The organism is Streptomyces sp. NPDC045955 (assembly GCF_056430805.1).
Window position 1 is genome coordinate 113,889 of record NZ_JBWKKY010000011.1, and the last position, 217,135, is coordinate 331,023.

The window sequence follows — 217,135 nt, forward strand, 5'->3', positions numbered from 1 at the left end:
GAAGGTCTGTGACCACGGGGCCAACAAGCTGGTCACCAGCCGCAAGCCGGACGATCTGAAGGCGTTCTGCGAGACCTTCCTCGACGTCTTCGCCGAGGAGGCCGCCTGATGGCCTCTCCCGCCGACCGGAAACAGCAACAGCGCGAGGCCTTCAAGGCGGACGATCCGGCCGGCGGACCGCTCACCACCGACCAGGGAGTCGAGGTCGACCACACCGACGACTCCCTGGCGGCGGGCGAGCGCGGTCCGACGCTGATGGAGGACTTCCACTTCCGGGAGAAGCTCACCCGCTTCGACCACGAGCGGATCCCGGAACGGGTGGTGCACGCGCGGGGCGCGGGCGCGTACGGCTATTTCGAACCGTACGAGTCCTGCGCGGAGTTCACCCGTGCGGCGTTCCTCCAGGACCCGGCCGTGCGCACGCCCGTGTTCGTACGGTTCTCGACCGTGCAGGGCCCCAAGGGCTCGGCGGACACGGTGCGGGACGTGCGCGGCTTCGCGACCAAGTTCTACACGTCGGAGGGCAATTACGACCTGGTCGGGAACAACTTCCCCGTCTTCTTCATCCAGGACGGCGTCAAGTTCCCCGATTTCGTGCACGCGGTGAAGCCCGAGCCGCACAACGACATCCCGACGGGCGCGTCCGCGCACGACACCCTGTGGGACTTCGTGTCGCTCCAGCCCGAGACGCTGCACGCGATCATGTGGCTGATGTCGGACCGGGCCATCCCGCGCAGCTATCGCATGATGCAGGGCTTCGGCGTGCACACCTTCCGGTTCGTCAACGCGGACGGGAAGGGCACGTTCGTGAAGTTCCACTGGAAGCCGCGACTCGGCGTGCACTCGCTGGTGTGGGACGAGGCGCAGGAGTGCCAGGGCCGGGATCCGGACTTCAACCGGCGTGACCTGTGGGACGCGATCGAGGCGGGCGAGTACCCCGAGTGGGAACTGGGCGTGCAACTCGTGCCGGAGGAGGACGAGTTCGCGTTCGACTTCGATCTGCTCGACCCGACGAAGATCATCCCGGAGGAGCAGGTGCCGGTGCGGCCGATCGGCCGGATGGTGCTGGACCGCAATCCGGAGAACTTCTTCGCGGAGACCGAGCAGGTCGCCTTCCACACGGCGAACGTCGTGCCCGGGATCGACTTCACCAACGACCCGCTGCTCCAGGCGCGGAACTTCTCCTACCTGGACACCCAGCTGATCCGGCTCGGCGGGCCCAACTTCTCGCAGCTGCCGGTGAACCGGCCGGTCGCGCCGGTGCGCAACAACCAGCGCGACGGCTACCACCAGAGCGCGATCCACTCCGGCACGAACTACTTCCCGAACTCGCTCGGCGGTGGCTGCCCGGCCCACGCGGGCGCCGGCGGAAATGCCTACACGCATTACGCCGAACGGGTGGACGGCCACAAGATCAGGCGTCGCAGTCCCAGCTTCCAGGACCACTACAGCCAGCCCGCGATGTTCTGGAACAGCATGGCGGACTGGGAGAAGCAGCACATCGTCGAGGCGTTCCGGTTCGAGCTCGGCAAGGTGGGCGCGATGACCGTGCGGGCGCGCACCGTCGAGCACCTGGCCAAGGTCGACGGGGAGCTGGCGGTGCAGGTGGCACGGGGTGTCGGGGTGCCTGAGCCGTCCGCCGCCGAGTCCGCGTCCAAGTCGGCCTCCCCGGCGCTCAGCCTGGAGTCGCTGCGCGGGGACGGTTCGATCCGGACCCGGCAGATCGCCGTGCTGGTCACCGACGGCGTGGACGCCGAGCAGATCACCTCCGTGCGGGAGCGGCTGGCCGCCGAGGGGGCGATCGTCGAGGCGCTGGCCCCGGCTGACGGGACGATCACCGGGTCCGACGGTGAGACGTACGCGGTCGACCGTGCGCTGCCGACCGTGGCGTCCGTGCTGTACGACGCCGTGCTGCTGCCCGGCGGGCCCGTCGGCACCCCGCCGACGGCGGCCGACCCGGACGCCGTGCGGTTCGTACGGGACGCCTACCGGCACGGCAAGCCGGTGGGCGCACTCGGCTCGGGCGTGGGCGTCCTGTCGGCCCTGGAGCCCGAGGGCCTGCGGCTGTCGACGGAGTTCCACCGCGTGGTCACGGACCAGGGCGTGGTGACGGACACGTCTCCGGGCCCGGCGAGCGAGGAGTTCCTGAACGCGTACTGCGCCGCGATCGCGGCACACCGGCACTGGGGACGGGCGCCGGTGCGGCACTGAGCCGGGGTGGGGCAGGGCCGGGCCGCGCTTGTGGGGGCGCGGCCCGGCTCGCTTTGTGCTTTGTGCTGCGAGGGGGGCGTCTCGTGGTGTGGCGGTTGGGAGGCGGCTCGGGTTGTGCCGATGCCGGCCTGTTCGCGATGCGCCTCTACGGAACGGATCGCGTGCTGGTGCAGTGCGCACCGGGCCGGGTTGCGCCGGTGCGAAGCGGCTCGCCTTGTGCCGATGCGAACCCGGTCGTGACGGGCGGTGCGAACCCGCGCGCGAGGCATCGCCGGGGCCGGGGCGCGTTTGAGTGGTGCGGATCAGGCCGGGTGGCGGCGGCGCGGAGCGGGCCGCCTCGTACCGCGGCGAACCCGGCCGCGAGGGTGCGGACCCGCGCGCGAAGCGCCACCGGGGCAGGGGCGCGTTTGAGTGGTGCGGATCAGGCCGGGTGGCGGCGGCGCGGAGCGGGCCCGCCTCGTACCGCGGCGAACCCGGCCGCGAGGGTGCGGACCCGCGCGCGAAGCGCCGCCGGGGCCGGGGCGCGTTTGAATGGTGCCGATCAGGCCGGGTGGCGGCGGCGCGGAGCGGGCCCGCCTCGTACCGCGGCGAACCCGGCCGCGAGGGTGCGGACCCGCGCGCGAAGCGCCACCGGGGCCGGGGCGCGTTTGAATGGTGCCGATCAGGCCGGGCGGCGGCGGCGCGGAGCAGGCCGCCTCGTACCGCGGCGAACCCGGCCGCGAGGGTGCGGACCCGCGCGCGAAGCGCCGGCGGGGCCGGGGTCCGCTGTGCGGTGCGGGCCAGGCCGGACTGTGCCGGCGCGGGCGGGGGGCGCGAAGTGACCGGTGCCGACCGAGTCGCGTTGTGCCACTGCCCGCCGGGGTGCGTCGCTTCCGTGCTGGTCCGGCGGGGTTCAGGTCCCGGGAGTCGTGGGGGTCACCGAGTCCCCGCTTCGCCGTTCCCGGGCGCCTTCGCGGGTGCGGCCCGAGGCCACCGGGCGGCGCGGGTTGCGGCGCAGGAACTCGCCCTCCAGCTGCGCCATGCGCTCGTTGTGGGCCCGCAGCGCGTCGTTCGAGCCGTAGAGCAGCGTGTCGTGGCGCGTGCGGTGGATGGTCTCCAGCTCCTTCATGAGCTGCTGGTCGTCCAGCCGGTCAGGGTCCACTCCGGTCATGGTGTTGCCCCGCTCGTCGTGTTCGTTCATGTGGTCCGGGTACCCGCCCGGGGAGCAACTGAGCACTACCCCCGAGCGGCATCCAGGAGGGAGCCATGGATCTCGCCTTTCTGCACCCACTGTACGAACACCCCGGGCCTTGGGCCTCGGTGTACGTCGACACCTCCCGGCATACGGAGGCCACCCCCCACGAGCGGCAGCTCACGGCCCAGGCGATGTCCAGGCAGCTGGCCGACCAGGGCGCGGACGAGGCGACCTGCCGGGCCGTGCAGAGCGCGATCGAGGACCTGCGGCACTCTTCGGAACCGCACGGCCGGGCCCTGTTCGCCCGCGCCGGCGAGGTGGTCCTCGACCCGCCGCTGGCCCGACCCCCGCAGGGCGGCGACTGGGCCGAATGGGCCCCGCTGCCGCGTGTGACGCCGCTGCTGGAGCTGGCCGGCGAGGACCCGGTGTGCGTGGTGGCGTACGTCGACCGCAAGGGCGCGGACTTCGAGCTGCGCAGCGCACTGGGCAGCGAGGGCGCCGGAAGCGTCACCGGCCGCCAGTGGCCGGTGCACCGGACGAGCTCCGTGGACTGGTCCGAGCGGCATTTCCAGCTGCGGGTGGAGAACACCTGGGAGCACAACGCCGCGGAGATCGCCGACGCGCTCGCCGTGTGCCAGGAGGAGACCCGCGCCGACCTGCTGATTCTCGTCGGCGACGACCGTGAGCGGCGGTCCGTGCACGAGCGGCTGCCCAAGCGGCTGCACGACCTCGTCGTCGAGGCGCCGCACGGCAGCGGCAGCCGGCTCCTCGACGAGGACGTGGAGCGGGCCCGGGCCGAGCACGTGGCGCGGCGGGCCGAGGCGGAGCTGGAGCGGTTCCTGGCCGCCCGGAACCCGGACGACGAGGGCCGCACCGGAGCCGTGGAGGGCGTGCCCGCGCTGATCGAGGCGGCGCGCGAGCGCCGCATCGACGAGCTGCTGATCAGGCCGGACGGGCCGGACGCGCACCGCGAGGTGTGGATCGGCGAGGACCCGGACCAGGTCGCGGTGCGGCGTACGGACCTGAAGATCCTCGGCGAGCAGCACTCCTGGCCGACCCGCGCGGACGACGCGCTGATCCGGTCGGCCGTGGCGACGGACGCGGCGGCCCTGGCCGTTGCGGAGCGCGAGGTTCCGGTCGGCGGTCTCGGGGCGCTGCTCCGCTGGAAGTGAGCGGGGAGCCGGGTCCCTAGGTCGTGTCCGCAAAGTCCCGTCGTCCGCCCGGAGGGCGGGCCCCGCGGCGTCTGGAGCGTGCTCTCGGTGCACCGGACGGAGTCCCTCGTACTGGATGTACTCGGGGCTTCGTCCGGTGCGGCGAGTGGGGGCACCTCCCACGCCCTTGAGGCAGTGGGGGAGCGTGCCGGGCGTCGCGGGGCAGGCGGGACTTCGCGGACACGGCCTAGCGGGCCCGTTCCACCCTGCGTTCGTCCCAGACCGGGTCCGGGGTCTCCCGGACCCGGCCGTCGCTGCCGAAGACCAGGTAGCGGTCGAAGGAGCGGGCGAACCAGCGGTCGTGCGTGACCGCGAGGACCGTACCCTCGAAGGCCTCCAGGCCCTCCTGGAGTGCCTCAGCGGACTCCAGGTCCAGGTTGTCGGTCGGCTCGTCGAGCAGCAGCGCCGTCACGCCCTGGAGCTCCAGCAGGAGGATCTGGAAGCGGGCCTGCTGGCCGCCGGACAGGCGGTCGAACGTCTGCTCGGCCTGGTTCGTCAGCTCGTAGCGGCGCAGCCGGGACATCGCCGCGCCGCGGTCCTGTGCGTGTTCCGTCCACAGGATGTCGAGCAGTGTGCGGCCCTCCAGCTCCGGGTGCGCGTGCGTCTGCGCGAAGTGCCCGGGGACGACGCGGGCTCCCAGTTTCCAGTGGCCCGTGTGCGCCACGTCGCCGCCGGCGAGCAGGCGCAGGAAGTGGGACTTGCCGGAGCCGTTGGAGCCGAGGACGGCGACGCGTTCGCCGTAGAAGACCTCCAGGTCGAAGGGCTTCATCAGGCCGGTGAGTTCGAGCCCTTCGCAGGTGACGGCCCGGACGCCGGTGCGACCGCCCTTGAGCCGCATCCTGATGTCCTGCTCACGGGGCGGCTCGGGCGGCGGGCCGGCCTCCTCGAACTTGCGCAGCCGGGTCTGGGCGGCGGCGTAGCGAGAGGCCATCTCATGGCTGACGGCTGCGGCTTGACGGAGCGTCAGCACCAGCTTCTTCAGCTGGGCGTGTTTCTCGTCCCAGCGCCTGCGCAGTTCCTCGAAGCGCTCGAACCGCTGCCGGCGGGCCTCATGGTACGTGCCGAAACCGCCGCCGTGCACCCAGGCGTCGGCGCCCGCGGGGCCGGGTTCCAGGGAGATGATCCGCTGGGCGGCGCGGGCGAGCAGTTCGCGGTCGTGGGAGACGAACAGGACGGTCTTGCGGGTCTCCGCGAGGCGCTCCTCCAGCCAGCGTTTGCCGGGGACGTCGAGGTAGTTGTCGGGCTCGTCGAGGAGGAGCACCTCGTCGGTGCCGCGCAGGAGGGCCTCCAGGACGAGCCGTTTCTGCTCGCCCCCGGAGAGGGTGCGGACCTGGCGCCACTGTGCCTTCTCGTAGGGAATGCCGAGAGCGGCCGTGGTGCACATGTCCCACAGCGTCTCGGCCTCGTAGCCGCGGGCCTCGGCCCAGTCGGCGAGGGCCTGCGCGTATTTCAGCTGGGCGGCCTCGTCGTCGACGGTCATGAGGGCGTGCTCGGCGATGTCCACGGCGTGGGCCGCCTCGCGGATGCGGGGGGTGGCGACGGACACGAGCAGGTCCCGCACGGTGCTCTCGTCGCGTACGGATCCGACGAACTGCCGCATCACGCCGAGCCCGCCGCCCACGGTGACGGTTCCGCCGTGCGGCTTGAGCTCACCGGCGAGCATGCGTAGCAGGGTCGTCTTCCCGGCCCCGTTGGGCCCCACGAGGGCGACGACGGCCCCCTCCCCCACCCGGAACGAGACGTCACCCAGCAGCGCCCTTCCGTCGGGCAGGTAGTACTCCAGATGCGCTGCTTCAAGGTGACCCATGGGCGCGATTCTGCGCGGCGGACGTCGCCCCGGGCAAACCCATTTCCGCCGGGCCTGGCAACCGCCCGGCCTCAGCGACGACGGGTCAGACCCGGTCCAAGGGCCGGTGCGGCCCCGCAGGCAGTTCAACCGCGATCGCGTCGCCGGGACGCACCACGCCCCCTTCCCGCACCACGCTCATGATCCCGGCCTTGCGCACGACGTTCCCCGCCTCGTCGCGCCCCACCACCCGCTTCAGCAGCCCGTCCTGGAAGATGTCGATCTGCAGGCAGGGATTGCGCAGGCCGGTCACCTCCAGCACCGCGGTCTCGCCGATGCGCAGCAGCGTGCCGACCGGCAGACCGAGCAGATCGATGCCCCGCGTGGTGATGTTCTCGCCGAGTTCGCCGGGCGCCACCTTGAACCCCTCCTCACCGACCTCCTCGAAGAGTTCCTCGTGCATGAGGTGCACCTGGCGCAGGTTCGGCTGGGTCGGATCCTGCGCGATGCGCGACCGGTGCTTGACCGTCACACCGGCGTGCACGTCCCCCTCCACACCCAGCCCGGCGAGCAGCCTGATGCTGTCCCGGTTCGGCTTGGTGAACGAGTACTCCCCGTTGCTGCTGACCGCAGTCACTCGCCCGCTCATACTCCGGTTCCCCCTCTTCGGTCGGATGATCACCGCTGAAGCCTGCCCGGCGCCGGTCGGTGTGTCCACCCCCCTCCGGGTACCCGCACCCCATGACGCCCGCCGTCCTGCCCCGCCTGAGCCGCCCCGCGAACCACGGCGCCCTGTGGTTCGCGGCCGCCGCCGCCCTCGCCGCGACCCGCACCCCCCGCGCCCGCCGCGCGGCGACCCGCGGCCTGGCCTCGCTCGGCCTCGCCTCCCTCACCGTCAGCGCGCTCGGCAAGCGCCCGGTTTCGGCGATGGGGCAGCGGAAGCGGCGGCCGACCGCCACCGCGTTCCCCTCCGGGCACGCCGCATGGGCCGCCGCCTTCGCGACCGGTGTCGCCCTGGAGTCCCCCGCCTGGGGCACGGTCGTCGTCCCGGTGGCCGCCTCCGTCGTCCTCGCCCGAGCCGGCAGCGGTCGGCACGTCCCGGGCGACGTCCTGGCGGGCGCCGCCCTGGGCGTGGGTGCCGCGTTCGCCGTACGGGCCATGGTGCCGACGCGCGGCCAGGTCGCTCCGCCGGCCCGGCCCCGCGCCGAGGTCCCGGCGCTGCCGGACGGCGCGGGGCTGGTGCTGGTGGCTAACACCGCCGCGGGGAGCGCGGAGCGGGTCCGTGCCCTGCGGGACGCCCTCCCCCGGGCCGAGGTCGTCGAGTGCGAGCCGGGAGACGTGCCCGCCGAGTTGGAGAAGGCGGCCGCCCGTGCCCGGGTCCTCGGCGTGTGCGGCGGCGACGGCACCGTGAACGCCGCCGCCCGTGTCGCGCTCGGGGCCCGCCTGCCCCTCGCGGTGCTGCCGGGCGGGACCCTCAACCACTTCGCCTACGACCTGGGCATCGAGGACGTACGCGATCTCGCCCGCGCGCTGCGTGCGGGCGAGGCCGTGCGCGTGGACGTGGGCCGGTACTCCTGCGGCGCGGAGCACGGCGTCTTCCTCAACACGTGCAGTGTCGGCGTCTACGCGGAGCTCGTGCGTGAGCGGGAGCGCTGGTCGCACCGGATCGGCGGCTGGCCCGCCGGGGTGGTCGCGGCCCTGCGCGTACTGCGGGCCGACCGGCACCCGCTGGAGGCCGAGGTCCAGGGCCGTACGCGTCCGTTGTGGCTGCTGTTCGCCGGGAACGGCACCTATCACCGCATGGGGCTGGCGTCCGGGCGCCGGAGGGACCTGGCGGACGGGCAGCTCGACGTGCGGGTCGTGCACGGCGGTCGCCGGCCGGCGGTCCGGCTGCTCGCCGCCGCTCTCGCGGGACCGCTGACCCGCTCCCCCGCCCACGCCGCCGTCCAGGTGGAACGGCTGCAGCTGGATCATGTGGCGCCCGGCACGCTCCTCGCCTACGACGGTGAAGTCACCGAGGTGGAGGGCCGCGTGACCTTGGAGAAGCTGCCCGAGGCGCTGACCGTCTACCGGCCGATCCCGTCCGACTGACACGGCGTCAGTCCAGATGCTGGGAATGCGGTCTCAATATGCGGCCACACTGCGTACCGTGATCCCATGCCGACCCGACACGAAGGGGTGGGATCCGCCATGCCGGAACCACGGGAGACCGCCGTCTACACGCACGGGCACCACGAGTCGGTGCTCCGTTCGCACACCTGGCGGACCGCCGCCAACTCGGCCGCGTATCTGCTGCCGTCGCTCCGCCCCCACATGAAGATCCTGGACGTCGGGTGCGGGCCGGGCACCATCACCGCCGACCTGGCCGGGCTCGTGCCCGACGGGCATGTCACCGGCGTCGACCGGGAGCCGGAGATCCTGGAGCGGGCGCGCGCCACGGCTGCCGGACGGGGGCTCGCCAACGTCGACTTCGCGGTCGCGGACGTGCACGCCCTGGACTACCCGGACGCCACGTTCTGCGTGGTGCACGCCCACCAGGTGCTCCAGCACGTGGGGGATCCGGTGGGGGCCCTGCGCGAGATGAGGCGCGTGCTCAAGCCCGGGGGCCTGGTCGCCGTGCGGGACGCCGACTACGAGGCCATGACCTGGTTTCCGGCGTCCGAGGGGCTCGACGACTGGCTGGACCTGTACCGCCGGGTCGCCCGGGCCAACGGCGGCGAGCCGGACGCCGGGCGCCGGCTGAAGGCGTGGGCGCTGCGAGCCGGGTTCACGGACGTCACGGCGACCTCCAGCACCTGGACGTTCGCCGCGCGGGAGGAGCGGGCCTGGTGGAGCGGGCTGTGGGCCGACCGGACCTTGGCGTCGGCGTACGCGGACCGGGCCCGGCAGGGCGGGCACGCGAGCGAGGCGGAGCTGCGGGAGGTGGCCGACGCCTGGCGGGAGTGGGGGCAAAGGAAGGACGGCTGGTTCAGCGTCCTGCACGGAGAAATTCTCTGCCGGAAGGACGCCTGAAACGCCGATTCGGGGACACCCTAAAAGCAGGAGGTTCGAATTATGGTTCCCATCCTGTTGGTGCTGCTTCTGGCGTTGGTTCTGTTCGGCGCCGGATTTGCAGTGAAGGTTCTCTGGTGGATCGCGCTCGCGGTTCTCGTTCTGTGGCTGCTTGGATTCTTCGTCCGTGGTACGTCGGCGGCCGGAGGCAGGGGCCGCTGGTACAGGTGGTGAATTAGCCCCCGTCGCGGGGCAGCAGCGGTCCGAGCGGCCCGAGGTCCAGATTGAGGTCCTCGGGCCGCAGTCCGTAGCGGTCGCGCAGTTCCGCCATCCGCTCCTCCAGCAGCATCAGCGTGAGGCCGATCCGCTCCTCCTGGTCCTCGCTCAGGTCCCCCACGTCGAAGCGGCGCAGCGCCTGGCGCTCCATGAGCTGGCGCAGCAACTCCACCACCGTGAGCACGAGTTTGACCAGGTCACGCTCGACCGTGTCGGGTTCCAGGTCCAGCCGGTTGCGGCGCGGCCGCGGGTCCTGCGCGGGCTGGTCGGACGACGTCACAGCAACTCCTCGAACGGGGAGGGCACCTGGGCGTTCACCGAGCTGATGAGCGCGTTGAGGTCGATACGGACGAGGTCGACGTCGGCGATGCGCAGCGTGATGTCCCCCGTGATCACGACGCCGCCGGCGAGCAGCCGGTCGAGCAGGTCCACGAGGGCGACCTCACGGCGTTCCACTACGGTCACGGCTTCTCCCCGTCGGTCATGTTGCCTCCCCGGCGAACGAATAGGCCGCCCAGGGGCCGGTGAGTTCCACGCGCATTCCGGGAAGCTCGCCCTTCGTGCGGTCCACCATTTCCACGAATTCCTCGGAATGCGAACGCGGCACGAGATAGGCGGCGTTCAGCACGTTCCGCCCGGTCGCTTTGGAAAGCGCGGGATTCTGCGGGGGATGCAACCGGGAATCCTCCGCGAATGCGGAAAGCTTTTCGTGCAGTCGGGTCGAAAAGCTTTCCGCCTTCTGCCACATCTCCTCGTGCGACCGGGTCTGCATACGCCGCTGCCGCAGGTAGTCGCGGCCCGACGTGGCTTTCTGCGCGGGCCGGTCGCTCTCCTGCGGTTCGGACTCGGCGTACACCTTCACGCCCCACTCGACCCGGCCCTCCAGCCGGTCGAGGGTGCGCCGGAAGTCCTCTTCGCGGGCCTCCATCATCGTCCGTACGCCGCTGTCGTCCCGGAAGACGGTGCCCAGCCGCAGCGGCAGCGGGGTCGTGACCGTGGTGAGCGCGTCGATCACGCCCTGGTGGGCGCGGGCGGTCTCGGTGAGCCAGTCCAGGTCCTCCAGATGGGCGCGGAGCGGTTCCTCCGCGAAGTCCCGCTCCGGTACGTGGCTGACCACGGCCACGAGGCCGTGGTGGGTGAGCGCTCTGGGCGGATCACCCGCCACGCCCGACAGCTGGGACTGGAGCGGCGTACCGAAGGGGCGGCAGACGGCGTAGACGTACCGCAGTCCGGTCACGGTGCCTCCTTCTTCTGCGCGCGGCCGGGCTCCAGTTCCTCCAGCCGGGCCAGCCTCTCGCGCAACTCGGCGTTCTCACGGGTCAGTTCATCACGGCGGGCCCGCGAGCTCAGTGCCGGGTCGGTCTCCCACCAGTCGATGCCCATCTCCTTCGCCTTGTCCACGGAGGCGACGATCAAACGCAGCTTGATGGTGAGGAGTTCGATGTCGAGCAGGTTGATGCGGATGTCGCCCGCGATGACGATGCCCTTGTCGAGCACCCGCTCCAGGATGTCAGCGAGGTTGGCGCTGCTTCCATGGCCGTAGGGTTCGGGCATCCTGCTGGGCGTTGTCATCGACGGCTCCCGACTTCGGCATCCTCGGCCTCGTCGGCCTCCTCGTCCTCGTCTTCCTCGTACTCCCCTTCAGCCTCTTCCTCGGGCTCCTCCTCGCCTTCGGCCTCTTCGTCGTCGGCCTCGGCCTCGGCTTCGTCCTCGTACTCGCCCTCGGGCTCCTCCTCGGACTCCTCTTCCTCATCCTCGGCGTACTCGTCCTCGGGTTCCTCGTCCTCGGGGCGCTCCTCCTCGGACTCCTCCTCGGCGAGCGCGTCCTCGTGGCTGCGGACGACCTCGCCGTCGCGGATCTCGCCGCGCCAGCCGTCCTCCGCCTCGCCCTTGATCGTGATGAAGCGGACGAAGTTCTTCAGGTCGAGCCGGGCTCGACGGCCCTGGGCGCGCCAGATGTTGCCGGTCTTCTCGAAGAGGCCGGACGGGTAGTACTCGATGACCAGCAGCACGCGCGTGAGGTCGTCGGTGAGCCGGTGGAAGGAGACGACGCCCTTCGTGGTGCCCTTGGCGCCCTCGGAGGTCCACGCAATGCGGTTGTCCGGCACCTGCTCGGTCGTGTGCGCCTTCCAGCTGCGGTTGGACCACCAGACCTTCAACTGCCAGTCGGAGTGGGTGTCGTCATCGCGCCGCGCGCTCTTGACGCCCTTCGCGAAGGTGCTGAAGTCCTGGTACTGCGTCCACTGGTCGTAGGCGGTGCGCAGGGGCACACCGATGTCGATGTGCTCGATGATGACGGTCGGCTTGTTGCCGGAACGGCCCTTGCCCTTCCCCTTGCCGCCGCCCAGGCTCTTGAAGGCGCCTGTGACCTTGTCCTTGATGCTCGACCCGCCGGTCTCCAGGGCGGCGCGCAGCGGGCCCTTGCCCTCGGCGAGCTTGCGGCCGCCGGTGAGGGCGAGCTTGGCGAAGCCGGGGCTGTTGCCCTCGGCGATGTCGTTCAGCTTGCCGGTGGTCTCGCCGAGCTTGCGGCCCACGCCGGTCAGCACGCGCGTGGCCTGGGCGGCGAGATACTCCTGCAGTTCGGCCTTCAGCCGGTCGGCGGCCTCGCTGTGGGCCAGGTCGGTGAGCGGGTTCTTCGTCGCTCCGTTCGCGGCGGAGCTCGCTGATCCGAGGGTGTCGGTCATCACTCGCCGCCTCCCTTCGGCAGCCGGGCCCGGGCGCTGCCGCCCCTGTTCCCAACCGTGGTCTTCTTCGCCGCCGCCTTCTTGCCTGCGGTCTTCTTGGCGGGTGCCTTCTTCGCCGGGGCCTTGCCCGCCGTCTTCTTCGCGGGTGCCTTCTTGGCGGGGGCCTTCTTCGCCGCCTCCTTCGGGGCCGGCTCCGGCTCCTCGTCGTCCTCCGGACCGGAGTCCTCGGCCTCTTCGGCCTCGGGCTCCTCGTCCTCGGCGTCGCCCGCGCCGGGAACCACGCCCGACAGCTGGTCGCGGACCTGCGCCGTACGGCCGTGCAGCCGGTCGGCGACGGCGTCGAGCTGCCGCTCGACCATCGCGCCGGAGGCCGCCTTGCCGACACCGCGCAGGTCCTGCCGCAGCTGGTCCCCGATCTCCTTGAACTGCGGGTTGTTCCGCAGCTGCTGCTGGACCAGGTCCGCGACCATGCGCGGGCTCAGATTCAGCTTCTTCCCGGCCACCAGGCCGCCGACGGCCATCGCCATCTTCAGTTTCTTGGTCCGTCCCAGGAGGTATCCGGCCCCTATGGCGAGACCCAGTCCCATTCGGTTCATGGTGTCGTCCCGTTGCCTGTTCCCGCGCTTCTGCGCGAAGCGATCTCCAACCGGTCGAGGAGGTCGTCCTCAAGGCGGTCGAACTCCTCCTCCGTGACCTCTCCGGCCTCCAACTGCTCCTCAAGACGGCCCAGTTCGGCCCGGATCGTGGCGGGGTCGTAGTAGATCCGCTCGGCCTCCTGGACTACCTGTCTGATGGCCCAGGCGCTGCCGCGCACCGGGGCGAACGGCAGCAGCAGCACCTCCGAGATCAGACCCATGGCGTCACCCCACTCCGGTGTCCGAACCGCTCGCCACGGTGTCCGCCGGCTCGGTCGGGCCGGGCTCGACGAAGCTGTACGGCGGCAGCGGTCCGTTGATCCGCACCTCCAGGTGCGGCATGTCCTTGCGCACCTGCTCGACCGCGGCCAGGAAGGACTCGGCCGACTCCCGGTCCACCAGGAACGACACGTTGGCCAGCCAGCCGGTGGACTCCGGGCCCAGGCTCACGTCGTCGGCGGCCGGCTCCAGGGCGCGCTGCAGCGCGGCACCATCCTCGGCCTCCTTGCCCTTGACCGCGGCCGCGACCATCTCGCCGAGCCTGATCTTGTCGTCGTAACTGCCGCCGCCCGCCTGGCGGTTGGCCTCGGCGAGACCGCGGATGTCCGGGTTCTCGGCCATCACCTGGTGCAGTACGGCCTCTTCGACGTGGTTGGCCTTGACGTTGTACTCGACCCGGCCGTCGAGGGCCCGCAGGCGCTCCTTGTAGTGCTCGGCACGCTCGGCGAGGACCGAGGTGATCGAGTTGTCGTCCGGGGCGACGCTGCCGAACCGCATGGGCAGCACGCAGCCGGCCGCGCCCGCCTCGCTGAGCACGTTCTGGTGGGCGAGCAGGTCCTTGCGCTTGGGCCGCAGCCCTTCGGGCGCCTCGCTGACGACGGCCGCCAGGTCGCCCTCGCGCAGGATGCGCACCGGGCGCGGTGGATCGCCGACGCCGCCCATGCCCTCGGGGAGCCCGGGGTGCGAGCTCGCCGCGATGCCGTAGACGTAGGTGCTCACTCCTGCTCCTCCTTCCGGCGGGCGGACGTGCTCTTGCGGGCCCGCGGACGCGACTCGGTCTCACGCTCGGAGCCTTCGGAACGCGCCTGCTTGAAGGCGTCGGAGATGGTTTCGGCGGCGCCGGACAGCGCCCCCTTGGACTTGCCGCGCGCGCCGGACTCGGTCATCTCCCCGACCAGGTCGGGAAGGCCCGGGTCCTTGCGCGGCCCGGCCTCCAGGTCGAGCCGGTTGCACGCCTCGGCGAAGCGCAGGTAGGTGTCGACGCTGGCGACGACGACGCGAACGTCGATCTTGAGGATCTCGATGCCGACCAGGGAGACTCGGACGAATGCGTCGATGACGAGCCCCCTGTCCAGAACAAGTTCGAGCACGTCGTAGAGACCGCTGCTGCCGCCTCCGCCGCCGGTCTGCTGTGCCGGTACGACTGTCATGCCGGATGTCCCTCCTTGTCTGTGGGTGCGGGTCCGGTCGGGCGGCCTAGTGACCGCCGGTCCTTCGCGGGTCGGACCGCCCCCGCTCGTAGCGGCGGACGCGGCGATACCCCGTGAGCTGCCCCTGGGTGTCGAGCTCCACCTGGTAGCTCGCCATCAGGCTCATCGTGTCGGGCACGCGCTCGAGTTCGAGGACCTCGACCTCCAGCGCCCAGCCCTGCTCGGTCTGCTCGAAGGACGACACGGACTCGGCGGTCATGCCGGTGAGCTCCGCGAGCTGGCCGCGCGCCTGACGCAGCACCTCCATGGGGCTCGGCCGGCCGTCGGCCGCGTTGTCAGTCGGTTTGCGGGAATTCTGAGAGCTCTGGGAGCCCTGGGAGTTCTGAGAGTTCCGTGAACTCTGTGACTCTTGCGTGTTTCTTGTGTTCGACATGGCCACCTCCCCCTCCGTGTGGCCGCAAGCGTGTTCGCCAAACCTCTACAGATGCATGCATCTGCCACCCGCCTGGGGGCGGCGGGTGTGATTCAGCCGCTCAGCGCGGTCAGTCGACGCCTGGCCGGTCCCAGCGCCCGGCCGCGGCTCAGCAGGCCCGACCAGGGGTTGGTGCGAGCCTGCTCCACGGCGTCGGCGATGGTCCAGCGGCGGGCGTGCAGCTCCGGGTCGTCCAGCAGGTCCCAGGTGATCGGGGTGGCCACGGGCGCGCCCGGCCGGGGCCTGACGGTGAACGGCGCGACGGCGGTCTGCGCGTAGGCGTTGCGCTGCACGTCGAGGTAGAGCCGCTCACCGCGGTCCTTCTTGCGAGCGGCGGTGGTCAGCCGGTCGGGGTGGGCACCGGCGAGGGTTCCGGCGACGTCGTGGGCGAAGGAACGCACCTCGTCGAAATCGTGCCGCCCGTTCAACGGCACGATCACGTGCAGCCCGCGTGAGCCGGTGGTCATCAGCGCCGAGGGCAGCTCCAGCTCGTCCAGCAGCTCCCCCAGCAGCCGGGCGGCCTCGCGCACGGCGTCGAAGTCGTCCCCCGCCGGGTCGAGGTCGAAGACCAGCCGGTCGGGGTGGTCGACGCTGTCGGCGCGGGACAGCCAGCGGTGCAGGGTGATGCTGGCCTGGTCGACGAGGTAGAGGAGCGTGGCGGTGTCGTCGCAGACGACGTGGCGGACGGTGCCGCCCTCCTTGGTCACCTCGACGCGGGTGATCCACTCCGGGTAGTGGTCCGGGGTGTTCTTCTGCATGAACGTGGGCCCGTCGAGCCCGTCCGGGTGCCGCTCCAGCATCAGCGGACGGCCGCGCAGGTGGGGCAGCATGAAGGGCGCGACGGCCCGGTGGTAGTCCACCAGATCGCCCTTGGTGTACTCCTTGGCGTCCCCGCCGCCGGGGAAGAGCACCTTGTCCGGCCGGTGGACCTCCACGGTGCGGCGACCGGCCCGCACCCTGCGCGTGCCGTCGCCGCCGCTCACGGCACGACCGCCTCCTCCACCAGCAGTCGCCCGGCCGCCGCGATCGACTCGGCGTCGATGCCCGCGGCGTGCAGCTGCTCGTCCGGGGAGGCCGAGCCGGGCATGCTCCGCACGGCGAGCCGGACCAGGCGCGGTACGGGGCGTCCGTCGGCGAAGGCCTCCAGGACCGCGTCGCCGATACCGCCCTCAGGGTGGTGGTCCTCCACGGTCACCAGGCAGCCGGTCTCCTCGGCGGCCCTGCGCAGGGCGGCCCGGTCGACCGGCTTCACCGAGTACAGGTCGATCACCCGCGCGTGGATGCCCTCCCGCTCCAGGGCGTCGGCGGCGGCCAGTGCCTCGTGCAGGGTGACGCCCGCCGCCACGAGGGTCAGCCGGTCGCTGCCGGAGGAGCGCAGCACCTTGCTCCCGCCGACCGGGAAGTCCTCGTCCGGGCCATAGATCACCGGGCTCTCGCCGCGCGAGGTGCGCAGGTAGCGGACGCCGTCCAGACCGGCCATCGCGCCGACGAGCCGCGCGGTCTGGTTGGCGTCGCAGGGGTACAGCACGGTCGAGCCGTGCACCGCCCGCAGCATCGCCAGGTCCTCCAGGCCCATCTGGCTGGGTCCGTCCTGGCCGATGGCGACGCCCGCGTGCGAGCCGACGAGGTTGATGCCGGAGCCGCTGACGGACGCCATCCGGATGAAGTCGTACGCCCTGGTCAGGAACGCCGCGAAGGTGGCGGCGTAGGGCACCCAGCCGCGGGCCGCGAGTCCGACGGCCGAGGCGACCAGCTGCTGCTCGGCGATGTAGCACTCGAAGTAGCGGTCGGGGTGCTCCTTGGCGAAGAACTCGGCGCGGGTGGAGTCACCGACCTCGCCGTCCAGGGCGACGATGTCGCCGCGGCCGGTGCCGAGGGCGGCGAGCGCCTCGCCGAAGGCGTTGCGGGTGGCGACCTCCTCGCCCTTGTCCCACTTCGGGAGTTCGAAGTTCCCGGTGTGGACGGAGTGCAGCATGCGGGCGGCGGGCGGCTCCTGCACCTGGACGCGGATGTCGCGCGGGCCGCCGAGTTCGGCGATCGCCTCGTCGGCTTCGGGGAGCGGTTTGCCGTGCAGGCCCTCGCGGTCCTGGACCCCTTCGACGCCCTTGCCCTTGAGGGTGCGGGCGAGGATCGCGGTGGGCTGGCCCTTGGTGGACAGGGCCTCGCCGTAGGCGCGGTCGATCGCGTCCACGTCGTGCCCGTCGACCTCGATGGTGTGCCAGTCGAAGGCCTGGAAGCGGCGGGCGTAGGCGTCCAGGTCGTGGCCGTGCCGGGTCGGGCCGCGCTGGCCGAGCCGGTTGACGTCGACGATGACGGTGAGGTTGTCGAGGTGCTCGTACCCGGCGTGCTCGGCGGCCTCCCACACGGATCCCTCGGCCAGTTCGCTGTCGCCGCACAGCACCCAGGTGCGGTAGCCGGTGCGGTCGAGCCGCTTGCCGGCCAGCGCGATGCCGACCCCGACCGGCAGGCCCTGCCCGAGCGAGCCGGTGGCCGTCTCTACCCACGGCAGGCGCTGCGGCGTGGGGTGCCCTTCCAGGCGGCTGCCCAGCTTGCGGAAGGTGAGCAGCTCCTCGTCGTCGATGGCGCCGGCCGCCTTGTACGCGGAGTACAGCAGCGGGGAGGCGTGGCCCTTGGAGAGGACGAAGCGGTCGTTGCCGGGGTGGGCCGGGCGGTCGAAGTCGTAGCGGAAGTGATGCGCGAGCAGGACGGCCAGCAGGTCGGCCGCGGACATGGAGGAGGTCGGGTGCCCGGAGCCCGCGGCGGCGGCAGCGCGGACACTGTCCACGCGCAGCTGCTGTCCGAGGTCGGTGAGTTCACCGGTGTTCATGAGTCTCCTTTCGCGGAGTCGTCCGGGACGTCGGATCGCTTGACGGGACCGGGGGCCGTGTCGGGGCCCGGGGGTGGCTGGTCGGCCGGGGGCTGCGGGGTGGACCCGGGCTGATTCCTGGCGGGCTCACCGCCGGGCTGGTTCCTGGACGGTTCACCGCCGGGCTGGTTCCTGGCCGGTTCACCGCCGGGCTGATTCCTGGCAGGCTCCCTACCGGACTGTCCCTCTGCGGACTCGTCCCCGGGCTGGTTCCTGGCCGGCTCCCCACCGGAGCGCCCCTTCGCGGGCTCACCACCCAGATGCCCCTTGGCGGACCCGTCCCCGACCGGTCCCTTGGCGGGCTCGTCGGTCGGCCAGTGCCTGGTCGGTCCGCCGCCGGGGCGGCCCTTGGCCAGCTCCTCTTCCGACCGGCGCTGTGCGGTCCCGGATCCGGGCGGGTGCTGGTTCCGCGTCGCCCCGGATCCGGGCTGCCCCTTCGCGGGCTCTTCTCCGGCCCGGCCCTGCGAGGATCCGGCGCCGGTCCCCCCGTCGTGCGCGTCCGCCGCGATCGCCGCCCCCGGCCCCGACCGGGCGCTCGCCTCCTGCCGCCGCTCCGGCCCGCCCGGCACCCGGGCCAGCTCCGGCGAGGACGTGTCCAGCGGCACGGACCAGGACCGGACGAGTCCCAACTGCACGGCCTGGCGCGGCAGTACCGCGTCCAGCAGCCAGTCGGCGGCGACCCGGACGCGGTTGCCGGGCATCGCGGCGAGGTGGTAGCCCCGCGTCACCGCACCCGCCGGCACCCCGGACAGGGGCACGCCGAGCGGATTGGCGGCGGCCTTCGCACCGCCCAGGTCGACGACGAAACCCAGGTCGCGATGGCGGTAGGGCTTGCGCGCGCCGCCGAGGCCGAGCGAGGCGGCGACGTTCTCCGCCGCGACCTTGCCGTGCCGCCAGGCGTGCTGCGCGGTCATCGGCGTGTAGCTCCCCGGCTTCTCCAGATCCGGCACCGCGGCCACGTCACCGCAGGCGAACAGCTCGGGCCGGCCCGGCACCTGCAGGTGCGGGTCGACGAGCAGCCGCCCCTTCTCCATCGGCAGCCCGAGGGACTCGACCAGCGGGTCGGGCCGTACGCCCACGCACCACACCAGCGTCCGGGTCTCGACGAACTCGCCGTCGGTCAGCACGACCCCGTCGGGCGTGGCCTCCTTCACGGAGGTGCCCATCCGCACGTCCACGCCCCGCTGCCGCAGCACCCGGTCGGCGGTGGCGGACAGCTTCTCGTCCATCTCGGGCAGCACCCGAGGCGCCACGTCCAGCAGCATCCAGCGCGGCCGCATGCCCTGCCGCAGCGGGTGCTTGCGGACCTGCGCGTCGGTGAACATCTGCCCGTGCGCGGCGACCTCCGTGCCGGTGTATCCGGCGCCGACCACGACGAAGGTGCACCGGGCGGCACACGCCTTGGGATCGTCGGCGGCGGCCGCCAGCTCCACCTGCCGGGTCACGTGGTCGCGCAGGTACAGCGCCTCCGGCAGCCCCCGGAAGCCGTGCGCGTACTCGGCGACACCCGGGATCGGCAGCAGCTTGTTGACACTGCCGGCGGCGAGCACCAGCCGGTCGTAGGCGAGCGTGCCCTCATCGCCCTCGGGCCCGGTGTAGTGCAGGGTCCGTCCGTCGAGATCGATCCGGTCGGCCTCGCCCAGCACCAGCCGTACGTTCGGCAGCGTGTCCGAGAGGGAGACCGTGACCCGGCGCGGCTCCAGGACACCGGCCGCGACCTGGGGCAGCAGGGGCAGATACAGGAAGTAGTCAGTGGGGTTCAGCAGGGTGATGTGCGCCCGGCCCCGGGTCTCCCGGGACAGGGTTCGGGCCGTGCGGTACCCGGCGAAACCGGCACCGACGATCACGATGCGGGGTCGACTCACGGTTCGCTCGCCTCCGGCGCTGTCGCGTAGCTCGGGAGCCTTCCGCGTCCCCCTGGCCAGGGCACCCAAACGTCCGCCGGGGCCCTCTCGGCCGAACGCCGCCGGTTTCCGGACCCGCGCCCGGGTACCCGGTGCGGGATACGGACCGCCGATGTCGCGGAGGCACTCCCCCATGACCGAGTACGGCTACTTCCTGTCGTGCGAGCAGTACGGCCCCGCCGAGCTGATCGAGCAGGCGCGGATGGCCGAACAGGCCGGATTCCAGGCGCTGTGGATCTCGGACCACTACCACCCGTGGAACGACGCACAGGGCCAGAGCCCGTTCGTGTGGTCGGTGATCGGCGCGCTGTCCGAGGCGGTGTCCCTGCCGGTGGAGACGGCGGTGACCTGCCCGACCGTGCGGATGCACCCGGCGGTGGTGGCGCAGGCCGCGGCGACCAGCGCGGTGATGACGGAGAACCGCTTCCGGCTGGGTGTCGGCTCCGGCGAGGCGCTCAACGAGCACATCCTGGGTGACCACTGGCCGCCGGCCCACGTCCGTCTGGACATGCTGGAGGAGGCCATCCAGGTGATGCGCCGGCTGTTCACCGGCGAGGAGGTCAATCACCACGGCCCGCACTACACGGTGGAGAACGCCCGCCTCTACACGGTCCCGGACGAGCCGATCCCGATCGACATCTCCGGCTTCGGCCCGGCGGCCACCCAGCTCGCGTCCCGCGTCGGCGACGGCTACATCACCATCCAGCCGGACGAGACGATGGTCGAGCAGTACCGCAAGGGCGGAGGCGGCGGAAAACTCGTCAGCGGTGGCACCAAGGTCTGCTACGGCACCGACAAGGACGAGGCCGTGACGACCGTCCACCGGCTCTGGGCGAACGAGCAGCTGCCCGGCGAGCTGGGCCAGGTGCTGCCCTCCCCGAAGCACTTCGAGCAGGCGCAGCAGCTGGTCACCGAGGACATGGTGCGGAAGAACCGGGTGTGCGGCGACGACGTGGACGAGCACGTGGCCGAGCTGAAGCAGTTCGCGGACGCGGGCTTCGACCGGGTCTACGTCAACCAGATCGGCCCGGACCTGCGCGGTTTCTTCGACTTCTACCGCACGAAGGTGCTGCCGCAGCTCCAGCAGGCCGTCTGAGAGGCCGGGCGATCCGATGGAACTCCACCGTCCCGCCGTGTCCGTGTGCACGGACACGGCGGACGCTCCACGGGCTCACGCTGCGGACGCAAGAGGTGGCGGAGTACCGGGTCGCTCAGGGGGCGGGGGGACGAACAGACCAGCCAGACTAGCCAGGGGGGCGAACAGGTGTGCCTACCGGAGCAGGTGCGCCTATCGGCGGGCCTGCCCGGCCAGTTTGCGTGCGGCCAGGGCGCCCGCCGCCCCCACGGTCAGGGCCGCGCCCATCCGCCGCCGGTTCCGTGAGACCCACTGCTGCGGGCTGGCGTGGACGGCCTCGTCGTCGAACCGCCCGTGCGCGCCGAAGTCGCGGCCCTGCCGCCCGTCGGCCGGGGCCCACAGGTTGGCCGGCTCGTCGTGCCGGTCCCCCTCCTGCTGGGACGCGAAGCCCGTGCGCGCCAGATAACGCTCCAGCAGCCCGGGGGCGACGGCGTTGGCGAGGAGCGTGGCGGCCGTGGAGGCGCCCACCCAGTACTCCCGGCGCCCCGCGTGGGAGGCCGCGTACACGATCGCCCGGGCCGCGACCTCCGGTTGGTACACGGGTGCGACCGGCCGGGCCCGGCCCCGCATGCGGTTCAGCACCCAGTCGAACTGGGGCGTGTTGAGGCCCGGCAGCTGCACCATCGTCGTACGCACCCCACTGCGGGTGTGCAGCAGTTCGCAGCGCAGGGACTCGTTGAAGCCCTGGATCGCGTGCTTGGCCCCGCAGTAGGCCGACTGGAGCGGGATGCCCCGGTAGGCGAGTGCGGAGCCGACCTGCACGATCGTGCCGCGGTCGCGCGGCAGCATGTGGCGCAGGGCCGCCCGGGTGCCGAAGACATAGCCCAGGTAGGTCACTTCGGTCACGCGGCGGAACTCGTCGGGGTCGATCTCCGTGAACGGAGCGAAGACGCCGGTGAAGGCGTTGTTCACCCAGACGTCGATGGGTCCGAACGTGTCGACGACCTGCTGGGCGGCGTCGTCGACGGCCTCGGCGTCGGAGACGTCCGCGCTGATGACGAGGGCCTCGCCCCCGGCGCGCCGCACGTCGTCGGCCGCGGCCGAGAGCCCTTCACTTCCGCGGGCCAGCAGGGCGACCCGGTCGCCCCCGGCGGCGAAGGCCCGGGCCGTGGCCCGTCCCACGCCGCCGCTGGCCCCGGTCACCACGACGACGCGGCCGCGCGGTGTTTCTGTCGTGCTCACTTTGGATCACGCCCCACGGGGAGGAACGTCGGGTTCGTCGGTCGGCCGCGGGGGCACGACGCCAGGGGCGGGCCCGTCGGCCGCTCCGGCGACCGGTCCTGCCGCGGGCGGGGCCGGCGGCACGGGCGGCACACCACCGGGCACTCCGGTCCCCGGTGCGGTGGTGCTCTCGTGTCCCGGCGTCATGCCGGCCGCCTGCGCGGGGCCCGGCGGGGAGGCGGACGGGCGGGCCATGCCGCGCAGCACGTACGCCAGGGCGCCCAGGATCACGGCGGTGATCAGCGCGGCGGCCCAGTCGGGCAGGCCGAGGGCGAGGGCCAGTCCCACGGCGAGCGCGAGGGCCGCGCCCGCGTACAGGGCGAGGGCGCCGGACGCGGCGTACAGCGCGGCCCTGCGGCGCTGCTTGCGCGTCTGCTCGCGCAGTTCGTCCCGGACGGTCTCGCGCGCCACCTGTGCCAGCTCGTCGACCAGATGCTTGTCCAGATGCTCCAGGTGATCCAGCGGCTTCATACCCGGCCGGGTACCCTCGCCCCCTTGCGCGTAACTAGGCTCGTCCCCATGGAGATTCTGGGTGCCACACTGCGCGTTTGCGTCGACGACCTCGAGACCGCGATTCCCTTCTACGAGCGGCTGGCGGGCGGCAGAGCCCAGCGCTTCGAACGGGGCGGTGTCCAGGTGGCGGCGATCGGCTGCTTCCTGCTGATGAGCGGCCCCCCGGCCGAACTGGAGGTGCTGCGCAAGGTGGCCGCCACGATCGCCGTGACGGACGTCGAGGAGACGTACAAGGTGCTGACCGAGCTCGGCGCCCACATCATCGCGGGGCCCATCGCCTCACCGGCGGGCCGCAACCTGATCGCCCTGCATCCGGACGGGTCGGTCTACGAGTACGTGGACCGCCAGGCGTGATCCCGGCCGGGGCCGGCTCAGCGCCGCCCCGGCTCCTCGATCATCTCAGCGGTGATCGCCCAGCGCTCGTGGTCGCGCCAGGCTCCGTCGACGAAGAGCATGTTCGGCGAGAAGCCCTCCAGGCGGAATCCGCAGCCGCGGGCCAGGGCGATCGACGGGGCGTTGCGGGGCTGGACGTTGATCTCCAGCCGGTGCAGCCGCATCGGGCCGAACGCGTACCGCACCACGAGGTCCAGCCCTTCGCGCATCAACCCCCGCCCGGCGGCGTGCGCGAAGGCGCCGTAGCCCAGCGTCCCGGACTGGAAGCCGCCCTCGACGATGTTGTTGATGTTGATGAACCCGGCGATGGACCCGTCGGCCTTCTCGCAGACCAGGAAGCCTGCCTTGGACGGGTCCTCGATCAGCCGGGCCGCGTACGCGGTGTACGCGGGTGCGCTGTCGGGCGGGAAGAGCCACGGCTGGTGCAGGTCCTTGCTCTCCCGAGCGCGGGCGGTGAACTCGGCCCCGTCCTCGTAGGTGAAGTGGCGTATGCCCACCCGGGGGCCTTCGGCGAGGTAGCGGGATGCGTTGTGCGGCACCCCGCCACAGTAACCGCGCAGGCGGTGACTTTTCAGAACCCGGCGACCTCCGGACCCGGCGACCGGCAGCCGGAGCACGCCGGACTCGCGCGGTCCGCCGACCACGGCCACCCCCTGCGCCACGGGGGCGGCCGGAGCGGCGCCCGGAGCGAGAGATTTCAGTAGCGGCCCACTCAGCCCAGGGCCGGCGCGTCGAACGTCACCGTGCCCGCGCCGGCGTCCAGTTCGGCCGGGACGCCGAGTGGCATCGTCAGCGCGCCCTCGCCGTGCCCGAACCCGAACTCCTCCACGACAGGGACACCGAGGCCACCGAGCCGGTCGGCGAGCACCGCGCGCAGCTCCTCGTACGGGCCGCACGCCGCCCAGGAGCCGAGCACGATCCCGGCGACCCCGTCCAGCCAGCCGGTGCGCAGGAGTTGGGTCAGATACCGGTCGACGCGGTACGGGCTCTCGCCCACGTCCTCGATCAGCAGCAGCCCGCCCCGGGCACCCGCGAGGGCGTGCGGGGTGCCGAGGTCGCTCGCGAGCAGGCTGAGGCAGCCGCCCAGGGTGACGCCACGGGCCCGCCCTGGCACCAGCGCGGTGCCGCCCGGGGGCACGGCGGTGACCGTCTGCACGGACTCGGGGTCGAAGAGGGTCGCGCGCAGATGTTCCTGCGCCCGGGCGTCCTTGAGGAAGTCGACACCGGCCGCCGCCGGGCCGTACAGGGTGGCCAGTCCCAGGCGGGTGGCGAACGCCTGGTGCAGGACGGTGATGTCGCTGAACCCGGCGAACACCTTAGGGCCCGCCGACCGCATCGCCTCCCAGTCGAGCAGGTCCACCATGCGCTGCGCCCCCTACCCGCCCCGGGCGCACAGCACCGCGGCGACGGCCGGGTCGCACCAGGCGTTCTGGAGGTCGGCGGCCCGCTGGGCGTCCGTGCCGGCCAGGTAGCCGAACTCCCGGTGGCGGCCGAGAACATGGGGTGCCACCACGGGGTCGAGGTCCCAGCCGCGCAGGACGTCGAGCCCGGCCTGGAGCCGCTCCTCGGGCACGGGCCCGCTGGGCGCGACGACGGCCACGCGGGCGCCGGGGGCGAGTCGGGGCGGTCGCAGCAGAGGTCTCACTTTGTGAGCTCCAGGGTCGGGACGCCGGGCGGGTTCAGTCCGAACACCTGGGCATACAGGGAGAGTTCGGCCTCCAGGGCGCGCACCATGGTCTCCGCCCGGCGGAACCCGTGTCCCTCCCCCTCGAAGGCGAGGTAGGCGTGCGGTACCGGCCGGTCCCCCAGCCGGGCCAGGAACCGTTCGCACTGGACGGGCGGGCAGATCACGTCGTCCAGGCCCTGGAGCAGCAGGAACGGCACGTGGAGGCGGTCGGCGTGGGTGGCGGGCGAGCGCTCCGTGTAGCGCGCGGGTACATCGGCGAGCGGCCCGATCAGGCTCTCCAGGTAGTGCGACTCGAAGTCGTGGGTCTCGCCCGTGCCCCAGCCCGTGAGGTCGAGGATGGGGTACTTGATCGTGCCGCAGGCGTAGACGTCGGTCGTGGTGAGCGAGGCGGCCGCGGTCCAGCCGCCCGCGCTGCCGCCCCGTACGGCGAGCCGGTCGCGGTCGGCGGTGCCCTCGTCGGCGAGGGCCAGGGCGACGGCGGCGCAGTCCTCGACGTCGACCACGCCCCACTGCTCGCGCAGCCGTTCGCGGTACGCGCGGCCGTATCCGGTGGAGCCGCCGTAGTCGACCTCGGCGACGCCGATGCCGCGCGAGGTGAAGTAGGCGATCTCCAGGTCGAGCACGAGCGGCGCGCGTCCGGTGGGCCCGCCGTGCGCCCAGACGACGTACGGCGGCAGCTCGTCGGCGGGGGCGACGCAGCCGGGGTGGTGCGGCGGGTAGACGTGGGCGTGGATGTCACGTCCGTCGGGGCCGGTGAAGGTGCGGATCCGGGGCTCGGGGTAGTACGCGGGGTCCACGGCGTCGTCGTGCCCGGCGCCGATGACGCGCGCGTGGCCGGTGCCGGCGTCCAGCTCGACGACCTCGTAGGCGCTGCGCGGGCTGGCGCCGACGGCGACGACCCTCTCGCCATATGCCGCGAGCGTGGCGGCGAACTCGGTCCAGGGCCCGGCCGCGTCGACGACCTCACCGGTCTCGGGGTCCAGGATGCCGAGGGCGGTGGTGCCCCGGCCGTGGACGACGGCGATCAGGCCGCTGCCGAGCGGCGTGAACCATCGCATGCCCGGTTTCCACAGCGCCCCGGCGAACTCCTCCTCGCGAGGGCACAGGGGCTCCCCGTCGCGGTAGAGGTTCCACCAGCCGCTGCGGTCGCTCGCGTACAGCAGGCGGCCGTCATGGGTGAAGTCGGCCTGCGCGATGGACTCGCCGGGCCCGCCCGCCACGGTCCGGGCGCCGTGCAGGGTGCCGTCGGGGCCGACGTCGGCGAGGAGCAGTTCGGTGCCGTCCCACGGCATGCGCGGATGGTCCCAGGCGAGCCAGGCCGCCCGCCGCCCGTCGGGCGACAGCCGCGCTCCGGTCACGAACCGGTGCCGGCCGTCGGTGAGTTCGCGTACGGCGTTCCGGTCCCGGGCGGCGGAGCCGTCCAGCGGTACGGCGGCCAGGACACGGCGCACATCGGCGGGCCCAGGGCCGGTGAACTCCTCCAGCACGCACCACACCTCGCCCCGCTCGGGCCGCAGTCGCGGCTCCGCCCAGCGCAGGCCCGCGCCCACGTCGGACACGGGCGTGAGCGGACGAGGCTCGCCGCCCGGCTCGTACCGGTACAGCCGCTGGTCGGCGAAGTGCACGAAGACCACCAGCGGGCCGTTCTCCTGCGGGAGGGCGGCCCAGGGATGTCCGCCGTACTCGATGACCCGGCTGCGCACGTTCCACGGCGCGGGCAGCACCGACTCCTCCGTGCCGCCCTCCCGTCGCCCGCCACCACCCCTCCAACGAGGCGCTTCGCGCCCCACCTCCTGATTGTGCCGCCGCACCAGGACGCGCCTGCCCGCCTCTGCGGGGCGCGGCTCGGTCCACCACACCTCGTCGCCGACGAACCCCACGTACTCCGGATGCCCGTCGTGCGCGGCGGCCAGCGCCGCGTCGATGGGCGAGGGCCACGCCCCGTACGGCAGTGTCCGCACCGTCTTCCCCACTCCCCTAGGCCGTCCGCAGGAACCGGTCGAGCACGCGGACACCGAAGTGCAGCGCCTCAACGGGGACCCGCTCGTCGACGCCGTGGAACATGGCGTTGTAGTCGTAGCCCTCCGGCAGCTTCAGCGGTGTGAAGCCGTAGCCGGTGATGCCGAGGCGGGAGAACTGCTTGGCGTCCGTGCCGCCGGACATGCAGTAGGGCACCACGTGTCCTTCCGGGGCGAACTCCTCGACGGCGCCCCGCATCCGGGCGAACGTCGCCGAGTCCACCGGCGCTTGGAGGGCCACCTCGTGGTGGTGGAACTCCCACTCCACGTCCGGCCCGGTGAGCCGGTCGAGGGTGTCGCGGAACTCGTCCTCACCGCCGGGCAGATACCGGCCGTCCACGTGGGCCACGGCCTCCCCGGGAATCACGTTGATCTTGTAACCGGCGTCCAGCATGGTCGGGTTGGCGCTGTTGCGGACGGTCGACTCGACGAGCCGGGCGGCCGGTCCGAGCTTGTCGAGCAGCCGGTCCACGTCGGTCAGGTCGGCCTCGATGCCGTACAGCGCGGCGAGTTCGGTGAGCGCGGCGCGCACCGTCGGGGTCAGCCGCAGGGGCCACTCGTGCTCGCCGATCCGGGTGATCGCGGCCGCGAGCCGGGTGACCGCGTTGTCCTTGTTCACCTTGGAGCCGTGCCCGGCCCGGCCGCGCGCGGTGAGCTTCAGCCAGGCGGTGCCCCGCTCACCGGCCGAGACGGGGTAGATCTGCCGTCCCGCGCCGTCGTGGAAGGTGAAGGCGCCCGACTCGCTGACGCCCTCGGTGCAGCCCTCGAACAGCGCGGCGTGCCGGTCGGCGAGGAACCCGGAGCCGTCCTCGGCACTGGCCTCCTCGTCAGCGGTGAACGCGATGACGATGTCCCGCCGGGGACGGACGCCCTGGCGCGCCCAGGCGCGGACCACGGCCAGGATCATCGCGTCCATGTTCTTCATGTCGACGGCGCCGCGCCCCCAGACGACCCCGTCGCGGATCTCCCCGGAGAACGGGTGCACGCTCCAGTCGGCGGCCGCGGCGGGTACGACGTCCAGATGGCCGTGGAGCAGCAGCGCGTCGGCCGAGGGGTCGGTGCCCTCGATGCGGGCGACGACGTTGGTGCGGCCCTTGGTGCGCTCCAGGAGCGTCGGCTCGATGCCGGCCTCGGCGAGCCGCGCGGCGGCGTACTCGGCGGCGGGCCGTTCCCGGCAGTCGCCCCCGCCCCGGTTGGTGGTGTCGATCCGGATCAGGTCGGACGTGAACGTCACGACCTCGTCCAGCGCCTGCCCGTCCGGCTGCTCAGCCATACTGCTCCTCCACCGCGGCCGAGACGATCGTGGTGACCGCCTTGAAGGCGCGGATGCCCTCGTACATGGTCTCGCTCGTGTAGGCCACCTTCCGCTCCCCGATCCGGTCCACACCCGGCACGACGGTGGCGGCCATGGCCAGGTGCTCGGCGTCGAACTCGACGGCGACGGTGAACGGGCCGCCTTGGACCGGTTCGTGACGCACCGCCAGCGAGGCCGCCTCCTTGGCCGCCGCCCGGATGTCGGCCGCGGTCCTGGCGGGCGTGCGGCACACGGCGGCGTACCGCGAGACGTGGTCCTTCACGGCGACCTTCAGCGCCTCGGGCGCGTACCCGAGGGCGTCCTCGCAGGCGACGTCGTCCCCGGTGACCAGCACGACCGGCACCCCGAACTCGGCGACGACACGGGCGTTGAGCAGCCCCTCGCTGGCGGGTACGTCGTTCAGCCACACGCCGGTGATCTGGTTCGCGAGGTAGGTGTGCGCGAGGACGCCCTCCATGCCGGCGCCCGCGTGGTAGCCGACGAACGCGATGCCGTCCACGTCGCCGTGCTGCACGCCCTCCACCATGGACAGCGCCTTGTGCCGGCCGGTGAGCAGCTGGGCCCGTTCGTCGAGGTGCTCCAGCAGCAGATTGCGCATGGTCGAGTGCGCCTCGTTGATGACGACCTCGTCGGCTCCGCCGTCGTAGAAGCCGAGCACGGCGGCGTTGACGTCGGAGGTGAAGAGCGAGCGGCAGCGTTCCCACTGCGAGGCCCCTGGCAGCACGTCGTCGGGCCAGGTGACGCCGGTGGCGCCCTCCATGTCGGCGCTGATGAGGATTCTCATGACGAGCCGTCCCCCCGGATGGAGATCTTCATGGTTCGTCACGTTACGCGCTGCGGGCGGAACCGGCTACGACATGTCACCACCGTATCGACAGGTCGCTGATGAACGCGGTGAGCCGGTCGGCGAGCAGCCGGTTGTCACGGGCCGAGTAGTGCCAGTGGCAGCCCGTGTAGTCCAGACCCGTGTCGTCGAGGCGCCAGTAGCGGACCCGGCGGTCGCCGGCTGCGGTACGTTCCTGGACGACCTGCTCGACGTGTCCGGCGAACGGCCCGGCGCCGACGGCCACCACGGTGGTCCCGGCTCCGTAGCGCGTCCGCAGCTTCTGGAGGAAACCGCTGTAGGCGCTGCGGTAGGCGGCGGCGAGGCTCTCGTCGGTCCACGGCTCGCCCGGGTTGACGGGCGTCGAGAAGTCGTTGGTGCCGAGGTGGACCACCACCAGCTGCGGCCGCCAGGTGCCCGGGTTCTGCCAGACGTCGCCGGGCACGTTCAGCAGGGCCCGGTCGTAGAAGGTGCGGTAGTTCACCTCCGGTGTCCCGCCGTTGTAGTTGCGGACCATCCCCAGGCCCGAATACGCGTTGACCTGGTAGTCGGCGCGCAGCCGCCGGGCGGTGAGGGCGCCGTAGCTCACGTCGGCGTTCGTGGTGCGCGCGACCTGCTCGCCGGTGCAGTCGCGGGAGGCCGAGAGGTTGCCGTAGCCCGCCGTGAGGGAGTCGCCGACGAACTCGATCTGGCGGCTGCGCGCGGCCGGCCTGGTGAGGACGGCACCGCCGGGCGCGGCGACGAAGCCGCCGAACGAGCTGGTGCTCCAGGGGGTGTCGTTGCGTTTGACGAGCCGGACGGTGTGCACGCCGTCTCGGAGACCGTTGATCCAGTGGGTGGTCCTGCCCGGCGTGACGAGGGTGGCGACGGTGGTTCCGTCGATCTGGACGTCGTAGTCGGCGGCCGGGTCGTCGAGCACGACGCCCACGCCGGTGCCGCGGAACCGGCCCTCGAAGTACACGCCGGGCCAGCTGTACTGGAGCACGTCTCCGGCGTCCTTGACGCGCCCGGGGGTGTGCACGCTCGCCCGCACTCCGTCCCGGTCCGGCGGGGCGGCGGTGGCGACGGCGGGCGGACCGGCCAGCGCCATCGCCGCCGTCGACGCGACCAGCATCCGTAACCAGGGCAACGGCATGACTGTCCTCCGGGGGACGAGACAGGTGCACGGATCGGGGCGACATGACCGTACACCGACAAAAACCCCGCCCACCAGACCGCGTCGCGCTCAGCTCCGCAGCCGGTCGAAGCCGAAGGGCACGAGGGCCTCGGGCCGCCGCCCGGTGGCGACGTACCGGGCGAGCCGGTGCCCGGTGACCGGACCCAGGGTGACCCCGAGCATGCCGTGGCCGGTGGCAGCGTAGGCGTTGTCGTGCCCCGGGACGCGGTCGATCACCGGGAGCCCGTCGGGGAGGAACGGGCGCCCGCCGACCCAGGGGTCCCGGATCAGGCCGACCAGGTCGTCCGGGTCGTCGAACCAGCGGCCCAGGTAGTGCCGGCTCGCGAGGGCGACCGCGACGATACGGCGCCAGTCGAGGCGATTGTTGTTGCCGCTGAGCTCCATCGTGCCGCCGATCCGCGTGCTGCCGCCGATCGGCGAGGCGACGGCCCGGCGCTCACCGAAGTACAGCGTGTGCCGGGGCGCCGGATCCAGGTCCACGGAGAAGCTGTAGCCCTTGCCCGCCTGGAGCGGCAGACGGTGCCCCAGGAGCCCGAGCAGATCCGACGAACGCATGCCCGCCGCGACGACGACCGCCGCGCAGGGCAGTTCCGTGTCGGCGGTACGCAGGGCGGTGATCCGGCCGCCGGCCGACCGGAACCCGGTGACCTCGGCGTTCTCATGGATCTTCACACCCGCGGCGGCCAGCGCCTCGCCCAGGGCACGCGCGAACGCCTCCGGGTCGACGACCCCCTCCCCCGCCACCAGGTAGGCCGCGCGCACGGCCGGTGACAGCGCCTCGTCCAGCAGGTGGGCCTCGGTGCCCGTGACGATGTCGTCGGGCACGGGGTAGTGCCCGTCCGCCATCTCCCGCTGGATCGCGAGGTGGTGCCGGGCCTCGGCCGGCGACAGGAAAGCGTGCACCATCCCGGGCCGGGTCAGCGTCGTGTCCACCCCGGCCTCGCGCATGCCGTCGAACAGGCCGAAGGTCTCGCGGTTCAGCTCGGCGACCGCCGCGTAGCCGCGCTTGAAGGCGGCCGGGGTGCTGCTGCGCCAGAACCGCCACAGCCACCGTACGAACGCCGGGTCCGGCAGCGGCCGCAGGTAGAGCGGGGAGTCGGGGCGGCCCAGCGAGCGCAGGGCGTAGCGCACCACGCCCGGGGCCGGCACCGGCGTCGAGTGGCTGAGGCAGACCCAGCCGGCGTTGCCCCGCGACGCCCCGGACCCGACCCGGCGCCGCTCGACCACCTCCACCGGCAGCCCCGCGGCGGCCAGGTAGTAGGCCGTGCACAGCCCCACGACACCGCCGCCCACGACGACGACCGGGTCCGCGGTACCCGACACGGCGCTCACGACGCGTTCCCGTACGACGCGAGGAACTCCCTGGTGCGGGCCTCGGCGGGAGTGTCCAGGACGTCCTCGGGCCGGCCCTCCTCCACGATCCGGCCGCCGTCGACGAACACGACGTGGTCGGACACCTCCCGGGCGAAGGGCAGTTCGTGGGTGACGAGCAGCATCGTCATCCCGTCGGCGGCCAGTTCGCGCATCACGCTCAGCACCTCCCGGGTCGCCTCGGGGTCCAGGGAGGAGGTGGGCTCGTCGAAGAGCAGCACCTCGGGCCTGAGGGCGAGGGCCCGCGCGATGGCGACGCGCTGCTGCTCGCCGCCGGAGAGCTGCTCGGGCTGGGCGAGGGCGCGGTGGGCCACCCCGACCCGGCGCAGCAGCGCCACGGCCCGCTCAAGGGCCTGCGGTTCGGGCACGCCCGCCTTGCGCTGCGCGAGCACCACGTTCTCCACGGCGGTCAGGTGCGGGAACAGATGGAACCGCTGGAAGACCATGCCGACCGTGCGGCGCAGCCGGGGCAGGTCGCGGCAGACCATGCGGCCGCCCTGGTGGACGGTCTCCCCGGCGACCTCGACGGTGCCCTGGTCCGGGCGTTCCAGCAGGTTCACGCAGCGCATCAGGGTCGTCTTCCCGCCCCCGCTCTGCCCGATGACGCTGACGATGCTGCCCCGGCCGACCTCCAGGTTCACCCGGTCGAGCACGAGCCGGCCGTCGAAGGACCTGCACAGCCCCTCGATCCGTATGACGGCCTGGGAGGAGGCCCGGGCGGCGGGCGTCGCCGCGGCCACTGACTCGGTCATGCGGAGACCTCCTTCACGGGAACGGCGGCGGCCGGCTCGGCGGCCAGCAGGGCACAGGCAGCCCGCAGACGCCGCCGTCGCCATGGCGACAGGGGCACTCCCGACCGGACCTTCCGCTCCAGGAGCAGCAGCAGCTGGGACAGCGGGTAGCACAGGGCGAAGTAGATCGCCGCGATGACCAGGTACACCTCCAGGGCCCGGAAGGTGGCCGAGGTGATGAGCCGCCCCTCGGACATCAGCTCGGCGGCGGAGACGGTGACCAGCAGCGAGGTGGACTTGAGCAGGTCGACGAGCATGGTGTTGGTGCCGGGCAGCGCCAGCCGGAGTGCCTGCGGGAGCACGATGTGGCCCAAGATGCCGGTCCTGCCGATCCCCAGGGCCTCACCGGCCTCGGTCTGCCCGGCGTGCACGCCGCTGATCGCCGCGCGGAAGATCTCGGACAGGTAGGCGGCGTAGAAGACGATCAGGCTGAGGCAGCCGGCCGTGAAGACGTCCAGCCGGATCCCGGCCGAGGCGAGACCGAAGTAGGTCAGGAAGATGATGGCGAGCAGCGGGACGTTCTTGAACACCTCGGTGTAGACGGCGGCGAGGGCGCGCGCCGGCCAGGCCCTGCTGAGCCGGAGCAGCGCCACGGCCAGGCCGAGGAACACCGCTCCCGAGAAGCTGACGACCGTGTAGGACACGGTGCGCCCGAGCGCGGAGACGAGATCGGGCCGGTAGTCGGACCAGGGCACCTCGAAGAGACCGGACATGGCGGCTGCTTTCACTGGGCGATGGACGGGGGCGTCCAGTCCTCGGGCCGGTCCACGCCGCGGCGGGCCGTGGCGACGTCGGCGGCGGGCACGAGGAACTGCTTCGGGTCGCCGCCGTACTTGCGGACGAGCTTGTCCAGCTCGCCGTTCTCGTACATGGCGTCGATCTGCGCGGAGATCGCCCGCTCCAGCTTCGTGGCCTTCTTCGGCAGGTAGAAGCCGGTCTGGTACGGCTGGAAGTACGCGTAGGCGGGCTTGGCCTTCACCTGCGCTGCGGTCGGCGGCGTGAGGTACTGGGTGTCGATCTTCAGCTCCGGGCGCTGCTTCTGCGCCGCGATGATGATCAGCGGGTCGAGGAAGCCGACGTCGACGCGGCCCGCGCCCAGGTCGTCGAAGACGCCGTTGGCGTCGGGGTAGGCGTGCAGCTTGCCTCCCGGCACGGCCTGGATGGACTTGACCCAGACGTAGCCCTCGACGGTGCCCAGGTTCAGGCCCTCCAGGTCCCCGACCGTCTTGTACGTCCTGCCGCTGCGGACGGCCATCGCCGGGGGCGAGTAGTAGGGCGGATCGGTGAACAGCCCCTGTCTCTGCCGGTCGGCGGACCAGGCGACGCCGCCGACGGTGATGTCGACCCGCCGGGACTGCACCCCGGCGAGCATGCCCGCGAAGTCCGTCACCTCCGGCTCGACCTTCAGGCCCAGCTTCTTGGCGGCGTAGGCGAGGATGTCACCGTCGAGTCCGACGATTCTGCCGCCCTGCACGCTGGTGTACGGGGCGTAGGGCTGGACGGCGACCTTGAGGACGCCGGGCGTGAGCGTGCCCAGCGCGGCGGTCTCGGCGGACACGTTCTTCGGGGCGTCGTCCCCGCCCGAGCCGCAGGCGGAGGTGGACATCAGGAGCATCGCGGACAAAGCGAGAGCGAGCGAGCGCACACGGATCATCGGCTCGGGCCTTCCGTCTCGGTGCTGAAGGATCCCGCCGATTCACCGGACACCGTGCTCCCGGCGGGGAGGTGATGAGGCCCATACGCTAGGCACAGGCCCGCCGCGCGTCACCGTTCACTTCGTACGGACTTGTCGCCGGAATGCCTGCCTCCCCTGTACGGTGCGTCCAACCCGGACCGCCCCTGGCGGGAGGAATCGCCCATGCTGAGTCCGTCACTCGCGCAGGAGATCGCCGGGGACACCTCCGCGGTCATCGGCTTCAACGTGCTGATCACCGACGCGGAGGGCATGGTCATCGGCAGCGGCGACAGCAGCCGCGTCGGCACCTTCCACGAGGCGTCCGTCGAGGTCGTCCGCACCAAGGAACCCGCCACGCACAACGCGTCACAGGCCCAGTCGCTGCGCGGGGTCCGCCCCGGGATCACCCTGCCCCTGGTCACGGACGGGCGGGCGGTGGGCACCGTCGGGATCACCGGCACCCCCGCCCAGGTGGGCCGCTTCGGTCTGCTGGTGAAGCGGCAGACGGAGATCCTGATCCGGGAGTCGGTGATGCTGCGCTCCCGGCTGCTCGCCGAGCGTGCGGCCGAGAAACTGCTCACCGACATCGCCGCGTACGACCCGCTGGTCGTGGAGGGCGACCTCCTGCTGTTCCGGGCCGCCGACCTCGGCTTCGACCTGCGGCTGCGCCGCGTCGCGGTGGCCTTCGAGGTGACCGTACCGGATTCGGGCGCGCGTCGGGTTGCCCGGGCCCGGGACGTCACGCTGGTCCGTTCCGAGCTGCTGCGTACGGTCCGCGACGTCTTCGCCGACCCGCAGGACATCGTCGCCGGCACCGCTCCCGGCTGGATCGGCGTCCTGCACCGGCTGCCGGCCCGGGCCCCGGCGGACGCGCCGGCCGCCGACTGCCGCCGGGTCACGGACGTCATCGCCGCCCAGGAGGGACTCACCGCCCGCGCGGGCATCGGCGAACCGGCCACCTCCGTCGGCGCTCTGCACGACTCGTACCAGGACGCGTGCGACGCGCTGCGCCTGGGCGCCCGGGTGGACGGCGGCTCCACCGTCCACTCGATCGGCGACCTGCGCGTCCACCAGCTGCTGGCGGCGGTGAGCCAGTCCGCCCGGACCCGGCTGCTCGACCTGACCGCCGCGCGGCTGCGGGAGCAACCGGACTGGCCGGCTCTCCGGGACACGATCACCGCCTGGTGCGAGAGCGGCTTCAACCTCGTACGGGCGTCGACGGCGCTGCACATCCACCGCAACACCGTCGTCTACCGCATGAACAAGATCGAGCAGCTCACCGGCCGCCCGCTGCGCGAGCACCGGACGGCCATGGCCCTGTACCTGGCGTGCCTGGCCGACCGGCTGGGCGGCCCGGACCGCTGACCGTCCGCCTCAGGTCGTACGCCCCGCCACCAGCCACCTCGACGGGAGCTCGACGCGTGTGCCGTCGGGGTGGAACTCCGTGGTCACCAGGGGGAGTTCGCCGCTCGCGAGGACGGTGAGACCGGCCGAGCGCAGATAGGCGGGTACGGCGTCGTCGGAGACCTCGCCGGGGGCGAGGCCGTGCCGGAACACGGGCGCGAGCTTGGGCGGCGGCCCGGCCGGACCGCTCGCCAGCCCCAGCAGCACCGCCTTGGCCGCCCCCGACAGCTCCACGAGGAAGGCCCGGCCCCGGTCGCCGACCAGCGTGGCGATCCCGTCGACCAGCGCCTGCCTGTCGTCCGGCTCGCACTGGTGCAGCACGCCCCGCATGTACACGTTGGTGTCGCCGAACTCCGCGTGCAGGGCCTGCGCCGCGCTCTTCTCGGCTGCGTCCAGCTGCCGGTAGGAAGCCTGCCCCGCCGGGTCGGCCCGCCGGGCGTGGTCGAGGGCCGCGGCGGACAGATCGGCGCCCACGACGCGGGGGAAGCGGTCGGCGAGGAAGCGCGTCTGGGTGCCGTTGCCGCAGCCGAGGTCCACCAGCGGCAGCGCTGGATCGGCCAGGTGGGGTTCGAACAGGGCGAGATGCGGGCCGGCGGTCACGGCCGGCTCGGCGTCCCACATCACCACCCCCGGTTCGCCGGACGCCTCCCGCCAGAACCCCTCCCAGGCCTCCCGGTACCGGCTCGTCACGCTCATGCCCTACTCCCCAGGATGCGAACGAATCCCGCCAGGTGTGACGGGCGAGTACGGTGTACCGCGCCCGGGTCACGGCCACAAGGAAGGGGCGCGTTCCTTCACCTCGCGTTCGACGCGGTGGTGTTCCGGGCGCGGCGTTCGGACGCGCGCCCGTGTCGGCTGGACCTTCACCGTGCGCTCCGCGATGCCGAGTCGGTTCGCTGAACCGTGTCCCCTCCCTCCCGATTCGCCCCGGCGGTGTTCAGCGGCGCGGCAGGGTCAGCTCGAACCAGACCGTCTTGCCGGCATTCGTCCGGCTGGTACCCCACTCGCGGGACAGTGTGCTGACGACCCGCAGACCGCGCCCGGCGTCGTCGAGTGGGCCCGCGCCGAGCAGCGTCGGCAGCTCGTGGTCGTCGTCGTCCACCTCGCACAGCAGGGTGTCGCCGCGGACCAGGCGCAGTTCGACGGGGCGGGCGCGGGAGTGCCGTACGGCGTTGGTGACGAGTTCGCTGACCATGAGCTCGGCGGGCGCGGCCAGCTTCGCCAGGCCCCAGTGGTGCAGTTGCTCGCGGACCGCCGCGCGGGCCCGGCCGACCTCGGCCGGTTCGAGGGCGAGCCGCCACTCGGCCACGTCGTCCGGTTCGATGCCGTTCAGGCGGGCCATGAGCAGCGCCACGTCGTCCTTGCGGCCGCCACACGTGTTGAGGGACCGGATGATCGTGTCGCAGGCGTCGTCCATGGAGGCGGCCGGGTGGGCGGCGGATGCGCAGAGGGTCGCCAGACCCACGCCGATGTCCTCGCCGCGCACCTCGACCAGCCCGTCGGTGCACATCACCAGCCGGTCGCCGGGCCCGACGCGCACCCGTACCGCCTCGAAGGGCACCCCGCCGACGCCGATGGGCGCCCCGGTGGGCAGGTCGAGCAGTTCGCTGCGCCCGTCGTCGGCGCGGACCAGGACGGGCGGGATGTGACCGGCGTTGGCGAGGTGCAGTTCGCCCGCGATCGGGTCGTAGACGGCGTACAGGCACGTCGCGAGGTAGCTGTCGCCGAGGCGCTGGGCGAGGTCGTCGAGGTTGCGCAGCAGCTGGGCGGGCGGCAGGTCGAGCCCGGCCATGGTCTGCACGGCCGTCCGCAACTGGCCCATCATCGCGGCCGAGTTCAGTCCGTGGCCCATGACGTCGCCCACGACGAACGCGGTGCGCCCGCCGGGCAGCTTCACCGCGTCGAACCAGTCACCGCCGACCCGGCCGAGCAGCGTGCCGGGCAGATAGCGCGTGGCGATGTCACAGCCCGCCATACGGGGCGGGATGTGCGGCAGCATGCTGTCCTGGAGCGTCTCGGCGACGTTCTCCTGGAACGTGTACATGCGCGCGTTGTCGAGCACGAGGCCCGCGCGGGCGGCGAGTTCGGCGCCCGTGACCCGGTCCATGTCGTTGAAGACGGGCCGCTCCGGGTGCCGCAGAAGGATCATGAAGCCGAGCACGACCTGGCGGGCCTTCAGGGGGACGACCAGCATGGAGCGGCCCGTGATGAGCGGCCGGATGTCGCGCTTCTCGAACTGCGCGGCGATGGCGTGGCCCATCTCCTCGCTGATGCGCGGCATGAGCACGGGTTCGCCGGTCGTCATGCACTGGAAGAACGGCGTGTGCGCCGGGAAGGGCATGGCCTCGCCGACGGGCACGACGTCGTCCCAGCGGCCGGGTTCGTCGGTGTGCTCGACGGCGACCCGGTGCCACAGGGTCGTCGTGTCGGGCACGCCCTCCGGGAACCCCTCGCCCGCGACGACCTGTTCGCGCAGATAGGTCCCGGCGACGTCGGTGAAGCGGGGCACGACGGCCCTGCTGACCTCGATGATCGTGCGGGACAGGTCGAGGGAGGTGCCGATGCGGCCGCTGACCTCGTTGAGGAACTCCAGGCGCTCGCGGACGGCGGCGTACTCGAGGTCCTCGCCCTCGTCGCGCAGTTCCTCCGGGAGGGGCTCGCCGGCGGCCAGGGCCCGCGCGGCCCGTTCCCGGCGTGCCTTGCGCTCGGCGCGCCGGGCGACGCCCCAGTCCGGGGTGACGGGCACCCGGTCGTTCTGGCTGAACTCCAGGACGGGGTAGCCGAGTTCGAGGACCTGCGCGACGATGCGGGCGCTCTCGCCGACGCTCATGCTGGGCAGGATCTCGGGGAGCCTGCGGGCGAGGTCCTCCGACCCGGGGAAGTCGGTGTGCAGCGCGAAGCCGGGCGCGATCCGCTCGAACGCCCCGTCGGTGCCGCCGGCGCGCAGCCCGTCCGCGTCGGCGGCCAGTACGAGCAGCCGCTCGGGGCCGGGGCCGACCAGGGGGTAGGCCCACCACAGGACGTCGACCCGGTCGCTGCCGGGTGCGGTGAGCCGGGCGCGGCCCGACGCCGGGTAGGACAGCCCGCCGTCGAGGGACGGTCCGAGGCCGGGGCCCAGTGCGTCGTAGGCCCCGTACGGGGTGGTGTCCTGGTCCTCGGGAAGTGCGCCGGAGACGGGAAGCAGGTCGAGGGCCGGACGGCCGATGGCCTCGTCCTTGGGGACGCCGAACAGGCGCCGTGCGCCCCTGCTCCAGTGCGACACGAGGCCTTCGCGGTCGACGACGACCACGGCCAGGGGGACACGGCCGGGCTCCGTGGCGTCCGTCACCGTGCCGTGCCCGGCTTCGGGGCCGGCGGGTGTGTCCCTGTCGGTGCCACGGTCCATGGCCCAGGCCCTCTCTCCCCGCGGATCAGCAAGATCTGTGCCAGCGTCACCACCGTACGGCGACCGCCGGTTGCCGTGTGCGGCAACGGGGGAATTCCTCGCGCGGGGTGCGCACCGGCGTGCGACCCCGCGCGCCGGTGCGGGTCAGTCCTCGTGTCCGAGCTGGAGGTCCCGCTCGGTGCGGCCGCCTCCGGCGACTTGGAGGACGGTGGCGACGGGCGGGTAGCCGGCGGCGATGACGGTGTACTCGCCGGAGGACAGGTCGACGAACCGGAACGTGCCGTCCGGGCCGGTGGTGAGGGTGTCGACGACGTTGCCCGCCACGTCGAGCAGCGTCACCCGCGCGTCCTCCACGGGCCGCCCGCCGCCCGCCCGGACGGTGCCGCGCAGGAGGGCGCCGCCGGCCAGTTCGATGTCCCGGCGGGTCTCGCGGGCGGCCTGGACGGTGACCGGGACCGCGGCCGGGCGGAAGGCGGGGGCGCTGGCGGCGAGGGTGTACTCGCCGGCCACCAGACCGGTGATGACGTAGCCGCCCTCGCGGCCGCTGCGGGTGGTGGCCACGACCTCGCCGTGCGCATTGGTGAGCGTGACGCCGGCGTCCCGTACGGGGGTGCCGTCGGCGGTGACCACGCTGCCGACGAGGTTGCCCGCGCCGCCGAGGACGATGTCCAGTTCGACGGGGCGCTCGCCGACGGTCACGGAGACCGCCTGCGGCTGGTGGCCGCCCGCGGCGGCGATCAGCACGTAGGAGCCGGGACCCGGAGTGGCCAGCGCGTAGCGCCCGTCCTCACCGCTCGCGCCGCGTCCGGTCTGCCGGCCGGTGACGTCGATGAGGGTGAGCGCCGCGCGGGCCACGACGGTCCCGTCGTGGTGCTGCACCGAGCCGCAGACGGGGACCCCGGCGGTGTGCGGAGCGCGGGCCCGCGGGATCGGGGCCCTTCCCGGCTCCGTGTCCGGGTCGGTGACGGATGCGTGGTGGGACACCAGGGGTTTCTCCTTGAGGAAGAGGGCGATGACCAGCCCGAGGACCAGCACCGGCACCAGGTAGAGGAAGATCCGCGGCATGGCATCGGCGTACGCCCCGATGTAGCCGTCGCGCAGCCTGGGGGGCAGGGCGTGCACGAGCTGCGGGGTGAGGGACTCGGGGTCGGGGAGCCGGTCGCCCGCGCGCGTGGACGGGTGGTGGGCCAGGGCGTCGGCGAGCCGGCCGGCGAGGAACGTGCCGAGGACGGCGGCCGAGACGCTGCCGCCGATCTGCCGGAAATAGTTGTTGGCGCTGGTCGCGGTGGACAGGTCGGCGGGGCGCACGGAGTTCTGCACGGCGAGGATCAGCACCGGCATCACCATGCCGATGCCGGCGCCGAGGACGGCCGTCCAGATGCTGTAGTGCAGCCGGGGCGTGTCGGCGTCGAGGCGGGACAGCAGCCACAGGCCGGCGGCGGAGAGGGCGCAGCCGAGGACCGGGTAGGCCTTGTAACGGCCGGTGTGGCTGATGAGCTGTCCGGCGATGACCGAGGCGCCGACGATGCCGGCCGTCATGGGCAGCATGAGCAGGCCCGACTCTGTGGCGGAGACCCCGTCGACCATCTGGAGGTAGGTCGGCAGATAGCCGGCGGCACCGAACAGCCCGGCTCCGGTCACCAGGCCGACCAGGCCGGTGACGTTGAAGACGGAGTCCCTGAACAACCGCAGGGGGATGAGGGGTTCGGCGGCGAAGTGCTCGGCGACGAGGAAGAGGACGGTCGCCACGGCCGCTCCGGCGCCGAGGCCGAGGATCATGCGCGAGTCCCAGGCGTACTCGGTGCCGCCCCAGCTGGTCAGCAGGACCAGGCAGGTGGAGGCGGCGGTCAGCAGCAGCGCGCCGAGGAGGTCGAGCCGGGCCTTGCCCGCCGGTTTCGGCAGCTTCAGCGCGATGGCGACGACGGCCAGTGTGACCAGGCCGAAGGGCACGTTGACGTAGAAGCACCAGCGCCAGGAGAGATGGTCGGTGAAGTAGCCGCCGAGCAGGGGTCCGGCCACGGAGGCGAGGCCGAAGGCGGCACCGATCAGGCCCATGGAACGTCCGCGCTGCCGGGCGGGCACGATGTCCGCGATGATCGCCTGGACCCCGCTCATGAGGCCGCCCGCTCCGGCGCCCTGGAGGGCGCGGAAGGCGATCAGCTGGTCCATGGTCTGCGCCCGGCCGGCGAGCGCGGAGCCGGCGACGAAGACGACGATCGCGAACTGGAAGACGCCCTTGCGGCCGAGCAGGTCGCCGAGCTTGCCGTAGACCGGCAGTCCGACGGTCGCGGTGAGCAGGTAGGCGGTGATCGCCCAGGACATCCGGTCCAGGCCGTGCAGCTCACCGACGATCTTCGGGAGCGCCGTGGCGACGATCATCTGCTCCAGGGCGGCGAGGAACAGGGCCGGCATGAGCGCGAGGAAGACCAACCGCACTCTGCGCGGGCTCAGTTCGGCGGCCGGGGCCGGCGGCGGGGCGGGTGATTCGGGAGGTGCCACCGCCGGTTCGTCCTGCGCCAGAGTGATCCCGCCCACCTACCGCTCCCCTCGTCGCGCTGCCGCACAATTCCCGCGTAAAGCGACAACTACGAGCAAGCGCGACGAGTTACGGCACAGGAGCGAGCCGCACGGAGATCACTCGAACCGGTGAGGGGCCACAACAGCCCTTCAGCGTTTGGGCCTTGGGGAGATTACTTCTCGACCTCGGTGGCGAGCCGGGCGAGCAGCGCGTCGTAGATCCGGCCGAGGCCCTTGGGCGCGAAGGTCTTCTCGAAGAAGCCGCCGATGCCGCCGGCGCCGGCCCAGGTGGTGGTCACGACGACCCGGGACTTGCCGTCGCCGGCCGGGGTGACCCGCCAGGTGGTGACCATGGAGGAGTTGCGGTCCTTCTCGACCAGCTCGCCGTCGGTGGGCTCGCTGACCTCCAGGAGGCAGTCGCGCACGCGCTTGCTGGTGGCCTGGAGCTTCCAGTGGACGAGGGTGCCCTCGCCGTCACCGCCCTCACGGACCTCGTACTCGCTGAACTGCTCGGGCAGCAGCTTCGCGCGCGTGCCGCTGTAGTCGGCGAGGGCGTCGAACACCGTCTCCGCGTCCGCCGCGACGATCCGCTCCGTAGTGGCCTCGACCTGCGCCATCGCTTTCCTCCAGGACATGGGTTCTCGGGGGTTGGGGGCAAGCCAACCACCCCGCCGCCCGGCCCCCCAAATCGGGGTCGCCCAACCCGGTCGCACCCGTTCGGAAAACACCCTCGCACGATCAAGGGAACATGTGTTCTATTCTGTGGCCAGTGCTACCGAGGAGGCGTCATGCGCTGGGACAACCTCACAGAGGACTCCGAACACAGCCGGGCCGACGCCGCGCTGTTCGGCGCGGACGCCGTCACCACGCGCACGTTCGACACTCCGGAGTTCGCGGGAATCACCTTCCACGAGATCCGGGCCCGCTCGATCATCAACCGGGTGCCGGCCGTCTCCCGGATGTCGTTCCAGTGGACCGTCAATCCCTATCGCGGCTGCTCACACGCGTGTGTGTACTGCTTCGCGCGCAAGACGCACAGCTACCTCGACCTCGACACGGGCCTGGACTTCGACTCCCAGATCGTGGTCAAGACCAACGCGCCGGAGCTGCTGCGCCGGCAGCTCGGCTCGCGCCGCTGGCAGGGCGAGCACATCGCGATGGGCACGAACGTCGACTGCTACCAGCGCGCCGAGGGGCGCTACCGCCTGATGCCGGGCATCATCTCGGCCCTGCGCGATCACGCGAACCCCTTCTCGATCCTGACCAAGGGCACCCTGATCCTGCGCGACCTGGACCTCATCAAGCAGGCCGCGGAGGTGACCGACGTCGGCATCTCCGTGTCGGTCGGCTTCACCGAGCCGGAGCTGTGGCGGACCGTGGAGCCGGGCACGCCCGCGCCCGAGCGGCGACTTGAGGTCGTACGGACCTTCGGCGAGCACGGCATCGGCTGCGGTGTGCTGATGGCGCCGGTCCTCCCGTTCCTGAGTGACCAGCCGGACCGACTGCGGGCCACCGTACGGGCGATCGCGGCCTCCGGTGCCACGTCCGTCACCCCGCTGGTGCTGCATCTGCGGCCGGGCGCCCGCGAGTGGTTCATGACCTGGCTGGGGCGGCACCACCCTCACCTGGTGCCCCGCTACGAGCGGCTGTACGCGGCGGGCTCCTACGCCCCGAAGTGGTACCAGCGGCGGATCACCCGTCAGGTGCACGAGCTGGCCGAGGAGTACGGCATCGGGCCCATGCGCGCGGGCATGCCGCGCCGGATCAGGCCCCCGGAGCCGGCCGGGGAACCCCCGGTGTCCGGGCCGACACAACTCTCGCTCCTTTAGGGGCGTCCGAGCGCATCCCTTGAGGGGCGTCCGAGCGCATCCCTTGAGGGGCGTTCGAGCGCATCCGAAGATCCATCCGGGTCATGACAGTGATGGAATGAGCACTTCCAGGACTCCTCTCCGGGACGATGCGGCGAGGACGGTGACCCTCGCGGTCCTCCATCCCGCCGTCCTGGGAGGACTCCATGAGAAAACGCGCAGCCGCGCTGTGCGGCGCCGCCGTCGTCATGGCCGGTACTTTCACGGCCGTTCCCGCGGAGGCGAGCGCACCGCGCACCGCGGAGCCCGTGCACTCCGCGGAACCCGTCGCGGAATCCACCGCGGAACCCACCTGGAAGAACTGCGCCACCAAGAACTACCCGACGCTCCAGTGCGCGTCCCTGAAGGTGCCGCTCGACCACCGCAGGCCGCACGGCCGGCGGATCTCCCTGGCCCTGTCCCGCGTCCCGCACACCGCCAGGACCTACCAGGGCCCGCTGCTGGTCAACCCCGGCGGCCCCGGCGGCAGCGGTCTGGCGCTCGCCGGGTTCGTCGCGTCCGCGCTGCCCGGGAAAGTGGCGGCGCAGTACGACGTCATCGGGTTCGACCCGCGCGGCGTGGGCAAGAGCCGGCCCGCGCTGGACTGCCGCCCCGGCCACTTCGCCCCGGTGCGCCCGGACTCCCTGCCGACGACACCCGCGATCGAGCGGGCCAACCTCGCCCGCGCCGAGTCCTTCGCGAGGGCCTGCGGCAAGAAGTACGGCCGACTGCTGCCGTACCTGAACACCACCAGCGCCGTGCGCGACATGGACGCCATCCGGAAGGCCCTGGGCGCGAAGCGGATCAACTACCTCGGTTACTCGTACGGCACCTACCTGGGCGCGGTCTACGCCAAGCTCTTCCCGGAGCGCGTCCGGCGCCTGGTCCTGGACTCGGTCGTCGACCCCACGGAGGTCTGGTACGACGCCAACCTCAACCAGGACCTGGCCTTCAACGACCGCCACCGTGCCTTCCTGGCCTGGGTCGCCGAGCACGACGCGACGTACCGGCTCGGCACCGACCCGGAGCGGATCGAGGCCAGGTGGTACGCGATGCGGGCGGCGCTGGCGAGGAAGCCGGCGGGCGGCAGGGTGGGGGCGGCGGAGCTGGAGGACACCTTCATCCCGGGCGGCTACCACAACGGCCACTGGCCGCGTCTGGCCGAGGCGTTCGCGGCCTACGTGAACGACGGGAAACCCGAGCCGCTGGTCGAGGCGTACGAGGCCCTCGGTGCCATCGACGCCTCCGGCGCCAACGGCTACAGCATCTACACCTCGGTGCAGTGCCGGGACGCCGGCTGGCCGCGCGACTGGCACCAGTGGCGCGAGGACAACTGGGCGATGCACGAGAAGGCGCCCTTCATGACCTGGAACAACGCCTGGTACAACGCGCCGTGCGCGTTCTGGCCGGCGGACTCGCTGAAGCCGGTGAACGTCGCCAACGGCAAACTGCCGCCCGCCCTGCTGTTCCAGGCGACCGGCGACGCGGCCACCCCGTACGAGGGCGGTGTCACCGTCCATCATCTGCTGGCGGACTCCAGCCTGGTGGTCGAGGAGGGCGGCGGCAACCACGGCATCACGCTGAGCGGGAACACCTGCCTGGACGAGCATCTGGCGGCGTACCTCTCCGACGGCACGGTGCCGCGCGGCTACGGCGAGGCGGACGCGGTGTGCGAGGCGCTGCCCGACCCGAAGCCGGCCGCCGGGAAGGGAGCGCCGGCCTCCTCGAAGGGCTCGGTGCTGCGCGGCCTGCTCGGATTCCGAGGCTGAGCGAGTTGACCGGATGCTGCCCCGCTGCGCCCGGGCAGACCCCGAGACGACGCACGCTGGTCCACCATGGGCCCATGAGTGAGTCGACCAGGACAGGGAAGCTCCGGATACGGCAGATGACGCTCGCCGACTGCGACCGCGTCGCCGAGATCCGCATCCGCGGCTGGCAGAGCGCGTACCGGGGGCTGATGCCGCAGTCGTACCTGGACGGGCTCAGCGTCGCGGAGGACGCCGAGCGTAGTCGCGGGCGTCTGGCGCAGGCCGACGGCAGCGTGGTGAACCTGGTCGCCGAGGACAGCGGAGGCGAAGTCGTCGGCTGGGCCTGCCACGGTCCGTACCGGGACGGTGAACTCCTCACCGCTGACGCCGAGTTGTACGCCATCTACGTCCACCCCGACCAGGTGGGACAGGGCGCGGGGCAGGCTCTGCTCACGGAGTCCGTCGCACGCTGCTCCGCCGCGGGCCACGGCCGTCTGCTTCTGTGGGTCCTCAAGGAGAACGGCCGGGCCCGCCGCTTCTACGAGCGGGCCGGCTTCGAGGCGGACGGCGCGGAGGAGCCCTTCGAGGTGGACGGTGTCGCGGTCCCCGAGGTGCGGTACGCACGCGCGCTCCCCGGCTGATCTCACCTCTGTTTCGGAATCCGCCCCAGCGCCCGCACCGCCGCCTCCGCCAGCACCGGATGCGCGAGGGCCTCGTTCAGCACGGGTCTGGCCCGGGCGTCGCCCAGCGTGCCGAGCCCGTCCACGCAGGCGAGGGCCACGCGGCGGTACGGGTCGTGCGGGCGCAGCCGTCGCTGGAGCGTGGTGATCAGGGCGGGCACCGCCTCGGGGGCGCGCAGTTCGACCAGGAGCCGGACCGGGTGGAGGGCGTAGGCGACGCGCAGTTCGTTGGTGGCGAGGGCGGCGGCCGCGCGGGCGGTGCGCGGGTCGCCGAGGCGGGCCAGGGCGTAGGCGGCACAGGCGCAGCGCGGCGGGTCACGGTGGTTGAGCAGCAGCACCAGGGACTCGAAGGCCCGCCGGTCCCCGGCGAGTCCCAGCCGGAAGGCGGCCAGCTCCCGCGCCCACAAGGGCTGTCCGGGTTCGGTCAGCACCGCGGCCAGGGCGTCGAGGTCGTCGGTCGCCACGAGCCGCTCGAAGGCGGGCGACGCCCCCGACTCCTGCCGTAAGCGCTCCGTGAGTGATCGCAACTCTTCGTCCATGCCTGAGAGATTAGGGGCTGGCGCGAGCCGCGCGGGACGTACATCACAAACACCAGGGCTGGCGCGCTCGTTACCCGCCAGTTAAGCTCAGACGAGCGAGTTACCCACTCGTATCTCCTCGCGGCGGTCTGGTGACGCGGCCACCGTGAGAGCAGTCGGTTCGGTACATCGGTACCGCAGTACGGCTCGGCCCCGGGACAGGGCCGGTCGGAACCGCCGTTCACCGGGCGTGTGCACGCCCGGCCCGACGGCACCGGGCGTGTGCGCTCGCAGCCCGGCCAACACCCGCACTTCTCACGCACCCGGTGCGCCCGGGGCCGGCCCCTGCCGGTCCGTACTCGGCGCACCCGGGACGCGTTCCCCGTCGTCACCCTCATCCTGGAGTCCCGCGATGGCCACTCCCCTTTCCGACCCGTCCCTGTCCCCGCTGCGCACCATCGCCGTCGTCGGCCTCGGCACGATGGGCACCGGCATCGCCGAGGTCCTCGCCAAGGCCGGCCGCGAGGTCGTCGGCATCGACATCAGCGAGGCCCAGGCCGCGAAGTGCGTCGCCGCCCTGGAGGCCTCCACCGCCCGTGGCGTCGAGCGCGGCCGGCTGACCGAGCAGGACCGCGCGCAGATCCTGGGCCGCGTCCGCACCTCCACCGACCTGCGGGCCGCGGCCGACGCCGACCTGGTCATCGAGGTGGCGCCGGAGTCGTACGAGGTCAAGCACCAGATCTTCCGGGAGCTGGACGGGATCGTGCGCCCCGAGACGATCATGGCGACCGGCACCAACGCCCTGTCCGTCACCCGGCTCGCCGCCGACTCGGCCCGTCCGGAGCGCGTGCTGGGTCTGCACTTCTTCAACCCGGCCCCGGCGATGCGGCTGGTCGAGGTCGTCTCGTCGGTGCTGACCGCCCCGGCCGCCGTCACGGCGGTCACCGACCTCGCCCTCGACCTGGGCAAGGAGCCCGTCGCGGTCGGCGACCGGCCCGGGTTCGTCGCCGACGGACTGCTGTTCGGCTACCTCAACCAGGCCGCAGCGATGTACGAGGCGAAGTACGCCTCCCGCGAGGACATCGACGCCGCCATGCGGCTGGGCTGCGGCCTGCCGATGGGGCCGCTGGCACTGCTCGACCTCATCGGCGTCGACACCGCGCGCACGGTTCTTGAGGCGATGTACGCCGCCTCCCGCGACCGGCTGCACGCCCCGGCGCCGATCCTCAAGCAGCTCAGCGAGGCGGGCCTGACCGGCCGCAAGGCGGGGCGTGGCTTCTACACGTACGAGGCGCCGGGCAGCGGCACCGTCGTGCGGGACGCGCTGACCCCGCTGGAGGGCGGCGACCTCGGCCCCGGACGGGAAGTCCGCTCGGTCGGTGTCGCGGGCTCGGGCACCATGGCCTCCGGCATCGCCGAGGTCTTCGCCAAGGCCGGGTACGAGGTGGTCCTCGCCGCCCGCAGCGAGGAGAAGGCCCAGGCCGCGAAGGCCCGCATCGGCAAGTCCCTGTCCCGCTCGGTCGACAAGGGCCGGATGACCGCCGAGGCCGCCGCGCAGACCCTGGACCTCATCACGCCGACGGGCACGTACGACGACTTCGCGGGCGTCGACCTGGCCGTGGAGGCGGTCGCCGAGGACCTGGAGGTCAAGCGGCAGCTGTTCGCCGCGCTGGACAAGGTCTGCAAGCCGGGCGCGGTCCTGGCCACCACCACCTCGTCGCTGCCGGTCGTGGCCTGCGCCCGGGCCACCTCACGCCCGCAGGACGTGATCGGCATGCACTTCTTCAACCCGGCGCCGGCCATGAAGCTGGTCGAGGTCGTCCGTACGGTGCTGACGGCCGACGACGTCCACGCCACGGTCCGCGAGGTCTGCGGCCGGATCAGGAAGCACCCGGTCGACTGCGGGGACCGCGCGGGCTTCATCGTGAACGCGCTGCTCTTCCCGTACCTGAACAACGCGATCAAGATGGTGCAGGAGCACTACGCGTCCCTCGACGACATCGACGCGGCGATGAAGCTGGGCGGCGGTTACCCGATGGGCCCGTTCGAGCTGCTGGACGTCGTCGGGCTCGACGTCTCGCTCGCCATCGAGAAGGTCCTGCACCGCGAGTTCCGCGACCCGGGGCTCGCCCCGGCGCCGCTCCTGGAGCACCTGGTGGCCGCGGGCTGCCTCGGCCGCAAGACCGGCCGTGGCTTCCGCGAATATGCCAAGCGCTGAGGGTCCCGGTGACTGGTTCCGGTCCGGCGCGGAGTGGGGCGGCCTGCTCGGCCCGGACCGGTGCCCGCCGCCCCAGGGCGGTGGCGGAGAACCAGGTCATGCGCAGCGAGCTGCGCACATGCAGTACGTTCGGGGCATGTCCCAGCCCGCCAAGTCCTCACGTACACCAGCTACGACCGACGCGCCGGAAAGTGCCGCGGGCTCTCGCGCCGCCGCCCAGCGGCTCAAGATGCGCCGGGAGTTGGCGGCCGCCGCGATGGAGCTGTTCGCGACCAAGGGCTACGAGGCGACCACCGTCGACGAGATCGCGGCCCAGGCCGGCGTCGCCCGCCGCACCTTCTTCCGCCACTTCCGCTCCAAGGAAGAGGCGATCTTCCCCGACCACGACGACACCCTGGTCCGGGCCGAGGCGGTACTCAACGCCGCGCCCGCGCACGAGCATCCGCTCGACACGGTGTGCCGCGGCATCAAGGAAGTCATGAAGATGTACGCGGCCCGGCCGGAGATCTCGGTCGCCCGCTACAAGCTGACGCGCGAGGTGCCGACCCTGCGCGAGGCGGAGATCGCGTCGGTGGCCCGCTACGAGCGCCTGTTCACCCGGTATCTCCTCGGTCACTTCGACGAGCGCGCCCACGCCGACGACGCCAACGACGACCCGCTGCTCGCGGAGGTCGCCGCGTCCGCCGTGGTCACCGCCCACAACCACGTCCTGCGGCGCTGGCTGCGGGCGGGCGGGCAGGGGGACGTGGAGGCGCAGCTGGACCACGCCTTCGCGATCGTGCGCAAGACGTTCGGCACGGGGATCGGTGCCGGGCGCTCCACGGAGGCGAAGCCGGCCGCGGCGACGGCCTCGGCGCAGGGCGAGGTGCTGGTGACGGTCGCCCGTACCGACGCCCCGCTGGACGAGGTCATGCGGACGATCGAGCAGGCCCTCAAGGAGCGCTGAGCGGCTCCCGTTCCTGTGATGACGGCCACCCCACGGGGTGGCCGTTTTGGCATGTCAGGGCCCGGTTTGCAGGCCCTTGACGAGGCCGTTCGATCGATCATCGCTCATTTGTTACGTAAAGATTTCATCTGAGGGCAAGTTCTGGCACTCAGTGCCTTGCGAGGTGACACGCGGTGTCATACGTTGAAGAGGTCCGGGCGACGTCCCAGCAAGCCCAGCGCCTGCCCGCCCGGACGCCTGCGTCACAGGCAACCTCCCGCGCCACCAGCGCTGCCGAACAGCACCACCGCCGAACCGACGGCACACCCCGACCCTCAGCAGCACCGACGTAACCATCGGCGCCCTTCCCTCAGGGCGCTCACCGCCGGAGGCAACACCGTGACCGTTAAGGACATCCTGGCCGCGATCCAGTCGCCCGACTCCACGTCGGAGGACTTCGCCGCCCTCCCGCTCCCCGAGTCGTACCGCGCGATCACCGTGCACAAGGACGAGACGGAGATGTTCGCCGGGCTCGCCACACGCGACAAGGATCCCCGCAAGTCGATCCACCTGGACGAGGTGCCGCTGCCCGAGCTCGGCCCGGGCGAGGCCCTGGTGGCCGTCATGGCCTCCTCGGTCAACTACAACTCGGTGTGGACGTCGATCTTCGAGCCGCTGTCCACGTTCGGCTTCCTGGAGCGCTACGGCCGCACCAGCGAGCTGGCCAAGCGCCACGACCTGCCGTATCACATCATCGGCTCCGACCTCGCGGGCGTCGTCCTGCGCACCGGCCCGGGCGTCAACGCCTGGCGGCCCGGCGACGAGGTCGTCGCGCACTGCCTGTCCGTCGAGCTGGAGTCCAGCGACGGCCACAACGACACGATGCTCGACCCCGAGCAGCGCATCTGGGGCTTCGAGACCAACTTCGGCGGCCTCGCCGAGATCGCGCTGGTCAAGTCCAACCAGCTGATGCCCAAGCCGGACCACCTCAGCTGGGAGGAGGCCGCCGCCCCGGGCCTGGTGAACTCCACCGCCTACCGCCAGCTGGTCTCCCGCAACGGCGCCGGCATGAAGCAGGGCGACAACGTGCTCATCTGGGGTGCGAGCGGCGGACTCGGCAGCTACGCCACGCAGTTCGCGCTGGCCGGCGGCGCCAACCCGATCTGTGTCGTCTCCAGCGAGCAGAAGGCGAACATCTGCCGGTCGATGGGCGCCGAGGCGATCATCGACCGCAACGCCGAGGGCTACAAGTTCTGGAAGGACGAGAACACCCAGGACCCGAAGGAGTGGAAGCGCTTCGGCAAGCGCATCCGCGAGCTCACCGGCGGGGAGGACATCGACATCGTCTTCGAGCACCCCGGCCGCGAGACCTTCGGCGCGAGCGTCTTCGTCACCCGCAAGGGCGGCACCATCACCACGTGCGCCTCCACCTCGGGCTACATGCACGAGTACGACAACCGCTACCTGTGGATGTCCCTGAAGCGCATCATCGGCTCGCACTTCGCCAACTACCGCGAGGCCTGGGAGGCCAACCGGCTCATCGCGAAGGGCAAGATCCACCCGACGCTGTCGAAGGTGTACTCCCTGGAGGACACCGGCCAGGCCGCCTATGACGTGCACCGCAACCTCCACCAGGGCAAGGTCGGTGTGCTGTGCATGGCCCCCGAGGAGGGCCTGGGCGTGCGCGACCAGGCCAAGCGCGCCCAGCACATCGACGCCATCAACCGCTTCCGGAACATCTGAGGGCTGCTGGATGACAGAGCGTCAGAAGGACCGTCCGTGGCTCATGCGGACCTACGCCGGTCACTCCACGGCCGAGGCGTCCAACGAGCTGTACCGGCGCAACCTCGCCAAGGGCCAGACGGGTCTGTCGGTGGCGTTCGACCTGCCGACACAGACCGGCTACGACTCCGACCACATCCTCGCCCGCGGCGAGGTCGGCCGGGTCGGCGTGCCGATCGCGCACGTCGGTGACATGCGCCGGCTGTTCCAGGACATCCCCCTGGAGCAGATGAACACCTCGATGACCATCAACGCCACGGCCATGTGGCTGCTGGCGCTCTACCAGGTCGTCGCCGAGGAGCAGGGCGCGGACATCACCAAGCTCCAGGGCACGACCCAGAACGACATCGTCAAGGAGTACCTGTCCCGGGGGACGCACGTCTTCCCCCCGGGGCCCTCCCTCCGCCTGACGACGGACATGATCGCGTACACGGTCTCCCACCTGCCGAAGTGGAACCCGATCAACATCTGCAGCTACCACCTGCAGGAGGCGGGCGCCACACCGGTCCAGGAGATCGCGTACGCGATGTCCACCGCGATCGCCGTCCTCGACGCCGTGCGCGACTCCGGCCAGGTGCCGCAGGAGCGCATGGGCGACGTCGTCGGCCGGATCTCCTTCTTCGTGAACGCGGGCGTCCGCTTCATCGAGGAGATGTGCAAGATGCGCGCGTTCGGCCGCATCTGGGACAGGATCACCCGCGAGCGGTACGGCATCGAGAACCCCAAGCACCGCCGCTTCCGCTACGGCGTCCAGGTCAACTCCCTGGGCCTGACGGAGGCGCAGCCGGAGAACAACGTCCAGCGGATCGTCCTGGAGATGCTGGCCGTGACGCTCTCCAAGGACGCACGCGCGCGTGCCGTGCAGCTGCCCGCCTGGAACGAGGCGCTCGGCCTGCCCCGCCCCTGGGACCAGCAGTGGTCGCTGCGCATCCAGCAGGTGCTGGCGTACGAGAGCGATCTGCTGGAGTACGACGACATCTTCGAGGGCTCGAAGGTCATCGAGGCGAAGGTGGAGGAGCTGGTCGAGGCCTCGTTCGCGGAGATCGACCGCATCCAGGAGATGGGCGGCGCGATGGCGGCCGTCGAGTCCGGCTACCTCAAGTCGCAGCTGGTCGCCTCGCACGCGGAGCGTCGGGGCCGGATCGAGTCCGGCCAGGAGAAGATCATCGGTGTCAACGCCTTCGAGGGCACCGAGCCGAACCCGCTGACCGCCGACCTGGACACCGCGATCCAGACGGTCGACCCGGAGGTCGAGGCCCGCGTCATCGCCGCGCTCCAGCAGTGGCGCGACAGCCGCTACCAGCCGCCCTTCAACCACCCCCGGCCCTGCAAGGCGCTGGAGCGGCTGAAGGAGGCCGCGCGCGGCACCGAGAACCTCATGGAGGCCACCCTGGAGTGCGCCCGCGCCGGAGTCACGACCGGCGAGTGGGCGGGGGCCCTGCGCGAGGTGTTCGGCGAGTTCCGGGCGCCCACGGGTGTCTCCTCGGCGCCGGTGGCCGTCTCCGCCGAGGAGGGCAGCACGCTGGCCCTGGTCCGCCGCAAGGTGGATCTGACGGCCAAGGACCTGGGCGTGGGCAAGCTGCGCTTCCTGGTCGGCAAGCCGGGCCTGGACGGGCACTCCAACGGCGCCGAGCAGATCGCGGTCCGTGCGCGTGACGCCGGCTTCGAGGTGGTCTACCAGGGCATCCGGCTGACGCCCGAGCAGATCGTGGACGCGGCCCTCGCCGAGGACGTGCACGCGGTCGGCCTGTCCATCCTGTCCGGTTCGCACGCCCAGCTGGTGCCGGACGTGCTCGAACGGCTGCGTGTGGCCGGTGCCACAGACATCCCGGTGATCGCCGGTGGCATCATCCCGAACGGGGATGCCGAGCAGCTCAGGGCAGCCGGAGTGGCCGCGGTCTTCACCCCGAAGGACTTCGACATCACCGGAATCATCGGCCGCATCGTCGACGAGATCCGGAAAGCGAACAAGCTCGACCCCCTGGAGGTCTCCGCATGACCGCCCACCCGTCGCCCACCACCACCCTTCCAACGGGCGGCTCCGCCGCGCACCCCTCGATTAACCGCCTTCGCCCCCGGCGTTCCTGCCTGGCGGTACCGGGCTCGAACCCCCGCTTCCTGGAGAAGGCGCAGGGCCTCCCCGCCGACCAGGTCTTCCTCGACCTGGAGGACGCGTGCGCGCCGCTCGCGAAGCCCGAGGCGCGGCACACCATCGTCAAGTTCCTCAACGAGGGCGACTGGACGGGCAAGACGCGCGTCGTGCGCGTCAACGACTGGACGACCGAGTGGACGTACCGCGACGTCGTGACGGTGGTCGAGGGCGCCGGCCAGAACCTCGACTGCATCATGCTGCCGAAGGTGCAGGACGCCCAGCAGATCGTCGCCCTCGACCTGCTGCTGACCCAGATCGAGAAGACCATGGGCTTCGAGGTCGGCAAGATCGGCATCGAGGCGCAGATCGAGAACGCCCAGGGCCTGAACAACGTCAACGAGATCGCGCAGGCTTCCCAGCGCGTCGAGACGATCATCTTCGGCCCGGCCGACTTCATGGCGTCCATCAACATGAAGTCGCTGGTCGTGGGCGAGCAGCCGCCCGGCTACCCGGCGGACGCCTACCACTACATCCTGATGAAGATCCTGATGGCCGCCCGCGCCAACAACCTCCAGGCGATCGACGGCCCCTACCTCCAGATCCGCAACATCGACGGCTACCGCGAGGTCGCCCAACGCGCCGCCGCGCTCGGCTTCGACGGCAAGTGGGTGCTGCACCCGGGCCAGGTCGAGGCGTCCAACGAGATCTTCTCGCCGTCCCAGGAGGACTACGACCACGCCGAGCTGATCCTGGACGCGTACGACTACTACACGTCCGAGGCGGGCGGCAAGAAGGGCTCGGCGATGCTCGGCGACGAGATGATCGACGAGGCCAGCCGCAAGATGGCCCTGGTCATCGCGGGCAAGGGACGCGCCGCCGGCATGCAGCGCACCAGCAAGTTCGAGATCCCGGAGGCGTGACGGCGATGCAGTTCGGACGCACGTACGAGGAGTTCGAGGTCGGCGCGACGTACAAGCACTGGCCGGGAAAGACGGTCACGGAGTACGACGACCACCTGTTCTGTCTCCTCACGATGAACCACCACCCGCTCCACATGGACACGAACTACGCGGAGAAGACGACGGACTTCGGCAAGAACGTCGTCGTCGGGAACTACGTCTACTCGCTCCTGCTCGGCATGTCCGTGCCGGACATCTCCGGCAAGGCGATCGCCAACCTGGAGATCGAGTCGCTCAAGCACGTGGCGCCGACCTTCCACGGCGACACCATCTACGGCCAGACGACCGTGCTCGACAAGTGGCCGTCGAAGTCGAAGAACGACCGCGGCATCGTGCACGTCGAGACCAAGGGCTACAAGCAGGACGGCACGCTGGTCTGCGTGTTCCGCCGCAAGGTGATGGTGCCGACCGAGACGTACATCAAGGAGCGCGGCGGCGAGCAGCCCGGCCGCCCCGAGCTCAAGGAGCAGGAGAAGTAGCCATGGCGCGACTCGCCCAGACCGCCGGTCTGACCGATGTCCAGCAGGAGATCCTGTCGACCGTCCGGGACTTCGTGGACAAGGAGATCCTCCCGGTCGCGACCGAGCTGGAGCACCGCGACGAGTACCCCCAGCAGATCGTCGACGGGCTGAAGGAGTTGGGCCTGTTCGGCCTGATGATCCCCGAGGAGTACGGGGGTCTGGGCGAGTCGCTCCTGACGTACGCGCTGTGCGTGGAGGAGATCGCCCGCGGGTGGATGTCGGTGTCCGGCATCATCAACACGCACTTCATCGTGGCGTACATGCTCAAGCAGCACGGCACGCCGGAGCAGAAGGACCACTTCCTGCCCAGGATGGCGGCCGGCGACATCCGCGGTGCCTTCTCGATGTCGGAGCCGGGCCTCGGCTCGGATGTGTCGGCGATCACGTCGAAGGCGGTGAAGGACGGCGACGAGTACGTCCTGAACGGCCAGAAGATGTGGCTGACCAACGGCGGAACGTCGTCTCTGGTGGCCGTCCTGGTCCGAAGTGACGAAGGTCACCCGGAGGGCACCGCGCCCCACAAGTCGATGACCACATTCCTGGTGGAGAAGGAGCCCGGTTTCGGCGAGGTCCGGCCCGGCCTCACCATCCCCGGCAAGATCGACAAGATGGGGTACAAGGGCGTCGACACCACCGAACTCATCATGGATGGCCTGCGGATTCCTGCGGATCGTGTGCTCGGCGGGGTCACGGGCCGTGGTTTCTACCAGATGATGGACGGCGTCGAGGTCGGCCGCGTCAACGTGGCGGCGCGTGGCTGTGGCGTCGCTCAGCGTGCGTTCGAACTGGGCGTCGCGTACGCGCAGCAGCGCCACACGTTCGGCAAGCCGATCGCGCAGCACCAGGCCATCCAGTTCAAGCTGGCGGAGATGGCTACCAAGGTCGAGGCCGCGCATGCGATGATGGTGAACGCGGCACGCAAAAAGGACTCCGGTGAGCGAAACGACCTTGAGGCTGGGATGGCGAAGTACCTCGCCTCCGAGTACTGCAAAGAGGTCGTGGAAGACGCCTTCCGGATCCACGGCGGCTACGGCTTCTCCAAGGAGTACGAGATCGAGCGCCTCTATCGTGAGGCACCGATGCTGCTGATCGGTGAAGGTACCGCCGAGATCCAGAAAATGATCATCGGCAGGCGGCTGCTCGAGGAGTATCGATTCCAGGGCTAGATGTCCGGATACGGGGTGTTTTCTTGGAGAAGAAGATCACACCCCGTCAGCACTCTTCGGCCGCCGACTCGGCTGCCTGGCTTACCCAGTTAGGGCCCCGAGCCGCTACGATCGCCGGAAAGCCGCCGTCCCCCGTCAGAGTGCGGCATCATCCGCTACGAAGGTCATCCATGCCCCACAGCCAAACCTCTGCACCTCGCGACAGCCGGGCCGGCGTACGCCTCGCGCGCGGAGCATCGCCGTGGCTCCTTCCTACCGTCGCCACCGCAGCCCTCAGCCTGGCTCGCGCCCGCCGCTCCGGCGCCGCCAAGGCCGTGGCCGTTCCCGCCACCGCGCTCGCGGCGGGGATGCTGTGGTTCTTCCGCGACCCCGAGCGCGAGATCACCCAGGGCCGGGTCATCTCGCCCGCAGACGGTGTGGTGCAGAGCATCATGCCGTGGAAGGACGGCCGCACCCGCGTCGCGATCTTCATGAGCCCGCTCAACGTCCACGTCAACCGCGCGCCGCTGGCCGGCACGGTGACGTCGGTCGAGCACGTGCCCGGTGGCTTCGTTCCCGCCTTCAACAAGGAGAGCGAGAACAACGAGCGTGTCGTCTGGCACTTCGACACCGAGCTCGGCGACATCGAGATGATCCAGATCGCCGGCGCGGTCGCCCGCCGCATCGTTCCCTACGTGCCCCAGGGCACCAAGGTCGAGCAGGGCGAGCGGATCGGCCTGATCCGCTTCGGCTCGCGGGTCGACCTCTACCTGCCCGAGGGCGTGGAGGTCGCGGTCGAGGTGGGGCAGAAGACCGTGGCTGGGGTGACTCGCATTGACCGTGATTGATCCTGACACCAAGGCCGGCTGGGTCCCGGAGGCCGACGAGGTCGACGAAGAAGAGGAAATGCCCCTCTCTCTTCGCCTCTCCATAGCGGACACCCTGACGCTCGGCAACGCCACGTGCGGTTTCATGGCGGTGTACTTCACCACCACCGGCATCCTGATCCCGGACCTCACCGGCAGCCAGGAGACCGGCATGGCGCGCAACAGCGCGGCCACGGCGGTCATCCTGATGCTGTGCGCGGCGGTCTTCGACCTGTTCGACGGCCTGGTGGCGCGCAAGCTGCGCTCCTCGCCCATGGGCGCCGAGCTGGACAACCTCTCCGACCTGATCAGCTTCGGCCTGGCGCCGGCGTACTTCGTCCTCGTGTACGGCATGGTGGCGGACGGCGCGTACCAGCGGGTGGCGGCGGTCGGGGCGATCGTCGTGCTCTTGGCGGTGGTGCTGCGGCTTGCGCGGTTCTCGTGCGTCACGGTGAAGGACGGCACGTTCCAGGGCATGCCATCACCGTTCGGCGCGCTGACGGTCGTGTCGATCGTGCTGCTGGAGCTGCCGTTCGTGGCGACGCTGCTGGCGATCCTGGGGACGGCGTGGCTCATGGTGAGCCGGGTCGAGTACCCGAAGCCGCGGGGGCGGCTCGCGGTGGCGATGCTGTCGTGGATCGTGCTGGGCATGGGTCTGATGGCGGCCTGGGCCTTCGACGCGCCGAGCGGACAGCTGCTGCTGCAGACGGGATGCGCGCTGCAGCTGGTCATGGGGGCGGTGATCCCGCTGTTCGCGACGGCCCGACGGGTGAACAACTTCCGTGACAACCGGCGGGAGGCACGGGCGGCCCAGCTGCCCTGACCTCGTCCCACCACTGACGGGTGTGGCCCGAGCCTTCGAGGCTCGGGCCACACCCGTTTCACGTCGGCACACGCGCCCTCGGCGATCTCAGCAGCGGCAGCTACTTCAGGGACCCGGACGTGAGCTGACACCCCTGCCGTGACGGCTCAGGTCAGGAAGTCCCGCCCGATCCGCTCCGCCACCCGCTCCAGGATCGGTCCCGCCTCGGCGATGCACTTCGCCACCTCCGGCTCCGCGTCCGTCAGGGGGTAGACCCGGCGGAAGCCGGCCCGGCCCAGGGTCTCCGGCGGCAGGGCGAGGCGGCCGCAGACCGCGACGACCTCCTTGCCCGCCGCACGGGCCGCCGCGGCGACACCCGCCGGGGCCTTCCCGTGGAGGGTCTGTTCGTCGAGGGAGCCCTCGCCGGTGATCACCAGGTCGGCACGGTCCAGGGCGGGGGCGAAGCCCAGGACGTCGAGCATGACCTCGATGCCGGGGCGGAAGCGGGCGCCGAGCAGCAGGGCGCCGTAGCCGATGCCGCCCGCCGCGCCCGCGCCCGGCGAGGCGGCGTACGCGGCGGCCTTCGGTCCGGCCGACTCCTCCAGCACCTTCGCGAAGTGCGCGAGGGCGGCGTCCAGAGCCGCCACGTCGTCCGGTGAGGCGCCCTTCTGCGGGCCGTAGACCGCGGGCGCGCCCTTCGGGCCCGTCAGCGGGTTGTCCACGTCGCTCGCGAGAACCAGCTCGATCTCCGTCAGACGGGGGTCGAGGGCCGAGAGGTCGGCGGTGGCCAGCTCGGCGAGGCCGCCGCCGCCCGGGGGTACCGGCTCGCCGTGCCCGTCCAGGAAGCGCGCGCCCAGCGCGGACAGCATCCCGGCGCCGCCGTCCGTGGTGGCGCTGCCGCCGACGCCGAAGACGATCGTGCGGGCACCCGCGTCCAGCGCGGCCCGCAGCAGCTCGCCGGAGCCGTACGTGGAGGCCGTGAGCGGTGCGAAGACCCCGGCGGGCAGCCGCTGGAGTCCGCTCGCCTCGGCCATCTCCACGACCGCGGTGCGCTCACGCAACGCGAACGCCGCCGTCACCTCGTCGCCGAGCGGACCGGCGACCCGCACCTCCCGGCGCTCGAACCCGGCCGCGACCGCCGCGGCCACGGTTCCGTCGCCGCCGTCGGCCACGGGCAGCGCCTCGACCTCGACGTCGGGTACGGCCCGGCGCAGCCCGGCCGTCACCCGCTCGGCGACCTCCACGGCCGTCAGCGACCCCTTGAACTTGTCCGCGGCGACGAGCACCCGCCGTGCCTTCCGGGTATCGCTCACTGCAGCGTCCGCCACTTGCACTCCCCTTGCTCTCCGGGCCCTCACGCACGTCAAGGCCAGTCGCGCCGCAGCGACCTTAACCGCAGGACGCCCCCGTCGTCAGCCTGTGCCCATCCCGTGGACCGGCTCAGGGCCGCGGGGCTGTGTCACATATGCGGCTGCCGCCGCGCGGGCGCGAGCGACCACGACGAACCCGCAGCCGCGCGCAGACCCCGGAACCCAGCCCTTAGGCGTCCCGCTGAAACGGGTAGACCTCAACCATGCCCCCTGCGCACACCCAGACAGACCTCCCCGACCGCATCCTCGGCGGCTGGCAGGGCCGCATCGCGGGCAACATGCTCGGCAAACCGGTCGAGCAGGGCGAGGTGTGGACCCGCGACCGCATCGACCGCTACCTGCGCCAGGCCGCCGCCCTGCCGCTGACCGACTACCTCCCCGAGCCGATCAGCGAACACGACGGCTTCGAGCTGCGCCCCGAATGGCGCCAGTGCGTGCGCGGCCGGATCCACGGCAGTTGCCGTGACGACGACGTCGACTACGCGATCCTCGGCCTGGACCTGCTGGAGACCCACGGCTTCGGCTTCAGTACCGAGCAGGTCGGCGACCTGTGGCTGCTGCGGCTGCCGTACCTCCAGACGTTCACCGCCGAGCGGGCCGCGTACCGCAACCTCGCCAACGGGCTGAAGCCGCCGCTGACGGCGACGTACGACAACCCGTACCAGGAGTGGATCGGGGCGCTGATCAGGGCCGACATCTACGGCTGGACCAGCCCGGGCCTGCCGCGCCGGGCCGGCTCGCTGGCCCGGCGGGACGCGGTGCTGTCGCACACCGGCAACGGGGTCTACGGGGCGATGTGGGCCGCGGCGCTGATCGCGGCGGCGTTCACGGCGCCCACCGTGCGGCACGCGATCGACGAGGCCCTGGCCGTGATCCCGGCGAGCAGCCGCCTGGCCCGTACGGTGCGCCGGGTCGTCTCCCTGCACGACACCCGGATGTCCTGGGAGGACACGCTCACCACGCTCACCGAGGAGACGGCCGGGATGGGCTGGATCCACACGGTCCCGAACGCCGCCGTGCTCACCGCGGGCCTGCTCTACGGCGACGGCGACTTCACCCGCACCATCGCCCTGACCGTCCGCGGCGGCCTGGACACCGACTCCAACGGCGCGACGGCGGGGTCGGTGGCGGGAGTGTTCGGCGGTGCTGCCGCCATTCCGCGGCAGTGGACGGTTCCGCTGGAGGACACGGTCCGCAGCGCGGTGTTCGGCTTCGACGGGGTGCGGATCAGCGAGCTGGCGGAGCGGACACTGCGGCTGGCGGGGCGACGGGGCTGACAGCGACGTCGGCCGGGCGCAGTACATGTCCGTAAGACGGGCTCGTCCTCCGGCAGCCTCTACGTCAACTGCAAGTCCAGCTACTCTTCCCCTGCGGCTGAGCCGTCATCGGGTGGTTACCCTGCCCCAATGACCACCTCTTCTGACTTCGCCGCCTACATCGCGTCCCTGCCCCGCGTCCTGGCCGGCGCCGCCGCGCTGTTCCGGGACGGCGAGGGCCGGGTGCTGCTCGTCGAGCCCAACTACCGGGAGGGCTGGGCGCTGCCCGGCGGCACGATCGAGTCCGACGACGGCGAGACGCCGCGGCAGGGCGCGCGGCGCGAGACGGCGGAGGAGATCGGGCTGGACCGGGAGCTCGGCCGGCTGCTGGCGGTGGACTGGGTGCACGGCGCGGGGCGTCCGCCGCTGGTGGCCTATCTGTACGACGGCGGGGTGCTCGGCGAGGACGAGTTCAAGGCGATCCGCCTCCAGGAGGAGGAACTGCTGTCCTGGCGGCTGGTTCCGCGCGAGGAGCTGACCGAGTATCTGCCGGGCGCCCTCGGCCGCCGTGTCCTGGCCGCCCTGGACGTCCTGGCGGAGGGCTCGGGCACGGCGGAGCTGGAGAACGGGCACCGGGTGTCCTGACCGGCTCCGCCCGGTCACCCGAGGGCGCCCCGTTCGATAACCGCTCGCCGCTGTCGTACGGCCCGGCCTACCCTCGGTGACATGGCCAAACCCCTCGTCGCGCTCCTCACCGGTGCCGGTATCAGCACGGACTCCGGGATCCCGGACTACCGCGGGCCGAACGGGCTCTGGCGGCGGGATCCGGAGGCCGAGAGGCTCGTCACGTACGAGTACTACATGGGCGACCCGGAGATCCGCCGCCGCTCCTGGCGGATGCGGCGCGAGAACCGGGCCCTTCAGGCGGAACCCAACGCCGCGCACCGGGCGGTGGCCGAACTGGAGCGGTCCGGGGTGCCCGTCCGGGTGATCACGCAGAACGTGGACGGGCTGCACCAGCTCGCCGGGATGCCCGACCGCAAGGTCCTCGAACTGCACGGCACGGCCCGGAGTGTCGTCTGCACCGGCTGCCACGCCCGCGGCTCGATGGAGGACGCGCTCGCACGGGTCGAGGCCGGTGAGGACGACCCGCCGTGCCTGGAGTGCGGCGGCGTCCTGAAGTCGGCGACGGTGATGTTCGGCGAGCGGCTCGACCCCGTCGTCCTCGGCGAGGCGGCCGCCATCAGCAAGGCCTGCCAGGTGTTCGTCGCCGTCGGTACGAGCCTCCAGGTCCAGCCCGCGGCCGGCCTCGCCGGTGTGGCCGCCGACCACGGCGCCCGCCTCATCATCGTCAACGCCGAGCCGACGCCGTACGACGACCGCGCCGACGAGATCGTCCGTGAGCCCATCGGCACGGCGTTGCCAGAGCTGTTGCGCGGCCTCACGGCCGAGGCGCGGCCAGCAGATCCGCCAGGCGCGTGAGCGCGTCGCGGCCTTGGTCGCGTTCGGCTTCGGTGAGGTCGAGCGCGGCGGCCCGGGCCAGGGCGGTCGCCGCCGCGTCCTCGTCGCCGAGTCGCCCCGCGATGTGTGCTTGAGCGGCCCGACCCCCGGCAGACCCTGGGTGGGGTTCCTGCCGTACGCCGCCTTGAGCCCGGCCCGGAACGCCTGGTAGAGGCCGGGTGCTAGAAGAGCGCGGCACCCCGCTCGAAGTCCAGCAGGCGCTGCTTGCGTTCCAGCCCGCCCCCGTATCCCGTGAGGCCGCCGTTCGCGCCGATCACACGGTGGCAGGGGACGATGATGCCGATGGGGTTGCGGCCGTTGGCGAGGCCGACCGCGCGGGAGGCCGTGGGGGTGCCGAGGGCTTCGGCGAGTTGGCCGTAGGTGCGGGTCTCGCCGTAGGGGATGCGGCGCAGTCGGTCCCAGACGCGGCACTGGAACGGGGTGCCGGTCAGGCGGAGTTCGACGGTGAACTCCTTGAGCTCACCCGCGAAGTAGGCCTTCAGTTCCTCCTCCGCCTGCGCGAACAAGGTGTCGTCGCGGGTGCCGAAGGTCTCCTCCGGCGGGCGGTGGCGCTGGCCGGTCATGTAGACGCCGCACAGGACGCCGTCGTCGGCGACGAGGGTGAGGGGGCCGTAGGGGCTCTCGCTCACGGTGTGGTGCTTCATGGAACGTCCCTATACCGGTAGGAAGTTGATCGGGTGGCTGTCGGTCGCCCAGAGGTACTGGACGGCGTAGGCCCGCCAGGGGCGCCAGGCCGCCGCGCGGGCGGTGAGCGCGGCGGGCGTGGAGGGCAGGCCGACCTCCTGGGCGGCGCGGCGGATGCCGAGGTCGGTGGGGAGGAAGGCGTCGGGGTCGCCGAGGGCGCGCATGGCGATGACGTCGGCCGTCCAGGGGCCGAATCCGGGCAGGGCGAGGAGCTGGGCGCGGGCCTGCGGCCAGTCGCTCTCCACGCCCAGGTGGAGGTCGCCGTCGGCGAGCCGGCGGACCAGGGTGGTGAAGGTCGTGCGGCGCGTGCGGGGCATCGCCAGTGTCTCCGGGTCCAGCGCGGCGAGGGCCTCGGGGGCCGGGAAGAGGTGGGTGAGGCCGCCCTCGGGGTCGTCGACCGGTTCGCCGTGCGCGGTGACCAGGCGGGCCGCGTGGGTGCGGGCGGCGGCGGTGGAGACCTGCTGGCCGAGCACGGCCCGGACGGCGAACTCCGCCTCGTCCACCGTGCGCGGGACTCTCCGGCCGGGCGCCTTGTCGACCAGCGGCGCCAGGACCGGGTCGGTGCGCAGCTGGTCGTCGATCGCGACCGGGTCGGCGTCCAGGTCGAGCAGACGGCGGCAGCGGCTGATCGCGACGGTCAGATCGCGCAGGTCGCTGAGGGTGAGGCGGCAGGCGATGTGGTCCGGGGTGGGGGTCAGGGACACGATGCCGTGGCCGTAGGGCAGCCGGAGCGTGCGCCGGTAGGAGCCGTCGCGCCACTCCTCCACCCCGGGTACGGCCGTCGCGGCGAGGTGGCCGAAGAGGTTGTCGGGGTTGAGCGGGGACCGGAACGGCAGCCGCAGTGACAGCGCGCCGGGCGTGCTCGCGCCCTGCCGCCTCGGGGCGCGGGCGCGCAGCTCGCTCGGGGAGAGGGCGAAGACCTCGCGGACGGTGTCGTTGAAGGTGCGGATCGAGGCGAAGCCGGCGGCGAAGGCGATCCGGGCCATCGGCAGGGCCGTCGTCTCGATGAGGAGCCGGGCGGTCTGGGCGCGCTGGGCGCGGGCGAGCGCGAGGGGGCCCGCGCCCAGTTCGGCGAGCAGCTGGCGCTCGACCTGCCGGGCGCTGTAGCCGAGCCGGGCGGCGAGGCCGCGCACGCCCTCGCGGTCCACGACACCGTCGGCGATCAGCCGCATGGCGCGGGCCACGAGGTCGGCGCGCTGGTTCCACTCCGGGGAACCGGGGCTGGTGTCGGGCCGGCAGCGCTTGCAGGCCCGGAAACCGGCCTGCTGGCAGGCCGCCGCGCTCGGGTGGAAGACCATGTTCTGCGGCTTGGGCGGCACGACCGGGCAGCTGGGACGGCAGTAGATGCCGGTCGTCAGGACGGCCGTGAAGAACCATCCGTCGAACCGGGCGTCCTTGGACTGGACGGCGCGCACGCAGCGCTCGGTGTCGGTGTGCATCCCCATGTGCATGCGTCCAGCATCCGGCACCGGACGGGACGAGGCTGGCGAGAATCCGACATCGACGTGCCCGGGCGGCGCCCCGCGAAGGCCACGGGAGCCAGTACGGATGAATATCCATTCATGTGTTTGTGGGCGACCGGTACGATGACGTCATGGGTCATGGAGCCGTCATCCCCGCACAGGACGCCACCGAGCGCGTACGCCTGGACGCGGACAACGTCGCGAAGGTCGCCACCACGCTCCAGGCCCTGTCCACACCCTCCCGGCTGCTGATTCTGGCGCGGCTGCGGGAAGGCCCGCTGCCGGCCACCGAGTTGGCCGCCGAGGTGGGCATGGAGCAGTCGGCCTGCTCGCACCAGCTGCGGCTGCTGCGCAATCTGGGCCTGGTCGTCGGCGAGCGGCAGGGCCGTTCCGTCGTCTACGCGCTGCACGACCACCATGTCGCCGAGCTGCTCGACCAGGCCGTCTACCACGTGGAGCATCTGCGCCTGGGCATCAGCGACGCCGCCGACTGAGGCGGCGCCCCCCGCGTGAGGTGGCGCCGCCGTCCCGCCGTTCGGCGCTATTCGGTGGCCGTCGGCCGTCGCGAGGCCGCCATCGCCTCGCTCACGCGCGTCAGCGGACGCAGCCGGTAGGTGTAGGCGTAGTCGCGCTTGGCGAGGAGCTTGAACTCGTCGTGGGTGTGGGCGCCCCAGCTGTTGTCACCGCCCACGCCCATCTGACGGTGGTTGACCCGGAGGACCACCGCGTCCCTGGGGTCGAGCTGGTAGTCGTGGCGGGCGCCGACCGACAGGTCCTCGGGGGTGAAGTGCGAGGCGTTGATCTCCAGCAGCGGCTCACCGCAGACGAGCAGTCCGCGTCCGCTGCCGTCCGTCAGCGCGGCCCAGCGGACGTCGGTCTTGTTGCCGTTCTCCTGGGGGCGCAGGTAGGAGGTCCACTGGTCGGAGACGGTGCCGGAGTGCAGGCCCACGTCGGTGGCGTTGTTGCGGTCCCACATGTTCTCCTCCGGGCCCCGGCCGTAGTAGTGCAGCCGGTGCAGGCGGCGGGGCAGGAACAGCAGGGTGCCGACCTCGGGGATGTAGGGCAGGTTCGACGCTCCCGGGTGCAGGGTGTTGTCGACCTTGATCTCGCCGTTGCCGAAGACCGTGTACGTGGTGCTGTACGTGGACTGCGTGCTGGTGGGCAGCGTGCCGGTGCACCTGATCTCGACGGCCCGGTCGTCCAGCGGCCGGACCCGTACGTCCGCCACCTTCCGCTTGGCTCCCGCGTCCCGCCACGTCTGGTTGCGGGTGTGGTGGCCGTTGCCCCGGTCGTTGTCGGTGGGCGCCCGCCAGAAGTTGGGGACGGGGCCGGAGGTGATGAGCCGGGTGCCGCCCGTCTCGTACGACGTGATGGTGCCGGTGCTCTTGTCGACGGTGACCGAGAAGCCCTTGCCCTTGATGGTGACGGCCTCGTCCCGGTCGGTGTACCGCAGGGCGGGGACGCTGCGCAGGGGCAGGGGCGTCACGGCCGGGCTGTCCGTGTCGAGGGCGAGCTGCTGCTTGGCCACCTCGAAGCCGGCCTTCGCCCACTTGGTGGACTCCTTGGTGGTGAAGGAGAGCTGGAGGAAGTACTCCGTGCCCGGTTCGGGCTTCGCCGGCAGCCGCACCGGCACCTTGATGTCCTTGCTGGTCAGCGGCGCGAGGCTCAGCTGGTCGCGGGTCAGCCGGCCGCGCTGGACGACTTTGCCGTCGGCGATGAGGGACCAACGGCCGTCGAACTCGCGGAGGTCGGTGAAGAGGTACTCGTTGGTGAGGGTGACGGCGCCGGGACCGCCGGAGGCCGGGGCGGCGTTGATCGCCTGGTAGATCTGCTTGACCTCGGCGGACTTGCCCGTGAGGCCGCGGTCGGCGGTGATGATGCCGTCACCGGCGAAGGCGCCGTCGTTGGGGTTGTCACCCCAGTCGCCGCCGTAGGCGTAGAACGTCCTGTCGCGCGGGCGCTGCTCGGCGAAGCCGACGGTGGCGGCGTCGAACCAGAAGCGCACGCCCTCGTCGTCCGGACCGCGGCTGTCGGAGGCCAGTTCGGTGGCGCTGAGCGCGCGGGCGTAGACGCAGGCCCGCCGGATGGTGCCGCTGAACTCCCGGGTCGGGTTGTCGACGTCGGTGGCGAGCGCCAGGGACGCGGTGTTGTCGGTGGGGCGCCGGGTGGTGGTGCGGGTGCCGCGCACCTGGCCGTCGACGTACAGGGTGAGCGTCCCCGCGTCGGCGTCGAAGACACCGGCGACGTGGTGCTCCCTGCCCGTCCAGCCGTCGGGCAGCGCCCAGCTCGCGGTGACCCACTGACCGCCGCCGTGGATGAAGAACTCCAGGTTCTTGTCGGTCTGTTTGAGGGCGTACTGGGTGTCGCCCTTGGCGAGGATGGGCTGGTGGCCGTAGGGCACGCCCGGGGTGACCCAGGCCTCCAGCGTGAGGGAGCCGGTGAGGTCCAGGCCGGGGTCGCGCGGGAAGACGGTGCCGCCAAAGACGCCCTTGGAGCGGTCGAAGGTGCCCGCGGGGGCCATGATCTCGCCGCGCAGCGCGCCCGGGCCGGACTCGGTCAGCAGCTTGCGGGTGGGGGCCGGCCAGCTCAGGGCCTGGTCGACGAAGTCCCAGATCCAGCCGCCCTGGAGGACGTCGTAGCGGCGGACGATGTCCCAGTACTTCTTGAAGTTGCCGTTGGAGTTCCCCATCCCGTGCGAGTACTCGATCATCACGTACGGGCGGGTGTCGCTGGTGTCCTTGGCGCGCTGCTCGACCCGCTGCGGGCTGTCGTACATCTCGGAGCGGATGTCGCTGATGCCCGGGCGGTCGTCGCCCTCGTACTGGATGACGCGGGTGGGGTCGTAGGAGCGGATCCAGTCGTGCATGGCGTTGAAGGTGGTGCCGCCGCCCGCCTCGTTGCCGAGGGACCAGATGACCACCGAGGCGTGGTTCTTGTCGCGGTGGACCATGTTCTGGGCGCGGACCACGCACGCCTCGGTCCACTCGGGATGGCCGCTGCCCGGGAACCTGTCGCGGATGCCGTGGGTTTCGAGGTTGGTCTCGCCCACGAGGTACAGGCCGTACTCGTCGGCGAGTTCCAGCCACAGCGGGTTGTTGGGGTAGTGCGAGGTGCGGACGCTGTTGATGTTGAGCCGCTTGATGATCTCGATGTCCTCGATCATCTGCGCCCGGGTGAGCGCGGAGCCGGTTTCGGGGTGCATCTCGTGCCGGTTGGTGCCGCGGAAGGAGACCGGCTTGCCGTTGATGCGCATCAGGCCGTCCTTGAGCGCGAACTCGCGGAAGCCGACCCGGTGCGAGAGGGTCTCGACCACCTTGCCGGAGGGGTCGCGCAGCCGGAGCACCGCGGTGTAGAGGTTCGGGTGCTCGGCGGACCAGAGCTTCGGCGAGGGGACGGCTCTGGACGCCTCGGCGGTGGCCTCGTCGCCTTCGGGGACGTCGACCGGCTGGTTCAGGGGCCGCGGCCAGACGGCGTGGCCGCGCGCGTCGTAGAGCTGGGTCTCGACCGTGTAGCGGCCCGCGCCCTTGCCGCCGTAGTCGCGGACGTGCGCGGTGACCTTGAGTTCGGCGGAGGTGTAGTCGTCGCCGAGCGGGGTGTCCAGCTTGAAGTCGCGCAGGTGCACGTTCGGGGTGGAGTACAGGTGGACCGAGCGGAAGATGCCGCTCAGCCGGATCATGTCCTGGTCCTCCATCCACTCCGCGTCCGAGTAGCGGTATACCTCGACGGCGATCTGGTTGGTGCCCGGCTTGAGGTGGCGGGTGATGTCGTACTCGGCGGAGGTGTAGGAGTCCTCGTGGTAGCCCACCAGCTCGCCGTTGATCCACACGTAGTGGGCGGACTTGACGCCCTCGAAGTGCAGGAAGGTGCGCCGGCCCGACCAGTTCCGGGGGACGGTGAACGTACGGCGGTACTGGCCGACGGGGTTGTAGCGGGTCGGGGCGGTGGGCGGCTGGGCCTCCTCGCCGCCGCCGTTGGGTCCCCACCAGGGATAGGTGATGTTGACGTAGATGGGGAAGTCGTAGCCGTGCAGCTGCCAGGCGGAGGGCACGGGGATGGTGTCCCAGCCGGAGTCGTCGACGTCGGTGCGGTAGAAGTCGGTGTCCCGGTCGTCGGGCCGGTCGGCGTAGGCGAACTTCCACTTGCCGTCGAGGCTGAGCCGGTACGGCGAGCGGGTGCGGTCGCCGTCCAGCGCCTGCTCGACGTCCGCGTACGGCATGAGCGTGGTGTGCGGCGGCTCGGTGCCCATGCGGTACACGGCCAGGCCGTCGTTCCACTCCGGCGGGCCGTCCGCCGCCGGGCGCCGGCCGGCCGCGTGCGCGACGGCGGGCGACGCGGACAGGGCGAGCGCGCCGAGCATGGCGGCGCCCCCTTCGAGCAGGCGGCGACGGCTGACGACGGGCCGGTCGGCGGGGGACGGAAGCGGGTGCGGCATGACCGTGGCCTTCCTCGGTTCGACAGGGTGCTGCACGGACTGAGGGCACGTCCGTTGCGATCCCCAACTCCCTTGCTGGGTGTTTCTGTTGGGACTTCTGCAACGGACGGTGACGGAGCAACTGCTGAGCAGGCACACCCTAGGACTCGAACACAATCGAAGCAATGACCCCGTCGGACTTTGTGCGGTCCTGATGGTTCTGGCTCGCCAGGCGCCTTCACGCCCCTTCAGGCCCCATCGGGCCCCGTCAGCTCCCGAGGAAGGTGAGCACCTCGTTCGTCAGCCGGGCGGGGGCGTCCAGCGGGACGAGGTGGCCGGACTCCGGGACGGGCACCAGCCGCGCACCCGGGATCAGGGCGGCCAGCTCCTGGCCCTTGGCGAAGGGGATCCAGGTGTCCTCGGTGCCCCAGCAGACCGTCACCGGCAGGTCGAGCGTGGGATACAGCGGCTGGATGTCGTCGGTGTAGCGCTGGTCGGCCTGCGCGATCTGGCGGTAGAAGGCGGCCTGGCCCCGCTCCCCCGTCCAGGGCCGCACGAGCGCGTCCAGCGCGGCGGGCCGCAGGCCGAGGTGGCTCGCGGACGTGACGTACTCGCGCACCAGAGCCTCGTGCAGCGCCGGCGGCAACTGCTCGAAGACGCGGCTGTGCTCCCCGACCAGCCGGAAGAAGGGAGAACCCCAGGGCTTCAGGGCCACCGGGTCGACCAGCGCGAGCCGCCGGTAGCGGGCCCCGTGCAGCAGATGGGCGCGCAGTGCCACGCACCCGCCGAAGTCGTGCGCGACGACGGACGGCTCCTCAAGCCCCCAGTGCGCGAGCAGCTCGGTGAAGATCCGGCCCTGGGCCCCCAGCGAGACGTCCTGGTCCGGGCGCATGTCGGAGGTGCCGTAACCCGCCATGTCCCACACGTGCACGAGGTGTCCGCCGGCGGCGAGCGCCGGAGCGATCTCGTGCCACACGTAGGAGGAGAAGGGCGTCCCGTGCAGCAGCACGACCGGCTCGCCGCCGGGCTCCCCGAACCGGTCCCAGCGCACGGTCCCCGACGTGGTGGCCAGGCTCTCCCGCAATATCCAGTCAGCCAAGATTCCGCTCCCTCTTCCTCTGTGCATCGACCGGTGATGATTTGTCATTTCGGCGCGACAGTGTCGCTCTACCGACCGTAATGTGACCTCATCGGACAGCTGCGCAACGGATCTTGGCCGGACCTTTTGCCGCGCCGGAAGGAGCGGCTCGCATGAACGGGTATGCGCCCTCGGACCGGGACGCCGTCACGGCCGCGCCCGGTGGGCTGCTGGACCTGCTGAAGGTCGCGGCCGTGGTCCTGGACGACGGCGGGCACATCGCCCTGTGGAGCCCCGAGATCGAGCAACTGCTCGGCTACACGGCCGACGAGGCCCTGCGGCGGCGCGCCGACACGCTCCTGATCGCGCCCGAGAACCGCGCCCGGGGCAGGGAGCTGTTCGCCCAGGTCAGAGCTGGGGACCGCTGGGCCGGCGTCTTCCCGCTGCGCCACCGCGACGGCACGGAACGCGCCGTGGAGTTCCGCACGATGCGGCTCCTCGACAGCGAGGGCAGGCCCCACCTGCTGGGACTCGCCACGGACGCGACGACCGTACGGAAGGTGGAGCGGGACCTCGCCCTCTCGCACAGCCTCGTCAACCAGACCCCGCTCGGCATCGCCGTCTTCGACAACGACCTGCGCTGGGTCGGGGTCAACCCCGCGCTGGAGCGGATCAACGGGGTGCCCGAGGAGGCCTTGCTGGGCCGGCGGCTCGGCGAGGTGCTGCCGGGCCTGGACGTCGAGGCGATCGAGGCCCGGATGCGGCACGTCCTCAAGACCGGCAGGCCCCTGCTCGACCAGCAGACCATCGGCCGTACGGCGGCGGACGAACAGGACCGCGCCTACTCGGAGTCGTACCACCGCATCGAGGACAGCGATGGCCGGGTCCTCGGGCTCGCGATGGCCGTGCTGGACGTGACCGAACGGCAGCAGGCCGCGGCCGAGGTCGCGCAGGCACGCCAGCACCTGTCGGTGATCGCCGAAGCCGGGGTGCGGATCGGCACCACGCTGGACCTTCAGCAGACCGCCCGGGAGCTGGCCGACGTGGTGGTGTCGCACCTCGCGGACTTGGCCGCCGTGGACGTCCTGGAGTCGGTCGTGGCCCGCGGCACCATCGTGCCGGTGTCGGGCGGAGCGCCCGCGGAGTTCCGGGCGCTGGCCGTCGCGGCGGGTTATTCGACCGACGCCATCCACGCCGCCGACCCGGTCGGCGAACTGGCCACCTACGCCTCGTCACGGATCATCACACAGTGCGTCCACAGGGCCCGCCCGGTCCTGGTCGAGCGCGTGGACCCGAAGATGATGCGGCGCATCGCCCGGGACGCGCGGGCCGCCCGGACCCTGCACGAGGCGGGCGCGCACTCCTACCTGGCCGTGCCGCTGGTGGCCCGGGGCAAGGTGCTCGGCACTCTCACCCTGTACCGCACGATCGACGAACGCCCGTTCGACGACCGGGATCAGGCGCTCGCCTCGGAGCTCGCCGCGCGCGCGGCGATCTGCATCGACAACGCCCGCCTCTACGGGCGGGAACGGGGCACCGCCCTGACGCTCCAGCGCAGTCTGCTCCCGGCCACGCCCGCCGAGCAGGAGGGGCTCGACATCGCCGCCCGCTACCGCCCGGCGCTCAGCGAGGTCGGTGGCGACTGGTACGACGTGCTGCCGCTGGGCCCGGGACGCACCGGGCTCGTGGTGGGCGACGTCATGGGCAAGGGCGTCCAGGCCGCGGCGATCATGGGGCAGCTGAGCACGGCGACGCGGGCACTGGCACGGCTCGACCTGCCGCCCGCCGAACTGCTGCGGCACCTCGACGACATCGCCGGTTCGCTCGGCGACGCGATCGCCACGTGCGTGTACGCGGTGTGCGACCTGCGGGCCGGCGTCTGCTCACTGTCCAGCGCCGGTCATCTGCCGCCGGTACTCGCCGGGGCGGACGGCAGCGCGAAGCTCGTCGACGTGCCCGGCGGGGTGCCGCTGGGGGTGGGCGGCGTGGAGTTCGGCACCGTGGAACTGGAGTTCGCACCGGGCTCCCTGCTCGCCCTGTACACCGACGGGCTGGTCGAGAACCGCGGGGAGGCGATCGACACCGGCCTCACCCTGCTGACCCGCCTCCTGGAGAACGCGGGGCCCAGCCTGCAACGGGCCAGTGACAGCCTCCTGGGCGCGCTGAGCCCGGAGCCCGACGACGACGTCGCGCTGCTGCTGGTCCGCGCCCGTTCCTGAGCGCGCGGCGCGGACGAGGCCGGGCGCCGGGCCCGTGGCCTCTCGACCAGGCGCTCATGACCCCTCTGACGATGGTGGACGCCGGCTCCGCGCCACTCTCCGCGGTCGCGGGCATGGGGCTCCCGCTGCGTGCCGCGCGCCGGATCATGAGCAGCACTCGTTTCCCCAGGGTCTCGGTGTTCACTCACCCACGCACACCGGCCCGGGCCCTGCCGCTCCCCCGGCAACCACCCGTGGCGGGCGATGCGGGGGTCACCGGTGGCGGGGTTGTCTGAGAGCACGCGCCGCGGCCCCGGCGCGCGAGACGTATCCGTACCGACACCTGCGGAGCCGCACGGCAGGGCCGAGGCGGCTCGGACGGAGGGGGCGACCATGTGCCGCTGGCTGGCCTACTCGGGCACTCCCGTGCTGCTGGACGACGTCCTGTACCAGCGCGGGGGACTCTCGGTCGTACAGCAGCCAGGTGGAGGACGTCCGGGCCCTCCACCCCGATCTCGCGTTCCTGCAGCACATCTCCGAGGAGACCCGGCTGGTCGTCTCGGAGCCGCTCGGTGATCTGCCCGGCGTCTGGAACGCGGTACCGGAGAACAGCTACGGCGTGGTACAGCCCGGCCGTAACCTGCTGCAGCATTCGAGCCCGAGCCGGTCTGAGACGGCCCGGCCGGGCCGTCTCAGCGGAGCCGGCCGGCGAACACCTCGTACGCCTGCTCGTCGAAGAGCACGAACCTGACCTCCTCGACCGCCGTGTCCGCTGCCCGTACGGTCTCCACCGCGATGCGCGCGCCGTCGTCCATCGGCCAGCCGTAGACGCCCGTGGAGACGGCCGGGAACGCGATCGTGCGGGCGCCGAGATCGTCGGCGACGCGGAGGGACTCGCGGTAGCAGGAGGCGAGGAGGGCGGAGCGGTCCTCGGTGGCGCTGAAGACCGGGCCGACCGTGTGGATCACCCAGCGGGCGTCCAGGTCGCCGGCGGTGGTGGCGACCGCCTGGCCGGTGGGCAGGCCCTTGCCGTACCGGGAGGCGCGGAGCTTGCGGCACTCTTCCAGGATCGCGGGGCCGCCGCGCCGGTGGATCGCTCCGTCGACCCCTCCCCCGCCCAGCAGCGAGGAGTTGGCCGCGTTGACGATGGCGTCCACGCTCTCGCGGGTGATGTCGCCCTGGACCAGTTCGATGGTGGTCATGGCTGCCTCAGTCGCTTCCAGACGGCCTTCGCCGCGTTGTGCCCCGACATGCCGTGCACACCGGGGCCCGGCGGGGTCGCCGACGAGCAGATGAAGACGGCCGGGTGCGGCGTGCGGTACGGGAACAGGGTCGGTTTCGGGCGCAGCAGGACCTGCAGGCCGGAGACCGCGCCGGAGGCGATGTCGCCGCCGACGTAGTTGGCGTTGCGGGCGGCGAGTTCGGGCGGGCCGGCCGTCGCGCGGGCCAGGACGCGGTCGCGGAACCCCGGGGCGAACCGCTCCAGTTGGCGTTCGACGGCGTCGGTGAGGTCACCGGTCCAGCCGTGCGGGACGTGGCCGTAGGCCCAGAAGACGTGCTTGCCCGCCGGGGCCCGGCTGGGGTCGACGACGCTCGGCTGGACCGTGATCAGGAACGGCTTGTCGGGGGCCCGGCCCTCGCGGGAGGCCGCGCGCAGGGCCGCGCCGATCTCCGCGCGGTCCGCGCCGATCTGCACCGTGCCGGCGACGCGGGCCTCCTTCGCGGTCCAGGGCACGGGGCCGTCCAGCGCGTAGTCGATCTTGAAGACGCCCGGTCCGTAGCGGTAGTCCGCGTAGTGGTTGCCGAAGCCGGCGATGCGGGCCAGGGCGGTGGGCGAGGTGTCGAAGACGTACGCGCGGGCCGGCGGCAGGTCGTCGAGGCGCTTGACCTCGTAGTCGGTGTGGACGCTGCCGCCGAGGTCGCGCAGGTAGGCGGCGAGGGCGTCGGAGATGGCCTGGGAGCCGCCGCGGGCGAGGGGCCAGCCGCGGGCGTGTGCCGCCAGGGCGAAGACCAGGCCGATGGCGCTGGTGGCGAAGCCGCCGAGCGGCGCCATGACATGCGCGACGAGCCCGGCGAACAGCGTCCTGGCCGGTTCGTCACGGAAGCGGCGCGTCAGCAGGGTCGACGGGGGCAGACCGACGAGGCCGAAGCGGGCGAGGGTGACCGGGTCGCGGGGCAGTGCCGTGAGCGGCAGGGACATGAAGTCGCGGGCCAGCACGTCCCACTTGGGCAGGAAGGGCTCGACGAGCCTGCGGTACGTCCCGGCGTCGCGCGGCCCGAAGGAGGCGGCCGTCTCGCCCACCGACCGGGCCAGCACGGCCGCCGAGCCGTCCGGGAAGGGGTGTGCCATGGGGAGCTCGGCGTGCAGCCACTCCAGGCCGTAGCGCTGGAGCGGCAGGGCGCGGAACGCGGGTGAGTTGACGGCGAGCGGGTGCGCCGCGGAGCACGGGTCGTGCCGGAAGCCCGGCAGGGTGAGCTCCTCTGTGCGGGCACCGCCGCCCACGGTGCCCCTGGCCTCGAACACGGCGACGGAGAATCCCCGGCGGGCCAGCTCCACGGCCGCGGTCAGTCCGTTCGGCCCCGCACCCACTACGACGGCATCGAGCATCGACGGCACCTTCGGACCCCTTCGTCAGCCGACGGCCACTGAGGATCAGGATAGGCCCGGGGACTGACAGTCACCGGCTGCGGGGGGAATCGCACGGAAACGACCCCCGGAGCGTTCCTGGGGCGACGGAGCGCGTACGGTCCGTGACATTCAGTCTCCGCTCGCCAGCAGCGCCGCCACCCGGCGGGCCGTGGCCGCGTCGCGGGCCGCGGTGAAGGGGAGGTCGTTGCCGCCCGTGATGCGGAACGGCTCGCCCGAGCGGGTCAGGTGGGCGCCGCCCGCCTCCTCGACCATGAGCAGACCGGCCGCGTGATCCCACGCGGCCTCCCAGGAGAAGGCCACCGCGTCGGACTCGCCCCGCGCGATGGCGAGGTACTCCAGTCCGGCCGAGCCGCACGCGCGCGGTGCCACACCCTCGGTGCGCAGGCCGAGCAGGGCGCGCTTTTGTTCGTCCGTCGTGTAGTCCGGGTGGGAGGTGGCCACGCGGAGGTCCCGGCCGGGCTCGGGCACACCGGCGAACAGCCGCTCTCCCCCGAGGTAGGCGCCCTTGCCCCGCTGGGCGGTGGCGAGCTGGTCGCGGGCGGCGGCGTAGGTCCAGGAGGCGAGCAGGGTGCCGCCGTGCGCCAGCGCGACCAGGGTGCAGAAGGCCGGTTCGCCGCGCACGAACTGCCGGGTCCCGTCGACCGGGTCGACGATCCACACGGGTGCGTCGCCGCGTATGGCCGCGTAGGACGCCGGGTTGGCGTGGACCGCCTCCTCGCCGACCACGACCGAGCCGGGCAGCAGGGCGCCCAGCGCCTCGGTCAGGTACAGCTCGGCCTTGCGGTCGGCGTCCGTGACCAGGTCGTGCGGGCCGGCCTTCTGGTCGACCTCGTGTGCGGCGAGGCGGCGCCAGCGCGGCATGATCTCGGCGGCGGCCGCGCTGCGGATCGCCTCCTCGACGTCGGAAGCGTGCTGTGCGAGAAACTCTTCGATGGTTTCGGTGCTGTCGATCACCCCTCCATCACAACACGCGGCACTGACATTCCCCACCTGCCCGGTGCACTCCGGGTGGCTTCACGATGAACAGCGACGGGGCCGGGCGGGATCCCCGGCCAGGGGGCTCAGCGGGTTCACCGCCCGACCGCGTAGCCCTGCATGCCGCGCGGGTTCGCCGCCGCCGACAGGACGCCCGTGTCCGGGTCCCGCGCGACCGCGCAGAGCCGGCCCTCCGACCAGGGCCCGCCCACGGTCACCTGGTGGCCGCGCCGCCGCAGCTCCTCGACGACGGCCGGGTCCGTGCGCGACTCGACGGTGACGCTCCCCGGGCGCATGCCGCGCGGGTAGAAGGATCCCGGGAAGCTGTCGTTGTGCCAGTTCGGGGCGTCGATCGCGCCTTGGAGGTCCAGGCCGCCGCGCACCTCGGCGCGCAGCGCGACCGCCAGGAAGAAGTGCAGCTGCCACTGGTCCTGCTGGTCCCCGCCCGGTGTGCCGAACGCCATGACGGGCACGCCCGCGCGCAGGGCGATCGAGGGCGTCAGCGTGGTGCGGGGGCGGCGGCCGGGGGTGAGGGAGTTGGGCAGGCCCTCCTCCAGCCAGGTCATCTGGAGCCGGGTGCCGAGCGGGAAGCCGAGTTCGGGCACGACGGGGTTGGACTGGAGCCAGCCGCCGCTGGGCGTGGCCGAGACCATGTTGCCCCAGCGGTCGGCGACATCGAGGTGGCAGGTGTCGCCGCGGGTGGTCCCGTCGTCGCCGACCTCCGGTTCGCCGGGCACGGGGGACGTGGGGCTCTTGGCGACCGTCGGCTCACCTACGCCCAAGGCGTCGAAGCGCTCAGGGGCGGTGGCCGCCACGCGCGCGTGCGCGCACAGCCGCGGGGTGCGTCCGCCTGGGCTGCCGGGCCGCAGGTCGAGACTGGCCCGTTCGCCGACGAGAGCGCGGCGGCCGGTGTTGTACGGGTCGGACAGCAGCTCGTCGAGCGGCACGTCGGCGGCGTCCCCGTACCAGGCCTCCCGGTCGGCCATGGCGAGTTTGCAGTTCTCGACCAGCAGGTGGACGTAGTCGGCGGAGCCGTGGCGGGGCAGCTCGGGAGGGAGCAGGGCGAGCTGCTGGAGGAGGACCGGGCCCTGGCTCCAGGGGCCCGGTTTGCACACGGTCCAGCCGTTCCAGTCGTACGACACCGGTGTCTCGTAGGTCGCGGACCAGCCGGCGAGGTCGGCGGCCGTGAGGGTGCCGGTGTGGCGTTCGCCGCTGGTGTCGAGGGTGGGCTGCCCGGCCTGCCGTACCAGGGCCTCGGCTATGAACCCGCGGCGCCACACCTCCCGCGCGGCCTCGATCCGGGCCTCCCGGTCCCCCGCCCCCGCGGTCTCGGCGAGCAGGCGCTTCCAGGTGGCGGCGAGCGCGGGGTTGGCGAAGAGCTCGCCGGGACGCGGGGCCTTGCCGCCGGGCAGGTAGACATCCGCCGACGAGGTCCATTCCGTCTCGAACAGCTCGCGTACGGTCTCGACGGTCTCACCGACGCGTTCCACGGGCGGGTGCCCGTGCTCGGCGTATCCGATGGCGTACTTCAGGACGTCGGCGAGGGACTTGGTGCCGTGGTCGCGCAGCAGCAGCATCCAGGCGTCGAACGCGCCCGGCACGGCGGCGGCGAGCGGGCCGGTGCCGGGGACGAGGTCCAGGCCGAGGCCCCGGTAGTGAGCGACCGTCGCCCCGGCCGGTGCGACGCCCTGCCCGCACAGCACCCGCACCTCGCCGCCGGCCGGTGCGAGCAGGATCGGCACCTCGCCCGCCGGGCCGTTGAGGTGCGGCTCGACGACATGCAGCACGAACGCCCCCGCCACGGCCGCGTCGTAGGCGTTGCCACCGTCCTCCAGGACGGCCATGGCCGACTGCGAGGCGAGCCAGTGCGTGGAGGACACCATGCCGAAGGTGCCCTGGAGGGTGGGGCGGGTGGTGAACATGCGGTCTTTCACCTCGCTGTGTGATCCGGGGCCGGCCCAGCAGGCTATCGATCACGATGGGCGCCGTCAGGAACCCCAACCGGCGAAAACCGCGCACTCATCACCGAACCGGCCGAAATCCCAACCGTCGACAGTGAGTCACCGTCACCGCGCAGGCACGGAGCGAGTTCGCACTTCCGCGTCACAGGGAGTCATGTGAAACTGTCGTCCCGTCCGCCGTCCCCCACGAGAAGGGCGCCGTGCGTTCCCTACCTCTGCCCCTGGCCCTGACCGCACGCCTGTCGCCGGTGGCCGTGCTCGCCGCGGCGGGCTGGGCGCTGTCGTCCGGTCCGCTCGCCGCGCCGCAGGCCGCCGAGCACAAGCCGGCCGACGAGAAGACCGAGACCCAGTCCGCGTCCGCCCCGTCGACGTCGACGGTGCCGAAGACCTACTCGGCCGCGCCGGCGCCGTGCGAGAGCGTCGCCAAGAAGACGGTCGAGTCGCTGGTGCCGGGTGCCAAGACGGCCGGGAAGGAGATCCCGTCCACGGACTCGGAGGTGCGCCGCACCTGCTCCTGGAACGCGCTCAAGGGGTACGACTACCGCTGGCTCGACGTGTCCTTCGAGGTGATGGAGTCGGACGAGGCGGCGGAGAAGGCCTACAAGGGGCGCACCGAGGAGAACAGCGGCGGAGGCGCCGTCCCCGGTCTCGGTGACACCGCGTACTCCATCGTCAACCTCACCACCGAGGACAAGCAGCAGACCCGCGAGGGCCAGGTGTTCGTCCGCGCGTCCAACGCGCTGGTGGTCATCACGTACAACGGCAGCGACTTCGAGTCGAAGAAGGCGCCGAGCACGGACACGATCAACAAGGGCGCCATCAAGGCCGCGAAGGAAGCCGTGGCCGCGCTGGAGGCCGGCAGGAGCTGACCGTCCTCCAGCGTCCGCTACCGCGCTCAGACGATGGTCCGGTCCCGGCCCCGTGCCGCCATCAGCAGCAGGTACAGCAGCATCGACGTGCCCAGGCCCACCGCCCAGCCGTAGTCGGCCAGATCGGCCAGGGCCGGGATGGGGCGGCCGTCGATCAGCGGCTTGAAGCTGGCGCCGCCGACGGCGAGGACGCCGCCGACCGCGAAGGCGACGACGGCCCGCCAGTTCCAGCCGCCCTCGTACCAGTAGCGGCCGCCCGTGCGGTACAGGTCGGCCAGGTCGAGCCGGGCGCGGCGCAGGAGCCAGTAGTCGGCGATGAGGATGCCCGCCACGGTGCCGAGCAGGCCGCCGACCAGGCCGAGCCAGGTGAAGATGTAGCCCTGCGGGTCGGAGTACAGCTTCCACGGGAAGATCAGCACGCCGAGGACGCAGGTGGCGAGCGCGCCCGCCCGGAAACTGATCTTCCGTGGCGCGATGTTGGAGAAGTCGAACGCGGGTGAGACCAGGTTGGCCGCGACGTTGACGGACAGCGTCGCCACCAGGACGGTGACGAGGGCGAACAGCAGGCCCACCGTGTTGTCGGTCTTGGCCGCGAGCTGTACCGGGTCCCAGATCGCCTCGCCGTAGACGGCCTGCGAGCCCGAGGTGACCATCACGGAGAGGAACGCGAACAGCGTCATCGTCGTCGGCAGACCGAGGGCCTGCCCCCAGGTCTGCGCCTTCTGGCTCTTGCCGTAGCGGGTGAAGTCGGGGATGTTCAGCGACAGCGTGGACCAGAAGCCGATCATGCCCATCAGGGCGGGTGCGAACAGCTTCCAGAAGTCCGGGCCCCAGCCGAGCTTCGAGGGCTGGTCGAACAGCGGGCCGAAGCCGCCCGCCTTGTCGCTCATCCACCACAGCATCACGAACGCGCCGACGAGCACGAAGGGCGCCGCCCAGTTCTCGAAGCGGCGGATGGTCTCCATGCCCCGGTAGATGATGACCACCTGGAGCGCCCAGAAGATCGCGAACGACAGCCACATGGTCCAGGCGTAGCCGCCGACCTTCGCCGCGTCCGTCCAGCCGCTGCCGACGAGCTTGCCGGCCAGGAAGTAGATGGCCTCGCCGCCGATCCAGGTCTGGATGCCGAACCAGCCGCAGGCCACCAGCGCCCGTACGACGGCGGGCAGGTTGGCCCCTCGGATGCCGAAGGAGGCCCGGGCGAAGACCGGGAAGGGTATGCCGTACTTGGGTCCGGCGTGCCCGGTGAGCAGCATCGGTATCAGCACGATCACATTGGCCAGGGCGATGGTGAACACCGCCTGCTTCCAGTCCATGCCGACGGCGATGAGTCCGGAGGCCAGGGTCCAGGAGGCCGTGTTGTGGGCCATGCCGACCCACAGCGCGGAGAAGTTGTACGTGGTCCAGGTGCGCTTCTCGACGGGGACCGGCAGCAGGTCCTCGTTGGCGTAGGGGCCGGTCGGTGCGGGGGCGCCCGGGGCGATCTCCACCCGGCCGTCGGCGAGGGTGACTTGGGTGGTCGGCGGTGGGGCCGTGGGAACGGTGTCGGTCATGGGCCAGGCCAATCGTGGAGGTGGGACGGGAAAGGCCATGCGGGTGACGCCGATGGGGGGTGCGCTCGGGAGCGCCCTGGGCCCCCTTCCCGGGCCGGCGGGAAGGGGGAGATCGAAGGGAGTGGTGCGGCGGTGGTCAGCCGTTGACGGCGGGGATGACCCGCGATCCGTACGTGTCGATCACGGCTTCCTGCGCGTCGTGCATGTCGTAGACGGCGAACTGGTCGACGCCGAGGGCACGCAGAGCGGTCAGCTTCTCGACGTGCTTGTCGACCGGGCCGATCAGGCAGAACCGGTCGACGATCTCGTCGGGCACGAACTGGGTGTCGGGGTTGTCGGCGCGGCCGTGGTGGGAGTAGTCGTAGCCTTCGCGCGCCTTGATGTAGTCGGTGAGTTCGTCGGGGACGGCGGCGGAGTGCTCGCCGTACTTGGACACCAGGTCGGCCACGTGGTTGCCGACCATCCCGCCGAACCACCGGCACTGGTCGCGCGCGTGGGCGAGCGCCTCGGGAGAGTCGTCGTCGGTGACGTAGGCGGGGGCGGCCACGCAGACGGTCACCTCGGACGGGTCCCGGCCGGCGGCGACGGCCGCGTCCTTCACGGCCTTGACCATGTACTCGGTCAGATAGAGGTCGGCCAGCTGAAGGATGAACCCGTCGGCCTCCTCACCGGCCATCTTCAGGGCCTTGGGGCCGTACGCGGCCATCCACACGGGGAGTTCTGCGCCCGGCCCGATCCACGGGAACCGGACGACCGTGCCGCCGCCGAGGTCGGCCTCCTGGCCGCTGCCGAGGGCCCGGATGACGTTCATGGCCTCGCTGATCCGGGCCAGCGTGTTGGGCTTGCGGCCGGCCACGCGCATCGCGGAGTCGCCGCGGCCGATGCCGCAGACCGTGCGGTTGCCGAACATGTCGTTGAGGGTGGCGAAGGTGGAGGCGGTGACCTCCCAGGTGCGGGTGCCCGGGTTGGTCACCATCGGCCCGATCTTCAGTTTCGTGGTGTTGGCCAGGATCTGGCTGTAGATCACGAACGGTTCCTGCCACAGCACGGCGGAGTCGAAGGTCCAGCCGTACGAGAATCCGTTGCGTTCCGCGCGTTTCATCAGGCTGATCACCCGCGAGGCCGGCGGGTCCGTCTGCAGGACGAGTCCGAAGTCCATCGCACCACTCCTAGTTGAGGTACTGACAGGTGGAACGCGGGGTGAAGACGCCGTGCCCGGCGTGCCCGGTGTACTCCCGCTCGGTGATGACGGGTACGCCGCGCGAGAGGACCGTCTCGACCCGCCCGGTGACGCGTTTGCCCTCGTACGCCGAGTAGTCGACGTTCATGTGGTGCGTGCCGGCCGACATGACCTGCTCGGCGTGCGGGTCGTAGATGACGACGTCGGCGTCGGCGCCCGGCGCGATGGTGCCCTTCTTCGGGTAGAGGCCGAACATCCGGGCCGGGGAGGCGCAGGCGATCTCGATCCAGCGCCGGCGGGAGATGTGCCCGTCGAGGACGGCCTGGTGGAGCAGGTCCATACGGTTCTCGACGCCCGGGAGGCCGTTGGGGATCTTGGAGAAGTCGCCGCGGCCGAGTTCCTTCTGGCCGACGAAGCAGAAGGGGCAGTGGTCGGTGGAGACGACCTGGAGGTCGTTGGTGCGCAGCCCCCGCCACAGCGCGGCCTGGTGCTCCTTCGGCCTGAGCGGGGTGGAGCACACGTACTTCGCACCCTCGAAGTCCGGCTCGGCGAGGTTGTCGGTGGAGAGGAACAGGTACTGCGGGCAGGTCTCGCCGAAGACGGGCAGTCCCTCGTCGCGGGCCCGGGCCAGCTCGGCGACCGCCTCCGTCGCCGAGACGTGCACGACGTAGAGGGGTGCGCCCGCGACCTGCGCCAGCCTGATGGCGCGGTGGGTGGCCTCGGCCTCCAGCAGGGCCTTGCGGACCTCGCCGTGGTAGCGGGGGTCGGTCTCGCCCCGGGCCAGCGCCTGCTCGACCAGGACGTCGATCGCGATGCCGTTCTCGGCGTGCATCATGATCAGTCCGCCGTTCTCGGCGGAGCGCTGCATGGCGCGCAGGATCTGGCCGTCGTCGGAGTAGAACACCCCCGGGTAGGCCATGAACTGCTTGAAGGAGGTGACGCCCTCCTCGATCAGGTGGTCCATCTCCTTGAGGGTGTGCTCGTTGACATCGGAGACGATCATGTGGAAGCCGTAGTCGACGGCGCAGTTGCCCTCGGCCTTGGCGTGCCAGGCGTCCAGGCCCTCGCGCAGGCTGTGCCCCACGCTCTGCACGGCGAAGTCGATGATCGTGGTCGTGCCGCCCCAGGCGGCGGCGCGGGTGCCGGTCTCGAAGGTGTCGGAGGCGAAGGTGCCGCCGAAGGGCAGCTCCATGTGGGTGTGGGCGTCGACGCCGCCGGGGATGACGTACTTTCCGGTGGCGTCGATCGTCCGGTCCGCGGTGAAGGCCTCGGCGGCGGGGGTGCCGGAGGCCGCGAGGGCGGCGATTCGGCCGTCCTCGATCAGGACGTCGGCGTGGATCTCGTCGGATGCGGTGATGACGAGGCCGCCCCGGATGACTGTACGGCTGCTCATGTCGTGGTCGCTCCTCGCTGTGGGTTGGTGCGGGTCGTCAGTGGCTGGTCGCGCCCACGCGGCGGTAGCCGCATATCGAACGCAGTCCCGCGCCCCTTGGGGCACGCCCCCCACGGGCCTCTCAGGGTGCTGTCAGTGGCCCGTACGCCCCCGGGGCCCTGTCCCTGTAGAACTGCCAGCGGTCGCGGACCTCGCGGAGTTTGGCCATGTCCAGGTCGCGGACGACCAGTTCGGGCTCCTTGTCGCTGGCCACCTCGCCGACGAACTGGGCCTCCGGGTCGACGAAGTACGACGTTCCGTAGAAGTCGTTGTCGCCGTACTCCTCGACGCCGACCCGGTTGATCGCGCCCACGAAGTACTCGTTGGCGACGGCCGCCGCCGGCTGTTCCAGCTGCCAGAGGTAGCCGGACAGGCCGCGGGAGGTGGCCGAGGGGTTGAAGACGATCTCGGCGCCCGCCAGGCCGAGTGCGCGCCAGCCCTCGGGGAAGTGACGGTCGTAGCAGATGTAGACACCGACCTTGCCGACCGCGGTCTCGAAGACCGGCCAGCCGGTGTTGCCCGGGCGGAAGTAGAACTTCTCCCAGAAGCCCTGGACCTGCGGGATGTGGGTCTTGCGGTACTTGCCGAGGTAGGAGCCGTCCGCGTCGATCACGGCGGCGGTGTTGTAGAGGACGCCGGGCTGTTCCTCCTCGTACATCGGCAGGACCAGGACGATGCCCAGTTCCCTGGCGAGGGCCTGGAAGCGGCGGACGATCGGGCCCTCGGGGATCTGCTCGGCGTACTCGTAGAAGGCCGGGTCCTGGACCTGGCAGAAGTACGGTCCGTAGAACAGCTCCTGGAAGCACAGGACTTGGGCGCCCTGCGCGGCGGCGTCGCGGGCCGCCTGCTCGTGGACCTGGATCATCGACTCCTTGTCGCCCGTCCAGGCGGTCTGGAAGACGGCGGCACGGATCACTCGGCTCATCGGGACCTCCGGTCGCTCGGTGTGCCGTGAGCCTAGGAAGCCGGGACTCGCTCTTTGAGTTGCACCGTGTCACGTCTGCGGGCGTGCGGCGTGTCACCGTGTCACTCTGCCGTGAGCCCATGTTTCACCGCCGTTTTCCCAGGTGGTCGGGTGTTTCACTGCTGTTGCGCGTCGTGCGCGAGGAGTGCGATGTGCACCGAGGCGGCCTGCTCGAAGTCGTCGAGGTCCACCCCGAGGCGGACCTGTATGGACTCCAGGCGGCGGTACAGGGCGGGCCGCGAGACGTGGTGGAGCTGGGCGGTCCGGGACTTGTTGCGGCCGGTGGCGAGGTAGGTGCGCAGCACGGACAGCAGGTCCTCCTCGGTCTCGCACAACAGCCCGGCCAGCTCCCGCTCCGCGAAGGACTGCACGTGCGGGTCGTCGCGCAGCAGGCGGATCAGGCCCCGCAGGTGGACGTCGCGCAGGCGGACGACCGGCGGGAGGTCCAGGGCGGCGACGGAGTCGGCGACGGCGTCCGCCACGTGCCGGGCCTCGCGCAGTCCGGCCGGGACGTCGTCCCAGGCGGTCCGGGGTTCGGCCGCGGCGACGACCGTGCGGGCCGGTGCGGACTCGGTGCGCAGCCGGGTCGCGAAGTGCGCGGCGAGGGCGTCCGCGTCCTGGTCGCGCGCGAGGCTGAGCAGCACGGCGGTGGCTCCGTCGGCCAGTTCGGCGACCAGCCCGGGCAGGCCCAGCAGCCGCAGCAGCCGGTCGAGCCGGGCGGTGTCGCGATCGCGGACGACCAGCGGCACGAACGTCCGCCGGTTGACCGGCAGCCCGGCCGCACGCGCCCGCGGCAGCAGCTGCCGTGCCGGTACGACGCCGCTGACCAGGTCGGTCAGCAGGCTCTGCGCGGACTGCTCCTCCCAGGAGCAGGCGGCGCCGCCCAGCATGCGGTGCAGGACGAGGGCCTCGGCGGCGCGGTCGGCCAGCAGCCGCCCGGTGGCGGTGTCGCCCCGGTAGCCGCACAGCACGATCCGGCCCCAGCGCTCCCCGCGTCCGCCCAGTTCGGCCCAGATCCAGCCGTCGCCCTCGGTGCCTCCCCCAGTGCCTGAACGGCCTGGGCGGTGCCCCCATGCCTGCCGGGCGATGCGCTCCCAGTCGCGCAGTACGTCGTCCACCGCGGGCCGCTCCCCCGCCGTGCCGAGGACGCGGTGGGCGAGGTTGGTGACGACGACCGGGCAGGCGCTGTGCCGGGCTACCTCGTCGAGCAGGCGTTGCAGCGGGGCGCCCGCGGTGATCAGGGCGGTGAGTTCGGTGCGGACGGCCTCGGAGAGGCTGACGGCGGCGAACTTGCGCCGTACGAGCCGTGACTGGACCTCCTCGGTCAGCTCGGCGAAGGGGAAGGGCCGGTGCAGGACGACCATCGGCAGTCCGCACCGCTCGGCCGCCCGGCGCATCACGGCCGGTGCGGCGGGGAAGGCGCGGCCGAGTCCGAGGACGACGGCGGAGGCGTCCGCGCGGTGCAGCGACCGGACGTACTCGGCCTGTTTCTCCTCGTCGCCGGCGAGCAGCACCCCGGTGGTGAGGACCATCTCGCCGCCGCTGAGCATCACGCCGACGTCGGCGGCCTCGGCGACGTGCACCCAGCGCACCGCCCGGTCGAGATGGCCCGCGCCGGCCACCACCTCGGGCTCCCCGGCGAGCACCCGCTCCAGGGTGAGGACCTGCCGGACCGACAGCGCGGGTTCCAGGGAATCCAAGGTGATGGTCATGGTGCCGTTCCCTTGTTCAGTTCACTGCTACTGAATGCTCCTCAGAGCGTTCTCGAGGATCGCGGCGCCTTCCTCGGCCTCCGCGACGTTGAGGGACAGCGGCGGGGCGACGCGCAGGGCGCTGGTGTTGTGGCCGCCGCCCTTGCCGATCAGCAGGCCGCCCTCGCGGGCCGCCTCCAGGACGGCCGCCGCAGCCTGTGGGTCGGCCTCGTCGGTCCCCGGCTTGGTGATCTCGATCCCGATCATCAATCCGCGTCCGCGCACCTCGCGCACGGCCGGCACGTGCGCGGCGGCGGACCGCAGCCGCTCGATGAGCATGCCGCCGACGCGCCGGGCGTTGCCCTGGAGGTCGTGTTCCAGCAGGTAGTTGAGGTTGGCGAGGCCGGCCGCCATGGTGATCTGGGTGCCGCCGAACGTGGAGATGCTGTTGGAGTCGAGGCAGTTCATGATCTCGGAGCGGGCGACGACACCGCCGATGGACATGCCGTTGCCGATGCCCTTGGCGAAGGTCATGATGTCCGGCGGCCCGTTCCGCCCGTGGGCCTGCCAGCCCCAGAAGTGCTCGCCGGTGCGGCCCCAGCCGGTCTGCACCTCGTCGGCGATCCACAGGATGCCGCGCTCGTGCAGCACCTCGCGGAAGGCGGCGTACAGCCCGTCGGGCGGTGCGGTGAAGCCGCCGACGCCCTGGACGGGTTCGGCGATCAGCGCGGCCGGGGGGCGGGTGTGGCCGAGCAGGTCCTTCAGGTCGTCGACGCAGGCGGCGATGAAGTCGTCGTCGCCGAGGGAAGCGAACGGGCCGCGCGTGCGCACGCCGCCGTGGACGTAGAGCGTCTGGAGCGGGGACAGGGAGGTCGGGGACCAGCCACTGTTGCCGGTGATGCCCACGGAGCTGAAGGAGCGGCCGTGGTAGCTGTTGCGCATCGCCAGGACCGTGTTGCTGCGCCGGTACGTGGTGGCGAGCAGCAGGGCGGTGTCGTTGGCCTCGGTGCCGGAGGTGGTGAAGAAGACGCGGGCGTCGGGGATGCCGCTGAGCTGGGCCACGCGTTCGGCGAGTTCGACCATCGGCCGGTTGAGGTACAGGGTCGAGGAGTGGATGATCCGCCCGGCCTGCTCGCTCACCGCCTTGGTCACCTCGGGCAGGGCGTGCGCGGTCATCGTGGTGAGGATGCCGCCGAAGAAGTCGAGGTACCGGTTGCCGTGGGAGTCCCAGACGTGGCGGCCCTCGCCGTGAGTGATCTCCAGGGGCTCCTCGTAGTAGAGGGCGAGCCAGTCGGGGAGCACGGCCCGGTGGCGGCCCAGCAGGTCGTTGGTCACGGCTGCACCAGTCCTTCGTAGGCGTCGGGGCGGCGGTCGCGGTAGAAGGCCCACGTCTGCCGCACTTCTTCGATGAGGTCGAGGTCCAGGTCCCGGATCACGAGTTCCTCCTGGCTGTCGCTGGCCACGTCGCCCACGAACTGGCCGCGGGGGTCGACGAAGTAGCTCGTCCCGTAGAAGTCGTTGTCGCCGTACTCCTCCTGTCCGACGCGGTTGATCGCGGCGATGTAGTACCCGTTGGCGACGGCGGCCGCGGGCTGCTCCAGCCGCCACAGGTGGGACGACAGGCTGCGGTGGGTGGCGGAGGGGTTGTAGACGAGCTGGGCTCCGGACAGGCCGAGTTGCCGCCAGCCCTCCGGGAAGTGGCGGTCGTAGCAGATGTAGACGCCGACCTTGCCGGCCGCCGTGTCGAAGACGGGCCAGCCGAGGTTGCCCGGCTTGAAGTAGAACTTCTCGCGGAAGCCCTTGAGCTGCGGGATGTGGTGTTTGCGGTACTTGCCGAGGTAACTGCCGTCGGCGTCGATCACGGCCGCGGTGTTGTAGTAGAAGCCGGGCTGCTCCGCCTCGAACACCGGCGCGACGATCACCACGCCGGTCTCGCGCGCGAGGGCCCGCATCCGCCGCACGGTCGGCCCGTCGGGCACGGGCTCGGCCCAGCGGTAGTGCTCCGGCTCCTCGACCTGACAGAAGTAAGGGCTGTTGAAGACTTCCTGGAAACCGATGATCTTCGCGCCCCGGCGGGCCGCCTCGCGGGCGTGCTCCTCGTGTTTCGCCACCATGGACTCGGTGTCGCCGGTCCAGGTGGCCTGGACCAGGGCGGCACGTACGACGTTGGCCATGAGCTGCTCCTTCGACGCGACGTCAGCGCCTCTACGCCCGTAGAAGCGGGCCGTAGAGCCACGAACGTAAGCCTCCGGCACGGGCTTGCCAAGACCATCGTCGCCAACCCGCGGTACCGGGCGCCATTCGCACTCCGGTGGGTGAGTCGCCGGGGGCACGGCATGCCCGCTCAGGCGGGGAATCCGGCGACTCGCAGAGCGTGCACGAGGTCCCGGCGGCGCTCGTCCGACACGCCCCGGGCGGCCTCCAGCAGCAGCGGTACGAGGGTCTGCGGTCCGGGCTCGGCGCTGCGGGCCGCCTCCTCGGGGGTGCGGGCCTGGACGTACGCGTCGAGCAGTACGCGCACCTCGCGGTGACGCCCCTCGGCGACGAGTCCGAGGACGGCCTTTCCGATCTCGCCCGGGGGCCGGCCGACTCCCTGCCGCAGGATCTGCTGCCCGTCACCCGCGCGGCCGGCCGCGCCCAGTGCGTCCGCCGCGGCGACCAGCCGCCCGGCGGGCAGCGAGCCGGCCTCCCAGAGCAGCGTCTGCCAGTCCGCACCGAGCCCGGCCCGCTCCAGCTCCTGCGCGAGCAGCGGGAACCGGTCCGGGGTCCAGGACGCGGCCTCGACCAGCAGAGCATGCGCCTCGCCGCTGCGGCCCTCCTTGCGCAGCCGCGCGAGGGCCTCGACGGTTTGCACGACGTCCCTCCGCTCCGCCACCCCGACGGCCGCGACCCGCGCCTCCGTGCGCTCCTCCCCCACCGCTTCGTCGGCGGCCCCGGCGAACCGCGCACCACGCGGCTTGCGGCGGCCGGTCACGGGGGCGGGTTCAGGAAGCAGCGGCACGGCAGCGGGCGGCACGACGACGGGTGCGGCGTCCTGCTCGGCCATCCCGGCGAAACGGGCGCTGCCGCGGCGGCGTTTGCGTTGCTTGGGGGTGAGCGGCTCGGGTGTGCCAGGAGGTTCAGGTGCGGCCGGTTGGTCGGCGTCGGCTGGTGGTTCCGACGTGGATGGGAGTTGGTGGGCGGCTGCGGCCTCGGAGGCGAACGGGGCCGGGGTGACGAAGGCACCGGGCGTGCCGTCGACTGCGGCTTCCCGCGAGGCGGCCCAACCCGCCCGACGCTCGCGGTCACGGACACCGGCCGCCCCCTCCCGCGAGCCAGCCCCGTCCCCCGAATGCCCGCCGCCACGCCCACCCCCGCGAACGGGAGCCGCGAACGCGCCGGAGGCGCCGTCGGACGCGGCCTCCCGCGAGGCCGCCCAACCCGCCTGATACTCCAGGTCACGGACACCGGCCACACCCTCCCGCGGCCCAGCCCCGTCCCCCGAATGCTCGCCGTCACGCCCACCCCCGCGAACGGGAGCCGCGAACGCGCCGGAGGCGCCGTCGGACGCGGCCTCCCGCGAGGCCGCCCAACCCGCCCGACGCTCGCGGTCACGGACACCGGCCGCCCCCTCCCGCGGCCCAGCCCCGTCCCCCGAATGCCCGCCGCCACGCCCACCCCCGCGAACGGGAGCCGCGAACGCGCCGGAGGCGCCGTCGGACGCGGCCTCCCGCGAGGCCGCCCAACCCGCCTGATACTCCAGGTCACGGACACCGGCCACACCCTCCCGCGGGCCAGCCCCGTCCCCCGATTGCTCGCCGCGAACCGGAGCCGCGAACGCGCCAGACGCACCGCCGGATCCGGCCTCCCGGAAGGCGGCACGCCCAGCCGCAAACTCGCCGTCCTGGGCGTGGGGCCTCCCGGCCGGGGGCGCCCCGGTGTCCGGATGGCGGGGGTCGTCATGGCGGGCCGCACCCGTCGCACCTGGAGCCGGGGCGTCGCGGTGCCAGGGCGGGTCAGGCGTGCCCGGGTCATACGGGCCGCCAGGAGCCGACCGCATACGGCCGCTGTCCGGTGCCGGGCCGTCAGGCGTGTACGCGCCGGCCCTTTCCGGCCGGCCACCGTCCACCGCGGCACCAGCGCCCGCCCACCTGGCGGATCCTGCTCGCGAAGCCCCGTCCCCAGCCGCACCTGGGCCCGCACTCCTGCCCGGCCCTGCTCGCAAGGTCCCGTTCGCCGCCCCGGCGCCTCGGTCGTTCGGCCTGGGGCGCCACGCGCCCGACCAGGCACCGTCGTCGGGTCCGCCTGACCTCGCGTCCGTGCCACTGGACGCACCCGCGGGAACCCCCGACATGCCACCAACCCGCCCGTCACCCCACGCCCCGCCGGACACGCCCCGCTCGCGGCGGTCCAAGTCGGCCATCCGGGCCCGGAGTTCCGCGCAGCGCGCCGTCGCGCGTCGGTGGTCGTCGTGGGCCCAGGCGAAGTCGAGGCGGAAGGCGTCGGCCTCTTCGCGGGTCGCGGCGGTGGCGAGGAGGCGGGTCAGTTCCGCCTGGCGTTCGGCGGCGTACCTCTGTTCGCGGAGCATGACGTCGAGCCGGTCCCCGAGGGCGTCACGGCCACCGGGCCGGGCATCGTACGCGGCGAGCGCGGCGGCGTGCAGGGACCGGGCGCGTTCCGTCTCCGGGCCCGCGCCCCCCGGGCCGTACTGCCCGGCGAGGTCCTGCAACAGCGCCTCGACCACGTCCCACGGCGGCATCTCACGCCCGTCGAGACAGGCCCGCATGCCCTCAGGGTCACGCTGCCAGAACACCGCGCACCAGCCCCCGGACGGGTCCAGGCGTGCCAGCAGACCCTCCAGGTAATGCGCGAACTCCCGTACTTCACTTGGGAGTCGATCCGCCGCCATCGCTCAACTCCCGCCCGACCGGAGCACTCCGCCCAGTAGGCAACACCAGTCGTGTTACAGCCGTGCTACGGGGAGTTTTCACATGCGGCGCAGGAGCCTCAGCACCGCGTTGTCAGACCGGCGCCGGCACGCACCGCCCGGCCAGTTCGTCCATCGACAGCCCGAGCGCGCCGGCCAGCGCGGCCACGGTGAAGAAGGCCGGGGTCGGAGCCCGACCGGTCTCGATCTTCCGGAGCGTCTCCGGGGAGATGCCGGCGTTCGCCGCGACCTCCGCCATGCTCCGGTCGCCACGCGCCTCACGCAGCAGCCGGCCGAGCCGTTCGCCGCGTTCGCGCTCTTCGGGGGTGAGAGGGGTGCGCACCATGCCCCCATTCTAATACCGGTATAGTAATTGGCATGGTTGAGCTGAAGACCGATGTGTCGATCGACGCGATGTACGAGGCGGGCCAGGTCGTCGCCCGCGCCCTGACGGCCGCGCAGAAGGCCGCTGACGTGGGCGTCTCCCTGCTGGAGCTGGACGAGGTGGCGCATGACGTCCTGCGGGAGGCGGGAGCGGCCTCACCCTTCCTCGGCTACCGGCCGGTCTTCGCACCGACCCCCTTCCCCGCCGTCCTCTGCGTCTCGGTCAACGACGCGATCGTGCACGGCGTCCCGACCCGTTACCGGCTGCGCGACGGCGACCTGGTCTCCATCGACTTCGGCGCGGAACTGGGCGGCTGGGTCGGCGACTCGGCGCTCAGCTTCGTCGTGGGCACCCCGCGCGAGGCCGACCTGCGCCTGATCGAGACCGCCGAGCGCGCCCTCGCGGCCGGCATCGAGGCCGCCGTCGTCGGCAACCGCATCGGCGACATCGCCCACGCGATCGGCACCGTCTGCCGCGCCGCGGGCTACGGCATCCCGGACGGCTTCGGCGGCCACGGCATCGGCCGCCGGATGCACGAGGACCCCGGAGTGCCGAACGAGGGCAGGCCGGGGCGCGGGATGCGCCTGAGGCACGGCATGGCGCTGGCGATCGAACCCATGGTCATCGCGGGGGGCATCGACACCTTCCACGCGGCCCCCGACGGCTGGACCCTGAAGACGGACGACGGCTCCCGCGCGGCCCACGCGGAGCACACGGTAGCGATCACGGACGCGGGCCCGAGGATCCTGACCGCACGCTGAGATCATCCTGACCGCACGCCGAGATCTGCCGGGATTATCCGTGTACGCCCCGAAGGTGCCCCTTGTCCGCGATCGTGCGAAGGTGTTCTACGAGCGCGCCCCAGGTGTAACGGGCTGCCACCCGGGTTACCCGACCCCGGCACGTCGACCAGCGAGGGCGTCCCCCGCCCGCGCGCCGGGGACGCCGGGAACGGAAGGCCCATGAGCAGCGGCTTCAGCAGCCCGGAGGGCTACGGCTCGGATCCCTTCGGAGAATTCCTCGCACGCTTCTTCGGCGGACCGCGTCCCGGTCCCCGGCAGATCGACATCGGCCGGCTGCTCAGCCAGCCTGCCCGGGAACTCGTCCGCGGCGCCGCCCAGTACGCCGCCGAGCACGGCAGCCGGGATCTCGACACGGAACACCTGCTGCGGGCGGCGCTCGCCACCGAACCCACCCGGACCCTGCTCACCAAGGCGGGCGCGAACCCCGACTCTCTGGCGTCGCAGATCGACGAGCGGTCGGGCCCGGCCCAGCACACCCCGGACGACACGCCGCCGCCGACCGCGCTCTCCCTCACCCCGGCCGCCAAGCGCGCCCTGCTGGACGCGCACGACATGGCCCGGGCCCGCGGCTACGGCTACATCGGGCCGGAGCACGTGCTCAGCGCCCTGGCCTCGAACCCCGACTCGGCCGCGGGACACATCCTGAACGCGGCCCGCTTCGCCCCTTCGGAACCCCCCGAGGCGCCGGAGGCCCCCCAGGCCGAGCGGCCGCGCCCGACGAACACGCCGACCCTCGACAAGTACGGCCGTGACCTCACCGAGCTGGCCCGGCAGGGCCGTATCGACCCGGTGATCGGCCGGGACCAGGAGATCGAGCAGACCGTCGAGGTCCTCTCCCGCCGCGGCAAGAACAACCCGGTGCTGATCGGTGACGCGGGTGTCGGCAAGACCGCCATCGTGGAGGGGCTGGCGCAGCGCATCTCCGAGGGTGACGTGCCCGACGTGCTGACGGGGCGCCGCGTGGTCGCCCTGGACCTGACGGGCGTGGTCGCGGGCACCCGCTACCGGGGTGACTTCGAGGAGCGGATGAACAACATCGTCGGCGAGATCCGCGCCCACTCCGACCAGCTGATCATCTTCATCGACGAGCTGCACACCGTCGTGGGCGCCGGTGCCGGCGGCGGCGGCGACGGCAGCTCCATGGACGCCGGCAACATCCTCAAGCCGGCCCTGGCCCGCGGCGAGCTGCACATCGTGGGCGCCACCACGCTGGAGGAGTACCGCCGGATCGAGAAGGACGCGGCGCTCGCCCGCCGCTTCCAGCCGATCATGGTGCCGGAACCGACCGCGGCGGACGCGATCGAGATCCTGCGCGGCCTCCAGGACCGCTACGAGGCCCACCACCAGGTCCGCTACACCGACGAGGCCCTGGTCGCCGCCGTCGAGCTGTCCGACCGCTATCTCACCGACCGCCGACTGCCGGACAAGGCGATCGACCTGATCGACCAGGCCGGTGCCCGGGTCCGGCTGCGCGCCCGCACCAAGGGCACCGACGTACGGGCCATGGAGCGGGAGCTGGAGCAGCTGACCCGGGACAAGGACCAGGCGGTCGCGGACGAGAGTTACGAGCAGGCCACCCAGTTGCGCGACCGGATCATGGACCTGAAGCTGCGGATCACCCAGGCCGGCGGCGACGGCGAGATCGACGAGGGCCAGGACCTGGTCGTCGGCGCCGAGGCCATCGCCGAGGTGGTGTCCCGGCAGACCGGCATCCCGGTCAGCAGCCTCACCCAGGAGGAGAAGGACCGCCTGCTGCACCTGGAGGAACACCTGCACGAGCGGGTGGTCGGGCAGGACGAGGCCGTGCGGGTCGTCTCGGACGCGGTGCTGCGCTCCCGCGCCGGGCTGGCCAGCCCCGACCGGCCGATCGGCAGCTTCCTGTTCCTCGGCCCGACCGGCGTCGGCAAGACCGAGCTGGCCCGGGCGCTCTCCGAGGCCCTGTTCGGCAGCGAGGACCGCATGGTCCGCCTCGACATGAGCGAGTACCAGGAGCGGCACACCGTCAGCCGCCTGGTCGGCGCCCCGCCCGGCTACGTGGGCCACGAGGAGGCCGGCCAGCTCACCGAGGTCGTCCGCCGGCACCCGTACTCGCTGCTCCTGCTGGACGAGGTGGAGAAGGCCCATCCGGACGTCTTCAACATCCTGCTGCAGGTCCTCGACGACGGCCGGCTCACCGACTCCCAGGGCCGCACGGTCGACTTCACCAACACCGTCATCGTGATGACCAGCAACCTCGGCTCCGAGGTGATCACCCGCCGCGGCGCCTCCGTGGGCTTCGCGTCGGGCGGCGCGGACGCGGACGAGGAGGCCCGGCGCGAACAGATCCTGCGCCCCCTGCGGGAGCACTTCCGCCCCGAGTTCCTCAACCGCATCGACGAGATCGTCGTCTTCCGCCAGCTCAGCACGGAACAGCTCCGCCGGATCACCAACCTCCTGCTGGACCGCACCAGGTCCCTCGTGCGGAGCAAGGGCATCTCGGTGACCTTCACCGACCGTGCGGTGGAATGGCTGGCCGACCACGGCTACCAGCCGGAGTACGGCGCCCGCCCGCTGCGCCGAACGATCCAGCGCGAGGTGGACAACGAGCTGTCCCGGCTGCTGCTGGACGGCAGGGTCGCGGAGGGCGGCCAGGTGACGGTGGACGTGGAGAACGGCCGTCTCGCGTTCAGTACGGAGGAGCCCCGATAGGGGCGCGGGGCTGTATCGATGTGCGGCTCCGCCGCGTGGACGCGACCAGCCCCCACGCACCGTCAGACGGGACTCAACGCACAGGCCGCACCACCATCGCCGACCCGCCACCCCGCCGCACGGTCTCGGCCGCGGCGAGCCACTTCCCGCCCGGCAGCCGCTGCACCCCTGTGGCCGCTCCGATCTCCGGGTTGGCCTTGAAGGAGTGCCCGATCGCTTCGAGCTGCTTCCTCACGCCACTGTCGAGCCCCGGTTCCAGCTCGGTCTGCGCGGCGTTCCGCTGACTGGCCCGCGGCGCGGCGATCGCGTCGACGAGCGGCAACCCCCGGTCGAGGAACCCGGTGAGCGTCTGCAGAACAGTCGTGATGATGGTCGCCCCACCGGGTGACCCCAGCGCCACCACGGGCCTGTCATGCCGGTCGAGCACGATCGTCGGCGACATCGAGGACCGCGGCCGCTTCCCCGGCCCCGGCAGGTTCGGGTCGTGCACGGCGGGATTCGCCGGGGTGAAGGAGAAGTCCGTCAACTCGTTGTTGAGGATGAACCCCCGCCCCGGCACGGTGATCCCGCTGCCGCCCGTCTGCTCGATGGTGAGGGTGTAGGCGACGACGTTCCCCCACTGGTCGGCCACCGTCAGATGCGTGGTGCTGTCGCCCTCGTACGTGGTCGGAGCGGCCGTACCACCGGAGCCGCACGCCTTCGGGTCGCGCGGATCACCCGGCGCCACAGGGCTCGTGAGCACCGCGTCGTCCTTGATCAGGCATTCGCGCGAGTCGGCGAACCGCTGGGACAGCAGTTCCTTCGTCGGTACGTCCTCGAAGGCCGGGTCGCCCACCCAGCGGCCCCGGTCCGCGAAGGCGATCCGGCTGGCCTCGATGTAGCGGTGCAGGTACTGCGCCTGGCTCGCCTTCGACAGGTCGGTCCGCTCCAGGATGTTGAGCGCCTCGCCGACCGTCGTGCCGCCGGAGGAGGACGGCGCCATCGAGTAGACGCCGAGGCCGCGGTAGGAGGACTTGGTGGGTGCCTGGAGCTTGGGGCGGTAGGCGGTCAGGTCCCGCTCGGACAGGTCGCCGGGGCGGGCGTCCCAGCCCGAGGCGGGGTCCACGGGCGGTTTGTTGACCGTGTCGACGATGTCCCGGCCGATGTCACCGCGGTAGAGCGCCCCGACGCCCTTGCGGGCCAGCTCCGCGTAGGTGCGGGCGAGGTCGGGGTTCTTGAAGGTGGAGCCGACGACGGGGAGCCGTCCGCCGGGCAGGAACAGCTCGGCGGTGTCCGGGAAGTAGCGGAAGCGGGTCTCGTTGGACGCCGTCTGCGAGCGGAAGGTCTCGTCGACCGTGAAGCCGTCACGGGCGAGCCGCTCGGCCGGTTTCAGGACGCTCGAGAGCCGCTTGCTGCCCCACTGGTCGAGCGCCGTCTGCCAGGTGGCGGGCGTGCCGGGGGTGCCGACGCTCAGGCCGCTGCTGACGGCCTGGGCGAAGGGGACGGGCTTGCCGTTCTCGACGAACAGGTTCTTGTCGGCGGTCAGCGGGGCGGTCTCGCGGCCGTCGATGGTGTGGACCCTGCGGGACTTGGCGTCGTAGTAGACGAAGTAGCCGCCTCCGCCGACGCCGGCCGAGTAGGGCTCGGTGACACCGAGCGCGGCGGCCGTGGCGACGGCCGCGTCGACGGCGTTGCCGCCCTTGCGCAGCACCTCGAGCCCGGCCGCGGAGGCGTCCCGGTCGACGCTGGAGACGGCACCGCCGTAGCCGACGGCCAGGGGCGTTTTCTCACCGTCGGTGGGCTGCCCGGTGGGCGGCGCCGCCGCTCCCAGCGACACCACCACGGCGGCCGAAACCGCCAGGACCGTCAGATTCCGTGCGACAGGGCGACGCATCCGCACCTCCAGTCAAAGGCCGTCCGCGCAGCTTAATTCATCGCCATGGTCGCGTCAGGAATGCCTCGAACACCGGTGCGTCGGGCCCGCTACCATGCGCGCCCATGAATGACGACGTGCGCAACATCGTCCTGGGCGTGGTCGCGGCGGGTATCAGCGCCGCTCTCGGCTGGGCGGCCCGCACCTACCTGTGGAAGCGCAAGCTCCGCCGGAAGCAGGCCTTCTTCGGACTGCCCGACAACTCGGAATCGCTGCTGGTGGTGAACCGGGGTGCCGCGGGGCCCGAGTTCGCCGTGATGCGCTACGACGTGTTCGCGCTGCTCGAACTCGCCGCGCTGATCAAGGACTGCAACGCCCACGCGCAGATCCTCCCGCACGACACGGCACGTCAGGGGTTCGGGGAGCGCACCGAGTTCTGTGTGGGCGGCCCGGCGTCCAATCGCCGTATGGCGGCGCACTTGTCCTCCCTGCTGCCCGGTGTGCGGGTGAACGTCGACGCCGAACCGAGCCCGGACCGGGGCTCGTTCCTGGTCGGCTCCGAGCGCTACCGCATGGAGGGCGGCAAGGAGGAGTACGCACTGCTCGCCCGGCTCACGGCGGAGCGGAGCCAGCACACCCGTCCCGTCTTCCTCATCTGCGGCCAGACGTCGATCACCAACCAGGCCACCACCCGCTATCTCGCCCGCCATCACGAACGGTTGGCGCGCAAGCACGGCAACAACTCGTTCGTGCTGCTGCTGAAGGTGCTCAACTCTCAGGCGTACGGGCCGGATGTCGTCGAGATGGTGGAGGACGTGACGCGCGCGGCCCAGACACCGCTGCCCGCCCAGGCTCCACGCAACAGCCACCGGGCCTCCTGAAGTCCTCCACGTATCAACAATCGTTACTGGCACGTAACTTACCGACGGGTTACCACTGGTAAGGGGGCGAGGTTACCGTCTGGTCACTTTGCACTGACACGAGTGAGGAGTGACCCGTGGGACTCCACCGCAAGGCCCTGCGCACCACCGCCGTAGGCGCCGTCTCGGCGACCCTGGTCGCCGGCACCGCCCTCGGACTCGCCCCCACCGCACAGGCGGCGCCGAACCCGGTCCGGTTCGTCGACATCGCGGGCGACGGCGGCACCGTCCTCAAGGCCAATGTCGTCACCCCGGCCGGCGCCGACGGCACGCGCCGCTACCCGCTGCTCGTCATGCCCACGAGCTGGGGTCTGCCCCAGGTCGAGTATCTGGCCCAGGCTCAGAAGCTCGCCGACTCCGGGTACGTCGTCGTCACCTACAACGTGCGCGGCTTCTGGCAGTCGGGCGGCGAGATAGAAGTCGCGGGCCCGCCCGACGTGGCCGACGCCTCGAGGGTCATCGACTGGGCGCTCGCCCACACCCCCTCGGACGCCGGGCACATCGGCATGGCGGGCGTCTCCTACGGCGCCGGCATCAGCCTGCTCACCGCCGCGCACGACCAGCGCGTCAAGGCGGTCGCCTCACTGAGCGGCTGGGCCGACCTGATCGACTCGATCTACTCCGGGCGCACCCAGCACGTCCAGGCGGCCGCACTGCTGGACGGCGCGAGCGTGGTGACGGGCCGGCAGAGCGCCGAACTCCGGCAGACCTTCGACGACTTCTACGCCTCCAACCTGGCGAAGGAGCCGGAACTCGTCGCCTGGGGGAAGAAACGTTCCGCTGCGACCTACGTCGACCAGATCAACAAGAACGGCGCGGCGATCATGCTCGCCAACGCCTGGGGCGACACGGTCTTCCCGCCCAACCAGTACGCCGACTTCTACGAGAAGCTGACCGGTCCCAAGCGGCTGGAGATGCGGCCCGGGGACCACGCCACCGCCGAGCTGACCGGCCTGTTCGGGCTGCCCAACGACGTGTGGAAGGACACCGAGCGCTGGTTCGACCACTACCTGCGGGGCGAGGACAACGGCATCGACCGGGAGCAGCCCGTCCAGCTCAAGTCCCGCTCCGCGGGCGGCTACGAGGGCTACCCGGACTGGAAGTCGGCCGGCGCGACGCACCGGAAGCTCGCCCTCGCCGGCACGACCACGATCCGCACGAACGTGAACTCGGGGGCCGACGGCGGAGTCGTCTTCCTGTCCAGCATCCTCGACCAGGTGGCCCAGCTGCCCCCGATGGCCTCGATCCCCCTGCTCCCCCGCCGCTGGGCCGCCGTGTGGCAGTCGGAGAAGTACGCCACGGCCCAGCAGGTGCGCGGGACGCCGAAGTTGCACACGACCGTCACCCCGACCAAGGAGAGCGGCACCCTCGTCGCCTACCTGTACGACGTGGGGCCGCTCGGCCTCGGCAAGCTGGTCACCAACGCGCCGTACACCTTCCACGGGCGCACCCCCGGAAAGCCGTTCGGCGTCGACCTGGAGCTGTACTCCACGGCCTACGACGTCCCGGCCGGGCATCGCCTCGCCCTGGTCGTCGACACGGTCGACCCGCTCTACATCGAGCACAACCCGTCCGGCGCGCAGCTGACCTTCTCCTCGCCGGCGAACGACCCGTCGTACGTGTCGGTTCCGCTGCGCGAGCAGTGATCTCCGGCTGCCGCCGGACGGGCCTGGCCGATGTGAACCGCCGCCCCCGTGGCCGACAAGGCCGTGGGGGCCGCACCCGTGGGAGGCCCGCGGGCCGGGCGGGCGGTCTGCTCATCCCGGGCGGGTCGGCGGAATTCGGCGAAGTCCCCCTCTCCGACAGGGATGAAGGGCACATCGTAGTCGAGGTCCGATGCGATGAGCCGTCCGGTGCCCGCCCGTTCAGTGCTTGAGGATCTTGGAGAGGAAGTCCTTGGCGCGGTCGCTGGTGGGGTTGGTGAAGAACTCGTCGGGGGTGCGGTCCTCGACGATCCGGCCGTCGGCCATGAAGACGACGCGGTTGGCGGCCGAGCGGGCGAAGCCCATCTCGTGCGTGACGACGATCATGGTCATGCCCTCGCGGGCCAGTTGCTTCATGACCTCGAGCACCTCGTTGATCATCTCCGGGTCGAGAGCCGAGGTCGGCTCGTCGAAGAGCATCGCCTTGGGCTCCATGGCCAGGGCGCGGGCGATGGCCACGCGCTGCTGCTGGCCGCCGGAGAGCTGCGCCGGGTACTTGTCCGCCTGGTCGGCGACGCCGACCCGGTCGAGCAGTTCACGGGAGCGCTTGTCGGCGTCCTCCTTCTTGCGCCCGCGCACCTTGACCTGTCCCAGGGAGAGGTTCTGCAGGACGGTCTTGTGGGCGAAGAGATTGAACGCCTGGAAGACCATCCCGACGTCGGCGCGCAGCCGCGCGAGGGGCTTGCCCTCCTCCGGCAGCGGCTGCCCGTCGAGGATGATCTGTCCGGACTCGATGGTCTCCAGGCGGTTGATCGCCCGGCACAGTGTCGACTTTCCCGACCCGGAGGGGCCGATGACGACGACCACCTCCCCCCTGCCTACGGTGAGGTTGATGTCCTGGAGGACATGCAGCTCCCCGAAGTGTTTGTTGACGTCACGCAGCTCGATCAGCGGATCGATGGCCATGCTCAGCCCTACTCACTCTCAGCTGTGTGGTGGTTGCCGCAACGTATCCAGGCATGATCGAACTTGTCGGGCGACACGCACTTTTCGATCATTAGCCGTATTTACGGCGAAATTTGGGCCAAAGGGTGTGACCATGGGGCTCACGACTCCGCGACTTCCGCGTACAGCTGGGACAGCTCGGGCACGCCGTTCGCGGCCCACTCGTGACCGGAGTCCACGACGTCGAATTCCCGGCCGGAGGCGAGCCGCACGACCGGCTGCCCGTCGGGCCGGATCTCCCAGGCGGCTCCCGGTACGGTGCGCACGATGACGGTGCCCAGGTAGAGCCCGGCGTCGTTGCCGAGCCAGGTCAGGGCCTCCTCGTCGTCCCGCCAGAGCGGCACGAGCTGGTCCAGCGCCTCCAGCGAGGCCGCCGAGTCGTCCAGCCGGACACCCGCCCGGGACGCCTGGGAGCGGAGCAGTTCACACTCGGCGAGGAGTTCCGCGATGCCTGCCGGATCGGGAACCCCGAGCTTCCGGCGCCGGTTGCCCAGGAAAGGGATGTTCATACGTCCAGCGTGTCATTCGTACCGCCGTACGCACCACAGGCGCGCGGGCCCGCCATTCCTGACGAGTTCACGCCGAGTTCGCGCACGGCTCGTTGACGGGTCCCTGAAGTCTCCCTAGTTTCACCAGGCGTCGTGCGTCTCGGCTTTCGCCGTGTCTTCTGTTCCGTCCCTGCGTTTCGTCTTGGTGCGTTCGTGTGTCGATGAGCGGGAGGAGTCGGCCGTGCGCCGATGTGTCCGGGGGATCCTGGTCGTCCTGGCCCTGTGCGTGTCCGTGATGCCGGCGGTCTCGGCGCGGGCCGCCGAGGAGCGGCGGGCCGCGCCGGTGCCGCTTGAGCGGCTGTTCGACAACATCGCCGTCAGCGACGACGGCCGGCCCGCGCAGGCCGACTTCGACGGCGCCGGCGCCTCGCTGTCGGCGCGGGACCTCGCGGCCGCGGGCTGGACGCCCGGCCGCGGCCTCACCGTCCAGGGGGCCCGGCTGACCTGGCCGCGGCGGCAGCCCGGCGAGCCCGACAACGTCCGCGCCGCCGGCCAGGAGGTACGGGTCAGGGGGTGCGGGGACGCCCTCGCCTTCCTGGTGGCGGGCACCGCCGGCATCGAGACGGGCGGCCCGGGCGTGATCACGTACGCGAACGGCACCCGCTCCGGGTACCGGCTGACCGCGCCCGACTGGCGCACCGGGCCGCTCGCCACGAAGGCGGTGGCCCTGCCGCACGTCAACACGCCCGGCGGGCAACTCGCCGAGCGGGCCCGCCTGTACGTCGTGACGGTGCCGCTGGTCCCGGGGCGCCCGGTCGCCTCGGTCCGGCTGCCGCACGCGGCCGGGCTGCATGTATTCGCGGTGTCGGTACGGACCGCGACGCGGGGCTGGACGGGCAGCTGGACGACGTCCACCGGCGGCTACACCGCCGTGGGGCCCTGGACGGACCGGACGCTGCGGCTGGTCGTGCACACGTCGGCGGGCGGGCCCCGGGTGCGGGTGCGGTTCGACAACACCTTCGCGGCTTCGCCGGTCCGGATCGGCAGCGCGACCCTCGCCGTGCAGGCGTCGGGCGCGGCGGCACGCGGCACGCCCGTGCCGCTGTCCTTCGGCGGTGCGGGAGGTGTGGAGATCCCGGCCGGGGCCCAGGCGTACAGCGATCCCCTGGGTTTCGCCGTCCCCTCGGACACCAACCTGCTGGTGAGCTTCCACCTGCCCGGCACGGTGACGGCGGCGCCCGTGCACCGGCTCGCGCAGCAGCGGTCCTACGTCAGCGAACCCGGCGACCACGCGGCGGACGGCCCGGCGGGGGCGTACCCCTCCCAGATCACCAGCCGGCCGCTGCTCGCCGGGGTCGATGTGAGTGGCGGGCCCGGGTCCGTGGTGCTGCTCGGGGACTCGATCACCGACGGCGACAAGTCCACGGTGGACGCGAACCGGCGCTGGCCGGACGTGCTCGCCGGCCGGCTGCTGAAGCAGACCACGGTCCCGCGCTACGGAGTGCTGAACCAGGGCATCTCGGGCAACCGCGTGGTCACCGACCGCTATCCCGGCGACGGGGTGTCCACCGACACGGCCGGGGTGAGCGCCCTGCACCGGTTCGACCGGGACGTCCTCGCCCAGCCGTCGGCGCGGACGGCGGTCGTCTTCGAGGGCGTCAACGACCTGCGGTGGGACACCCCGGCGGAGCAGGTGATCGCGGGCCTGCGGGAGCTGGCGGCACGCGGGCACGCCCGGGGCGTCAGGATGCTCGCGGCGACGATCCTGCCGTGCGAGGGCGAGGCGCGCTGCACGGCCGCCGTGGACGCCGAGCGGGTCGCGGTGAACGCGTGGATCCGGGACGGTGGTGCCTTCGACGGCGTGCTCGACTTCGACGCGGTGGTCCGGGACCCGGGGCGGCCGTCCCGGATCCTGCCCGTGTACGACAGCGGGGACCATCTGCACCCGGGCGACGCGGGGCTGGCGGCCCTGGCGGACTCGGTCGACCTGCGGTTGCTCTAGGACATCGCCCGAGGGCCTGTTGCGAAGTCCTCAGACGTCGAGGTCCACCACGACCGGCGCGTGGTCCGACGCGCCCTTGCCCTTGCGCTCCTCGCGGTCCACGTACGCGTCCTTGACCGCCTTCGTGAACGGCTGGTTGGCGTACACCAGGTCGATGCGCATGCCGCGGTTCTTCGGGAAGCAGAGCTGGCGGTAGTCCCAGTACGTGAAGGGGTGCTCGTACTTCAGGGGCCGCGGGACCACGTCGGACAGGCCCGCCTCGCGCAGGGAGGCGAGGGCGGCGCGCTCGGCCGGGGTGACGTGGGTAGAGCCCTCGAAGGCCGCGCGGTCGTAGACGTCGTCGTCCGTCGGCGCCACGTTGTAGTCGCCCATCACCGCGAACGGGCGGCTGCCGGACGCGTCACCGGCGACGGCGGCCTTGAGGGCCTCGAACCACTGGAGCTTGTAGGCGTAGTGCGGGTGGTCCACCTCACGGCCGTTCGGCACGTAGACCGACCAGACGCGGAGCGGGCCGCAGGTCGCCGAGATGGCGCGGGGCTCCACCGAGCCGTCGAACCCGGGGTCGCCGGGCAGGCCCTTGACGACGTCCTCGATGCCGACGCGGGAGAGCACCGCCACGCCGTTCCACCGGCCGGTCGCGTGGACCGCCGACTCGTAGCCCAGCTCGCGCAGCTGCTCCGCCGGGAACTGGTCCTCGGCGACCTTGGCCTCCTGGAGGCACAGCACGTCCGTGCCGCTGCTCTCCAGCCAGGCCAGGAGCCTCGGCAGGCGGGCGGTGATCGAGTTCACGTTCCAGGTCGCGATGCGCATGTCCCACAACCTACCCGGCGGGTCTGACAACGCGGCCCGGTCCCCCGGGGCCTCGGATCCCGGGCCTCAGACCTCGGCGGAGTCCCCCGGTGTCAGCCGCAGGTGCTCCGAGCCGCCGAGCTGCCCGATCTGGCGGTCGTAGATCGGGCGGGCCAGGTCGGTGAGCAGGGCGTCGTGGATGTCGTAGGCGCGCCGCGGCTTGACCTCGCGGACGTAGTCGATGACCTCCGAGATCTTGCTCCAGGGGGCCATCACCGGGAGCATCAGCGTCTCGACCCGGTGGCCGGGGACGGTGAGGGCGTCGCCGGGGTGGAAGAGCTTGCCGCCGTCGACGAGGTAGCCGACGTTGGTGATCCGCGGGATGTCCGGGTGGATCACCGCGTGGAGCTCCCCGTGGACCTGGACGTCGAACCCGGCGGCGGTGAAGGTGTCGCCGTGGCCGACGGTGTGCACGCGGCCGGGGAACGCCGAGGAGATCTTCTCGGCGACGGACTTCAGGGTCCAGATCTGCGCGGCCGGATTGCCCTCCATCGCGGCGCGCAGCCGGAACTCGTCGAAGTGGTCGGGGTGCTCGTGGGTGACGAGGATCGCGTCCGCGCCGAGCGCGGCGTCCTCCTCGCTGAACCCGCCGGGGTCGAGGACGAGGGTGCGGCCGTCCTTCTCGAGGCGGACGCAGGCGTGCGACTTCTTCGTGAGCTTCATGATTCCATCCTGCCTCCGCGCTCATCGGCGGGCTCACTCACTCCTGAGGCGTGGTCTCCTCGCGGATGACCTGCTGGGCGACCTTGAACGCGCTGTTCGCCGCCGGTACGCCGCAGTAGACGGCCGCCTGGAGGAGGATCTCCTTGATCTCGCCCGGGGTGAGGCCGTTGCGCAGGGCGGCCCGGGTGTGGAAGGCCAGCTCGTCCAGGTGGCCGCCGGCGACCAGGGCGGTGAGGGTGACGCAGCTGCGGGTGCGCCGGTCGAGGCCGGGGCGGTCCCAGACCTCACCCCAGGCGTAGCGGGTGATGAACTCCTGGAAGTCGCCGGAGAACTCGTCGGCCTGTGCCAGCGCCCGGTCCACGTGCGCGTCGCCCAGCACCTCGCGTCGGACCTTGAGCCCGGCGTCGTAGGGGTCGGGCCGCCCCTGGGGCTGCGGCGGCACGACCGGGGCGATCTCGGCGACCGGCCCGGTCTGGAGAGGCTGGGCGGGGGCGGCGGACAGGACCGGCTTGACGGCGGCCGCGGGCAGCGCGGTCTGGCCGGTGGAGGTCTCGAAGGCGGGCTGCCAGGCGGTGGAGAAGTGCCGCACCAGCAGGTCGGTGACGGCCGCGGGCTGCTCCACCGGCACGAGGTGGGAGGCGCCGGGGACGACGGCGAGGCGGGCGTCCGGGATGCCGGCGACCAGCGTGCGGGCCTCGGCGGGGCCGGTGACCTGGTCGTCCGATCCGACGAGGACCAGCGTCGGCACGCCGACCCGCCCGAGCTCGGGGCGGACGTCGAACGAGGCGAGCGCCTCACAGGCGGCGATGTAGCAGCCGGGGTCGGTGGTGCGCACCATCTGCACGGCCCACTCGGTGATCGCGGGCTGCGCGGCGGCGAACCCGCCGGTGAACCAGCGCTCGGGCGCGGTACGGGCGATGGGGTCCAGGCCGTTCGTACGGACGATCACGCCTCTCTGCCGGAACTCGTCGGCCGTGCCGAAGCGCGGCGAGGCGGCGATCAGCGCGAGGGAGGCGAGCCGCTCGGGGTGGCGCAGGGCCAGCTCGATACCGACCGCGCCGCCGAGCGCGCAGCCCGCGTAGCCGAAGCGCTGCACACCGAGCCCTTCGAGGGTGGCCAGCAGCCGGGTGGTGAGATCGGTGACCGTGCCGGCCGGGTACGCGGGAGCGCCGCCGTGCCCCGGCAGATCGAACCGGAAGACGCGCCACTGCTTGATCAGCTCGGGGATCTGGCGGTCCCACATGTGCCAGGTGGTACCCAGTGAGGGACCCAGGATCAGGACTGGGGCCTCTTCCGGCCCGTCAAAGCGGTATTGCAGAGTGTTCGGTGGTGTCTCGCTCACCCGCCTGAGCCTCTCATCTGTCACGGACGTTCCTATAACGAGGGGGTGCTGGAGAAGGGTCTGACCAGGTTGAAGACCTCGCGGGCGGCATATCGCTTGCGGCATCGGATGATCTCACGTCGGGTCTTGCCCTCCTGGGTGCGGCGGTCGTAGTACGCCTGGGTGCGGGGATCGAAGCGCAGACGGGTGGACACGATACGGTGCAGGGCCGCGTTGGCCTGCCGGTCGCCGCCACGGTTGAGCCGACGCGAGGTCCGGCGGCCCGAGGAGTACTCGATGCGACTGACTCCGCACAGGGCGGCGAAGGACGCCTCGGTGTTCAGCCGCTCGGGGTGGTCTCCCATGGTGATCAGCAAGGTGACGGCGCTGTCCGGACCAATGCCCACCGGCACGAGCAACTGCGGGGCGTGGCGCTCGACGAGCCGGGTCAGGCGTTGGTTCAGCTCGGCACTCAACCTGGCCTGGATGGGCTGACAATGAGTTGGCTCTTCGGCCACTCGTGACCGGCATTGACGGACAGCAGGACAGCCATGTGGCCCGCCTTATGCCTTACCAGCAGTCCTTCCTCGACCATCGCACGGACGGCCTCGAACTCTCTTGGTAGACGCGGCTGGCGACAAGTCCTGTGGCGGACGGCATCACGCCATGAGGCCCGGGACCTCCCAGGTCACATCGCGTGCCAGGCAGCGTTCGGCGCCGGGCGGGCTAAAACGCAAAGGCCCGAGAAACGGTGCGGGCTCTCCGACGTAGCGGCGAGCTCCTCTGCCGCACCGCGTGGCAGGCCGGCGACCGCGTCTTCGGCAGTGTCGTCATGACGGTCCGCAGCCGCGCGCCGAGCTCTGGCAGGCATGCAGGAGAGGCCGGTGTTCTGCGAACCGGCACACCGCGTCATGCCGAAGGAATGCGAAACTCGAATTCGGGACGGTCCCACGGCACGGCGGGCGGGTATGCGAGCGCGGTCCCGGTCCGCACTGCACCGACGCGGTGGTAGAAGTCCTCGGCGGGAAGATGCGACACGACCTTGACACGGTCGAGCCCGGCGGCACGGGCCTCGGACTGCATGTGCGCAACGAGCAGTCGTCCGATACCCCGTCCTTGCGCTTCGTCGGCGACGAACAGCAGATCGAGCTCCGGTGGAGCGAGGACGAGCGAGTAGAACCCGAGGACCCGGCCTCCATGCTCGTCGGCGCCGATGGCTACGAAGACGCGGTGGGTCTCGATGTAATCAGGACCGACCCGGTAGCCCTCGACTGCGGCTGCGTACTTACCCTCGTAGGCGCCTGAGCCGCGCACGAGGCGCGTGAGCCGTTTGGCATCCCTCGCGACGGCCCTCCGTATCGTGACCGGCTGGCTGATCGGGGAAGTGCGTGAACTCATCGGGAAAGTATGTCGGACCGAGGTCCCGTCAGGATGTTCCTCGGCGGGGCCTCGCCGTCTCACCCGCTGCCACAGAGAGATCACACAGGCAACGGATCATGCCGTCCCGCACTCCGGGTAACGTCAGGGTATGAGTCACCCGCATCCCGAACTAAAAGCCGCCCCTCCCCTTCCCGAAGGAGGGCTGCGAGTCATCGCCCTGGGCGGCCTGGGTGAGATCGGCCGCAACATGACCGTCTTCGAGCACGCCGGCAAACTGCTCATCGTCGACTGCGGTGTGCTGTTCCCCGAGGAGACCCAGCCCGGCGTGGACGTGATCCTGCCGGACTTCACCTCCATCCGGGACCGGCTGGACGACATCGTGGCCATCGTCCTCACCCATGGCCACGAAGACCACATCGGCGGCGTGCCGTACCTGCTGCGCGAGCGGTCCGACATCCCCGTCGTCGGCTCCAAGCTGACACTGGCGTTCCTGGAGGCCAAGCTCAAGGAACACGGCATCCGGCCGCGCACGGTGCGGGTACGGGAAGGCGACCGGCGGCGCTTCGGACCTTTCGACTGCGAGTTCGTGGCGGTCAACCACTCCATCCCGGACAGCCTCGCGGTCGCGATCCGCACCAGCGCCGGGATGGTGCTGCACACCGGCGACTTCAAGATGGACCAATTCCCCCTCGACGACCGCATCACCGATCTGCGCGCCTTCGCCCGCCTCGGCGAGGAGGGCGTGGACCTGTTCCTCACCGACTCCACCAACGCCGAAGTGCCCGGCTTCACCACCTCCGAGCGTGAGCTGAACCCGGCGATCGAGCAGGTGATGCGCACCGCTCCGCGCCGGGTCATCGTCTCCAGCTTCGCCAGCCACGTGCACCGCATCCAGCAGGTACTGGACGCCGCCCACCAGCACGGCCGCAAGGTCGCCTTCGTCGGCCGGTCGATGGTCCGCAACATGGGCATCGCCCGTGACCTGGGCTATCTGAAGGTCCCGTCCGGTCTGGTCGTGAGCACGAAGGAGCTGGAGAAGCTCCCGGACCACAAGATCGCCCTGGTGTGCACCGGCTCCCAGGGCGAACCGATGGCCGCGCTGTCACGGATGGCCAACCGCGACCACGTCATCCGCATCGGCAAGGGCGACACCGTGCTGCTCGCCAGCTCCCTCATCCCCGGCAACGAGAACGCCATCTACCGAGTGATCAACGGACTCACCCGGTGGGGCGCCCACGTGGTCCACAAGGGCAACGCCAAGGTGCACGTCTCCGGCCACGCCAGCGCCGGCGAACTCGTCTACTGCTACAACATCGTCAAGCCCCGCAACGTCATGCCCGTGCACGGCGAATGGCGCCATCTGCGAGCCAACGGCGACCTCGCCATCCGTACCGGCGTCGCCCCCGACCGCGTCGTCATCGCCGAGGACGGCGTCGTCGTCGACCTCGTCGACGGGCGCGCGTCCATCACCGGCAAGGTCCCCGCCGGCAACGTCTACGTGGACGGCATGGAAGTCGGCGGCGCCACCGAGGCGTCCCTGAAGGACCGCCTCACCCTCGCGGAGGAGGGCGTGGTCACGGTGGTGGCGATCGTCGACGCGGACACCGGCGCCCTCGCCGAGGCCCCCGACTTCCTGGCCCGGGGCTTCGTCCACGACGACACCACCTTCGAGCCGGTCATCCCCGTCATCGAGAAGACCCTGGCCACCGCGGCCGAGGAAGGCGTCGGGGACGCCCGCCAGCTCGAACAGCTCGTCGCCCGCGCCGTGGCGAACTGGGCCTTCCGCACCCACCGCCGCAAGCCGCTCATCATCCCCGTCATCATCGACGCCTGAGCCACGGCCCGGCAGCACGGCCCGCGGTTCCGGTCGCCGTCTTGCCGGCATCGCGGCCGGGCACGGGAGTCGGCAGCCACCCACCTGTCCGCCGACACCAGCGACACGACACCGGGCACGACCGAGGCGACCACGTTCGCCGACGCCGTAAAGCACCACCTCATCGACCAGAACCAGCAAGCAGCCGGCGAGAAGGAACGGGCGCTCGGCCGAGTGGAACACCATCCAAGCCGGGCTGGTCCGTGGTCGGGGTGTAGACGTGTACCGCTTCCAGGACACCGACCGTGTGCCGCGGAAGGTCGGTGTCCTGGCCTCGCCGTTCTCTGACGCCTTCCGCCTCGAACTCGAGGCTCCTCCGTCGCGAGTCAGCTACGGACCGATGCCCGGGCCACCGCCCGGCCCGCTCGCGGTGCAGCACGCGGCAACGCGTGTGACCAGCGGCGCAAGCCCGGACGCTGTCGCGGTCAGTAGGTGGCCAGGGAGATGGCGATGTAGTGCGCGGTGAAGGCCGCCACGGTCAGGGCGTGGAAGACCTCGTGGTAACCGAACCAGCGGGGTGAGGGGTCGGGCCGCTGCAGGGCGTAGACGACCGCGCCCGCGCTGTAGAGGAGACCGCCGACAGCGATCAGGACGACTACGGCCGCTCCGCCGGTGTGCAGGAAGTCGGGCAGGTAGCGCACCGGCGCCCACCCCAGGGCCAGATAACACGGGGTGTACAGCCAGCGCGGAGCTCCGACCCACAGGACCCGGAACACGATGCCGGCCAATGCCCCCGTCCATACGATCCACAGCAGCATGGACCGCTGTTCCGGCCGGAGGAGGAGCACGGCCAGGGGGGTGCAGGTGCCGGCGATGATCAGGAAGATGTTGGCGTGGTCGAGTCGTCGCAGAAGAGCCTCGCCCAGTGGTCCCCAGGTGCCGCGGTGGTAGATGGCGCTCGTTGCGAACAGCAGCCAGGCGGTGACCGAGTACACGGCGCAGGCCAGGACTACTTGCGGGGTACGGGCCAGGCAGATGAGTACGACGCCCGCGATCAGTGCGGCGGGGACCATTCCGGCATGGAGCCAGCCACGCAATTTCGGCTTGATCGGTTCGGCGAGGTCGGCCGCCCGCTCCACCAGGGCGGACACCGAGTGAGCCTTCTCCCCTGCATGTCCGCCTCGCGATCCGTCGGGTAGCCCGTCTTCACGGCGCTCTCCACGCGCTGAGGCGACGTGACCGTGTTCGACTTCAGCGGCATCACGGGACACAGCTTCTCGTTCTCCCTCGGGCGACTGGGTGTCACTGGCAGCAAGGGGGTCATGCTAAAAGACCTCACTCCGGCAGCATTCGTGGAAGGTCGGTCCAGGACCCCAGGGCCATCGCCGGGTCCGGGCCGGCTCGCCACCGCGTGAACTCCAGCCCCGTTTCCCCTCCCGCCAATTGGGCCTGCCGAAGCCGAGTAGAACGGCCGGCCATGGGAAAGATCAGGGCTTCCGAACGGGCATCTCCGCTCGCCTACGCGCAAGGATCGCCGATGCTTCCTGAGGTCCGCCCCCACGTATCCACCGCCCTCGCAGACCAGTTGGAACACCAACTGGACCTGGATCCGCATCTGGAGGCCGGCCGGCTCGATGTGGAGGGCGTCGCCGGCATCGCGGTCGTCGCAGCCGCCCACTCCGATGGCTATGCGGCCACCGGCCATCTCCTCGGGCTGCTGGCCGCGCTGCCTGCCCCCACCGAGGCAGGCGAACGCTTCTGGTCGGACCTGTGGAGGTCCTCGGGCACCGCGTACCTGCTACCCGTCAACATGAAGGCTCAGGTGCTGCGTTCTTTGGAAGGAGAGGGAACCGCCCTGGCCAGGCAGATCCTCTCGGCCGTCGATGAGATGACTCCGCCCCAGCGCGTAGCGGCCGGCGAGGTGATCGGTCAAGCCCTCGCCGAGTCCGACCATGTGCCTGACCTCAAGACGCAGGTCATCGGCGAGTTGTGGCTCCGAGATCTCGAGCTCACCGCCTGGCGCGTTCTGCATGCGGACCGCAGATGGGACGATCCGGATGGACGGCAAGCCTTCCTCGCCGCCTGGACGGGCACCTGACCGTCTACCGTTCCAGACTGCGCGAACAGAGGCGCCGGGCATGCGGCACCCGAACCGGACGACGCTCGAAGCAACTGAGGTCAGGAAGTTCGGCCGAGGTCGCACCCGCCTCAACAGATCAGGGGGCCGCGCAGCAATGGCGGCGCGGCCCCCTGATCCTGTGCACGCCCGGCACGAGAGCAGGCGCTGCGCCCGGTAAGGCGGCAACGCCCGCACGGGCGGCGCTCACCGGACGCGGTGTGCGCGATCCCCGGGCCGGTCTGCGAGGTCAGGCCAGGTTGATGTTCTCGGCCTGCGGAATTCCGAACCACAACAGCTGACGCTACACGCCCACACACCGCGTCAGCACAGGAAACGATCACACCGCACGGCAGACCGTGCGTGCGGTGCCCGCCGACGCGGACGGGCACACGGCACACTCATCTCATGCTGCTGCGGCCGGTTTCGCTGATTCGGTGGCGCGGCGGTATTCGGCGTTGAGGCGCTGGGCTTCCTCAAGCTGGTCTTCGAGGATGATGATGCGGCAGGCGGCCTCGATGGGGGTGCCGTGGTCGACGAGTTCCCGAGCGCGGGCGGCGATGCGCAGCTGGTAGCGGGAGTAGCGGCGGTGTCCGCCCGCGGAGCGCAGTGGAGTGATGAGGCGGGCTTCGCCGATGGCGCGCAGGAAGCCCTGTGTGGTGCCGAGCATCTCGGCGGCCCGGCCCATGGTGTAGGCGGGGTAGTCGTCGTCATCGAGACGGCCGAACGTGTCGTCTGCTGTCATTGCACCTCTCTGTGGAACGCATGGAGGGGCCCTGGCGCCGTACTGGCACCAGGGCCCGAAGGAACTACTACACCATCTGCCGGCCCTGATACTGCACCGGCCCTCTGTTTCCGCGGACCCGACCGAGACGCTGTCGGGGGCGCGGGGATCGCGGTTGCTCGACCGGAGACCACCTCACCATCGATGTCCTGCGGTACCCGGGTCCAAGACTTCCACCCGGGCGATCCTGATGGCGCTCGGCTCCTCCGTTCTTCCCTCTTGATCAGCTACTCACCAACGGAACCTGCGAACTGCTGGTGGCCTCGAACAGCGCCACGCTTCGACAGCCAGCCCCGTCGCCCGACCTGCGTCTGCTTTGGCGGGGCCACCCGGTCCGGTGGTCAGTCCCGTTTACCTTGTCAGACCGTGACGGGGGTGCCGAGCATCGCGGAGGCGTGCTGCATCGGGCCGAGAATGCCCAGGGGCGCTGCCTTGGGAACGGCGCGGCAGGTGAAGCCGAGCGCAGCCATGGCCCGCAGGACTTCGGCGGCGCTGAAGTCACGGCGGTCCTGGCGCGTGATGACCTGGCCGACCTGCTTGACGGGGTAGTGGCGGCGGCCGATGATCACCGATTCGCCGGTGACCGGTTCGGGCTTGATGCCCTTCATCGATTCCAGCACGCCGCCCTTGGTGAGCTCGAAGGGGAAGCGGGCGATGACGCAGCGCATGTGGCCTCACAGAGAGAAGGGAAGAACGGTCCGACCAGGGGCGAGGTGTTTCAGCGGGAGAGGGCGAGGATGCCGAGGGCGCTGCCTTGCTCGTCGACCACCGGCAGGACACCGAGCCGACGGGTGCGCATCGCGTGTTCGGCTTCGGCCATCGTGGTCACGGGTGAGGCGAACGAACCGTGGTCGCCGAGGACGTCGCGCAGGCGGACACGGTCCGTGTAGTCGGAGCTGTCACGGACGGCGGCGAGTTCGGCATGGGTGACCAGGCCGGTGCACTGGCCGTCCTGGTCGCAGACGGCCAGTCGGACCGTGCGGGCGGCGGCCATGACGGCCAGCGCCACCTCGACGCTCATGTCGTCACAGACCTGCGGTCCGGCCGCGTCCATGACCTCCACCGCCGTCCTGTGCACGGGGTCGGCGTCCGCCGGGCGGGGCTGCATCTGAACCAGCGTCAAAGTATGCCTCCTGCAGAGATGGGCCGGCTTCCTGATCACGAAAGTTCTAGGCCAGCGCGCCGAAGCCGGACTGGCGAACGGGAGCGCGCCTGGTCGCCGAGGCGGGGCGGCGGCCTCGGGAGGTGGCGCTGCGCTTAGGGCGTTCGACCACCGGTGCGGTGATGACGACCGGGATGCCGGACGGGGCCTGGGCGCCGGTGATCCGACTCAGGGCCTCGTCGCCCGAGCGGACCTGGGTGGTCTGCGGCCGGATTCCGGCGTCCGACATCAGACGGACCATGCCACGGCGCTGGTTCGGCGTGACCAGGGTGACGACGCTGCCGGACTCGCCGGCGCGGGCGGTACGGCCGCCGCGGTGGAGGTAGTCCTTGTGGTCGTTCGGCGGATCGACGTTGACCACCAGGTCGAGGTTGTCGACATGGATGCCGCGCGCCGCGACGTTGGTCGCCACCAGCACGGTGACGTGCCCCGTCTTAATTCCCGCTGCGATGAATGGCATGGAGAATTAAAAGTATGGACCGGTGACAAAAGAAAGCAGATCTGGCCGGCGGAAACATCCGTGGGCGCGGGTGCTGAAATGGGTGACGCGATGGGGACCTTGCGATTCGGGCGCCGGCTGCGGTGCAGCGCTTCAGGATGCGTCTGCACCCTGAGGGAGGAACCGCTTGTGGTGGTACTGCGTATTCCTCCGGGTCGTCCCGCGGGTGAAAGCCGATGCGGGATACGCGTACAGCTGGGGCCCGCACCCCGAAGGATGCGGGCCCCAGCTGCGGATTGCGCGTGAGCGTCAGGCCGGAACGATGTTCTCGGCCGTGGGGCCCTTCTGGCCCTGCGCGATGTCGAAGTTCACCTTCTGGCCCTCGAGCAGCTCACGGAAGCCCTGCGCGGCAATGTTCGAGTAGTGGGCGAACACGTCGGCGCCGCCACCGTCCTGCTCGATGAAGCCGAAGCCCTTTTCCGCGTTGAACCACTTCACGGTACCAGCAGCCATGTCATATCTCCTTTGGGGCAGTGCATCGGCGTCCGCACTGCGCGGACGCCGTGTCGCCGCGATGATTACCCCGCCCGGAAATGACCGGAAATACAAAAGTGCTCCCGACCGGCAGAAGCCTGGCGCGGGGGCACTTGAAGTTTTGGGAACCACAACTGCAACTGAGATAGACAGTAGCACGCCGGAACGGCCCGTGCACGTTGGATAATTCCACTCTGCTCTTCGCGGCAAAAACTCCCGCCGCGCGGCCCTCTAAAAACTGATCCCTCGGGAACAGATATTGATTCACTCGGAGTTCAACGCCTCAGGAAGGGTGGCCAACCGGCACGCTGCGCGACGGTCAGGGAAAAGCCGCTGCCGCCGGGAAACGCAGCTGCAGGACTGTGGGGATGACCGCGCAGCGGCTGCCGTTCCCGGTCCCGGATGAGCGAGCCCCCCTGCTGGATGAGCCGTTCGCACTCCCGCGCATGCCGACCGGACGTCTTCGAGTACTACTCCGACAGAGCGGCCGGCAGGCCGACGGTGGGACGTGTGCTGATGACCGTCGGCTGAAGCGCCCGCACGCATCACATCAGACAACCGGGCCGATAGGTCAGGGCACTTCTTCCAACAGTTGTTCGGTCCAGATGGTTTCGCCCGCAACGGTGTAGCGGCTGCTCCAGCGATGGGTCAAACTGCGCCATCAGGAACAGACCACGGCCGCCTTCGTCCGTCCACCGGGCCCGTCGCAGATGCGGCCGCGTCTGGCTGGGACCGGAGACCTCGCAGAGCAGACGTTGATCTCGAATCAGCCGCAGGCCCACTGGGGCGCCCCTGGCGGATGGCGTTGGTGACCAGCTCGCTGACGATCAGCTCTGTGGTGGACACCAGGTGTTCCAGCCCCCAGAAGGTCAGCTGGTCGGCGACTTGACGGCGTATCCCTTGACGACGCTGGGGTCGGCTCCAGCCTCTCGGGCTCTTCCCCAGCCTCGGCTGGTGAAGAGGCCCATCCCACATATGTGATTTTCGCTGCTGTACTGAGGGTGTCTTGCTGTCGCGGTAGGGGGCAGGCGTACAGGAAGCCTTGCCCCTGTATGGAGACCAGTGATGACGACCTTTCGCGTGCCGCGGTCCTCGGTTGACGGCCTACGTGACCGCGCCGTAATCGCCCGCCTGGAACAGGAGAACGCGCAGTTGCGGCACGCCGTCGATTCCCACGCGACGGTGGACCACGCCATCGGTGCCCTCACTGCGATCCACCAGCTCGCGCCGGGCGACGGGTTCGAGGTGCTGCGTGAGGTGTCCCAGCACACCAATACCAAGCTGCACACGGTGGCCGAGACGGTGATCGCCTGGGCGCTGGGGCAGCCGCTGCCGGAACCGGTGGGGCAGGAGCTGTACGCGGCCGTGCAGCGGCGCTCACGTCGGCGGGATGCCCCAGGCGCGGAAGCCGGGTAGGACGCGGTGGCCGGGAACGGCGCGGGTCAGGCGGTCAGGGCCTGATGACGGTGGAATGGCAGCCGATGACCTCGTCCAGGCCGACGATCTCAAGGGGCCGCAGCACCGATTCCTGGGCGCCCGCGATACGCAGCCATCCCTGATCGTCACTCGCGGCCTGGTGGGCTGCGACGAAGACGTCGATGCCGCTTGAGTCCATGAAGGTCACGCCGCTGAGGTCCACCACGGTCCGCAGGGGCCCCGAGCCGTCGTAGGACAGGAGGGCCTCGCTGAGCATGTCCTTGACGGCGTGGTCGAGTTCGCCGTGCACGGTGCCCAGCCGGATGCCGTTGATGGCGGTGTGGCGGATCGACAGGTGGCAGGGCCGGGCTGCTCCGTGAGTTTCTGTCACCGTTTCCTCGACTGCGTTCGCTGATGGGACTCAAGGCCCCGGCGCGACAGTGCGCCGGTAACCTGCCTTGATGTCGCATCGAACATGCGTGCGGCCCGTTATGCGGTTCTCACGGGGCATGTGAGGCATAGTGCCGGGTACGCGCAGGACGTGTGAAGGGGGAACAAGGATGGACCCGGCCGAATCAGTCCCTGAGGGTGAGGGCAGCGTCATGCCGGACGTCCTTCAAATACAGGACACCGTCGCCCTGGACGGTGACGGGCACGTGATCGCTGAGGCACGTCACCGGGCGGTGGACTTCCTCGCCCGTGTCCAGGCGGAGCACGGCCTGCCGGTGTCCGCTCGCGCGATGGACCTGACCCAACTGGTGGTAAGCGAGCTGGTAACCAACGCCCGCAAGTACGCCCCTGGGCCCGTACTGATGGAACTGCGCATCACTGGCGCCGTCGTGGAAGTGGTCGTGTGGGACAGCGATCCCGTCCTGCCAGTGGCGCGGGCCGCCGATGCGGGCAGAGTCGGGCAGCACGGCTTGGAGATCGTCATGGCCGTCGCCCAGGGCTTCGAGGCCCAGCGGGAGCCGGTCGGCAAACGCATCACCGCCCGCATAGCCCTACCCGACGACCCCGGCGGTGACATCACCGGACGCCGCCCCCAGTAACAGCCTGCGCTCCCGTCGGCCTCACCGCCTTCCCTGACGATCTGCCGTGAAGCGGGGCGCTACAGGGGCGAATTCGGCGGGGAGCGGTCGGGGTGGGCACGGTGCCGGCGTGCGGGATGGCGCCGCCGGCTGACAGCGTCGCGAGCGACGCCGACTTCTCCCCGCATACACACACTGCCGGCGCCCAGTGCGTTAGGCGGGCCGGTGCCTAGCTGCCCTCGCCGCCCCGTGGCAGGACGCTTGGGCGAGCACCACCAAGCCAGAGCCATCAGGCGTTTCGGTGACGGTGTGCCCGAGCTGGACCGGCAGCCCTGCTACTGCGGCCTGCACGATCACCCGCATGCTGCCACTGCTCGCTGCACGGCCTGCCCGGTCACGGGCGAGCGCGGTGAACCCGTCCGAGGCCGTCCAGCTGACCAGCGCGCCCGCAGACCTCTCGGCCACCCGCAGCCCCGGAATCCCACTGTCCGCGTCGCCCAGCAGCTGAAAGCCGGCCCAAAGCCACTCCACCGGCCTCGACAGATGGTGCCGCACAGGGACCCGCCCCCGCCAGGACGCGGCTCAACGGGGGCAGAGCACGGACAATGGGCGGCTCCCTGTAGCGCGGTAGGGGTAGGTGCCATGATCCTCGGATTGAGCTCGATCACCTGGGCGGGGATGAGCGATCGCCGGACGACCGATCCACCGGGCGGGCGGCTGCGGCGGCCATAAGGGCCAACAGGAGCGCGATCACGCCGACGATGATGTTGTTGACTATGGTCCTGGTGGTACTGACGTCGCCTGCTACAACCCAGGGCGCAAGGATCGTCCACACGCCGAGTGCGCAAGCGGCCCACGCCATGCTGTGCGAGCGCTCGTATGCCCGGCCAAAGCCACCGCTCATGATCACGGCGTATGCGAGGCCGACGATCAAGTTGTTGACGGCCAGGGTGGAAAAGCCGTTGAAACCCGCGATCCACGGTGAGGCCGCCAGGTAGAGGCCCGTGATCAGGGCCATCGCCTCGACGGCCTGCGCCCTCGGAGTACTTGCGACACGCTCGGCCATCTCGTGTCGACTGCGCATGGCGAGGATGTCGGGGTGCGTTTCCATGTCCGACCTGGGATGCGTTGCCATTCCGGCCTCCGATTTGCCCGTTATGTGCATTACGTGAAGGCGGGTACCCCTCAGGGGCGGGGTAACCATCGCAGACCTGCCTGCGCCCTCAGGACGCCACTGAAGGAGGTGGCCTTCAGAGCACCTCACCACCCCTGAGAGCCTCGCTGCGGCGCCTGGGCCGCACCGGCACCGCGTCGAGCAACCACCGTGGACCGGAGCGGCATCCGCCCGTTCTCGGATCGCTCGCCATGCAGTCGACATGCTGTTTCCTCTGCATCCCAGGTCCGCCGACGCACCGGCCGCACGATCGCCCACGAACGCCGCCTGACGGAGGCGGGACGTGCTCGCACCGATCTGGAACACCGCCCTGACCAGGCAAAATGGGCAGAATATGTGAGGTTGCGCAGACTCGGGGAAGAAGGTACGGCAACCGACAGGAGGTTGCTGTGAAGGGTGGAGATCTGGAACTGGGCGAGTTGCTGGCCGCTGCGGAAGCGGCCCCGCCCGGTGAGTCCGTCGACGTGGTGGCACACGACCTGCAGAAGCGGTTCGGTGCCGAGGCCGTGTCCTTCCTGTTCGTCGACCTCATCGGCCAGCGGCTGGTACGCCTCGCCGCGACCGGTGACGAGGCCGCCACCCCTGGCGAGCCGATCGACCTGCGGGGCAGCGTCTACGACAGCGTTCTGCAGAGCCAGCGCCAGAATGTGGAACCGGACGGCCAGGGCGGACGACGCGTCATCACGCCCGTCACCAACCGCGGCGACTGCATCGGCGTCCTGGAGGTGAGCCTGCAGTCCGCAGACGACACCGTGCTGCGCCAGGTCCGCCACGCGGCCCACGCGCTGGCCTACATCATCGTCACGGACCGCCGCTTCACCGATCTGTACCACCAGGGCCGGCGCACCACCGAGACCAGCCTGGCGGCGGAGATCCAGCACCAGTTGCTTCCCTCGGCCTCCTGCTGTGAGGCGGCCCAGTTCACTCTGGCCGCCGGACTGGTCCCGGCCGACGACATCGGTGGCGACACCTACGACTACACGCTCGACCGCGACACTCTGCACCTGTCGATCACCGATGCCATGGGCCACGACACGAACTCTGCTCTGTTGGCCACCTTGCTGGTCGGCGCGCTGCGGCGGGCACGTCGCAGCGGCTGTGACGCCCTCAAGCAGGCCCGCCACGCCCACGAGGCCCTGCTGAGCCACAGCCACGGCCTGGCCACCGGACAGCTGCTGTGCGTCGACCTCGAAACGGGGCTGTGCGAACTGGTCAACGCCGGGCACCCCCGGCCCCTGCTGCTGCGTGACAACGCCGTCGAAGAGGTGAAACTCGCCGTCAACCTGCCCTTCGGTGTGGCGGCACCCACCACCTACCGCCTGCAGGAACTACCCCTGAGACCCGGGGACCGCCTGGTCCTGCTCACCGATGGAATGCAGGAACGCGCTGCCGCGGCCGTCGACCTGGGCTCGGTCATTCACGACACCCGCGCGCTGCACCCGCGAGAAGCCGTCCGGACCCTGACCGCCGCGGCGCTCGACGCCTGCGACGGCAACCTCAAGGACGACGCCACGGTCCTGATACTGGACTGGCACAGCAATCGCAGCCGACCGGCCTGACCGAGCCCCGACCCCGCAGCAATGATGGCCTACCGGGTCTCAGGAGTGCCGGGCCGTGAAGGGGGCGTCGCGATGAGCCTGCAAGACCAGATCGCCGAGCTGCGTCGCGTCTCCCGGGAACGGTTCGGGTGGAGCGACCTGGCCGCCGAGCAGACGGAGGCGATGGAGGCACTGCTCGAGGGCCGCGACGTGCTGGTCGTCATGCCCACCGGTTCCGGCAAGTCGGCGAACTATCAGGTGCCGACCGTCATGCTCGGTGGACCCGCGGTCGTGGTGTCGCCGCTGATCGCCCTGGAGCGCGACCAGGTCGCCGGCCTGCGACGGTGATGCCGAATACCTGTTCTTGTCCCCCGACCTGCTGACCAAGGACAGTGTCGTGGAACAGCTGCGGGAACTGGGCCCTTCGCTGTTCGTCGTGGACGAGGCCCACTGCCTCTCCGCCTGGGGACACGACTTCCGCCCCGACTACCTGAACCTGGGCGAGGCCGCCGAACGGCTGGGCCGCCCGCCGGTACTCGCTCTGACGGCGACGGCCGCGGCCCGGCCAGGGCGGTCGGAGTCGGCGGCATGCTGGGCGGCCACCTCGCCCACCGTCAGGCATCCGGCGCCAACCACGCCGAAGAAGTGCCGCACGTGGTCACGGAGGGCTGGCACCGGATCGGCACCGTGGACGAGTTCCCGGCCGGCCGGCCCGTGCGGCGCAGAGTGAACGACGTACCGGTCCTGGTCGTGCGCGAAACCGGCGGCACGTCCATGCTCTGGCCGACCGGTGCAGTCACCTCGCCGGACCACTGCCCACAGACGGTCTCTTGTGTCTCGCTCACCCGTCAGACCCTCTCATCTCTCACGGGATCTCACATGGCCGGTCCCAACCTGACGGCTCTGGTCCCTCTCGCAGCATCGAGCGTGGTGGGATCCCCGTGGCTCGCCGCGACTCGCCTGAACGCATCCGGGATCTCCCCGATCAGCAGCCGGAACTCCACACGGTGAACGGGTTGCGTCCTCCTCTGGCAGGTGACGGCGCCGTGGCTGCGGCGACCGCATCGCCGGTCGCCCCCGTACCCTTCATGGTGTCTACGGCGTCACAGAGCGGGCGCCGAACCCCCTGGAGGCCACACCCCGTGCTGATCGCTCAGCGTCCGTCCCTGACCGAAGAGGTCGTCGACGAGTTCCGCTCCCGGTTCGTGATCGAGCCGCTGGAGCCGGGCTTCGGTTACACCCTCGGCAACTCCCTGCGCCGGACCCTCCTGTCCTCGATCCCGGGTGCGGCGGTCACGTCCGTCCGCATCGACGGTGTCCTGCACGAGTTCACCACCGTGCCGGGCGTCAAGGAGGACATCACCGACCTGATCCTCAACATCAAGCAGCTGGTCGTCTCCTCGGAGCACGACGAGCCGGTCGTGATGTACCTGCGCAAGCAGGGCCCGGATCTGGTCACCGCCGCCGACATCGCGCCGCCGGCCGGTGTCGAGGTGCACAACCCCGACCTGGTCCTGGCCACGCTCAACGGCAAGGGCAAGCTGGAGATGGAGCTGACGGTCGAGCGCGGCCGCGGTTACGTCTCCGCCGTGCAGAACAAGCAGGTCGGCCAGGAGATCGGCCGGATCCCGGTCGACTCGATCTACTCGCCGGTGCTCAAGGTCACGTACAAGGTCGAGGCCACGCGTGTCGAGCAGCGCACCGACTTCGACAAGCTGATCGTCGACGTCGAGACCAAGCAGGCCATGCGTCCGCGTGACGCCATGGCGTCGGCCGGCAAGACCCTGGTCGAGCTGTTCGGTCTGGCCCGCGAGCTCAACATCGACGCCGAGGGCATCGACATGGGCCCGTCCCCGACGGACGCCGCCCTCGCCGCCGACCTGGTCCTGCCGATCGAGGACCTCGACCTCACCGTCCGGTCGTACAACTGCCTCAAGCGCGAGGGCGTCCACTCCGTGGGTGAGCTCGTCGCCCGTTCCGAGGCCGACCTGCTGGACATCCGCAACTTCGGTGCGAAGTCCATCGACGAGGTCAAGGAGAAGCTCGCCGGCATGGGCCTGCACCTCAAGGACAGCCCGCCCGGATTCGACCCGACCGCCGCCGACGTCCTCGGCGCGCACAACGACGGGGACCCGGAGTTCGTGGAGACCGAGCAATACTGACCGCTGGGCCGCGCCGGCCGGGGAGAAGACCTCTGCCCGGACTTGCGCGCACAGCCGGGTGGGTCGTCGCCCTCGGCGGGTAGACGGGTCGGCATGGCTGAAGTCGTACAGGCTGGATTGTGGGGGCTGGTGGCGGGCTCGGCGCTGCTGGTCGGTGCCGCGCTCGGATACGGGCTGCGGGTGCCGCAGAAGGTGATCGCGACCGTGATGGCCTTCGGGGCCGGGGTGCTGATCTCAGCGGTGTCCTTCGAGCTGGTCGGGGAGGCGTACGAGCAGGCGGGCCTCGCTCCCGCGGCCGTCGGCACCCTCATCGGCGCCCTGGCCTACACCGCGGGCAACGTGTGGCTGGCCCGCCGGGGCGCGCGCCACCGCAAGCGCTCCGGTCACGCGCAGGCGCAGCCCTCGGAGGCCGAGCAGGGCGGGTCCGGGACGGCGCTCGCGCTCGGCGCCCTGCTCGACGGTGTGCCGGAATCCGCAGTGATCGGCGTCAGCCTGCTCGACGGCGGCGCGGTCAGCCTCGTGACCGTGGCCGCGGTGTTCATCAGCAACGTGCCCGAGGGGCTGTCCAGTTCGGCGGGGATGAAGAAGGCCGGCCGCACCAAGGGGTACGTCTTCGGCGTCTGGGCGGCGATCGCCGCGGCCGGCACGGTGTCGGCCGTCCTCGGTTACACGGTGGTCGGTTCCTTCTCCCCCACCGTGATCGCCGCGATGACCGCGGTGGCGGCCGGGGCGATCCTCGCCATGATCGCCGACACGATGATCCCCGAAGCGTTCGACGACGCCCATCTGGCCATCGGACTGATCACCGTCAGCGGCTTCCTCGTCTCCTTCGCCCTCTCTCACACCTGACCGCTGTGCCTTCATGGCTACGGATGAAGAGGACGGCCATGGAGGCGACGGCCGGCAGTTCGGAACCTCGCGGTGATCCGCCGTCAGTTTCTGGCTGACGTTTCCGCCGTGTCCGGGATCTCACGCTGTTTCAGCACTTCGCTCCGGTGGCCGACGGGATCGGGCCGCGGCTCCTCGCATCGCAGCCCTTGACCGGCGCGCAGGGCCATGTGGCAGACAAGGCTTATGGCGGCTTTCGGCGGGAACACGGAGTCGTGCCCGAAAAGGGCAACGAACGGAAGGAGTTGTCGTGTCGTTCCTGTGGGCGATCATCGCTGGCCTCATCATCGGCCTGCTGGCCAAGCTCGTCGTTCCCGGACGTCAGCCCATCCCCCTGTGGCTGACGGTCCTCATGGGTATCGTCGGCGCCGTCGCCGGCAACGCGCTCGCCACCGCGTTCGGGGTGCGCGACACCGGAGGTATCGACTGGATCCGCCACGTCTTCCAGATAGGCATCGCGGCCGTCCTCATCGGATTCGTCACCCCGCTGTGGGCCCGGCGACGCGCCTGACGGCTCAGTTCATGGGGTGAACTCCCGCGAGCGCCCAGGGCCCTTGGTGATGGGCGGCCGCGACCGCACGGGGCCGGGTGGTGGGGAACCTCTCGCATTCATTCGCCCCCATGTCGCCTGCGGCGAGGACGTGGTAGCGGCGGAGGAACGCTACGAGTTCATCCACATCCGGCGCAGCGCCGACACCGCCACACTCGCCTCCCTGGCCGAGGGCGTGAAGGCAGCCGAGGCCCCATCAGCGACGTGTTCCCTGCCGCACCCAACCGCCTCGGCGGACGGTCCCGCTCTCCGGACGGGACCGTCCGCCGAGGCGTTCGGGTGTGGCCTCGTCCCGGCCGGCTGATCGTTTACGTGCGGGGTCCCTGGTGGCCTGTCGCGGAGCGGACCGCACCGGCTCAGAGGTCGCTCGGTATGCCCAGGCCCGTGAGGGCGCCGACCGGGTCCAGGTCGGGGGTGCCCCGGGGCCACCAGTCCTCCTGGCCCGGCTCGGACTCGTAGGCGTACCAAAGGCCGTCGCGGCCCAGGCGGAGCTGGACCTGGCCCTGGGGGTGGGTGAGGTGGTTGCGCCAGGGGCGGAAGGCGGGCAGGTCGGCGGCCAGGAGCAGCGGACGGGCCCGGTCGAACCGGCCGGCCGGCGGATCCCACGGCTCCTCCAGTACGGCGAGGCCCTCCGGTCCGCCCTGGCGCCAGGCGGCGACCGCGCGGGCCAGCTCGGACGGGGTGCGGCCCGCCGCGGTGGCGAGGGAGGAGTAGAGCGCCCGGGTGCCCGCGGTGAGCCCCGAGCCGGGGCGGGCCGCGGCCAGGCGGACCGCGTCCTCCCAGAGCGTCAGCTGCCCGACCGGGTCACGGCCCGTGGTGAGCAGCGCGTGCGCCCGCGCGGCGGCGTCCGTGGCCAGCTGGTCCAGCGCGAACGGGTCCGGGCCGCCGGGGGCCGCCGGGTAGGACGGGGGCTGCTCGGGGTGCGGGGGCGGGGGCAGCGGCGCCGGCAGGGGCGGGAGGGCGCGCGGCGTGACGACGTCACCGGCCCGCACTCCGGGCAGCGGCGCCGGTCCCTTGTCCTGGGCGGCGCGCGCCGCACGGGTGGCACTCAGCCGGGACAGCGCGTCGAGCAGCTCGCGTTCGCCCCGGCCGCGCAGCAGGAACAGGACGAAGGGGTCGGCGTCGAGCAGCCGTGCGGTCTGGTAGCAGAGGGCGGCGGCGTGCTTGCAGGGGTGGCCCCGGTCTGGGCAGCTGCAGTGCGGTTCCAGATCACCCGGGCCCGGCAGCAGGGGCACGCCGCAGTCCGCGAGGGACTGGGGCATCTCCTTGTCCAGGAGCGCCGCGATGTGGCCGGGCCGGTCGGCGGCGGCGTCCAGGAACCGCTCCCAGTCGGCGTCGTCGAGCGTGCGCAGCCGCACCTGCACGCGGTACGGGCGCGGACGGCTGCCCCGCACGTACGCCAGCACCAGGCCGGGCGTCACGGTGATGGCGTCGACATGCCCCTGCCCGGCGTAACCGCGCCCGCGCTCCAGCCGCTTGGTGTCCAGCGCGCCCTGCTCCAGCGCGGCGACCCACGCGTTCCCCCACCAGCTCTCGGCGAAGCCCTTGCCGTCCGGGTCCCGGGGCGGGAAGGCGGGGAAGGTACGGCGGAGCTCGGTGTCGCGGTTGGGAGCGGCCATGGAGTGGGGGGCCAGGGGGCTGCGGAGGTTGCCAGGGGTCCGGGGGGCCGGGGGCGGAGTGGTGGAGCGGGTGGGGGCACGGGGCGGCGCGGTGCTCGCGGCATCGGGCATGCCCGGGCCGGGTGAGGGCGAGTCCTCATCGCCGGTCTCGTCCGGGGCCTCGGGCATTCCGCCGGGGTCCGCCGCGGGCATCCGGAAGGCGTCGGACAGCACCTGCCGTACGTCACGCGCTTCCCCACGGACGGCGTCTCCGCGCGCTCGCCGGAGGGCCGCCGCCCGCTCGTCCACACGGCTCTGCCGGGTCCCGCGCCGGCGCCGGGCCCCTTCGCTCTCCGTCTCCTCCCGTGCCCGCCGCGCGTCCTCCCGAGCGGCGCGCAGCGCCTCGCGTGCGATGTCCGCCGCGCGGCGGGCCGGCTGGTCGGTGCCGTCTGAGGGAGTGGTCACCGTGCTCTCGGGTGGGGCGGCGGGCTGGTCCTCCTCGCCGGCGGGGGTGCCGGCCGAGTCCGTCGGGGTGGGGGCCTCCCCCGTCTCGCCCCGGTGGCCGGAGCCGTCCGGCTCCGCGGCTCCCGGCGTGTCCCGCGGGGTGTCTCCCGGCTGATCGGTGAGCACCACGGCTTCTGCGTCCCGCCGCGCGCCCATGTCCCTCGCCGGGCCTGCGCCCTGGTGCTCGGACACGGCCCTTCGCAGTGCCTCACGGGCGACGTCCGCCGGTTGGGGAGCCTCCTGCCCGGCGGCTGCCGGGGCCGGAGAGGGCGCGGGACGGGAAGCCGGTGCCGGGTGCGGGTCGGACGCCGCCCGCTCCCGGGCCGCCCGCAGGGCCCGGCGGGCCTCGTCGGCCGGGCTGGGCGTCATGGTGTCCTCCGCAGGGAGACCAGGTCGGACAGCTCACGGTCCGTCAGTTCCGTGAGGGCCGGCTCGCCGGAGCCGAGGATCGCGTCGGCGAGCGCGCGCTTGGCCTGGAGCATCTCGGCGATGCGGTCCTCGATCGTGCCCTCGGTGATCAGGCGGTGGACCTGGACGGGCTGGGTCTGGCCGATGCGGTAGGCGCGGTCGGTGGCCTGTTCCTCGACGGCCGGGTTCCACCAGCGGTCGAAGTGCACGACGTGGCCCGCGCGGGTGAGGTTGAGGCCGGTGCCCGCCGCTTTGAGGGACAGCACGAGGACCGGGGTCGACCCGGCCTGGAAGCGGTCGACCATGCGCTCCCGCTCCGGGACCGGCGTGCCGCCATGGAGGAGGTCGACCGGGACCGCCCGGGTGGCCAGGTGGGAGGTGATGAGGCGGGCCATGCCGACGTACTGGGTGAAGACCAGGGCGGATCCGTCCTCGGCGAGCAGCGTGTCCAACAGCTCGTCCAGCAGGGCGAGTTTGCCGGAGCGGGCGGCGAGCCGGTCGCCGGCGGCCCGGGCGGGCTCCTCCTTCAGGTACAGCGCCGGGTGGTTGCAGATCTGCTTCAGCGATGTCAGGAGCTTCAGCACCAGGCCCCGGCGCGCCATGCCCTCGGCGGTCTCGATGGCGAGCATCGACTCGCGGACCACCGCCTCGTACAGCGCGCCCTGTTCGCGGGTGAGCGGCACCGGGTGGTCGGTCTCCGTCTTGGGCGGCAGCTCGGGGACGATGCCCGGGTCGGACTTCTTCCGGCGCAGCAGGAACGGCCGGACCAGGCGGGCCAGGCGCTCCACCGCCTCCTCGTCCTCGCCGTTCTCCACGGCCCGGGCGTGCCGGGCGCGGAAGGACTTCAGCGGGCCGAGGAGCCCCGGGGTGGTCCAGTCGAGCAGCGCCCACAGCTCCGAGAGGTTGTTCTCGACGGGTGTGCCGGTCAGGGCCACGCGCGCGGGCGACGGGATCGTGCGCAGCGCCTTCGCCGTGGCCGAGTAGGGGTTCTTGACGTGCTGAGCCTCGTCGGCGACGACCATGCCCCACGCCTGCCCGGCCAGGGCGGGGGCGGCGGAGCGCATCGTGCCGTAGGTGGTGAGGACGAAGCCGCCGTCCAGGCCTTCCAGGCTGCGGTCGGGACCGTGGAAGCGGCGGACGGGGACGCCGGGGGCGAAGCGGGTGATCTCCCGCTGCCAGTTGCCCAGCAGGGAGGCCGGGCAGACCACCAGGGTCGGCTCGCGGCGGGCCCGCTTCAGGTGAAGTGCGATGAGGGTGACGGTCTTGCCGAGGCCCATGTCGTCGGCGAGGCAGCCGCCGAGGCCGAGGGAGGTCATCAGGTCGAGCCAGGCCAAGCCGCGCAGCTGGTAGTCGCGGAGGGTGGCGCGCAGGCCAGGCGGCGGCGCGGCCGGGCGTACGCCCGCGGTGAGGCGGTCGCGCAGGGTGGCCAGCGCGCCGGCCGGTACGGCCTCGACCGTCTCGCCGTCCACGTCGGCGGTGCCGGTGAGGGCGACGGACAGCGCGTCGACCGGGTCGAGCAGCCCCAGGTCCCGCTTGCGGGCCTTGCGGACGAGGGCGGGGTCGACCAGCACCCACTGGTCGCGCAGCCGGACGACCGGGCGGTGGGCCTCGGCGAGGGCGTCCATCTCGCTCTCGGTGAGCGGGTCGCCGCCGAGCGCCAGCTGCCAGCGGAACTGGAGGAGATCCTCGCTCTCGAAGAAGCCTGTGCCGTCGGTCGCCGAGCCGGGGGCCGGCCGGACCACCGCGGCGGCCGAGAGGTCCTGGGCCAGGTCGCGTGGCCAGTGCACGGCGACGCCGGCCGCGGCGAGCCGGGTGGCCGCGACACCGAGCAGGTCGCTCAGCTCCTCCTCGGTCAGTGCCAGCACGTCGGGCACGTCCTGGTCGCTGAGCCGGTCGAGCGGGGGCCAGACCCGGGCCGCGCGGCGGACGGCGAGGGCCGCGTCCACCCGGGCGCGAGGGCCGAAGGCGTCGTCCGCCTCGCCCGCCCACAGCGCCGCCGCGTCGGCGACGAGGGTGGGGTCGGCGAGGCTGTGCACCTGCACGACGGCGGCGCCGGCGCTGCGTGCGCCGCCGTCGAAGGCCTCGTCGAACAGGTCGTACGCCGAGAGGTCCAGCCGGAGGGAGATCCGCACGCCGGCGTCCATGCCGGCGGCGACCTCGGCGGCCCAGTCGTGGGCCTTCGGCAGGTGCTGGGCGTCGCGGGCCGCGAAGGGTCTGCCGGTGGCGTGGGGTGCGGCCGGGGTGCGCGGGAGGGTGTCGGCGACCGCGTCGAGGAAGGCGCGGACCAGCGCTTCCGGTTCGGGGAGGCGGATCGGGCCCGGGCCGGGCAGCGGGACGGCGTGCCCCTCGTAGGGCAGGGCGGCGGCGACCGCGCGCAGGTGCGCGATGTCGTCCGGGTCGAGCGGGCCGGCGCGCCAGGCGTCGTGACCCGTGGGGGTCAGGCCGGGCAGCAGCCGGCCGCGCGCGGTGAGCCGCAGGGCGTGCAGGGCGGCGGCTCCCCAGCAGGCGGTGGCGGGGTGGGCCGCGGGGTCGTGCCGGGCGCGCACCAGGAGCGGCAGGGCCTCGTCGAGCGGGAGGGACAGCGCCGGGGTGGTCCGCCGCCGGACCGCGGCGCCGTGCCGTCGTACGACCGTGAGCTCGGTGTCCTCCGTGAGTTCTGTGACCTCGGCGGGCAGGGACTCGCCCGCGGGATCCCAGAAGGCGATGCGCCCGTCGCGCGGGAGGGGGGCGGGCAGGAAGACGGCCGGGAGCCGGACGGGGACCGTCGCGTCCCCCGACTGCTCGGCCACCGCAGCCGTGTCGCCCATCCGTCCTGTCACCTCCCGCCCCGCGTGTCGGAATCAGTTGTCTCCGACTCTACGGGCGGGGTCTGACAATCGGCCCCGGCGGCCGGGCCGCCCGAGCCGGGCCGCGGGTCAGGGCACCGTCCGCGACACCACGTACACCCAGGGATACGCCGGGTTGGACAGGTCCACCACCACGTCGTGCGTGGGTGCGGGGTTCTTCTGCCGGTGGACGAAGCCGTACCACGAGTCGCCCTCGGGGAACTTCCAGCCGGTGATCTTGCGGTCGCGGGCGCCGATGGTGATGTGGCCCTTCTCCAGGTCGTCCCGGGTCACGCCCAGGCCCGTCAGATAGGCGTCCAGACCGGCCGCGTTGGTCTCGAACTGGGCGTACAGGCGGCTGGTCTTCCAGTTGTTGGTCTCGTAGTACGCCACGTGCCAGGCCGGGTGCGGGACGGGCACCTGGTAGATCCGGCGCTGGAGCTTGGACGGCCAGCCCGCGGTCAGGCCGGTCGCCGAGTACTTGGCCTCCTTGTCCTTGCCGCTGTCGCGGCTCTGGTTCGCGGAGATCACCAGGTAGCCGGCCGGAACGCCGATGAGCAGCACGATGATCAGCAGGGTGAGCGCCCTGCGGCGGATCATGTGACGGTGGTCCTCGGCCGGGCGTTCCTCTCCGTCCGGCCACGAGCCCTGGTGCGGCAGGGATGCGGTCACGGCGTCTCCTGGGTACTGCGGAGGGACTGTGCGTACCGCTCGTAGCGCTCGTAGCGCTCCACGCGGCGGCGCTTGGCGCGCCGGAAGCGGCGGGCGACCAGCCGGGCCAGGTCGGCGGCGCCGACCATGCCGGCCTCGGGGCCGAGCTGGGCCCGGGCGATACGGGCCTCGGGACGGTAGCCGCGCCCGGTCAGGTGCCTGCGGAACGCGTCCCGCGCGGGGCCGATCAGCAGGTCGTCGGCGGCCGAGACGCCACCGCCGATGACGAAGCAGGAGGGGTCGAGGGCGGCCGCGAGGTTGGCGATGCCGACGCCGAGCCACTGGCCGATGTCCTGGAGCAGCTCGATGCACATGGCGTCACCCTCGCGGGCCAGCTCGGTGATCATCGGGCCGGTGATGTCGCCGATGTTGCCCTTGACGTGCTCGATGATCCCGTACGCCACCGGCGAGTCGGCCGCGGCCAGCTCGCGCGCCTCGCGGACCAGGGCGTTCCCGGAGCTGTACTGCTCCCAGCAGCCGCGGTTGCCGCACGGGCAGCGGTGGCCGCCGGGCACGACCTGCATATGGCCGAACTCGCCGGCCACGCCGTACTTGCCGCGCTTGACCTGCCCGTCCTCCAGGATCGCGCCGCCGATGCCGGTGCCGAGAGTGATCATCACGAGGTGGTCCTCGCCGCGGCCGGCGCCGAAGCGCCACTCGGCCCAGGCGGCGGTGTTGGCGTCGTTGTCCACGAGGACCGGTACGGAGAGCCGGCCCGAGAGGCGGTCGCGGAGCGGTTCGTTGCGCCAGGACAGATGGGGGGCGAACAGCACGCGGTTGCGGTCGGCGTCGACCCAGCCGGCCGCGCCGATGCCGACGGCGTGCACGTCGTGCCGGTCCGAGAGGTCCAGGACCAGCTCGGCGATGGTGTCCTCGACGACCTTGGGGCTCTTGGACTTGTCCGGCGTCTCCGTGCGGACCTTCTCCAGGATGTTGCCGTCGGCGTCGACGACGCCCGCCATCACCTTCGTACCGCCGATGTCGATGCCGACCGTCGGTACGCGGGGCGCCGTCAGGTGTGAGCGGCGCTCCCGGGTGCCGACGGTGCGGAGCACGGTGGCACGGCGGGAGCCGATGGGGGCGGTGAAGTCGCGGTAGGTGCTCATCGCCGCCGATTCTGCCTCACGGGGAGGCAGGGTGCGGAGCGGGGGAACAACCCACCATTGCCGTGTGCGGGCGCGTGGGGCTGATCACGCAGGTCCCCGCGCCCCCAAGAAGCGCGCCCTGCTCAAGTCCTCACAAGGAGCTGGAACTCGAACGAGTAGCGCGTCGGGCGGTATGTGTGCGTGCCGTACTCGACCGCGCGGCCCGTGTCGTCGAACGTGACGCGTTGCATGGTGAGCAGCGGAGCCCCCGTCTCCTCCGCCAGCCGTTCCGCCTCCACCGCAGTCGCCGCCCGCGCGCCGATCGACTGGCGGGCGCTGTGCAGGGTGATGCCCGCCGCGCGCATCAGGCGGTACAGGCCCGTGGTCTCCAGTTGGGCGGTGTCGAGGTCGATGAGGCCGGGGGGCAGGAAGTTGCAGAGGTAGGCCATGGGCTCGCCGTGGGCGAGGCGGAGGCGTTCCACGCGGTGGACGTCGCTGTCCTCGGCGACGCCGAGTGCGGCGGCGACTTCGGCGGAGGCGGGGACGAGCGTGTTGACGAGGACCTTGGTGGCCGGGCGCTGGCCCGCCGCCTCCAGGTCGTCGTAGAGGCTGCTGAGTTCCAGCGGGCGCTTGACCTGGCTGTGCACGACCTGGGTTCCCACGCCGCGGCGGCGGACGAGGAGGCCCTTGTCGACGAGCGACTGGATGGCCTGGCGGACGGTCGGCCGGGACAGGCCGAGCCGGGCGGCGAGTTCGATCTCGTTGCCCAGCAGGCTGCCTGGCGTCAGCGTGCCGTGCTCGATCGCGGCCTCCAGCTGCTGGGACAGCTGGAAGTACAACGGCACGGGAGAGCTGCGGTCCACGCTCAGCTCGAGCTGCACGGTCGGGTCCACTTCTGGTTTCGGCACGGGCCGAGCGTAGCTCTGTGCGTTGTTGACGGGAAGTTGTGTAGTCAGATTGTCCGGACATTCAGATTGACAGGGGCGGGCTGCGCACGCAGTTTGTTTCCATGCGCATCGGCGTCATCGGTACGGGCCGCATCGGCACGATCCACGCGAACACGCTCAGCCGGCACCGCGACGTGGGCTCCCTGATCCTCACGGACGCGGACACCTCGCGGGCCCAGGAACTGGCGCATCGGCTGGGCGAGACGGCCGCGCCGGGCGTGGAGGAGATCTTCCGCTGGGGGGTCGACGCCGTGGTGATCACGACGGCGACGTCGGCCCACGCCGAACTGATCGGTCGGGCAGCACGCTCGGGCCTGCCGGTGTTCTGCGAGAAGCCCATCGCGCTGGATCTGCCGGGGACCCTGAGTGCGATCGCGGAGGTCGAGACGGCCGGGACGGTGCTCCAGATGGGCTTCCAGCGCCGCTTCGACGCCGGCTACCGGGGCGCCCGCGAGGCCGTGCGCTCCGGCAGGCTGGGGCGGCTGCACACGGTGCGGGCGCTGACCAGTGACCAGTCGCCGCCGCCCGCGGCGTGGTTGCCGCTGTCCGGCGGGCTGTACCGGGACACGCTGATCCACGACTTCGACGTGCTGCGCTGGGTGACGGGCCGGGAGGTGGCGGACGTGTACGCGGCCGGGTCGGACGCCGGGCCCGCGATGTTCCGCGAGGCGGGCGACGTCGACACCGGCGCCGCGCTCCTCACCCTCGACGACGGCACGCTCGCCACGGTCACCGGGTCCCGGCTGAACGGCGCCGGCTACGACGTGCGCATGGAGCTGGCCGGGGAGCTGGACCAGATCGTGGTCGGCCTGGACGACCGTACGCCGATCGCGTCCACCGAACCGACCGGGCCGCCCGCCGCGGACAAGCCCTGGACCGGCTTCCTGGAGCGTTTCGGCCCCGCCTACGAGGCGGAGCTGAACGCGTTCGTCGAGGTCGTGCGGGGCGAGCGGGCCAACCCCTGCGACGGGCGCGAGGCCCTTCAGGCGCTGCGCGTCGCCGAGGCGTGCGAGCTGTCGCGCCGGGAGCGCAGGCCGGTACACCTCGCGGAGATCCCCGGCGGGGCGGCCTCCGCATTCGCGTGACGGCTGGCTGGCGGCCGGCGTGACGGCGGACCGGCAGGCCGCCGGGCTGGCATGACAGCGGACTGGCGGACCGGCAGGCCAGCGGGCCAGCAGACGGCGTGACGGCGGACCGGCGGGGCGGCGGGCCAGCAGACGTCGGGCGCCGGGGCGGCGGGGCGGCGGGGCGGCGGGCCAGCAGACGGCGGGCGCCGGGGCGGCGGACTGGCGGAGGCGGACCGGCAGGCCGCCGGGGCGGCAGGCCAGCAGACGGCGGACCGGCAAGCCGACGGACGGCGGACCGGCAGGCCGCCAGGCCAGCGGACCGGCGGGCCGCCAGGCCAGCGGACCGGCGGGGCGGCGGGGCGGCAGACGGCGTGACGGCGAGTCGCCGGGCGCCGGGGCGGCGGACTGGCGGAGGCGGACCGGCAGGCCGCCGGGGCGGCAGGCCAGCAGACGGCGTAACGGCAAGCCGACGGACGCCGGGACGGCGGACCGGCAGGCCAGCGGACCGGCAGGCCGCCAGGCCAGCGGACCGGCGGGGCGGCGGGGCGGCAGGCCAGCAGACGGCGAGTCGTCGGGCGCCGCCAGCGGATGGCGTGACGGCGCGTCGTCGGGCGCCGGGGCGGCGGACTGGCGGAGGCGGACCGGCAGGCCGCCGGGGCGGCAGGCCAGCGGACGGCGCGATGGCGAGCCGATGGGCGGGGCGGGGCAGCGAATCGGCAGGCCCGCGGGCGGCGTGACGGCGAGCCGACGGGCGGCGTGATGGCGGACCGGCGAGACGGTCAGTGGCCCTCCTGTTCCTCCTCCAGGAGGCCCGCGTCGTAGGCCAGCAGCGCGATCTGTACGCGGTTGTTGAGGTCGAGCTTGGCCAGGATGCGGGAGACGTGCGTCTTGACCGTGGCGACGCTCATGAAGAGGCCGGTGGCGATCTCCGCGTTGGACAGGCCCCGGCCGACCGCGACGGCGACCTCGCGCTCGCGGTCGTTGAGGGCGGCCATGCATTCCCGCGCCCGCGTGCGGCGGGTGTCGGCGGCGGTGCCGACCGCGTGCTGCATCAGCTGGCGGGTGACGGTGGGCGACAGGACCGGGTCGCCGGCCGCCACGCGGCGGACCGCCGCGAGGATCTCGGCCGGCGGGGTGTCCTTGAGGACGAATCCGGCGGCGCCCGCGCGCAGCGCCCGCAGGACCTGTTCGTCGGCGTGGAAGGTGGTGAGGACCACCACCTGCGGGGCGTCCTTGCGGGCGCGCAGCCGCTCCGTGGCCGTGAGGCCGTCCACCGTCGGCATCCGGATGTCCATGAGCACGACGTCCGGGTGGGTGCGGTCCACGAGCGCCTCCACCTCGCCGCCGTCGGCCGCCTCGCCGACGATGTCGATGTCGTCGGCTCCGCCCAGCATGAAGGACAGTCCGGCCCGCACCAGCGGATCGTCGTCGACGAGGAGCAGTCTGATCGCAGTCATGGGCCTCACGTAATCACGGTCGGGGCGGATGCGGGGCGCGGACGTGCGATGGTCCGCGCCAACGCCTTGTGGGGAACGGTAAGTTGACAGGCTGCGGGCTCAGGCGCGCAGCGCCACTCCGTACCGGGCGCGCAGGCGGCTGATCTCCCACCAGACCACCGCCGTCACCGAGGCGGGACCGCCGATGACGGCGAGGGCCCGGATCACCGGCGGCCCGGGCGGCAGGCCGCCCGCGAGCAGGCTGATGGCCGCGAACTCCCACACCAGCGTGCCGGTCAGCAGGGCGGGGAGCGCGGCGTGCACGGCCGCGGTGTTGAAGCCGGTGCGGACGGCCGGGCCGGTGGCGAAACCCACGAAGAACACGAGCCAGGCCAGGGGCAGGGCGGCCGCGAGAATCAGCCACGGGGCGGCGCCCGGCGAGGCGGAGGCGGGCGTCCGGTCCTGGCCGAGCAGGACGATCACCCCGCCGAGCAGGGGCACGGCCGTCACGGCACCGACGTACCAGCCGGCCGACCGCAGGGCCGCCCGTACCCGTACCCGCATGGCCGATCTGGTCTCCGCCGACGCCCACCGGAACAACACCGCGATCACGACGGGGGCGCTCAGGAGCAGCAGGGGCGGGGTGACCACCAGCCTCATCATGTACTGCTCCTGGACTTCGGCGACGTCCTCCGGTTTGCCGTACACGGCGAGCAGCAGCAGGGACATGGCGGCGGCGGTCCAGGCCCGCACCTTCTGCACGCGCGTCACATGCCGGTCCTCGGCGGCCCCGTGTGTGCGCGGGAACAGCCGGTGGGCCCGGACGCGGGCCGAGCGCGCGAACGAGTAGCACAGCATGAGCGGCAGGACCGCGAACCAGGTGCACGGAGCGAGCAGCACCAGCCACATGCAGCCGGAGATCCGGGGCCGCCCCTGCCGCAACAGCGCGCGCACGGACGGCCATTCGCCACCGCGCGCACCACCCCACCCCGGGGCCCGGGTGCCGGGCCCCGGCTGGGGGACGTACGGGTACGGCTGGAGGTGCGGGGGGTACGGCTGGGGGTGCGGGTAGCCGTACGGTGCCGGGCCCGGGTGAGGCGGCAGGTAATGCGGTGGTACGCAGGGGCCGTTGACCGGAGGCGGCGGATACGGCCCGCCGTTCGGCGGCCCGGGCGGCTGGTACGGATTGGTGGGTCCCCCGAAACTCACGTGCAGGTTCCTTCCGTTACTCACGGTGCTGAAGGCGGCACAACCATCAGCCACCGCCCCGGCCAAGTCAACTCCGTTCAGGGCAGGGGGTCATGGGGAAGGATCCGCGAGGCCGCAACTCAGCCCCACGGCAGCCACGCCCGTACCTCGAACCCGCCCTCCGGCGTGTGGCCGTGCTCCAGGCGGCCGCCCGCCAGGGTCGCCCGTTCCGTCAGGCCGATGAGGCCCTGGCCCGAGCCGGGAACCGGCGGTACCTCGCCCTCGGGGGGCGGGTTGTGCACGCAGACGGTGAGGCCGGCGCCCGGTCCGCCGGTGACGGTCACCGTGACCTCCGTGCCGGGCGCGTGCTTGCGGGCGTTGGTCAGACCCTCCTGGGCGATCCGGTACGCGGTGCGGCCGACGGAGGACGGCACGGCGGCGGCGGCGTCGACCCGCTGGTCGAGCGCCACCTTCATGCCGGCCTCACGCGACTCGGCGACCAGCGTGTCCAGCGCCGCCAGCGTCGGCTGCGGCCGCCCCGTGTCGTCCGGCTCCCCCGCCCGCAGGACGCCGATGATCTCGCGCAGGTCCTGGAGGGCCTCGTGCGCGCTCTCCCGGATCACCCCCGCCGCCCGCGCCGTCTCCGCCGGGGGCGCGTCGGGCCGGAACTCCAGGGCGCCCGCGTGCACGCTCAGCAGGGTCAGCCGGTGCGCGAGCACGTCGTGCATCTCCCGCGCGATGGCCTCACGGGCGAGCCGCTGTGCCTGCTCGGCCCGCAGCCGGGCCTCCGTCTCGGCCCGCCGGGCCCGGTCCCTGAGGCTCACCATGAGCTGCCGCTTGGCCCGTACGAACATGCCCCAGCCGACGATCGCCACCGTGAGCAGTACGGCGATGACCACGCTCACCAGGTAGGGGATGTCGGCGTCGGGCCGCACCCAGTAGTACAGCGGGGTGACGGCCGCGTTGATGCCGCCCACCCAGGCCGCGTAGCGGAAGGGACGGTGCACGGCGAGGGTGAACAGGGCGATCAGCCCCGCCCCGCCCGCCGTGTCCGAGACGAAGGTGACGACCGTCATCACCACGGCCAGCCCCAGCGGCCAGCGGCGGCGCAGCCAGACGGCCGCACAGGCCAGCGCCCCGATCAACTGGTCGACGACGGCCAGCTCTTCCGGGACATGGGGGTTGTCGTTGAGCGCCTCTATGGCGGCCGCGCCCACCAGCACGGCCAGTACGAAGCAGGAGAAGTCGACGACCCAGTCGCGGGCGGTGCGCCGGGGTCTTCGCCCGGCACGCGCGGCGTCGGGGTCGAGTTCGTGCAGCAGGGCGGAGGGGATGAACCATCTGCGCCCGGTGAACAGCGCAGGTGTCTCGCCCGTCCGCACCGGGGAGGCCTGCCCCGCGTCGTCACCACTCACGGTCGGCAAATCTACGCAGGAACGGGTCCGTTCACCTCGCCCCGGCCGGAATCGCCGACCAAAGTCACCGCGTCGCAGACTTTCGGCGCGGCCGGCCGGGCCGGAAGAGGGACTTCCGTCCGACAGGCGCCCGCCCCGCGGCCGATGTGCGTGGGGGGTCCGCGGGGCGAGGCTGTCTTCCATGAAGCAAGTGCTGGAGATTCTCGGCTTCCTCGCCCTCGTGCAGGGCGCGGCGGGCCTGGTGCACGAGTTCACCGACTGGAACTGGGGCCTCGTGCAACGACTGGGGTTCCTCGACGGCTACGAGATCTACGCGAGCGTCACCCTGCTCGTGCTGGGCGTCGCCCTGTTCGCGGCGGCCGGTAGCCGGAAGTCCGCCTGAGCACCCGGGCGGACCTCCGGCCGGCGTTCACGGACGCGGCCGGGCAACGTGGTGACGCCGGGTCGCGGGTCAACTCCGCGCAAACTCATCGAACTTGAGGGGAAATCCTGCAGAGTTGTCATTGACATGCCACTGTCTACGCGCGTCATCATGAGGGCATGAGATTCCCCCCACGAATCACCCGCATCGGCGCCGCAGCCGCCGTCCTGTCCGCCCTCCTCGTCGGCGGCACCGTCACCGCGACCCCGGCGGCCGCCGCGGTCGGCAGCATCTGCTACAGCGACCTGCCCTCCCAGGCGTACGACACCCTCGAGCTGATCGAGCAGGGTGGCCCCTACCCCTACTCGCAGGACGGGACCGTCTTCCAGAACCGGGAAGGCATCCTGCCCGGTCAGTCCTCTGGCTACTATCACGAGTACACCGTGATCACGCCGGGCTCCTCCACGCGCGGCGCGCGCCGCATCGTCACCGGCGAGGAGCACCAGGAGGACTACTACACGGCGGACCACTACGCCTCCTTCGACCTGATCGACTACGGCTGCTGAGCCGGAGTCGAACAAGCCGGCTTCCCCACCGAGGCGTCGAGGAACAGCGAGACGAAGCCTGAGGCCCGATCCGCGTTCAGTCAGGCACGGGTCCCCGGCGTCAGTCTGTGAAGTCGTGGAGCGGACCGGCCACACCCTGCAGGGCAAGTGAGCCCGGCAGTTCGAGGCACCTCTTCCTATCGATACGCTCGCCCCGCAGACCACCCACATCGGCCGCGGGGCGAGCCAGATCCCACGGAAACCCCCGCTCTTCGCAGCCCGGAACCGAGGGCGCGGCACGTTCCGTCTCTCGCCGTCGCAACGGTTTCAGGCTGGCCATGCGTCAGATCCCACCGTTCCAGGACGAGTGATCGGCCGATTCCTGTCCCCATCCGACATCATCGATGGCCTGAGAGGTGCTGACCGGCGCTGATGCGCCCGGAGGAGGCCTCCAGGGTCTCCAGGACCGAGAGGAGGTGAGCGGCGTCCTGGTCTCCGGCATCTGCTGCACGTCCGAGCACTCCGCAGAGGTAAGGCCGGTCAGAAGGGCTGGTGAGGACTGTGACAAGTGCGATCGCCGCAGTAGGGTCACCAGCGTCAGCGGCCAGCCGCCACTGCGCTGCGGCCTCGTCCGGGCGGTCCGTACGGCGCAGTAATTCGCCAAGGTGAAAGAGCGCCTGCGAGCATCCGCCTTCTACGGCTTGACGCAAAAGGGCTTCAGCCTCGGAAAGGCGCTTCTGTCTTTCGAGGAGCAGGGCCAGGTTGTATAAGGCGCTGGTGATTCCGGCTTCGGCGGCGCTGCGGTACAGCGGCTCCGCGAGGTCTGGCCGGCCATCGTCCCGATGAAGGTTCGCCAGGTTGTACCGGGCTCGGGCGTCGCCAGTGCCGATCGCACGGTGGTACCAGTCTGTGGCCTCCTGCGGACTCCCTTGCGCCTTGAGGGCATTCGCCAGGCAGAACACCGCATCCTTGTCGCCTCTTTCAGCACCCCGCCGGAACAACGGCTCAGCTTCCGCCCACCGGCCCTCCTCAGCAAGAAGCAGCCCCCAGTTGACCAGGCCGTCGAGGTCACCGGCGACCTCGGCCCGCGCATACGCCGCCATGGCCTCCTCGGGTCTGCCAAGGTCGGCCAGGAGCACCCCGAGATTGAACTCGGCATCAGCCGCGCCCGCCAGAGCCGCACTGCGCAAGCATGTCTCGGCGTGGGCAAGCTCGCCCCGCTCGCGGAAGAGCAGCCCCAGGTTGTTCCAGGCCGTCGCATGCCCTCGCGTGCCTGACTCACGGTACGCCTCGGCCGCTTCGTCATATCGGCCGGTCTTCCACAGCAAGTTACCGAGGTTCAGAAGGACACAGGGATCTTCCAGGTCTGCCTTTGTGCGATACACCTGCTCGGCTTCCTCATGCCGACCGAGGTCGGCCAGGGTGACACCGAGGTTGTTCGCCGCCCTGAGGATGCCGGCGTCCGCAAGGCACTGCCATAGGAACACACCCAAGGAAGGGGCGTGGCGGCTCGCATTGAGCGCCACGGTGAACATGTCGTCGATGTCATCAGTGGCCCCCACCGCCTGGAACCAGGTGAACGGATGGACCGGGATACCCGCCTCCTGGGCTGTGGCGACCAGCTGGGGGTGGGCCTTCCAGACGCCGTCGCCCGCGGGAAGCAGCATGCTGCTGACTCCGAAGCGCGTCTTCCCTGCCCAGGCCAGCGCGTCTTCCGCCGATTCCGGACGTACCACTGGGCCGCCGCTGTCGACGAGGTAGGGCGCGTGGACGTCGAGCAGCAGCTCAGTGGGGAACGGGCCCTCCAGGCCCGTTCTGATGAGATCGATGCCGGCCCAGGTCAAGGCAGCTCCCCGCGGCTGCCCACCCACGCGATCTGCCAGCCTCAGTTCTTGCCAAAGCCAGGGGCCTGCGGCGAGGTACTCGGCGACTCCGATGACAGGATCCGCCAGCGCCGCCCGTGCTACGCGCGGATCCTGCGACATACGGGCCCTCTGGCGTTCGGCCACACTCCACCGCCGGTCGAGTACGAACGACCGCATCTGGCGCACCACGTCCGAGCGGCACCAGTATTCGTACGCCGCTCCGTCGAGGGTGGCGAGGACAATTGACCCAGAGCGGAGGAGTCTCCCGAGTCCGCTGGCAATGAGGCCGCATCCGTGATCGAGAGAGCGGTGCAGCTCATCGAGCCACAGCACGCACGGCTCGGCTGCCGCGATCATGCCTTCGGCCAGCTGGGGCACGTCGGCGGGGTTTGCGGGACGCACGAAGCAGTGGCTCGGCAACTCGGCTCGCAGGGCTTCATAAAGAGTCCGGGTCTTGCCCGCAACGGAATCTCCCAGGACCACCATCGCCCCACCCGACTCCCCTGCTTGGCGTAGCCAAGCGCGAAGGGCGGGATCGATGTCACGTGGCACATAGGCGGGAACCTCTCCGCCCTCACCCACGGGAACTCCAGCATCGGCAGGCCCGATATCTGCCACACGGGGCCACCCATGCAACCGTGGTCGCGGGGCTTGGAACAGGCCTCCAATGGCCGGATACTCAATTGCTTTGCTGTTCAGCCATTGCAGGCCGTGGCACTCCAGCGAAAACGGATAGGCATCACGCAGACTGTCGAACCAGTCCCACTCGCCCGGAGTGAGATCGAGCGGCACGACGAGGGTCCAGGATGCCGGGCCGTGTTGTGCCGCACGGTCCAGCGATTCCCGCACCTGCCGACGCCTGGCAGAGGTCAACCGACCTGTGAAGCTCTTGATCTGAAAGACGTGCCGCCTGCCGTCGGGTAACAGCAGGACAGCGTCCTCCCCGCGGTCCCCGCCTGAGCCATCCACATGTCGCAAGCCGGAATAGACCATGCCGAGGAGGATCGCCACCCCGTCCTCGAACCCCTGCCGGTCCCGAGCAAGCAGCTCCCAATGCAACCTTCCGTCCATACACGGAGTGTGCTGCTGTCAGGTCGGGAAAACGCAGGTTTCGCCGATCCGTCCATGTGGGCCCGATGCCGACGCACCGCGCAGTCTTGGTATCCGCCGCCTCAGCATGGGCTCAGCTGGGAAGCGACACCTGACTTGATGTCGGCGATGCAGCGAACCATCCTCCAAGAACGAGACCAACGCCTGGTCGAAGTCGAAGAAGTCGTGGGCGGCGCCCCTGGATTACTCGTGGTGCGGGCCGTCGACCGCCCCGACACCCGCCTGCGCCGTGTCTCATCCTGCCGCAACCGAATGCGCCTGCCTCGGCCGGCTGGCATCAGGGGCTGAGTGCGGTGCGCAGGGTGGTTGCCATCATGTCGATGGCGGCTTTCCCCGCCGGTACCGGACCGGTGTGGGTGAAGTAGTGATCGACTCCCTCGAAGACACGGTGGATGACCGGAACGCCGGCGGCCTCCAGGGCCTTGGCGTAGGCGTCGCCCTCATCGCGCAGGCGGTCGTTCTCCGCGGTGATGACGAGGGCGGGAGGGAGTCCGGCGAGATCATCGGCCAGTGCGGGTGAGACGAGGGGGTCGGCGCGGTGGGCGGGGTCGGGGACGTAGGCGGCCGTGAAGACGCGCATGAGCTGCGGGCTGAGCAGCGGCTTGGCGATGAGGGACTGCTTGGTGGCCGGGTCGGCGACCTGATCCAGCGGTGCGGAGTCGATGATCTGCAGCCGGGGCGAGAAGGTTCCGCGGTCCCGGGCCATGCGGCAGACCGCAGCCGTCAGGTTGGCCCCGGCGCTGTGTCCGCCCACGGCAAGGCGCGAGCCGTCCCAGCCGCCCACGGGGCCGTTCTCGGCGATCCACGCGGTGACGTCGTACGCCTGGGTGACGGCGACCGGGAACTGCCGCTGCGGAGCGACGGCATAGTCCACGTTGATCACCACACAGCCGGCCGTGGCGGCTATGTAACGGCAGATGTGGTCGTCCTGCTCCGGGCGGCCGACCACGAAACCGCCGCCGTGGAAGTTGACGTACACCGGGGCGGGAGTTCCGGTGTCGGCCGGCGGGCGGTAGACGGTGCACGGCACCGGACCGGCGCTGGTCTCCGGCAGGAGGGCTTCGGTGCGCTTCGGGATGTCCGCGAAGCGCAGGTCCTTGTGGACCCGCGACATCGTCCGACCGAGCAGCAGTTGGATCCCTCTGGCCTGGATTCTGGGACTCAATGGCATGCCCCGACCCCTTCACTACAACTTTAAAATAACAGGTTTCCTGATGATGGATCCTCGCTCCTCTTTGCGCAATAGGCAGGCGCGACACCGTCCACCGCGGCCTGAGACACGCCTCTGCCAACAGACCCTCGTACGCCCCCCGGCCGCCACGAGGCGCCTGGTGGCCGCGGGCGGAGCAGGGCTGCGGCCCACCGGGGCAGCGGGTCCGGCCGACGGCTTCCGCGACCCGGGCCATCAGCCCGGGTGCGAGGCCCGGGCAGGCTCGCCCGGCCGCCGTGGCCCATGGACGGCAGGTCGCTGTACAGGTGCGGCCGACGGCGGTGGGGGCCGCGTCGGCCGTGATGGCGGAGACGGTACCGCCGACGAGGGTGCCGGGGCGGGACGGCTACGCGTTCTCCGGCAGCGCGTACTCGCCGTACTCGGGGCGGCCCGCCACCTCGTACGTCGCGATCGAGACGCCCGTGCTGGTGACACTGCCTCCGGCGTGCCGGAAGGCGGTCGGTACGGCGCCCTCCGGGAACAGCCGGAACCCGGTGCCGAGCACGACCGGGAAGGTCAGCAGATGAAGCGAGTCGACGAGGCCGTGCGCCAGCAGGGACCGGACGAGGGCGCCGCTGCCGTGCACCTGGATCTCGCCGTCGGTGCGCTCCTTCAGAGCCGTGACCTCCTTGGCGAGGTCGCCGGTGAGCACGGTGGTGCCCGCCCACCCGGGGTCTTTGAGCGTCGAGGACGGGACGTACTTCGGCAGTGCGTTGAGTTGTGAGGCGACCGGATCGGCGGGGTCGGTCACCTTCGGCCAGAACGTGCTGAAGATGTCGTACGTCCGGCGCCCGAGCAGGAAGGCACGCGGGCGGGTGAAGACCTCGCTGATGAACCGGCCGAAGTCCTCGTCGGCGTACGGGAAGCTCCAGCCGCCGTGGGTGAAGCCGCCGCGGGTGTCCTCGTGCGGGCCGCCGGGGGCCTGGTAGACGCCGTCGAGGGTGACGAAGAGGGTGGAGACGAGCCGGCCCATGGCGGGTGCCCTTCTTCTGGAACGGTCGGGTCTGTTGTCATCGGTTCAGATCCCGTGGGCCCCCGCAACTCATCGCTCGGCCGTACGGCTCCCTCCGGTGCGGGACCGGAGGAAATCCACGTCGACGTCCGTTCACCGCCAGCGTCGGGTCCGTCCCGGCGCTGGGATGGACACATGACTTCTCAAGGAAATCTCGGCGGCAAGGTGGCTCTCGTGACCGGCGCGAGCCGTGGCATCGGTGCGGCGACGGCCCTGCGGCTGGCCCGGGAGGGCGCGGACGTGGCGATCGGCTACGTGCACGGCAAGGAGGCGGCCGAGCAGGTCGTACGGGCCGTGGAGGCGCTGGGGCGCCGGGCGGTGGCGGTACGCGCGGACGCGGCGGACGCCGCCGAGGCGGCCGGTGCCGTGAGCGCGGCGGCCGAGGCGCTGGGCGGCCTCGACGTCCTGGTGAACAACGCGGGCGTCGGGGTGCTCGGGCCGCTGGAGACCCTGTCACTCGCGGACGTGGACCGGGTCCTCGCCGTCAACGTGCGCGGGGTCTTCCTGACCTCCCAGGCCGCCGCCGCGCGGATGCCCGAGGGCGGGCGGATCATCACGATCGGCAGTTGCATGGCCCAGCGCGTGCCCGGGCCCGGCGGGACGCTCTACGCGACGAGCAAGGCGGCCCTGGCCGGTATGACCAAGGCCCTGGCCAGGGAGCTGGGCGGACGCGGGATCACGGCGAACCTCGTCCATCCCGGGCCGATCGACACCGACATGAACCCGGCGGCCGGCCCGTACGCGGCCGGCCAGGCGGCGATGACGGCGCTGGGGCGGTTCGGCACGGCGGACGAGGTGGCGTCGATGGTGGCGTACCTGGCGGGGGCGACGTACGTCACCGGCGCGGAGTTCGCCGTGGACGGCGGACACGCGGCGTGAGCCAGGGGGACGCACCGGTGCGTCCCCCTGGGACGGGGCCACGGGTGCGGACGGGCCGGTGCGTCTCCTCGGGCGGGGCCACGGGTGCGGACGGGCCGGTGCGTCTCCTCGGGCGGGGCCACGGGTGCGGACGGGCCGGTGCGTCCCCTGGGACGGGCCACCGGTGCCGTCGGACCGGTGGCCCCCCGGGGGGCCACCGGCACTGTCAGGTCGGCGCCCCATCGGGTCGGCACCGGCGCCGTCGCAGCGGCGCGCCCCCGGCGCCAAGCCACCGGCGCCCTCAGGCCTGCCCCGCAAAAATCACCCGGCGCAGCCAGGCCAGCCCCCTTGGGGCAGGGCCACCGGCACCGGCGGTGCGGCGCGCCCCCGGCGCCAAGCCACCGGCGCCCCCAGGCCGGCACGCCCCCAGTGCAAAGCCACCGGCACGGCCAGACCGGCCCCTGGGGCAGGACCACCAGTGCCACCGGTCGCGCGCGCCCCCAGTGCAAAGCCACCAGCACAGCCAGGCCGCCCATGGGGCAGGACCACCACTGCCATCGGTCCGGCGCGCCCCCGGGTGCGAAACCACCGGCGCTGTCAGGCCGGCGCCCCATCGGGAAGGGCCACCGGCACCCCGTCGGTGCGGCGCGCCCCCGGCACCAAGCCACCGGCGCCCCCAGGCCGGCACGCCCCCAGCGCAAAGCCACCGGCACAGCCAGACCGGCCCCTGGGGCAGGACCACCACTGCCGCCGGTCCGGCGCGCCCCCGGGTGCGAAACCACCGGCGGCGCCGATCCGGCGTGCCCCCCCCCGGCACGAAACCACCGGCGCCATCAGACCAGCGCCCCCCGGCGCGGGGGCGCGCTCAGCCCCCCAGCTCTTGGTGTCGTGCCGCGAGGTGCCTCGTGCCGTCGTCCGTCAGGGAGCCGAACAGCCGCAGTCGGGAGATGCCGCCGTCCGGGAAGATGTCCACGCGCGCGTGCGTGCCGACGGCCGGGGCCGGGAGGACGAAGCGGTGGTTGGTGTCGGGCTGGAGGCGCGTGCGGGGCAGGATCTCCCGCCACTCGCCGTCCTCGCCGTCGCGCACGGACACCGCGGCCCAGCCGGCGCTGTTGCCCTTGAGATACGCGGTGTCGATCTCCAGGGCGCGGATCTCGGACTGGGCGGCCAGCCGGTAGCGGATCCAGTCGTGGCCCTGGTCGCGGCGCCGCCGGGTCTCCCAGCCGTCGTCCATCTTGCGGGAGCGGCCCGGCTGGATGGTGTTGGTGGCGGGTGAGTAGAAGAGGTCGGAGGCGTCCTCCACCTGGCCGCCGTTCTCCAGGGCGACGACGTCGAAGGTGCCCAGTACCTCGAGCCACGCGGGGTCCGGGACGACCTCGCCGTGGACACGCAGGCGTGCGATGCCGCCGTCGGGGTGCTGGTTGACCCGCAGATGGGTGAAGCGCTGCTCGACGGCGACGGGGAAACCGTTCGCCGCGTGACCGCCGACCGGGGTGCGCGGGACCAGGGTCGTCCACTTCACGTCGTCCCCGAGGAGCTCCTCCGGCGACGGGGAGCCCGGCACGCACGTGCCCTCGACGGACACGGCCTGCGGGTAGTTGCCGCGGAAGTGCGCGGTGTCGACGACGATCCCGCGCACCACGCCCGGGGCGCCCAGGCGGACCAGCGCCCAGTCGTGGTCCTCGGCGGCCGGCCACGGGTGCTCCCCCGACGCGCCCCGGCGGCGCCGCGTCTCCCAGCCGTCCATGATCTTGCCCTTGTGCCCGAAGTGCTCCGGGTCGAACTCCGCGCGCTCGGGCACCAGCAGGTTCTCGCGCTGGGCGAAGAACTCGTCGTTGGCGGCGATGACACCGGCGCCGAGACGCCGGTCGGCGAGGTTGGCGTACCGGGTGAAGGGGAAGTCGGCGGTGCGGTAGTCCGCGTACGGGTCGCCGCCTCCGTAGGGGTTCGCGTCGCCGGTGAAGCTGGGAATCGCCGTCACGATGATCAGGTCTTCCTTTCGGATGTCCGGGTGTGGATTCAGTTGGTCCGGGTGAGGAGCCGCCCCTTCGGTTCGGTGAACTCGCCGTCCGCGACGATGCGCTGCCCGCGCAGCCAGGTGGACTTCACGACGCCGTACAGGGTCTTGCCGGCGTAGGCCGTGACGCGGTTGCGGTGCTGCAGGGAGGCCGGATCGACGGTGAAGGTCTCGTCGGGGGCGAGGACGGCGAAGTCGGCGTCGCGGCCCACCGCGATGGCGCCCTTGCGGTCGTCGAGCCCGACGAGTTCGGTCGTCCGCGCGGACATCCAGCGGACGACGTCCTCCAGTCCGTGCCCGCGCCTGCGGGCCTCGGTCCACACCGCCGGCAGGCTCAGCTGGAGCCCGGAGATGCCGCCCCAGGCGGTCGCGAAGTCGTCGGTCTTCAGGTCGGCCGTGGACGGGGAGTGGTCGGTGACGACGCAGTCGATGGTGCCGTCGGCCAGCGCCTGCCAGAGCAGGTCCTGGTTGGCGGCCTCGCGGATCGGCGGGCAGCACTTGAACTCGCTCGCGCCGTCGGGGACTTCCTCGGCGGTGAGGGTCAGGTAGTGGGGGCAGGTCTCCACGGTGATGCGGACGCCCTCCGCCCGCGCCTCGGCGATCATCGGCAGGGCGTCGCTGGAGGACAGGTGCAGGACGTGCACGCGCGCGTGCAGGGCCTTCGCCTCGCGGATCAGCCGGGCGATGGCGGTGTCCTCGGCGTCACGGGGGCGGGAGGCGAGGAAGTCGGCGTACCTGGGGCCGGGCCGCTGGGGTGCGGAGGCGAGGCGGTGGGGGTCCTCGGCGTGCACGATGAGGAGGCCGTCGAAGGCGGCGATCTCGGCCATGGCGCGGGCGAGCGGGTCCCGCTCCAGGTGCGGGAACTCGTCCACGCCGGACGGCGACAGGAACGCCTTGAAGCCGAAGACGCCGGCCTCGTGCAGCGGGCGCAGGTCCTTGACGTTGTCCGGCAGGGCGCCGCCCCAGAAGCCGACGTCGATGTGCGCCTTGTCGGCGGCGACCTGCTGCTTGGTCCGCAGGTGCGTGACGGTCGTGGTGGGCGGGAGGGAGTTGAGGGGCATGTCGACGAGGGTCGTGATGCCGCCGGCCGCGGCGGCGCGGGTGGCGGTCCAGAAGCCCTCCCACTCGGTGCGGCCGGGGTCGTTGACGTGCACGTGGGTGTCGACCAGCCCGGGCAGCAGGACGTGGTCGCCCAGGTCCTCCAGGCGGGCGGTCTCCGGTACGGGCGCGTCGTACGGGAGGACGGCCGTGATCGTGCCGCCGGCGACCGCGACCGAGGCGGCGCGGGTCCCCTCGGGCGTGATGACACGCGTCGAGCGAAGCACCAGTTCAGCGTCGGACACCCGAACCCCTCACTTCCACTTGCGTCCACTTGCTTTCGCTTGCTTCCGCGTAACGGAATTCAACTTTCTGTTGAAGGAGTCTTCACTCCCTCTCCCGCGCCGTCAAGGGCACACTGGACCACCGCACCCGCCGTACGGCCACCCTGGACGTTTCCGCAAAGCGGAATTACAATTCCAGTACGCAGAACGTAGCTACGTACCAGCGGGGAGTCAACCGACTGCCGGGTAGGCTTCTGCTCTTCCGCCAGTCCCGAAAGGAACGCGCCGTGCCGACGTCCAGCGCCAGCACCACCGGCTCCGCCCGGTCCTCCGCCAACGGCGGGGTCCAGTCCCTGGAGCGCGCCTTCGACCTGCTCGAACGGATGGCGGACGCGGGCGGCGAGGTCGGCCTGAGCGAGCTGTCCGCGAGCAGCGGGCTGCCGCTGCCCACGATCCACCGTCTGATGCGCACGCTGGTGGCCTGCGGGTACGTACGGCAGCAGTCCAACCGCCGGTACGCGCTCGGCCCGCGCCTGATCCGCCTCGGCGAGTCCGCCTCCCGGCTGCTGGGTACCTGGGCACGGCCCTACCTCGCCCGGCTGGTCGAGGAGACCGGCGAGACGGCGAACATGGCGTTGCTGGACGGGGACGAGATCGTCTACGTGGCGCAGGTGCCGTCGAAGCACTCGATGCGGATGTTCACGGAGGTCGGCCGGCGCGTGCTGCCGCACTCCACGGGTGTGGGCAAGGCCCTGCTCGCCGGTTTCCCGCCGGAGGAGGTGCGGGCCCTGCTGAACCGTACGGGCATGCCCGCCGCGACGGAGAAGACCATCACGACGCCCGACGGGTTCCTCGCGGCACTGGAGGACGTGCGCCGGCAGGGCTACGCGATCGACGACAACGAGCAGGAGATCGGCGTCCGCTGCCTTGCGGTATCGGTGCCCGACTCCCCCACGGCCGCGGCCATCTCCATCTCCGGCCCGGCGGGCCGGGTCACGGAGGCGGCGACGGAGAAGATCGTGCCGGTGCTCCAGCAGGTCGCGGGCGAACTGTCCGAGGCCCTGGCCGCCCAGAGTCCCGCGTAGCTCCGACGCCGCCGTCCGGACACCCGGTCGGACACCCGCCCACTACCGGACCGGACGACCGAGGCGGCTCACTTCAGGACCGACGCCCCCTAGCCCGTGTCCGCAAAGTCCCGCCTGCCCCGCGACGCCTGGCACGCTCCCCCACTGCCTCAAGGGCGTGGGAGGTGCCCCACTCGCCGCACCGGACGAAGCCCCGAGTACATCCAGTACGAGGGACTCCGCCCGGCGCACCGAGAGCACGCACCAGACGCCGCGGAGCCCGCCCTCCGGGCGGACGACGGGACTTCGCGGACACGACCTAGCCCTGCCCTCGCACCGGCCCTCCGAAGAGGTCGACGGCGTGGCGGACCTCCGTCAGCTCCGGGGAGAGCGCGCTCACCGAGCCGATCGCACCCGCGATCAGCAGGAGGGAACGGCGCAGCCGCGGGATCTCCGGGGTGCCGTCGGCCGCCATCGCGTCCAGGGCGGCCAGTTCCTCCTCGGCGATGGTCCGGTCCGCGAACTCGCCGGGATGCGCGGCGAGCCGGCGCCGCAGCCGGGCGACGGCGGAGCGCAGCTCCGTCACGCGCGCGTCGTCGCCGCCGCCGGTCACAGACTCCTGCCGCCTCTGCTCAACGCTCCGCAACACAGTCCTCCCCCTCGCACTCCCTCGTGCGCGTGCCCTTCCGACGCGAAGTCCCCCACACCGGGCGCCGGTCGGCCGCCCGGCCGGTCGGTGCGGGCGACAGTAAACGACGCGGGCCACCAGGCGCCAGTCCATTGCGTCATCGACTTGTTTCGCTGCGTGACTTCTCGGCCCGAGGTCGTACGGTATGCAGGTTTCATGACGACATGGGAGACGAGGAACAGGACGGGTGCGGTTGCGGGGGTACTGCTGGCCGCCGGGGGCGGCCGGCGGCTCGGCGGGCGCCCCAAGGCACTGCTCACCCACCGGGGACGCCCTCTCGTGGAGCACGCGGTGCGGGTGTTGCGCGAGGGCGGCTGCGAGCGGGTCCACGTCGTACTGGGCGCACGGGAGGACGAGGTCCGGGCACGGGCCGTACTGCCGGGGTGCGTACTGATCCCGAACCCCGACTGGGAACAGGGCATGGGGACGTCCCTGCGGGCCGGGCTGGACTCGCTCGCGGGCACGGGCGCGACGGCCGCCCTGGTCTTGCTCGTCGACCAGCCCGGCATCGGCCCGGAGGCGGTGGCCCGGGTGCTCACGGCGTACGAGGACGAGAAGTCGCTGGTGTCGGCCGCGTACGACGGGGTGCGCGGCCATCCGGTGTTGTTCGGCGCCGCCCACTGGGCCGGTGTCGCGGCGACTGCGACCGGGGACCGGGGGGCACGCGCCTATCTGAAGGAGCGCGAGCCGGGGATCACGCTCGTCGAGTGCGGGGATGTGGCCCGGCCCTTCGACGTCGACACCGAGGCCGATCTGACCCACCTCGAGTGAGCGGGGTGGCACGGAGCGCCACCTTTCCTCGACCCGGAGAATCTCGACATCAACAGACGATTGAACTTCCACCATGAGGAAACTAGTATCCACTGTTCAGAAGCGCCCGAGGCCCCCGCGGGCGCCGAACGCCGTATCCGGGAAGACTGGCACCCGGTGCCGAACCGCCGGCTCGTCTTCACAGCTCGCTGAAGGAAGTGACCGTTCATGTCCGCACCAGCGCCGTCCCCGCTGGCCATCGTCGACGCCGAACCCCTGCCCCGGCAGGGGGAGGTCCTCACCGAAGCGGCGCTCGCCTTCGTGGCCGAACTGCACCGGCGGTTCACGCCCCGGCGTGACGAACTCCTCGCCCGCCGCGCCGAGCGCCGCGCCGAGATCGCCCGCACCTCCACCCTCGACTTCCTCCCGGAGACCGCCGCGATCCGCGCCGACGACTCCTGGAAGGTCGCCCCGTCCCCCGACGCCCTGAACGACCGGCGGGTGGAGATCACCGGCCCGACCGACCGCAAGATGACCATCAACGCCCTTAACTCGGGCGCGAAGGTGTGGCTCGCGGACTTCGAGGACGCCTCCGCGCCCACCTGGGAGAACGTGGTCCTCGGCCAGCTCAATCTGATCGACGCCTACACGCGGAACATCGACTTCACGGACCCGAAGTCGGGCAAGTCGTACGCCCTGAAGGCGAACGAGGAACTCGCCACCGTCGTCATGCGCCCGCGCGGCTGGCACCTGAACGAGCGTCATCTCGTCGACGCGCACGGCACCCCCGTGCCCGGCGCGCTCGTCGACTTCGGCCTGTACTTCTTCCACAACGCCAAGCGCCTGCTGGGCCTGGGCAAGGGCCCGTACTTCTACCTGCCCAAGACGGAGTCGCACCTGGAGGCCCGCCTCTGGAACGAGATCTTCGTCTTCGCGCAGGACCACCTCGGCATCCCGCAGGGCACCGTGCGCGCGACCGTACTGATCGAGACGATCACGGCCGCGTACGAGATGGAGGAGATCCTCTACGAGCTGCGCGACCACGCCTCCGGGCTGAACGCGGGCCGCTGGGACTACCTGTTCTCCATCGTCAAGAACTTCCGGGACGGCGGCGCCAAGTTCGTCCTGCCGGACCGCAACGCGGTGACGATGACGGCCCCGTTCATGCGCGCGTACACCGAACTGCTCGTCCGCACCTGCCACAAGCGCGGCGCCCACGCGATCGGCGGCATGGCGGCGTTCATCCCGTCCCGCCGGGACGCGGAGGTCAACAAGGTCGCCTTCGAGAAGGTCCGCGCCGACAAGGACCGCGAGGCGAACGACGGTTTCGACGGCTCCTGGGTCGCCCACCCCGACCTGGTGCCGATCGCCATGGAGTCCTTCGACAAGGTCCTCGGCGACAAGCCCAACCAGAAGGACCGGCTACGCGAGGACGTCGACGTCAAGGCGGCCGACCTGATCGCGATCGACTCGCTGGACGCCAAGCCGACGTACGCGGGTCTGGTGAACGCCGTGCAGGTCGGCATCCGCTACATCGAGGCCTGGCTGCGCGGCCTCGGCGCGGTCGCGATCTTCAACCTGATGGAGGACGCCGCCACCGCCGAGATCTCCCGCTCCCAGATCTGGCAGTGGATCAACGCGGGCGTCGTCCTCGACAACGGCGAGCAGGTCACCGCCGACCTGGCCCGCACGGTCGCCGCCGAGGAGCTGGCGAACATCAAGGCCGAGATCGGCGAGGAGGCCTTCTCGGCGGGCAACTGGCAGCAGGCGCACGACCTGCTGCTGACGGTCGCCCTCGACGAGGACTACGCCGACTTCCTGACGCTGCCGGCGTACGAACAGCTCAAGGGCTGACCACTCAGTCCGCGGACGGTTCGGCGGACGGCTTGTCCGAGTGGCCCAGGGGTTTGCCCGGGGCCACTCGGTCGCGTACGGCCCGCTTCACGGCCGTCGGCTCGGGGAAGCCCTGCTCGCGGCGGTCCCAGACGACCTCGTCGCCGACGCGTACGACGAACACCCCGCCCGTGCCGGGTTTCAGCGCCAGCTCCGTCAGCTCGGACTCGAAAGTCGTCAGCAGCTCCTGCGCCAGCCAGGCGGCGCGGGGCAGCCAGCGGCACTGGGTGCAGTACTCGATCTCGACACGGCCACTCATCCGAGGTGCACCGACCAATCCTGTTCGGCCGCGGGCTTGCCGTGCAGGTCGGGGACCTGACGGAGCCACGCGGGGCGTCCTTGCCGGCTGCGCGCCGCCCGGCGGGCCTCCTCGGCGGCGAGCTCCTCGCGGCCGGGGAAGTCGGTGGGCAGCCAGGCCCCGGAGGCCCGCACGCGCGCGTGGAGGTACGCCACGTACGCCTCGCGTGCCTCCTGCGGGCCGGCGAAGCCCGGCTCGTCCGCGAGCCAGGCGTCCGGGACCTCCGCGAGGATCCCGCGCAGCAGCTCCTCGGTCACCCGGGGAGCGAGCTCGGCGTCGGCGGCCCGCACATCCGGCCCGTAGTGGCCGAGGGCGTGGTGCCGGAAGTCGTAGGCCTTGGCGGGGTCGGTGCCGTCCCAGCGGTGGTGGAAGACGAGCGCGGCACCGTGGTCGATCAGCCACAGGCGCGGGGGCGCGACGCCCAGGGTGGGCCAGACCATCAGGTTGGAGCTGTGCACCGTGCGGTCCACGTTCACGGTCAGGGCGTCGAGCCAGACGATCCTCCCCGCCTCCAGGGGATCCACGGGGAAGACCCGCGCGATCTCCGGCGTGAAGTCCCGGGCGCCCGGCAGGTGGTCCATGCCGAGGTTCACGCCCGCGCTGGCCGCGTGCAGGCCCCGCACCTCCTGATGCGGCTCGTCCCGGGCGATCACCGGGTCGAAGTGCACCAGCACCAGTTCGGGGAAGCGCAGCCCGAGGGCACGGGCCAGCTCCCCCACGATCACCTCGGCGACCAGCGCCTTGCGGCCCTGCGCGGATCCGGTGAACTTCACGACGTAGGTGCCGAGGTCGTCGGCCTCGACGATTCCGGGGACGGAGCCGCCGGACGTCAGGGGTGCGACGTAACGGGTCGCCGTGACCTCTCTCAGCATTCCCTCAGGCCATCCACTTCATTGACCTTGCAATCCACGGTCGACCTCGGAGGCGCCCAGCAGCGGGAATGGCCCGTCACCAGCCCTGGAGAGAATCCGGGGAGTTTCGACCGGCATCCACATCTCCCTGCCTCTCCAGCAGTCGGTCAACGGCCGTCCGCCCCTTGCCGCCGGCCTCCGGCATGAAGTGAGCATAGTAAACCGAGGGTGATCGCCGGCGAGGAGTGCCCGAGCCACCGCGCCACGGTCACCACGGTTCGGCCATCGGCTCACGGACGACCGCGACACCTCCCGCGGGGACGGTGACCGAGCCCACGACCCGTTTCCCGGTGAGGAGTTCGACCCCGTCGGCCGGGATCTCGGCGCCGCTGCCGGTGTGGTCGATCAGGAAGAGGTAGTCGGCGTCCGTGCCGCGCCGCCTCACCACCTCGACGCCGGCCGGAACCTCGCGCTCCGGCTGTACGCCCGCGTCCTGGCGGATGCGCTCCAGGACGGCGGCCAGAGTGGTGGGGTCCGGGTGGGTGGCGATGTACCAGGCGGTGCCGCTGCCATACGTGTGGCGGGTGATGGCCGGGACGCCCGCGAGCGCAGCGAGATGGGGGTCCCCCCGGCCGAAGGCTGGGGAAGGTCCGTCGGCGTAGGTGGCGATGGCCTCCGCCCCGGTGAGCCGGAGGCGTTCGGTCCACAGGTCGGCGATCGCGTCCTGCGGGACCTGCCCGGCCAGGCCGACCGACTGGCCGGGCAGCAGGGGGAACGGCTCGTCGCCGTGCACCCCGAGAATCTCCCGGAAGGCGCCCGGGTAACCGCCCAGGCGTATGTGGCAGTTCTCGTCCACCGCGCCGCTGTGGAAGCCCACGGCCAGGGTGCCGCCGCGCTCGGTGAACGCCGCCAGGTTGGCCGCTCCCGCGTCGTCGACCAGATACAGGCTGGGGGCGAGGACGAGCTGGTAGCGGTCGAGGTCCGGGGAGCCGGGACGTACGAAGTCGACCGCCACGCCGGCCCTCCACAGCGGTGCGTACCAGTCCCTCACCAGGTCCTGGAAGCGGAGTTCGCTGCTGGGCTGGCTGGGCTGTTCCATGGCCCAGCGGGCGTTCCAGTCCCAGACGATGGCGACCTGGGCGGGGCTGGTGCTGCCGCGGACTTCGGCGAGGGCGCGCAGGTCGGCTCCGAGCTGCACGACGTCCTGCCAGATGCGGCTGTCGGTGCCCGCGTGCGGCAGCATCGCCGAGTGCCACTGTTCGGCGCCCGCCTTCGCGGCCCGCCACTGGAAGTAGGCGATGCCGTCGGCGCCGTGCGCGACATGGGCGAGCGCGTTGCGGCGCATTTCGCCGGGCCCCTTCGCGCGGTTGACGGGCTGCCAGTTGATGGCTCCCGTGGAGTGTTCCATCAGCAGCCAGGGTCCGCCGGCCAGGGAGCGCATCAGGTCGCCGCAGAGCGCGACGTCGATCTCCGGCTCCGGGTCGGTGGAAAGCAGGTAATGGTCGTTGGAGACGATGTCCAGCTCGGGGGCCCAGCGCCAGTAGTCCATGGCGTCGAAGTTGTGCATCACCATGAAGTTGGTGGTGGCGGGGATGCCCGGGGCGGCGCGGCGGAGTACGTCGCGCTCGGCGGTGAACAGTGACAGCAGTTCGTCCGAGCAGAAGCGGCGCCAGTCCAGCTGGTGGGTGGGATTGGGGTCGGCGCCGGTGGCGCGGGGCGGGATGATCTCGTCCCAGTCGTAGTACCACTGGCTCCAGAAGGCGGTGCCCCAGGCGTGGTTGAACGCGTCCAGGTCATTGCCGTACTTCGCCCTCAGCCAGTCCCGGAAGCCGGCCGCGCTGGCGTCGCAGTAGCAGGCGGCGTTGTGGCAGCCGTACTCGTTGTGCACGTGCCACATGGCGACGGCCGGATGGTCGGCGTACCGCTCGGCCAGGGCGCCCGCGATGCGAAGCGCCGCGGTGCGGTAGGCGGGGCTGGACGGGCAGAACGTCTGGCGGCTGCCGTACGACAGCGTGCGTCCGTCGCGGTCGACCGGCAGTGCCTCAGGGTGGGCACGGAAGAACCAGGCGGGCGGGGCGGCCGTCGGGGTGGCGAGGTCGGCGGCGATGCCGTTGTCGTGGAGCAGATCCAGGATCTTGTCCATGCGGGAGAAGTCGTAGACGCCCTCGGACGGCTCCAGCAGGGCCCAGGAGAAGATACCGACGCTGACCATGGTCACCCCGGCCTCGCGCATCAGCGCCATGTCCTCGGCCCACACCTCCTCGGGCCACTGTTCGGGGTTGTAGTCGGCGCCGTAGGCGATGCCGGGCAGGCGAAGACGGCGTTCGGTGCTCACAGGTGGTGCTCCGGGGAAGTGTGGGGAACGAGTGGGTGGTTCAGCCCTTGTTGGCGCCGAGGGTGAGGCCGCTGACGAACTGCCGCTGGAGCACGAAGTACACGATCAGCGTGGGGATCGCGGTGAGCAGGGCACCGGCGGCCACCAGGTTGGGGTCGGTGAAGTACTGGCCGGAGAGGTTGTTCAGCGCCGAGGTGACGGGCATGTTCTCGCCGGTGGAGATCAGGACGATGGCCCAGAAGAAGTCGTTGTAGATCCAGATGGACAGCAAGGTGGCGAGGGCGGCCATCGCGGGCTTGCACAGGGGCAGCACGATCTGCCAGTACAGCCGCCACACGGAGGCCCCGTCGACGAGCGCGGCCTCGGTCAGCTCGTGCGGCAGTGAGCGCATGTAGTTGGCCAGGACGAAGGCGCAGAACCCGGACTGGAACGCCACGTGGATCAGGACCAGGCCCAGCGCGGAGTCGTACAGCTTGCCGCTCATCGTGATGCCGGGCAGGTCGATGAGCAGGTACAGGCGGTACAGCGGGGTGATGATGACCTGCTGCGGCAGCAGGTTGCCCGCCGTGAACACCAGCAGCAGGAACAGGTTGACCCGGAAGTCGAAGCGGCTGACGTAGAACGCCACGCACGACGACAGGAACAGGGTCAGCAGCACCGCCGGGACCGCGATCAGCAGCGTGTTCCCGAAGTAGTGCATCATGTCCGACTGCTCGAACGCGTCGGTGAAGTTGTCCGGGCTCAACTTGTCGGGCCAGGAGACATAGCCCTTCTCGCTGGTCTCGGCGTACGGGCGCAGGGCCGCGAACAGCGCCCACAGCAGTGGGGCGAGCCATGCCAGGGCGGTGCCGACCAGGAAGGTGTGCAGCAGGATCCGGGCGGGTCGGAGCGGGGTGCGCTGCTTTCCGAGCGCGCTCACGGTGCTCATGCGCGCCGCTCCTTCCGGAAGGTCGCGATCAGGTACGGGATGATCACGGCAAGCGAGATCACCAGGAGGACGACGGCGATGGCGGAGCCGTATCCGATCCGGCTGGACTCGCCGATGATGTTGTTGGTGACGAGGATCGAGAGCAGTTCGGTGCCCTGGGCGCCCTTGTTGAAGACGAAGACCAGGTCGAAGGCGCGCAGCGCCTCGATGATGGTGACGACCAGGACGACGGTGTTGGTGGGGCGCAGGGTGGGGAAGATGACGTTCCTGAAGGTCTGCCACTCGTTGGCGCCGTCCAGCGCGGTGGCCTCCCGCAGGGACGGGTCGACGCCCTTGAGGCCGGCCAGGTAGAGGATCATCATGTAGCCGGTGTGGCGCCAGGACGCGGCGACGAGGATCGCCCAGAGGTTGAGGTCGGGGTCGCCGATCCAGTCGATGTAGTGGCCGGGCTCGTTGGCGCCGATCAGGCTGTTGAGCAGGCCCGTGTCGGGGTTGTAGACCAGCTGCCAGACGAAGCCGATGACGGCCATCGACACGACGACCGGCAGGAAGAACGCGGTCTGGTAGACCCGGCTGAAGCGGATCTTCTTGTCCAGCTGCAGAGCCAGGAACAGGCCCATGGGCGTCGGGATGAGGATCAGCACGACGAACCAGATGACGTTGTGCTCGACGGCGGGCCAGAACTGCGGGTTGCTGGTGAGCAGTTCCGAGAAGTTCTGCAGCCCGACCCACTTGATGGAGTCGAAGCCGATGCCGTCCCAGGTGGTGAAGGCCAGTGCGACCGACGCGAGGGCCGTCAGCCACACCAGGGCCACGTGCAGGATCGTCGGCACGCCCGCCATCAGGCCGAGCGTGACGCGGTCCCGCCGGGTGAGCAGTCGTCGGTGGCCCAAGGGCACCCGAACCCCCTTCCTCTGATGGGGCGTCATGTCGTTCGGGGAGCCCGGGGGCGGGACGGCTGCCGCCCCCGGGGTGCTGGTGCTACCGGTCCCGATACCGGCGTTCGTCGGAGCGCTCATGCGGAGGCGAAGATCGTCTTCTTCTGGCGCTCGATCGACGTCAGCAGGCTGTCGACGCCCTTGGGGTCGCGGACGAACTTCTGCAGCGCGGGCTGCATCACGGTGGAGGTGAAGTCGGGCCGGCTGTCGCGGTCCATGAACTGTGTGAGGTGCTTGGCGCCGGAGATCGTCGCGTACGCCTTCTTCTGCAGTTCGGTGTAGGACGAGGTGTCGGCCTTGTTGGAGGCGGCGACCAGGCTCGGGTCGGACTTCAGGTAGATCTGCTCGGCCTCCGGCGTGCCCAGGAACTCCAGGAGCTTGAGCGCGCCGGCCTTGTTCTTCGGGGCCTTGGAGAGCATGAAGCCGTCGGTGGGGGCCTCGACGGTGTCCTGACCGTACGCGGAGTTGATCTCCGGGAAGGGGAAGAAGTCGAGGTCGTCCAGGTCGGCCTTGTTCGTGAACTGCTGCGCCACGAAGCTGCCGAACAGATACATGCCCGCCTTCTTCGCAATCAGCGCCTGGGCCGCGTCCTGCCACGTGCGGCCGACAGCACCCTCCTGGTGGTAGGGCAGGATCTCGGCCCAGTGGTCGAAGGCGGTGCGGGCCTTGGCATCCGTCCAGGACGCCTTGCCGGCCATCAGCTCGACGTGGAAGTCGTAGCCGTTGGTACGGAAGTTGATCTGGTCGAAGGTGCCGAGCGCGGGCCAGGCGTCCTTGTCGCCGAAGGCGAACGGGACCAGGCCGTCCTTCTTCATCTGCTTGCACAGGGCGAGGAGTTGGTCCCACGTGGTGGGGACCTCGTAGCCGTACTTCTTGAAGACGCTCTTGCGGTAGAAGACCCCCCAGAGAGACGTGGAGATCGGCACGAAGTAGTACTTGCCGTCCGCGCCCTTGCTGAGCGCCTTCATCGCGTCGGGGAAGTTGCCCCCGATCCTCTGCCACACGTCGTCGATGGGGGTGGCGAGCTTCTTGGCGGCGAAGAACTGCATGCGGTAGCCCGCGAACCAGTTGAACACGTCGTCCGGGGTGCCCTGGAGGTAGGAGTTGATCTGCTCCTGGAACGTATTGTGGTCCTTGGTGTTCACGTCGACCGTGATCCCGGACTGCTTCGCGAACGCCGCGTAGATCTCGGCGAACGCCTTCTTCGGCACCGCGTCCGACGCGTTCGAACCGAGACTGACCGTCTTGGGGTCGGCAGCCGTACCGCTTCCGCCGCAGGCGCTGAGCAGGGGTATGCCGGCGCCGAGGGCGGCTGCACCGCCGATTCCGCGCAGGACGGTGCGGCGGCTCGGAGCAGGCATGGGCCGACCGAGGGAGGAAGAGTACATTTCGGCTCCTGACAGGGTGGCCGTGCACAGGCGAGCACGTCGACCCGAGGGGTATGGCGGGGAAGCGGTCGGCGCGCGACCAAACTCAACACGATCGAACAAATACGACCGGCGACTGCGAGGAAGACTGAACGCTCCAGGGAGTCGCTGTCAAGACCCCTTCGGCGGTGACGCAGGATCGGCCACGCACGCCGCGAAGCCAGGTGCCTTGCGGCCGGACGGGAGCGGCGGTCCCTTTCCGCGAGCGGATCCGAGTGCGATCGTATGGCGGTTGACCAGCAACTATGCAGACGTCGGCGCGACCCCCTCGCGGCGGTACGACGCCCTGACCGAACGGCCGCCCCCCTGCCGGATCCGTTGCCGTCCGCCGGAATCGGTGCTGCGGGAGCCCTTGACGTACAGCCCCGGGCTACGTAGACATGACCACGCGGTCAGACCGCGTGGCATACAGTTGACCTCATTAGATACAGACGTACCGGTCCTCGGGAGACTTCATGACACCAGTGGTGGGGCGGGGCGAAGGCTCCTCTGTGCCGCGCAGCGCGGACGTGGCCCGGCTGGCCGGGGTGTCGCGCAAGACGGTCTCCCGGGTCCTCAACAACGAGCCGTACGTCTCGGAGGAGGCCCGCACAAGGGTCCTCGCAGCCGCTGAGGAACTCGGCTACCGGCTCAACCAGGCGGCCAGGACACTGGCCTCCGGGCGTACCGGCTCCATCGGCGTGGTCGCCCTGGGCACCGCCGGGTACGGAACCGCTTCACTGCTCGTGCACATCGAGCGGGCCGTGCGCGACGCGGGTTACGCGCTCCGCGTGGTCAACACGCCGGACGGCGACCCGGTGGGTATCGCCGGCGCCGTGGAGTCGCTGCTCGAGCAGGGGGTGGACGGCGTTGTCGTCTCGGAACCCGTCGTCGAGGGGGACGTCGGCGTCCGCGTCGACGTCCCCGTCCTCTTCCTCGGGGCACCGCCGGCCTTCACCGCCACCCGCACGGTGACCGTGGGCGTGGGCGCCCACGCACTGGCTCGGGCTGCCACCGAACACCTGCTGGATCTGGGGCACGCGACCGTCCATCATCTCGCCGGCCCGCGGCGGTGGTACGCCACCAAGGACCGCATCGAGGGATGGCGGGCGGCGCTCGCGGCGCGGGGCGCGCACGAGCCTCCGCTGCTGAACGGTGACTGGTCGGCGGCCTCCGGCCATGCCGTGGGCCAGGCACTGGCCTCGGACCGTTCCGTGACCGCCGTCTTCGCGGCGGGCGACGAGATGGCCATCGGCCTGATCCACGCGCTGCGGGAGGCCGGGCGGCGCGTGCCGGAGGACATCAGTGTCGTCGGCTTCGACGGCAATCCTGTCTTCGCCTACGTCTCTCCTCCCCTGACCACCGTGCGCCAGCCCTTCGAGGCCGCGGCCCGGGAAGGAATCCGCCTTCTCGTGCACGCGATCGAGAGGCCCGGCACCGACCTGCCGCAGGCGGGCGACCCACCGGTCGAACTCGTCGTCCGCGGCTCGACCGCGCCTCCGCCGTCCCACCAGGACATGACGGTCCGGCGCAGCACCTGAAAGCACCCGGCAGCCCGGCGGGGAGCACACCCGCACGCCCGGGCACCGCTTCGCCGTTCGCCGGGTGTCTCACCGAGAGGCCGGCCGGTCCGATCCACCCCGCCGTGCCACACCGCAGAAGTCCTCCTACGCGGTGGACGCGGACTCCGGTCTCGCCGCTTCCCACCCACCCGGATCCGTCCCGGGGCGGCGGGCACCGAAACACCCCGCCCCTTCCCCGTCCCTCCCCCGTCCTGAGAGCCGCACATGTCCCCTGCACTGTTGGGTGTCAGACCGGGCGCCGCTCGGCGTACCCGCCCCGCCACTCTCCTGCTCCTGTTCCTGGCGCTGATCGTCGCCGCGGCGACGATGACACTGCCCACCGCGGGCCGGGCGCAGGCCCTGTCCCGTCCCTCGCAGACGATGTACACCCCGCCTGCGGGCGCGCCGTCGCCCGGTTCGCTGTATCCGCGGGCGCTGCGCCTCCAGCACAACGGATCGGCCAACGGCACCCTGCTCGCCACGTTCGAGCAGTACACCTCCGGCACGCCCGTCTTCCCGATCTACCGCAGCACCGACAACGGCGGCTCCTGGAGCGAGCTCTCCGACGTCGCCGACACACAGAACGGCTGGGGCATGCGCTGGCAGCCCGAGTTGTTCGAACTGCCCACGGCCATAGGGAACTTCCCGGCCGGGACCATCCTGGCCGCGGGTGACTCGGTGCCCTCCGACCGGTCGGCCACCAAGATCGACCTGTACGCCAGCACCGACCGCGGGCAGACCTGGAGCTTCGTCACCAACATCGCCACCGGCGGCGCCGCCTTCGACACGAACGGGAACACCCCCGTCTGGGAGCCGTTCTTCCTGGTCTCCGGCGGCAAGCTCATCGTCTACTACTCCGACCAGCGCGACCCCGACCACGGCCAGAAGATCGTGCACCAGGTCTCCACGGACGCCCGCACCTGGGGCCCCGTCGTAGACGACGTGGCGACGCCCACCTTCAGTGACCGCCCGGGTATGCCGACCGTCGCGAAGCTGCCGAACGGCAAGTACGTCCTGTCGTACGAGTACGGCGGTGCTCCCGAGGGCAACTTCTCCGTCTACTACAAGATCTCTTCCGACCCGGAGGCGTTCGGCTCGGTCACCGGCATTCCGTTGCGGACGACGGACGGCGTGGTGCCCCAGAGCGCTCCCTACCTGACCTGGCTGCCCACCGGCGGCCCCAACGGCACCCTCGCCGTCAGCGCCAACAGCGCCGAGGACCTGTTCATCAACACGCAGAACGGCGCCGCGAACACCTGGACGCGCATCAGCGCCAACGTGGCCGGCGGCTACAGCCGCGGCATGACGTCCCTGCCCGACGGGCACAGCCTGCTGATCCTCAGCGCCGGACGCGGAGGCAGCAACCTCTCCAACCCCGTCACCTACAGCACGATCGACCTGGGCGGCGGCATCTCCGACGGTGCCACCTACACGGTCACCAACGCGAACAGCAGCCAGCTGCTGACCATCGCGGGCGGCTCCACCACCAACGGCACCTACGCCACCCAGCAGAACGCCGACAACGCCGGCGACCAGAAGTGGCGGTTCGTGCAGCAGTCCTCCGGCTACTTCAAGATCTTCAACGTGGCCAGCGGCAAGGTCCTGGGCGTGGAGAACCAGTCCACCGCCAATGGCGCCAAGATCCTGCAGTGGGACGACAACAGCACCCCGGATCACGAGTGGGCGGTTTCCCCGCACCCCGCGGGTGGCTTCTCCCTCGTCAACCGGCTGACCGGCAAGTACCTGGAGATCCCGAACGCTTCCACCACCGTCGGCGCCACCGCCGGGCAGTGGGACAGCACCGGCTGCGCCTGCCAGCGCTGGAACCTGACCCAGACCGCCCTGCCGCCCCTGGGCACCGGTCAGTACGTGCTCGTCAACAAGAACAGCGGCAAGTACCTCGACATCCCGAACGGCTCCACCACCGCCGGCACCGCCGCCAACCAGTGGCAGAACACGGCCTGCGCCTGCCAGCTCTTCACCTTCCAGTCCGCGGGCAGCGGAGCCTGGACCATCAAGAACGCCAACAGCAACCTCAACCTCGACATCCAAGGCTCCTCCAGCGCCGCGGGCGCGGCCCTCGTCCAGAACACCCCCTCCAGCGCCGACTCCCAGAAGTGGACCCTCACCGACGCGGGCAGCGGCTACTACAAACTCCGGAACGTGAGCAGCACCCTCGTCGCCGGCGTCGCCCAGTCCTCCACCACCAACGGCGCAGCGGTCGTCCAGTGGGGCAGCGCCGACCTCGACGACCAGCTCTGGAAGATCGTCCGCATCAACTGACAGCTCCAACCGTGCCATGACCCGGCGCGGGAACCGCCGGCGAAGCGGTTCCCGCGCCCGCCGCACCGGGACACTCCAAGCTCAGCGGTGTCGGAATGGAGCCCCGCATCGCAGCGGGGTTGCCGAGATGTTGCGCGAAGTATTGACACGTCCTGTTCGGCTGCGTAGATATGACTGCGCAGTCATGACTGCGCAGTCATAGGACCGACCATGGAACACCTGGCCGTGACTGGACAGGGTTTGAGCCGCCGGACACCGGGAGACACCAGTGACGCTAGTGGGAGGGCGGGGCGGAATTCCCGCCGCGCCGCGCAGCGTGGACGTGGCCCGGCTGGCCGGCGTCTCGCAGAAGACGGTGTCGCGGGTCTTCAACGGTGAACGGTACGTATCCGCCGACGTGCGCCGGCGTGTGCTCGAAGCCGCCGAGGAACTGGGCTACCGGCTGAACGGCGCGGCCCGGGCGCTGGCCTCGGGGCGTACCCGCTCCATCGGCGTGATCGCGCTGGGGACCGCCTTGTACGGGCCCGCCTCGCTGCTCATCGGCATCGAACGGGCCGTCCGGGATGCGGGTTACGCGCTGCGCGTGGTCAGCACCCTGGAAGGCGACCCCGGGGGCGTCGCCGGCGCCGCGGAGTCACTGCTCGAACAGGGCGTGGACGGCATCGTCGTATCCGAACCGATCGATGAGGGAGCCGTCCCCCTCAGCGTCGACGTGCCCGTCCTCGTCCTCGGCGCGCCCGCGTCGTTCGGCGGTCCACGGGCGGTGACCACGGGGGTCGGCGCCGAGTCGCTGGCCCGGGCGGCCACCGAACACCTGCTGGGTCTCGGCCATGTGACGGTCCATCACCTCTCTGGTCCGCAGCGGTGGTTCGCCGCCCGGGACCGCCTGGCGGGGTGGCGGGCGGCGCTGTCGGCACACGGCAGGGAACAGCCGCTCGTCATCGAAGGGGACTGGTCGGCCGCCTCCGGCTACACGGCGGGCTGCGACCTCGCCTCCGCCGGTGACGTCACCGCGGTGTTCGCCGCCAATGACGACATGGCCATCGGTCTGATCCGCGCTCTGACGGAAGCCGGCCTGCGCGTGCCGGACGACGTGAGTGTCGTCGGCTTCGACGACATCCCCGTCTCCGCCTATGTCGCTCCGCCGCTGACGACGGTTCGCCAGCCGTTCGACGCCGTGGCGCGCGAGGGGCTCCGGCTTCTTGTGCAGGCCATCGAGAAACCGGACACGGAGCCGGCTCCGGCGAGCGATCCACCGGTCGAACTCGTCGTCCGCGCCTCCACGGCACCCCCGCCGGCCCGGAAGGCCCCGCCACGCGGACGGCACACGGCCTCCCGGCCGCGCGGTTCCACACACACACCCTCGTCAGGGGACGGACCGCCCGTCACCGACTGATCAACGCTCCCCCGGCCCGAGCGGCACCCGCTCACGGCCGGGGCGGTGAACCCGCCTGCGCTCACCGTCGGTCAAAGACCCTCCACCACCGTGGAGCTTCCGCTGTAAGGCGCTTGACGAGGTGCCGATCACAGCCCGTACGACGCATACCCGAACATGGCGACCCCGATGCCCCGGTAACGACGTCCGCGCTCATACACCTCCTCCTTCCCACCCATGCAACACGCCAGCAACAGGCGTGCCGTCCCTATGCCCTTCGGCGGGAGTTCACCATGCCCCGATCCTTCGTTCCCACGCCCTCCATGAGCCGTCGGCGGTTCCTCGCCGCGACCGGAGCGGTGTCGCTCGGCGCCGCGCTCACCGCGTGCAGCGGTGACAGCGACTCCAGCAGCTCCGCCACCACCAAGCCGGTCAGCCAGGCCGACATCGACAAGGCGATGAAGACGCCGACCCAACTGACGTTCTGGACCTGGGCTCCGGACATCCAGCAGGAGATCGCGCTCTTCGAGAAGAAGTACCCCGCCATCAAGGTCAAGGTCGTCAACGCCGGCCAGGGCGTCGCCCACTACACCAAGCTGCGCACCGCCCTCAAGGCCGGCACCGGCGCACCGGACCTGGCCCAGATCGAGTACCAGGCGATCCCCACCTTCACGATCACCGACAGCCTGCTGGACCTGAGCCCGTACGGCGCCTCGGCGCTGAAGGACAAGTTCGTCGACTGGACGTGGGGACAGGTCAGCGGCCCCGATGGCCAGGTCTGGGCGATCCCGCAGGACACCGGCCCGATGGGCATGCTCTACCGCAAGGACATCTTCGACAAGCACGGCATCCCAGTGCCGAAGACCTGGGATGAGTTCGCGGCCGCCGCACGCAAGCTCCACAAGGCCGACCCTGACGTCTTCCTGACCAACCTCGCGGCGAACGAGCCCGCCGCCTGGCACGGCCTGATGTGGCAGGCGGGCGCCAAGCCGTACGCCACCTCGGACAAGACCACCCTCTCCATCAGCGTCGACGACGCGGCCTCCAGGAAACTCGGCACGTACTGGGGCGGGCTCGCGAAGGAAGGCGTCATCAGCACCGACCCGGACTTCACCGACGGGTGGTACGCCGGCTTCAACAAGGGCAAGTACGCCACCTGGCTCACCGCGGCGTGGGGCCCGGCCTTCCTCTCCGGTTCGGCCAAGTCCACCGCGGGCGACTGGCGGGCGGCGCCGCTGCCGCAGTGGGACGCGTCCAAGCCGGCCTCGGGCAACTGGGGCGGCTCCACCACCGCGGCCATCCGGGCCACCAAGAACCCGATCGCGGCGGCGCAGTTCGCCCAGTTCCTCAACAGCGACCCGGCGAGCGCCAAGATGTTCGCCACCGAGCAGTTCTTCTTCCCGGCGACCAAGGACCTGCTCGCGGACCCGAGCTTCACCGGCGAGACGCCCGATTTCTACGGCGGCCAGAAGGTCAACCAGGTCTTCGCCGGCATCGGCGAGACCGTCTCGCCCTCCTTCCAGTGGCCGCCGTTCCTGGACCAGGCGGCGACCGACTGGACCGAGACCGTCGGCAAGTCCCTCGCCGACAAGACCGACACCGTCGCCGCGCTCGGCACGTGGCAGTCACGGCTGACGACGTACGCCAAGAAGCAGGGCTTCACCGTCAAGGGGGCCTGAGATGGCTGCCACCACCTCCTACGCCAGGAAGCCGCGCCGAGCGGGACCGTCGCGCCGGCGGTTCGGTGGGCCAGGGCCACTGTTCGTGGCCCCGTTCCTCCTCCTGTTCCTCCTGCTCTTCCTCGCCCCGCTCGGCTACGCCGCCTACCTCAGCCTCTTCCAGCAACGCCTCGTCGGCGGCACCGCGTTCGTCGGCCTGGACAACTACGTCACCGCCCTCAGGGACCCGCTGCTGCTGCGCGGCGTCGGACGCGTCGCGCTGTTCTTCGTGATCCAGGTGCCGCTGATGCTGCTGCTGGCCCTGTTCTTCGCCCTCGCCCTCGACAGCGGCCTGCTGCGGCTGGCCCGGGTGATCAGACTGGGCATCTTCGTGCCGTACGCCGTCCCGAGCGTGGTCGCCGCGCTCATGTGGGGCTACCTGTACGGCCCCGACTTCGGCCCGTTCGCCCAGCTGAGCCGGGCGCTGGACGTGCCGGCACCGCCCTTCCTCAGCGACGGCTGGATGCTGGGCAGCCTGGCGAACATCGTGACCTGGGAGTTCGTCGGGTACAACATGATCATCCTGTACGCGGCGCTGCGCACGATCCCCTCGGAGCTGTACGAGGCGGCCGCGATGGACGGGGCGGGTGCCTGGCGGGTCGCCTGGTCGATCAAACTGCCCGCCCTGCGCCCGGCGTTGATGCTCACCCTGCTGTTCTCGGTGATCGGCAGCTTCCAGCTGTTCAACGAGCCGAAACTGTTGCAGGCCATCGCCCTCGACGTCATCAGCAGTTCCTACACCGCCAACCTCTACGCCTACTCCCTCGCCTTCACCGGCGATCAGCTGAACTACGCGGCCACGGTGTCCTTCCTGCTGGGGCTGGTCATCGTCATCGCCTCCTACGCCGTGCTGCTCACCGCGAACCGCAGGAGGACCTCGTGACCACCACCACACCCCCGGTCGTGAGCGCCCCGCCGACGGGCCCACCTGCCACCGCACCCCGAAAGCGGCTTCGGGGAGCCCGGCACCGCGGCACGCCGCTGACGATCGTCATGCTGGCCGCCCTGGCTTACTTCCTGTTGCCGCTGTTCTGGCTGGTCGTCGCCTCGACCAAGGGCACCCAGGACCTGATCAACAGTTTCGGGCTGTGGTTCTCACGTGCCCCGCAGCTGCTGGCGAACATCAGGGCCACCTTCACCCAGAGCGACGGCGTCTTCGCGCACTGGCTGCTCAACACCGCCATGTACGCCGTGGTCAGCGCGCTCGGTGCCGCCCTGCTCGCGGCCTCCGCCGGATACGGTTTCGCGAAGTTCCGCTTCCGAGGCGACCGCGCCGCCTTCACCCTCGTACTCGGCGCCATCATGGTCCCGGCCACCGCCCTGGCGATCCCGACCTACCTGCTGTTCGCCGAGGCCGGCCTGGTCAACACCCCCTGGGCGATCATCCTGCCTTCGCTCGTCAACCCCTTCGGCCTCTACCTCATGCGCATCTACGCCGCGGACGCCGTTCCGGACAGCCTCCTTGAGGCAGCCCGCATCGACGGGGCCGGCGAGGCACGGATCTTCTTCCGGATCGCCCTCAGACTGCTGGCCCCCGGCCTGGTGACCGTCCTGCTGTTCACGCTCGTGGCGACCTGGAACAACTACTTCCTGCCGCTGATCATGCTGAACGACCCGAATCTGTACCCCGTCACGGTCGGCCTCTCCTCCTGGGCGGCCCAGGCACAGAACGGCGGGTCCGGTGCCAGCAGCGACATGCTCCCGCTCGTGGTGACCGGCTCGATGATCTCCATCATCCCGCTGGTCATCGCCTTCCTCTTCCTTCAGCGCTACTGGCAGAGCGGCCTGGCCACCGGCGGCGTCAAGCAGTAACACCCCCTACTTTCCCGGAGGTCACTTCATGGCGGATCTGCCCGCCCGCGTGCTGTTCGGCGCTGCCTACTACCACGAGTACACGCCTGCCTACGACCCCGAACTACGGCCCGACGAACAGCTCAAGGCCGATCTCGACCTGATGGCCGAGGCCCATTTCAGCGTCATCCGGGTCGGCGAGTCGGTGTGGTCGACCTGGGAGCCTACGAGCGGGCGCTTCGACCTCGACTGGCTGCAGCCGGTCCTCGACGGCGCCCACGAGCGCGGCATCTCCGTCATCATCGGCACGCCGACGTACGCCGTGCCGCCGTGGCTGGCCCGGCAGTACCCGGAGCTCACGGGCGAGAACGCCACCGGACAGCGCATCGGCTGGGGCGGTCGTCAGGAGGTGGACTTCACCCACCCCGCCTTCCGCTTCCACGCCGAGCGGGTCATCCGCAAGATCGTCGCCCGGTACGCCGACCACCCGGCGGTCATCGGGTGGCAGGTGGACAACGAACCGGGCCTGCACCTCTTCCACAACCACGGTGTCTTCCAGCGCTTCGTCGACCATCTGCGCGACACGTACGGGGACGTCGAGACCCTCAACCGGGAGTGGGGCCTGGTGTACTGGTCCCACCAGCTGTCCACCTGGGCCGACCTGTGGGCCCCGGACGGCAACGCCCAGCCCCAGTACGACGTCGCCTGGCGGGAGTTCCAGGCCCGCCAGGTCACCGAGTTCATCGGCTGGCAGGCCGACATCGTACGCGAGTACGCCCGCCCCGGGCAGTTCGTCACCACCTGCATCTCCTACACCCGTCAGGGTGTGGAGGACGCCGAGCTGTCGGCCCGGCTCGACATCGCCTCCGGCAATCCGTACTACGACATGCAGGACGGCCTGCTGCTGCCCGATCCGACGCCAGAGAACCACGAGCAGATCTGGAAGACCACGGGTGTGTGGTCGATGTACCAGACCGCCGACTGGATGTTCTCCTCCCGTCAGGAGCCGTTCCTGGTCACCGAGACCAACGCGAGTTCCATCGGCTTCCCCTGGGACAACCGCCCTGGTTACGACGGTCAGTGGCGGCAGGCCGCCTGGGCCCATGTGGCGCGCGGCGCGCGGCTGATCGAGTACTGGCAGTGGCAGACGCTGCGCTTCGGTGCGGAGACGTACTGGGGCGGTGTCCTGCCACACAGCGGACAGCCCGGTCGTACGTACGCCGAGCTCGCCCGCCTCGGCGCGGAGTTCGAAGCCGCCGGGCCACTCGTCGCGGGGCTGGAGCCGGACGCCGACATCACCTTGGTGTACTCGACACCGAGCAAGTGGCTGATGCAGAAGTACCCGCCGCTCGCGACCGCCGACGGCGCACCGGACTCCGCGGCCTACCACCGCATCTTCGACCCGTTCTACCGCGGCGCCTTCGAGGCCGGCCGCCAGGTACGCATCGTCCACGCCCGGCAACTGCACGACCCGAGCGGCGAGGGGAAGGGCGGCATGACACCGGCAGAGGCCGCACGCCGCCATCGCGTGCTGGTCGTACCGGGGTTGTACGTCGCCGCCGACGCGATCCTCGACTGGCTGGCGGCCTATGCCGACGCGGGCGGTCACCTGGTCCTCGGCCCGCGCACCGGATACGCCGACCACGAGGCCCGCGCCCGGCTCGAACCTGCCCCCGGCCGCCTGGTCGACGCCGCGGGCGTCACCTACGACGAGTTCAGCAACCTCGCACACGACATCCCGGTCCACTCCGTGCCCGGCAGCCCGCTCCGGCTGCCGCCGGACGCGACGGCGACCCGCTGGGCGGACGGCCTGACCGTCACCGACGCCGAGGTGCTCGCCGCATACGAGCACCCGCACTTCGGCCGCTGGCCGGCGGTCACCACCCGCCGCCACGGCGCCGGCCGCGTCACCTACGTCGGTACGGTCCCCGGCCGGGGCCTCGCGCGGGCGGTGGCCGGCTGGCTCGCGCCCTCCGCGGTCAGTGGCTGGCGTGACCTGCCCGAGACCGTCACCGCGACGACCGGCACGTCCCCCGACGGACGCCGAGTCCATGTGATCCACAACTGGAGCTGGGAGCCGGCCCACGTCACGGCTCCGGTGGAGCTGTCCGACCTCCTGGGCGGCAGCCGCGTCCCCGCGGACACGGCGCTGGAGCTCCGCGCCTGGGACGTACGGGTGTTCGTCACCGCAGACGGGCCGACGGCCTAGGACGAGACCTCCGGCACAGCATCACGTGGTCAACCCAGAGGAGAGGCTATGCAGAGAAACAGGCTGGGCAAGGCGCTGGGAACCTTCATCGCGGCATCCGCGATGGTGGCGATCCCCATGGGCAGCGCACAGGCGTACAACCCGACGGGCGGGATCCTGTACCAGCTCGGAAACGAGCCGTGCCTCAAGGGAAGAGGCAACTGCGCGATCTACCCGAAGTCGACGCAGCTGCCGAGCGGACGTCTGGTCGCGTCGTTCGAGAAGGCCACGGTCGTGCCGCAGACGGCAAGCGCCGACCAGGAGACTCTCCCGATCTACAAGAGCGACGACTACGGAACGTCATGGCAGGCGTTGTCCGAGGTCAAGGCCCCGGCGTACCTCTCCGGTGATCCCCGCTACGCGAAGTACAAGAGCAACTGGGGAAGCCCGTACCTCTACGCGCTTCCGCAGGACGTCGGCAAGCTGAAGAAGGGCACGCTGCTCCTCGCGAGCGTCGTGACGGGCGACGACGCCTACTACAACGAGCACAAGGCAGCCGACCCGAACTGGATCCCGTCCAACGACGGAGACCGCCCTGACATGGCGCTCGCCCTGTACTCCAGCGACGACGACGGTGAGACGTGGAAGGTCCTCAACGTCATCGCGACAGGCGGCTGGCAGGGCGGCAGCGCGGGCGCGATCGGAAAGAACGTCGCCACGGCGAACACGTACAAGCAGGTGGATCCCCTCTGGGAGCCGTACCTGATGGTCCACAAGGGCGAGCTCGTCTGCTACTACTCCGACGAGAACGACTACGCCGGCTATGACCCGGTCACCGGCGTGGTGAAGGTCGATCCGGACAACGACACGGCCACGGACTCGCACGGCCAGATCCTCGTCCACAAGACCTGGAACGGTCTCAGCGCACAGTGGAGCGAGCCCGTCCTCGACGTCGCGGGCCTGACCCAGGACATGGGAGGCGGCAGGAAGGAGATCGGAGGCGGTCGGCCGGGCATGACGAACGTCGTCCCGACGACGGACGGCAAGTGGCTCCTCACCTACGAGTGGTGGGGCGGCGGAGAGAACACCCGGTACGCCATCGCCGACGATCCACTGAAGTTCTACAAGGGTTCCGCGGGGCACCCCGTCACCACACTGCCGCTCGCCGCCGGTTCCCGCCCCCTCGCGACCGGTGGCAGCCCCGTCATCATCAGGCTTCCCGATGGACGCCTGGTCTACAACGCGCACGGCAGCGGCAACGTCTGGGTCAACGAGAGCGGACGCAGCGACGGCGAGTGGAAGGAGTACCAGACGACCTCGCGGAACGGCTACAGCCGCAACCTGCAGTACGTGGAGGGCACCGGCCGCCTCTCGATACTCAACAACCAGGGCACCTCGACGCTCGCCTACGCCGAGGTCGATCTCGGTGACTCGGAGGGCGCCTACTACCAGTTGGTGAACCGTAAGACCGGCCAGGTGATCGGCACCGGGGGGAAGACCAACGACGCCAACATCGGCAACGGGGACGTTCCTGACGTCGTCATGGAGGACCGCGGCTCGGCGGCGAACAAGGACACCCAGTACTGGCACGTGGTGAAGGCGCCGAAGGGCGGCACGACCCTGCTGAACAAGTCGGGCGGCCGCATGGCGGGGATCTGGACGGGGAACGCGACGGTCGGCCAGAAGATCGGCCAGTGGGTCGACAACAGCGCCACAGGAGTCTGGAACGCCGTCAGGACCGCCGACGGCTACTACAGGTTCCAGGCGGCCGGGAACTCGAACCTGTACCTGACCGGTGCGTCCCAGGGCGCGCCACTGACCCTGCAGAACGCGGCCGGAGACGGCTCGCAGGAGTGGCGGCTCGTCCAGCGGGCTCCGGCCGCGGCGGACCTGACGAAGGACAGGCGGTCGAAGCAGCTGACCGCGAGCAGCGTCGGGAAGGAGAGCACGGTGTCGCTGAACGCCGCCGCGTCGGACCCCGCGGGCACGGCCCTGCACGCGAACAAGACGGGCCGTGCCTACGCGTTCACGGCCGACGGGCAGGTCACGGATCTCGGTCTGGTCTCCTTCGACAGGGACCAGCAGGGCAGCGTGACCCTTCCGAAGACCTTCAGGGCCGGGACGCAGGTCAAGATCGCGGTGGTGTTCGACGACACGCCGCTGGTATGGGACGCGGCCAGGGTCCGGGCTGCTGCCACCGGACGCTGATCTGAGGGGCGCGGGGCTGAGGAGCCGGCGTGTCGCACCTCAGCCCCGGGCCAGCGCAGGACGACGTGAGCGCCCCGGACAATGTGATCGCCGACAGCGTCGGCGTGGTCGGCATTGCCACCCTGGTCATGAGTGACTGCTGATCCGGCCGTCGCGTACCTGAGGCTCCGGTCGCGTGGGCGGCGACGTCGGCGTCGTGGGTGACCATGACCAGGGCGGTGCCCTGCTCGCGGGTCACGGAGGTCAGCGGCGCGAACCAGCGGCGGGCCCGTTCGACGGCCTGCTTGCGGGGCACACCCTCGGGCAGCAGCTGGCAGAACTGGAACACGAACCCGAACCGCTTGCGTCGCAGCGCGCTGAGCCGGTTCTCGCCCAGCTTGTCCATCCACTCGCCGCGCAGCAGCACCTTGCCGTCGTCCGGGCGGACGATCCCGGCAGGCGTGTGGCTTGATCAGGTCGTGACCCACCACGGAACTTGGCGCGCCGTTTTGTCGGCCGACGCCCCCGGCCGCTTCGAACCGACGAACGCCAGTCCGGCCTCCAGGCAGCGCCACGGGCTGCACCCCGCGGGTAGCCAATGCCGGTGGCGGGCGCGGCGGCATCGGCGAGGTTGAGGGCGTCGGAGTACAAGAGCCCGAGGCCGGCCACCGCGTGATCGCCGAGCACCGTCTGCCGCTCAGGCTCGTTCGCCGTCGTGCGGGACGCCGACGAGGACGAAGGCCATCGTGACCGGTCGGTCGCCGTGATTGCGCCAGGCATGGCGTCCCGTTCCGGAGCGCACATCTACGACCCGGCAAACGGCGGGGCGATCCTGTGGCAGCAACCTGTTCTGGTTCTTCGGCCATCCCGAGGTACTTGCGGTCCGCCTCCAGGGCCAGCAGAGCCGCCGTGAGAACGGGGAAGGCCAACAGAGCGAGAAAGGAGGTGAAGAGGATGTTCCACGTGAAGATCGGCATCCGGAACATCGTCATGCCCGGGGTCCGCAGGGTGATGATGGTGGCGATGAAGTTCACCGATCCCAGGGTCGTGCTGAGCCCGGCCACGACCAGTCCCATCGTCCACAGGTCCCCGCCGGCTCCGGGTGTGTGGACGGCGCTGTTCAGCGGGGCGTAGGCGAACCAGCCGAAGGGAAGCCGCTCCGCCGGGAACGGCCAGTCCCGAGACGACGATCAGCCCGCCGAAGAGGAACAGCCAGTACGTCAGGGCGTTGAGGCGGGGAAAGGCCACGTCGAGAGTGCCGCCTGTACGTATTGGCACCCTCACGCCTGGTTACGATCCGGACCGCCCCGGTGTCGAGTCGCGGCAGTCGCTGCACGGATTTACTTTGGCGTCACGGCATGAAGCGAAAGCAGGCCACAACGGCACGGGCAGCCGCGTTCAGGCGCGGGGCGAGTGTCTGGGAGGATCATCATGGCCGTCGAGATCCAGCCCCTGCTGAAGCCCTCTCGGCTCAGGCGCCGCGGAGGCTTGTGGGGCGAATGCCTTGCGGAGTTCCTGGGGACCTTCGTCCTCATCTCCTTCGGTTGCGGCGTGGTCGCGATGGCGGTCGCGGCGCTGCCCGGCTCAGGGCGTACCGAGGGGCCCACCACGTTCTTCCTCGGTGCCGGGGACTGGTTGCTGATCACCTGGGGATGGGCCATGGCCGTGATCCTCGGTATCTATGTGGCCGGCGGGGTGAGCGGTGCGCACATCAATCCGGCGGTGACGCTGGCCTTCGCCGTTCGCCGCAAGTTCCCTTGGGTCAAGGTCGTCCCCTACTGGGTGTCCCAGGTGCTCGGCGCCCTGGCCGGCGCGGCACTGGTCTACGCCGTATACCACGACGCCATCAACACCTTCGACGACGCCATGAAGGGGCCGAAGACGGGCGGACACACCCTCGCCTCCTTCTCGATCTTCGCCACCTTCCCGGCTCCGTACTTCCACGGCGGCATCTGGGGTCCGCTGATCGACCAGGTCGTCGGCACGGCCTTCCTGGTCATGCTGGTGGTGGCGATCATCGACCTGCGGAACACGGCCGTGAAGGCGAACCTCGGACCGCTCGTCATCGGTTTCGTCGTGGCGGCCATCGGCATGTCCTTCGGGGCGAACGCAGGCTACGCGATCAACCCGGCCCGCGACCTGGGGCCACGCCTGTTCACCTGGATGGAGGGCTGGCAGTCTCTGGCGTTCCCGGGCAGCTTGTCGGGCGCGTTCAGCGCCTACTGGTGGATCCCGATCGTCGGCCCGCTCGTCGGCGGCGTGATCGGGGTGCTGGTGTACGACCTGTTCATCGGCGACGTGCTCCACGTCCGGGCGCAGCAGGGCGAGCTCCCCGAGCCCGGCCGGACCCGCCCCACCACATCCGACGACGAGTGAGCCGGGGCCCGGTCAGCCGTCGCCCTCCAGGTCCCCCTCCGTCTCCAGGTACACCTGCCGCAGGCCCTCCAGCACGGCCGGGTCGGGCTTCTCCCACATCCCGCGGGACTCCGCCTCCAGCAGGCGTTCGGCGATGCCGTGCAGCGCCCAGGGATTGGCCTGCTGGAGGAACTCCCGGTTGGCCTCGTCCAGGACGTAGGTCTCGGTGAGCTTGTCGTACATCCAGTCGGCGACCACGCCGGTGGTGGCGTCGTAGCCGAAGAGGTAGTCCACGGTGGCGGCGAGTTCGAAGGCGCCCTTGTAGCCGTGGCGGCGCATGGCCTCGATCCACTTGGGGTTGACGACCCGGGCGCGGAAGACGCGGGAGGTCTCCTCGACGAGGGTGCGGGTGCGGACGGTCTCGGGGCGGGTGGAGTCGCCGATGTACGCCTCGGGGGCGGTGCCGCGCAGCGCCCGGACGGTCGCCACCATGCCGCCGTGGTACTGGAAGTAGTCGTCGGAGTCGGCGATGTCGTGCTCGCGGGTGTCGGTGTTCTTCGCGGCGACCGCGATCCGCTTGTAGGCCGTCTCCATCTCGTCCCGCGCCGGTCGGCCGTCGAGTTCCCGGCCGTAGGCGTAGCCGCCCCAGACGGTGTACACCTCGGCGAGGTCGGCGTCGGTGCGCCAGTCGCGGGAGTCGATGAGCTGGAGCAGGCCGGCGCCGTAGGTGCCGGGGCGGGAGCCGAAGATGCGGGTGGTGGCGCGGCGTTCGTCGCCGTGGGAGGCGAGGTCGGCCTGGACGTGGGCCCGTACGTGGTTGGCCTCGGCCGGCTCGTCCAGCGAGGCCGCCAGGCGTACGGCGTCGTCCAGCAGGCCGATGGTGTGCGGGAAGGCGTCCCGGAAGAAGCCCGAGATGCGGAGGGTGACGTCGATCCTGGGGCGGCCCAGCTCCTCGTACGGGACGGGCTCCAGGCCCGTCACACGGCGGGAGGCGTCGTCCCAGACGGGGCGGACGCCGAGCAGGGCGAGGGCCTCGGCCACGTCGTCGCCCGCCGTGCGCATGGCGCTGGTGCCCCACAGGGAGAGGCCGACGGAGGTGGGCCACTCGCCGTTGTCCGTGCGGTAGCGCTCCAGGAGGGAGTCGGCGAGGGCCTGGCCGGTCTCCCAGGCAAGGCGGGAGGGGACCGCCTTGGGGTCGACCGAGTAGAAGTTGCGGCCTGTCGGGAGGACGTTGACCAGACCCCGCAGGGGTGATCCCGAAGGCCCCGCGGGGACGAAGCCGCCCGCCAGCGCGTGGACGGTGTGGTCGACCTCGGCGGTGGTCGCGGCGAGGCGCGGCACGACCTCGCGGGCTGCGAACTCCAGGATGGCGGCGACCTGTTCGCCGTGTTCGGCGGGGACCGCGGCCGGGTCCCAGCCCGCGTCCTCCATGGCCTGGACCAGGGCGCGGGCCCGCTCCTCGGCCTCGTCTGCGGTCGTGCGGGTCGCGGCGGACTCGTCCAGGCCGAGGGCCTCGCGCAGGCCGGGCAGGGCCGTGGCGCCGCCCCAGATCTGGCGGGCTCGCAGGATGGCGAGGACGAGGTTGACGCGGTCCGCGCCCTGCGGCGGGTTGCCGAGGACGTGCAGGCCGTCGCGGATCTGGGCGTCCTTGACCTCGCAGAGCCAGCCGTCGACGTGCAGGAGGAAGTCGTCGAAGCCGTCGTCGTCCGGGCGGTCCTCCAGGCCGAGGTCGTGATCGAGCCGGGCGGCCTGGATGAGGGTCCAGATCTGGGCGCGGATCGCCGGGAGCTTGGCGGGGTCCATGGAGGAGATCTGGGCGTACTCGTCGAGGAGTTGCTCCAGGCGCGCGATGTCGCCGTAGGAGTCGGCGCGGGCCATGGGCGGGACGAGGTGGTCGACGAGGGTGGCGTGGACGCGGCGCTTGGCCTGGGTGCCCTCGCCGGGGTCGTTGACCAGGAACGGGTAGATCAGGGGGAGGTCGCCGAGGGCGGCGTCGGGGCCGCAGGCGGCGGACAGGCCGGCGTTCTTGCCGGGCAGCCACTCCAGGTTGCCGTGCTTGCCGAGGTGGATCATCGCGTCGGCGCCGAAGCCGCCGTCCTCGGCCCGGGCGGCGATCCAGCGGTAGGCGGCCAGGTAGTGGTGGGAGGGCGGCAGGTCCGGGTCGTGGTAGATCGCGATGGGGTTCTCGCCGAAGCCGCGCGGGGGCTGGATGAGGATCAGCAGGTTGCCGAAGCGCAGGGCCGCGAGGACGATGTCGCCCTCCGGGTCGCGGCTGCGGTCGACGAACATCTCGCCGGGGGCCGGGCCCCAGTGCTCCTCCACCGCCGTGCGCAGTTCCCCGGGGAGCGTGGCGAACCAGCGGCGGTAGTCGGCCGCCGGGATCCGCACCGGGTTGCGGGCCAGCTGCTCCTCGGTGAGCCAGTCCTGGTCGTGCCCGCCCGCCTCGATCAGCGCGCGGATCAGCTCGTCCCCGTCACCGGAGGCCAGGCCCGGCACCTGCGCGTCCGTCCCGAAGTCGTAGCCCTCGTCGCGGAGCCGGCGCAGCAGGGCGACGGCGCTGGCGGGGGTGTCCAGGCCGACCGCGTTGCCGATGCGGGAGTGCTTGGTCGGGTAGGCGGACAGGACCAGCGCGAGGCGCTTGTCGGCGGGCTGGATGTGGCGGAGCCGGGCGTGGCGTACGGCGATTCCGGCGACGCGGGCCGCGCGCTCGGGGTCGGCGACGTAGGCCGGGAGGCCGTCGGCGTCGATCTCCTTGAAGGAGAACGGGACGGTGATGAGGCGGCCGTCGAACTCGGGGACGGCGATCTGGCTGGCCGCGTCGAGCGGGGAGACGCCCTCGTCGTTGTCCGCCCAGTCGGTCCGGGAGCCGGTGAGGCACAGGGCCTGGAGGATCGGTACGTCGAGGGCGGTGAGCGCGCCCGCGTCCCAGGACTCGTCGTCGCCGCCCGCCGATGCCTCGGCGGGCCTGGTGCCGCCGGCGGCGAGGACGGTGGTGACGATGGCGTCGGCGGCGCGCAGTTCCTCGATCAGCTCGGGCTCGGGGGCGCGCAGGGAGGCGACGTACAGGGGCAGGGGCCGGCCGCCCGCGTCCTCGATCGCCTCGCACAGGGCGCCGACGAAGGCGGTGTTGCCGCTCATGTGGTGGGCCCGGTAGTAGAGCACGGCGACCGTCGGGCCGTCGCTCTCCCGGCCCTCCCGGGGCAGCGGGCCCCAGGTGGGGGCGGCTTCCGGTGCCTCGAAGCCGTGGCCGGTGAGCAGGACCGTGTCGGAGAGGAAGCGGGCGAGCTGCTCCAGGTTGGCCGGGCCGCCGTGGGCGAGGTAGGCGTGGGCCTCGGCGGCGATGCCGATGGGGACCGTGGAGGACGCCATCAGCTGGGCGTCGGGGGCCTGTTCGCCGGTGAGGACGACGACCGGGCGGCCGTCGGCGAGGAGCAGGTCGAGTCCGTCCTGCCAGGCCCGGATGCCGCCGAGGAGGCGTACGACGACCAGGCCGACGCCGTCGAGGAGGGCGGGGAGGTCGTCGAGGGCGAGGCGGGAGGGGTTGGCGAAGCGGTACGGGACCGGGCCGCCGGCCGCGCGGGCGCTGAGCAGGTCGGTGTCGGAGGTCGACAGGAGCAGGATGCGGGGGTGCGGGAGTCGTTCCCCGGCTGAGTGCAGCATGCGTCGGCTGGCCTTCCTCGGGGTGTCCGCGCCCCGGGCGGGTGGTGGGACGGCGGGAGTTCCTGGCTCGCCCGGCCCGTGGGGGCCGGGCTCACAGTGGCGGGACCGCGCCGGATTCGCACCGGGCTTCCTCCCCTGTCGCCGTCGTGGCGTCGGCGGACCGGATGATCCACCGAGGAGCATAGTAAGGGGCGGGGGAAAAGGGCGGGGCATACACCGGGTGTGATGGTAGGTATGCTCGCCGCCATGTCCACGCCTGCCCTCCGTTCATCGCCCCAGGCCACAGCGGTCTCCCGGGACCGCGGTGACGCCTGCCCGGGGACGCTGCGGCTGCACATGGCGGACGACGGCGCGCTGGCCCGTGTCCGGGTGCCCGGCGGGGTCCTGACCGTGCGTCAGGCGGATGCGCTCGCCGACGCGGCAGAGCGGCTGGGCGACGGTGACCTGCATCTGACCTCGCGCGGCAACGTGCAGCTGCGGGGTCTGGACGACGGCTGCGGCGGGGACTTGGCCGGGCTGCTGGACGCCGCCGGGCTGCTGCCCTCGCGCGGGCACGAGCGGGCGCGCAACATCGTGGCCTCGCCGCTGTCCGGTCTCGACGGGCGCGGGGCGCTGGACGTACGGCCCTGGCTGACGGCCCTCGACACGGCGCTGTGCGCGAGCGAGGCGGCGCAGGCCCTGTCGGGGCGTTTCCTGTTCGCGCTCGACGACGGGCGCGGGGACGTGGCCGGGCTCGATGCCGATGTGACGGTACGGGCGACGGCGGACGGCGGGGCGCACCTCGCCCTCGGAGCGGCCGGAGAGGCGTTGGCTGTCCCAGTCGAGGAGGCGGCGCGGGCCGCGCTGCTGGCGGCGGAGACGTTCCTGGAGGCGGCGCGGGCGAGCGGGGCACGGGTCTGGCGCGTGGATGAACTCGCACTTGCCGAAGGCGAGTTGCTCGACGCGGTCGGCCGGCGGCTGACGGCCGGAGGCATCCGCCACGCGCCGCGGAGCCGGGAGACCGGCCGCACGGACGGACCGCCCCCGGGAGTGGTCGGTGACGCCCTCTCCGTGCACGTCCCTCTGGGACGGCTCCCGGCGGACCAGTGGCGGGAACTGACGCGCGTCGCCGCCGGTGAGCTGCGTCTGACGCCGTGGCGCGGTGTGGTTCTTCCCACACGGGTCGGCCACGCGGACGAGTCCCTCGCCCGCCTCGCCGCCACCGGCCTCGTCACCGACCCCCACTCCCCCTGGCTGCGCGTCGGCGCCTGCATCGGCAGGCCCGGATGCGCCAAGTCGCGGGCCGACGTGCGGACCGACGCGGCCGGATCCCTCGGCGCGCTCGGCCCGCACGGCCTGCCCCTGTACTGGTCCGGCTGCGAACGCCGCTGCGGACACCCCCGGGGCGACCGCGTCGACGTGGTCGCCGCCCCGGACGGCGGCTACCGGCTCTCCACCGCCGTACGCGGCGAGGAACCCCGGACCGCCACGATGAACGACCCCGCCCGACTCGCCGCCGCCCTGGCGGAGATCACCTCATGACCACCTGCACGACGACCGAGAGCAGCGAGAAGACCACCGTGACCACGTACGACTACGAGAAGGACGGCGCGGCCATCTACCGCCAGTCCTTCGCCACCATCCGCGCGGAGGCGGACCTCGCGGCCCTGCCCGCCGACGTCAGCCAGGTCGCGGTCCGGATGATCCACGCCTGCGGGATGGTCGACCTCGTACGGGACCTGGCCTACACGCCGGCCGTGGTCGCCCGGGCCCGTGCGGCCCTGCGCGCGGGCGCGCCCATCTTCACCGACGTGCAGATGGTGGCCAGCGGGGTGACGCGCAAGCGGCTGCCCGCGGGCAACGAGGTGCTCTGCACGCTCTCCGACCCGTCCGTGCCGGAGCTGGCCGCGAAGCTGGGCACCACGCGCAGCGCCGCCGCGCTGGAACTGTGGCGGGAGAGGCTGGAGGGCTCGCTGGTGGCCGTCGGCAACGCGCCGACCGCGCTGTTCCGGCTGCTGGAGATGATCGAGGAGGGGGCTCCGCGCCCGGCCGCCGTGATCGGTGTGCCGGTGGGCTTCGTCGGGGCCGCCGAGTCCAAGGACGCCCTGGCCGCGCATCCGTCCGGTCTCGAGCACCTGGTCGTGCGCGGCCGTCGCGGGGGCAGCGCCATCGCCGCCGCCGCGCTCAACGCGATCGCGAGTGAGGAAGAGTGAGCGCCGAGCAGTCCACAGCGGGGCGGCTGTACGGGGTCGGGCTCGGCCCGGGTGACCCGTCCTTGATGACCGTACGGGCCGTGGAGGTCATCGCCGAGGCGGACGTGATCGCCTACCACAGTGCCCGGCACGGCCGGTCGATCGCCCGCTCGATCGCGGCGAAGCACATCCGCGCCGACCACATCGAGGAGCGGCTGGTCTACCCGGTCACGACCGAGACCACCGACCATCCCGGCGGCTACCAGGGCGCGATCGAGGAGTTCTACGCCGAGGCGTCGGCCCGGCTCGCCGCGCACCTGGACGCGGGGCGGACGGTCGCGGTCCTCGCCGAGGGCGATCCGCTCTTCTACGGCTCGTACATGCACATGCACAAGCGGCTCGCCGACCGCTACGACACCGAGGTGATCCCCGGCGTCACGTCGGTGTCCGCCGCCGCGGCGCGGCTGGGCACGCCGCTCGCCGAGGGCGAGGAGGTGCTGACGATCCTGCCGGGCACCCTGCCCGAGGAGGAGCTGACCGCACGGCTGGCCTCGACCGACGCGGCCGTGGTGATGAAGCTGGGGCGGACCTTCACCAAGGTGCGCAGTGCGCTGCAGGATTCGGGGCGGCTGGGTGACGCCCGGTACGTCGAGCGGGCCACCATGGCCGGGGAGCGGCTGGCCGAACTGGCCGACGTGGACGCGGAGTCGGTGCCTTACTTCTCGGTGGCCGTGCTGCCCAGCCGGGTCGACGCCGAACGGCCGGAGAACCCGGAGCGGGGCGAGGTCGTCGTGGTCGGGACCGGGCCGGCCGGTCCGCTGTGGCTGACGCCCGAGACCCGGGGTGCGCTGGCCGCCGCCGACGACCTGGTCGGCTACACGACCTACCTCGACCGGGTACCGCGGCGCCCCGGGCAGGTCCGGCACGGCTCGGACAACCGGGTCGAGTCGGAACGCGCCGAGTTCGCCCTCGACCTGGCCCGGCGCGGGCGGCGGGTCGCGGTCGTCTCCGGCGGCGACCCGGGCGTCTTCGCCATGGCGACGGCCGTCCTGGAGGTCGCGTCCCAGGAGGAGTACGCGGACGTCCCGGTGCGGGTCCTGCCGGGCGTGACCGCCGCCAACGCGGCAGCGGCCCGGGCGGGCGCCCCGCTCGGCCACGACTACGCCGCGATTTCCCTCTCCGACCGGCTCAAGCCCTGGGAGGTCATCGCCGAGCGGCTGCACGCGGCGGCCTCGGCGGATCTGGTTCTCGCCCTGTACAACCCCGGCTCGCGCAGCCGCACCTGGCAGGTGGGCAAGGCCCGCGAGCTGCTGCTGGAACACCGGGCACCGGACACCCCGGTCGTGGTGGCACGGGACGTGGGCGGCACCGGCGAACGGGTCCGGATCGTCCGGCTGGCCGACCTGGACCCGGCCGAGGTCGACATGCGCACGATCCTGCTGGTCGGCTCCTCCCAGACCCGGGCCGTCCGGCGCGGGGACGGCGAGGAGACCGTGTGGACGCCGCGCAGGTATCCGGAGGCGTGAGACGCCACGGGGCCGGGCGCGCGCCGGGCCGGGAGATCCCTCGCCGCCCACCCGGAGACCGGGGAGCAAGCCCGGACACGGACACAGGCGAGGCCGCGCACCGGGCAACCGCGGCCGGGCCGGGGCGCCCCGGGGCCGGGCCGGTTCCCACTCGGTGGCCGGGACTTGCGCTCGCGGCACCGCCCCCGGGCCGGCGTCCGCCTGCTCGGGGACCCGGAGAACAGGCCCACCCGGGCACGGACACGACGCGGGGCCGCGCACCGGGCGGCCCCGGCCGGACCGGGGCGCCTGTGCGCCGGATCGGATCCCGGTCAGGCCGGATTCAACCGGTCGCCGGGAAGCCGCGTCCGTGGGACCACTCCCCGATCCAACGGGCCGCCTCCTCCGGGCCGGGTACGACCGGGACGCCCTCGGGGGCCGGGGGCCGGCGGATCACGACGACCGGCAGTCCGGCCTCCCGGGCCGCCGTCAGCTTCGGAGCGGTGGCCGCTCCCCCGCTGTCCTTGGTCACCACGACCTCGATACGGTGCCGGCGCAGCAGTTCGCGCTCGCCGTCGAGCGTGAACGGGCCGCGGTCGAGCAGCACCTCCATGCGGGCCGGGTGCGGAGCCTCGGGCGCGTCCACGGACCGTACGAGGAACCACAGGTCGTCCAGCGCGGCGAACGCGGCCAGGCCCATGCGCCCGGTCGTGAGGAACACGCGCCGGCCGAGCGCGGGCAGGAGCCGCGCGGCCTCCTCCAGGGAGCCGGCGTCGTGCCAGTCGTCACCCGCGACGGGGACCCAGCCGGGGCGCCGCAGGGCCAGCAGGGGAACATGGGCGGTGGCGGCGGCCCGCGCCGCGTGGAAACTGATCGTCCCGGCGAAAGGGTGGGTGGCGTCGATGAGCACGTCCACCCGGTGCTCGCGCAGCCACGCGGTCAGCCCCTCCACCCCGCCGAAGCCGCCGATCCGGACCTCGCCCGGAGGCAGGCGGGGGCTGGCCACCCGCCCGGCGAGGGAACTGGTCAGGGTCAGGCCGGGCGTGCCGTGGAGAAGTTCGGCGACACGGCGGGCCTCCGTGGTGCCGCCGAGGATCAGTACGTGCATGGAAGTCCAGGTCCGTTCATGAGCAGCGAAGTGAAGGGCGGCCGCAGGGCCCAGCTGGAGCACACCGGCCTGCGGCCCGGCTGGACCACCGGCGCCTGTGCGACGGCGGCCACGACAGCGGCGTACACCGCCCTGCTGACCGGCGAGTTTCCCGACCCCGTGACCATCACCCTGCCGAAGGGGCAGACACCGTCGTTCGCGCTGGCCGTCGAGGAACTGGGCGACGGGCACGCGATGGCGGGGGTCGTGAAGGACGCCGGGGACGACCCGGACGTCACCCACGGCGCGCTGGTCCGGGTCACGGTACGACGGCTGCCCGCCGGGGCCGGTGTGGTGTTCAGGGCAGGCCCCGGGGTCGGTACCGTCACCCGCCCCGGCCTGCCCCTGCCCGTCGGCGAACCCGCCGTCAACCCGGTCCCCCGGCAGATGATGCGCGACCATGTCGCCGAGGTCGCAGCCCGGCACGGCGGACCGGGCGACGTCGAGATCACCGTCTCCGTCGACCACGGCGAGGAGATCGCCCGCTCGACCTGGAACCCCCGGCTCGGCATCCTGGGCGGCCTGTCCGTCCTGGGCACGACCGGCATCGTCGTCCCGTACTCCTGCTCGGCGTGGATCGACTCCATCCGGCGGGGCGTGGACGTCGCGCGGGCGGCGGGGCGTACGCATGTCGCCGGGTGCACCGGGTCGACGTCGGAGAAGACGGTCGTGGCCGAGTACGGGCTGCCCGAGGACGCCCTGCTCGACATGGGCGACTTCGCGGGCGCCGTGCTGAAGTACATCCGCCGCCACCCCGTCGACCGCCTGACGGTCTGCGGCGGCTTCGCCAAGCTCTCCAAGCTCGCCGCCGGGCACCTCGACCTGCACTCGGCCCGCTCCCAGGTCGACAAGGGCTTCCTCGCCGAACTGGCCCGGCGCGGCGGCGCGGACGAGGCGCTGGCCGCACAGGTGGCGGACGCCAACACCGGGCTCGCCGCGCTCCAGTCGTGCCTGGCCGTCGGGGTGCCGCTCGGCGACCTGGTCGCCACGACCGCCCGCGACGAGGCCCTGGCCGTGCTGCGCGGGGCGCCGGTCGTGGTCGACGTCATCTGCATCGACCGGGCGGGGACGGTGGTCGGGCGCAGCGCGCCGGCCTGACGGCGGGGGCGGTACACGTTCGCCGCTGTCAGCACACGTGGCGTTCCCGCTCCGGCGAGTACAGGTGGCTGTCCCGGAACTGCTCCGCCCCGAGCGTCCGCCCCACCATGATCACGGCCGTGCGCAGCACACCGGCCTCCTTCGTCTTCCCCGCGATCTCGTCGAGGGTGCCGCGGATGATCAGCTCGTCCGGGCGGGAGGCGTAGGCGACGACCGCGGCGGGGCAGTCGGCGCCGTAGTGCGGGAGGAGTTCGGCGACCACGCGGTCCACGTACTTGGCGGCCAGGTGCAGCACGATCAGCGCGCCGCTGCGGCCGAGGGTCGCCAGGTCCTCGCCCTCGGGCATGGCGGTGGCCCGGTTGGCGACCCGGGTGAGGATCACGGTCTGGCCGACCGTCGGTACGGTCAGCTCCCGCTTCAGGGAAGCGGCCGCGGCGGCGAAGGCGGGGACGCCCGGGACCACCTCGTACGGCACACCGGCCGCGTCCAGCCGCCGCATCTGCTCGGCGACCGCGCTGAACACGGCGGGGTCCCCGGAGTGCAGCCGGGCCACGTCGTGCCCCTCCTCGTGGGCGCGCAGCAACTCGGCGGTGATCTGGTCCAGGTCGAGCTGCGCGGTGTCCACCAGCCGGGCATCCGGCGGGCATTCGGCGAGCAGTTCCCGCGGGACCAGGCTGCCCGCGTACAGACAGACCCGGCAGGCGGCGAGCGTGCGGGCGCCGCGCACCGTGATCAGGTCGGCGGCGCCGGGTCCGGCACCGATGAAGTACACGGTCATCTGTCTGCTCCTGAAGAGGTGTCGGGCGTTTTCCGTACGGCCCACTGGGTCACGGGCATCGCCTGCCGCCACCCGGTGAAGCCTCCCACCGGCACGGCGTGTGCCACGGCGAGCCGCACCAGTTCGCCGCCGTGGCGCCGGTGGGCGTCGGCGAGCAGCGCCTCGGACTCCAGCGTCACGGTGTTGGCGACCAGCCGCCCGCCGCCGGGCAGCGCCTCCCAGCAGGCGTCGAGGAGGCCGGGCGCGGTGAGCCCGCCGCCGACGAACACGGCGTGGGGGGGCGGGAGTTCGGCGAGGACGGCGGGCGCGGCGCCGGTGACGACCCGCAGTCCGGGCACGCCGAGCCGGTCGGCGTTGCGGCTGATCCGTTCGGCGCGCGCCGGGTCCCGCTCCACGGTGACCGCGCGGCACGAGGGGTGGGTGCGCATCCACTCGATGGCGATCGAGCCGGAGCCGCCGCCGATGTCCCAGAGCAGCTCGCCGGGGGCGGGGGCGAGCACGCCGAGCGTGGCGGCGCGGACGTGCCGCTTGGTGAGCTGACCGTCGTGCTCGTACGCCTCGTCCGGGAGCCCGGGCACGGCGCCGAGCCGCAGGGCGCCCGGGGCGCGGCGGCACTCCACGGCCACGATGTTGAGCGGATCGCCGGGCGGCTGGGCGGCGGGCCAGTCGGCGGCGGTGGAGGCGGCGGTCACGCGTTCCCGGTCGCCGCCGAGCTGTTCGAGGACGCGCATCCGGCTGGGCCCGAAGCCCCGGTCCCGCAGCAGGGCGGCGACCTCGCCGGGCGTGCCGGCGTCCGCGCTGAGGACGAGGAGCCGCCGGTTGTCGTGCAGGGCGGCGGCCAGGCGGGCGGCGGGCCGGCCGACGAGGGTGACGACCTCCACGTCCTCCAGCGGCCAGCCGAGCCGGGCGGCGGCGTAGGAGACGGAGGAGGGGTGCGGCAGGACGCGCAGGGCGCCGGTCTCCTCGGCGAGGGCGCGGCCGATGCCGTAGAACATGGGGTCCCCGCTGGCCAGTACGGCGATCCGGCGCCCGGCGTGCGCGGCGAGCAGGCCGGGGACGGCGGGCCGCAGCGGCGAGGGCCAGGCCACGCGCTGCCCGGCGCACTCCGGCGGCAGCAGATCCAGCTGGCGGGGTCCGCCGATGACGACCTCGGCGTCGCGCAGTGCGGTGCGTGAGGTGTCGGGCAGTCCGGCCCAGCCGTCGGCCCCGAGCCCGACGACGGTCACGGCGGCGGTCGGTGCGGGGGGTTCGGGGGTCACTGCGCGGTACCTCGGGGCTCGGGGGCAACAGAGGCGCACTCTACTGGGCGCTGACCAGCACACCTCTGCTCGGGGGCACCTGCCCTCGCCCGGCGCGGTGACCGTCCCGGCCCCGTCCCGCGCGAGGCGGCTCCTCCCGGGTCATGGGGAGTCGGGGCGCCGTCGCGCGCGGGGACTGAAGACGTACAGGTCGAGGATGCCGGGCCGCGGGGCCACGCCCGGGCCGCCCTCGCGGACCCAGGAGACGACGTCCTCGGTCGCGGCCGGGTCGTTGACCAGCCCGAGCCACACCGGGCGGGCGCCGGCGGCCCGGCCCTCGGCCGACGGCTGGACGACGACGACGTTGGCCTGGTCGCAGACGTCGAGACACGCGGAGATCCGCACCGGCCCCGCCGCGCGCAGCCGCTCGGTCTGGGCCGCGTGATCGACACCGGTCAGCTTGCCGCTGCCACAACAGCAGTCCCGGCACACGACGATGCGGCAGGGTGCCGGACCGGTCACCGCTGCGTCCAGGGGATCGTCGCTCACACCGGCTTCCTCGTCGCTCCGCCCTCGCCTTGCCGCTGATCATCATTTCATGGGGCCGTCGGACCGGATCGCGGGTGGGGTTCGGATACCGTGCGGGGAGTCCTGCGAGGGGTGGGGAGGCGGCGTGGGGTCGGGGAGACGGCAGGCGCCGGGGAGCGTGGTGTGGCTGCTGATGGGGCTCGCGACGCTCGTCGTCGCAGGCCGTACGCCTCGCGCACGGGGTAGCCGCGCACACCGCGGGGCGGCCGGCGGTCGCCCTTGGCCAGGTACGGGATCTGGGAGATGCGGCCGTCGCCGCGATAGGCCCAGGCGTGGTAGCGGCAGCGGAGTGTCTCGCCCTCCACGACGCCCATGCTCAACGGCATCTGCCGGTGACGCACCGGTCCTCCAGCGCGTGCACGTCGCCGCTCTTTCCCCGGAACGGGGCGATCCGCTCACCCGCGAACGTGGCCGCCAGCACCCGCTCGGCGCGCACCCGCCGGGACAGGGCGACCGGATACCAGTGGTCCGGGTGCGCGCCCACCCTCCGCAGATCGGCCTTGGCGGGATCCGGGTCGGTGTGCTCCGAGGGCTCGGAGGCGAGGGCGGTGGCCCTGTCGGTCTCGGTCATACCTCTCCTCGCAGGGGGACACGGCACGGACAGCCACCCTCCCCCTGACCGCGGCCCCGCGCCGGTGCCCTGCCGGAGGGTCCGGACGGGTGACCGGCTCGCTCAGGCGCCGCGCAGCGGGTTGGGCAACGGCAGGTAGCGCGCGTCCGCACCGTTCGCGCCGGTCCAGCGGAGGAGCAGGTTCGTCTTGCCGGGGAGAGTGGGTGAGGCCAGCAGGGCGGGGATCTCGGGGACGTCGTGGTGGGCGAGTTCGCGGCGGGCCGCGGGCCAGGGGTCGAAGCCCGGGTGGCGTTCCGCGAGGGCGCCGGCGATCTCGCTGAGGTGGTTGACGACGAGGCAGTACACGAGCCGTTCCCAGCCGGCCTCCCGCCCCACGTCCGGCAGCAGTTTGACACCCTCGGCGTCCCGGTACAGCGCCTGCACGGGCATGCCGCCGGCGTCCACGGCCACCAGGGTGTTCTGCAGGTGCGCCTCGATGACGACACCGTGCCGGGCGAAGGCCGTCAGGGCCGGGGGCACCACCCGCGCCAGGTACGCAGCCCACCAGGCCCCGGGGTCGGCGGCCCCGTCGAGCGGGCTGCCGTCGAAGCCCTCGACGAGACCGGCGGCGAGCAGCGGCGTCGCGCCGGGCAGGAGACGGCCGCCGAAACCGTCCCGGACGAGGACGGCCAAGGCCTCGAAGGCGAAGTCGGCGGTACGGTACCCGCGGTCGCTCAGCCAGGCCGGGGGGCCTTCGAACGTGTCGAGGGCGGCGCGCACGGCCGTGTCGGTGCGGCGCAGGGCGAGCAGGTCGTGCCGCCACAGCCGGCGGATGTCGTTGGTGATGCGCACGTCCAGGCTGAACTTCAGGAAGAGGTCGTGCCCGGGCGCGTAGAGCGTGCGGATCGCGGCCGTCGGCCAGGTGCCGGGGGCGGTCGTGCCGAGCCGGACGAGTCTGCCGTCCGCGAAGGCGTCGGCGAGTTCGGGGCCGGCCAGGTCGAGCTGCCAGGGGTGCGCGGGCAGCAGCCGGTAGCCGGGCGGGGCCGTGCCGAGGGCGTCGAGGGCCGAGGTGTCGCCCTCCTCGACGACGGTGTCCTCGCGCAGCCCGAGCAGGGTCAGCGGGAAGCGGGCGTACGCCTCGGGCGCGTAGGGCAGCCAGCCGGCGGCGGGGCCGCCGCCGCGCGCCTTCGGGGCCGGGTGGTGGGTGTGGCCGGTGAGGAGGCACTGCTCGGAGCGCCGATAGGGGTCGTCGGGCGGGATCGCCCGGGCACGGGCGGCCAGCAGCGCGGCCACGGCGTCCCGGCTGTCGATCATCTCGGCGGGCAGTTCGTGGTTGGACAGCCCGGTGTGCCGGCGCAGTTCCTCGGCGACGAGTTTGACCAGTTCGGTGTGGCCGATACGGTGCCATCCGCCGGCCGTGCGGACCTCGGGCCAGGCGGGCCGCCGCGTGCCGCGCACCCGCAGCAGGCGGTCCACGCCGGGCAGATGGTGGACCCGGTGCTCGCCCGTCTCGCTCACCGGCCGCGCCACCTCCCGCAGCAGGCAGTTCAGCAGCGGCACGGCGGCGTACGCGTCGGCCCGTTCGGCGAGGCCCCCGGTGACCGGGTCGCCCTGGGCGGGGACACCGTGTGCGGCGTCACCATGGGCACAGTCACCGTGGGCGGAGTCGTCGCCGTCGGGCGGGGGCATGAGGTCCACGCTTCCACTCGTTCCCTGCGGTCCTTGAAGGATTTCCGGACTTCCGGGCGGAGATGATCAGTATGCGTGCCGTCGTCATCCCGCCGTGACGCCCTATTCGTACCCGAGGAGCCCGCCCGTGCACCGTTCCCCCACCGCCGAGGCCGAGGTCGCCGACGAACTGGCCGTCGTGCGGCCCGGTCTCCTGCCGCGGTACGAGGCCGAATTGCCCGGTGCCCGGGCGGCCGTGCTGTCCCGTCTGTGGCGCGGTCTCGCCCACGACCCGCTGCCCTGGGTCGTCCGCCGCGAGCAGGGCCGGGACGGGCTGACCCTGCACCTGTCCGGCGGCCGCCGGCTGCACGGCCCGCGGCCGGATCCGTACGCGACCGGCGCGTACGTCACCGTCCTGCGACTCGACGAGGCGGAGTACGACGATCCGGCCCGGCTGATGACGGACCTCGCCGTACCGCACTCCGCGTCCTTCGCCGCCGAACTCGCGCACAGCGTCGCCTCGTTGGCGCTGTCGAGAGCGGGACAGGAGGGGCGCGCCACGGACGGGTGGCCGCGGAGCGACTGGGAGTGGGAGCAGGTGATCGTCGACGGTCATCCGTTCCACCCCACATGCCGGTCCCGGCCCGGTTTCTCGGTGGCGGAGCAGCTCGCCTACGGGCCCGAGCACCGGCCGCTGGTGGAGCTGGGGCTGGTGACGGTGCGGGCGGAGGAGTGCCTGGTGACGGGGGCGTGGCCGCGGGAGCTGCGGGACGGGGAGCGGGTGGTGCTGCCGGTGCATCCGTGGCAGGCGGCGCATGTGCTGAAGCGGGTGTGCGAGGAGCGGCGCGCCGGGCATCCCCTGATGGCGCTGCGCACGCTCGCGCTGCCCGGCGGGCCGCACGTCAAGACCTCGCTCAGCGCCCGGCTGACGTCCTCGGTGCGGGACATCTCGCTGGCCTCGGTCGCCGCGTCCGGGGTGCTGTCGGACTTCGCCGGGACGCCGGCGGCGCACACCGGCGGTCTGCTGCACATGACCCGCACCCTGGGCGCGGCGGCGGCCGGCTCCCCCGACTTCGCGGCCGTCCTGCGGGAGCCGCCGGAGACGTACGCGAGGCCCGGCGAACGGGTCCTGCCGGTGGCGGCACTCGCCACGACCGAACTCCCCCGCTCCCCCGCCTGGCTGGCCGGCTTCGCGCGCCTCGCCCTCACCGTCGGTCTGCGGCTGCTGGAGCTGGGCGTGGCCCTGGAGGCGCACGGCCAGAACCTCCTGGTGGTCCTCTCGCCGGAGGGCAATCCGCTGCGGCTGGTCTACCGCGACCTGGCCGACATCCGCGTCAGCCCGGCCCGTCTGGCCCGGCACGGCATCACGGTGCCCCACCTGCCCGCCCGCATGGTCACGGACGACGAACGGGCGCTGCGGCGCAAGCTGTTCGGCTCGCTGGTGGCGGGCGCCCTGGCCGGCACGGCGGGGTCGGGGGCGGCGCTCACGCAGGCGCTGGAGACGGCCGTGCGGGATGTGCCCCGCACCCCGGACCTCGCGGCGCTGCGCACGGAGCCCCTGCCCACGAAGGCGCTGACGCTGATGCGGCTCTCGCCGCAGACGCCCGGCGACCAGTGGGCGGACCTGCCCAATCCCCTTGCCTGAGCCCGTTTTGGAGCACGGCACCCCGGATCAATAAGATCCGCCGATGATCACAAGAAAACGGCTGGCGGCGGGCGTCTGTGCCCTGCTCGCCGCGCTGACGGCCGGGCTCGCCTTCCCGGCCGGAGCGGCAGCCGGTGAACCCACCGGCCAGGACGCCCCCAAGGTCGACCTCGTCCTCGATGTCAGCGGCTCGATGCGGGCCCGCGACATCGACGGACAGTCGCGGATGGCCGCCGCGAAGCAAGCGTTCAACGAGGTGCTCGACGCGACACCGGAAGAGGTCGAGCTCGGCATCCGCACCCTCGGCGCGAACTACCCGGGCGACGACCGGAAGACGGGCTGCAAGGACACCGCGCAGCTCTACCCGGTCGGCCCGCTGGACCGCACCGAGGCCAAGACGGCCGTCGCCACGCTCAGCCCGACCGGCTGGACGCCGATCGGGCCGGCCCTGCTGAAGGCGGCCGACGACCTGGACGGCGGTGACGGCTCCAAGCGCATCGTGCTGATCAGCGACGGCGAGGACACCTGCGCCCCGCTCGACCCGTGCGAGGTGGCCCGCGAGATCGCCGCCAAGGGCATCGGCCTGACCATCGACACGCTGGGCCTGGTGCCGACCGCCAAGCTGAGCCGGCAGCTGAGCTGCATCGCCGAGGCCACCGGCGGCACGTACACCTCGGTGGAGCACCAGGACGAACTCACCGACCGGGTCAACCAGTTGGTGGACCGGGCGGCCGATCCGGTGGTGACGCCGGTGCCGGTCGAGGGCACTGCCGCGTGCACCGGGGCACCGGCGCTGAAGTCGGGGCTGTACACGGACCGGGAGGAGTTCGGGCAGCAGCGCTGGTACCGGGTGGACGTGCTGCCGGGCCAGGAGCTGCGGGCCTCGGTGAGCGTGGCGGCCGACCGTGCCGTGAACCCCGGCTACGGGGTGCTGCTGCGGGCGGTCACGACGCACGGCCGGGAGATCGTGCGCGGTGAGGCGGCGGGCAACGGCCGTACGGATGTGATCTCGGCGGGGCTGCGATACCCCGAGCCCGAGCGTGACGACGCCGACGGTGACAAGCCGGCCGCAAAGACCGTGTGCCTGGCGGTCACCCACTCCTTCTCGCCGGCCTCCGGGGTGAAGACCACGCCCGGCCTGCCGCTGGAACTGACGGTCGACGTCGTGGACGGCCCGAGCCAGGCCGGTGACGTGGCCTCGTTCGGCCTCGGCCGCGGCTGGTGGCTGCTCGGCGCGCTGATTCTCACCGGCTTCCTCGCCGGTCTCGTCTGGGGCTGGCTGTCGCGCTGGCGGGTCGCGGTCTGGAGGACCAACTGATGCGAGCGATACGTGCGTTGAGCGCTGCGCTGCTGACTCTCGGGCTGACGGCCGGGCCGGCCGCGGCCGACGCCTCGCCGAGTCCGTCGCGGGATTCCTCGGCGGCACCCACCCGGGCGGGCACCTCCTTCCGTACGGCCACGGAGTTCGAGCAGGGGCAGCGGGCCACGGCGAGCGGCTCCACGGGTGACTACCTGTACTGGTCGTTCCCCGCCGACACCGGGCAGCGCCCCACGGTCAGGGCGACGGTGAAGCTGCCGGACACCCACGCCGCGCAGACCTGGCAGATCGACGTGTACGACGGCCTGCGCCGCCGCCAGGCCTGCCAGTACGGGGCCCAGACCCGCACCGCGGCGGCGGACACGCCCTCCGTGGAGCTGGCCTGTGTGCTGCGCACGGTCCGCGCCTGGTCGGAGCCGTGGGCGAACGACCCGCTGCCCGGCACGTATTACATCCGGCTGACGGCGACCGGCGTCCCCACCACCGACCTGGGCCTCCCGGTCGACACCGAGGTCCGGGCCGACTCCAAGGACATCGGCGGTTCGGCGGCGGTGGACGGCTCGCTGTCCGAGCCCCTGATGCCGGGCATCGCGACGAAGCCCGAGGAGAAGCAGGAGAAAGCGGCGGCCCTGGCCGGCCTCGAACCGGAGGACGGCTGGGCGTCCGGCTGGTGGTCGGACCGGTGGGTGTGGACGGCGGTGGGCGGCGTACTGGCCGCGCTGGCGGGGATCGCCGGGTACGCGCTGACACGCGGTGCGGGACGGCCCGTGCGGGTGCCACCGAGCTCCTGACACCCATCAGAAGGCCCGTGTCACACGGGCCTTCTTTCATGCCTCGCGCAGTGCCTTCGCGAGCGTGCCCTCGCCGGTCACCTCGACCCGGCCCTCCCGCACGGCCCGGGCCAGGCTCAGCTCCCCACGGCTGAGCGCCGTGCACGTGCCGGTGTCCAGGACCAGCCGGGCGTCCGGCTCTCCAGGGGCGGGCCCGTCGCCGTACACGGGCCCCTCCTCGGCACCGGCACGCAGGTGGAACTGCCCCTCCTCCAGGCGGACTTCGACGAGTCCCTCCCCGTCCAGCAGGCGCAGCAGGGGCAGGGCGAACCAGTGCGCCCGCACCGCGTCCGTCGGCCGCCGCTCCCCGAGCTCCGCCCGGCCCCACTCCCCCAGCGCCTGGAGCACGGGAAGCAGCTCCCGCCCCCGGGCGGTGAGTTCGTAGACGAAGGCCGCCCCGGGCGGGGGCAGCCGGCGGCGGGTCGCGAGGCCGTCGCGCTCCATGTCCTTCAGCCGCGAGGCGAGTACGTCCGTGCTGACGCCGGGCAGGTCCGCGTGCAGGTCGGTGTAGCGGCGGGGACCGGCGAGGAGCTCCCGGACGATCAGGAGGGTCCAGCGGTCGCCGACGACATCGAGGGCGCGGGCGGCGGAACAGTACTGGTCGTAGCTGCGGCGAGGTGGCATGCGACGCAGTCTAGACAAGTTGTTGGACTTTCCAAGCTGCTACTTGGTAAAACCAAGCAACACCAGTCGGCGAGGGGAAGCAGCGCATGGAGTTCCGGCAGTCGAGCAAGCTGAGCGAGGTCTGTTACGAGATCCGCGGCCCGGTGATAGAGCACGCCAACGCGCTGGAGGAGGCCGGTCACAGCGTGCTGCGCCTGAACACCGGCAACCCCGCCCTCTTCGGATTCGAGGCGCCGGACGAGATCCTCCAGGACATGATCCGGATGCTGCCGCAGGCGCACGGCTACACCGACTCGCGCGGCGTCCTCTCCGCCCGCCGCGCGGTCGCCCAGCGCTACCAGACACTGGGCCTGGAGGTCGGCGTCGACGACGTCTTCCTCGGCAACGGCGTCTCCGAACTGGTGTCGATGGCGGTCCAGGCGCTGCTGGAGGACGGCGACGAGATCCTCATCCCCGCCCCGGACTTCCCCCTGTGGACGGCCGTGACGACCCTCGCGGGCGGCAAGGCGGTCCACTACCTCTGCGACGAGCAGACCGACTGGTACCCGGACCTGGACGACATGGCGTCGAAGATCACGGACCGTACGAAGGCCGTGGTCATCATCAACCCCAACAACCCCACCGGCGCGGTCTACCCGAAGGAGATCGTCGAGGGCATCCTCGACCTCGCCCGGCGGCACGGCCTGATGGTGTTCGCCGACGAGATCTACGACCAGATCCTCTACGACGACGCCGTGCACCACTCGGCCGCCGCGCTCGCCCCCGACCTGGTGGTGCTCACCTTCTGCGGCCTGTCGAAGACGTACCGCGTGGCGGGCTTCCGCTCCGGCTGGCTGGTGGTGACGGGCCCGAGGCAGCACGCCAAGGACTACCTGGAGGGCCTCACCATGCTGGCCTCGATGCGGCTGTGCGCCAACGCGCCCGCCCAGTACGCCATCCAGGCCGCGCTCGGCGGGCGGCAGTCCATCCGCGACCTCACCCAGCCGGGCGGCCGGCTGCGCGAACAGCGCGACGTGGCCTGGGAGAAGCTGAACGAGATTCCCGGCGTGACGTGCGTGAAGCCGAAGGGGGCGCTGTACGCGTTCCCGCGTCTCGACCCCAAGGTGCACAAGATCCACGACGACGAGAAGTTCGTCCTGGACCTGCTGCTGCGGGAGAAGATCCAGGTGGTCCAGGGCACCGGCTTCAACTGGCCCACGCCCGACCACTTCCGCATTCTGACTCTCCCGTACGCCGACGATCTGGAGGCGGCGATCGGGCGGATCGGGCGGTTCCTCGGCGGGTACCGGCAGTAGGCGCGATTGTCAGTGGCGGGTCGTAGCCTTCCAGCAGGTGGGGCGTGTGCCCCGGGGGCTGTCCCGTGCCGGAGAGGAGCGTGCCGTGACCCGACCGCCGACCGCCGCGCAGCGGCGGGTCATCGACGCCGCCGACCCGGTGACCGGCCGGCTGCGGGGTACGGAGGCGCAGCTCGCGGCGCTGGTGAAGCGGGGGCTCGCCTTCCGGCACCCGCGGCCGCCGCACGATCACTTTCTGACGCCGGAGGGCCACCGGGTACGGCAGGGCGTCACGCAGGTGCACGAGCCCGCCACCGAGGCCCCCGCCACCGCCGGTGTGTTCGCCGCGCGCGTCGGCGGGGAGGAGGCGGCTCCCAAGAGCGGGCCCGCGCGGCGCCGCGAGGTGCACAGCGCCTGGCAGGGGCTGCTGGAGCTGCGCCGGATGACCAACCCGGACGGCGCGGTGGAGCGGCCGTGCGGCTGGGAGCGTACGCATCTCGTACAGGCCGCCGCCCTCGCGCTGGAGGCGGCCGGACACCACCCGGCCGGGCAGGGCGACGGGGGCTACCGGGTGCGGGAGACCCCGCAGCCGGAGGCCGTCGCCGTGTACGAGCCGGACGGCGAGGCGCTGCGGACCTGCGCGGCCACTCTGGAAGGGGCAGGCTGGCAGGTGAGCGAGCACCGCGAGCCGCGCACGGGGACCCGCTATCTGCTGGCCTCGCCCCGCCGGGCGTGATGAGCATGCCAAGATCAGTGAATCGTTGCGTACGCCACGCGTGCCCGGTGTGAGAAGGGAAGCCATGAGCGAGCCGTTTTCCGTCCCGGTGACCGTCCGCGGTTACGAGACCGACGTGCAGGGTCATCTCAACCAGAGCGTGTACCTGAACTACGCGGAACACGCCCGCTGGTCGTTACTGCGGGCCGCGGGGATCAGCCAGTCCGCCCTCGTCGGCAGCGGTGTGGGCCCGGTCGCCCTGGAGACGACCATCCGCTACAAGCGCGAACTGCTCGCGGGCGACGAAGTCGAGGTGACCTGCGCCTTCGCCTGGGGCGACGGCAAGACCTTCCGCATCGAGCAGACGGTCCGCAAGGCGGACGGCACGGTGGCGGCCGAGATCACGGCAGTCGGCGGCCTGCTAGACCTGAAGGCCCGCAAGCTGGTCCCGGACCCCCGGGAGCACTTCAGGAAGCTGGCGTCGGACCCGGGCCCGTTCGGGCTCTAGGCCGCCTTCTTCCAGACGGTCATGTCCACCGTGAGGAAGGCGAGTTCCCGCAGCGCCGTCGACTTCGTCTGGACCACGAGCAGGGCGATGTCCCCGGAGGAGTGCTTGACGCAGATCTGGCTGCCGGCCGCCACCGAGGCCAGCGTCCAGCGCCGGCGGTCGGCAGCGCCGAGCAGGAGCCGGCACTCGTCGAGGGAAACCGCCTCGTCGGTGAACATCTGGACGAACACGCTGGTGTCGCTCTCCAGCTCGCAGCTCGGGTTCTCACAGTTGAGGCGGATGTCTCCCTCGCGGTCCTCGCGCCAGAGCGGCTTCTCGAAGCTGAGCGAGGTCTTCGCGTTCAGCAGCAGTGGCGCCTGCGTGATGACCTGCGGTGACTTGGACGCGGCCGGGGACGGACGGGACGCTTCCGGAGTGCCGCCGCCCGCCTCCGCTCCTGACGCGGCCCCGGAACCCGAGCGCGCCCCCGTCGACGACTCCGGCGCGGCCGACCCTCCGGACTTCTCCGGGCCGGGCGTCGACGGTGCGCCCGCCACCCAGTCCCGGAATCTGTTCCCCGCGTCGGCGACCGTCCAGGCCAGGCCGGTCAGCACCAGCGCCCCCGCCGTCACGGCCCCGGTCGTGATCAGGGCGGTGCGCCGTCTGCGCGCCCGTCTCTCCTCCGGTCCCGGCGGTTGTGTCTGCGGCTGCGTGACGACCAGCGGCTGCCTCTGCACCCGCGTCGGGTCGAGGGCCGGGGAGACCCAGGTGGCGTCGAGGTCCGCCGGGGAGGGGACCGGCACCTCCGGCCCCATGACGTCCCGCCAGACGGCCGGGCCCGCGCCCGCCTCGGCGTCCGCGCCCAGCCCCTGCCGGCACCACTCGACGATCTCCGCAAGACCGGCCCGGTCCTCCGGGGCGGCGGCCAGGCACCGGGCGATCAGCGGACGGAGCTGCTCGGGCAGCACGGACAGATCGGGTTGGTCGTGCACGATCCGGTACAGCACCCCGACCGCGGAGCCGTCCCCGTACAGCGGCCGGCCCAGCGCCGCGAAGGCAGCCGTCTGCCCCAGCGCGAAGACGTCGGTCGCCGCCGTGACCTCGCCGCCGGACGCCTGCTCGGGAGCCATGAAGTGAGGAGTGCCGACGGTGGCGCCCGTGGCGGTGTGCGAGGTGAAGTCGGAGGCCAGCGAGATGCCGAAGTCGATCACCCGCGGCCCGTCGGCGGCCAGCAGCACGTTCGACGGCTTGAGGTCCCGGTGCACGATGCCCGCCCCGTGGATGGCCTGCAGCGCCTCGGCCACCCCCGCCATCAGCCACAGCACCGCGGGCGCGGGCAGTGGTCCGCGCCGGGCGACGGCATCCGTCAGGGACGGTCCGGGCACGTACAGCGTGGCCGCCCAGGGCGGTGTGCCGTCCGCGTCGGCGTCGATCAGCTCGGCCGTGTACGCGCCCCGGACCCGCCGGGCCGCCTCGACCTCCCGGCGGAACCGCCGCCGGAAGGCCGGGTCGTCGGCCAGCTCCGGCCGCACCACCTTGATCGCCACCGGCCGGCCGCCCTGCGTGTGCGACAGGTAGACCCGGCCCATGCCCCCCGCGCCGAGCCGGGCGGCCAGGCGGTATCCGGCCACCACGGGCGGATCGTCCGCCTGCAACGGCTGGAACACGTCGGTCGCGTGGTTCATCGGTCCGTCTCCCCCTCGTCCCCTGTCCCCCCGGTCAACGGTGAGTTGACCGAGGCAGAAGCCTAAGCGGAGTTCGGAGCTCTTTTCGCCGATCTCACGGTGCTGCCGGGGCAGGGGGGACGCCCGTGATGTCCTCGCCCGCCTCCATCGGGTGGGTCACGTCGTGGGCGTCCCGGTCGCGCGGGCCCAGGTGGTTGAAGACCAGGTTCAGCAGGACCGCCGCGACGCAGCCCGTCGAGATGCCCGAGTCCAGGACGATCCGCGCCGTCTCCGGGAAGGCGTGGTAGAACTCCGGCGCCGTGATCGGGATGATGCCGACGGCCAGTGAGACGGCCACGATCAGGACGTTGTCGTCCTTCTCCAGGCCGGCCCGGACCAGGGTCTGGATGCCGCTGGCGGCGACCGAGCCGAACAGGACCACGCCCGCCCCGCCGAGCACCGGTCGCGGTACGACGGCGATCAGCGAAGCGGCCATCGGGCACAGGCCCATCAGCACCAGGAACCCGCCTCCGGCGGCGACGACGTAGCGGCTGCGGATCTTCGTCATCGCGACGAGGCCGATGTTCTGCGCGAAGGCGCTGCACATGAAGCCGTTGAAGAGCGGGCTGATCGCCGAGCCGAGGGTGTCGGCGCGCAGGCCGGCCGCGATGGTCTTCTCGTCGGCCGGGCGGTCGACGATCTCACCCAGCGCCAGCATGTCGGCGGTCGACTCGGTCATCGACACCACCATCACCACGCACAGGGAGAGGATCGCGGCGAGCTGGAACTGCGGGGCGCCGAAGTGGAAGGGCGTGGGGAAGCCGATGACCGCTGCGTCCGCGACCGGGCCGAAGTCCGTGGCGCCGAACGGAATCGCGATGAGCGTGCCCGCGACCAGGCCGAGCAGCACGGCGATCTGCTTGACGAAGCCCCGGGTGAAGCGCCGCAGCAGCAGGACGACGACGAGGGTGCCGGTGGCGAGCCCCAGGTTGGTCGCCGATCCGTAGTCGTGTGCCGCCGGGTCGGGGCCCTGGGCCCAGCCGAAGGCCACCGGGAGCAGGGAGATGCCGATCAGGGTGATGACGGTGCCCGTCACCACCGGCGGGAAGAAGCGGACCGCCTTGCAGAAGACGGGGGCGGCCAGGAAGCCGAGGAGTCCGGCGACGATGACCGCGCCGAAGATGACCGGCAGGGCGTCGGACTTGTCCTCGGTGGAGGCGACGATCGCGGTCATCGGGGCGACACCGGCGAAGGTGACGCCGTTGACGAACGGCAGCCGGGCGCCGATCTTCCAGGCGCCGATGGTCTGCAGGAACGTGGCGAGGCCCGCGGTGAACAGACAGGCGCCGGTGAGGAAGGTCAGGTCGGTGGCGGTCAGGCCGATGGCCGCGCCGACGATCAGGGGTGGGGCGACGACTCCGGCGTACATGGCGGCCACATGCTGCAGGCCGGTCGTCGCCATCTTGAGCGCGGGGAGTTTTTCGTCAACGGGGTGGTCGGCCACGGCGGCTTCCCTCCGGTCGGTTACACGGCTGCGCCGGACGACGGCCGTGGGTGTCAAGGAGGTGGTGCGGGTGGTCGTGCGGGACCGGACATGCGGGACGGGGGTGGCCGTTCCGGGGCGCACGCGTGCACGCGCGCCCCGGAGACGACCGCCGTGGACCCCGCTCGGGTCCGCGGCCACCGGCCGGGAGCCGTCCCTCCCGGCCGGAGTCATCCGGGTGGTCAGCCCTGGGCGGCGATCCTCGCCAGCCGCCGGGCCTCGTCGCGCGTGGCGCGGGCGATCGCGTCCTCGTCGGCCGTGAGCAGCCGCCCGTCCTCGACGATCTGCCGGCCGCCCACGAAGGAGGCGGTGACCGGGGCCGCCGCGCCGAAGACCAGGGCGGTCACCGGGTCGGCGATGGAGGCGTGGGCGAGCGTGTCCAGCTTCCACAGCACGAGGTCGGCGAGCTTGCCCGGTTCCAGGGAGCCGGTCTCCGCCGCCCGGCCCAGCACCTGGGCGCCGCCGTACGTGCCGAGGCGCAGCGCCTGGCGGGCGTTGAGGGCGGCCTCCTTGTGCGCGCCGAGGCGGTTGATGAGGAGGGCGTTGCGCAGCTCGGTGTGGAGTTCGCCGGACTCGTTGGAGGCGGTGCCGTCGACGCCGAGGCCGACCGGGACGCCGGCCGCGAGCATGTCGGGGACGCGGGCGATACCGGCGGCGAGGCGGGCGTTGGACGACGGGCAGTGCGCGACGCCGGTCCTCGTGCGGGCGAAGGCGGCGATGTCGGAGTCGTTCATGTGGACGCAGTGCGCCATCCACACGTCCTCGCCGAGCCAGCCGGTGGACTCGAAGTAGTCGGTCGGGCCCATGCCGAACAGTTCGTGGCAGAACTTCTCCTCCTCCACGGTCTCCGAACCGTGGGTGTGGAGCCGCACCCCGAGGCGGCGGGCGAGCTGGGCGCCGTCGCGCAGCAGTTCGGTGGAGACGGAGAAGGGCGAGCAGGGCGCGACCGCGACCTGGGTCATCGCGTCGAAGGAGGAGTCGTGGTGCTGCCGCACGGTCTCCTCGGTGGCGGCCAGCGCGCCGTCGAGGGTCTCGACGGCGAAGTCCGGGGGCAGGCCGCCGTCCTTCTCGCTGCGGTCCATGGAGCCGCGGGCGAGGGTGAAGCGGACACCCATGTCGCGGGCGGCGCCGATGATCGCACCGGACAGGTCGCCGGAGCCGTGCGGGAAGACGTAGTGGTGGTCCATGGCCGTGGTGACGCCGCCGCGGGCCATCATCGCGAGCGAGCCCTGGGCCGCCGCGCGGACCATCGGCTCGTCGATGCGCGCCCAGACCGGGTACAGCGCGACCAGCCAGTCGAACAGGTTGTGGTCCGTGGCCAGACCACGGGTGATCCACTGGTAGAAGTGGTGGTGCGTGTTGATCAGCCCGGGGGTGACGAGGTGACCGGAGGCGTCGATACGGCGTACGACGTTCTCCAGGCCCTCGGGGGCCTTGCCCGCGCCGACCGACTCGATGCGGTTGCCGGCGAGGACGAGGTGCCCGGAGGCGTACTCGGTGTCGTCGGCGTCGACGGTCGCGATCGCACAGTTCTCGATGACGATGCGCCGGGCTGCTGCCATGGTTCGTCCTTTGCGCTGGGGTGGAGGGCACGGCAGGACCCTGGGAGTTTGAGTGCCGTGGCCGAGGAGAAGGGTTCCCCGGCCACGGGTGCCGAAAGAGGGAACGTCGGGAGGGGCGTCAGAGGTTGGTGAGGTCCACGGGGATCTTCGCCTCGCAGCCGTCCCGCAGGATCGTCGCCTCGATCAGGCCGTAGGGCCGGTCGGCGGCGAAGTACACCTCATTGTCGTTCTCCAGCCCGAACGGCTCGAGGTCCACCAGGAAGTGGTGCTTGTTCGGGAGGGAGAAGCGGACCTCGTCGATCTCGCCGCGGTTGCCGATGATCCGCGCGCCCATCTGGTACAGCGTCTGCTGGAGCGAGAGCGAATACGTCTCGGCGAAGGCCTGGAGCATGTGCTTCTTCGTCTGCTCGTAGGAGTTGTCCCAGTCGGGCATGCGCTGGTCGTCGTCGGTCCAGTTGAACCGCCAGCGGCTGGAGACCTGGGTGGCCAGGATGCGGTCGTAGGCCTCCTTCAGCGTCGTGTACTTGTCCTTGACGTAGCCCCAGAACTCGGAGTTGGTCGAGTTCATCACGACGAGGTCCTTCAGGCCCGAGATCACCTCCCACGAGGAGCCGTCGTAGGTGATCTGGGTCAGCCGGACCTCCTGGCCCTTGCGCACGAAGGAGTGCTTGACCTCGTCGGCGGAGATGAGCCGCGAGTCGGCGTCGGAGGCCGCGATCCGCTCCCAGGCGTACTCCTCGATGCGGATCCGGGCCCGGTGGATCGGCTCCTGGCTGGTGACGAAGTGGCGGGCGAGGTGGATGCCGAACTGCTCGGCGGACTCGATGCCGTGCTCCTTGGCGAACGCGTACACCGTGTTCTTGGTGGTGTCGGTGGGCAGGACGTTGGCGTTCGAGCCGGAGATGTGGACCTCTTCCATGTCGCCGCTCAGCGACACGGAGACGTTCAGGTCCTTGATGTGGTGGGTGGCGCCGTCCCGCGTGATCTTGACGACTCGGTTCTCGGCCTTGCCGTACTGGTTCTGTCCCAGAATGGTGGGCATGAGTAGCTAGCTCCCTCGGTATACGGAGTAGCCGAACGGGTTGAGCAGCAGCGGTACGTGGTAGTGCTCCCCGGGCGTCACGGCGAAGGTGATCGCCACCTCGGGGAAGAACACGGCACCGCTGTCCCGATTCGCGGGGGCGTCCTGCTGCGCATCGGCTTGCTTCTTCTCGAAGTACGGCTCCACCGCGAAGTCGAGCCGTACGTGGGTGGTGCCTTCCGGCAGCGCCGGCAGGTCCTTGCACCGCCCGTCCGCGTCGGTCGCGGAGCCGCCGAGCGCCTGCCAGTCGGCCTCGCGCCCCGAGCGGGCGAAGAGGTGGACGGCGACGCCCCGGGCGGGGCGGCCGGCGGACGTGTCCAGGATGTGCGTGGACACGGAGGCGGTGGCGGAGGTGCTCATGCTGCGGTCAGTCCCCTTCGACGAGTCGGGCCAGACGGATGCGGTTGATCTTCCCCAGTTCCGTGCGGACGATCTCGCGCTCCCGCTCCGGCGTGTTGCCGAGCCGTTCCCTGACCGCGTCGCGCATCTGCTCGCCGGTCCGGCCGGTGGCGCAGATCAGGAAGACATGACCGAACTTCTCCTGGTAGGCGAGGTTCAGCTCCAGCATCTCCGCCTTGAGCGCGTCGGAGGCTCCGGCCATGCCGCGCTGCTCCCGGGCCGAGGTGGGGTCGCCGGGTTTCGGGCGGCCGATGGGCGGGTGGCCGGCCATCGCCTCCGCGAGGTCGTCGGCCGTCAGCTCCGCCACGGCGGCGTCGCTCGCGGCGTACAGGGCCTCGCTGGTGGCGTAGGGGCGGGCGGCGAGCAGGCGCTTCGCCCACGCCGTGGAAGCGCACGCCTCGTGGAGCGCGGTGAGGGCCGCGTGCTCCTCCAGAGCGTTGAACCGGGCCAGGCCCGGCGGCATGGAAGTGGACGTCACGGGAGCCTCCGTGGCCGGGGTACGGCCTTCGTGCTGAACGGGCGTGCCGATAGCTAACGCCCTCCCGCGACAGCACGTCAACAGTTTGTTGAAAATTCCGCGTGACGAAACCCGGCGAGGCGGCGAAGCCCGACCAGGAGGCGCAACCGGGCGGACCCGGTCAGGCCCCCTTCTCGCGGTTGAGGTAGTTGTAGACGGTGAAGCGGCTGACGCCCAGGGCGCTCGCCACGGTCTCCACCCCGTGCCGTACGGAGAAGGCGCCGCGCGCCTCGAGTATCCGCACGACCTCCTGCTTGGCCTTGCGGTCCAGGTCGGCCAGGGGCATGCCCTTGCGGCGCTCCATGGCGGCCAGGATGTGGTCGAGGGAGTCGGCGAGCTGCGGCAGCCGTACGGCGACGGCGTCGCGGCCCTCCCAGGACAGGACGACGTCGTCGGGGCCGGCCTCGTCGGGCGGGATCATCTCGCCGCCCATGGCGTCGACCAGGGGCTTGACGGCCGCGATGAAAGGCTCGTCCCCGGCGCCGCTCACGCCTCGTCCTCCTCGATCACGTTGAGCTGGAGGGAGACCCGGGTGGCGCCGGCCTCCAGGGTCTTGCGGAGCAGCGCGTCCACGGCGGTGAGCACCGCGTCGGCACCGCCCTCGGCGGTGTTGCCGAACGGGCCGACGTCCACGGCGTCCAGTTCGGCGGCCTCCACGACCTCGCGGGCGACCAGCGCGTGCGCGGGCGCCTCGTCGAGGTCGAAGGGCTCGGTGGTGAACTCCACTCTCAGTCGCATGCTGCCCCCAGAACCGTCGTGACCCGTGCGACCCTAGCCGACGCCGGGGCGCACCGGACCGCCCTGGATACGGGCACCTTTCCCGCTCACGCACGGGCACGCCCCTGGTTCTCCATTGTCCTCAACCGCCGGGAAGCAGGCCGCCGGGAAGCAGGCCGCCGGGAAGCAGGCCGCCGGGAAGCAGGGCGCCGGGAAGCGCGCCGCCGCACACGGCACGGCCTCGCCGCTCCGTCAGCCGACGGCCTGGTACGCGAGGACGCCGCCGAAGAAGATGACGCCCACGCCCGCCAGGAGGTCCACGCCCTGGAGCATCCGGGAGGTGAACCAGCGGCGCAACAGCATGGCCCCGGCGCTGAGGGTGGTGAACCACAGCAGCGTCCCCGAGCCGACGCCGACGAGCATGGCCAGTGAGTCCGCGAGCGTGTCGGTGACGTTCGCCGCCGTGGCGGCGGCGAAGGCCGCCGCCCAGTAGCCGATCGTGGCCGGGTTGGCCGCCGTCGCCGTGAGAGCCGTACGGAAGGCCTCCCACGGCTGCACCGTCTCGCCGTCGGCGTCGACGACCACGCTCCTGGCCCGGAAGGCCGACCGCACCGAGCGGACGCCGAGGTACGCCATGACCAGGGCACCGGCGAGCCCGAGAGCGGTCCGCAGCACCGGGATGTCCAGCAGCTTGCCGACACCCGCGAGGCCGAGGCCGGCGTACAGCACGTCGACGGCCGCCGCGCCGAGACCGATGGCGAATCCGCAGAGAAAGCCGTTGCGCAGAACACTGCGCACGCACAGCAGTCCGATGGGACCGAGCGGCAGTGCGACGAGAAACCCGAGTCCGAGACCCGCACTCCAGGCCGGAATCACACTCACCGTCCGCTCCCCCGCCGCATGTGCCGAAGCGTACCCAGCGAACGCACGCCGGCCCTCTGCTTTTTCGGCCGACCTCTGCCGGGAAGTCCTCGCGAGGCCCGCCTCAGCCCCCTTGACAAGCCATGACACCCGACGGCAGTCTTCCGGTAAGCAGAAAGCAACTTCCACAATGCGGAACATCACGGAAGGGAGCGCGGCCGATGGGATTCGCAGACCAGCGCTTCGACGTCAACCTGTCGATCCTCTTCACGGAACTGCCGCTCCTGGAGCGCCCCGCGGCCGCCGCCGCGGCCGGCTTCACGGCGGTCGAGCTGTGGTGGCCCTGGATCGACTCGCCCACCCCCGCCCAGCCGGAGCTCGACGCTCTGAAGAAGGCCGTCGAGGACGCGGGCGTCCAGCTCACGGGCCTCAACTTCTACGCCGGCCGGCTGCCCGGCCCGGACCGCGGCGCCCTGTCGCTCCCGGGCGAGGAGTCGGAGCGGTTCCGCGCCAACGTCGACGTGGCGGCCGGCTTCGCCGCCTCCCTGGGCTGCAGGGCGCTCAACGCCCTGTACGGCAACCGCGTCGAGGGCGTCGGCCCGGCCGAGCAGGACGCGCTCGCGCTGGAGAACCTGGTGTTCGCGGCCCGGGCCGCCGACCGGATCGGCGCGATCCTGCTGATCGAGGCGCTGAACCGGCCCGAGTCGCCGGCGTATCCGCTGGTGTCCGCACCGGCCGCGGTCGACGTCGTCGACAAGGTCAACGACACGACGGGGCTGGACAACGCCCGCTTCCTCATGGACCTGTACCACCTGTCCATGAACGGCGAGGACCTGCCGCAGGTGATCGACCGGTACGCCGCGAGGACCGGCCACGTCCAGATCGCCGACAACCCGGGCCGCGGCGCCCCCGGGACGGGCTCGCTGCCCCTCGAAGACCTCCTCGACCAGCTGAACAAGGCGGGTTACGACGGCTGGGTCGGCCTCGAGTACAAGCCGGGTGAACGCCCGAGCGCCGAGGCCTTCGACTGGCTGCCCCGCTGACCCCCGCACCGAAAGGCATCCCCTCATGACCACCACCGCTCTGCCCAGGATCACCTGGATCGGCCTCGGCATCATGGGCTCTCCCATGTCCGAGAACCTCATCAAGGCGGGCTACGACGTCACCGGCTACACGCTGGAGCGGGAGAAGCTGGACCGCCTCGCCGCGGCCGGCGGGACCCCCGCCGGTTCGATCGCCGAGGCCGTGCGGGACGCCGACGTCGTCATCACGATGGTGCCGGCCTCCCCGCAGGTCGAGGCCATCGCCTACGGCCCGGACGGCATCCTGGAGAACGCGAGGTCCGGCGCCCTGCTGATCGACATGTCCTCGATCACCCCGCAGACCTCGGTCGACCTGGCGAAGGCGGCGAAGGACAAGGGCGTCCGCGCCCTGGACGCCCCCGTCTCCGGCGGCGAGGCGGGCGCGATCGAGGCCGTGCTGTCCATCATGGCCGGCGGCGAGCAGGCCGATTTCGAGCAGGCCAGGCCGATCTTCGAGGCGCTCGGCAAGACCATCGTGCTGTGCGGCCCGCACGGCTCCGGCCAGACCGTGAAGGCCGCCAACCAGCTGATCGTCGCCGTGAACATCCAGGCGTGCGCCGAGGCCGTGGTCTTCCTGGAGAAGTCCGGCGTGGACCTGAAGGCGGCCCTGGACGTCCTGAACGGCGGTCTCGCCGGCTCGACCGTGCTCACCCGCAAGAAGGACAACTTCCTCGGCCGGGACTTCAAGCCGGGCTTCCGGATCGACCTGCACCACAAGGACATGGGCATCGTCACGGACGCCGCCCGCAACGTCGGAGCGGCCCTGCCCGTCGGCGCCGTGGTCGCCCAGCTGGTCGCGTCCCTGCGCGCGCAGGGCGACGGCGGCCTGGACCACTCGGCGCTGCTGCGGGCCGTGGAGCGGCTCTCCGGCGCCCGGATCTGACGCCCTCCCGGCCCTCGGAACCCGAGGGTCCCCCTTACCCCGGGCGGCGCCGCCGCTGACACCTGTCCTGTCGCGCCCAAAGGGGCGGCGCCGCCCGGACCCATCCACGCCCACAGCTTCAACAAGCTGTTGATGCCCCGATCTCTTCGTCCCGCCCTGCGCGAGGACTGAACTCCCTGACCGCGTCCGACCGCGCGGGGCGACCCGGATGAGGGGTGGTCGCCCCGGGCACGGACGCGGGCAGGGCGCGGACCGCGGCGGAGTGTGAGCCAGTGCGGTGGTGAAGGACCCGGCCGGGCTTCTCGACCTGAGGGAAGCCCACTCCGGACTCCGTCGCACCCGCCGCGGTCCCAGTCCCCCCACCGGACCCCGTCCGGCGGCGCGAACGTCCTGTCGCGCCCGGCCTCGCGCCGTCGGACGGCCGGCCCGCCCCCAGGGTGCGGAACCGACCCGGTCGCAGCAGCCTGAAGGCATGGCACATCCAACCGAGCACCCGCATGTCGTGGTCCATCCCCCCGCCCTGGACGGGTCCCGCCGGGTCACCCTGGGCGAGGAGCCCCTGGGCGTCGCCACGCACACCGACGACGTCGCCGAGATCCTGCGGCTGGCGGACCTGTACGTCACCGACGTCGCGGACAGCGACCTCGTCGAGTGGCAGGGCGGCGGCCCGGACGACTGGCCGGGGCTGTCGGAGCACCACGAGGCGTAACACGCCCCGCGCCCCTTCGCAGGCGCGCGTACGGCACCGGTCGTACGCCGTGTACGGAACCCTCAAATGAACCTCTGAACTCGGGCCCCGGGGGCTTCAACCGCCCCCGGGGCCGGGCACATTCTCGGCACACGGGACCCGCTGGCACGGGGGCGGCGGGCCCCGGCACGGGGGTGAAGCCATGGATGACGGTACGGCGCTCCGGCTGGAGCCGCACGAGATCGCACTGCTGGGGGACGGCCCCCGGGCCGCCGTCACCGTCGCCGTGGTGGATCTGTATCTGCGGGGCCTGGTGGTGGCGGACCGGCCGGGGACCGTGCGGGCGGGCGTGGCGGACGCCATGAGCGCGCAGCGGCCGCCCTCTCCCCTGGCCCAGGAGGTGCACGCCTGTCTCCACGAGCCCGCCGGCCTGCGGACGTTGGTCAAGGAGCCGGGCATACGGCTCGCGGTGGCCCTCATGCGCATCCCGCTCGCGGAGGCGGGCCTGCTGCGCTACCCGCTGCTCGGCCCGACGCGCGGCGCCCGACGCCATGTGCGGGAGCTGCGGCAGCGCCATCCGCTGCCCGCCGGCAGACGCGGTCTGACCGACCACGACCGGCTGCTGGCCGTAGCCCTGCACGGCGAGGCGGCCCTGCGGCTGCTGGTGCCGCGCTTCGCCCTGCGGGCCGGGCTGATCCGCCGGGCCGAGGTGGGCGGCAAGCGCCTCCTCAAGCACTCGCCGCGCGGCACGGGCGGAGGCGGCGGGGGTTACTCGTACTGCGGCGGAGGTGGCGGTGGCGGGGACTGACCTGAGGCCGCATGTGACAGGGGCGGTCCGTCCTCCCGGACGGACCGCCCCTGTCCTGCGCGAAGTGTCAGACCTTCAGCGGCTTGATCGAGGTCGGTGCGTGGCCGGGCTCGGTGGCCAGATCCTCGAACTCCATGACGTTGCCGATGTCGTTGGTCGTCGACATGGAGATGTTGGTGACGCGCTCCAGGATCGCCTCGACGACGACCGGGACCCGGTACTCCGCGGCGAGCTTCCTGGCCTGCTCGAACGCGGCGCCGAGTTCGGCCGGGTCGGTGACGCGGATCGCCTTGCAGCCGAGGCCCTCGGCGACCTTGACGTGGTCGACGCCGTAGACGCCGAGCTCGGGCGCGTTGATGTTCTCGAACTCCAGGTTGACCTGGAAGTCGATGTCGAACGCCCGCTGCGCCTGGCGGATCAGGCCGAGGTAGGAGTTGTTGACGAGGACGTGGACGTAGGGGATCTTGTGCTGCGCGCCGACGGCCAGTTCCTCGATCATGAACTGGAAGTCGTAGTCGCCGGAGAGCGCGACGACGCAGGCCTCCGGGTCGGCCTTGGCGACGCCGAGCGCGGCCGGGATGGTCCAGCCGAGCGGGCCCGCCTGGCCGCAGTTGATCCAGTGGCGGGGCCGGTAGACGTGCAGCATCTGGGCGCCGGCGATCTGCGAGAGGCCGATGGTGGAGACGTATCGCGTCTGAGGGCCGAAGGCCTTGTTCATCTCCTCGTAGACGCGCTGCGGCTTGATCGGGATGTCGTCGAAGTGCGTACGGCGCTGGAGGGTCGCCTTGCGCTCCTGTGCCGAGGCCGCCCACGCGGAACGGTCGGGCAGCCCGCCGGCCTCCTTCAGCTCGCGCGCCGCCTCGACGAACAGCTCCAGCGCGGCCCTGGCGTCGGAGGCGATGCCGTAGTCGGGGGCGAAGATCCTGCCGATCTGGGTGGGCTCGATGTCGACGTGGACGAACGTGCGCCCCGCCGTGTAGACGTCGAGTCTGCCGGTGTGGCGGTTGGCCCAGCGGTTGCCGATGCCGAGGACGAAGTCGGACTCCAGGAAGGTCGCGTTGCCGTAGCGGTGCGAGGTCTGGAGGCCGACCATGCCGGCGTTCAGCTCGTGGTCGTCGGGGAGGATGCCCCAGCCCATGAGGGTGGGGACGACCGGAGTGCCGGTCAACTCGGCGAATTCGACGAGTAGTTCGGCGGCGTCGGCGTTGATGACACCGCCGCCCGCGACGATCAGCGGCCGCTCGGAGGCGTTCAGCATCCACATCGCCTTCTCGATCTGGGCGCGGGTCGCGGCGGGCTTGTAGACCGGGAGCGGCTCGTACGTCTCCGGGTCGAACTCGATCTCCGTGAGCTGGACGTCGACCGGCAGGTCGATGAGGACCGGGCCGGGGCGGGCGGAGCGCATCAGATGGAAGGCCTGCTGGAAGACGCCGGGGACCTGCGCGGCCTCCAGCACGGTCACGGCCATCTTGGTGACCGGCTTGGCGATCGAGGCGATGTCGACGGCCTGGAAGTCCTCTTTGTGGATCACGGCGGTCGGGGCCTGGCCGGTGATGCACAGGATCGGGACGGAGTCGCCGGTCGCGGAGTACAGGCCCGTGATCATGTCGGTGCCGGCCGGGCCGGAGGTGCCGACGCAGACGCCGATGTTGCCTGCGTGGGTGCGGGTGTAGCCCTCGGCCATGTGCGAGGCGCCCTCCACGTGGCGGGCGAGGGTGTGGTGGATGCCGCCGGAGGCCTTGAGCGCCGCGTAGAAGGGGTTGATCGCCGCGCCCGGGACACCGAACGCGTCGGTGACGCCCTCCCGTTTGAGGATCTCAACTGCCGCGCGGGCAGCGGTCATTCGAGCCATCGAGTACTCCTGCTTCGGCTGTCGGATTCGCACTCCCGTCGCGCCCCGCGGTGAGCTCTTCCGTATTACGGAAATAAACTTCTACTATCTGGAATGAATGTAGGTGGGGTGAGCGAAGGGCGTCAAGAGTGGGGCAAGCGGCGGACAGGCAGGGCCTCGCCGGCGCACGATGGACGCGTTGTCCCGATGTGACGCCGTACGGGAGTGGTCATGGCCGAGAGCGTGCCGGTGCGCTGTCCGGCCTGCCGACGAGAGAACCGCTTCACGGCCCCGTCGTACCCGTGCGTCTGCGGAGCACCCGTCGCCCCGCGGCTCGACCCCGCAGGCGCGGTGACGCCCGTCGCCCATCGCGTCTGGCAGGACGACTGGGTGACGGTGCGGTGCGCATCCTGCGGCCGACGCGGGGAGTGGCCGCGGCCGGAGGTGGGGTGCTCGTGCGGGGTGGTGTCGCGGGTGCCGGTTGTGGAGGGGCCGGACGTGGCCGGCCGGGGCGGTTCGACGGGCCGGGACACGGCGGCGGCCGAGCGGATCCCTGCCCCCGCAGACGCCGGTGCCGGTGCCGGTGCCGGTGCCGATGTCACCGGCGGTGGCGACGTCCCGGGGGGTGGCGAGGTCACCGGGGGTGCCGCGGGCACCCGGCCGCCCTTCCGTTCCGTTCCGGTCCGTACCGCGCTCGACGCCGTCACCGCCGCCGCGTTCTATCTGCGCTGGCTCGGCTACCGGGGCGTCCGGCGGGCGGATCAGCGGCCTCCGTCCGGGATCGGTCTCGCCGCCCGCGGCGTCGTCGCGCTGGTCGACCCGGCCGTGCGCCCCGCGACCCTGCGGGACGTGGAGTGCCTGTGGCTGACGGCCATGACGGAGTCGGCGGACTGCCTCTGCTTCTCCCTCGCCGGGTACGCGGCCGACGCCCGGGCCCGCGCCGACGCCCTCGGCGTCCCGCTGTTCGTCCTCGACCTCACCGGCACGCCGCGGCCGGTGAACGCCCCGGCCGGCGCACTGGACGCCACCGGCACGGAGAACCGGGCGCCCTGACAGACCCGGACCGGTCAGTCGTCGGCGGGCCCGGGCCTGCTGAACTCTTCGATCAGCACGGGATACTGCTCACCACCGTGTCCCGCGGCGATCGAGCGGTCGGCCATCGCCTTGAACAGTTTCGGCAGTTCGGCGCTGACACCCACCGCCTCGCTCTCCTCGATCAGGTGTGCCATGGCCCGCGCGTCGGTCTCCAGGGCCGACACCTCGGCCGGGAACGAGCCGCTGTCGATCTGCTCGGCGTATCCGGGCAGCCAGTCGGCCACACCCGCGGCGATCCGCTGCGCGAACGGCGCGTACGTCGTGGCGTCGACACCGGCCGTCCTGAGCAGCGCGGTGCCCTGGAGCCAGGCGTTCAGGACGCTCCACATCATGGCCAGTCCGGCGACGTCGTACAGGGAGGCCAGGCCATGGTCCGCACCGAGGTGGGTGACGGTGCCGAGCGCGTCGAGGGTCGGCTTGTGCGCGTCGAAGTCCGTCTGGGGGCCGCTGTGCAGAATCACCGCCTCGGGCGTGCCGATGGCCGGCGGGACGGCCATGACGGCGCCGTCCAGGTAGCGGGCGCCGCGCTGCTCGGCCCATCGAGCGGTCTCCCGGGCCTGGGCCGAGTCACCCGAGGTCAGATTGACCAGCGTCGTGCCGTCGAGTTCGACATCGCTGGTGCCGAGCAGCTCCCGCACGGCCTGGTAGTCGGTGACGCAGATGATCGTCAGGGAGCCGGCCCCGACCGCGTCGCCGACTGTCGGTGCGAGCCGAGCGCCCCGCGCCACCAGCCCGTCGGCCTTGGAGGTCGTGCGGTTCCACACGGTCGTGGGATGCCCGGCTTTCAGGAAGGCGCCGGCGAGTGCCTGGCCCATCAGTCCGAGTCCGATGACTGTCACGGGTGTGTCGGTTCTGTTCATGGCAGCATCGTCAACGTTGATACCGGTGTGAAGGTCAAGTGAGGTTTTCGATGCGTATCGGGGAACTGAGTCGCCGGACGGGCGTCAACGCCCATCAGTTGCGCTACTACGAGGCCCAGGGCCTGCTGGAGGCGGACCGCGGCACGAACGGGTACCGCGAGTACGACGAGAGCGCGGTCCTGCGGGTGAGACAGATCCGCCACCTGCTGGGCGCCGGCTTATCGTCGGAGGACATCGCGTATCTGCTGCCCTGCGCGGTCGGAGAGGGCCCGGAGCTGCTGGGGTGTCCCGAACTGCTGGCCGCGATGCGGTCGCGGCTGCGCCGGCTGGACGACCAGATGGCCGCGCTCGCCCGGTCCCGGAACGCTCTCGCCGACTACATCGACGCGGCCGAGCGCACGAGCGACCGAACCTACCCGCCCTTTGACGGTGCCGACCCGGAGCGCGTGCCCGCCTGACGAGTGCGTGGAACGAGCGGAAGGGGAAAACGTGGTGCAGAACGAGGACTTCGGAGCCGGCGGAGCGAACAAGGCGTCCGCACGGGCGCGGGCCGGGAACTCCTCGCGTACGCCGCCGGCCGCGCCCGCGAGGAGGGCCTGACCGCCCTGACCCTGACCACCTTCACGAAGATCCCGTGGAACGCTCCCTACTACGCCCGCCTCGGCTTCCGCGCCCTCGCGGAGACGGACCTCACCCCCGGCCTGCGCGAGATCCGTGCGACGGAGGCCGAATGCGGCCTGGCCCGCTGGCCCCGCGTGTGGATGCGCGCACCACTGTGACCACGTCCCCGGATCCGCTATCCCCGCCCGCCCGCGAACCTCTCCCGCAGTTCCACCTTGCGTACCTTCCCGGACACCGTCATCGGGAAGGAGTCGAGGAGCTGAAGCCTGGTCGGGATCTTGTAGTGGGCCAGGCGGTCCTGGCAGAAGGTCTGGAGTTCGTCCAGGGTGAGCGGGTCGGCGGGGTCGTGGGGGATGACGCAGGCGAGGACCTCCTCGCCGTAGCGGTCGTGCGGGACACCCACGACCTGGACGTCCTGGATCTTGGGGTGGGCGTAGAGGAACTCCTCGATCTCGCGGGGGTAGATGTTCTCCCCGCCCCGGATGATCATGTCCTTGATACGGCCGACGATCTCGACGTAGCCGTCCTCGCGCATCACCGCGAGGTCGCCGGTGTGCATCCAGCGGCCCGCGTCGATGGCCTCGGCGGTCTTCTCCGGCTCGTTCCAGTAGCCGAGCATCACGCTGTAGCCGCGGGTGCACAACTCGCCCGCCGTGCCGCGCGGTTGCGTGACGCCCGTCGCCGGGTCGACGATCTTCACCTCGATGTGCGGCAGCACGCGGCCGACCGTGCCGGTGCGGTGTTCCAGGTCGTCGTCCATCCGGGTCTGGAGCGAGACCGGGGACGTCTCGGTCATGCCGTAGCAGATGGAGACCTGCTGCATGTGCATCTCGGCGACGACCCGCTTCATCACCTCCACCGGGCAGGGCGAGCCCGCCATGATGCCGGTGCGCAGGGAGGAGAGGTCGTACGAGGCGAAGCCGGGGAGGTTCAGCTCCGCGATGAACATGGTCGGGACGCCGTAGAGGGAGGTGCAGCGCTCCTGCTGGACCGCCTCCAGCGTGGCCTTCGGGTCGAAGGACGGGGCGGGGATCACCATGCAGGCGCCGTGCGAGGTGGCGGCGAGGTTGCCCATGACCATGCCGAAGCAGTGGTAGTACGGCACCGGGATGCAGATCCGGTCCTGCTCGGTGTAGGCGATCAACTCGCCCACGAAGTAACCGTTGTTCAGGATGTTGTGGTGGGAGAGGGTGGCCCCCTTGGGGAAGCCCGTCGTGCCGGACGTGTACTGGATGTTGATCGGGTCGTCGCAGGACAGGTGGTCGTCCGTGATGCGGGCGCCGGGAGTCCCCCGCCCGAGCAGCGCGTCCCAGCTCGGATCGCCGAAGTAGACGACCTGGCGCAACTCGGCGCACCTGCCCCGCACGTGGTCGACCATCGCCCGGTAGTCGCTCGTCTTGTGGCTGAGGGAGGCGAACAGGAAGGAGATCCCGGCCTGGTTGAGCACGTACTCGACCTCGTGGGTGCGGTAGGCCGGGTTGATGTTCACCATGATCGCGCCGATGCGGGCGGTGGCGTACTGCACCAGGACCCACTCGGGACAGTTGACCGCCCAGATGCCCACCCGATCGCCCTTGGCGACCCCGGAGGCGAGGAGGGCGGAGGCCAGCTCGTCGACGGCCGCGCCGAACTGCGCGTACGTCCAGCGCCGCCCGGACTCCACGTCGACCAGCGCCTCACGGTCCGGCCAGGTGGCCACCGCCCGGTCCAGGTTGGCCCCGACCGTGTCGCCGAGCAGAGCCGTCCCGCTGGTGCCATGACTGTACGAGTTCACCGGAAGTCCTCCTCGCGGTACTCGGCGTCCGACCCGGCCGCCGTCGCCTCGCGCAGCTCGATGCGGCGGATCTTGCCCGAGACGGTCTTGGGCAGGGCCCCGAACTCCAGGCGGCGGATGCGCTTGTAGGGGGCGAGGGCCTCACGGGAGTGCTCGAACAGCACCTTCGCGGTGTCGGGGCCCGGCTCCCAGCCCTCCGCCAGGACGATGTACGCCTTCGGCACCGCGAGCCGCAGCTCGTCCGGCGCCGGCACCACGGCCGCCTCGGCCACCGCCTCGTGCTCCAGCAGCGCGCTCTCCAGCTCGAAGGGGCTGATCTTGTAGTCGGACGCCTTGAAGACGTCGTCCGCGCGGCCGACGTAGGTGATGTAGCCGTCCTCGTCCCGGGCGCCGATGTCGCCGGTGCGGTAGTAGCCGCCGGCCATCGCCTCCGCCGTGCGGTCCGCGTCGCCGTGGTAGCCGGTCATCAGGCCGACGGGGCGGTCCGACAGGTCGAGCGCGATCTCGCCCTCGCGCGCGCCCGGCGCTCCCGAGACGGGGTCCAGCAGCTCGACGCGGTAGCCGGGGCTCGGCCGGCCCATCGAGCCGGTCTTGAGCGGCTGGCCAGGGCTGTTGGCGACCTGCACGGCCGTCTCGGTCTGGCCGAAGCCGTCCCGGATGGTGACGCCCCAGGAGCGGCGGACCTGCTCGATGACCTCCGGGTTGAGCGGCTCACCGGCGGCGACGACCTCGCGGGGCCGGGTGCGCAGCTGCGTCAGGTCGGCCTGGATGAGCATGCGCCAGACGGTGGGCGGGGCGCAGAAGGTGGTGACCTGGGCCCGGTCCATCTCGGCCATGAGCCGGGCGGCGTCGAAACGCGTGTAGTTGTACAGGAAGACGGTCGCCTCGGCGTTCCACGGGGCGAAGAGGTTGGACCAGGCGTGCTTGGCCCAGCCGGGTGAGGAGATGTTCAGATGCACGTCGCCGGGCTTGAGGCCGATCCAGTACATGGTCGACAGGTGCCCGATCGGGTACGAGATGTGGGTGTGCTCGACGAGTTTGGGCCGGGCGGTGGTGCCCGAGGTGAAGTACAGCATCAGCGGGTCGTCGGCCCGGGTCGGGGCGTCGGGTGTGAAGCCGGCGGGGGCTCCGTAGGCGTCGTCCAGCGGCAGCCAGCCCTCGGGCACGGCTCCCGCGTCCGTCGCGGCGATGCGGGTGTAGTCGCCGGGGACCTCGGCGAACTTGCCCGCGTCCTCGGAGCGCGCGATGACGTGCCGGACCCGGCCGCGCTCGACGCGGTCGCGCAGGTCGGCGGGGCCGAGCAGCGGGGTGGCCGGGATGACCACCGCGCGCAGTTTCATCGCCGCGAGCGCGGTGAGCCACAGTTCGGCCTGGTTGCCGAGCATCACGAGGATCCGGTCCTCCGCGCGCACGCCCCGGGCGCGCAGCCAGTTTGCGAACCGGTCGGAGCGTTCGGACATCTCCTGGAAGGACAGCCGTGTCTCGCGGCCGTCCTCCTCGACGATGTGCAGCGCGGTGCGGGCGTTGCCGTGCGCGATCTCGTCGAACCAGTCGAGCGCCCAGTTGAAGTAGTCGGGACGGGGCCAGCGGAAGCCCTCGTAGGCCGTGCCGTAGTCCTCGCGGTGCTCCAGCAGGAAGTCCCGCGCGCCGCGGAACGCCTCCGTCGCCGATGTCATGTGTCCTCCTTGGTACCGGACCATTGCCGGGCGGCTCCGAGCCATCGTGTAATCCGTGATGCAGGTCTCACTACCCCCGAACGGGGGGTGCGCCCGCGCGGGAGCCGTAGTGAAGGGGCGAGCAGGTGACAGCAGACGCGTCCGACGCGGTCGAGATACGGAACGCGCTGCTCCGTCTGCGGCGCGCCACCGGCCTTCCGGTCGCCTTCGGCGGCCTGATGGAGGCCGGGCAGCGGATGCGCATCAGCGAACTGAGCGGCACGGCGACGCACGCCCTGCGTTCGCTGGTGGTGACGTCCGGGAACGGGCTGGGCGGCAAGACGGTGGTGCTCGCCCGGCCGTGCGTGGTGACGGACTACTCGGTGTCGCGGCAGATCAGCCACGAGTACGACGCCCCTGTCGCGGTGGAGGGGCTGCGTTCGGTGCTGGCCGTGCCGGTGATCGTGCGGCACTCGGTGCGCGGGGTGCTGTACGGGGCGCTGCGCACGGCCCTGCCGCTGGGCGGGCGCATGCTGGACGAGGCCGTGGAGGCGGCTCGGGACGTGGAGCGGGCGCTGGTCGTGCGGGAGGAGGCCCGCACGCTCGCCGCCGAGGACGGGGCCGGCGCGGGACGCGAGCAGGTGCGGGAGGCGCACGCGGCGCTGCGGGCGCTGGCCCCGAAGATCGCCGATCCCGGGCTGAGGGCCGAGCTGCTCAACGCGTGTGCCCTGCTCACGGCCGATACCACACCGTCGGACCGGGTCCGGCTCACGCCCCGCGAGGTGGACGTGCTGGCGTGCGTCGCCGCGGGGGCCACGAACGCGGTCGCGGCCGAGCGGCTGGGGGTGACGCCCGAGACGGTCAAGGGGTATCTGCGGTCGGCCATGCGGAAGCTGCGGTCCCGGACCCGGGGCGAGGCCGTGGTCGCGGCACGCCGGGCGGGATGGTTGCCGTAGGTTTGTGATGCTTTTCCGCTGCCCCTGCCGTTCGATATGCCGACGGGTTCCCGACCGGGCGCCACCGCCGTGTTCCGCCGCATTCGGGAGACCGATGAATTCACGCTCGGACCTCCGTTGTTATTTCCCTCACCACGCCGTCCGTCCGAAATTCAAAGAGCTGTTGCCTAATATTGGCCAGGACACGCCACACGGAGGGGAGCGGTGACCGTGCCACGGGACTTCCAGGAGCCTCCCAGGAGCCGCCCCGACGTGGTCATCGGCCGGGAGGACCTGTTCACGTCGGCGCGTGAACAGCTCGGCCGAGGCGGCAGTGTGCTGCTCCACGGCCCCGCGGGAATTGGAAAGTCGACGGTCCTGCGGGCGCTGGCCGCCGATTACGCCGGTGCGGCCCGGACCGTGTTGCGCTGCTCGGCCACCGAGTCCGAATCCCACCTGCCGTTCCTGGCGCTGGCCGATCTGTTCGGCCTGGTCCTGGACGACGTCTCCGGTGCGCTGCCCGCCGCCCAGCGCACCGCGCTGGAGTCCGCGCTCACCGGGCGCGGCGAATCCACCCTCCAGAGGGACGGACTCGCGCTGCGCCTCGCCGTGCTGTCGGCGCTGCGCACGCTGGCCGCCAAGGGCCCGGTGCTGGTCGTCGCCGACGATCTGCAGTGGCTGGACGCAGCCAGCGCCGAACTGCTCGGTTTCGCCGCGCGCCGGCTGGGCGACACGCCCGTGCAGATGCTGTGCGCGGTGCGGACCGAAGGCCAGGAGTACGACCGGCATCTACGCGCGTCCCCGCCCGACACGCTCGCCGTCCGGCTGGGCCCGCTGTCCCGCACGCAGGTCTCCGCGCTGCTCGACCACCGCGGCTACACCCCCCTGTCCCGCTCCACGATCCGCGACATCCACCGCACCAGCGGCGGCAACCCCCTCTTCGCGCTGGAACTGGGCCGCGCCCTCGCCGAGAGCCCCACCCGGCCCCGGCCCGGGGAGCCCCTGCCCGTGCCCACCTCGCTGCGGGCGCTGGTGCTGAGCCGGCTGGAGATGCTGTCGGACGAGGCCCGCCGCACCCTGCTCGTGGCCAGCGCCGGTGCCCGTCCCACACTGGCGCTGCTGCACGCGGCCGGCCGGGAGCACGCCGAGGCCGAGACCGCCCAGGCCGCGGCGCTCGGGCTGCTCGCGACCGAGGGGGAGGGCCCCGCCGTACGGTTCGCGCATCCGCTGATCTCGGCCGCGCTGTACGCGGAGGCCCCGGCGCAAGAGCGGCGGGCCGTGCACGCCGCACTGTCCACGGCGGCCTCCGACCCGATCGAGCGGGCCCGGCATCTGGCCCTGGCGACCACGGGCACCGACCCGGAGGTGGCGGCCCGCCTCGCCGAGGCCGCCGCGCTGGCCCGGGACCGCGGGGCGCCGTCGGTGGCCGCCTCGCTCGGGCTGCTCGCGGCGCGGCACACCCCGGCGGACAGCGCGCCCGGTCCGGACGAGCGGCGCCTCCAGGCGGCGGAGGACGCGATCACAGCCGGCGAGGCCGACCTCGCCCGGGACATCGCCCGGGACGTGCTGACCCGGGCCACCGTGCCCGCGGAGCGGGTGCGGGCCTGGATGGTGGTCATCGAGGCGGCCGGGCAGGCGCTCGGCGACGTCGACGCCGTCTTCCCGCAGGCCCTGGCCGACGCGGGCGACGACCCGCGGCTGCTCGCCCTGGTCCACTACCAGCTGGCCTGGCGCGGCCTGGTCGTCGAGGGCGACTTCGCCGAGGCCCGGCAGGAGGCCGCGCACGCGGCGGAGCTGGCCGCCCGGGGGGCGGACCGGCGCACCGAGCTGATGGCGCTGTCCTTCCAGGCCTCCACCGAGACCCTGATGGGCCACCCGGACGCGCCCGCGACCGTCAAGCGGGCGCTGAAGGAGCCGCAGGACCCGTATGTGGCCTGCCATCACAACGGCGCCGGCTCGGCCCGGTTCCGCTGGCTGATCATGAGCGACCAGCTGCCCGAGGCTCGGTCGACCATCACCGCGCTGCTGCGCGAGGTGCGCAGGCGCGGCATGGTCGAGAGCGAGGTGCACTTCCTGCGCTTCCTCGCCGACACGGAACTGCGCTCCGGGCACTGCGGCCGGGCCCTGGACCTGGCCCGCGAGAGTCTGCGGCTCGCCCGGGACGCCGGGATCGGCGAGGGCGCCTCCGCCATGCTCGCCTCCCTCGCGGAGGCCTCCGCCGGCGACGTCGACCGGGCGCTGGCCCTCGCCCGTGAGGCGGCCGACCACGCCGAGGTCGACGGCGACCAGATGTATCTGTCCCGGGCGCTGGCGGCCCTGGGCTACGCCCAGTCGGTGGCCGGGGACCCGGCGGGCGCGGTCCGTTCGCTGCGCCGGGTGCGGGAGCTGGAGCAGGGCCTCGGCATCAACGACCCGGCGCGCGGCCGCTGGCACGGCGACCTCGCCGAGGCACTGGTGCGCGTCGGCGAACCGGGCGAGGCCCAGGACGTCATCGACACGGCACGGGTGCACGCGCTGCGGCTGGGCCGGGAGAGCGTGCTGGCCGTCCTCGACCGGGCCGAGGCGCTGGTGCGGGCGGCCCGCGGCGAGCACGAGGCCGCCCTGGTCCGGCTGACGTCCGTCCAGGACCGGCTCGGCCGGCTGGGCTACGGCCTGGAGGAGGCCCGGGCCGCCTTCGCACTGGCCCGGCTGCGCGCTCAGATCGCCGCTTTCCCCCGCGCGGGCGGTATTCCCCTGCCGGGGCCGGCGTCGTACGACGAGGCCGCCCGGCTGTTCCGGCGCTGCCGTGCGCTGCCGTGGCTGCGGCAGGTCGACGCGGCCGCCGCTGCCGGTCCCGCGGCGGTGGAGCCGGCCTCCGTCGCGCCGCCCGTCGCGCTCGACGCGCTGGAGGGCCTCGCGGCGATGGAGCGTCAGGTCGCCTCGCTGGTGATGGAGGGCGCGACCAACCGGGAGATCGCGGCCCGGCTGTTCATCAGCGTCAAGACCGTCGAAGCGACCCTGACCCGGGTCTACCGGAAGCTGGGGATCCGTTCCCGGGTGGACATCGTCCGGCTGGCGGCGGGCCGGCGCACGACCTGACCCAGGCGCGTCCACCGGGCCCGTTCGGCCCGACCGAGGGTTATCCCTGCCCAACTCCCTTAGGGGGTTCCCTCATTGGGAGCCCGCCGTCGCGGGCTCTAGCTTTGTCGCGTGCCGCTCGCCGGGCACACGGAGATCCGAACAACGGCGTCAGGGTCACCGTGCACCACCACTCGCGAGACCCCCCACCGGCAACTCCCCGAGGAGACCCATGTTCGGGTTCGACCGTGCCAGGAAAGCCGCCGCCGTCGCCACCGCGACCGCTGCCGCCGCCGCGACCGCGCTGCTCGCCGCTCCCTCCGCCGCCGCCGCGCCCCAGCCGATCGTCGGCGGCACCACGACCACGACGACCGCGTACCCCTTCGTCATGCAGATCACGGACGCCTCGCAGAGCCAGTTCTGCGGCGGCACACTGGTCTCGCCCACGAAGGTCGTCACCGCCGCCCACTGCATGGTCGGCGAGACGACCAGCAGTGTGCGCGTCGTCGGCGGCCGCACCTACCTCAACGGCACCAACGGCACGGTCGCCAAAGTCAGCAAGATCTGGATCCACCCGGACTACACCAGCGTCACCAACGGCGAGGACCTGGCCGTGCTGACGCTGTCGACGTCGATGCCGTACACGCCGGCGAAGTACGTCTCCTCCTCGCAGACTTCGGTGTACGCGGCCGGCACCACCGCCCGCATCCTCGGCTGGGGCACCACCTCCTCCAACGGCAGCGCCTCCAACCAGCTGCGCACCGCGACCGTACCGACCGTGTCCGACTCCAGTTGTGCGAGCTCCTACGGCTCCGACTTCGTGAAGAGCGACATGGTGTGCGCCGGAAAGACCTCCGGCGGCGTGGACACCTGCCAGGGCGACAGCGGCGGCCCCCTGCTCATCGGGGGCGTCCTGGCAGGCATCACTTCCTGGGGCGAGGGCTGCGCGCAGGCCGGTTACCCGGGTGTCTACACCCGGCTGACCACCTTCTCCAACCTGGTCACGACGCAGATCAACTCGTAGCCGGGCAAAGCTCCTGAGCACCCCTCAGGTGACAGACCAGGGGGCGGGGGGGGGGGGGGGGGGGGGGGGGGGGGGGGGGGGGACCGGGGGGGGGGGGGGGGGGGAGGGGAGGGGAAGGGGGGGGGGGGGGGAAGAAGAGGGCTGTGGGGGGGGGA

The 217,135-nt window shown here is 71.7% G+C and carries 178 protein-coding genes, 13 pseudogenes and 1 riboswitch (1 of these 192 running past the window's edge); of the genes and pseudogenes, 80 read left to right on the top strand and 111 right to left on the bottom strand.

Annotation, left to right across the window (positions count from 1 at the left end):
* Together AC07F0_RS23505 and AC07F0_RS23510 are read left to right on the top strand one after the other, a co-directional pair.
* A protein-coding gene (locus AC07F0_RS23505; RefSeq protein ID WP_478981580.1) for a type 1 glutamine amidotransferase domain-containing protein crosses the window boundary here: on the top strand, positions 1-109 show its final stretch. Its footprint begins 434 nt before the window's first position; the window shows 109 of its 543 coding nt (coding positions 435-543); its start codon lies beyond the left edge, outside the window; the stop codon is at positions 107-109.
* Positions 109-2,211 (top strand): catalase, encoded by a 2,103-nt coding sequence (locus AC07F0_RS23510; protein WP_478981581.1) that lies wholly within the window; start codon positions 109-111, stop codon positions 2,209-2,211. The genes AC07F0_RS23505 and AC07F0_RS23510 overlap by 1 nt, the downstream gene beginning before the upstream one ends.
* Before the next feature lie 892 nt (positions 2,212-3,103).
* On the opposite strand, the gene AC07F0_RS23515 is transcribed toward AC07F0_RS23510, so the two are convergent.
* On the bottom strand, positions 3,104-3,391 hold the full coding sequence (locus AC07F0_RS23515) for a DUF6158 family protein (RefSeq protein ID WP_478981583.1): 288 nt from the start codon (positions 3,389-3,391) through the stop codon (positions 3,104-3,106).
* 65 nt (positions 3,392-3,456) lie between these two features.
* On the opposite strand from AC07F0_RS23515, the gene AC07F0_RS23520 reads away from it, so the two are divergent.
* On the top strand, positions 3,457-4,557 hold the full coding sequence (locus AC07F0_RS23520) for a baeRF2 domain-containing protein (protein WP_478981585.1): 1,101 nt from the start codon (positions 3,457-3,459) through the stop codon (positions 4,555-4,557).
* A 226-nt stretch (positions 4,558-4,783) separates the two neighbouring features.
* On the opposite strand, the gene AC07F0_RS23525 is transcribed toward AC07F0_RS23520, so the two are convergent.
* Together AC07F0_RS23525 and AC07F0_RS23530 are read right to left on the bottom strand one after the other, a co-directional pair.
* Positions 4,784-6,403, bottom strand: a complete 1,620-nt coding sequence (locus tag AC07F0_RS23525; RefSeq protein WP_478981587.1) for an ATP-binding cassette domain-containing protein — start codon at positions 6,401-6,403, stop codon at positions 4,784-4,786.
* Between the two features lie 85 nt (positions 6,404-6,488).
* Complete coding sequence (locus AC07F0_RS23530; RefSeq protein WP_478981589.1) at positions 6,489-7,031, bottom strand: MOSC domain-containing protein; 543 nt, start codon at positions 7,029-7,031, stop codon at positions 6,489-6,491.
* Between the two features lie 98 nt (positions 7,032-7,129).
* Between AC07F0_RS23530 and AC07F0_RS23535 the strand changes: the two are divergent.
* The 3 genes and pseudogenes from AC07F0_RS23535 to AC07F0_RS23545 form a co-directional block, all read left to right on the top strand.
* A pseudogene (locus tag AC07F0_RS23535) lies at positions 7,130-8,473 on the top strand (diacylglycerol/lipid kinase family protein); the annotation flags it as partial.
* Positions 8,474-8,572: 99 nt separating this feature from the next.
* On the top strand, positions 8,573-9,394 hold the full coding sequence (locus AC07F0_RS23540) for a class I SAM-dependent methyltransferase (protein WP_478981861.1): 822 nt from the start codon (positions 8,573-8,575) through the stop codon (positions 9,392-9,394).
* Between the two features lie 42 nt (positions 9,395-9,436).
* Positions 9,437-9,607, top strand: a complete 171-nt coding sequence (locus AC07F0_RS23545; protein ID WP_020270859.1) for a hypothetical protein — start codon at positions 9,437-9,439, stop codon at positions 9,605-9,607.
* Position 9,608: 1 nt separating this feature from the next.
* On the opposite strand, the gene AC07F0_RS23550 is transcribed toward AC07F0_RS23545, so the two are convergent.
* The 13 genes from AC07F0_RS23550 to AC07F0_RS23610 all read right to left on the bottom strand — a co-directional run bounded on the left by AC07F0_RS23550 (position 9,609) and on the right by AC07F0_RS23610 (position 19,601).
* The gene (locus AC07F0_RS23550) at positions 9,609-9,929 is read right to left on the bottom strand and encodes a gas vesicle protein K (protein ID WP_356925355.1); all 321 of its coding nucleotides are present in this window, start codon (positions 9,927-9,929) and stop codon (positions 9,609-9,611) included.
* Positions 9,926-10,114, bottom strand: coding sequence for a gas vesicle protein (locus tag AC07F0_RS23555; protein ID WP_003994122.1), 189 nt, complete (start codon positions 10,112-10,114; stop codon positions 9,926-9,928). Before AC07F0_RS23555 ends, AC07F0_RS23550 begins: the two co-directional genes overlap by 4 nt.
* 16 nt (positions 10,115-10,130) lie before the next feature.
* Positions 10,131-10,886, bottom strand: coding sequence for a GvpL/GvpF family gas vesicle protein (locus AC07F0_RS23560; RefSeq protein ID WP_478981591.1), 756 nt, complete (start codon positions 10,884-10,886; stop codon positions 10,131-10,133).
* Positions 10,883-11,221: a gas vesicle protein gene (locus tag AC07F0_RS23565; RefSeq protein ID WP_397622955.1), complete on the bottom strand. Its 339-nt coding sequence runs from the start codon at positions 11,219-11,221 to the stop codon at positions 10,883-10,885. Before AC07F0_RS23565 ends, AC07F0_RS23560 begins: the two co-directional genes overlap by 4 nt.
* Complete coding sequence (locus AC07F0_RS23570; protein ID WP_478981593.1) at positions 11,218-12,333, bottom strand: SRPBCC family protein; 1,116 nt, start codon at positions 12,331-12,333, stop codon at positions 11,218-11,220. The genes AC07F0_RS23565 and AC07F0_RS23570 overlap by 4 nt, the downstream gene beginning before the upstream one ends.
* The gene (locus AC07F0_RS23575) at positions 12,333-12,929 is read right to left on the bottom strand and encodes a DNA primase (RefSeq protein ID WP_478981595.1); all 597 of its coding nucleotides are present in this window, start codon (positions 12,927-12,929) and stop codon (positions 12,333-12,335) included. Before AC07F0_RS23575 ends, AC07F0_RS23570 begins: the two co-directional genes overlap by 1 nt.
* Positions 12,926-13,189, bottom strand: coding sequence for a gas vesicle protein GvpG (locus AC07F0_RS23580; protein ID WP_436726209.1), 264 nt, complete (start codon positions 13,187-13,189; stop codon positions 12,926-12,928). The genes AC07F0_RS23575 and AC07F0_RS23580 overlap by 4 nt, the downstream gene beginning before the upstream one ends.
* Before the next feature lie 4 nt (positions 13,190-13,193).
* Complete coding sequence (locus tag AC07F0_RS23585; protein ID WP_478981597.1) at positions 13,194-13,967, bottom strand: GvpL/GvpF family gas vesicle protein; 774 nt, start codon at positions 13,965-13,967, stop codon at positions 13,194-13,196.
* Positions 13,964-14,398, bottom strand: coding sequence for a gas vesicle structural protein GvpA (locus tag AC07F0_RS23590; protein ID WP_114256334.1), 435 nt, complete (start codon positions 14,396-14,398; stop codon positions 13,964-13,966). The genes AC07F0_RS23585 and AC07F0_RS23590 overlap by 4 nt, the downstream gene beginning before the upstream one ends.
* A gap of 46 nt (positions 14,399-14,444) precedes the next feature.
* On the bottom strand, positions 14,445-14,831 hold the full coding sequence (locus AC07F0_RS23595) for a gas vesicle protein GvpO (protein ID WP_478981598.1): 387 nt from the start codon (positions 14,829-14,831) through the stop codon (positions 14,445-14,447).
* A 92-nt stretch (positions 14,832-14,923) separates the two neighbouring features.
* Positions 14,924-15,853 (bottom strand): non-homologous end-joining DNA ligase, encoded by a 930-nt coding sequence (ligD, locus tag AC07F0_RS23600; protein WP_478981600.1) that lies wholly within the window; start codon positions 15,851-15,853, stop codon positions 14,924-14,926.
* Positions 15,850-17,697 carry a transketolase gene (locus AC07F0_RS23605; RefSeq protein WP_478981602.1) on the bottom strand — a complete coding sequence of 616 codons (1,848 nt, stop codon included), beginning with the start codon at positions 17,695-17,697 and terminating at the stop codon, positions 15,850-15,852. Before AC07F0_RS23605 ends, ligD begins: the two co-directional genes overlap by 4 nt.
* The gene (locus tag AC07F0_RS23610; protein ID WP_478981604.1) at positions 17,694-19,601 is read right to left on the bottom strand and encodes an NAD(P)/FAD-dependent oxidoreductase; all 1,908 of its coding nucleotides are present in this window, start codon (positions 19,599-19,601) and stop codon (positions 17,694-17,696) included. Before AC07F0_RS23610 ends, AC07F0_RS23605 begins: the two co-directional genes overlap by 4 nt.
* A gap of 172 nt (positions 19,602-19,773) precedes the next feature.
* On the opposite strand from AC07F0_RS23610, the gene AC07F0_RS23615 reads away from it, so the two are divergent.
* Positions 19,774-20,736, top strand: coding sequence for an LLM class F420-dependent oxidoreductase (locus AC07F0_RS23615; RefSeq protein ID WP_478981606.1), 963 nt, complete (start codon positions 19,774-19,776; stop codon positions 20,734-20,736).
* A gap of 192 nt (positions 20,737-20,928) precedes the next feature.
* Here the strand turns inward: AC07F0_RS23615 and AC07F0_RS23620 are convergent, their stop codons facing one another.
* Complete coding sequence (locus AC07F0_RS23620; protein ID WP_478981608.1) at positions 20,929-21,957, bottom strand: SDR family oxidoreductase; 1,029 nt, start codon at positions 21,955-21,957, stop codon at positions 20,929-20,931.
* 6 nt (positions 21,958-21,963) lie between these two features.
* Complete coding sequence (locus AC07F0_RS23625; RefSeq protein WP_478981610.1) at positions 21,964-22,467, bottom strand: phage holin family protein; 504 nt, start codon at positions 22,465-22,467, stop codon at positions 21,964-21,966.
* A gap of 48 nt (positions 22,468-22,515) precedes the next feature.
* Here AC07F0_RS23625 and AC07F0_RS23630 point away from each other — a divergent pair, with 48 nt between their 5' ends.
* Entirely contained in the window at positions 22,516-22,863 is a 348-nt protein-coding gene (locus tag AC07F0_RS23630) for a VOC family protein (RefSeq protein WP_478981611.1), read from the top strand.
* Between the two features lie 17 nt (positions 22,864-22,880).
* Here the strand turns inward: AC07F0_RS23630 and AC07F0_RS23635 are convergent, their stop codons facing one another.
* The 10 genes and pseudogenes from AC07F0_RS23635 to AC07F0_RS23680 form a co-directional block, all read right to left on the bottom strand.
* Positions 22,881-23,441, bottom strand: a complete 561-nt coding sequence (locus AC07F0_RS23635; RefSeq protein WP_478981613.1) for a GNAT family N-acetyltransferase — start codon at positions 23,439-23,441, stop codon at positions 22,881-22,883.
* A 173-nt stretch (positions 23,442-23,614) separates the two neighbouring features.
* Positions 23,615-24,547: pseudogene (locus AC07F0_RS23640) on the bottom strand (S66 peptidase family protein).
* Positions 24,544-26,550 carry a prolyl oligopeptidase family serine peptidase gene (locus AC07F0_RS23645; protein ID WP_478981615.1) on the bottom strand — a complete coding sequence of 669 codons (2,007 nt, stop codon included), beginning with the start codon at positions 26,548-26,550 and terminating at the stop codon, positions 24,544-24,546. Before AC07F0_RS23645 ends, AC07F0_RS23640 begins: the two are co-directional and overlap by 4 nt.
* Before the next feature lie 16 nt (positions 26,551-26,566).
* Positions 26,567-27,880, bottom strand: a complete 1,314-nt coding sequence (locus AC07F0_RS23650; RefSeq protein ID WP_478981617.1) for a M20/M25/M40 family metallo-hydrolase — start codon at positions 27,878-27,880, stop codon at positions 26,567-26,569.
* Positions 27,873-28,706 carry a M55 family metallopeptidase gene (locus AC07F0_RS23655; protein ID WP_478981618.1) on the bottom strand — a complete coding sequence of 278 codons (834 nt, stop codon included), beginning with the start codon at positions 28,704-28,706 and terminating at the stop codon, positions 27,873-27,875. The genes AC07F0_RS23650 and AC07F0_RS23655 overlap by 8 nt, the downstream gene beginning before the upstream one ends.
* Before the next feature lie 76 nt (positions 28,707-28,782).
* Positions 28,783-29,835 (bottom strand): SGNH/GDSL hydrolase family protein, encoded by a 1,053-nt coding sequence (locus tag AC07F0_RS23660; RefSeq protein ID WP_478981863.1) that lies wholly within the window; start codon positions 29,833-29,835, stop codon positions 28,783-28,785.
* A gap of 135 nt (positions 29,836-29,970) precedes the next feature.
* Positions 29,971-31,254, bottom strand: coding sequence for an NAD(P)/FAD-dependent oxidoreductase (locus tag AC07F0_RS23665; RefSeq protein WP_478981620.1), 1,284 nt, complete (start codon positions 31,252-31,254; stop codon positions 29,971-29,973).
* Positions 31,251-32,045 carry an amino acid ABC transporter ATP-binding protein gene (locus AC07F0_RS23670; RefSeq protein ID WP_478981622.1) on the bottom strand — a complete coding sequence of 265 codons (795 nt, stop codon included), beginning with the start codon at positions 32,043-32,045 and terminating at the stop codon, positions 31,251-31,253. Before AC07F0_RS23670 ends, AC07F0_RS23665 begins: the two co-directional genes overlap by 4 nt.
* Positions 32,042-32,797 (bottom strand): amino acid ABC transporter permease, encoded by a 756-nt coding sequence (locus tag AC07F0_RS23675; RefSeq protein ID WP_478981625.1) that lies wholly within the window; start codon positions 32,795-32,797, stop codon positions 32,042-32,044. Before AC07F0_RS23675 ends, AC07F0_RS23670 begins: the two co-directional genes overlap by 4 nt.
* Positions 32,798-32,808: 11 nt before the next feature.
* Entirely contained in the window at positions 32,809-33,738 is a 930-nt protein-coding gene (locus AC07F0_RS23680) for a substrate-binding periplasmic protein (protein WP_478981627.1), read from the bottom strand.
* 204 nt (positions 33,739-33,942) lie between these two features.
* On the opposite strand from AC07F0_RS23680, the gene AC07F0_RS23685 reads away from it, so the two are divergent.
* Positions 33,943-35,124, top strand: coding sequence for a CdaR family transcriptional regulator (locus tag AC07F0_RS23685; RefSeq protein ID WP_478981629.1), 1,182 nt, complete (start codon positions 33,943-33,945; stop codon positions 35,122-35,124).
* Between the two features lie 9 nt (positions 35,125-35,133).
* Here the strand turns inward: AC07F0_RS23685 and AC07F0_RS23690 are convergent, their stop codons facing one another.
* The 4 genes from AC07F0_RS23690 to AC07F0_RS23705 all read right to left on the bottom strand — a co-directional run bounded on the left by AC07F0_RS23690 (position 35,134) and on the right by AC07F0_RS23705 (position 41,682).
* Positions 35,134-35,859 (bottom strand): class I SAM-dependent methyltransferase, encoded by a 726-nt coding sequence (locus AC07F0_RS23690; RefSeq protein ID WP_478981631.1) that lies wholly within the window; start codon positions 35,857-35,859, stop codon positions 35,134-35,136.
* Between the two features lie 241 nt (positions 35,860-36,100).
* A complete protein-coding gene (locus AC07F0_RS23695) occupies positions 36,101-38,548 on the bottom strand; it encodes an ATP-binding SpoIIE family protein phosphatase (protein ID WP_478981633.1) in 2,448 nt (815 codons plus the stop codon).
* A 144-nt stretch (positions 38,549-38,692) separates the two neighbouring features.
* Complete coding sequence (locus AC07F0_RS23700) at positions 38,693-41,083, bottom strand: MFS transporter (RefSeq protein WP_478981635.1); 2,391 nt, start codon at positions 41,081-41,083, stop codon at positions 38,693-38,695.
* A 155-nt stretch (positions 41,084-41,238) separates the two neighbouring features.
* Positions 41,239-41,682, bottom strand: coding sequence for an SRPBCC family protein (locus AC07F0_RS23705; protein WP_478981637.1), 444 nt, complete (start codon positions 41,680-41,682; stop codon positions 41,239-41,241).
* Between the two features lie 171 nt (positions 41,683-41,853).
* Here AC07F0_RS23705 and AC07F0_RS23710 point away from each other — a divergent pair, with 171 nt between their 5' ends.
* The 3 genes from AC07F0_RS23710 to AC07F0_RS23720 all read left to right on the top strand — a co-directional run bounded on the left by AC07F0_RS23710 (position 41,854) and on the right by AC07F0_RS23720 (position 45,301).
* Positions 41,854-42,894: an Rv2578c family radical SAM protein gene (locus tag AC07F0_RS23710; protein ID WP_436726184.1), complete on the top strand. Its 1,041-nt coding sequence runs from the start codon at positions 41,854-41,856 to the stop codon at positions 42,892-42,894.
* A gap of 185 nt (positions 42,895-43,079) precedes the next feature.
* On the top strand, positions 43,080-44,681 hold the full coding sequence (locus AC07F0_RS23715; RefSeq protein ID WP_478981639.1) for an alpha/beta hydrolase: 1,602 nt from the start codon (positions 43,080-43,082) through the stop codon (positions 44,679-44,681).
* 74 nt (positions 44,682-44,755) lie between these two features.
* Complete coding sequence (locus AC07F0_RS23720) at positions 44,756-45,301, top strand: N-acetyltransferase family protein (RefSeq protein ID WP_478981641.1); 546 nt, start codon at positions 44,756-44,758, stop codon at positions 45,299-45,301.
* A gap of 2 nt (positions 45,302-45,303) precedes the next feature.
* On the opposite strand, the gene AC07F0_RS23725 is transcribed toward AC07F0_RS23720, so the two are convergent.
* Positions 45,304-45,879, bottom strand: a complete 576-nt coding sequence (locus tag AC07F0_RS23725; RefSeq protein WP_478981643.1) for an adenylosuccinate lyase — start codon at positions 45,877-45,879, stop codon at positions 45,304-45,306.
* A 391-nt stretch (positions 45,880-46,270) separates the two neighbouring features.
* Here AC07F0_RS23725 and AC07F0_RS23730 point away from each other — a divergent pair, with 391 nt between their 5' ends.
* From AC07F0_RS23730 to pssA, 9 genes are all read left to right on the top strand, one after another.
* Positions 46,271-48,076 (top strand): 3-hydroxyacyl-CoA dehydrogenase family protein, encoded by a 1,806-nt coding sequence (locus AC07F0_RS23730; RefSeq protein ID WP_478981645.1) that lies wholly within the window; start codon positions 46,271-46,273, stop codon positions 48,074-48,076.
* A gap of 136 nt (positions 48,077-48,212) precedes the next feature.
* A complete protein-coding gene (locus tag AC07F0_RS23735) occupies positions 48,213-49,022 on the top strand; it encodes a TetR family transcriptional regulator (protein ID WP_478981647.1) in 810 nt (269 codons plus the stop codon).
* Positions 49,023-49,400: 378 nt separating this feature from the next.
* Positions 49,401-50,744: a crotonyl-CoA carboxylase/reductase gene (ccrA, locus tag AC07F0_RS23740; protein ID WP_356925389.1), complete on the top strand. Its 1,344-nt coding sequence runs from the start codon at positions 49,401-49,403 to the stop codon at positions 50,742-50,744.
* Between the two features lie 10 nt (positions 50,745-50,754).
* Positions 50,755-52,782 (top strand): protein meaA, encoded by a 2,028-nt coding sequence (locus tag AC07F0_RS23745; protein ID WP_478981649.1) that lies wholly within the window; start codon positions 50,755-50,757, stop codon positions 52,780-52,782.
* On the top strand, positions 52,779-53,795 hold the full coding sequence (locus tag AC07F0_RS23750; protein ID WP_478981651.1) for an HpcH/HpaI aldolase/citrate lyase family protein: 1,017 nt from the start codon (positions 52,779-52,781) through the stop codon (positions 53,793-53,795). The genes AC07F0_RS23745 and AC07F0_RS23750 overlap by 4 nt, the downstream gene beginning before the upstream one ends.
* Positions 53,796-53,800: 5 nt before the next feature.
* Positions 53,801-54,313: a MaoC family dehydratase gene (locus tag AC07F0_RS23755; RefSeq protein WP_003994084.1), complete on the top strand. Its 513-nt coding sequence runs from the start codon at positions 53,801-53,803 to the stop codon at positions 54,311-54,313.
* A 2-nt stretch (positions 54,314-54,315) separates the two neighbouring features.
* Positions 54,316-55,521 (top strand): acyl-CoA dehydrogenase family protein, encoded by a 1,206-nt coding sequence (locus tag AC07F0_RS23760; protein WP_478981653.1) that lies wholly within the window; start codon positions 54,316-54,318, stop codon positions 55,519-55,521.
* Between the two features lie 170 nt (positions 55,522-55,691).
* A complete protein-coding gene (locus tag AC07F0_RS23765; protein WP_010038789.1) occupies positions 55,692-56,348 on the top strand; it encodes a phosphatidylserine decarboxylase in 657 nt (218 codons plus the stop codon).
* Between the two features lie 58 nt (positions 56,349-56,406).
* Complete coding sequence (pssA, locus tag AC07F0_RS23770) at positions 56,407-57,189, top strand: CDP-diacylglycerol--serine O-phosphatidyltransferase (protein WP_338784158.1); 783 nt, start codon at positions 56,407-56,409, stop codon at positions 57,187-57,189.
* A gap of 146 nt (positions 57,190-57,335) precedes the next feature.
* Here the strand turns inward: pssA and AC07F0_RS23775 are convergent, their stop codons facing one another.
* Positions 57,336-58,454 (bottom strand): glycerate kinase, encoded by a 1,119-nt coding sequence (locus AC07F0_RS23775; protein WP_478981865.1) that lies wholly within the window; start codon positions 58,452-58,454, stop codon positions 57,336-57,338.
* 287 nt (positions 58,455-58,741) lie between these two features.
* Here AC07F0_RS23775 and AC07F0_RS23780 point away from each other — a divergent pair, with 287 nt between their 5' ends.
* The 3 genes from AC07F0_RS23780 (at position 58,742) to AC07F0_RS23790 (ending at position 61,276) form a co-directional block, all read left to right on the top strand.
* Positions 58,742-59,815, top strand: coding sequence for an ADP-ribosylglycohydrolase family protein (locus tag AC07F0_RS23780; RefSeq protein WP_478981655.1), 1,074 nt, complete (start codon positions 58,742-58,744; stop codon positions 59,813-59,815).
* Between the two features lie 129 nt (positions 59,816-59,944).
* Positions 59,945-60,439 carry an NUDIX domain-containing protein gene (locus AC07F0_RS23785; protein WP_436726977.1) on the top strand — a complete coding sequence of 165 codons (495 nt, stop codon included), beginning with the start codon at positions 59,945-59,947 and terminating at the stop codon, positions 60,437-60,439.
* An 81-nt stretch (positions 60,440-60,520) separates the two neighbouring features.
* Positions 60,521-61,276: an SIR2 family NAD-dependent protein deacylase gene (locus AC07F0_RS23790; protein WP_478981657.1), complete on the top strand. Its 756-nt coding sequence runs from the start codon at positions 60,521-60,523 to the stop codon at positions 61,274-61,276.
* 200 nt (positions 61,277-61,476) lie between these two features.
* Here the strand turns inward: AC07F0_RS23790 and AC07F0_RS23795 are convergent, their stop codons facing one another.
* Both AC07F0_RS23795 and AC07F0_RS23800 read right to left on the bottom strand, forming a co-directional pair.
* Complete coding sequence (locus AC07F0_RS23795; RefSeq protein ID WP_478981659.1) at positions 61,477-61,959, bottom strand: methylated-DNA--[protein]-cysteine S-methyltransferase; 483 nt, start codon at positions 61,957-61,959, stop codon at positions 61,477-61,479.
* Positions 61,960-61,968: 9 nt separating this feature from the next.
* Complete coding sequence (locus tag AC07F0_RS23800; RefSeq protein WP_478981867.1) at positions 61,969-63,438, bottom strand: AlkA N-terminal domain-containing protein; 1,470 nt, start codon at positions 63,436-63,438, stop codon at positions 61,969-61,971.
* 155 nt (positions 63,439-63,593) lie between these two features.
* Here AC07F0_RS23800 and AC07F0_RS23805 point away from each other — a divergent pair, with 155 nt between their 5' ends.
* Positions 63,594-63,956 carry an ArsR/SmtB family transcription factor gene (locus AC07F0_RS23805; protein WP_020274584.1) on the top strand — a complete coding sequence of 121 codons (363 nt, stop codon included), beginning with the start codon at positions 63,594-63,596 and terminating at the stop codon, positions 63,954-63,956.
* A 47-nt stretch (positions 63,957-64,003) separates the two neighbouring features.
* Here AC07F0_RS23805 and AC07F0_RS23810 read toward each other — a convergent pair whose 3' ends face one another.
* Together AC07F0_RS23810 and AC07F0_RS23815 are read right to left on the bottom strand one after the other, a co-directional pair.
* A complete protein-coding gene (locus AC07F0_RS23810; RefSeq protein WP_478981661.1) occupies positions 64,004-67,894 on the bottom strand; it encodes a glycoside hydrolase family 2 TIM barrel-domain containing protein in 3,891 nt (1,296 codons plus the stop codon).
* Positions 67,895-68,141: 247 nt separating this feature from the next.
* Positions 68,142-68,972: an alpha/beta fold hydrolase gene (locus tag AC07F0_RS23815; RefSeq protein WP_478981663.1), complete on the bottom strand. Its 831-nt coding sequence runs from the start codon at positions 68,970-68,972 to the stop codon at positions 68,142-68,144.
* A gap of 152 nt (positions 68,973-69,124) precedes the next feature.
* Here AC07F0_RS23815 and AC07F0_RS23820 point away from each other — a divergent pair, with 152 nt between their 5' ends.
* Together AC07F0_RS23820 and AC07F0_RS23825 are read left to right on the top strand one after the other, a co-directional pair.
* Positions 69,125-71,170, top strand: a complete 2,046-nt coding sequence (locus tag AC07F0_RS23820) for a SpoIIE family protein phosphatase (protein ID WP_478981665.1) — start codon at positions 69,125-69,127, stop codon at positions 71,168-71,170.
* Between the two features lie 436 nt (positions 71,171-71,606).
* Positions 71,607-71,795, top strand: a pseudogene (locus AC07F0_RS23825) (class II glutamine amidotransferase); the annotation flags it as partial.
* Between the two features lie 46 nt (positions 71,796-71,841).
* On the opposite strand, the gene AC07F0_RS23830 reads toward AC07F0_RS23825, so the two are convergent.
* The 4 genes from AC07F0_RS23830 to AC07F0_RS23845 all read right to left on the bottom strand — a co-directional run bounded on the left by AC07F0_RS23830 (position 71,842) and on the right by AC07F0_RS23845 (position 76,696).
* Positions 71,842-72,351, bottom strand: coding sequence for an O-acetyl-ADP-ribose deacetylase (locus tag AC07F0_RS23830; protein ID WP_478981667.1), 510 nt, complete (start codon positions 72,349-72,351; stop codon positions 71,842-71,844).
* Positions 72,348-73,757 carry a phytoene desaturase family protein gene (locus AC07F0_RS23835; RefSeq protein ID WP_478981669.1) on the bottom strand — a complete coding sequence of 470 codons (1,410 nt, stop codon included), beginning with the start codon at positions 73,755-73,757 and terminating at the stop codon, positions 72,348-72,350. Before AC07F0_RS23835 ends, AC07F0_RS23830 begins: the two co-directional genes overlap by 4 nt.
* Positions 73,758-73,907: 150 nt before the next feature.
* Positions 73,908-74,753, bottom strand: a complete 846-nt coding sequence (locus AC07F0_RS23840; protein WP_478981671.1) for an inositol monophosphatase family protein — start codon at positions 74,751-74,753, stop codon at positions 73,908-73,910.
* Positions 74,754-74,869: 116 nt separating this feature from the next.
* A complete protein-coding gene (locus AC07F0_RS23845) occupies positions 74,870-76,696 on the bottom strand; it encodes a gamma-glutamyltransferase family protein (RefSeq protein ID WP_478981672.1) in 1,827 nt (608 codons plus the stop codon).
* A 239-nt stretch (positions 76,697-76,935) separates the two neighbouring features.
* On the opposite strand from AC07F0_RS23845, the gene AC07F0_RS23850 reads away from it, so the two are divergent.
* Entirely contained in the window at positions 76,936-77,604 is a 669-nt protein-coding gene (locus AC07F0_RS23850; protein WP_478981674.1) for a hypothetical protein, read from the top strand.
* Positions 77,605-77,630: 26 nt separating this feature from the next.
* Here AC07F0_RS23850 and AC07F0_RS23855 read toward each other — a convergent pair whose 3' ends face one another.
* From AC07F0_RS23855 to AC07F0_RS23890, 8 genes are all read right to left on the bottom strand, one after another.
* A complete protein-coding gene (locus AC07F0_RS23855; protein WP_478981676.1) occupies positions 77,631-79,157 on the bottom strand; it encodes an NCS1 family nucleobase:cation symporter-1 in 1,527 nt (508 codons plus the stop codon).
* A gap of 136 nt (positions 79,158-79,293) precedes the next feature.
* A complete protein-coding gene (locus AC07F0_RS23860; RefSeq protein WP_478981678.1) occupies positions 79,294-80,316 on the bottom strand; it encodes a TIGR03842 family LLM class F420-dependent oxidoreductase in 1,023 nt (340 codons plus the stop codon).
* Positions 80,317-80,326: 10 nt separating this feature from the next.
* Positions 80,327-81,730 (bottom strand): dihydropyrimidinase, encoded by a 1,404-nt coding sequence (gene hydA, locus AC07F0_RS23865; protein ID WP_478981680.1) that lies wholly within the window; start codon positions 81,728-81,730, stop codon positions 80,327-80,329.
* A gap of 121 nt (positions 81,731-81,851) precedes the next feature.
* Complete coding sequence (locus AC07F0_RS23870; protein WP_478981681.1) at positions 81,852-82,694, bottom strand: nitrilase-related carbon-nitrogen hydrolase; 843 nt, start codon at positions 82,692-82,694, stop codon at positions 81,852-81,854.
* Between the two features lie 155 nt (positions 82,695-82,849).
* Complete coding sequence (locus tag AC07F0_RS23875; RefSeq protein WP_478981683.1) at positions 82,850-84,445, bottom strand: PucR family transcriptional regulator; 1,596 nt, start codon at positions 84,443-84,445, stop codon at positions 82,850-82,852.
* Positions 84,446-84,472: 27 nt separating this feature from the next.
* Entirely contained in the window at positions 84,473-85,759 is a 1,287-nt protein-coding gene (locus tag AC07F0_RS23880) for an aspartate aminotransferase family protein (RefSeq protein ID WP_478981685.1), read from the bottom strand.
* Positions 85,756-86,598, bottom strand: a complete 843-nt coding sequence (locus tag AC07F0_RS23885) for a nitrilase-related carbon-nitrogen hydrolase (protein WP_478981687.1) — start codon at positions 86,596-86,598, stop codon at positions 85,756-85,758. The genes AC07F0_RS23880 and AC07F0_RS23885 overlap by 4 nt, the downstream gene beginning before the upstream one ends.
* 170 nt (positions 86,599-86,768) lie before the next feature.
* Entirely contained in the window at positions 86,769-87,470 is a 702-nt protein-coding gene (locus AC07F0_RS23890) for a hypothetical protein (RefSeq protein WP_478981688.1), read from the bottom strand.
* A gap of 1,404 nt (positions 87,471-88,874) precedes the next feature.
* On the opposite strand from AC07F0_RS23890, the gene AC07F0_RS23895 reads away from it, so the two are divergent.
* The gene (locus AC07F0_RS23895; RefSeq protein WP_478981689.1) at positions 88,875-89,351 is read left to right on the top strand and encodes a hypothetical protein; all 477 of its coding nucleotides are present in this window, start codon (positions 88,875-88,877) and stop codon (positions 89,349-89,351) included.
* 73 nt (positions 89,352-89,424) lie between these two features.
* Here the strand turns inward: AC07F0_RS23895 and AC07F0_RS23900 are convergent, their stop codons facing one another.
* On the bottom strand, positions 89,425-89,676 hold the full coding sequence (locus AC07F0_RS23900) for a helix-turn-helix domain-containing protein (protein ID WP_436726956.1): 252 nt from the start codon (positions 89,674-89,676) through the stop codon (positions 89,425-89,427).
* Positions 89,677-89,708: 32 nt separating this feature from the next.
* Here AC07F0_RS23900 and map point away from each other — a divergent pair, with 32 nt between their 5' ends.
* Positions 89,709-90,476, top strand: a complete 768-nt coding sequence (map, locus tag AC07F0_RS23905) for a type I methionyl aminopeptidase (RefSeq protein ID WP_478981691.1) — start codon at positions 89,709-89,711, stop codon at positions 90,474-90,476.
* A gap of 201 nt (positions 90,477-90,677) precedes the next feature.
* A complete protein-coding gene (locus AC07F0_RS23910; RefSeq protein ID WP_478981693.1) occupies positions 90,678-93,206 on the top strand; it encodes an ATP-dependent Clp protease ATP-binding subunit in 2,529 nt (842 codons plus the stop codon).
* Between the two features lie 73 nt (positions 93,207-93,279).
* On the opposite strand, the gene ggt is transcribed toward AC07F0_RS23910, so the two are convergent.
* Complete coding sequence (gene ggt, locus AC07F0_RS23915; RefSeq protein ID WP_478981695.1) at positions 93,280-95,079, bottom strand: gamma-glutamyltransferase; 1,800 nt, start codon at positions 95,077-95,079, stop codon at positions 93,280-93,282.
* Between the two features lie 104 nt (positions 95,080-95,183).
* Between ggt and AC07F0_RS23920 the strand changes: the two genes are divergently transcribed.
* Both AC07F0_RS23920 and AC07F0_RS23925 read left to right on the top strand, forming a co-directional pair.
* A complete protein-coding gene (locus AC07F0_RS23920) occupies positions 95,184-95,939 on the top strand; it encodes a hypothetical protein (protein ID WP_478981697.1) in 756 nt (251 codons plus the stop codon).
* Positions 95,940-96,055: 116 nt separating this feature from the next.
* Positions 96,056-97,624 (top strand): CocE/NonD family hydrolase, encoded by a 1,569-nt coding sequence (locus tag AC07F0_RS23925; RefSeq protein ID WP_478981699.1) that lies wholly within the window; start codon positions 96,056-96,058, stop codon positions 97,622-97,624.
* A gap of 219 nt (positions 97,625-97,843) precedes the next feature.
* Here the strand turns inward: AC07F0_RS23925 and AC07F0_RS23930 are convergent, their stop codons facing one another.
* Both AC07F0_RS23930 and AC07F0_RS23935 read right to left on the bottom strand, forming a co-directional pair.
* Positions 97,844-98,587, bottom strand: a complete 744-nt coding sequence (locus tag AC07F0_RS23930; RefSeq protein ID WP_436726950.1) for an amino acid ABC transporter ATP-binding protein — start codon at positions 98,585-98,587, stop codon at positions 97,844-97,846.
* 140 nt (positions 98,588-98,727) lie between these two features.
* Positions 98,728-99,135, bottom strand: coding sequence for a DUF6278 family protein (locus AC07F0_RS23935; RefSeq protein ID WP_436726949.1), 408 nt, complete (start codon positions 99,133-99,135; stop codon positions 98,728-98,730).
* 274 nt (positions 99,136-99,409) lie between these two features.
* Here AC07F0_RS23935 and AC07F0_RS23940 point away from each other — a divergent pair, with 274 nt between their 5' ends.
* Complete coding sequence (locus AC07F0_RS23940; RefSeq protein WP_478981868.1) at positions 99,410-101,116, top strand: SGNH/GDSL hydrolase family protein; 1,707 nt, start codon at positions 99,410-99,412, stop codon at positions 101,114-101,116.
* Between the two features lie 30 nt (positions 101,117-101,146).
* Here the strand turns inward: AC07F0_RS23940 and AC07F0_RS23945 are convergent, their stop codons facing one another.
* The 5 genes and pseudogenes from AC07F0_RS23945 to AC07F0_RS23965 all read right to left on the bottom strand — a co-directional run bounded on the left by AC07F0_RS23945 (position 101,147) and on the right by AC07F0_RS23965 (position 105,347).
* Positions 101,147-101,926: an exodeoxyribonuclease III gene (locus AC07F0_RS23945; protein WP_399406353.1), complete on the bottom strand. Its 780-nt coding sequence runs from the start codon at positions 101,924-101,926 to the stop codon at positions 101,147-101,149.
* 66 nt (positions 101,927-101,992) lie between these two features.
* Positions 101,993-102,628: an MBL fold metallo-hydrolase gene (locus AC07F0_RS23950; RefSeq protein ID WP_478981701.1), complete on the bottom strand. Its 636-nt coding sequence runs from the start codon at positions 102,626-102,628 to the stop codon at positions 101,993-101,995.
* A gap of 37 nt (positions 102,629-102,665) precedes the next feature.
* Entirely contained in the window at positions 102,666-103,970 is a 1,305-nt protein-coding gene (gene pcaDC / locus AC07F0_RS23955; protein WP_478981703.1) for a bifunctional 3-oxoadipate enol-lactonase/4-carboxymuconolactone decarboxylase PcaDC, read from the bottom strand.
* Positions 103,971-104,002: 32 nt separating this feature from the next.
* Positions 104,003-104,416, bottom strand: a pseudogene (locus tag AC07F0_RS23960) (transposase); the annotation flags it as partial.
* A gap of 442 nt (positions 104,417-104,858) precedes the next feature.
* Positions 104,859-105,347, bottom strand: coding sequence for a GNAT family N-acetyltransferase (locus tag AC07F0_RS23965; protein WP_478981705.1), 489 nt, complete (start codon positions 105,345-105,347; stop codon positions 104,859-104,861).
* Positions 105,348-105,477: 130 nt separating this feature from the next.
* Between AC07F0_RS23965 and AC07F0_RS23970 the strand changes: the two genes are divergently transcribed.
* Positions 105,478-107,163 (top strand): ribonuclease J, encoded by a 1,686-nt coding sequence (locus tag AC07F0_RS23970; RefSeq protein WP_478981707.1) that lies wholly within the window; start codon positions 105,478-105,480, stop codon positions 107,161-107,163.
* Between the two features lie 464 nt (positions 107,164-107,627).
* On the opposite strand, the gene trhA is transcribed toward AC07F0_RS23970, so the two are convergent.
* Entirely contained in the window at positions 107,628-108,413 is a 786-nt protein-coding gene (trhA, locus tag AC07F0_RS23975; RefSeq protein ID WP_478981709.1) for a PAQR family membrane homeostasis protein TrhA, read from the bottom strand.
* A gap of 266 nt (positions 108,414-108,679) precedes the next feature.
* On the opposite strand from trhA, the gene AC07F0_RS23980 reads away from it, so the two are divergent.
* Complete coding sequence (locus AC07F0_RS23980) at positions 108,680-109,240, top strand: hypothetical protein (RefSeq protein ID WP_399406386.1); 561 nt, start codon at positions 108,680-108,682, stop codon at positions 109,238-109,240.
* Positions 109,241-109,664: 424 nt separating this feature from the next.
* On the opposite strand, the gene AC07F0_RS23985 is transcribed toward AC07F0_RS23980, so the two are convergent.
* The 6 genes and pseudogenes from AC07F0_RS23985 to AC07F0_RS24010 all read right to left on the bottom strand — a co-directional run.
* Positions 109,665-110,003 carry a MerR family transcriptional regulator gene (locus AC07F0_RS23985; RefSeq protein WP_478981711.1) on the bottom strand — a complete coding sequence of 113 codons (339 nt, stop codon included), beginning with the start codon at positions 110,001-110,003 and terminating at the stop codon, positions 109,665-109,667.
* Between the two features lie 398 nt (positions 110,004-110,401).
* Positions 110,402-110,710: an SCO5918 family protein gene (locus AC07F0_RS23990; RefSeq protein ID WP_478981713.1), complete on the bottom strand. Its 309-nt coding sequence runs from the start codon at positions 110,708-110,710 to the stop codon at positions 110,402-110,404.
* 50 nt (positions 110,711-110,760) lie between these two features.
* Positions 110,761-111,165 carry a CBS domain-containing protein gene (locus AC07F0_RS23995; RefSeq protein ID WP_478981715.1) on the bottom strand — a complete coding sequence of 135 codons (405 nt, stop codon included), beginning with the start codon at positions 111,163-111,165 and terminating at the stop codon, positions 110,761-110,763.
* 46 nt (positions 111,166-111,211) lie between these two features.
* Positions 111,212-111,649: pseudogene (locus AC07F0_RS24000) on the bottom strand (helicase-related protein); the annotation flags it as partial.
* 303 nt (positions 111,650-111,952) lie between these two features.
* Positions 111,953-112,156, bottom strand: a complete 204-nt coding sequence (locus AC07F0_RS24005) for a cold-shock protein (protein ID WP_003973099.1) — start codon at positions 112,154-112,156, stop codon at positions 111,953-111,955.
* A gap of 592 nt (positions 112,157-112,748) precedes the next feature.
* Positions 112,749-113,050, bottom strand: a pseudogene (locus tag AC07F0_RS24010) (ATP-binding protein); the annotation flags it as partial.
* Between the two features lie 192 nt (positions 113,051-113,242).
* On the opposite strand from AC07F0_RS24010, the gene AC07F0_RS24015 reads away from it, so the two are divergent.
* Positions 113,243-113,593 (top strand): ANTAR domain-containing protein, encoded by a 351-nt coding sequence (locus tag AC07F0_RS24015; RefSeq protein ID WP_478981717.1) that lies wholly within the window; start codon positions 113,243-113,245, stop codon positions 113,591-113,593.
* A gap of 34 nt (positions 113,594-113,627) precedes the next feature.
* Here the strand turns inward: AC07F0_RS24015 and AC07F0_RS24020 are convergent, their stop codons facing one another.
* Entirely contained in the window at positions 113,628-113,984 is a 357-nt protein-coding gene (locus tag AC07F0_RS24020) for an STAS domain-containing protein (RefSeq protein ID WP_478981718.1), read from the bottom strand.
* Positions 113,985-114,195: 211 nt separating this feature from the next.
* Between AC07F0_RS24020 and AC07F0_RS24025 the strand changes: the two genes are divergently transcribed.
* Complete coding sequence (locus AC07F0_RS24025; protein ID WP_478981720.1) at positions 114,196-114,642, top strand: ATP-binding protein; 447 nt, start codon at positions 114,196-114,198, stop codon at positions 114,640-114,642.
* A gap of 643 nt (positions 114,643-115,285) precedes the next feature.
* Here AC07F0_RS24025 and AC07F0_RS24030 read toward each other — a convergent pair.
* Positions 115,286-115,732, bottom strand: a complete 447-nt coding sequence (locus tag AC07F0_RS24030) for an SPW repeat protein (RefSeq protein ID WP_478981722.1) — start codon at positions 115,730-115,732, stop codon at positions 115,286-115,288.
* Between the two features lie 452 nt (positions 115,733-116,184).
* On the opposite strand from AC07F0_RS24030, the gene AC07F0_RS24035 reads away from it, so the two are divergent.
* The 6 genes and pseudogenes from AC07F0_RS24035 (at position 116,185) to AC07F0_RS24060 (ending at position 120,894) form a co-directional block, all read left to right on the top strand.
* Entirely contained in the window at positions 116,185-117,354 is a 1,170-nt protein-coding gene (locus tag AC07F0_RS24035) for a PP2C family protein-serine/threonine phosphatase (RefSeq protein ID WP_478981724.1), read from the top strand.
* Positions 117,355-117,426: 72 nt separating this feature from the next.
* Positions 117,427-117,895: pseudogene (locus tag AC07F0_RS24040) on the top strand (DEAD/DEAH box helicase); the annotation flags it as partial.
* An 8-nt stretch (positions 117,896-117,903) separates the two neighbouring features.
* A pseudogene (locus AC07F0_RS24045) lies at positions 117,904-118,148 on the top strand (Rieske (2Fe-2S) protein); the annotation flags it as partial.
* A 327-nt stretch (positions 118,149-118,475) separates the two neighbouring features.
* Positions 118,476-119,495, top strand: a complete 1,020-nt coding sequence (locus AC07F0_RS24050) for a DNA-directed RNA polymerase subunit alpha (protein WP_478981726.1) — start codon at positions 118,476-118,478, stop codon at positions 119,493-119,495.
* 93 nt (positions 119,496-119,588) lie between these two features.
* Positions 119,589-120,344, top strand: a complete 756-nt coding sequence (locus AC07F0_RS24055; protein WP_478981728.1) for a ZIP family metal transporter — start codon at positions 119,589-119,591, stop codon at positions 120,342-120,344.
* Positions 120,345-120,633: 289 nt separating this feature from the next.
* Positions 120,634-120,894, top strand: a complete 261-nt coding sequence (locus tag AC07F0_RS24060; RefSeq protein WP_307178423.1) for a GlsB/YeaQ/YmgE family stress response membrane protein — start codon at positions 120,634-120,636, stop codon at positions 120,892-120,894.
* A 395-nt stretch (positions 120,895-121,289) separates the two neighbouring features.
* Here AC07F0_RS24060 and AC07F0_RS24065 read toward each other — a convergent pair whose 3' ends face one another.
* The 5 genes from AC07F0_RS24065 to AC07F0_RS24085 all read right to left on the bottom strand — a co-directional run bounded on the left by AC07F0_RS24065 (position 121,290) and on the right by AC07F0_RS24085 (position 128,945).
* Entirely contained in the window at positions 121,290-123,404 is a 2,115-nt protein-coding gene (locus AC07F0_RS24065) for an SWIM zinc finger family protein (protein WP_478981730.1), read from the bottom strand.
* Entirely contained in the window at positions 123,401-126,250 is a 2,850-nt protein-coding gene (locus tag AC07F0_RS24070) for a DEAD/DEAH box helicase (protein ID WP_478981732.1), read from the bottom strand. The genes AC07F0_RS24065 and AC07F0_RS24070 overlap by 4 nt, the downstream gene beginning before the upstream one ends.
* Before the next feature lie 108 nt (positions 126,251-126,358).
* Positions 126,359-126,940 carry a sugar kinase gene (locus AC07F0_RS24075; protein ID WP_478981734.1) on the bottom strand — a complete coding sequence of 194 codons (582 nt, stop codon included), beginning with the start codon at positions 126,938-126,940 and terminating at the stop codon, positions 126,359-126,361.
* Positions 126,937-128,085, bottom strand: coding sequence for an ROK family glucokinase (locus AC07F0_RS24080; RefSeq protein WP_086562791.1), 1,149 nt, complete (start codon positions 128,083-128,085; stop codon positions 126,937-126,939). Before AC07F0_RS24080 ends, AC07F0_RS24075 begins: the two co-directional genes overlap by 4 nt.
* Positions 128,086-128,207: 122 nt before the next feature.
* Complete coding sequence (locus AC07F0_RS24085; protein ID WP_436726369.1) at positions 128,208-128,945, bottom strand: GntR family transcriptional regulator; 738 nt, start codon at positions 128,943-128,945, stop codon at positions 128,208-128,210.
* Positions 128,946-129,073: 128 nt separating this feature from the next.
* Between AC07F0_RS24085 and AC07F0_RS24090 the strand changes: the two genes are divergently transcribed.
* Positions 129,074-130,096 (top strand): Gfo/Idh/MocA family protein, encoded by a 1,023-nt coding sequence (locus AC07F0_RS24090; RefSeq protein ID WP_478981736.1) that lies wholly within the window; start codon positions 129,074-129,076, stop codon positions 130,094-130,096.
* Between the two features lie 761 nt (positions 130,097-130,857).
* Here the strand turns inward: AC07F0_RS24090 and AC07F0_RS24095 are convergent.
* The 3 genes from AC07F0_RS24095 to AC07F0_RS24105 all read right to left on the bottom strand — a co-directional run bounded on the left by AC07F0_RS24095 (position 130,858) and on the right by AC07F0_RS24105 (position 134,117).
* The gene (locus tag AC07F0_RS24095; RefSeq protein WP_478981737.1) at positions 130,858-131,535 is read right to left on the bottom strand and encodes a response regulator transcription factor; all 678 of its coding nucleotides are present in this window, start codon (positions 131,533-131,535) and stop codon (positions 130,858-130,860) included.
* 99 nt (positions 131,536-131,634) lie between these two features.
* A complete protein-coding gene (locus tag AC07F0_RS24100; protein WP_478981739.1) occupies positions 131,635-132,723 on the bottom strand; it encodes a hypothetical protein in 1,089 nt (362 codons plus the stop codon).
* A gap of 119 nt (positions 132,724-132,842) precedes the next feature.
* The gene (locus AC07F0_RS24105) at positions 132,843-134,117 is read right to left on the bottom strand and encodes a sensor histidine kinase (RefSeq protein WP_478981741.1); all 1,275 of its coding nucleotides are present in this window, start codon (positions 134,115-134,117) and stop codon (positions 132,843-132,845) included.
* 181 nt (positions 134,118-134,298) lie between these two features.
* Here AC07F0_RS24105 and AC07F0_RS24110 point away from each other — a divergent pair, with 181 nt between their 5' ends.
* Together AC07F0_RS24110 and AC07F0_RS24115 are read left to right on the top strand one after the other, a co-directional pair.
* Complete coding sequence (locus AC07F0_RS24110) at positions 134,299-134,499, top strand: hypothetical protein (protein ID WP_478981743.1); 201 nt, start codon at positions 134,299-134,301, stop codon at positions 134,497-134,499.
* A gap of 158 nt (positions 134,500-134,657) precedes the next feature.
* Positions 134,658-135,044 (top strand): guanyl-specific ribonuclease, encoded by a 387-nt coding sequence (locus tag AC07F0_RS24115; protein WP_478981745.1) that lies wholly within the window; start codon positions 134,658-134,660, stop codon positions 135,042-135,044.
* 377 nt (positions 135,045-135,421) lie between these two features.
* Here AC07F0_RS24115 and AC07F0_RS24120 read toward each other — a convergent pair whose 3' ends face one another.
* The 3 genes from AC07F0_RS24120 to AC07F0_RS24130 form a co-directional block, all read right to left on the bottom strand.
* Entirely contained in the window at positions 135,422-137,959 is a 2,538-nt protein-coding gene (locus AC07F0_RS24120; protein ID WP_478981747.1) for a tetratricopeptide repeat protein, read from the bottom strand.
* Positions 137,960-138,275: 316 nt separating this feature from the next.
* Positions 138,276-139,112: an alpha/beta hydrolase gene (locus AC07F0_RS24125; protein ID WP_478981749.1), complete on the bottom strand. Its 837-nt coding sequence runs from the start codon at positions 139,110-139,112 to the stop codon at positions 138,276-138,278.
* 442 nt (positions 139,113-139,554) lie between these two features.
* Positions 139,555-140,181, bottom strand: a complete 627-nt coding sequence (locus AC07F0_RS24130) for a dihydrofolate reductase family protein (RefSeq protein ID WP_478981751.1) — start codon at positions 140,179-140,181, stop codon at positions 139,555-139,557.
* Positions 140,182-140,355: 174 nt separating this feature from the next.
* Between AC07F0_RS24130 and AC07F0_RS24135 the strand changes: the two genes are divergently transcribed.
* The gene (locus tag AC07F0_RS24135) at positions 140,356-141,099 is read left to right on the top strand and encodes an SDR family oxidoreductase (RefSeq protein ID WP_478981753.1); all 744 of its coding nucleotides are present in this window, start codon (positions 140,356-140,358) and stop codon (positions 141,097-141,099) included.
* Between the two features lie 844 nt (positions 141,100-141,943).
* On the opposite strand, the gene alc is transcribed toward AC07F0_RS24135, so the two are convergent.
* Positions 141,944-143,059, bottom strand: a complete 1,116-nt coding sequence (gene alc / locus AC07F0_RS24140; RefSeq protein WP_478981755.1) for an allantoicase — start codon at positions 143,057-143,059, stop codon at positions 141,944-141,946.
* A 38-nt stretch (positions 143,060-143,097) separates the two neighbouring features.
* Complete coding sequence (gene allB, locus AC07F0_RS24145) at positions 143,098-144,438, bottom strand: allantoinase AllB (RefSeq protein WP_478981757.1); 1,341 nt, start codon at positions 144,436-144,438, stop codon at positions 143,098-143,100.
* Between the two features lie 266 nt (positions 144,439-144,704).
* On the opposite strand from allB, the gene AC07F0_RS24150 reads away from it, so the two are divergent.
* A complete protein-coding gene (locus AC07F0_RS24150) occupies positions 144,705-145,502 on the top strand; it encodes an IclR family transcriptional regulator (protein WP_436726355.1) in 798 nt (265 codons plus the stop codon).
* Positions 145,503-145,800: 298 nt separating this feature from the next.
* Here AC07F0_RS24150 and AC07F0_RS24155 read toward each other — a convergent pair whose 3' ends face one another.
* Entirely contained in the window at positions 145,801-146,094 is a 294-nt protein-coding gene (locus AC07F0_RS24155; protein ID WP_478981759.1) for a DUF5955 family protein, read from the bottom strand.
* 231 nt (positions 146,095-146,325) lie between these two features.
* Here AC07F0_RS24155 and AC07F0_RS24160 point away from each other — a divergent pair, with 231 nt between their 5' ends.
* Positions 146,326-146,940, top strand: coding sequence for a nucleotidyltransferase family protein (locus AC07F0_RS24160; RefSeq protein ID WP_478981761.1), 615 nt, complete (start codon positions 146,326-146,328; stop codon positions 146,938-146,940).
* Positions 146,941-147,147: 207 nt separating this feature from the next.
* Complete coding sequence (gene aceB / locus AC07F0_RS24165; protein ID WP_478981763.1) at positions 147,148-148,773, top strand: malate synthase A; 1,626 nt, start codon at positions 147,148-147,150, stop codon at positions 148,771-148,773.
* Between the two features lie 4 nt (positions 148,774-148,777).
* Here the strand turns inward: aceB and AC07F0_RS24170 are convergent, their stop codons facing one another.
* The 6 genes from AC07F0_RS24170 to AC07F0_RS24195 form a co-directional block, all read right to left on the bottom strand.
* Entirely contained in the window at positions 148,778-149,071 is a 294-nt protein-coding gene (locus AC07F0_RS24170; protein WP_020271934.1) for an Rdx family protein, read from the bottom strand.
* Positions 149,068-149,982, bottom strand: a complete 915-nt coding sequence (locus tag AC07F0_RS24175) for a HipA family kinase (RefSeq protein ID WP_436726350.1) — start codon at positions 149,980-149,982, stop codon at positions 149,068-149,070. The genes AC07F0_RS24170 and AC07F0_RS24175 overlap by 4 nt, the downstream gene beginning before the upstream one ends.
* Before the next feature lie 247 nt (positions 149,983-150,229).
* The gene (locus tag AC07F0_RS24180) at positions 150,230-152,296 is read right to left on the bottom strand and encodes a beta-galactosidase (RefSeq protein ID WP_478981764.1); all 2,067 of its coding nucleotides are present in this window, start codon (positions 152,294-152,296) and stop codon (positions 150,230-150,232) included.
* A 40-nt stretch (positions 152,297-152,336) separates the two neighbouring features.
* A complete protein-coding gene (locus tag AC07F0_RS24185) occupies positions 152,337-153,224 on the bottom strand; it encodes a carbohydrate ABC transporter permease (protein WP_478981766.1) in 888 nt (295 codons plus the stop codon).
* Positions 153,221-154,243 carry a carbohydrate ABC transporter permease gene (locus tag AC07F0_RS24190; RefSeq protein ID WP_478981768.1) on the bottom strand — a complete coding sequence of 341 codons (1,023 nt, stop codon included), beginning with the start codon at positions 154,241-154,243 and terminating at the stop codon, positions 153,221-153,223. Before AC07F0_RS24190 ends, AC07F0_RS24185 begins: the two co-directional genes overlap by 4 nt.
* Positions 154,240-155,523 carry an ABC transporter substrate-binding protein gene (locus AC07F0_RS24195; protein WP_478981770.1) on the bottom strand — a complete coding sequence of 428 codons (1,284 nt, stop codon included), beginning with the start codon at positions 155,521-155,523 and terminating at the stop codon, positions 154,240-154,242. The genes AC07F0_RS24190 and AC07F0_RS24195 overlap by 4 nt, the downstream gene beginning before the upstream one ends.
* A gap of 521 nt (positions 155,524-156,044) precedes the next feature.
* Here AC07F0_RS24195 and AC07F0_RS24200 point away from each other — a divergent pair.
* The 8 genes and pseudogenes from AC07F0_RS24200 to AC07F0_RS24235 form a co-directional block, all read left to right on the top strand.
* Positions 156,045-157,109 carry a LacI family DNA-binding transcriptional regulator gene (locus AC07F0_RS24200; RefSeq protein ID WP_478981772.1) on the top strand — a complete coding sequence of 355 codons (1,065 nt, stop codon included), beginning with the start codon at positions 156,045-156,047 and terminating at the stop codon, positions 157,107-157,109.
* A gap of 246 nt (positions 157,110-157,355) precedes the next feature.
* The gene (locus AC07F0_RS24205) at positions 157,356-159,413 is read left to right on the top strand and encodes an RICIN domain-containing protein (RefSeq protein WP_478981774.1); all 2,058 of its coding nucleotides are present in this window, start codon (positions 157,356-157,358) and stop codon (positions 159,411-159,413) included.
* Between the two features lie 316 nt (positions 159,414-159,729).
* Entirely contained in the window at positions 159,730-160,809 is a 1,080-nt protein-coding gene (locus tag AC07F0_RS24210) for a LacI family DNA-binding transcriptional regulator (RefSeq protein WP_478981870.1), read from the top strand.
* A gap of 272 nt (positions 160,810-161,081) precedes the next feature.
* The gene (locus AC07F0_RS24215; protein WP_478981776.1) at positions 161,082-162,467 is read left to right on the top strand and encodes an ABC transporter substrate-binding protein; all 1,386 of its coding nucleotides are present in this window, start codon (positions 161,082-161,084) and stop codon (positions 162,465-162,467) included.
* A 1-nt stretch (position 162,468) separates the two neighbouring features.
* Positions 162,469-163,389 (top strand): carbohydrate ABC transporter permease, encoded by a 921-nt coding sequence (locus AC07F0_RS24220; protein WP_478981779.1) that lies wholly within the window; start codon positions 162,469-162,471, stop codon positions 163,387-163,389.
* Positions 163,386-164,318, top strand: a complete 933-nt coding sequence (locus AC07F0_RS24225) for a carbohydrate ABC transporter permease (RefSeq protein ID WP_478981781.1) — start codon at positions 163,386-163,388, stop codon at positions 164,316-164,318. The genes AC07F0_RS24220 and AC07F0_RS24225 overlap by 4 nt, the downstream gene beginning before the upstream one ends.
* Before the next feature lie 28 nt (positions 164,319-164,346).
* Positions 164,347-166,506, top strand: coding sequence for a beta-galactosidase (locus AC07F0_RS24230; protein WP_478981783.1), 2,160 nt, complete (start codon positions 164,347-164,349; stop codon positions 166,504-166,506).
* 48 nt (positions 166,507-166,554) lie between these two features.
* Positions 166,555-168,354 (top strand): annotated as a pseudogene (locus AC07F0_RS24235) (RICIN domain-containing protein); the annotation flags it as partial.
* 465 nt (positions 168,355-168,819) lie between these two features.
* Here AC07F0_RS24235 and AC07F0_RS24240 read toward each other — a convergent pair.
* Both AC07F0_RS24240 and AC07F0_RS24245 read right to left on the bottom strand, forming a co-directional pair.
* Positions 168,820-169,138: pseudogene (locus tag AC07F0_RS24240) on the bottom strand (ABC transporter ATP-binding protein); the annotation flags it as partial.
* A gap of 406 nt (positions 169,139-169,544) precedes the next feature.
* Positions 169,545-169,932: pseudogene (locus AC07F0_RS24245) on the bottom strand (cbb3-type cytochrome c oxidase subunit I); the annotation flags it as partial.
* A gap of 171 nt (positions 169,933-170,103) precedes the next feature.
* Here AC07F0_RS24245 and AC07F0_RS24250 point away from each other — a divergent pair.
* Positions 170,104-171,048 (top strand): MIP/aquaporin family protein, encoded by a 945-nt coding sequence (locus AC07F0_RS24250; RefSeq protein WP_478981785.1) that lies wholly within the window; start codon positions 170,104-170,106, stop codon positions 171,046-171,048.
* A gap of 12 nt (positions 171,049-171,060) precedes the next feature.
* Here AC07F0_RS24250 and cobN read toward each other — a convergent pair whose 3' ends face one another.
* A complete protein-coding gene (gene cobN, locus AC07F0_RS24255; RefSeq protein WP_478981787.1) occupies positions 171,061-174,687 on the bottom strand; it encodes a cobaltochelatase subunit CobN in 3,627 nt (1,208 codons plus the stop codon).
* Between the two features lie 56 nt (positions 174,688-174,743).
* Positions 174,744-174,820: riboswitch (cobalamin riboswitch) on the bottom strand.
* Positions 174,821-174,921: 101 nt separating this feature from the next.
* Here cobN and cobG point away from each other — a divergent pair.
* From cobG to AC07F0_RS24270, 3 genes are read left to right on the top strand one after another with little or no spacing between them, the layout of a single operon-like run.
* Positions 174,922-176,208 carry a precorrin-3B synthase gene (cobG, locus tag AC07F0_RS24260; RefSeq protein WP_478981871.1) on the top strand — a complete coding sequence of 429 codons (1,287 nt, stop codon included), beginning with the start codon at positions 174,922-174,924 and terminating at the stop codon, positions 176,206-176,208.
* Positions 176,205-176,879, top strand: coding sequence for a precorrin-8X methylmutase (locus tag AC07F0_RS24265; RefSeq protein WP_478981789.1), 675 nt, complete (start codon positions 176,205-176,207; stop codon positions 176,877-176,879). Before cobG ends, AC07F0_RS24265 begins: the two co-directional genes overlap by 4 nt.
* Positions 176,876-178,384 (top strand): precorrin-2 C(20)-methyltransferase, encoded by a 1,509-nt coding sequence (locus AC07F0_RS24270; RefSeq protein WP_478981791.1) that lies wholly within the window; start codon positions 176,876-176,878, stop codon positions 178,382-178,384. The genes AC07F0_RS24265 and AC07F0_RS24270 overlap by 4 nt, the downstream gene beginning before the upstream one ends.
* A 322-nt stretch (positions 178,385-178,706) precedes the next feature.
* Here the strand turns inward: AC07F0_RS24270 and AC07F0_RS24275 are convergent, their stop codons facing one another.
* Positions 178,707-179,471 carry a cobalt-precorrin-6A reductase gene (locus tag AC07F0_RS24275; protein ID WP_478981793.1) on the bottom strand — a complete coding sequence of 255 codons (765 nt, stop codon included), beginning with the start codon at positions 179,469-179,471 and terminating at the stop codon, positions 178,707-178,709.
* An 18-nt stretch (positions 179,472-179,489) separates the two neighbouring features.
* On the opposite strand from AC07F0_RS24275, the gene AC07F0_RS24280 reads away from it, so the two are divergent.
* A complete protein-coding gene (locus AC07F0_RS24280; protein WP_478981794.1) occupies positions 179,490-180,608 on the top strand; it encodes a cobalt-precorrin-5B (C(1))-methyltransferase in 1,119 nt (372 codons plus the stop codon).
* Positions 180,609-180,636: 28 nt separating this feature from the next.
* Here AC07F0_RS24280 and cobM read toward each other — a convergent pair whose 3' ends face one another.
* From cobM to AC07F0_RS24305, 5 genes and pseudogenes are all read right to left on the bottom strand, one after another.
* Positions 180,637-181,386: a precorrin-4 C(11)-methyltransferase gene (gene cobM / locus AC07F0_RS24285; protein ID WP_184990154.1), complete on the bottom strand. Its 750-nt coding sequence runs from the start codon at positions 181,384-181,386 to the stop codon at positions 180,637-180,639.
* A complete protein-coding gene (gene cbiE, locus AC07F0_RS24290) occupies positions 181,383-182,645 on the bottom strand; it encodes a precorrin-6y C5,15-methyltransferase (decarboxylating) subunit CbiE (RefSeq protein ID WP_478981796.1) in 1,263 nt (420 codons plus the stop codon). The genes cobM and cbiE overlap by 4 nt, the downstream gene beginning before the upstream one ends.
* Positions 182,646-182,786: 141 nt before the next feature.
* On the bottom strand, positions 182,787-183,173 hold the full coding sequence (locus AC07F0_RS24295; protein WP_478981798.1) for a (2Fe-2S) ferredoxin domain-containing protein: 387 nt from the start codon (positions 183,171-183,173) through the stop codon (positions 182,787-182,789).
* A 193-nt stretch (positions 183,174-183,366) separates the two neighbouring features.
* Positions 183,367-183,783 (bottom strand): annotated as a pseudogene (locus AC07F0_RS24300) (Rieske 2Fe-2S domain-containing protein); the annotation flags it as partial.
* Positions 183,784-183,885: 102 nt separating this feature from the next.
* Positions 183,886-185,451 (bottom strand): IucA/IucC family protein, encoded by a 1,566-nt coding sequence (locus AC07F0_RS24305; protein WP_478981873.1) that lies wholly within the window; start codon positions 185,449-185,451, stop codon positions 183,886-183,888.
* Positions 185,452-185,578: 127 nt separating this feature from the next.
* Between AC07F0_RS24305 and AC07F0_RS24310 the strand changes: the two genes are divergently transcribed.
* The 3 genes from AC07F0_RS24310 to AC07F0_RS24320 are packed head-to-tail and all read left to right on the top strand — an operon-like array spanning position 185,579 to position 189,184.
* Complete coding sequence (locus AC07F0_RS24310; RefSeq protein WP_478981800.1) at positions 185,579-187,075, top strand: IucA/IucC family protein; 1,497 nt, start codon at positions 185,579-185,581, stop codon at positions 187,073-187,075.
* Positions 187,076-187,118: 43 nt separating this feature from the next.
* Complete coding sequence (locus tag AC07F0_RS24315; RefSeq protein WP_478981802.1) at positions 187,119-188,393, top strand: VWA domain-containing protein; 1,275 nt, start codon at positions 187,119-187,121, stop codon at positions 188,391-188,393.
* The gene (locus tag AC07F0_RS24320) at positions 188,393-189,184 is read left to right on the top strand and encodes a hypothetical protein (protein ID WP_478981804.1); all 792 of its coding nucleotides are present in this window, start codon (positions 188,393-188,395) and stop codon (positions 189,182-189,184) included. The genes AC07F0_RS24315 and AC07F0_RS24320 overlap by 1 nt, the downstream gene beginning before the upstream one ends.
* Before the next feature lie 36 nt (positions 189,185-189,220).
* Here the strand turns inward: AC07F0_RS24320 and AC07F0_RS24325 are convergent, their stop codons facing one another.
* Positions 189,221-189,847, bottom strand: a complete 627-nt coding sequence (locus tag AC07F0_RS24325) for a winged helix-turn-helix transcriptional regulator (protein WP_478981806.1) — start codon at positions 189,845-189,847, stop codon at positions 189,221-189,223.
* 86 nt (positions 189,848-189,933) lie between these two features.
* Between AC07F0_RS24325 and AC07F0_RS24330 the strand changes: the two genes are divergently transcribed.
* The 3 genes from AC07F0_RS24330 (at position 189,934) to AC07F0_RS24340 (ending at position 192,344) form a co-directional block, all read left to right on the top strand.
* Positions 189,934-191,142 (top strand): pyridoxal phosphate-dependent aminotransferase, encoded by a 1,209-nt coding sequence (locus tag AC07F0_RS24330; protein ID WP_478981808.1) that lies wholly within the window; start codon positions 189,934-189,936, stop codon positions 191,140-191,142.
* A gap of 85 nt (positions 191,143-191,227) precedes the next feature.
* The gene (locus AC07F0_RS24335; RefSeq protein ID WP_478981810.1) at positions 191,228-191,857 is read left to right on the top strand and encodes a hypothetical protein; all 630 of its coding nucleotides are present in this window, start codon (positions 191,228-191,230) and stop codon (positions 191,855-191,857) included.
* Positions 191,858-191,921: 64 nt separating this feature from the next.
* Positions 191,922-192,344 carry an acyl-CoA thioesterase gene (locus AC07F0_RS24340; protein ID WP_478981812.1) on the top strand — a complete coding sequence of 141 codons (423 nt, stop codon included), beginning with the start codon at positions 191,922-191,924 and terminating at the stop codon, positions 192,342-192,344.
* On the opposite strand, the gene AC07F0_RS24345 is transcribed toward AC07F0_RS24340, so the two are convergent.
* From AC07F0_RS24345 to AC07F0_RS24385, 9 genes are all read right to left on the bottom strand, one after another.
* Complete coding sequence (locus AC07F0_RS24345; protein ID WP_478981814.1) at positions 192,341-194,008, bottom strand: serine/threonine-protein kinase; 1,668 nt, start codon at positions 194,006-194,008, stop codon at positions 192,341-192,343. The genes AC07F0_RS24340 and AC07F0_RS24345 overlap by 4 nt on opposite strands.
* Positions 194,009-194,102: 94 nt before the next feature.
* Positions 194,103-195,491 (bottom strand): nucleobase:cation symporter-2 family protein, encoded by a 1,389-nt coding sequence (locus tag AC07F0_RS24350; protein ID WP_478981816.1) that lies wholly within the window; start codon positions 195,489-195,491, stop codon positions 194,103-194,105.
* 221 nt (positions 195,492-195,712) lie between these two features.
* A complete protein-coding gene (locus AC07F0_RS24355) occupies positions 195,713-197,092 on the bottom strand; it encodes an 8-oxoguanine deaminase (RefSeq protein WP_478981818.1) in 1,380 nt (459 codons plus the stop codon).
* A gap of 118 nt (positions 197,093-197,210) precedes the next feature.
* Positions 197,211-198,134 (bottom strand): factor-independent urate hydroxylase, encoded by a 924-nt coding sequence (gene pucL, locus AC07F0_RS24360; RefSeq protein ID WP_478981820.1) that lies wholly within the window; start codon positions 198,132-198,134, stop codon positions 197,211-197,213.
* A gap of 6 nt (positions 198,135-198,140) precedes the next feature.
* Positions 198,141-198,533, bottom strand: coding sequence for a hydroxyisourate hydrolase (gene uraH, locus AC07F0_RS24365; protein ID WP_478981822.1), 393 nt, complete (start codon positions 198,531-198,533; stop codon positions 198,141-198,143).
* 7 nt (positions 198,534-198,540) lie between these two features.
* Positions 198,541-199,050: a 2-oxo-4-hydroxy-4-carboxy-5-ureidoimidazoline decarboxylase gene (uraD, locus tag AC07F0_RS24370; RefSeq protein ID WP_478981824.1), complete on the bottom strand. Its 510-nt coding sequence runs from the start codon at positions 199,048-199,050 to the stop codon at positions 198,541-198,543.
* 160 nt (positions 199,051-199,210) lie between these two features.
* Positions 199,211-199,579 (bottom strand): helix-turn-helix domain-containing protein, encoded by a 369-nt coding sequence (locus AC07F0_RS24375; protein WP_010039054.1) that lies wholly within the window; start codon positions 199,577-199,579, stop codon positions 199,211-199,213.
* Positions 199,576-199,827 carry a YkoF family thiamine-binding protein gene (locus AC07F0_RS24380; protein ID WP_478981826.1) on the bottom strand — a complete coding sequence of 84 codons (252 nt, stop codon included), beginning with the start codon at positions 199,825-199,827 and terminating at the stop codon, positions 199,576-199,578. The genes AC07F0_RS24375 and AC07F0_RS24380 overlap by 4 nt, the downstream gene beginning before the upstream one ends.
* Before the next feature lie 231 nt (positions 199,828-200,058).
* Positions 200,059-200,688: a LysE/ArgO family amino acid transporter gene (locus AC07F0_RS24385; RefSeq protein WP_478981828.1), complete on the bottom strand. Its 630-nt coding sequence runs from the start codon at positions 200,686-200,688 to the stop codon at positions 200,059-200,061.
* 200 nt (positions 200,689-200,888) lie between these two features.
* Here AC07F0_RS24385 and AC07F0_RS24390 point away from each other — a divergent pair, with 200 nt between their 5' ends.
* The 4 genes from AC07F0_RS24390 to AC07F0_RS24405 all read left to right on the top strand — a co-directional run bounded on the left by AC07F0_RS24390 (position 200,889) and on the right by AC07F0_RS24405 (position 204,128).
* Complete coding sequence (locus AC07F0_RS24390; protein ID WP_478981830.1) at positions 200,889-201,710, top strand: TIM barrel protein; 822 nt, start codon at positions 200,889-200,891, stop codon at positions 201,708-201,710.
* Positions 201,711-201,735: 25 nt separating this feature from the next.
* Positions 201,736-202,632, top strand: a complete 897-nt coding sequence (locus tag AC07F0_RS24395) for a 2-hydroxy-3-oxopropionate reductase (RefSeq protein ID WP_478981832.1) — start codon at positions 201,736-201,738, stop codon at positions 202,630-202,632.
* 472 nt (positions 202,633-203,104) lie between these two features.
* On the top strand, positions 203,105-203,341 hold the full coding sequence (locus AC07F0_RS24400; RefSeq protein ID WP_436726318.1) for a hypothetical protein: 237 nt from the start codon (positions 203,105-203,107) through the stop codon (positions 203,339-203,341).
* A gap of 181 nt (positions 203,342-203,522) precedes the next feature.
* Positions 203,523-204,128 (top strand): TIGR04222 domain-containing membrane protein, encoded by a 606-nt coding sequence (locus AC07F0_RS24405; RefSeq protein ID WP_478981834.1) that lies wholly within the window; start codon positions 203,523-203,525, stop codon positions 204,126-204,128.
* A 67-nt stretch (positions 204,129-204,195) separates the two neighbouring features.
* Here AC07F0_RS24405 and gcl read toward each other — a convergent pair whose 3' ends face one another.
* Positions 204,196-205,980, bottom strand: a complete 1,785-nt coding sequence (gene gcl, locus AC07F0_RS24410; protein ID WP_478981836.1) for a glyoxylate carboligase — start codon at positions 205,978-205,980, stop codon at positions 204,196-204,198.
* A 210-nt stretch (positions 205,981-206,190) separates the two neighbouring features.
* Between gcl and AC07F0_RS24415 the strand changes: the two genes are divergently transcribed.
* Complete coding sequence (locus tag AC07F0_RS24415; protein WP_478981838.1) at positions 206,191-207,012, top strand: hypothetical protein; 822 nt, start codon at positions 206,191-206,193, stop codon at positions 207,010-207,012.
* Between the two features lie 14 nt (positions 207,013-207,026).
* Here the strand turns inward: AC07F0_RS24415 and AC07F0_RS24420 are convergent, their stop codons facing one another.
* Positions 207,027-207,914 (bottom strand): NAD(P)-dependent oxidoreductase, encoded by an 888-nt coding sequence (locus AC07F0_RS24420; protein WP_478981840.1) that lies wholly within the window; start codon positions 207,912-207,914, stop codon positions 207,027-207,029.
* 50 nt (positions 207,915-207,964) lie between these two features.
* Here AC07F0_RS24420 and AC07F0_RS24425 point away from each other — a divergent pair, with 50 nt between their 5' ends.
* Positions 207,965-208,372: a MerR family transcriptional regulator gene (locus AC07F0_RS24425; RefSeq protein WP_478981842.1), complete on the top strand. Its 408-nt coding sequence runs from the start codon at positions 207,965-207,967 to the stop codon at positions 208,370-208,372.
* 78 nt (positions 208,373-208,450) lie between these two features.
* Positions 208,451-208,693, top strand: a pseudogene (locus tag AC07F0_RS24430) (GNAT family N-acetyltransferase); the annotation flags it as partial.
* 17 nt (positions 208,694-208,710) lie between these two features.
* Here AC07F0_RS24430 and AC07F0_RS24435 read toward each other — a convergent pair.
* Both AC07F0_RS24435 and AC07F0_RS24440 read right to left on the bottom strand, forming a co-directional pair.
* The gene (locus AC07F0_RS24435) at positions 208,711-210,309 is read right to left on the bottom strand and encodes an AMP-binding protein (RefSeq protein WP_478981844.1); all 1,599 of its coding nucleotides are present in this window, start codon (positions 210,307-210,309) and stop codon (positions 208,711-208,713) included.
* A complete protein-coding gene (locus AC07F0_RS24440; protein ID WP_478981846.1) occupies positions 210,306-211,985 on the bottom strand; it encodes an AMP-binding protein in 1,680 nt (559 codons plus the stop codon). The genes AC07F0_RS24435 and AC07F0_RS24440 overlap by 4 nt, the downstream gene beginning before the upstream one ends.
* Before the next feature lie 125 nt (positions 211,986-212,110).
* Here AC07F0_RS24440 and AC07F0_RS24445 point away from each other — a divergent pair, with 125 nt between their 5' ends.
* From AC07F0_RS24445 to AC07F0_RS24455, 3 genes are all read left to right on the top strand, one after another.
* Positions 212,111-212,920, top strand: coding sequence for a helix-turn-helix transcriptional regulator (locus AC07F0_RS24445; RefSeq protein WP_478981848.1), 810 nt, complete (start codon positions 212,111-212,113; stop codon positions 212,918-212,920).
* Positions 212,921-213,124: 204 nt separating this feature from the next.
* Positions 213,125-215,977 (top strand): helix-turn-helix transcriptional regulator, encoded by a 2,853-nt coding sequence (locus AC07F0_RS24450; protein ID WP_478981850.1) that lies wholly within the window; start codon positions 213,125-213,127, stop codon positions 215,975-215,977.
* 211 nt (positions 215,978-216,188) lie between these two features.
* Positions 216,189-216,980, top strand: a complete 792-nt coding sequence (locus tag AC07F0_RS24455) for a S1 family peptidase (protein ID WP_478981852.1) — start codon at positions 216,189-216,191, stop codon at positions 216,978-216,980.
* Positions 216,981-217,135 lie beyond the last annotated feature (155 nt).

What these genes read in the sequence shown, in the direction of transcription:
- AC07F0_RS23510 (WP_478981581.1), top strand. Translation starts at nt 109, where the DNA reads ATGGCCTCTCCCGCCGACCGGAAACAGCAACAGCGCGAGGCCTTCAAG.
- AC07F0_RS23515 (WP_478981583.1), bottom strand. Translation starts at nt 3,391, where the DNA reads ATGAACGAACACGACGAGCGGGGCAACACCATGACCGGAGTGGACCCT.
- AC07F0_RS23520 (WP_478981585.1), top strand. Translation starts at nt 3,457, where the DNA reads ATGGATCTCGCCTTTCTGCACCCACTGTACGAACACCCCGGGCCTTGG.
- AC07F0_RS23525 (WP_478981587.1), bottom strand. Translation starts at nt 6,403, where the DNA reads ATGGGTCACCTTGAAGCAGCGCATCTGGAGTACTACCTGCCCGACGGA.
- AC07F0_RS23530 (WP_478981589.1), bottom strand. Translation starts at nt 7,031, where the DNA reads ATGAGCGGGCGAGTGACTGCGGTCAGCAGCAACGGGGAGTACTCGTTC.
- AC07F0_RS23540 (WP_478981861.1), top strand. Translation starts at nt 8,573, where the DNA reads ATGCCGGAACCACGGGAGACCGCCGTCTACACGCACGGGCACCACGAG.
- AC07F0_RS23545 (WP_020270859.1), top strand. Translation starts at nt 9,437, where the DNA reads ATGGTTCCCATCCTGTTGGTGCTGCTTCTGGCGTTGGTTCTGTTCGGC.
- AC07F0_RS23565 (WP_397622955.1), bottom strand. Translation starts at nt 11,221, where the DNA reads ATGACAACGCCCAGCAGGATGCCCGAACCCTACGGCCATGGAAGCAGC.
- AC07F0_RS23570 (WP_478981593.1), bottom strand. Translation starts at nt 12,333, where the DNA reads ATGACCGACACCCTCGGATCAGCGAGCTCCGCCGCGAACGGAGCGACG.
- AC07F0_RS23575 (WP_478981595.1), bottom strand. Translation starts at nt 12,929, where the DNA reads ATGAACCGAATGGGACTGGGTCTCGCCATAGGGGCCGGATACCTCCTG.
- AC07F0_RS23580 (WP_436726209.1), bottom strand. Translation starts at nt 13,189, where the DNA reads ATGGGTCTGATCTCGGAGGTGCTGCTGCTGCCGTTCGCCCCGGTGCGC.
- AC07F0_RS23590 (WP_114256334.1), bottom strand. Translation starts at nt 14,398, where the DNA reads ATGACAGTCGTACCGGCACAGCAGACCGGCGGCGGAGGCGGCAGCAGC.
- AC07F0_RS23595 (WP_478981598.1), bottom strand. Translation starts at nt 14,831, where the DNA reads ATGTCGAACACAAGAAACACGCAAGAGTCACAGAGTTCACGGAACTCT.
- AC07F0_RS23605 (WP_478981602.1), bottom strand. Translation starts at nt 17,697, where the DNA reads ATGAACACCGGTGAACTCACCGACCTCGGACAGCAGCTGCGCGTGGAC.
- AC07F0_RS23615 (WP_478981606.1), top strand. Translation starts at nt 19,774, where the DNA reads ATGACCGAGTACGGCTACTTCCTGTCGTGCGAGCAGTACGGCCCCGCC.
- AC07F0_RS23625 (WP_478981610.1), bottom strand. Translation starts at nt 22,467, where the DNA reads ATGAAGCCGCTGGATCACCTGGAGCATCTGGACAAGCATCTGGTCGAC.
- AC07F0_RS23630 (WP_478981611.1), top strand. Translation starts at nt 22,516, where the DNA reads ATGGAGATTCTGGGTGCCACACTGCGCGTTTGCGTCGACGACCTCGAG.
- AC07F0_RS23650 (WP_478981617.1), bottom strand. Translation starts at nt 27,880, where the DNA reads ATGGCTGAGCAGCCGGACGGGCAGGCGCTGGACGAGGTCGTGACGTTC.
- AC07F0_RS23655 (WP_478981618.1), bottom strand. Translation starts at nt 28,706, where the DNA reads ATGAGAATCCTCATCAGCGCCGACATGGAGGGCGCCACCGGCGTCACC.
- AC07F0_RS23660 (WP_478981863.1), bottom strand. Translation starts at nt 29,835, where the DNA reads ATGGCGCTGGCCGGTCCGCCCGCCGTCGCCACCGCCGCCCCGCCGGAC.
- AC07F0_RS23670 (WP_478981622.1), bottom strand. Translation starts at nt 32,045, where the DNA reads ATGACCGAGTCAGTGGCCGCGGCGACGCCCGCCGCCCGGGCCTCCTCC.
- AC07F0_RS23675 (WP_478981625.1), bottom strand. Translation starts at nt 32,797, where the DNA reads ATGTCCGGTCTCTTCGAGGTGCCCTGGTCCGACTACCGGCCCGATCTC.
- AC07F0_RS23680 (WP_478981627.1), bottom strand. Translation starts at nt 33,738, where the DNA reads ATGATCCGTGTGCGCTCGCTCGCTCTCGCTTTGTCCGCGATGCTCCTG.
- AC07F0_RS23685 (WP_478981629.1), top strand. Translation starts at nt 33,943, where the DNA reads ATGCTGAGTCCGTCACTCGCGCAGGAGATCGCCGGGGACACCTCCGCG.
- AC07F0_RS23690 (WP_478981631.1), bottom strand. Translation starts at nt 35,859, where the DNA reads ATGAGCGTGACGAGCCGGTACCGGGAGGCCTGGGAGGGGTTCTGGCGG.
- AC07F0_RS23695 (WP_478981633.1), bottom strand. Translation starts at nt 38,548, where the DNA reads ATGGACCGTGGCACCGACAGGGACACACCCGCCGGCCCCGAAGCCGGG.
- AC07F0_RS23705 (WP_478981637.1), bottom strand. Translation starts at nt 41,682, where the DNA reads ATGGCGCAGGTCGAGGCCACTACGGAGCGGATCGTCGCGGCGGACGCG.
- AC07F0_RS23710 (WP_436726184.1), top strand. Translation starts at nt 41,854, where the DNA reads ATGCGCTGGGACAACCTCACAGAGGACTCCGAACACAGCCGGGCCGAC.
- AC07F0_RS23715 (WP_478981639.1), top strand. Translation starts at nt 43,080, where the DNA reads ATGAGAAAACGCGCAGCCGCGCTGTGCGGCGCCGCCGTCGTCATGGCC.
- AC07F0_RS23720 (WP_478981641.1), top strand. Translation starts at nt 44,756, where the DNA reads ATGAGTGAGTCGACCAGGACAGGGAAGCTCCGGATACGGCAGATGACG.
- AC07F0_RS23725 (WP_478981643.1), bottom strand. Translation starts at nt 45,879, where the DNA reads ATGGACGAAGAGTTGCGATCACTCACGGAGCGCTTACGGCAGGAGTCG.
- AC07F0_RS23730 (WP_478981645.1), top strand. Translation starts at nt 46,271, where the DNA reads ATGGCCACTCCCCTTTCCGACCCGTCCCTGTCCCCGCTGCGCACCATC.
- AC07F0_RS23735 (WP_478981647.1), top strand. Translation starts at nt 48,213, where the DNA reads ATGTCCCAGCCCGCCAAGTCCTCACGTACACCAGCTACGACCGACGCG.
- AC07F0_RS23745 (WP_478981649.1), top strand. Translation starts at nt 50,755, where the DNA reads ATGACAGAGCGTCAGAAGGACCGTCCGTGGCTCATGCGGACCTACGCC.
- AC07F0_RS23750 (WP_478981651.1), top strand. Translation starts at nt 52,779, where the DNA reads ATGACCGCCCACCCGTCGCCCACCACCACCCTTCCAACGGGCGGCTCC.
- AC07F0_RS23755 (WP_003994084.1), top strand. Translation starts at nt 53,801, where the DNA reads ATGCAGTTCGGACGCACGTACGAGGAGTTCGAGGTCGGCGCGACGTAC.
- AC07F0_RS23760 (WP_478981653.1), top strand. Translation starts at nt 54,316, where the DNA reads ATGGCGCGACTCGCCCAGACCGCCGGTCTGACCGATGTCCAGCAGGAG.
- AC07F0_RS23765 (WP_010038789.1), top strand. Translation starts at nt 55,692, where the DNA reads ATGCCCCACAGCCAAACCTCTGCACCTCGCGACAGCCGGGCCGGCGTA.
- pssA (WP_338784158.1), top strand. Translation starts at nt 56,407, where the DNA reads ATGCCCCTCTCTCTTCGCCTCTCCATAGCGGACACCCTGACGCTCGGC.
- AC07F0_RS23780 (WP_478981655.1), top strand. Translation starts at nt 58,742, where the DNA reads ATGCCCCCTGCGCACACCCAGACAGACCTCCCCGACCGCATCCTCGGC.
- AC07F0_RS23785 (WP_436726977.1), top strand. Translation starts at nt 59,945, where the DNA reads ATGACCACCTCTTCTGACTTCGCCGCCTACATCGCGTCCCTGCCCCGC.
- AC07F0_RS23790 (WP_478981657.1), top strand. Translation starts at nt 60,521, where the DNA reads ATGGCCAAACCCCTCGTCGCGCTCCTCACCGGTGCCGGTATCAGCACG.
- AC07F0_RS23795 (WP_478981659.1), bottom strand. Translation starts at nt 61,959, where the DNA reads ATGAAGCACCACACCGTGAGCGAGAGCCCCTACGGCCCCCTCACCCTC.
- AC07F0_RS23800 (WP_478981867.1), bottom strand. Translation starts at nt 63,438, where the DNA reads ATGCACACCGACACCGAGCGCTGCGTGCGCGCCGTCCAGTCCAAGGAC.
- AC07F0_RS23805 (WP_020274584.1), top strand. Translation starts at nt 63,594, where the DNA reads ATGGGTCATGGAGCCGTCATCCCCGCACAGGACGCCACCGAGCGCGTA.
- AC07F0_RS23810 (WP_478981661.1), bottom strand. Translation starts at nt 67,894, where the DNA reads ATGCCGCACCCGCTTCCGTCCCCCGCCGACCGGCCCGTCGTCAGCCGT.
- AC07F0_RS23820 (WP_478981665.1), top strand. Translation starts at nt 69,125, where the DNA reads ATGAACGGGTATGCGCCCTCGGACCGGGACGCCGTCACGGCCGCGCCC.
- AC07F0_RS23830 (WP_478981667.1), bottom strand. Translation starts at nt 72,351, where the DNA reads ATGACCACCATCGAACTGGTCCAGGGCGACATCACCCGCGAGAGCGTG.
- AC07F0_RS23835 (WP_478981669.1), bottom strand. Translation starts at nt 73,757, where the DNA reads ATGCTCGATGCCGTCGTAGTGGGTGCGGGGCCGAACGGACTGACCGCG.
- AC07F0_RS23845 (WP_478981672.1), bottom strand. Translation starts at nt 76,696, where the DNA reads ATGTTCACCACCCGCCCCACCCTCCAGGGCACCTTCGGCATGGTGTCC.
- AC07F0_RS23855 (WP_478981676.1), bottom strand. Translation starts at nt 79,157, where the DNA reads ATGACCGACACCGTTCCCACGGCCCCACCGCCGACCACCCAAGTCACC.
- AC07F0_RS23860 (WP_478981678.1), bottom strand. Translation starts at nt 80,316, where the DNA reads ATGGACTTCGGACTCGTCCTGCAGACGGACCCGCCGGCCTCGCGGGTG.
- hydA (WP_478981680.1), bottom strand. Translation starts at nt 81,730, where the DNA reads ATGAGCAGCCGTACAGTCATCCGGGGCGGCCTCGTCATCACCGCATCC.
- AC07F0_RS23870 (WP_478981681.1), bottom strand. Translation starts at nt 82,694, where the DNA reads ATGAGCCGAGTGATCCGTGCCGCCGTCTTCCAGACCGCCTGGACGGGC.
- AC07F0_RS23875 (WP_478981683.1), bottom strand. Translation starts at nt 84,445, where the DNA reads ATGACCATCACCTTGGATTCCCTGGAACCCGCGCTGTCGGTCCGGCAG.
- AC07F0_RS23885 (WP_478981687.1), bottom strand. Translation starts at nt 86,598, where the DNA reads ATGGCCAACGTCGTACGTGCCGCCCTGGTCCAGGCCACCTGGACCGGC.
- AC07F0_RS23890 (WP_478981688.1), bottom strand. Translation starts at nt 87,470, where the DNA reads ATGGCCGAGCAGGACGCCGCACCCGTCGTCGTGCCGCCCGCTGCCGTG.
- AC07F0_RS23900 (WP_436726956.1), bottom strand. Translation starts at nt 89,676, where the DNA reads ATGGTGCGCACCCCTCTCACCCCCGAAGAGCGCGAACGCGGCGAACGG.
- map (WP_478981691.1), top strand. Translation starts at nt 89,709, where the DNA reads ATGGTTGAGCTGAAGACCGATGTGTCGATCGACGCGATGTACGAGGCG.
- AC07F0_RS23910 (WP_478981693.1), top strand. Translation starts at nt 90,678, where the DNA reads ATGAGCAGCGGCTTCAGCAGCCCGGAGGGCTACGGCTCGGATCCCTTC.
- ggt (WP_478981695.1), bottom strand. Translation starts at nt 95,079, where the DNA reads ATGCGTCGCCCTGTCGCACGGAATCTGACGGTCCTGGCGGTTTCGGCC.
- AC07F0_RS23920 (WP_478981697.1), top strand. Translation starts at nt 95,184, where the DNA reads ATGAATGACGACGTGCGCAACATCGTCCTGGGCGTGGTCGCGGCGGGT.
- AC07F0_RS23930 (WP_436726950.1), bottom strand. Translation starts at nt 98,587, where the DNA reads ATGGCCATCGATCCGCTGATCGAGCTGCGTGACGTCAACAAACACTTC.
- AC07F0_RS23935 (WP_436726949.1), bottom strand. Translation starts at nt 99,135, where the DNA reads ATGAACATCCCTTTCCTGGGCAACCGGCGCCGGAAGCTCGGGGTTCCC.
- AC07F0_RS23940 (WP_478981868.1), top strand. Translation starts at nt 99,410, where the DNA reads ATGCCGGCGGTCTCGGCGCGGGCCGCCGAGGAGCGGCGGGCCGCGCCG.
- AC07F0_RS23945 (WP_399406353.1), bottom strand. Translation starts at nt 101,926, where the DNA reads ATGCGCATCGCGACCTGGAACGTGAACTCGATCACCGCCCGCCTGCCG.
- AC07F0_RS23950 (WP_478981701.1), bottom strand. Translation starts at nt 102,628, where the DNA reads ATGAAGCTCACGAAGAAGTCGCACGCCTGCGTCCGCCTCGAGAAGGAC.
- AC07F0_RS23965 (WP_478981705.1), bottom strand. Translation starts at nt 105,347, where the DNA reads ATGAGTTCACGCACTTCCCCGATCAGCCAGCCGGTCACGATACGGAGG.
- AC07F0_RS23970 (WP_478981707.1), top strand. Translation starts at nt 105,478, where the DNA reads ATGAGTCACCCGCATCCCGAACTAAAAGCCGCCCCTCCCCTTCCCGAA.
- AC07F0_RS23980 (WP_399406386.1), top strand. Translation starts at nt 108,680, where the DNA reads ATGCTTCCTGAGGTCCGCCCCCACGTATCCACCGCCCTCGCAGACCAG.
- AC07F0_RS23985 (WP_478981711.1), bottom strand. Translation starts at nt 110,003, where the DNA reads ATGACAGCAGACGACACGTTCGGCCGTCTCGATGACGACGACTACCCC.
- AC07F0_RS23990 (WP_478981713.1), bottom strand. Translation starts at nt 110,710, where the DNA reads ATGCGCTGCGTCATCGCCCGCTTCCCCTTCGAGCTCACCAAGGGCGGC.
- AC07F0_RS24005 (WP_003973099.1), bottom strand. Translation starts at nt 112,156, where the DNA reads ATGGCTGCTGGTACCGTGAAGTGGTTCAACGCGGAAAAGGGCTTCGGC.
- AC07F0_RS24015 (WP_478981717.1), top strand. Translation starts at nt 113,243, where the DNA reads ATGACGACCTTTCGCGTGCCGCGGTCCTCGGTTGACGGCCTACGTGAC.
- AC07F0_RS24025 (WP_478981720.1), top strand. Translation starts at nt 114,196, where the DNA reads ATGCCGGACGTCCTTCAAATACAGGACACCGTCGCCCTGGACGGTGAC.
- AC07F0_RS24030 (WP_478981722.1), bottom strand. Translation starts at nt 115,732, where the DNA reads ATGGAAACGCACCCCGACATCCTCGCCATGCGCAGTCGACACGAGATG.
- AC07F0_RS24055 (WP_478981728.1), top strand. Translation starts at nt 119,589, where the DNA reads ATGGCTGAAGTCGTACAGGCTGGATTGTGGGGGCTGGTGGCGGGCTCG.
- AC07F0_RS24065 (WP_478981730.1), bottom strand. Translation starts at nt 123,404, where the DNA reads ATGACGCCCAGCCCGGCCGACGAGGCCCGCCGGGCCCTGCGGGCGGCC.
- AC07F0_RS24070 (WP_478981732.1), bottom strand. Translation starts at nt 126,250, where the DNA reads ATGGGCGACACGGCTGCGGTGGCCGAGCAGTCGGGGGACGCGACGGTC.
- AC07F0_RS24080 (WP_086562791.1), bottom strand. Translation starts at nt 128,085, where the DNA reads ATGAGCACCTACCGCGACTTCACCGCCCCCATCGGCTCCCGCCGTGCC.
- AC07F0_RS24090 (WP_478981736.1), top strand. Translation starts at nt 129,074, where the DNA reads ATGCGCATCGGCGTCATCGGTACGGGCCGCATCGGCACGATCCACGCG.
- AC07F0_RS24095 (WP_478981737.1), bottom strand. Translation starts at nt 131,535, where the DNA reads ATGACTGCGATCAGACTGCTCCTCGTCGACGACGATCCGCTGGTGCGG.
- AC07F0_RS24110 (WP_478981743.1), top strand. Translation starts at nt 134,299, where the DNA reads ATGAAGCAAGTGCTGGAGATTCTCGGCTTCCTCGCCCTCGTGCAGGGC.
- AC07F0_RS24115 (WP_478981745.1), top strand. Translation starts at nt 134,658, where the DNA reads ATGAGATTCCCCCCACGAATCACCCGCATCGGCGCCGCAGCCGCCGTC.
- AC07F0_RS24120 (WP_478981747.1), bottom strand. Translation starts at nt 137,959, where the DNA reads ATGGACGGAAGGTTGCATTGGGAGCTGCTTGCTCGGGACCGGCAGGGG.
- AC07F0_RS24125 (WP_478981749.1), bottom strand. Translation starts at nt 139,112, where the DNA reads ATGTCGCGGGTCCACAAGGACCTGCGCTTCGCGGACATCCCGAAGCGC.
- AC07F0_RS24130 (WP_478981751.1), bottom strand. Translation starts at nt 140,181, where the DNA reads ATGGGCCGGCTCGTCTCCACCCTCTTCGTCACCCTCGACGGCGTCTAC.
- AC07F0_RS24135 (WP_478981753.1), top strand. Translation starts at nt 140,356, where the DNA reads ATGACTTCTCAAGGAAATCTCGGCGGCAAGGTGGCTCTCGTGACCGGC.
- AC07F0_RS24160 (WP_478981761.1), top strand. Translation starts at nt 146,326, where the DNA reads ATGACGACATGGGAGACGAGGAACAGGACGGGTGCGGTTGCGGGGGTA.
- aceB (WP_478981763.1), top strand. Translation starts at nt 147,148, where the DNA reads ATGTCCGCACCAGCGCCGTCCCCGCTGGCCATCGTCGACGCCGAACCC.
- AC07F0_RS24170 (WP_020271934.1), bottom strand. Translation starts at nt 149,071, where the DNA reads ATGAGTGGCCGTGTCGAGATCGAGTACTGCACCCAGTGCCGCTGGCTG.
- AC07F0_RS24175 (WP_436726350.1), bottom strand. Translation starts at nt 149,982, where the DNA reads ATGCTGAGAGAGGTCACGGCGACCCGTTACGTCGCACCCCTGACGTCC.
- AC07F0_RS24185 (WP_478981766.1), bottom strand. Translation starts at nt 153,224, where the DNA reads ATGAGCACCGTGAGCGCGCTCGGAAAGCAGCGCACCCCGCTCCGACCC.
- AC07F0_RS24190 (WP_478981768.1), bottom strand. Translation starts at nt 154,243, where the DNA reads ATGAGCGCTCCGACGAACGCCGGTATCGGGACCGGTAGCACCAGCACC.
- AC07F0_RS24195 (WP_478981770.1), bottom strand. Translation starts at nt 155,523, where the DNA reads ATGCCTGCTCCGAGCCGCCGCACCGTCCTGCGCGGAATCGGCGGTGCA.
- AC07F0_RS24200 (WP_478981772.1), top strand. Translation starts at nt 156,045, where the DNA reads ATGACACCAGTGGTGGGGCGGGGCGAAGGCTCCTCTGTGCCGCGCAGC.
- AC07F0_RS24205 (WP_478981774.1), top strand. Translation starts at nt 157,356, where the DNA reads ATGTCCCCTGCACTGTTGGGTGTCAGACCGGGCGCCGCTCGGCGTACC.
- AC07F0_RS24215 (WP_478981776.1), top strand. Translation starts at nt 161,082, where the DNA reads ATGCCCCGATCCTTCGTTCCCACGCCCTCCATGAGCCGTCGGCGGTTC.
- AC07F0_RS24220 (WP_478981779.1), top strand. Translation starts at nt 162,469, where the DNA reads ATGGCTGCCACCACCTCCTACGCCAGGAAGCCGCGCCGAGCGGGACCG.
- AC07F0_RS24230 (WP_478981783.1), top strand. Translation starts at nt 164,347, where the DNA reads ATGGCGGATCTGCCCGCCCGCGTGCTGTTCGGCGCTGCCTACTACCAC.
- AC07F0_RS24250 (WP_478981785.1), top strand. Translation starts at nt 170,104, where the DNA reads ATGGCCGTCGAGATCCAGCCCCTGCTGAAGCCCTCTCGGCTCAGGCGC.
- cobN (WP_478981787.1), bottom strand. Translation starts at nt 174,687, where the DNA reads ATGCTGCACTCAGCCGGGGAACGACTCCCGCACCCCCGCATCCTGCTC.
- cobG (WP_478981871.1), top strand. Translation starts at nt 174,922, where the DNA reads ATGCTCGCCGCCATGTCCACGCCTGCCCTCCGTTCATCGCCCCAGGCC.
- AC07F0_RS24265 (WP_478981789.1), top strand. Translation starts at nt 176,205, where the DNA reads ATGACCACCTGCACGACGACCGAGAGCAGCGAGAAGACCACCGTGACC.
- AC07F0_RS24275 (WP_478981793.1), bottom strand. Translation starts at nt 179,471, where the DNA reads ATGCACGTACTGATCCTCGGCGGCACCACGGAGGCCCGCCGTGTCGCC.
- AC07F0_RS24280 (WP_478981794.1), top strand. Translation starts at nt 179,490, where the DNA reads ATGAGCAGCGAAGTGAAGGGCGGCCGCAGGGCCCAGCTGGAGCACACC.
- cobM (WP_184990154.1), bottom strand. Translation starts at nt 181,386, where the DNA reads ATGACCGTGTACTTCATCGGTGCCGGACCCGGCGCCGCCGACCTGATC.
- AC07F0_RS24305 (WP_478981873.1), bottom strand. Translation starts at nt 185,451, where the DNA reads ATGCCCCCGCCCGACGGCGACGACTCCGCCCACGGTGACTGTGCCCAT.
- AC07F0_RS24315 (WP_478981802.1), top strand. Translation starts at nt 187,119, where the DNA reads ATGATCACAAGAAAACGGCTGGCGGCGGGCGTCTGTGCCCTGCTCGCC.
- AC07F0_RS24320 (WP_478981804.1), top strand. Translation starts at nt 188,393, where the DNA reads ATGCGAGCGATACGTGCGTTGAGCGCTGCGCTGCTGACTCTCGGGCTG.
- AC07F0_RS24325 (WP_478981806.1), bottom strand. Translation starts at nt 189,847, where the DNA reads ATGCCACCTCGCCGCAGCTACGACCAGTACTGTTCCGCCGCCCGCGCC.
- AC07F0_RS24330 (WP_478981808.1), top strand. Translation starts at nt 189,934, where the DNA reads ATGGAGTTCCGGCAGTCGAGCAAGCTGAGCGAGGTCTGTTACGAGATC.
- AC07F0_RS24340 (WP_478981812.1), top strand. Translation starts at nt 191,922, where the DNA reads ATGAGCGAGCCGTTTTCCGTCCCGGTGACCGTCCGCGGTTACGAGACC.
- AC07F0_RS24345 (WP_478981814.1), bottom strand. Translation starts at nt 194,008, where the DNA reads ATGAACCACGCGACCGACGTGTTCCAGCCGTTGCAGGCGGACGATCCG.
- AC07F0_RS24355 (WP_478981818.1), bottom strand. Translation starts at nt 197,092, where the DNA reads ATGGCAGCAGCCCGGCGCATCGTCATCGAGAACTGTGCGATCGCGACC.
- pucL (WP_478981820.1), bottom strand. Translation starts at nt 198,134, where the DNA reads ATGCCCACCATTCTGGGACAGAACCAGTACGGCAAGGCCGAGAACCGA.
- uraH (WP_478981822.1), bottom strand. Translation starts at nt 198,533, where the DNA reads ATGAGCACCTCCGCCACCGCCTCCGTGTCCACGCACATCCTGGACACG.
- AC07F0_RS24380 (WP_478981826.1), bottom strand. Translation starts at nt 199,827, where the DNA reads ATGCGACTGAGAGTGGAGTTCACCACCGAGCCCTTCGACCTCGACGAG.
- AC07F0_RS24390 (WP_478981830.1), top strand. Translation starts at nt 200,889, where the DNA reads ATGGGATTCGCAGACCAGCGCTTCGACGTCAACCTGTCGATCCTCTTC.
- AC07F0_RS24395 (WP_478981832.1), top strand. Translation starts at nt 201,736, where the DNA reads ATGACCACCACCGCTCTGCCCAGGATCACCTGGATCGGCCTCGGCATC.
- AC07F0_RS24400 (WP_436726318.1), top strand. Translation starts at nt 203,105, where the DNA reads ATGGCACATCCAACCGAGCACCCGCATGTCGTGGTCCATCCCCCCGCC.
- AC07F0_RS24405 (WP_478981834.1), top strand. Translation starts at nt 203,523, where the DNA reads ATGGATGACGGTACGGCGCTCCGGCTGGAGCCGCACGAGATCGCACTG.
- gcl (WP_478981836.1), bottom strand. Translation starts at nt 205,980, where the DNA reads ATGGCTCGAATGACCGCTGCCCGCGCGGCAGTTGAGATCCTCAAACGG.
- AC07F0_RS24415 (WP_478981838.1), top strand. Translation starts at nt 206,191, where the DNA reads ATGGCCGAGAGCGTGCCGGTGCGCTGTCCGGCCTGCCGACGAGAGAAC.
- AC07F0_RS24420 (WP_478981840.1), bottom strand. Translation starts at nt 207,914, where the DNA reads ATGAACAGAACCGACACACCCGTGACAGTCATCGGACTCGGACTGATG.
- AC07F0_RS24425 (WP_478981842.1), top strand. Translation starts at nt 207,965, where the DNA reads ATGCGTATCGGGGAACTGAGTCGCCGGACGGGCGTCAACGCCCATCAG.
- AC07F0_RS24440 (WP_478981846.1), bottom strand. Translation starts at nt 211,985, where the DNA reads ATGACATCGGCGACGGAGGCGTTCCGCGGCGCGCGGGACTTCCTGCTG.
- AC07F0_RS24455 (WP_478981852.1), top strand. Translation starts at nt 216,189, where the DNA reads ATGTTCGGGTTCGACCGTGCCAGGAAAGCCGCCGCCGTCGCCACCGCG.